The sequence below is a fragment of the Bradyrhizobium sp. USDA3516 genome, from assembly GCF_057651995.1.
The window spans coordinates 560,119-785,494 of record NZ_JBYGYN010000003.1 but is presented as its reverse complement, the minus strand read 5'-3'; the positions used below and the strand labels follow the sequence as shown (position 1 = coordinate 785,494).

Here is a 225,376-nt window from a genome sequence, read left to right as displayed (position 1 = left end):
GTGACCGGCGACCACGAAAGTCGAGCCCTTCAGGTCCGGACTGGTCAAGGCGCGGCCGAGCGCCTGCACCGAGGCCAGCGACTTGGCGCTGATATTGGCGGAGTTGTAGTCGAACGTGATCTCGAGATCGATGTTCGGCTTGTCCTTGGCCGCGGAGGCAATTTCCTCGCGCTCGATGGACGACAGCGACCGCGTCGAGCGGCCGCGCACCGACTGCAACAGCTTGGTCTCCGCGGCGTTCGGTGCGGTTTCGGTCTGCGGACCGATCGAGAGGCCACGGGTCAGAGGCTTCTTCGGCGCCGGCGCCAGCGCGCGGACGATCTCGTCCTCGGTGACGTTCTTGCTGTTGCCGTCATCGCCCGCATATGCGGCCGAGGTCGGCAGCGACAGCGCAGCGCCGACGGTGATGATGGACAGAATCGCGGTAAGCCAATTTGCAGCCGATCTCATTGCCAGTCCCTCCTGCGCAGCCAGCTCACGTGCTCTAAACCTCAAGCAATACGCCCTTGAAAAGGCCCGTTGCGGCATCCGCCCATTGGTCTTCCCAGGGCTGTTCAAGGTTCGAGCCTTGGACCGGCCCAATTCAAAAAAATACTAGCGCACTCCGTAGCTTGCGAATTCCTGAACGATGTTCGGGTCCATCGCCTTGGCATTGGCGATGTCGAGCGCCCCCTCCTGGGCCGAGCCGTTGCGTTGCTTGGCAAGGCCGCGTCCGTAGAGCGAGGAGGTGAGGCGCGGATTGATCTTCAGGGCCGCGTCGAAATCGGCGATCGCATTCTTCACCGCGCCGGACTTCAGGTTGACGAGCCCGCGGCTGTCGAGAGCATCGACGAAGTTCGGCCGCAGCCGCAGCGCCTCGTTGCAATCCTTCAGCGCGGCCTGGAGGTCGCCGACCACGGTGCGGGTCCAGCAGCGGTTGTTGAGGGCCTCGACGTCCTTCGAATTGATCCGGAGGGTATCGTCGAAATCCTTGATGGCGAGGCTGTAGGCGCCCTTGCTGGCATAGACCTGGCCGCGGCGGTACAGCGCGTTCACGTCGTCAGGGTTGGCAGCGATCTTGGCGGTCAGGCTCTTGATCGTGGGATCGTCGGCCAGGGCGGCAGCGCTCGGCCCGCCGTCCGTGCTCGGCGCGGGAGCGAGATCAGCCGGCTTCACCGGCGGTGGCGGCGGGGGCAGGGCGGCCTCGATCTGCGGCCTCGGCGTGGGAGCAGGCGCCGGTGCCGGCACCGCAACGGGGGCCGGAGGTGGCGGAGGCGCGGGAGCCGCAGCCGCGCTGTCCGCCGGCTTCGGCGGCGGCGGTGGTGTCGGCGGCGCGGGAGGGGCGGGCGGCGGGTTGTTGGCGACGACGGCCGGCGCAGCGGGAGGCGCAGGCGGCGGCGTCGAGGGGCGCGATCCGCCGGCGCCCGGAATGAACGAGAAATCTTCGGCCAATGACGAGGAAATCCACGGCACCTGCTCGCCGCGCGAGGCGCGGGTGACGCCCATCTTGGTGCGGTTCAGCGTCTCCTCGGCCATCAGGTCGGGGACGCGGATTTCCTTCAGCAGCTCCTGGACGAACAGGCTACGGTCGCCGCCGGCGTCCGAGACCACCGAGGCCAGCGCCGCCGAGTACATCACGAGCGTGCCGTTCGGTGCGATCACCGGGGTCAGACCGGCCGAGAAGCTGCGGAACCGGCGCTCGAACGGGTTGCGCCTGGACGCATCGATCAGCGCGATCTTGACGCCGGCGCCGCGGGTGTTGAGCTCGCCGAGGACCGTCTCGAGGCTGAAGCCATCGCGGCGCACGTCGGACTCGGTCCAGATCTGGGCATCCACCGGCAGCAAATAGCTCTGGCGCGCGGACTGGATGCCGAAACCCGAGAAAAACACCAGCGCGACCGAGCCCGGCTTGATCTTGCCGTAGAGCTTGTCGAAGGCGCGGCGCATGGCATCGCCGGTCAGGTTCTCGCCGAGCTCGACCGAAAAGCCGTCGCGCTTGAGCTCGTCGGCGACGGCGCGCGCATCGTTGATCGGTTCCTTCAGCGGGGCATCCGCATCCGGATATTTGGCGTTGCCGATGACCAGCGCAAAACGGTCGCCGGCTGCAAACGAGGGGGCAGTCGGGACGAGCGAGATGAGCAAGGGCAGAAGAAAAAAGAAGCGAATTTTCATAATCAGCGTGGTCCAGCCAAAAAGGCGCCGTTCCAGCTTGCGCCGCGGCGACCTTAACTTACGCTTACCTCATTATCAAACCGGGGACGGAGGGCGTCAACCGTTTGGAGATTCGACCTTATCCCAATGATTGACCGCAGCCGATGGGCGTGCCGCGAGAGGAATGAACGGGGTTGTCATGGCGGTCCTCGGTACCTCGAAGCTGTCGGCGGACCCTAGCCCAGCCATGGCGGTGAAGACGTGATCGATCTCACATTGCAGCCCGCCTCCGCCGCAACGCCCCGCGTTTGACCTTTCCTGCCGGTGGTGGCTTGGTGTGGGCGATCCTCCCGCAAGATCCGACTCGAAAAAAAGCGAGCCCATGGGAAACGTCTACGAGATCTACGCCCTGCGCTATGCGACAATGTCGCCCCGCACCCCCCACATGAACTTCCTCGCGCCCGACCCGCATGACAGCGCGGCGCAGGACCTCGATTATTTCGTCTGGCTGATTCGAGGGCATGGCCGCGACATTCTCGTCGATACCGGCTTCAACGCGGAAGAGGCGAGCGCGCGGGCGCGCAAGCTCACGCTCAATCCGGTCGATGCGCTGGAGCGTTTCGGCGTCGCGGCGTCAGCCATTCGCGACGTCATCGTGACGCATCTGCACTACGACCACGCCGGCAATCTCGACCGCTTTCCCAATGCGCGCTTCCATCTGCAGGAACGCGAGATGGCTTACGCCACCGGGCGCTGCATGTGCAACGGCCTGCTGCGCCACCCGTTCTCGGTCGAGCATGTGACGCTGATGGTGCGCCACGTCTATGGCGAGCGCGTCACCTTCTATTCCGGCGACGGCGAGGTCGCCCCCGGCGTGACCGTGCACCGCGTCGGCGGCCATTCCGACGGCTTGCAGGTGGTGAAGGTCGAGACCGCGCGCGGCTCTGTGGTGCTGGCCTCCGATGCCGCGCATTACTACGCCAATCTGCAGCACAGGAGCCCGTTCCCGATCGTCTACAATGTCGGCGACATGGCGCAAGGCTGGGACACGATCGAGCGCCTCGCCGGCCATCCCGACAGGTTCATTCCCGGCCACGATCCGATCGTGACGGAGATCTATCCGCGCGCCAGCGAGAAGGTCGACGCCTGGGCGCTGCATTTGCCGCCGGCGCGGTCGTTTGCGAAATAGGGACCGTCATTCCGGGGCGCGCGAAGCGCGAGCCCGGAATCCATCTATCGACGTAGCTGGTGGCGCGATGGATTCTGGGCTCCCCTCTTCGCGGCGCCCCGGAATGCCAGAGGGGGCTAATACGCCTGCTTGGCGTCGGCCTCTTCGCTGGTCTGGATCAGGTCGAGGCTCTGCTCGATCTTGCCGAGCAGGGCGGAGAGCTGCTTGCGCTCCTGCGCGGAGAGGCAGGCGAGGATCTCGTCCTCCCGCCGCAGCAATTGCGGGAACAGCTCCTCGTAGAGCGCGCGCCCCTTCCGGGTCAGTTGCAGGCGGAATTCGCGGCGGTCGGCTGCGTTCTCGACCCGCTCGATCAGGCCGTCGCCAAGCAGCGTCGTCACCGCGCGGCTGATGGTGGATTTGTGCGTGCGAGTGCACTGCGAGATGTATTGCGCGCTGCAGGCATCATTGCGGAAGCCGAGGGTGGCGATGACGCGCCAGGCCGGAATGTCGAGGCCGTGGCGCTCCTGATATTCGACCGAGAGCGCGGAACTGACCTCCGCCGCGAGTCGGTTGAGGCGGAACGGCACGAACTTGAACAAATCGAGCCGTGGCTTTGGCCGCTTCGAAGCCTCGTCGGCCGCGCGCGCCTTGAGCGCGATGTCGCTGGATGTCCTCGCCAAGGAGAGCGCTCCGAATTCCAGTTGACGGCCGGCCGGCTCCGGTCCAAAATAGTTGCACGTGAGACTATCTAGCAGATCGATCCTGTCCTGACCAGAGCCGAGGTTCGTGTATGGCGCCGGCCAATACCCCTCACGCCAAAACCCAGTTCGGCTACCGCCGTCACCCCGATCAGGAAAGGCCCGGCTCAAACCCCGCGGCGCATCCGGTCGTGATCGTCGGTGCGGGCCCGGTCGGCTTGTCGCTGGCGATCGATCTGGCCCAGCGCGGCCAGCGCGTCGTGCTGCTCGACGATGCCGACCGCATCGGCGAGGGTTCGCGCGCGATCTGCTTCTCGAAACGCTCGCTGGAATATTGGGACCGGCTCGGCGTCGGCGACCGCATGGTCGACAAGGGCGTGGTGTGGAGCGTGGGGCGGATCTTCCACGGCGAGTCGCAGCTCTACCAGTTCAACCTGTTGCCGGAAGATGGCCACAAGCGGCCGGCCTTCATCAATCTCCAGCAATATTACGCCGAGGCCTATCTGGTCGATCGCATCAACGAGCTGCCGGAGATCGACCTGCGCTGGCGCAACAAGGTGACGGCGCTCGAGCAGCGTAACGATTCCGCGCTGCTGACGATCGAGACGCCGGAGGGCGCCTATTGCCTGCATGCGCAATATGTCATCGCCTGCGACGGCGCGCGCTCCTCGCTGCGGCAGATGGTCGGGGCGGAATTCGCCGGCCAGGTGTTCGAGGATCAGTTCCTGATCGCGGACGTCAAGATGACCGCGGAATTTCCGACCGAGCGCTGGTTCTGGTTCGATCCGCCGTTCCATGCCGGACGTTCGGCGCTGCTGCACCGGCAGCCCGACGACGTCTGGCGCATCGATCTCCAGCTCAACCGCTACGCTGATCCTGTCATCGAGAAGAAGCCGGAAAACGTGCGGCCACGGATCGCGCGCATGCTCGGCCATGACAAGTTCGAGTTCGAGTGGATTTCGCTCTACAAGTTCCAGTGCCGGCGGATGGATCGCTTCATCCATGGCCGCGTGATCTTTGCCGGCGATTCCGCGCATCAGGTCTCGCCCTTCGGGGCGCGTGGCGCGAACTCGGGACTCGAAGACGCGGAGAATCTGTCCTGGAAGCTCGACCGCGTGCTGCGCGGCAAATCGCCTGCGAGCCTGCTCGAAAGCTACCATGTCGAGCGCAGCATGGCGGCGGACGAGAACATCCGCGAATCCACCCGCTCGACCGACTTCATGGCGCCGAACTCGCATCAGGAGGCGCGGCTGCGCAAGGCGGTGCTGTCGCTCGCCAAGGAGACCGAATTCGGCAAGCGCATGGTCAATGGCGGCCGGCTGTCGGTACCGTGCAGCTACGATACGCCGCTGTCCTCGCTCGATGCGGATACGTGGCGCGGTGGACCCTCGCCCGGCAGTTCGATGCTCGACGCGCCCGCCGCAACGCCCGCTGGCGAGTCGATCTATCTGACGGATGCCTTCCGCAAGGGTGGAACGGATTTCACTTTGCTGTCGTTCGGCAATGGCGCGCCGATCGATGCGCCTGCCGGCATCAAGGGCATCCGCATTGGTGTCAAGGACGGACTTGCCGATCCCTCGGGCCTGGTCGCAAAGCGCTACGGCGCCGAGCCGGGTGCCGCCTACCTGCTGAGGCCCGACGGTTATGTCGCGGCGCGCTTCCGTCATCCGACGCGTTCGGCGATCGCGGCGGCGCTGGCGCGAGCCGAAGGTTTGTATTGAGGTTCCGCATGCCGCTCTCCACCAGTTCGAACTTCGCGCGCCCCGACGATGCCTTCCGCGCCATCGTCGAGGCGCATCGCGGTCTGACCGAGGAGCAGAGCGCCGATTTCGACGCGGCGCTGGTGCTGATCCTCGCCAACCATATCGGCGACATCGACGTGCTGCGCGAAGCGATCGGACTCGCCAGGCGCCGCATGATCGACGGTCAGCAGCAACAACAGCAGCAACAATAATCTGGTAAGGACGAATTCATGGCGAAGAACTTCGCATCCACCGGCGATCTCTCCGAGAAGAAGATCACCTTTTCCGAGATCGGCACCGATCTCTATGCCTTCACCGCCGAGGGCGACCCCAACACCGCGGTCATCGTCGGCGACGACGGCTGCCTCGTGTTCGACGCCCAGGCAACGCCGGCCATGGCGAACAAGGTCATCGAGCGCGTGCGCACCGTGACCGACAAGCCGATCAAATATGTCGTGCTGTCGCATTATCACGCCGTGCGCGTGCTGGGCGCCTCCGCCTATCACGCGCAAGGCATCGTCGCGTCGCAGGAGACCTATCGGTTGATCCAGGAGCGCGGCAAGCAGGATTGGGATTCCGAGTATGGCCGCTTCCCGCGCCTGTTCCAGGATGCGCAGAGCATTCCCGGCCTGACTTGGCCGACGCTGACCTTCGAAGGCGAGATGTCGATTTATCTCGGCAAGCGCGAGGTTCGCCTGATGCAGCTGGGCGCCGGCCATACCTCGGGCGACATCGTCGCCTGGGTTCCGGATGCGGAGGTGATGTTCTCCGGCGACCTCATCGAGTATCACTCGGCCTGCTATTGCGGCGATGCGCATTTGCGCGAATGGCCGATGACGCTGAACGAGATCCGCAACTTTAATCCGAAGGCGATCGCGCCGGGCCGCGGCGATGCGCTGAAGGGTACCGCCACCGTGCGCGAGGCCATCGCGATGACGCGCGACTTCGTCACCTCGCTCTATGGCGCGGCCGAGATCTCGGTCGCCAAGGGGCGCAGCTTAAAGGAATCGATGGCGGCGACGCGCGAGGTGATGGATCCGAAATTCTCGAGCTTTGCCATTTACGAGCACTGCCTGCCGTTCAACGTATCGCGCGCCTACGACGAAGCGTCCGGTATAGATGACCCCGTGATCTGGACCGACAAGCGCGATCAGGAAATGTGGGCCGCCTTGCAAGGAGGAGGATAGTCATGAACATCAATACCTCGCCTGACCAGATCATCCGCAGCTCGGCCCAGGTGACGCCGGGCTACATGTCCGGCTTCGGCAATTCTTTCGAGACCGAGGCGCTGCCGGGCGCGCTCCCGATCGGGCGCAACTCGCCGCAGCGTTGCGCCTACGGGCTCTACGCCGAGCAGCTCTCGGGCTCGCCCTTCACCGCGCCGCGCGGCAGCAATGAGCGCTCCTGGCTCTACCGCATCCGCCCTTCCGTGAAGCATTCCGGCCGCTTCGAGAAGGTCGATGCCGGCCTGTGGCGGTCGGCACCGTGCCATGAATACGACCTGCCGATCGCGCAGCTGCGCTGGGATCCGACGCCGCTGCCGAAGGAAGAGGTCACCTTCGTGCAGGGCGTGCAGACCATGACGACCGCGGGCGACGTCAACACGCAGGCCGGCATGGCCGCGCATGTCTATCTCATCACCAAGTCGATGGTGGACCAGCACTTCTACGATGCCGACGGCGAGCTGATGTTCGTGCTGCAGCAGGGCAATCTGCGCCTCGTCACCGAGTTCGGCCGCATCGATGCCGAGCCCGGCGAGATCGTGGTGATCCCGCGCGGCGTCAAGTTCCGGGTCGAGATTCCGAACGGTCCGGCGCGCGGCTATCTCTGCGAAAATTACGGCGGCGCCTTCACGCTGCCGGAGCGCGGGCCGATCGGCGCCAATTGCCTCGCCAATGCGCGCGATTTCCTGACGCCGGTGGCAAACTACGAGGACAAGGATACGCCGACCGAGCTCTACGTGAAATGGGGCGGCGCGCTGTTCAAGACGACGCTGCCGCATTCGCCGATCGACGTGGTCGCCTGGCACGGCAATTACGCGCCGTACAAGTATGATCTGCGCACCTTCTCGCCGGTCGGTGCGATCGGCTTCGACCATCCGGATCCCTCGATCTTCACGGTGTTGACCTCGCCCTCGGAGACCGCGGGCACCGCCAATATCGATTTCGTCATCTTCCCCGAGCGCTGGATGGTCGCGGAAAACACCTTCCGTCCGCCCTGGTATCACATGAACATCATGAGCGAGTTCATGGGCCTGATCTACGGCGTCTACGACGCCAAGCCGCAGGGCTTTGTCCCCGGCGGCATCTCCTTGCACAATTGCATGCTGCCGCACGGCCCCGACCGCGACGCCTTCGAACATGCCAGCAACGGCGAATTGAAGCCGGTGAAGCTGACCGGCACCATGGCCTTCATGTTCGAGACCCGCTACCCGCAGCACGTCACCGCGCATGCCGCGAAATCCTCGACGCTGCAGGACGATTACGCCGATTGCTGGAACGGCCTGGAGAAGCGCTTCGATCCGAATAGACCGTAACTTTGCTTACCCTCCCTGGAGGGGGAGGGTCGCTACGCATGCAGCGAAGCGGAATGCGTAGCGGGGTGGGGTGACGGTCTGTCCACGTCCAACAGTGCCGTGTTGAGAGATCACCCCACCCCGTCTCATATTTCGCTGCGCTCAATATGAGCCGACCCTCCCCCTCCAGGGGAGGGTGAAAGAGACAGCATCAGAATCTGCGTCGGGAGAAACATGCCCCACCCCAACGACCCCAGCCTCCGCTCCTTCATCGCCGTCGATCCTTCTTCCGACTTCCCGATCCAGAACCTGCCTTACGGCGTGTTCTCGACCGCGGCCAATCCGACTCAGCGCGTTGGTGTCGCGATCGACGACTACGTGCTCGATCTCTGGGAGCTCGAGCAGGATTCCCGGCTCGACGTCGGCCCGCTCGGTGTGTTCTCGGGTCCCTCGCTCAATCCCTTCATGGCGCTGGGGCCGAAGGTCTGGACCAAGACCCGTGCGCGCATCAGCGAGCTGTTGCGCGCCGATCATCCGGAGCTGCGCGACAACGAGGAGCTGCGCAAGCAGGCTCTGGTACCGATGCGCGATGCCAGGCTGCATCTACCCTTCGCCGTCTCCGGCTATACCGACTTCTATTCATCGAAAGAGCACGCCACCAATGTCGGCGTCATGTTTCGCGGAAAGGACAATGCGCTGCAGCCGAACTGGCTGCACATGCCGATTGCCTATAACGGCCGCGCCTCGACCGTCGTCGTCTCCGGCACCAGGGTGAAGCGGCCGCGTGGGCAGCTGAAGCCGCCGAACGTGGAGCTGCCGAGCTTTGCGCCGTGCAAGCGGCTCGATTTCGAGCTGGAGATGGGCGTCGTCATCGGCCAGCCGTCGCCGATGGGCGGCATGCTGAGCGAGCAGCAGGCCGAGGAGATGATCTTCGGCTTCGTGCTGCTCAACGACTGGAGCGCACGCGACATCCAGCAATGGGAATATGTGCCGCTCGGCCCGTTCCTGGCCAAGGCGTTCGCGACCTCGATCAGCCCCTGGGTGGTGACCCGCGAGGCGCTGGAGCCGTTCCGCCTGAACGGGCCGGAGCAGCAGCCGGTGCCGCTCGACTATCTCAGACAGACCAGGCCGCAAAATTACGACGTCGCGCTCGACGTGTCCTTGCGCGCCGCCGGCGCCAATGCGCCCGCGAGCATCAGCCGCACCAATTTCAAGTACATGTACTGGTCCTCGGTGCAGCAATTGATGCACCACGCCTCGAGCGGCTGCGCCATGAATGTCGGCGATCTCTTAGGCTCCGGCACCATCTCCGGCCCGGAGAAGAACCAGCGCGGCAGCCTGCTCGAGATCAGCTGGAACGGCACCGAGCCGGTCGAATTGCCCGGCGGCGCGAAGCGGTCGTTCCTGGAGGACGGCGACAGCCTCGTCATGCGCGGCTGGTGCCAGGGCAACGGCTACCGCGTCGGCTTCGGCGAGGTCGAGGGGACGATCGTGGCGGCGGAGTAGCCGCGGTCGTCGCCACAACCTCCGTCATTGCGAGGAGCCCTTGCGACGAAGCAATCCAGGCTGCTTTCGCGGATGCATTTCTGGATTGCTTCGCTGCGCTCGCAATGACGGCGCGGAAAGAGCTTACCGCCGCTCCGGCGGCACGTCGCGCACCCGCGCGCAATGCGCCGCGACATCCTCGACGCTGTATTTCAGATGCACCCGCTTGTCGGACGGCGCCTGCTTGGCCGTGCATACGCCCGGCCGCCATTCCTGCGCCGGCCTGATCGGGCGCGGGGCAAAACCGCCGCCGCAATTCGGGCAGACGTTGAACAGCTTGGTCTCGACGCAGTCCGCACAGAACGTGCATTCGTAGGAGCAGATCCGCGCATTGATCGCGTCGGGCGGCAGGTCGCAATCGCAGTATTCGCAGTTCGGTCGCAGCTGGAGTGCCATGTTGAATCTCCGCGCATGGAGCTGCGATCATTGCAGATCGCGGACCCTGCGCGAATGCCGTAGTTCCCTCGATTTCAGCCGGGCTTGATCTCCCTCAGCGGCAGCTTCGAGCTCTCTTTCAGCCTGTCAAGCACGATCGAGGAGCGCACATGCGCCACGCTCTGGTGCGGCATCAGCACGTCGTTGACGAGATTGGACAGGCCCTTGAGGTCGCGCAGCACGGCCTTGAGCACATAATCGGCATCGCCCGTCAGCGAATACGCCTCCTGGATCTCGTCAATCCGGTTTACCAGCGCGCGGAAGCGTTTCGAATTGTCCGGCGAATGTGTCGCCAGCCCGACCTGGATGAAGGCGATCACGCCGAAGCCGAGCGCCTCGCTGGAGAGGTCGGCGTGGTAGCCCGCGATCACCTTCTCCTCCTCCAGCCGCATCCGCCGCCGCGAGCATTGCGAGGCGGAGAGGCCGGCGAGCTCGGCCAGCTCCTGGTTGGTGAGGCGGCCGTCGTCCTGCAGCGCGCTCAAAATCCTGAGGTCGAAGGCATCCACGGAGATCATGCGTGTTTTGTCCATTTGATGCACGGATCGTGCATATGATAGTCAAATTGTGTCCCGTTTGCACGCTCCTTGCGCGCCCCATGAAGGATAGTTCCTGGCAGCAGCCATTTGGGAGAACACCATGGGTCCGTTTCCGCACGATGCACCGCCGGCCACTATCAGTGCCGACAACCCGATGGGCACCGACGGTTTCGAGTTCGTCGAATATGCGCATCCCCGTCCGGAAGAGCTGCACGCTCTGTTCAAGCTGATGGGCTATGCGCCCGTCGCGCGGCACAGAACCAAGAAGATCACGGTGTATCGCCAGGGCGACATCAACTATCTCGTCAACGAGGAGCCCGGCACCCACGGCACTGAGTTCGTCGCCGCCCACGGCCCCTGTGCGCCGTCGATGGCGTTTCGCGTCGTCGACGCCAAGGCGGCCTATGACCGCGCCATCGCGCTCGGCGCCGAGCCGGCCGACGTATCCTCCGCGCAGAAGACGCTCGACGTGCCCGCGATCAAGGGCATCGGCGGCAGCCTGCTTTATCTCGTCGATCGCTACGGTGCCAAGGGCTCGGCCTATGATGCCGAGTTCGAATGGCTTGGCGCGCGCGATCCCAGGCCGCATGGCGCCGGCCTGTTCTATCTCGATCATCTCACCCACAACGTCCATCGCGGCCGCATGAATGTCTGGGCGGGCTTCTACGAGAAGCTGTTCAACTTCCGCCAGATCCGCTTCTTCGACATCGAGGGCCGCGCCTCCGGCCTGTTCTCGCGCGCGCTGACCAGCCCGGACGGCAAGATCCGGATTCCGATCAACGAGGACGCCGGCGAGTCCGGCCAGATCGAGGAATATCTGCAGACCTATCGCGGCGAAGGCATCCAGCACATCGCCTGCGGCTGCCGCGACATCTACCGCACCATCGAGGACTTGCGCGAGGCCGGCCTGCCGTTCATGCCGTCGCCGCCCGAGACCTATTTCGAGAAGATCGATACGCGCCTGCCCAAGCACGGCGAGGACGTCGCACGTCTGAAGAAGAACGGCATCCTGATCGACGGCGAGGGCGTGGTCGATGGCGGCCAGACCAAGGTGCTGCTGCAGATCTTCTCGGCCAACGCGATCGGCCCGATCTTCTTCGAGTTCATCCAGCGCAAGGGCGACGACGGTTTTGGCGAGGGCAATTTCAAGGCCCTGTTCGAATCGATCGAGGAGGATCAGATCCGGCGCGGGGTGTTGAAGGTGGATGCGGCGTAAGCCGTCAAGCGCACTGCCGTAGGGTGGGCAAAGCGTCAGCGTGCCCACCACCTTTATCAAATTGCGGGGAGAGCGTGGGCACGGCGCAAGAGCGCCTTTGCCCACCCTACGCGGTCGTGCGCCGGGACTAATTCGCCGCCGCCCACGCCTTCATCACCGCGGCGATCTCCGCCGGCTCCGGCTCGCGCACCGTCGAGGGCGTGCGCGAGAATCGCGGCGCCGGTGCCGGCTGCTTCACGCCGTGCCGCTCGATGAAGACGTTGCGGGCGACCATGTGCGGATGCTGTGTCGCCTCCGTCATGGTCAGCACCGGCGCGAAGCAGATGTCGGTGCCTTCCATGATCTTGCACCAGTCCTCGCGCGTCTTGCTCTTGAACACGGACCGGAGCTTCTCCTTCAGCGCCGGCCAGGCCTTGCGGTCCATCTGCGCGTCGAAATCGGCATCCGTCAGGCCGGCATGCTCGCGCAGCAGTGCGTAGAATTGCGGCTCGATCGAGCCGATCGAGACGAAGTGCCCGCAGGCGCATTCGTAGACGCCGTAGAAATGCGCGCCGCCGTCGAGGAAGTTCTGGTTGCGCTCTTCGGTCCAGCGTCCCATCGTGGCCATGTCGAAGAAGAACGACATCAGCGAGGCCGCGCCGTCGCACATCGCCGCGTCCACCACCTGGCCCTTGCCCGACCTCTGCGCTTCCAGGAGTGCTGCGAGCACGCCGACCACGAGATAGAGCGCCCCGCCGCCGAAATCGCCGACCAGATTGAGCGGCGGCACCGGCGCTTCCTTCGTGCCGATCGCGGCGAGCGCGCCGGTGATGGAGATGTAATTGATGTCGTGACCGGCGGCGTTGGCGAGCGGGCCCTCCTGGCCCCAGCCGGTCATGCGGCCATAGACCAGCTTCGGGTTGCGCGCGAGCACGACGTCCGGCCCGAGACCGAGCCGCTCCATCACGCCGGGGCGAAAACCCTCGACCAGCGCGTCCGCGCTCGCGAGCAGATCCAGCACCTGCGCGATCGCCGCCTTGTCCTTGAGGTCGAGCTCGATCACCTTGCGGCCGCGCCCCGCCACCGACTTCATGCTCTTCTTCGCGCCGACGCGGTCGAGCGTGACGACGTCGGCACCCATGTCGGCCAGCATCATGCAGGCGAACGGGCCGGGCCCGATGCCGGCGAATTCGACGATGCGGAAGCCCGAGAGCGGGCCGGAGCTGCGGACGGAGGAGCCTTCTGATTTTTCTTGGGCTGGTTTGTCGAGCACGTTGTTGTTTCCTCGGGTCGCGGGCGCCTGCCGGCGTCGGCAATCGCCTTTCGACGTTTCTTCTGTTGAGCGAGTTAATCGGCCGATTAACTTTTCTCGCCTTCACGCCAGCGAGGCAAGCGGTTTTCATGCCGCACGGCCAAAATAAAACGGCGCGCATTGAAGTGCGCGCCGCGGAAAATTTGCGTAAAGACGCTAGAGCATGAGCCGGGAAAGTGCGTAGCGCTTTTCCGAAAAGATCATGCTCAAACAATAACCAAAGCGCGATGACGATTCATCCTGATCGCATCGCGCTTTAGGTCGAACCGTCAGCGCGCAGCGGCGACCGCGCGTTGTGCCATCACCTTGATCAGATTGGCGCGATATTCCGCCGTGCCGTGGATGTCGGCCAGCAATCCGTTCGCCGAAATCGTGACGCTGTCGATCGCCGACGGCGACCAGTTCGCCTTCAGCGCCGCCTCGATCGCGCCCACCCGCATCACGCCGGTTTGCGAGGCGCCGGTCGCGGCGACCCGAACCTCGCCCGACTTGGTCTGCGCCACGAACACGCCGGTCAGCGCGAAGCGCGAGGCCGGGTGCCGCATCTTCTCGTAGCCTGCCTTCGCCGGCACGGGGAATGCCACGGCGGTGATGATCTCGCCGTCCTCCAGCGCCGTCGTGAACAGGCCCTGGAAGAAGTCGTCCGCCGCGATCGACCGCTTGTTGGTCTTCACGGTGGCGCCGAGCGCGAGCAGCGCCGCCGGGAAATCCGCGGCGGGATCGTTGTTGGCGATCGAGCCGCCGATCGTGCCGCGATAACGCACGGCGGGATCACCGAGCACCGAGGTGAGATGGGCGATTGCAGGAATCGCCTGCTTCACGTCGGCATTCGTCATGATGTCGTAATAGGTCGTGGCGGCCTTGATGGTCAGCGTATCGCCCGACAGCTCGACGCCCTGCAGCTCCTTGATCCTGCCGAGATCGATGACGTCGGAGGGACCTGCGAGGCGCTGCTTCATGACCGGTAGCAGCGTCTGGCCGCCGGCGAGAAACTTCGACTCGCTGCCCTTGGCGAACAGGCTGGCGGCCTCGTCGACCGAGGAGGCGCGATGATAGGTGGTCTGGTACATCTTCGATGCTCCCTGAAATCTTTTCTCTGTCATTCCGGGACGCGCCGTAGGCGCAGACCCGGAATCTCGAGGTTGAATTCTTAAGCTCCAGATTCCGGGTTCGACGCTTCGCGTCGCCCCGGAATGACGATGGTGAAAGGCTATGCCGCGTGGATCGTGCGCCACACCCGGTCGGGGGTTGCGGGCATTTCCAGATTGTTCTTGCCGATCGCATCCGTGATCGCGTTGATCACGGCCGCCGATGCGCCGATCGCGCCGGCCTCACCGCAACCCTTGATGCCGAGCGGATTGCCCGGGCACAGCGTCGTCGTGTGGGACAGGTTGAACGAGGGCACGTCGTCGGCGCGCGGCATGGCGTAATCCATGAACGAGGCCGTGACCGGCTGGCCGTTGGCATCGTAGATCGCATGCTCGAGCAAGGCCTGCCCGATGCCCTGCACGAGACCGCCATGGACCTGGCCCTCGACGATCATCGGGTTGATCAGCCGGCCGAAATCGTCGGCGGCGACGAAGTTGACGAAGGAGGTCTTGCCGGTGCCGGGATCGACCTCGAGCTCGCAGATATAGGCGCCGGCCGGGAAGGTGAAGTTGGTCGGGTCGTAGAAGGCGCTCTCCTTCAGGCCCGGCTCCATCCCGTCAGGCAGATTGTGCGCGGTGTAGGCGGCGAGCGCGACCATCGGCAGGGCGATGGCCTTGTCGGTGCCCGTCACCTTGAACTCGCCGTTCTCGATGACGATGTCGGCTTCCGATGCCTCCAGCGCATGCGCGGCGATCTTCTTGGCCTTGGACTCCATCTTCTCCATCGCCTTCAGGATCGCGGTGAGGCCGACGGCCGCCGAGCGCGAGCCGTAGGTGCCCATGCCGAACTGCACCTTGTCGGTGTCGCCATGGACGATCGAGACCTGGCTGATCGGAACGCCGAGGCGCTCCGCGACAAGCTGGCAGAACGTGGTCTCGTGACCCTGGCCGTGGCTGTGCGAACCGGTGAGGATCTCGATGGTGCCGACCGGGTTGACGCGCACTTCGGCCGATTCCCACAAGCCGACGCCGGCGCCCAGGCTGCCGACCGCCTTCGACGGCGCGATGCCGCAGGCCTCGATGTAGCAGGACACGCCGATGCCCCGCAGCTTGCCGTCGGCTTTCGCCTTGGCCTTGCGGGCCGGGAAGCCGGCATAGTCGATCGCCTTCATCGCCGCATCGAGCGAAGCGTTGAAGTCGCCGGTGTCGTAGGCCATGATGACGGGCGTCTGGTGCGGGAACTGGGTGATGAAGTTGGTCCGCCGCAGCTGGGCCGGATCGACGTTCAGCTGCCGCGCCGCCGTTTCCATCAATCGTTCGATCAGATAGCTCGCCTCGGGCCGGCCCGCGCCGCGATAGGCGTCGACCGGTGTGGTGTTGGTGTAGACGCCGATCACCTCGGCATGGATCGCCGGGATGTTGTACTGGCCCGACAGCAGCGTCGCGTAGAGATAGGTCGGCACCGAGGACGAGAACAGCGACATGTAGGCGCCGAAATTGGCGTAAGTCTTCACCTTCAGGCCGATGATCTTGTTGTTGGCGTCGAAGGCCATCTCGGCATGGGTGATGTGATCGCGGCCATGCGCGTCGGTGAGGAAGGCCTCGGTGCGGTCGCCTGTCCATTTGACGGGACGGCCGACCTTCTTCGAGGCCCACAGCGCCACCATCTCCTCGGGATAGATGAAGATCTTGGAGCCGAAGCCGCCGCCGACGTCGGGCGCGATCACGCGCAGCTTGTGCTCGGGGGCGATGTTGTAGAACGCCGAGAGCACGAGACGCGCGACGTGCGGGTTCTGCGACGTCGTGTAGAGGGTGAAGTGCTCCTCGGCGGTGTCGTAATCGGCGATCGCCGCGCGCGGCTCCATCGCATTCGGCGCAAGGCGGTTGTTGGTGACGTCGAGCTTCACCACATTGGCGGCTTTCGAGAAGGCGGCGTTCACCGCGCCCTCGTCGCCGATCACCCAATCATAGACCTGGTTGCCGGGCGCCTCGGGATGAAGCTGCGGCGCGCCGGGCTTGATGGCGGCGTGCATGTCGGCGACCGCGGGAAGCTCCTCGTAGTCGACCACGACGGCTTCCGCCGCGTCGCGCGCGAGATTCTTGCTGTCGGCGATCACGACGGCAACCGCCTGCCCGACGAACCGCACCGTCTCCGGCGCCATCGCCGGCCATGCGCCCATCTTCATCGGGCTGCCGTCCTTGGAGGTGATGGCCCAGCCGCAGATCAGGTTGCCGACCTTGTCGTCGACCAGCTGCTGTCCGGTGAGCACCGCGACCACGCCGGGCATCTTCAGCGCCGCGGACGAGTCGATCTTCTTGACCTTGGCGTGGGCGTGGGGGCTGCGGATGAAATAGGCATGGGTCATGCCCGTCAACTTGATGTCGTCGACGTAACGGCCCTTGCCGGTAATGAAACGCTTGTCTTCCTTGCGCACGACGCGTGCGCCGATGCCTTCAACACCCATGTCTGGTCCTCCCCAGGAATTTCCTTGATCGCGCCGTCCATCAACGGCTGCGACGATGGTTCTTGTTTCGAGGCGCGCCGCTTACTCGGCCGCCTGCGAGACCTTCATGCGGCCGGCCGCATCCAGCACCGCCTTGACGATGTTGTGATAGCCGGTGCAGCGGCAGATATTGCCTTCGAGCTCGGTGCGGACGGTCGCCTCGTCGAGCTGTCCACCATGGCGGTGCACGATGTCGATCGCCGACATGATCATGCCCGGCGTGCAATAGCCGCACTGCAGGCCGTGATTGTCGCGGAAGGCGGCCTGCATCGGGTGCAGCTCGTCGCCCTTGGCGATGCCCTCGATCGTGGTGACGTTGGCGCCGTCGGCCTGCCCTGCCAGCATGGTGCAGGATTTCACTGCACGGCCGTCCATGTGCACGACGCAGGCGCCGCATTGGCTGGTGTCGCAGCCGACATGGGTCCCGGTCAGGTTGAGGTGATCGCGCAGGAGCTGGACCAGCAGCGTGCGGTCCTCGACATCGACAGCAACGGCCTTGCCGTTGACCGTCAGTTTGACTGTAGACACTTGAAGTCCTCCCAAAGTGATTTTGATTGGTTCTAATTAGGACAGCGCGAACGAAACTTTGCAACTGGGTTTTTGCTGACCGTGGTCATGGAAGGGTCATCGTGGTGACGGTCGCCGATGTGCGATTCGGCCACGACATCTCGTGCCGCCGCCATCACGTGCTGCGACATTGCGGGAGACACACGGAAAGTCGCAGCTAGTATCTGCGATGGCGTGCTCGGCTGCCGCCAAAAGAGGCGCGTGACCTGATCGCGCGTCGTTCCTCCCTCGAATGTTCTCCTCGTTGCGCGAATAGGAGCATGCGCCGCCGCCCTTGTAATCGCGATCTTGGTAGTAGGTGGAGACGCTTTAAGTCTTTGATTTTGCTTATGGCAATGCAGCGAAGTGCCGCCGTCAAGCTGCGCCGGCCAAACCGCCCGTCATTCCGGGGCCCGAGCGAAGCGAGGGAGCCCGGAATCCATCGGGCTGCAGTGTCCGCGGGTAAATGGATTCCGGGTTCGCGCCAAAAGGCGCGCCCCGGAATGACATTGGCCAAAGGAAGCAGCACTAGTACTTCCTGGCGATTGAACGCAGCCGCCCGTGCCCATAGTCGAGCCGTACAAGCAACGGCAACAAGGGTGGAAGCGATGCAGATGAACGACAGTCAGCGGATCCCGGCGTCGAAGGCCAAGGTGTGGGCTGCGCTCAACGATCCCGAAACTCTCAGGCGCTGCATTCCCGGCTGCCAATCGCTCGAGATGGCATCGCCGACCGAGATGACGGCGACCGTGGTGCTGAAGGTCGGCCCGGTGAAGGCGACGTTCAGCGGCAAGGTGACGCTGACCGATATCGATGCGCCCAACGGTTATCGCATCGTCGGCGAAGGCGCCGGCGGCGTCGCCGGCTTTGCCAAGGGCGGCGCGAAGGTCAGGCTGGAGGAAGAAGCCCCTGATGTCACCATCCTGCACTACGAGGCCGACGCGCAGATCGGCGGCAAGCTCGCACAGCTCGGCTCGCGATTGATCGACTCGACGTCGCGAAAACTCGCCGCGAACTTCTTCGAAAGTTTTGCCAGCGTGGTAGCGCCATCATCGTGATCGATGCGCGACGCCGCCTCAATTCGAGCGCGCATTTCGAGCTGCAAAACAAGGGCAGGACGCAAGTCCGGACAACGAGATGCGCGACGAAAGCCGCCAATGATTTGCACTACTACCTTCCGCCTATACTAAGCGCGAAACGGCGATGCTGTAATTTCGAAGATGGCTCGCAGGCGAACTGCGCATCACGAGCGCAACGCGCTCAGGCGCCCAACGAGGCGTGCACAACAACACCGCGGAGGGATACATGACCTTTGGAACGAAGGGCTTCTTGGCCGGCATCTCCATGATTGCGATGCTCGCCGCCGTTACACCGGGCGTTCGCGCCAACGACTCGGTGCTCAAGGCGCAATCCGATTCGAATCAATGGGCCGTTGCCGGCCACGATTACGGCAACACGCGCTTCAGTCCGCTCAAGCAGATCAACACCGAGAACGCCGGCAAGCTGACGCTCGCTTACTCGTTCTCGCTGGCGTCGCTGCGTTCGAACGAATCCTCGCCCATCGTCATCGGCAACACGCTGTACGTTTCGAGCTCGTGGGGTCCGAAATACGTCTATGCGCTCGATGCGGCGACGGGGCAGCGCAAATGGACCTGGGAGCCCGAGATTCCCGAGGACGTGTTGCAATACGCCTGCTGCGACGTGAACAGCCGCGGCGTCTCCTATGCCGACGGCAAGATTTTCGTCGGCCGCCTCGACGGCAAGCTGACGGCGCTCGATGCCGCAACCGGAAAGTCGCTGTGGACGGCGAAGGTGGTCGACTACAAGCAGGGCTCGGTCATCACCTCGCCGCCGCTTGTCGTGCGCGACAAGGTCATCACCGGTTTCGGCGGCGGCGAATACGGCGTGCGCGGCGCGCTGCTGGCCTTCGACATCAACACCGGCAAGCAGGTGTGGCAGACCTATACCGTTCCGTCCCCGGACGAGCCCGGCGGCGATTCCTGGAAGGGCGACTCCTTCCAGCATGGCGGCGGCGCGGCCTGGCTGGTCGGCTCCTACGATGCGAAGACCGACACCGTCTATTGGGGCACCAGCAATCCCGCCCCGTGGAACACGGCGGTGCGTTCGACCGGCGACGGCAATTTCGGCAAGCTGACCAACCTCTATACGGCTTCGACGCTCGCGCTCGATCCCAACACCGGCAAGATCAAGTGGCACATCCAGACCACGCCGGCCGACGCCTGGGACTATGACGGCGTCAACGAAGCCGTGCTCGCGGATCTCAAGATCGGCGGCAGCACCGTTCCGACGCTGATGAAGGCGGACCGCAACGGCTTCTTCTTCGTCGCCAACCGTGAGACCGGCAAGGTGCTGTCGGCGGAGAAATACGTGTTCTCCAACTGGGCCAAGAAGTGGGACGTCGCCACGATGCGCGCGGTCGAGGATCCCGACAAGCGTCCGGGGCCGGGCCATCCCGCCAAGGACATCTGCCCGAACCTGATCGGCGGCAAGAACTGGCAGCCGATGTCGTTCAACCCGCAGACCGGCCTCGTCTACATCCCCTCCAACAACGTCTGCATGGACTGGTCGGTCAGCGACGTCACCTACAAGCGCGGCGTGTTCTATCTCGGCGCCGAATTCCCGACCAAGGAAGGCCCGGGCGGCTTCCTCGGCGAGCTCGTGGCCTGGGATCCGGTCGCGCAGAAGAAGGTCTGGTCGATCAAGGAAGACCTGCCCTTCAACGGCGGCACGCTGACCACCGGCGGCGGCCTCGTGTTCGCCGGCAACATCCATGGCGACTTCCGCGCCATCGATGCGAAGTCCGGCAAGGTGCTGTGGAGCAAGAATCTCGGCTCCGGCATCGGCGCAGGCCCGGTGACCTATCAGGTCGACGGCAAGCAATATGTCGCCATCGTCGTCGGCCGCACCGCTGCGCTGCCTGCGTTCCTGGGCGAGGTAGGAAAGAAGATGACGGCTGCAGCCCCCGAGGGCGGTTCGCTCTTCGTGTTCTCCGTCCAGTGACAACTCGCGCGCGTATCCTCGAGGTGACGGGATACGCGCGCGCTTTCTCCGGACTTTAGCTGCGGCATCGGCCGATGCCTGGTGCCGCCGCGCCTGGCTCAACAAGCTCCGGCGCAACAAAGCCAACGCCAAGGGAACGCCAAGGGAGACGAGGATGCGTCCAAATCATTCCGCCACCGGTGCGAGCCGACATCGCGCCATCGCAGCCCTGCTCGCATGTGCCACTGCTGCCCTGATCGTTCCGGCCTCGCCGCTGCAGGCCGACGAGGCGCAGCCGCTCCGTCTCTGCGCCGATCCGACCAACCTTCCATTCTCGAGCGACAGCTCGTCGAAGCCCGGCTTCTACGTCGAGATCGGGCAGGCTCTGGCGCAGGCACTCGGCCGGCCGATCGCCTATGACTGGTACAAATCCTATTTCGGCAAGCGCACCGTGCGCGTCACGCTGCTCGGCAAGCAATGCGACGCCATGATCGGACTGCCCAGGTCCGAGGATTTCATGGGCCCGGCCGTGATCTTCTCCGACACCTTCGCCAAGGAAGGCTATGCCCTGGTCGCTGCCAAGGAATCTGCGAAGGGCGCGGCGGTCGGCGGCATCGACGGCCTCAAGGGCAAGCGCGTCGCCGTGCAGTTCGCCAGCACGCCGCAAAACCTGCTCGCCAGTCGCGACGACATCCAGAAAGTGACGGTGCTGTCGCCGGAGGAAGGCATGCAGGCGCTCGACCAGGGCAGGGCCGACGTTGCCTTCATCTGGGGACCGGTCGCCGGCTGGCTGAACAAGACCAGCTACGGCGGGCGGTACCAGATCGAGCTTACCGAGGGCGAGGGCCTGTCATGGGATGCCGCCATCGGCTTTGCCAAGACCTCGACCGAGCTGCGCGACCGCGTCAATGCCGTCTTGCCGCAGCTTCAGGGCAAGATCGGCGAGCTCGCCGTGAAATACGGTTTGCCGACCGGCGCGCCGGTCCGCTTCGGCGCGGCGCCGGCGGCGGTGACGACGGGGACGGGAAGCGGAGCCGGCATCGCGCAGGTCGCCAATGTCGTGGCGACCGAGACCAAGGGCGATGCGGCCGCGCCGGCCCTTGAGGCCGTCGGCGCGGGCAAGGAGATCTTCAACGGAACCTGTGCGCATTGCCACGGTCCCGATGCGATCCAGAGCGAACGCAAGATCGATCTGCGGCTGCTGCGTCATCGCTACGGCGACGAGATGCGCGAGAAGTACTGGACCACCGTGCATGAGGGGCGGCCGAACAAGGGCATGCCGGCCTGGAAGGAGGTCTATACCGAGGACCAGTTCAACAGCATCTATTCCTTCCTGCTGACGGTCCAGGTCGAATCGAACGACTGAACGGTCTTGACCGAACCCGATCAGGAGGATGTGGTAGCGTTCGTCCGGCACCATCCTGGTGCCGGACGGATGCCCGATGGTTCCGCCCCTTCCGCTAGGGCGGCGGATGCCCCTACGGTGCAGCATTCGGCGGTGCAGTCCTGTGAAGGCGCCATGACCAGCTTCCTGATCATCGACGATCATCCGCTGTTTCGCGAGGCGCTCGGCAATGCGGTGCGGCTGGCCCTGCCGGAGGCGCGGATCTTCGAAGCGATGTCGATCGAGGACGCCCTTCACATCCTGACGGCCGAGCAGGGCGAGGGCATCGACCTCGCGCTGCTCGACCTCCTGCTGCCGGATGCGACCGGCTTCTCCGGCTTTCTGCGCTTGCGCGAGGCCCATCCGCGCCTGCCCGTCGCCATCGTGTCGAGCGAGGAGGACCAGCGCGTCGTCCGCGAGGCGCTGGAGCTCGGGGCCGCCGGTTTTCTGCCGAAGTCGCTCTCGAAGCGCGAGCTCGCGCAATCGATCGAGGGCGTGCTGAACGGATCGGTGTCGGTGCCGAAGGATTTCGTGGCGACGTCGCAGCGGCGCCGGGCCGAGGCCAGCAAGGCGCTCGAGGTCAAGCTGCGCGAGCTCACGCCGCAGCAGCTTCGCGTGCTCGAACTGCTGCGGTGCGGCTATCCGAACCGGCAGATCGGCCAGGAGCTTCAGCTCGCCGAATCCACGGTGAAGGCGCATATCACCGAAATCTTACGCAAGCTCGGCCTGTTCAGCCGCAACAAGGCGATCATCGAGATCGGCAAGGTTGACCTGCCGGATCCCAAGGCCCGGCCCTATGCGCGGGCCGACCGAGGGCGGCCGCAATGATGCGCGATGTCCTGCTTGATCTGAATCAAGCCGGCCTGGTCCGGCTGCGCCATGCTCGTTTCGGCGTCGAACCCGTCGATCATCCGGCCAATCAACCAGGAATGGCTCACGCGTGATGCGATTTCTGATCGTCGAAGACCATCCGTTGTTTCGCGAGGCCCTCGAGGGCGCGCTCCAGATGGTGGCGCCGGCGGCCGAGATCCTTCAGGCGACGTCGATCGACGGTGCGCTCGAGCAGGCCGCGGCGGCTGCCGAGCTCGACCTCATCCTGCTCGATCTGTCGATGCCGGGCACCACGGGCCTTTCCGGCATCATCCGCATCCGCAAGGCCTTTCCGAGGATTCCCGTCGTCATCGTGTCGGGGCATCAGGATCCGCAGATCGTGGCCGGCGCCTTGTCGCTCGGCGTCTCCGGCTACATCCTCAAATCGTCCTCGAAGCAGGAGCTGGCGCAGTCGATCGGCGAGGTGCTGCGCGGCGCGGTCTGTGTCCCTGCCGCCTATCGCGCCCTGGTCCGCCCGCAACGCGCCGCCGGCCCGGCGCAGGACCTCCTGAAACGCCTGCACGAGCTGACGCCGCAGCAATTGCGCGTGCTCGAAATGCTCAAGCGCGGCCTGCAGAACAAGCAGATCGCCTTCGAGCTGAATATCTCCGAGACCACGGTGAAGGTCCACGTCTCCGACATCCTGCGCAAGCTCAACGTGCTCAGCCGCACCAAGGCCATCGTCGAAATGTCCCGGATCGATTTCGCGACCCTGGCCGGCGAGGGGGCTCCGGCACGGCGCGAGCATGCCCCGCCGGATCAGCAGTGATCTGATTTGCCGCTTTTGGCCATGCGGGGCGCGTCACAGCCGGCAGGTATTCATTGACATGTCAGAGCCATAACATGCTGTAAGATGCTACCGGTACTGTGCATGGGGTTGTTTTGCGACTTTGGTTGCGCGCTTCAGCTCAGCAGGAACGACAGCAGCGCCCGCATCTCGGCCGGCTTGATCGGCTTCTTCAGCACTTCGAGGCCCTGGAGGCTCGCCTGCTTCACCGCCAGTTCGGAATAGTCGGCCGTGATGATCATGGCGGGCGTGTCGAGCTTCAAATGCTCCCGCACCTCGGTGATGGCCGAAAGGCCGCTCTCGCCGTGATCGAGATGGAGGTCGGCGATCACGACATCGGGCGCGCCGCCGAGCTCGCTGAGGCGCACGAGCGCGTCCCCACCCGATCGCGTGGTCGCGACGTCGCAGCCCCATCCCTCCAGCAGCGCGGCCATCGCCTCCGAGCCGTTCGGATCGTTCTCGATCAGCAGGATCTTGGCGCCTTCGAGCCCGCTGTAATCGTAGTGCCGCGCGGCGGGCGCGACCTCCTGCACCTCGTCGGCGACGTCAGTGAGGTCGGCCGGCTCCAGCTCCAGGGTAAAGGTCGATCCCCTGCCGAGCTGCGACGACAGCCGCACCTCGTGCCCGAGCTCGCTGGCGAAGCGGCGGACGATGGAGAGGCCGAGCCCGAAGCCGGCCTGGTCGGCCGCATTGGCATCGCCGCGCTGGAATTCGCGGAAGATCGCCTCCTGCTGCGCCTGCGCAATCCCGGGTCCGGTGTCGGAGACCTGGACGCAGATCCGTCCGCCGCGCGGCCGGCAGCCCATCACGACGCCGCCGCTGCGGGTATAGCGAATGGCATTGGCGAGCAGGTTCTGCAGGATCCGCCGCAGCATCATCGCATCCGACGTCACCGCGAGCCGGGAGGGACGGATGCGCAAGGACAGGCCCTGCCGCGCGGTGACCGGCTCGAACTCGTTGCGGAGCTGCTCGAACAGGGGCGCCAGCGCGATCGCGCGCACGTCGGGCTTGAGCGCGCCGGAATCGAGCTTGGCGATCTCCAGCAGCGAGCGCAGCAGGTCCTCCAGCATCACCAGCGAGCGGCTCGCCTGGTCGATCAGCACGCCCGCCTCCTGCGACTCCATCATCTCCGTCAGCGCGGACAGGGTCAGACGCGCCGCGTTGAGCGGCTGCAACAGATCGTGGGTGACCGAGATCAGCACCGAGGATTTCAGCGAGCTTGCCGCCTCCGCCTGCTGCTTGGCGCGGTAGAGACCCTCATTGGCGCGCTCGACCGAATGCAGCGCCTCGCGCAATTGGTGCGTCCGGTCGCGAACCTTGTGGTCGAGCGCAATGGCGGTTTCGAACAATGAAAAGGCGTTGAGCTGCTGGTCCATCGAGCGCTCGACGCGCGACATCAGCGCGGCATTGATCTTCCTCAGCTTGGCGGCCTCGCGCCTCAGCTGGTCGACCGCATCGGGACCCTGCCACATGTCCGTCACGACGGGCGCCTTCCGATCGCAACCCCCGTGAAGGTCTGGTTCACATGCATGGAGCCGAACTGCTCCCCGTAGGTGTGAAAGCCGACCACGCGGTTCTGCCGGTACAGTTCGGACATGTCGCGGGTGAGCTGATGCTGCTCGGCATCGAGCCGGCGGAACAGGCACTCGAAACCGATATAGAGCGAGACGTCTCCGATTTGGTCGCGGATTTCGGCGAAGGTGTCGCGCGTCGCGCCGACCAGGCTGCGCGACGTCGCCGCCGTCAGCACCATGCCCTCGTCGATGGCGCAGAAGAAATGCAGGGAGCCATCCGGCTCGACGCGCTGGATCGACCGCGCGTAATAGGCGCCGCCGACGCGCACCAGGACCGGATGCGAGGCGAAGGAGAACGGGTCGAGCTTGGCGTCCATGATGCCGACCACGCGCGAATATTCCTGCGCGGCAGGCTCGGCGTTCAGCTCCCGGACCGTGCGGTTTTCGATGTCGGCCTCGGTCACCACCATCTTCTGCGCCTGCGGCTCGAAATTGTCGCACTTGAAGACGCGGAACGGCAACGAGGTGTTCAGCAGGATCAAGAGGGCGGCATTGCTGTGTGCCTTGCCGTCGAAGAACACGAACGTCTTCTCGAAGCGCAGCCCGTCGCCCGCCGACCCGCCGACGACCGGAATGTCGTCCAGCGATGCGTAGATCGCGGACATCACCGCTTCTTCGCGGCGGCACAGGCCGTCGATCAGCACCAGGCCGAAGGGACTGCCGCGCTCGACCGGCGGCGAGGCCTGCAACAGCTCGTGCCGGAGCTCGCCGCCGATCCTGCGGCCGTCCTCGACGCGGAAGCTGTCGAGGTTGAAGATGGGCCGCACCACCGCTGAGAAGTCGGCGCGGCTGAACGCCAGTGCCACGACGCTGTTCTCGTCCCAGCCGTCAGGAGCAAGCTCGCCCGCGGTGGTACAACCACAGACCTCCGTGTCGTCGAATTGCCGGCTGATCTCGGCGATGAAGCGATCGGGGTCATAGCTGGGGGAGAGGAACACCAGGATCAGCGCCAGCCCGTCGGACGGGAGCTGGGCCGCCAGCTCGGCCACGGCGTCATCGACGCTCGCGGCCTTCGACTTGGCCACGGCAACGCCGGACGCACCGCCAAACCGGAAATCGGTTTGCCCCACTCCGTTTCTCCCTCGACGCTTGGTCTAATGCCAAGTGCCCGACAAGTGCCTGATAAGTATTCGAGAGTAGGGCGTTTTGCAGGTCGCCGCAACACGGCAGCCGTCGCGCGCAAGCCCGGATAAGCACGGGGGGAAAGCCCTCCACCCAGGACGCAGACCGCAAGGGTTTACCACCCCTTGAGGATTCTGCCCTAATTTTGCGCATGGTTCGGAGCGGGCTGCTTCCGGGCCGCAGAATGCTGCAAGAACATGAGCTGGGGGTTGGGAATGTCCGGGCGTACCGCATCGACGTCGAAGCGTTCACTATTTCCGACCCTCAAGTTCCGCGCAAAGATCATCCTCGGCTTCGCCGCCGTGCTGGTGATCTCCGCCGGCAGCATGGCCTTCGCCTATTTCGGCTTCGAGCGGGTCGCCTCCGGGGTCGGATCCTACCGCAGCAGCGTGTCGGAGGCCGATCTCGCCCGCAACATCGATCGCGAGCTGCTCGCCTATCGTTCGGCCGCCAAATATTTCGTCGTCACCGGCAAGGAAGACGACGCCAAGGCGGCGCTCGATGCCGAGGCCAGCCTGAAGAGCGCCATCGACCAGGCCGTCAAGGCCGCCTCCAAGCCGGCGCGGCAGGAAAGCCTTGGCAAGCTCGCCAAGGAGTTTTCCAACTTCTCCGCGACCTTCACCAAGGTGCTCCAGGCCAAGCGCGACAGCGCGCTGCTGGTGCAGAACCAGCTCCAGCGCAACGCCAACCTCCTGAGATACAAGCTCGACGACATCGGCAACAACGCCTCCGACGCCGAAGCGCAGGCGATCGAGTTCGGCACCAAGCAGGTCAACGCCCAGTTCCAGACCGCGAGCGCGGCGGCGACCAATTTCGTGCTGACGTCCGACCAGGCGATCGCCACCAGTGCGCTGGCGCGGCTGAAATTCGTCGAGAACTCGCTCGGCGCGGTCTATTCGATGGACGACAAGATCGTCGCCGGCCTGAAGGATGCCAAGGCGTTGCTCGGCGCCTATCGCGAGGCGCTGGAGAAGCTGATCGCCAACGCCAAGCTGGTCGATGACCTCGTCACGGAGATGAGCGGCTCGGCCGGCGCGATTCAGCAAGGCGCCACCGCCATGAAGGCGGACCTCGTCGCCGAGCAGCAGCGGCTGGATTCGGAATCGGCGGCGACCATCGGGCAGACCGAGCAGCTGGTCATGATGCTGGCCGTCGGCGGCACGCTGCTCGGCGCGGTCCTCGCCTTCCTGCTCGGCACCGGCATCTCGCGGCCGATGATCGCGATGTGCAAGGCGATGCGGGAGCTGGCCTCGGGCAATTTCGACGTCGTGCTGCCGGGCCTGGGCCGCAAGGACGAGATCGGCGAGATGGCCGGCGCGGTCGAGGAATTCAAGATCCAGGCCGTCGCAAAGGCCGAGCGCGACGCCGCCGCCAGCGAGGTGCAGAACCGCGAGCAGGCCGCAAGCCGCCGCGCCGAGCTGATCCGCTTTGCCGACGATTTCGAGAGCGCGGTCGGCGCCATCGTCTCCAACGTCTCGGCCTCCGCCGTGCAGCTGGAATCGGCGGCCTCCACGCTGACCCGCACCGCCGAGACCACGCAGAGCCTGTCGAGCCAGGTCGCCGGCGTCTCCGAGCAGGCCTCCTCCAACATGCAGTCGGTCGCGACCGCAACGGAAGAACTATCGGCCTCGGTCGAGGAGATCGGCCGCCAGGTGCGCGATTCCAGCCGCATCGCAGAGGCTGCCGTGATGCAAGCCAAGGAGACCGACGGCCGCATCGGCAAGCTGTCACATGCGGCTCAGCAGATCGGCGAGGTGGTCAAGCTGATCACCGCGATCGCCGAGCAGACCAATCTGCTCGCGCTCAACGCCACCATCGAGGCTGCCCGCGCCGGCGAGGCCGGCCGCGGCTTCGCCGTCGTGGCGAGCGAGGTGAAATCGCTGGCGAGCCAGACCGCGAAGGCGACCGACGAGATCTCCTCGCACATCGCGGGGATGCAAGGAGCGACCGCCGAATCGGTTGCCGCGATCAAGGAGATCGGCGCGACGATCGGCCAGATCTCATCGATCTCGACCTCGATTGCGAGCGCGGTGGAGCAGCAGGGCGCCGCCACCCAGGAGATCGCCCGCAGCGTCCAGACCGTCGCCCAGGGTACCCAGACCGCGGCCACCGATATCGGCCAGGTCAACCGCGGCGCCGCCGAGACCGGCTCGGCCTCGGAAGAGGTGCTGAACTCGGCCAAGACGCTGTCGAGCGAAAGCACCCGCCTCCGCGCCGAGCTCGACCGCTTCATGGCGAACATCAGGGCGGCGTAGTAAAGCGCACCTTAACAAATCCCTACGTCACCTAACTGCCAGTTGCGGCGCCACAAGTTTACCGCAGCTTATCCTTTGGCGGTTACCGTGCACACGAGTCGGGAAGCGGGCTGTTTCCCGGCTGCGCCTGGTTTTCCGCGAATGGAATGGGGTGGGGGAATGTCGGTCACGTCCAAATCGAGCCAATCGAAGTCGCGCCAATCGAAGCTGCCAACGCTGCGATTTCGCGCAAAAATCATCCTCGGCTTCGGGGCGGTGCTCGCCATCCTCGCCGTCAGCATGGCGTTCGCCTATTTCGGCTTCGAGCGGATCGCAGGCGCCGTGGCTTCCTACCGCACCAGCGTAGCGGAAGCCGATCTGGCGCGGACGGTCGATCGCGAGCTGATCGCCTATCAGGGCCTGGCACGAGCCTATACCCTGACCGGCGCGGCCGACGACGAGACTGCGGCCAAAGCCGCTGAAGGAAATCTGAAGAGCGCGATCGCCAAGTCGATGGCCGCCACCACCGGCGCGGCCCGCCGTGAGCAGGTCGGCAAGCTCGAGGCCGAATTCCAGAGCTTTACGAAGGTCTTCAGCGAGATCATCACGCTGACGCGCGAGAACAGCAAGATCTCGGCCGATGAGCTCAACAGTGTCGGCAACAAGATCCGCTTCAAGTTCGACGATCTCGCCGACACCGCGGCGCTGGCAGGCCTCGCCTCGGTGCAGACCACGGCCAAGGACATCACCTCGCAATATCTGGCGGTCTCCACCTCGGTCAGCGCCTTCGTCGCCAAGCCTGAGCCGAAGACCGCCGACGGCGTGATCGCCCGGATCAAGTTCCTCGAGACATTGCTGGTCTCCGTCTACGCGAACGATCAGAAGATCACGGATCGCGTCAAGGAGATCGGCGATCTCCTGAAGCAGTACCGCGCCTCGTTCGCAAAGCTGACCGAGAACGTGAAGGTCATCGTGAAGCTGAACGGCGAGATGACCAAGACGGCGGCGACCATCCTCAAGCTCTCGGCCGAGCTGCGTTCGGATCTCACCGCCGACCAGCAACGCATCGAGGCGAGCGCCAATACGACCATTGTAGAGACCGAGCAGCTGATGCTGATGCTGGCGCTCGGCGGGCTGGCCATCGGCGTCGTGCTGGCCTTGTGGCTGGGCAACGGCATCTCGCGGCCGATGATCGCGATGTGCAAGGCGATGCGGGAGCTGGCCTCGGGCAATTTCGACGTCGTGCTGCCGGGCCTGGGCCGCAAGGACGAGATCGGCGAGATGGCCGGCGCGGTCGAGGAGTTCAAGATCCAGGCCGTCGCAAAGGCCGAGCGCGACGCCGCCGCCAGCGAAGTCCAGAACCGCGAGCAGGCCGCAAGCCGCCGCGCCGAGCTGATCCGCTTTGCCGACGATTTCGAGAGCGCGGTCGGCGCCATCGTCTCCAACGTCTCGGCCTCCGCCGTGCAGCTGGAATCGGCGGCCTCCACGCTGACCCGCACCGCCGAGACCACGCAGAGCCTGTCGAGCCAGGTCGCCGGCGTCTCCGAGCAGGCCTCCTCCAACATGCAGTCGGTCGCGACCGCAACGGAAGAACTATCGGCCTCGGTCGAGGAGATCGGCCGCCAGGTGCGCGATTCCAGCCGCATCGCAGAGGCTGCCGTGATGCAGGCCAAGGAGACCGACGGCCGCATCGGCAAGCTCTCGCATGCGGCACAGCAGATCGGCGAGGTGGTCAAGCTGATCACGGCGATCGCCGAGCAGACCAATCTGCTCGCGCTCAACGCCACCATCGAGGCCGCCCGCGCCGGCGAAGCCGGCCGCGGCTTCGCCGTCGTGGCGAGCGAGGTGAAATCGCTGGCGAGCCAGACCGCGAAGGCGACCGACGAGATCTCCTCGCACATCACGGGCATGCAAGGAGCGACCGCCGAATCGGTCGCCGCCATCAAGGAGATCGGCGCGACGATCGGCCAGATCTCGTCGATCTCGACCTCGATCGCGAGCGCGGTGGAGCAGCAGGGCGCCGCCACCCAGGAGATCGCCCGCAGCGTCCAGACCGTCGCTCAGGGCACCCAGACCGCGGCCACCGATATCGGCGAGGTCAACCGCGGCGCCGCCGAGACCGGCTCGGCCTCGGAAGAGGTGCTGAACTCGGCCAAGACGCTGTCGAGCGAAAGCACCCGCCTCCGCGCCGAGCTCGACCGCTTCATGGCGAACATCCGCGCCGCGTAGGTTCGCTGCTCCTGTAGCTCGCGGCCCCGAAGGGCTGCGCTATCGCCTTACACTCCGCTGTCCGGAAACGACAGCGGAGTGAATTCATTCCCTTCCGAACGCCCGCTTCAGCTCGACCTTCGCACGCTCCAGTCGCGTGCGCTGCGTCTTGGGCAGCGTCTTGCCGGCGCGGTTGATGTAGAAGGTCAGCATCGACAGCGCCGAGCGATAGGCGCCAGTCTTGCGTCGCGAGCTGTGTTCGGCCGAGCGCTTCAGCGAGGCCGCAATCTTCTTCGCGCTGGTCAGCTTGAACACCCCTTGCTTGAGGTCGAGCGCATCGCTCTCCTCCGTCACGCGCTGCGACCAGCGCCTTGTGGCGCGTTTGGTGCTCTTGTGCGCGGTCCCGCTCCGCCGGGTGTTTGCCTTGCGTGCCGGCTTGCGCGGGCCGCTCTTTCGAGAATGTGTCGTCTTTCTGACCTGAGCCATGCGCCAACTCCTTGCGGGTCCAGCGGAAACGAGCGGTGCTCGCTGGTGTTCCCGCGGGAACCCGGCCCCCTCGCAAACGTTGTCGCAGGTGGCAGGCAGAATGCCGCACCCCGATGATCGGATCGACCCCGTCCACCTCATGTGAAGCGGGGCCGCTTCCATTGATCAGACGCAACAACCCGATGGAATTGCAGCAGAGCCCAGCGCTGAACTATGCACCCGTAGTCCCGGCGGCGGCCGCGACCGACCGCATCGTCGAGACCAGCATTCCCTCGCGGCTCGATGCGCTGCCGTGGAGCGGCTTTCACACCCGTGTCGTGCTCGCGCTGGGCATCACCTGGATTCTCGACGGCCTCGAGGTGACGCTTGCGGGTGCGCTCTCCGGGGCGCTGAAGCAGAGCTCGTCTCTGCATTTCTCCAATCTCGATCTCGGCATCGCCAACTCCGCCTATCTCGCGGGCGCCGTGCTCGGCGCGCTCGGCTTCGGCTGGCTGACCGATCGTATCGGCCGCAAGAAGCTGTTCTTCATCACGCTCGCGCTCTATCTTTCGGCAACGGCCGCAACCGCGCTGTCGTGGGATGTCGGGAGCTACGCGCTGTTCCGCTTCCTCACAGGTGCCGGCATCGGCGGCGAGTACACCGCGATCAACTCGACGATCCAGGAGTTGGTGCCCGCACGCTATCGCGGCTGGACCGATCTCGTGATCAACGGCAGCTTCTGGATCGGCGCCGCGATGGGCGCGGTCGCCGCCATCGTGCTGCTCGATCCCGCAACGATCGGGCCAGATCTCGGCTGGCGCCTGGCCTATCTGATCGGTGCCGCCCTCGGCCTCGTCGTGCTCTTCATGCGGATGTGGATTCCGGAAAGTCCGCGCTGGCTGATGATTCATGGTCGTCCCGACGAGGCCCATGCCATCGTCGACGGGATCGAGCGGTCGGTGATCGGGCACGACCAGGATACGAGCGACGGACGCTTCACCAAGATCCGCCTGAAGATGCGCGATCACACGCCGATCGCCGAGGTCGTCCACACCTTGTTCTCGGTGTACCGCGAGCGCGCACTGGTCGGCCTCGTGCTGATGAGCGCGCAGGCGTTCTTCTACAACGCCATCTTCTTCACCTTTGCGCTGGTGCTCACCGATTTCTACGGCATCAGCGCCGATCACGTCGGCTGGTACCTCTTGCCGTTCGCTGCCGGCAATTTCCTCGGGCCGTTGCTGCTCGGCCGTCTGTTCGATACGCTCGGCCGCCGCATCATGATCATGTTCACCTATGGCGCATCGGGCGTGCTGCTGGCGCTATCGGGCTATCTGTTCTCGATCGGTGTGCTGAGCGCGCAGGGGCAGACCATCGCCTGGATGGTGATCTTCTTCTTCGCATCGCCCGCCGCGAGCGCGGCCTATCTCACCGTCAGCGAGACCTTTCCCCTCGAGATTCGTGCGCTGGCGATCGCGGTATTCTATGCGGTCGGCACCGGCATCGGCGGCGTGATCGGGCCGGCGCTATTCGGCGCGCTGATCGACACGGGATCGCGCACGAGCGTGTTCGCGGGCTATTTGCTGGGGGCCGTCCTGATGATCGCGGCCGCGGTCGTGGCGTGGCGTTATGCCGTCGCCGCCGAGCGCAAATCGCTCGAACACGTCGCGCGGCCGCTCGCCTTCATGGAGTAGACTGATGAAATCGGAACTTGCAGAAATGGCGTTGGACAAGAAGCGAACCACCATGCCGGAGGACGATACGCCGGAAGCCGTGCCGGTGCCGCACGCGCTGGTGCCGCATCTCGACGAAATCGCGATTCTGCTCGACATCGACGGCACGTTGCTCGACCTGATGCCGACGCCGCGCGAGGTGTGGGTGCCGCCGGGCCTGTCGGAAACGCTGAAAGCTCTGACCGAGCGCACCTCCGGGGCGCTGGCGCTGGTCAGCGGCCGCTCGCTCAACGACATCGACCTGATCTTCGCGCCCGACGTGTTCCGCGCGGTCGCCGGCCACGGCGCGGAGATGCGGCTGGCGGTGGACAATGAAGCCGAGGCCGTGCACGCACCGCCCCTCGACAAGGAGCTGAAGCGGCGTCTCGCCGCCATCGCCAAGCTCAGCCCCGGAATCCTGCTCGAGGACAAGGGCTATTCGCTCGCGCTGCATTACCGCCTGGCGCCGCATGCGGAGAAGGCGATCTACGAATCCGTCTCGCTGATCCGCGCCGAGCTGCCCAGTGCACCGATCGAGGTGCTGCCGGGCAAGTTCGTCTGCGAGATCAAGCATTCCGGCTTCACCAAGGCGACCGGCGTGCGCGAGCTGATGACGCACAAACCGTTCAAGGGGCGCCGTCCGATCTTCATCGGTGATGACGTCACCGATGAGACCGTGTTCGCGATCATGCCCGACATGGATGGGCTGGCGTTCTCGGTCGGCCGCCGCGCCATGGGTGTGAACGGGCACTTCGATGCGCCGGCGGACGTGCGTGCGTTCCTTGCGCGCTTGCTTGATCCGCGGTGAATCAAGGCCGCGCCACCTGCGAGACATAAAGGCTTCGTCGCAGCGCCGTGGTGCGCGGCGATACATGCTGCGCAACGGGGCCGGAAAAGCGGTCTTTTGCGGGGAAATGTCAGGGTTCCGCGAGCGAAACCAGTTCCAACGCACGCGCCCGATTTTGGTTTCAATTGGTTGAAACGATGATCAGGAACCATATTGATGAACGGCAGTTAAATGGGGCGGAATGAACAGGAGGGGACGACCTGTGAACTTGATCGTCGTTTCAAATCGCGTCGCTCGCGGCAAACCCAACGAGCCCATGACGGGCGGCCTTGCGGCGGCATTGCTTCCCGTGGTGGAACATTCTGGTGCGATCTGGGTCGGTTCCTCCGGCCGGGTCCGTGATGGCCATCAGAAGGAACCGTTCGCCGAGATCGAGGCGCTCGGGACAGGCGCGATTGCGACGCTGGATCTGCCGGCGGCGCATTACGGCGGTTATTACGAAGGCTTCGCCAATTCGGCGCTGTGGCCGGCGTTGCATTCGCGCAGCGATCTGATCCGCGTCTCGCGCGAGGACTATGTCAGCTATCGCGAGGTCAACGCCTTCATGGCGCGCGCCTTGATGCGTTTCCGCAAACCGCAGACTGCGTTCTGGGTGCAGGACTATCATTTCCTCGCGCTCGGTGCCGAGCTGCGCGAGCTCGGCGTCAATGATCCCATCGGCTTCTTCCTGCATACGCCGTGGCCCGTCACTGCTGTGATGCAGGGCGTTCCCAACCATCGCGAGCTGATCACCGCGATGCTGGCCTATGATCTGCTCGGCTTCCAGACCGAGGAAGATCGGCAGAACTTCCTCGGCTATGTCGGCGCCGAGCTCGGCCTCGCCATCGAGGACGGTGTCGTGATCTCGCAGCACGGTCGCACGCGCTGCGAAATGTTCCCGATCGGCATCGATGCGGAGAAGTTCGCCGCCTATGCCGCGAAATCGGCTTCGCATCCGGATGTGTCGCGCCTGCGTCGCAGCCTCAACGGCGAGCGCCTCGCGATCGGCGTCGACCGCCTCGACTATTCCAAGGGTCTCGTCAACCGCATCAGCGCATTCGACCGGCTCTGGACCGAGCAACCTCAGTTTGCGCGGAGCATCTCGCTGCTCCAGATCGCCAACCCCTCGCGCGGCGGCATCGAGGCCTATGGCAATCTTCAGAACGAGGTCGCGCGCCTCGTCTCCGACGTCAACGGCCGCCACGGCGAGGTCGACTGGACGCCGATCCGCTATCTGAACAAGGGCTTCAGCCAGGCGGTGCTCGCGGGTCTCTACCGCACCGCGCAGATCGGTGTGGTGACGCCGCTGCACGACGGCATGAACCTCGTCGCCAAGGAATACGTCGCCGCGCAAAACCCCGCCGATCCCGGCGTTCTGGTGCTGTCGAAGTTCGCCGGCGCCGCCAACGAGCTCGATGCTGCGCTGCTGGTCAATCCGCACGACATCGACGGCATGGCCCGCGCAATCGCGGTCGCGGCATCCATGCCGCTCACCGAGCGCAAGATGCGCTGGGACGCGATGATGAAGACGCTGCGCGGCCACACCATCCAGCAATGGTCCGCCAATTTCGTCGCCGAGCTCGAGAAGTGCCGCACCGAGAAGGCCGCCGTAGCCCCGCTCGCAGCCCAGCCGCCGCAGGCGTTGCGCTGGTTGAAGTCGGCGATCTCGGGCGTGCGGTTGATCTAATTCTTCTCCCTCTCCCCGTTCTTACGGGGAGAGGTGAAAACGCGCCCCTCAATAGCAGTACGACACGCCGTCCAGGATCGCGCATTGCCGCTTGTTCGGCGCGTTCGGATCATCCAGCGGCACCACGCCCTTGCCCTGACCGACGAACACGCCGGTCCCGACATGCACCGAGCTCTTATTGCCGACGATCACGCTCTGGTGCGGCACCGAGCTCGATCGCGTGCCGTCCGGCCAGAGGATGGTATTGCCCGACAGCACCCCGCGCCGGCCGTCGTCGCAGCTGACGTCGACGCCCTGCCGGGTGCAGACCTGGGCCAGGGTCGGGGTGGCAAAGGTGGAGCCGAGGGCCGAAATCAGGCCGATGGTGGCGATGGTCGTGTAGATGGTCATGGCGTCCCCGGTCGTGTTTGGCGGCTTGCCGTGAATCGTCGCGCCAAACCTGCCTGCGGTTCAGCCGGCAGACGTGTCACAGCAGGTGTGAGGCAAGATATTATCCTGTAAATACAATAAGTTGCGGAAAAATCGCCGGATATCTCCGCGATCCCTTGCAAAATCGGCGGCGCCCCTTCAAGAGAGGGCGCTCCGGAGAGATGGCCGAGTGGCTTAAGGCGCACGCTTGGAAAGCGTGTGTGCGGGAAACCGTACCGTGGGTTCGAATCCCACTCTCTCCGCCATTGGCGCGATTTGGACGCCAGAAAGCTCCCACCAAACGACCGTCTCCGCAATCCGGCAACAAGCGATTGGCTGCGGCCTTCGGGCCGACAACTGGCCGTCGTTCGATAGGCAGCTCAGCACGGAGGCGCTTAGTTGCTTTCATCGTTGGGCAGCGGCTTCATATTCGTGCGGTCATGCCCTCAGGAGCCTATTCCGTGCCGCAAGCCATCCTATCCGCGCAGAGCCGACCCTTCCGTTCCCGTGCCGAGTTGGCCTCCATCATCACAAGCGCCTATGAGCGCATCGAGCGGGACCGGCACCGCAATTGCTGGATCTATGTGCGGCCCATGGAAGAAGCGCTGGCTGAGGTTGATGCCCTTGTGCAACGAGCGGAAGAGGGTGAAGTCCTGCCGCTCCTTGGCGTGCCATTCGGTGTCAAGGACAATATTGACGTTGAGGCCATGCCAACGACGGCAGCCTGTCCGTCATTCGAATATATGGCTACGCAATCGGCCAGATGCGTCGAGAGATTGACGGCGGCGGGTGCGATCTGTCTTGGCAAAACCAACCTGGATCAGTTCGCGACCGGACTGTCCGGCGCCCGCTCCCCCTATGGCGCCTGTTCCAGTGCGGCAAACGATCTGTATGTCTCCGGCGGTTCGAGCTCCGGCTCGGCTGCTGCCGTAGCATCCGGCCATGTTGCCTTCGCTCTCGGCACAGATACCGGCGGCTCGGGCCGGATTCCCGCAGGTTTCAACGGAATCATCGGGATAAAGCCAACCGTCGGCCTCGTCTCGTCCCGGGGGCTTGTGCCGAACTGTCCGACCCTCGATTGCCCCTCGATTTTCTGCAATTCGATTGCCGAGGGTCGAATTCTGCTCGGGTTGATCGAAGGATTCGACGATAGCGATCCCTATAGCCGCCAACGGGCTGCCTCGTCCTCCCCATCTGTTCGCAAATTCCGGTTCGGCCAGATCTCTGCCGGTCATCTCAATTCATTCGGCATGCCGGAATGCGATGACCTTTACAGGCAGGCCTGCACGAGGCTTTCGGGGCTGGGAGGCCAAGCCAGACAAATCGACTTCGCGCCCTTCGCCGAAGCCGGTGAAATGCTCTTTTCAGGGCCTTGGATTGCGGAACGTCATGCGGCGATCAGCAAGCTCCTGGACATCGATCATGGAGATCTGCTTGACGTCATCCGCAACGTGCTGAGCGCAGCTGCCCGGTTTTCCGCAACAGATGCGTTCGCCGCGCAACATCGACTCTTGAAGCTGCGACGCCAGATCCAAACGCTTTTCGAGGATATCGATGTCCTGGTGGTACCGACCGCGCCACGCCCCTTCACGATCGCGGAGATGACGGAAGATCCCATCACGCTCAACAACCGCCTCGGCTACTACTCCTATTTTGTCAATCTCGTGGACTTGTGCGCGGTGGCAGTTCCCAACGCAACGCTCGGCAACGGCATGCCGATGGGCATCACTTTGCTAGCGCCTGCGTGGCGCGACCATGCTCTTCTCGACCTTGCCGAGCGATGGCTGCCCGATGCGAAGGCCGGACTGTTCGATCTAAAAGTGTATCCGATGGCCGTCTCCTAAAGCGCGATGCGATTGGGATGAATCGTCATCGCGCTTTAGGTTACTGTTCAGCACAATCTTTTCGGAAAACCGCTACACACTTTGCCGGATCATGTTCTAGACGACTTCGAGATCGAGCGCGCGCAGATTGAGAATCACAATCAGGCCCCGGTGATAACGGATGACGCCTCTTGCCTGCATGCGGGAAAGCTGCACTGTCACCCATTGGCGGGTTGAGCCGATCAGATTGGCGAGATCACCATGCGTGAACGGGATCCCGATCACGATCTCGCGGCCCTGCTGCGAACCGTAGATCTTCGAGAGGAAGACCAACAGACGATGCAGCCGCTCGGTCACCGAGCGGGTCCCCAGCATTTGCGCCATGGCCGAGTAGCACCGTGCCTTGAAGGCGAGCGCATCCAGCAGCGCGACCGCAATGCTCGCCGATTGAAGCGCCAGTGCGCGCAGGGCTGGGCCGGGCAAGAATGTCACTCGGCTCCGTTCCACTGCAACCGAAGACCATACGTGGGCGCCAGTACCGAACAGATCCGGGCCGCCGACGAAATTGCCGGCGAACCAGTAGGCCAGCGTCACCTCGCGTCCGGAAGGCGCCGCGTAGTAGCTGCGAATACGCCCCTCTTCGATCAGATAAATGCCGTTCTGCAGATCGCCCTGGCGCCAGACATGCTTGCCTGCCTGCAGGATTTCCTCGCGGCCGATGGCGAGGACACGACGCCGGTCAGCCTCGCACAGCGGATCCAGCAGGCTGGGCAGCGACCCGACCAGAGCATCCGATCCGGCCAGCATGATACCGGTCGCTTTGCCGAGACTTGCCGCTGACATGTGCTCGCTCCCTTGCCGCCGCAAGGGAAAATCATTCAAGAGCCATGCCAGAGACCGGCATCAGGCGCCTACGTCCTGATTTCCAGTTGCTCGAACGCCTTGCGGCCTTCCGAGCGGATCAGGTCGAGGCAATCCCGCTTGAGGGCGAGGTAGGCGGCCTCCGCGACGATGGCGCTGGAGCGCGGCCGCGGCAGGCTCACCTGAAGATCCCTGAGGATGCGGCCTGGTCCGGCGCTCATGATCAGCACACGGTCGGCAAGAAGGATCGCTTCATCAATGTCGTGCGTGACGAAGACGATCGTTGCGTTGATCCGCTCGCGGAGCTCGAGCAGATTGTCCTGCATGACCGCTCTGGTCTGCGCATCCAGCGCTCCGAAAGGCTCGTCCATCAACAGCACACGCGGCTGATTGGCGAGCGCACGGGCAATCGCAACACGCTGCTGCATGCCTCCCGATAGCGTGTGCGGGTATGCCGACGCAAATCTGGTCAGCCCGATCGTCTCGATGAGGCCGTCGGCGATCCGCAGCGCCTCCGCCTTCGGCTTGCCGAGGGCGCGCGGCCCGTGCGCGATGTTCCGGCGCACCGATTTCCACGGAAACAGATGTGGCTGCTGAAAGACCATCCCGATCTCGGGCCGTGGTGCGCGCATGACTTCGCCGGCTACGAGCACCTGGCCTTCGAACGGTTGCTCGAGGCCGGCCATCGCATTCAGGAGCGTCGACTTGCCGCAGCCGGATGGACCTACGATCGATACGAATTCCCCCTGGGCTACCGCCAGCGATACGCGGTCGACCGCGATGACCTGTCCGCTGGGCCCATCGAAGACGATGCTGAGCTCCTCGACCCCGATGATCGGCTGAAGCACCGGGGGGGAAGGCGAATTCGTATCCACGAGCCTGAGCGGCTGGTCTGGACGAAGCAGGCTAGGGGTCATCGCCACCACACGGCACGTTCGGCAAGAATTGCGAAGGAACGGTCGGCGACGAAGGACAGCAGCCCGAGAGCTGCCAGGCCTCCCATCACCTGACCCGTTTGCATGTTCTGTTGCGCGATTTCGATACGGTAGACGATACCGGCGAACGCACCCGCGAGCTCGGCAGCGACCAGCGTGTAGAAGGAGATGCTCACCGCGGTCCGAAGACCGACGGTGATATAGGGCAGCGCGCCGAGAAAAACGATCTCCCCCAGCATCTGCGGCTGCGGCGTGCCGAGCATCTGGGCGGCACGGATAAGTCCGCGGTCGACTTTCTGCACCCCGATGTGGGTCGCGAGCCATACCGTGAAGAACACGCCCCAAACGACCAGGAAGAGCTTGCCCGCCTCCGAGAGGCCAAACCAGAGGATGACGATCGGCACGAAGGCGATGGGTGGAATGGGACGGAGAATGTGAAACAACGGCGAGAGCAGGCTGGACACCAGCCGGAACTGGCCAGTCAGGACGCCAAGCACGATCCCGCCTGCGGCTCCGATCGCAAATCCCCCGGCCACGCGCGCCAGGCTCGCCATCAGGTCCCCGAAAAATTGTCCGCTTCGGATCCATTCGAGAACGGCGACGGCGACCGTCGACGGTGGCGGAAACAGCACGGCGTTCACGATGCCGGAACGTGCCACCAGTTCCCACAGGCCTGTGAAAGCGGGCACGGAGAGGACGGCGACCAATACGCTCAGCCTTCCGGCCGCGCTCGCATTGCTGTGTCCGCGGCCGCTCACGGATTTGCCGCCAGCGTGACCCGAGCCGGGTCGAGCGCCTTCAGCGGCGCGGTCACCAGGACTTTCGAGAAATCGGGCATGCTCGCTCCAGGAGGATGATTGCCGGTCTCGAGCCGCCATGCGGCATGGGTCTTCAAGGTCGTGAGAATCCTGTCGTCGAGGCGGACGTGATAGACATAGTCCGACCAGATCGAGGCCAATTCATCGCGCTTCATCCCGGTCGCTGCGGCGATGACATCGATCGCTTCATCTGGATGCGCCTTGAGCCAGCCTTCCGCCTCGATGAGGGAGGCCAGGAACTTGCCGACGATCGCCGGGTTGGCCGCGAGGTAAGGCTGCGTAACGACGATATTGAAGGTCTCAGAATAGAGACCTTTGGTGTCAAGCGGGATGGCGGCCTCGCCAAGAACCTTCCTCGCATTCGCGACGTGCGGCTCCCAGGTATCGAACGCATCGATACTGCCGGCCGCCATGGCGGGGAGCATCTCCTGAGGCCGCAAATTGACCAGCGTCACGTCCTTCGCCGTCAGGCCCGCCGCTTTCAACAGAACCGACGTGTAGACTTCGCTGCCAGTCCCGGCCGTGAAGCCGATACGCTTTCCGCGCAGATCGGCCTTCGTCTTGATACGGGCAGACGCTGCGGTCATGGTCTTGAGATCGGAATATTCCATCCCTGCCACGAAGGCGATCGGCTGTTGCGCCATCGCGGCCGCAGTGACCGGTGCCTCAGCGGTTGTCGCGATATCCGCTCCTCCCCCAAGCACCGTATCGAGGCACTGCTTTCCGCTGGTGAAATTGGCGACGGAGATGTCGAGCCCGTGCTTGGCGAAAATGCCCTTCGCATGGGCGACAATCGCCAGTCCCGAAATCGGCCCGAGATTCTGGGCGAGCCGCGCCTTCAGCAATTCCTCGGCTGTCGCGCGCGCGGGCGACGAGAACAGGAAGGACGCAGATAATACGAACACGGCGGAGCGAAGAGCCATTGTTGATCGCATGCCAAACCCCTGTGATGCCGGCGACCGGAGGTGATCGACCTTAACGATAGGATCGTCTGAAGATGGAAGACCATGAAGCAATTAATCGACAAGGCCTCGCCGTCCACTTTTTGCGCAAGCCAACGGCTTCCGACCGTGACTGGGGCGATAAATTCATCAAGCTGCTCACGCCTTGAGCGCAGCATCGCCTGTGGCAACGGCACTCTGCTGGCTTTCGTCAAGCCCTGATCCCGATTCAATCAGAACCGATCGGGCTTTCGATGCCGTTGCGTGCGCGGCGAAACCAGGCCCACGTCTGCCGCGTCACTGCGATGTAGCCTGGGCCCCGGTAGACGATCCGATCGGCGACGATCCGGTTCAGCTTCGGCAGCGCATGGAAAGGAATCGAAGGATAGGCATGGTGCTCGACATGATAGGGCATGTTCCATGCGAACCAGCGCACGAACATGGCGGTATAGGTGGTGCGGGTGTTCTGGAAGGCGCTGCGCGTGCGATCACAGCCGGTGTGTTCGGCAAGAAGGTACGGACGCAGAAACAATTGACCGACGAGCACCGGGACGACCCAGACCCACAACAGGATCAAAGTGTGCAACGCGATCGATGCCAGCAACAGCGCGACGTAGCCTGCCAGATGGAGACGCGCTTCTGTCACCACAATGTGGCGTTTGCTTTCAGGAATCCACGGTGACGTGGCGTTGCCGGTCAACGCATGGCGAAGCATCAGCCCCACCCGGAAGGCAACCTGCCGCAAGCCGCTGTAGACGATCATCAGTTGCGCGTCCGAGGTTGGGATCGGAACCGACAGCAGTTCCGGATCCCTCTTTGGATCCTGCGTATAGCGATGATGATCCCAGTGGAATAAGCAGTAATATTCATAAGGCAAGCCGACCGCGAACGAGGAGAGATGACCGAAGGCGAGATTAAGCGCGCGGCCGCGAAACGCCGTCTTGTGCGCGGTCTCGTGGACCACCATGAACAGGAATGCGACAAAGTAGCCTTGGACGACCACCAGCGGCAACGCCCAGACGATTCCGTATCGCGAAGAGACCAGCCAGATCAGCGCGCCCACAACGACGATGACGCCGTAATGGCTGGCCACACGGATCAGGCCCTGCCAATTGGACCGCACCGACAACTCGCGCAGCATGGCCGGAGTCAGCGGCTTCTCCCCGGAGGCAGTGATGGCATTGCTCATGGTCGTAGTCGCCTCTTTTTCGGACTCGCACGCTTGGCCGTGCTCGTGCGGACGCTGGTATTGGTCAAGCACAGGCCGAGCCTAGGAAGCGAGGCCGCAAGGCAGAAGCAATTTATTTCGTCGGCGTTGGCTCGCCGGGCATGCCGAGACTGACACTCTCCCCCGCCAGCCTTGGCCAACGAGTTTGCGCTAGGCTGTCGTGCCGAGTCCACAGGGCGAAGGTGGACTCGTTGCCGTTTGCTTCGGCTCGGCAAGCCTGCCGGGGCAAGCTTCTCCTGCGCCCTCCGCCGCCGCTTCACACCACCAGCTTCCACTTCCCATCCCCGGCCCGCTTCAACGCGGGGTCGCTCACCCGCACGTGCTCGGCGAGGAAATCGATGAACGCACGCACGCGTGCCGGGAGCGGGGCGGTGTGACCGACATAGACGGCGTGGATGTCTTCGCGGTCGCCGGGATTGTAGCCTTGCAGCACCGGCACAAGGCGGCCGGCCTCGATGTCGGGGCCGATGTGGAAGAGCGCGAGGCGGGCGAGCCCGACGCCGCCCAGGCAGAGACGGCGGGCCGCTTCGCCGTCACTGGCGCGCGCGACCGGCGGCGGCACGGCTTCCTCTGTGCGGTCGCCGCGCTTGAACGGCCAGCCGCCGCGGATCCGCGGAAAGGTCCAGCCGATGCCGCGATGTGCGGCGAGATCCGCCGGAATCTTCGGCGTGCCGCAGCGGGCGAGATAATCCGGCGCGCCGACCACGACCATGCGGCTGGTGCCGAGCTTTCGCGCGATGAGACGCGAGGCACGCAACGGGCCGACGCGGATGGCGACGTCCGCGCGCTCCTGCATCAGGTCGATCGTCGTGTCCGTCAGCACGAGATCGAGCGTGATGTCGGGGTGCTCTTTCAGGAAGCGCGGGAGGAGCGGCATCAGATGCAGCATGCCGAACGGGATGTTGCTGTTCACCGCGAGGCGGCCGCGCGGCGCCGCGCCCGAGGCGGCCTCGCGTTCGGCTTCCTCCATCTCGGCGAGAATACGCATGGCGCGCTGATAGAACGCCTGGCCTTCCTCCGTCAGCGTCAGCTTGCGCGTGGTGCGGTTGACGAGCCGGGCGCCGAGGCGCGCCTCCAGACGCGAGATCAGCTTGCTGACGCCCGATGGCGTCAGGCGCAGCTTTCGCGCGGCCTGGGTGAAGCCGCCGAGGTCGACGACGCGGACGAAGACCTCCATCTCGGCCGAGCGGTTGGTGTCGAAACGGGCCATGTTGAATTCACGTCACAAATGATTGGATTGCGGACATTCTAATGGTTTGGCGGCAGCGCCGCTATCTGCGTGGCTCGTCTCATCCCTTGGAGCAACGCATGCCTCCTGCCGTCCTCGCGCTCACCGCCGGTGCCTTCGGCATCGGCACCACCGAATTCATCATCATGGGCCTGCTGCTGCAGGTCGCCGCCGACATGCACGTCTCGGTGCCGGTCGCGGGCCTGCTGATATCAGGCTATGCGCTCGGCGTGTTCGTCGGTGCGCCGGTGCTAACGCTGGCGACGCGGCGAATGCCGCGGAAAACCGTGCTGCTGGCGTTGATGGCGATCTTCACGCTCGGCAACGCAGCTTGCGCGCTCGCGCCCACTTACGAATTGCTGATGGCCGCGCGCGTGCTGACCTCGCTCGCGCACGGCACGTTCTTCGGCGTCGGCTCGGTGGTGGCCACCAGCCTCGTCGCCGAGGACAAGCGTGCCTCCGCGATATCAACCATGTTCATCGGCCTGACGGTCGCGACGCTCCTGGGCGTGCCCTTCGGTGCCTGGTTCGGCTTGATGCTCGGCTGGCGCGCGGCGTTCTGGGCGGTGACCGTCATCGGCGTGATCGCGTTCGCGGTCGTCGCCGCGCTCGTGCCGGGCCATGTCGGCAATGGCGACAAGCCGATCTCGCTCGCTGAAGAGGTCGCCGTGCTCGGCCGGCCGCAGGTGCTGCTCGGTCTTGCCATGACCGTGTTCGGCTTCGCCGGCCTGTTCGTCGTCTTCACCTATATCCAGCCGATCCTGACGCGCTTCACCGGATTTTCGGAGGCTGCCGTCTCGCCGATCCTGCTGGTGTTCGGCGTCGGCCTTGCGGTCGGCAATGTCGCCGGCGGCAGGCTGGCCGACGCTGGCTTGGCGCGCGCCTTGGTCGGCACGCTGGCGGCGCTCGCGATCGTGCTGCTTGGCCTGGCCGCGGTGCTGTCGGTCAAGATCATCAGCGTCGTGCTGATTCTGCTGCTCGGCATCGCCGCCTTCGCGACCGTCGCGCCGCTTCAGCTTCGCGTGCTGGAAGCCGCAGGTCCCAGCGGCCGGACGCTCGCCTCCAGCCTCAACATCGCCGCGTTCAATCTCGGCAACGCGCTCGGCGCCTGGGCCGGTGGCATCACCATCGACCGCGGGTTCGGTCTCTCCGCGCTGCCGCTGGTCGCGGCCGGCATCACCGCCATTGGCCTCGTTCTGGCGCTGTGGAGTCTCCAGCTCGATCGCGCGGCGACTGCAGTCGCGGCGTGCCCGGCGGAATAGGAGAGCGATCATGGAATACCGCAATCTCGGCGCTTCCGGGCTCAAAGTTCCCGTCCTCAGCTTCGGCACCGGCACGTTCGGCGGGCAGGGGCCGCTGTTCTCCGCCTGGGGCCGCAGCGGCACTGATGAAGCCCGCCGGCTCGTCGATATCTGCCTCGATGCCGGCGTCAATCTGTTCGACAGCGCCGACGTCTATTCGAACGGCGCCTCCGAAGAGATCCTCGGTGCTGCGATCAAGGGGCGACGCGACAAGGTGCTGATCTCGACCAAGATGAGCCTGCCGATGGGCGAGGATCCGCTCGATGCCGGCTCTTCGCGGCCGCGGCTGCTGGCCTCGGTCGATGCGGCCCTACGACGTCTCGGCACCGACCATATCGATCTGCTTCAGCTCCACGCCTTCGACGCGTTCACGCCGATCGAGGAGGTGCTGTCCACGCTCGATATGCTCGTGCGCGCCGGTAAGCTGCGCTATGTCGGCGTCTCGAATTTCGCCGGCTGGCAGCTGATGAAGTCGCTCGCCATCGCGGAGCGGCATGGCTGGCCCCGCTATGTCGCGCACCAGGTCTATTACTCGCTGCTCGGGCGCGACTATGAATGGGAGCTGATGCCGCTCGCGCGCGATCAGGGCGTCGGCGCACTGGTCTGGAGCCCGCTGGGCTGGGGCAGGCTCACCGGAAAGATCCGGCGCGGCCAGCCGCTGCCGCAAGGAAGCCGCCTGCATGCCACCGCACAGTTCGGTCCGCCCGTCGACGATGCGCGCCTCTACGCCGTCGTTGACGTGCTGGATGCGATTGCCGCGGCGACCGGCCGTACCGTGCCGCAGGTCGCGATTGCCTGGCTGCTGTCGCGTCCCACGGTCTCCTCCGTGATCATCGGGGCACGCGATGAGGCGCAACTGCGCGACAATCTCGGCGCCGTCGGCTGGTCGCTGAGCGCGGACCAGATCAAGCAGCTCGACGAGGTCAGCGCGGTGATGCCGCCTTATCCGTACTATCCCTATCGCGTCCAGGAGGGCTTTGCGCGGCTCAATCCACCGTTGGTGTAGGAGCTTGCTCACGGAAGGCTGCGATTGCGACAGAGCGTCGCGACAATGCGCCATGCAGAATCGCACCTGTACAGAGAGGGGGGGCGTCCCTAACCTCCGCCGCGCAATTCTAGGAGATGCGGCGTGGCGAAGAAGACGGCGACCAAGAAGAAAAGTGTGTTGAAGACGACGGCGAAGGCTTCGAAGAAGGTGGGCTCCGGCCGCAAGAGCGCCGTCGCCAAGCCGGCCAGAAAGGCCGCTGCCGGCAATTCGGCGAAGCCGCGGCGTCCGAAGGGGCCAGCCTGGCAATGGTCGGCGGTCGAGACCGCGGCTGCGATCCGCTCCGGCGCCATCTCCGCGGTCGAGGCGGTCGAGGCGCATCTGGAACGGATGCACGCCGTCAATCCGAAGCTCAATGCCGTCGTCGTCGACCTCGGTGAGGAAGCACTCAAAGCGGCCCGCGCGGCCGACAAGCAGCGCGCCAGGGGTGGCGAGCTTGGCCTCCTGCACGGTGTGCCGATTACGATCAAGGAAAATGTCGACTACGAGGGCCGGCCGAATTTCAACGGTGTGCCCGCCAACAAGGACCTCGTCGCGCCGTCGGATGCGCCCGTGGTGCGCAACCTGAAGAAATCAGGCGCGATCGTCATCGGTCTCACCAACACGCCCGAATTCTCCTTCCGCGGCTTCACCGACAATCCCCTGCACGGGCTGACGCTCAATCCCTGGGATCCCGACATCACCTGCGGCGGCTCCTCCGGCGGCGCGGGCTCGGCGGTCGCGGCGGGCATCGGCACCATCGCCCATGGCAACGACATCGGCGGCTCGCTGCGCTGGCCGGCGCATTGCAACGGCGTTGCCACCATCAAGCCGACGCAGGGCCGCATCCCCGCCTTCAACGGAAGCGCAACATCGGAGCGGCCGATGCTGGCGCATCTGATGTCGGCGCAGGGGCCGCTCGCGCGCCACGTCGCCGACGTGCGCCTCGCTTTGGAGGTGATGAGCCAGCGCGATCCACGCGATCCCTGGTGGGTGCCGGCCCCGCTGGTCGGCGCGCAGCCGAAGCGGCCGATCAAGGTCGCACTGGCAAAGATCCCCGAGGACATGGACGTAGATCCGTCGGTCGCCGCGGCGCTGCGCCAGGCTGCCGATCATCTCGAGCGGTCCGGCTACCGCGTCAGCGAGGTCGAGGTACCCGATATCAACGGGGTCTGGCAGACCTGGTGCGACATCATCACCAACGAGACTGTGATGATGCAGGAGGCCGCCATGCTGAAGGTCACGTCCGAGGATTTTCACAAGTCCTGGGGCGGCATGAAGGCCAAGGCCAACGTGCTCGACCTCAAGGGCTGGATGCAGGCCACCGCCGCGCGCAACGGCCACATCCGCGCCTGGCAATTGTTCTTCGAGGACTATCCGATCGTGCTGACGCCGACCACGGTGAAGCCGACCCCGGGCCCGCGTGAGGACACAATCAGCGCCGAGCGCGTGCGCGAGATCTTCTGGGGCGAGATCCGCTTCATCTCCGCCATCAACGTGCTGGGCCTGCCCGGCGCGGTGGTGCCGGTGGCGCTGCATGACGGCAAGCCGATCGGCGTGCAATTGATTGCCGGCCGCTATCGCGAGGATCTCGCACTCGATGCCGCAGCCGCAATCGAAAAGCGCGTCGGCGTGCTCACGCGCAAGCTCTGGGAGATGATGGGATAGGGCGATAATCCTGCTGCGAGTTTTTGACAACGTACGCTTAACTAGTCCGAACCACGTGGGCAGAACGCTGGTCGATAAGCGCCCACATGCAGCCGCACCAGACGTCAGGCGTCCATTATCTTCTTCATCGTGGCCCTTTGCATTGACCGTGGCGTCAAACGATTTGAAAAGGCAGCCATCTTGTTCGACAGGCCTGCGACCACCATGGCCTTTCCTTGCAAGAGCGCCCGAATACCGCTTTCGGCGACCGGACGCGGCTTCATGGTGAGGAGGCGCAGCAAGCTTGAAGCGGTTGCGCCGGCTGCCGCATCGAAGCCCGTCGCGGTGTGCCCCGGGCAGAGACTGGTAACGACCACGCCATGCGGGCGGAGTTCGTCATGCAGAGCCTCACCAAAGGCCAGCACATAAGCCTTGGTTGCCGCATAGGCCGCGTAGCTGGGAACGGCCTGGAAGGCCAGGAGGCTGGCGATAAGAAGGATATGTCCGGATCGCCGCTGAGCCATGTCGCGGCCGAACAGATAGGTCAGCTCTGTGAGCGTGGTGATGTTGAGCTGGATCATATTCGCGGTTTGCTCGATCGGCGTGTCCAAGAAATCGCCGTGCAAGCCGAAACCGGCATTGTTCACCAGGATGTCGATCGTCACCGACCTCGCATCGAGACTGCTTTTCAGGCGGTTGGCCGCGCCCGGCGCGGCAAGATTGATCGCCTCGACCAGCACATCCACCCCGTATTTGCTGCGGAGATCCGAGGCAAGCTTGTCCATCGACTCTCGCCGTCGAGCCGCCAAGACGAGATTGACTTTCTGCGCCGCCAGCAGATCTGCGAATTCAAGGCCGAGGCCACTCGACGCGCCCGTGACCAGCGCCCATTTTCCGGCGAAGTTGTCCATTGCTTTTGACATCGTTCTCTTTCTAATTTGATCAGCGAATGGGCCGTGCGGATTTTCACTCCGAACACCGGCCCCTCCCATTCAAGCGGCAGCGGCGTTTCGAACCTGTTCGGCGGCGGCATCCAAAAGCGCTTGAGCCAGATCGGGGTCGTTGACGACGCGCGAGAGCGTCACCGCGCCGACCATCGTCGCGAGAATGCCCATGGCCTTGCCGCGCGAGGCCTCGCCGTCGTTTCCGGCGATGAAGCGGCCGAGCACGTCGAGATGGGCTTTGATTCCCGCTTCGAATTCCGCCTTCACGTCGGGGCCCTGTCGGGCGGCGTCCGAGCCGAGCGCCACGATCGGGCAGCCGTCCATCTTCTCTCCGCGATGGTCGCCGCTGAGGTAGAACCCGATCACGGCGCCGAGTGGATCGTCAGGATGCGCCGCGGCCGCGTCTGACCATCGGCCGGATGCGCTTTCCAATGCGCGCCTGGACGCCTCCACCGCCAGATCCTCTTTTGAAGCGAACTGCTTGTAGAAGGCGCCTTGAGTCAGCCCGGCCCCCTTCATCAGATCCTTGAGGCCGATGCCATCAAAGCCGCGCTCCCTGAAAAGGCGACTCGCCACATTGATCACGGTTTGGCGGTTCTCGGCCGCCTGGGTGCGACTCACTCGCATCGCGGATCTCCCTTTTGGATTTCGTTCAACTTCTATATCCGAGATAGAGTTCGATTGCAATCTATCAATTGGCACGGCGCGATTTCGCCGGCTCCGGGGGCGAAATTCCGGGGTTTTTGGATCACGCTTCCGTTACCGCCTCAAAAGTTAGATTGCGGGCGAAATCTAACATCGTTATAGATGTCATATGTAATCTAACTCTCAAAGGAGATGGGTCATGAAAAGGGGTGTTGCGGTGCTCGCCGGTATCCTGGTTCCGGCAGGGGTAGCGACCTTCGTTGCGCTTGCCATTCCCTCCCATGAAGCCTCCGCGGTGATCGACCCCAGGCAGGAGCCCCCGATGGTCCGTCTGGTGACGGCCACTCGGGTCAGCGGATCTGAACGTGGTTTCACCGGAACGGTCGGCGCACGAGTGGAAAGCAATCTCGGTTTTCGCGTTGCCGGAAAGATCGTCGAACGACTTGTGAATGTCGGTGAGCCGGTGAAGGCCGGCCAGCCGCTGATGCGGATCGACGAAACCGACCTGCGCCTCGCAGTCACCGCGAAGCGCAACGCGGTCGCCGCGGCGCGTGCCGTTGTCGTTCAGACCGACGCCGACGAGCGGCGCTACGCCAACCTTGTGAACGACGGATGGACTTCAAAGCAACGCTACGAGCAGGCGAAGGCCGCATCGGACACCGCCAAGGCGCAGCTTGCCGCGGCGGAAGCCGAAGCAGGCGTCGCCGAGAACCAGGCGACCTATTCCGTCCTGGTGGCGGATGCGGACGGCACGGTCACCCAAACGCTCGGCGAGCCGGGACAAGTGGTGTCCGCCGGCCAGACCGTGGTTCGGCTGGCGCAGTCCGGTCCTCGTGAGGCTGTGGTGGCGCTGCCCGAAACCATCCGGCCGGCGATGGGATCGGTCGCCGAGGCGAGCCTGTATGGGAGCGACGGGCGGCGCTTTACCGCGCATCTGCGCCAGTTGTCGGATTCCGCCGATCCCCAGACCCGCACCTATGAGGCCCGCTATGTGCTCGATGGTGACGCCGCAGCGGCGCCGCTTGGTGCGACCGTCACCATTCGGCTTGCCAGCCAGGATCATCATCCGGAAGTCCAGGTGCCGCTGGGCGCTGTGCTCGATGACGGCAGAACGACCGGCGTCTGGGTCTTCGACAGCGCGACCTCGACCGTGCGCCTGCGGCCCGTCAAGCTGCTGCGTGTGACCAGCGAGACAGCCGTTATCTCGGGATCGAAGTCCGGTGACCAGATTGTTTCGCTCGGCGCTCATCTCCTGCACGAGGGTGCTCGCGTCAGGACTGGCTCGGAAAGCGGGAGCAAGTTGTGAGCTTCAATCTTTCCGCCCTCGCCGTTCGCGAACGGGCCGTCACCCTGTTCTTCATCCTGCTGCTGGCGGCCGCGGGCGCCTACGCCTTCTTCATGCTCGGGCGGGCCGAGGACCCGTCCTTCACCATCAAGACCCTGACGGTCACCACCGTATGGCCGGGCGCGACGGCGCGCGAGATGCAGGACCAGGTCGCCGAACCCCTGGAGAAGCGGATTCAGGAGCTGACCTGGTACGACCGGGTGGAGACGACGACGCGGCCGGGCTATGCCTACATGACGGTGACGCTGAAGGACAGCACGCCGCCGTCCAGCGTGCAGGAGGAGTTCTACCAGGCCCGCAAGAAGCTCGGGGACGAAGCGCGCAAGCTGCCGTCCGGAGTGCTCGGCCCCTTCGTCAACGATGAATATTCGGACGTGAGCTTCGGACTCTACGCACTCAAGGCCAAGGGCATGCCGATGCGCGAGCTCGCAAGGCAAGCCGAGACCATTCGCCAGGATCTCCTGCACGTGCCCGGCGTCAAGAAGATCAACATCCTCGGTGAACGTCCCGAACAGATCTTCGTCGAGTTCTCCTATGCCAAGCTGGCAACTCTCGGTGTGTCGGCAACGGATATCGTTGCCGCCCTGCAGCGACAGAATACGGTGACGCCAGCCGGTTCGATCGATACCAAGGGGCCGCAGGTCTTCATCCGGGTCGACGGCGCTTATGATAGCGTCCAGGCGATCGCCGACACCCCGATCGTCGCTGCCGGGCGGACGCTGAAGCTGTCCGACATTGCTGAGGTCCGCCGCGGCTACGAGGATCCACCCACCTACATCATCCGGCACCAGGGCGAGCCTACCATCATGCTCGCGGCGGTGATGCAGGAGGGCTGGAATGGCCTCGCGCTCGGCAAGGCGCTGGAGGAGAGGTCTGCGGCGATCGCTCGGACACTGCCGCTCGGGATGAGCCTCGCCAAGGTCAGCGATCAAGCCGTCAACATCACCTCGGCGGTCGACGAGTTCATGATGAAGTTTGCGATGGCGCTGGGCGTGGTGCTGCTGGTGAGCCTGCTCAGCCTCGGCTGGCGTGTCGGCATCGTCGTTGCGGCTGCCGTGCCCCTGACGCTCGCCGTCGTGTTCCTGATCATGCTGGAGACCGGCCGGTTCTTCGACCGCATCACGCTCGGCGCTCTGATCCTGGCGCTCGGTCTTCTCGTCGACGACGCCATCATCGCGATCGAGGTGATGGTGGTGAAGATGGAAGAAGGCATGGACCGCATCTCGGCGGCGGCCTATGCGTGGAGCCACACCGCGGCGCCGATGCTGTCCGGAACGCTCGTGACAATCGCGGGCTTCCTGCCGGTGGGATTCGCGCGCTCGACCGCCGGCGAATACGCTGGCAACATCTTCTGGGTCGTGGGATTCGCCCTCATCGTCTCCTGGATCGTCGCGGTGATCTTCACGCCCTATCTCGGCGTCAAGATGCTGCCCGCGATCAAGCCAGTCGAAGGCGGTCACCACGCGATCTACGGCACGCCCAACTATCAGCGCCTGCGAGGGCTGATCACCTTCGCGGTCCGCCACAAATTCCTGACCTGCAGCATCGTCGCCGTCGCCTTCGCGCTTTCCGTCGTCGGCATGGCTGGCGTCAAGCAGCAGTTCTTCCCGACCTCCGACCGCCCGGAAGTGCTGGTGGAGGTTCGCCTGCCGGAAGGCACCAGCATCGAGACGACGACGGGCACCGTCGAGAAGCTCGAGGGCTGGCTGCACGATCAACCCGAGGCCAAGATCATCACGAGCTATGTCGGTCAGGGCGCGCCGCGCTTCTTCTTCGCGATGGCGCCAGAGCTGCCAGATCCGGCCTTCGCCAAGATCGTCGTCCTGACGCCGGATGCGGAGGCGCGCGAGGCTTTGAAGCATCGACTCCGACAATCGGTATCACAGGGCCTCGCACCCGAGGCCAATGTGCGCGTCACCCAGCTTGTGTTCGGACCCTATACGCCGTTCCCGGTGGAGTTTCGTGTGATGGGGCCCGATCCCGCGCAATTGTACACCATCTCTCAGAAGGCTCTCGAGATCATGCGTGGCGTTCCCGATGTACGACAGGCAAATCGAGATTGGGGCAACCGCACGCCCGTGCTCCGCTTCATCCCGGATCAGGATCGGCTGAACCTCATCGGCCTGTCGCCGGCCGAGGTGGGCCGTCAACTCCAGTTCCTGCTCACCGGCATCGCCGTGACCCAGGTTCGCGAGGACATCCGCAATGTCCCCATCGTGGCGCGCAGTGCTGGTGGCGAGCGGCTGGACCCGGCGCGTCTGGCGGATTTCTCGCTGATGAGCCGGGACGGCCGTTCGATTCCGCTCGACCAGGTCGGCCATTCGGAAATCCGACTTGAAGAGCCGATCCTCAAGCGCCGCGATCGCACCCCCGTCGTCACGATACGCTCCGACATCAATGAGGCGACCCAGCCTCCGGAGGTCTCCAAGGAGATCGAGGCAGCCCTGCAGCCCCTGATCGCCTCCCTTCCGGCCGGCTATCGTATCGAGCTGGGCGGATCGATCGAGGAGGCAACCAAGGCCAACGACGCGCTCGCGACGATCTTCCCCGCCATGATTGCCGCCATGTTGATCGTCGTCATGCTGCAGGTTCGATCGTTCTCGACGATGGCGATGGTCGTCCTGACTGGACCGCTCGGCCTCGTCGGCGTCGTGCCTGCATTGCTCCTCTTCAACCAGCCCTTCGGGTTCAACGCGATCCTGGGCCTGATTGGACTGGCGGGCATCCTGATGCGCAACACTCTGATCTTGACCGAACAGATCAAGGAGAACCTTGCCGCCGGCCTTGACGACTATCACGCCGTCATCGAGGCCACGGTGCAACGCACGAGACCCGTGATCCTCACCGCGCTTGCTGCCGTGCTGGCCTTCATCCCGCTCACGCATTCCGTGTTCTGGGGGTCGATGGCTTACACACTGATCGGCGGCACCGCCGTCGGCACGGTTCTGATCCTGCTGTTTCTGCCCGCGCTCTATGCCGCCTGGTTCCGGATCAAGTCGACCACAGATGACATGCATGAGGCTTCGCGCGAGAAGCCGGAATTGCAAGCGGCATTGGCTGCCGAGTAAGGCTCCATTGATCCCATGGAGGATCGTCCGGTCCGAACGGAAAAGGATCCGACGAGGCTCACGCTCGCATCCGGGAAACGGATGAAGAGCACTTGCGGCCGCGTCGGTCACCACATGGCGCCGGTAGCGAACATTGCCGCCGTCGCCAATTGATCAATCCAATTTAACTCGAATTTTAGCTAACTCGCCAACAAGCATTAGGGTTACTTCCTCGATCTCTAGGCGAATTATTGTCCGCTTTACCACCCGCCTCTAACAGAGGGACGGCGGACAACGCACATGCCTCATTCTAGGCCAATAAGTGCGGCCCGCCCCACGCGGAGGTGGCACGATGCGCAACGAGACGATCGCTATTCACGCCGGCTACGAGCCTGAAGCGACCACGCACGCGGTAGCCGTGCCGATCTACCAGACCGCGGCCTACGCCTTCGATAGCGCCGATCATGGCGCCGCCCTGTTCAATCTCGAGACCGAAGGTTTTCGCTACAGCCGCATCGCCAATCCGACCAGCGCAGTGCTCGAGAAGCGCATCGCCCAGCTCGAAGGCGGCGTCGGCGCGCTCGCAGTGGCAACCGGCCAGGCCGCGCTGCATTTCGCCTTCGTCAACGTCGCCGATCACGGCGGCAACATCGTCTCCGTGCCGCAGCTCTACGGCACCACGCACACGCTGCTCTCCCACATTCTGCCGCGCCAGGGCATCATCGGCCGTTTCGCCGAGAGCGATAAGCCCGAGGCGGTCGAGAAGCTGATCGACGAGAACACCCGCGCCGTGTTCGCCGAGACCATCGGCAATCCCGCCGGCAATGTCTGCGACATCGAGGCGCTGGCGAAAATCGCCCACGCGCATGGCGTGCCGCTGATCGTCGACAACACCGTCGCAACCCCGATCCTCTTCAAGCCGTTCGATTACGGCGCCGACATCGCGGTGCATTCGCTGACCAAGTTCCTGGGCGGCCACGGCACCACGCTGGGCGGCGCCATCGTCGATTCCGGAAACTTCCCCTGGGCCGAGCACGCCGACCGCTTCCCGGCCTATAACAAGCCCGACGCCTCCTATCATGGCCTGGTCTATGCCGAGCGCTTCGGCAAGACCGCCTATATCGAGCGCGCGCGCAGCGTCTATCAGCGCACCATGGGCTCGGTGCTGTCGCCGTTCAACGCCTTCCTGCTGCTTCAGGGCATCGAGACCGTGGCGCTGCGCATGGAGCGCCATGTCGAGAACGCCCGCAAGGTCGCCGAATTCCTGCGCGGCGATCCGCGCGTGGCCTGGGTCAATTACACCGGCTTCCCGGACAGCCCCTATTACCCCCTGGTGCAGAAGTACCTGAATGGCAACGCATCCTCGCTGTTCACCTTCGGCATCAAGGGCGGCATGGAGGCCGGAAAGACGTTTTACGATGCGCTGAAGCTGATCACGCGGCTCGTCAATATCGGCGATGCCAAGTCGCTCGCCTGCCACCCGGCGTCGACCACCCATCGCCAGATGTCGGCGGAGCAGCAGCGCGCCGCCGGCGTGCTGCCGGAAACGATCCGTCTGTCGATCGGCATCGAGCATGTCTCCGATATCATCGAGGACATCGACCAGGCGCTGGAAAAGGCCTGCCCGTCGGCGCGCCGCGAGGCTGCGGAGTAGGCGGCGCCGGCCATGACGATCTTGATCGACAAGGATCAGGTCATCGCGGGCCCGACGCTGGTGCCGGCCGCGCACGATCTCGCGCGCGATGCTGGCGCCGAGCTCACCATCGGCCTCGTCAACAACATGCCGGATGCCGCGTTGAAGGCGACCGAGCGGCAGTTCATGAAGCTGCTTCAGGCCGCAGCGGGCTCGCGCCGCATTCGTTTCCACTGCTTCTCGCTTCCCAGCGTGAAGCGGTCGCCGGAAGCGAAATGGCACGTGGAGAGCGAGTACTCCAGCCTTTCCGATCTCGAGCGCGGCAAGTTCGACGGGTTGATCGTGACAGGCGCGGAGCCGATCGCGCCCGAGCTCGAGCGGGAGCCCTACTGGCGCGACCTCACCAACCTGCTCGACTGGGCCAAGGTCAACACGCGTTCGACGATCTGGTCGTGCCTTGCCGCGCATGCCGCGGTGCTGCATCTCGATCGTATTGAACGGCGGCGGCTGCCGGCCAAATGTCACGGCATTTTCGATTGCGAGGTCGTCGCGGACGATGCGCTGACCCGCTCCGCGCCTGCACTGCTCAAGGTCTCGCATTCGCGCCTGAACGAAATCGCCGAGGACGACCTCGTGCAGGCGGGTTACCAGGTGCTGACACGCTCGCAGCAGGCCGGCGTCGACGTCTTCGTTCGCCAATATGCCAGCCGCTTCGTGTTCTTCCAGGGCCACCCGGAATATGACGCGCTGTCGCTGCAGCGCGAATATCTGCGTGACATCGGCCGCTATCTCGCGCGCGAGCGGGAGAATTATCCGCGCCTGCCGGTGAGTTATTTTGACGCAGCGACCGAGGAGAAGCTGGCGCGCTTCGAAAGGAAGGCGGCGCACCAGCGCCATCCGGCGCTCAGCAACGAACTGCCCGCGCTGAAGCTGCGCGGCGATATCGGCGCTGGCGATGCGGCGGCGGTGCTCTTCCGCAACTGGTTGCGTTATCTCGGCGCAGACGCCGACGCGTCGATGTCGGTGCGCTAGCCGAAGCGGTCTTGGTTCGGCGTTAGGATTACCCGGGCGTTAGGCTTGCCTCGACCTGCGCACGAATGTTTCAGTAGAGCAAGAAGGCATCACGGGAAACGCAGTCGTGTGGTCGGCACTCCAGGGACGCGTGAGCAATCGGCTGGCTCGGCACTTTCGCGCCGCGCCACACCGGCTGCCTGCGCATGCGCCGATGGTGAGCTTCACGTTCGACGATGCCCCCGATAGCGCCGCGGGCGAGGGCGCCGAGCTTCTGGAGCGGCATGGCGGCCGCGGCACCTATTACCTTGCCGGCAGCCTGATCGGTCGGCCGTCGGAGCATTGGCATGGCCTGTCGGATGACGCGATCGTCCGGCTTCACCGCGCCGGGCACGAGATCGCCTGCCACACCTTCTCGCATCGGAGCTCGGCCACGCTCGACGAAGCCGCGATGGCGCGCGAGATCGAACGAAACCGCAGCCATCTCCGCGGCATCGATGCCTCGATCACGCTGGAGAATTTCGCCTATCCCTATGGTATCGCCTCGGTGTGGCGCAAGCCGCAGCTGACAAAAGCCTTCCGTTCCGCGCGCGGTATTCTTCCCGGCGTCAACAGCGGCATCATTGACCTCCAGTTCCTGCGCGCTTCGCCTTTGGTCGATTGCGAGATCGACGAGGCGGGCGTCGATCGCTATTTCGACGAGGCGGTCGCGAGCGGCGGCTGGCTGATCTTCTACGGCCACGACGTCACCGACAGGCCGAGCCCCTATGGCTGCGCGCCGCATCTGATGCGTCATGCGCTCGAAGCCGCCGCCAAGCGCAACATGCCGATCGTGACGGTCGCAGAAGCGCTGCGACGGATCGGGGCGTAGAGGTTTCACCTCTCTCGGCTTGCGGGGAGAGGCCGGATTGCATCGAAGATGCAATCCGGGTGAGGGGGTACAGGTCCATCGGCGGTCTCATATGTGGAGACAAGCCCCTCACCCCGCCCTCTCCCCGTAAGAACGGGGAGAGGGAGACGAAGCAGTCGCGCCTCGCCTGCAAACAGCCTTGCCACGCCCGCTCCGGCATGCGACTGGCCTTGTGACGAATCTCACGGCCTGATCCGCTCCGCCCATGTCCGCTCCCTCCAACGCTCCGCTGCCTGCGCCGGCCAACGGCCGCGACGCGCTGTCGGTGCTGCATTCGGTGTTCGGTCTGCCGGGATTTCGCGGCGCGCAGGGCGAGATCGTCCGGCACGTCACGGACGGCGGCAATTGCCTGGTCTTGATGCCGACCGGCGGCGGCAAGTCGCTGTGCTATCAGCTTCCATCCTTGCTGCGCGAAGGCTGCGGCATCGTGGTTTCGCCGTTGATCGCCCTGATGCGCGACCAGGTCGCCGGCCTGATCGAGGCCGGTGTCAATGCCGCCGCGCTGAACTCGTCGCTGACGCCGCAGCAGGCGTCCGGCATCGAACGCCGCCTGCTCGCCGGCGATCTCGACCTGCTCTATGTCGCGCCGGAACGGCTGGTCACGCCGCGCTGCCTGTCGCTGCTGGCGCAGGCGAAGGTGGCGCTGTTCGCGATCGACGAGGCGCATTGCGTCTCGCAATGGGGCCACGATTTCCGGCCCGAATATGTCGGCCTTTCCGTCATCGCCGAGCGCTTTCCCGACGTGCCGCGCATCGCGCTGACCGCGACCGCCGACGAGCTGACGCGCAAGGAGATCGTCGAGCGGCTTCAGCTGACGGGCGCGCCGCAATTCGTCTCGAGCTTCGATCGGCCAAACATCCGCTACGAGATCGTCGACAAGCGCAATGCGGTGTCGCAGCTGAAGGAGTTCATCCGCGAGCGCCACATGGGCGATGCCGGCGTGGTCTATTGCCTGTCGCGCAACCGCGTCGAGGAGGTCGCCGCCGCGCTTGCCGAGGCCGGCATTGCGGCGCTGCCCTACCACGCCGGGCTCGACGGGGCGTTGCGCTCGCGCAACCAGGATCGCTTCCTCAACGAGGACGGCATCGTCATCGTCGCGACCATCGCCTTCGGCATGGGCATCGACAAGCCCGACGTGCGCTTCGTCGCCCATCTCGACCTGCCCAAGAGCATCGAGGCCTATTACCAGGAGACCGGACGCGCCGGCCGTGACGGCAAGCCGTCGGCGGCGTGGATGACCTACGGCCTCTCCGACATCGTGCAGCAGCGCCGCATGATCGACGAATCGGCCGGATCGGAGGATTTCAAGCGGGTCTCGATCGGCAAGCTCGATGCGCTGGTCGGCCTCGCCGAGACGCCGCATTGCCGACGCCGGCGCCTGCTCGCCTATTTCGGCGAGATCGTGACGGGCGAGGGCTGCGGCAATTGCGACAATTGCCTGACGCCGCCGAAGATGCGCGACGGCAAGGTGCTGGCGCAGAAGCTGCTGTCCTGCGTCTATCGCACCGGGCAACGTTTTGGCGCCATGCATTTGATCGACGTGCTGGTGGGGCGCCTGACCGAGAAGGTGACGCAGTTCGGTCACGACAAATTGTCCGTGTTCGGCATCGGCCGCGAGCTCAACGAAAAGCAGTGGCGCACCGTGCTCCGGCAATTGGTGGCGATGGGACATCTGCACAGCGACAGCGAAGCGTTTGGGGCGCTGAAGCTGACCGAGACCGCGCGCGGCGTGCTGCGCGGGGAGACCGAGGTGTGGCTGCGCGAGGAGGCGCCCGGCACGCGGGTTCGCGCCAGCCGCGCCACGTCACGCCGTGGCGCCCTCGCGCCCGCGGCGAGCGCGCCGCAAGGCGACGTCGATCCCGAATTGCGCGCCCGCCTGCGCGCCTGGCGGTCGGAGATCGCGCGTGAACGCGGCGTGCCGGCCTATGTGGTGCTGCACGATGCAACCATCGACGGCATCGTCCGGGCCTGGCCGACGACGCTGGACGAGCTGCGTAACGTGCCGGGGATCGGCGACAAGAAGCTCGAGCATTACGGCGACGAGCTGCTGCAGATCGTCAGGACGAGGTAGGGCTCCTCGATCTCTCCACATCGTCATCCCCGACAAGCGCAGCGAAGCGGAGCGCAGATCCGGGATCGATAACCACAGGCCCGATGTGGTTATGCAGGCTAGTCACCACGAGTCTTCGCCAAACAAATTACTGTGGCTATGGGTCCCGGGCTCGCGACTTCGTCGCGCCCCGGGACGACAGCTGTGTATGAGGCGCGAGCTGAGCCTCTCACCCGTTCCTGAACGCATACGCATATCCGTTCAGCGCCGGCGCGCCGCCGAGATGGGCGTAGAGGATCTTCGCGCCCTTCTCGAAATAGCCCTTCTTGGCGAGATCGATCAGGCCCTGCATCGACTTGCCCTCGTAGACGGGGTCAGTGATCATGCCTTCGAGGCGCGCGGTGAGGCGGATCGCCTCCTTGGTCTCCTCCGATGGCACGCCATAGGCGGGATAGGCGTAGTCCTCGATCAGCACGACGTCGTCAGCGACGAGATCCTTGCCGAGCTCGACGAGCTTTGCCGTGTTCTGCGCGATCTCGAGCACCTGCGCCTTGGTCTGCGCCGGCGTGAAGGAGGCATCGATACCGATCACTTTTCGCGCACGGCCATCCGCCGCGAACCCGACCAGCATGCCGGCATGGGTGGAGCCGGTGACGGTGCAGACGACGATGTAGTCGAACTTGAAGCCGAGCTCGGCTTCCTGCTTGCGCACCTCTTCGGCGAAGCCGACATAGCCGAGGCCGCCAAACTTGTGCACGGAAGCGCCGGCGGGAATCGCGTAAGGCTTGCCGCCTGCCGCCTTCACTTCCTCGATCGCCTGCTCCCAGCTCTTGCGGATGCCGATGTCGAAGCCGTCGTCGACCAGGCGCACGTCTGCGCCCATGATGCGCGAGAGCATGATGTTGCCGACGCGGTCATAGACGGCGTCCTCGTGCGGCACCCAGGCTTCCTGCACCAGGCGGCACTTCATGCCGAGCTTGGCCGCGACGGCCGCGATCATGCGGGTGTGGTTCGATTGCACGCCGCCGATCGAGACCAGCGTATCGGCGTTGGAGGCGATCGCATCGGGGATGATGTATTCGAGCTTGCGCAGCTTGTTGCCGCCATAGGCAAGGCCCGAATTGCAGTCCTCGCGTTTGGCGTAGACCTCGACATGGCCGCCGAGATGTTTTGACAACCGCTCCAGCTTCTCGATGGGCGTCGGACCGAAGGTCAAAGGATAGCGCGGAAATTTATCCAGCTTCATGGGGCAATCCCGATTGGCGTTGGTGTTGTGGCTCTCTAGCATCGCGTCGGGAAAATGTGCTCTCGAATATTGCGCCAATGTTGCGGTATTTGTTGCGAGAATGGCGTTAGATGCTATCATTCCTTCCGCGTAAACGTATATTTATGGAAGTTCCTTTCATGGTCGCTCGGCTCGACCGCACCGACCTTAAGATATTGAGATTGCTTCAGAACAACGGCCGCCTCAGCAATGCCGAGCTGGCCGAAACGGTCGCGATCAGCCCCGCCACCTGCCACCGCCGCACCCAGCGTCTGTTCGAGGACGGCTTCATCCCCGCCGTGCGGGCCATGGTCGCGCCGAAGAAGGTGGCAAAGGGCACGCTGGTGATGGTCGGCGTCGTGCTCGACCGCTCGACGCCGGAGAGCTTTGCCACCTTCGAGCAGGCCATCGCAAAACTGAAATTCGTGCTCGACTGCCACCTCGTCGCCGGCGATTTCGATTACTTCCTCAAGATCCGCGTCGGCGACATGGAGGATTTCAACCGCATCCACGGCGAGCAACTGATCGCGCTCCCCGGCGTGCGCCAGACCCGCACCTTCTTCGTCATGAAGGAAGTCGTCGACAACGCGCCGCTGGAATTTTGAGCCCCCTTCCCTAATCGCTTTTGAGGCGTATGATACAGGTATTGCACCTACTAAATTTTCTGACTTATCAGCTGCGCGAGGTCCACCTTGAGCGCCCCACGTGTCTTTCTTTCCTCAACCTTTACGGATCTGAGCGACCACCGCACGTCCGTTCAGAAGGCAATCCGAAAGCTCGGTGCGATCGACGTGTCCATGGAGCATTTTGGGGCACGAGATGAACGTCCTGCGACTGAATGCATCCGGCTCATAAAAAAGGAGAGCGACCTCTTCGTAGGAATCTATGCGCACCGCTACGGCTTTATGCCAATGGGCTCCGATATATCTATTTGTGAAATGGAATACCGGGCCGCTTCCGAAATATCACTACCTCGGTTTATCTATACGATCGACGAGAACCAGCCCTGGCTGCCCGCCAATATCGATGATGGCGTGCAGAGAGAGAAGCTGAAGGCCTTCAAGGCGGCCCTTCAGCAACGACATATTTGCCAATCCTTCACCAACAAAGATGGGCTTGCCGCGCAAGTAGTCGCTGACGTTGGGCGGCACATCACCACACAGCAACTTAAGAAGGTGGGTCCCGGTATCCCTGTCAACAATGTCGGCTTGGAGGCTCTAATCAATAATATCGGGTTCGAATCCGCGAGAATTCCAGTCGTCGAGAAAGAAGGCGATTGGAATTTTCGTAGAAAGGAAACCTACGAGCGCAATCGGGGCGTGTTCCTCACCCACATCATCTATCCATCGAAGAGGCAAGGACAGGATTTTGATGTCTATATCTACCTCATTCGGCACAAGTCCGAGCGTCTGGATGACATCCTGTTAGCTGAATTCTTCCTCGGTCCCTATTGGGAGAATAGAGTCTTTCCCGCTGTTCAGCAGAATGGGTTCATTGGAATCTCGACCTCGGCCTACGGCACATTTCTGTGCGTCTGCCGGGTCACGTTCAAGGATGGCGAGCAGATCTACCTTGATCGATACATAGATTTTGAGATGCGGCGAACCGCCGGCGTGTAGTTGTCGCTTGCGTTCCAGCAACAAGGACTATTCCGCTTGTGAACATGCGCGAGCGCAGCGTGCTGCTCCACTGCTCTTGATGCGCGATCCGCATCATGAGAGATTCGTGTGATGCAGACATTCCCCTTCCGCCAGCACAATCCGGCCGGGCCGGCCTATCGGCGCGGCTGGGTCGACGAGGCCGTGGCCGCGATCGAGGCCGACCAGTGCCGCACCGCCGACACGCATCTGATCCGGCTGATCGTGCCCGCGCTATCGGGCATCGACATCTATCTGAAGGATGAATCCACGCATCCGACCGGCAGCCTGAAGCATCGCCTCGCGCGCTCGCTGTTTCTGTATGCGCTCTGCAACGGCCACATCCGCGAAGGCACGCCCGTGGTCGAGGCCTCGTCGGGATCGACAGCGGTGTCGGAGGCCTATTTCGCAGAGATGATCGGCGTGCCCTTCTACGCCGTGATGCCGCGCACGACCTCGGCGGAGAAGATCGCCGCGATCGAGCATTATGGCGGCAATTGCCATTTGATCGACGACGGCCGCGCACTCTATGCGGAAGCCGCCGCGCTCGCCGGCCGCCTGAACGGTCACTACATGGACCAGTTCACCTTCGCCGAGCGCGCCACCGACTGGCGCGGCAACAACAACATCGCCGAATCGATCTTCACGCAGTTGCAGGGCGAGCCGCGCCCGCTGCCAGACTGGATCGTGATGGGCGCCGGCACCGGCGGAACCTCGGCCACTATCGGGCGCTATTTGCGCTATCGGCAATATCCGACGCGGCTGTGCGTCGCCGATGTCGAGCACTCCGCGTTCTTCGATTGCTTTCGCACACAGGACCGCTCCCGTGTCTGCGACCGCCCATCGTTGATCGAGGGCGTCGGCCGTCCCCGCTGCGAGCCGTCCTTCGTGCCCGGCGTGGTCGACCGCATGATGAAGATTCCGGATGCGGCGACGATCGCGGCGATGAACGTGCTGTCGCGCCGGCTGCGCCGCCCGGTCGGCGGCTCGACCGGCACCAATTTCCTGGCGCTGTGCCGCCTCGCCTCGGAGATGCGCCAGGCGAACCTCGCAGGATCGCTGGTGACGCTGATCTGCGATTCCGGCGAGCGCTATCGGCAGACCTATTATGAGCCGGGATGGTTGAAAGCGCGCGGCCTCGATCCGGCGCCGTTCGAGACGGCGCTGTCGTCGTTCCTCGACGCCGCAGAGCCGCTGGCGCTCGCGGTAGAAGATGTCGTCAATCCCCAAAACGTGCCAAGCCCCACGGGATCATAGCCCAGATCTCCCTTGGCATTGCGACATGGCAATCGTCACGGCAACTTCACTTGCCTTGCGCGGGCATGCAGGTGACGGTTGCGTTTTCTCAACGAGGAGATCCCGCCGTGCGCCTCCCCATTCTCGATCCGAAAGAGCTGACCGACGAACAGAAACCGCTCTATGACGATATGCGAGCCGGCATGCAGGACCACTTCAAGGGCTTCGTAAACATGCGCGAGGACGGGGCGCTGCTCGGGCCCTGGAATCCCTGGATCCGCGAGCCGCGTTTCGGCAAGCCGGTGTGGGAGCTGGTCAAGGCGATCGCGTCGAACCCGCTGTTGCCTGGGCCGGTGCGCGAGGTCGCGATCCTCGTCACCGGCTCCCATTTTCGCTCCGGTTACGAGCTCTATGCCCATGTGCTGGTGGCCGAGCAGCGTGGCCTCTCCGACGAGAAGCTCGCAACCATCGTCGCCGGCCAGCGGCCGGTGGACCTCACCAGGCAGGAAGCCGTCGCCTACGACATGGCTTCGGCCCTGGTCAGCGGCGGCGTGCTGCCGGAGCTGACTTGGCGTGCGGCGGTGAAGGAATTCGGCGAGCACGGCGCGGCCGAGCTGTCCTATCTCGTCGGCGTCTACTGCATGGTCTCGGTCACGCTCAACACCTTCGACGTGCCGGTGCCGGACTAAGTCCGCCCCCTCCGATCACTCCGCCGCCTTGCTGGCGGGCGGCGCTGGCACGAAGGCGATGCAGCGATTGCGGCCTTCGGCCTTGGCCTGGTAGAGCGCATGATCGGCCGCGGCCATCAGTGCATCGATGCCGGACATGCTGACGGTGGCCTCCGCGATGCCGATGCTAACGGTGACGCCGAACTGCACCTGATGCGCGTTCAGCCGGATCGCCATCGCGCGTTTGCGGATTCGCTCGGCGACGAGCTTGGCGCGTGACAGGCTGGTCTCGGGCAGCAGAACCGCGAACTCCTCGCCGCCGATGCGGCCGACGAGATCGGACTTGCGCTTGCCCTCGTTGCATGCCGCCGCCACCGCTTTGATCGCTTCGTCGCCGACGGCGTGACCATAGCGATCGTTGACCGACTTGAAGTGATCGATGTCGAGCATCAGGACCGAGACCGAGCGGTAATAGCGCTGGAAGCGACTCCATTCCGCATCGAGTGCCCCGAGGAAATGACGACGGTTGTACAGGCCCGTGAGCGGATCGGTGGTTGCCAGGCGCTCCAGCATCGCGGCCTTGTTGGTGAGATCGGTGATGTCGACATAGGTCAGCATCCGGCCGCCGTTTGCCATCGTGGTGCAATGGGCCCTGATCCTCCGCCCGTCAGGCGTCTGCAGGTCGCGCACGTGATCGCCGGCCTCGACCTCTGCGACGCGCCGCGCCGGGAATCTCGTCAGCTCATTTGCCGGAAGGTCCGGCGCACTCGCGCGTTGGGCCCGGCTCACCAGCGATGAATAGGTCGGTCGGCTTGCCGCCTCCTGCTCGCTCACCTCCCAGAATCGGCGCATGCGTCGATTCATAAAGCTGGCGTTGAGATCGCGATCGAGCAGCAGCACGCCGTCCTCGACATTCTCCAGCGCGTCGCGCAGCAGCTTCAGTTCGTCGGAGGCGCGCACGATATCGGTAACGGGCGTATAGGTCAGCATTCGCCCGCCATCTGGCAGCGGCGTACATTGCATGCGAACGACGTCGCCGCTGGAGCGGCGCAGATCGAGCGGCGACGCGTCACCAGCCTGGACGTGGCGGACCCGCTCGGCGACGTAGGCCTCGAGCTCGGCCGGTGGAATCTCATAGGCGAGTGTATCCCGGCCATGATGCATCAGGGTCACGAAGGACGGATAGCTGTTGGCGACCTCATCCGGCAACAGCCACATCCGCCGGAATGCGCGATTGATCAACCTGGCGCGCAAATCTGCATCCAGCAGCACGATTCCGAGCGGAACGAAATCAAGCGCAGCGCGCAGCGCCAGCATCTGTCCGCGCATCATAGCCTCGGACGAGCGTTCCTGTTCCTGGCCGGCTGCTGGCTCGATGCTGTTCGGCTGCTCGAAGGCGACGCCGGCCTGACGGTCCGAACGCCATATCACCCGACAGGTCAGGATCTCGCGCCCCGCGAGCCGGAGCTGGAAGCGCTCGGGTACGCCGAGGCCACACTCCATCTCGAGCGTCGCGGCCTCCTCGGTCAGGCGACGCACCACGCAATCGATCGACGACTGGCCAAAATTGAAAAAGATCTTCCCGGAAAGGAACGTTCGTTCCGAAACCAAGCGGGACATTCGCAGCCTCCAGAGCGAACACGACCAAAAAAGTCGGACTAGTTTCGCGCAAGCTTCTTTGCGGCGATGTAACGCGATCGATGTTCCGGAATGAGGATTAATGATCGGTTGACGGGTGATGCGGAATGCCCGTCGATCGGTCATGAGCTGCCGATAGTTCCCCAGCGAATCCAGTCAGTTCCGCACCGCATAGAGCGGGGTTCGCAACGTCACCTGATAGGACGGCTTCGGCATCCAGGCGATCTGCGCCGTGATGCCGAACAGGCGGTTGTCGTTGTCGTCCATGCGATCGAGGTCGAGCCGCAGGACCGGCTGGGTGAAGGATTCCGCGAGCGTCCGGCCCGCGAGCTGGGCGCCGCCGAACGACTGCATGCCGAGGCGCCCGGTGAACTTCCAGTTGCTCGGCCATTGATAGTAGCCGCCGGCATAGAGGATTGTGTTCGGCCGGATCGTGGCGAACGGGCTGGCGATGGTGGCGGTGGTGTATTGCAGGCCGGCCAGCCAGCCCCGTGTCTCGTCCTCGTCGAGCGCATAGTCGAATTCCACGATATTGTTGAAGGAGTTTGTCATGCCCTGCTCGTTGGGCACCGACTGTGTCAGGGTCGATTGCAGCGTGATGGTCGGGATCTGCCCGCCATCCTGCTGGTAGAGATCGGCCTGCACGCCGATGTTCCAGCTCGTGATGTCGAAGGACGACCAGCCGCCGCCGATATCCGTGGTCGTGCCGGATACGCCGCCGTAAAGCGAAACGCGGTCGCTGACGTCGACGGTCAGCGGCAGGTCGATCGCAATCGATTTCGCGGCCGGCAATCCGTTCGGCAGCGACGTGCCTCGTCGCGCCGCCAGGGCCTGGAATGCGGCCGACAGCGAAGTGTTGCCGAAGCCGAGCGCGAGCGTGCCTGCGGGGATCGTCGCATAGATGGTGCGGAGATCGAGATAGATGTTCGGGACGGTCGGCTTTGCGGGCTCGTCCTCCTCATCGTCGGCGGCGAGGGCACCGCCTGCCGGGATCGCCAGACACAGCAATCCCGCTGCGGCAGCGCGCAATGCCGGACGACGGGATTGGCTGCGAAGAGTCACGTGACGATCCGATGCGTGGCGATTTGAGGGCGAAACGCTGGTTAGATGGAACGTGATCGCTCGCCTGGTCAAGCGTCATCCGCAAGCGATGGACGGCGTGGATGTGTGCGGTTACCCTGCCGTGATCGCACTGACACACTCGCCCGCCACAGTGCAGGCCGACAATGGAGGAGACAGCCATGGACACGTCACGCCGCATCCTGCTCACCGGTCTGGCGGGGCTCGCCGTTGTTCCGACAGCCGCGGCGGCTGTACCCACGGCCGAGCCCGGCGAGGTGACGGTCGCGGAGGAGCGCTTCGCACGCACGATCGCGGCGGCGCATGCGCCCGACAGCACCTGCGCATGGCAGGCGGAACGTTATGCGGACGCGCACTGGCCGGAATATGTCGCCGCAGCGCGCGCGGTGATCGGCGCACGCGTGTGATTGGGCGCTATCACCTCTTCACCGCGCGCCGCACCTGCTCGCCGATCTGCGACAGCACGAGCTGTGCCTGTGGCAGGATTGCGCCCATGGCGTGGAAATTGTGGACCATGCCATCGTGGCAGACATGCTCGACCGCCACCCCCGCGGCGAGCAGCTTGCGGGCATAGGCGTTGCCCTCGTCGCGCATCGGATCGTACTCGGCGGTGTGGATGATCGCGGTCGGCAGACCCGTGAGCCGTGTCGCGCGCAACGGAGAGACGCGGGGATCGGCGGGATCGATGCCGGCAGGCAGGTAATCGGAGAGATCGGCTTCGATCGTGACGCGATCGATCAGGTGCCCCTCCGCGAAGGCCTCGCGCGAGGGCGAAGTTTCCTCAAAATCCAGCACCGGGCAGATCAGGCACTGCGCGGCGATGGCGAGGCCGGCGGCCTGGGCCGCCTCCTGGCACACGATGGCCGCGAGCGTGGCGCCGGCGGAATCGCCACCGATCACGAGACGGTCGGCGTCGATGCCGAGCGATGCCGCCTCGCGCGCCACCCATTCGGTGGCCGCGATTGCATCGTCGACGGCGGCGGGGAATCTGTGTTCCGGCGCGAGCCGGTAATCGACCGACACGAGGCGGCAACCGGTGGCATGCGCCAGCGCCGCGGCGATGCGCTCGTGCGTGGCAATGCTCCCGGCGACGAGCCCGCCGCCATGAAAGAACACGAAGCCAGGTGCGGGCGCCTCGGTGCCTGCCGGCGTGTAGAGGCGATAGGGCAGCTTGCCGCCGGGACCGGGCAGCATGCCGTCGGACGTCGTCACATCCGGCGCCTCGGCCCGGGCGAACTGCATCAACTTTGCCAGCGATTGCCGCCGCACCTCCACGCTCGGCCGGCTCCGCGCCTGCGGCGCAGCCGCAGCCATCATGGTCAACAAACGCTTTGCCAGCGGATCGAGCGGCATTGGTGTTCCTTCTCCCCTTGTGGGAGAAGGTGGCGCGTAGCGCCGGATGAGGGGTTTTCTCCGCAAATGAGCTCGCGGATGGATACCCCTCACCCGGCTCGCCGCTACGCGGCGAGCCACCCTCTCCCACAAGGGGAGAGGGTAACTCATCGAATTGCCGCAGCAAATCGTTTAGAAATTGGGAGAATAGTGCCCGCATCTTTGCAAGGGGAGCACTGATATGGCCGAGATCAAGAAACCTATCGACTACTCGCCGAGCTGGACCTTCTTCGACGGCAAATGGCACGATGGCAACGTGCCGATCATGAGCCCGCGCACCCATGCGGCCTGGCTCGGCTCCGTCGTGTTCGACGGCGCCCGCGCGTTCGAGGGCGTCGCGCCGGATCTCGACCGTCACGTCGCCCGCGCCAATCAATCCGCGATCAGTTTCGGCCTGAAGCCGGTGGTCGATACCGACACCTGGCTGACGCTCGCGAACGAAGGCATCGCGCGCTTTGCCGCGAATGCCGAGCTCTATATCCGTCCGATGTACTGGGCGCAGAACGGAAGCGGCGGCGGCGTGCTGTTCGACCCCGAGACCACCAATTGGTGCCTGTGCATCTACGAAGCGTCGATGCCAAAACCTGTCGGCAACGCCATCACCCTGTCGCCGTTTCGCAGGCCGACGGCCGAATGCGCGCCGGTCGAAGCCAAGGCCGCCTGCCTCTACCCGAACAATTCGCGCGCGCTCGCCGAAGCTGCGTCGCGCGGCTTCCAGAACGCGCTGATGCTCGACATGCTCGGCAACGTCGCCGAGTTCGGCAATTCCAACGTGTTCATGGCCAGGGACGGCGTGGTGTTCACGCCGGTGCCGAACGGCACCTTCCTCAACGGCATCACGCGCCAGCGCGTCATCGGCCTGCTTCGCGGCGACGGCGTCACCGTGGTCGAGAAGACGCTGCGCTACGCCGATTTCCTGGCCGCCGACGAGATCTTTTCGACCGGCAATTTCGCCAAGGTCGCGCCCGTGATCCGCATCGACGAGCGCGAGCTGAAGCCGGGCCCGTTCTACGCCAAGGCGCGCAAGCTCTACTGGGACTTTGCGCATGCCGTGAAGATGGCGGCTTGATCCGGAGTCTCTGTCGTCATGCCCGGGCTTGTCCCGCCTGCGCGGCCGAAGCCGCTTCGGCGAGGCGAAGGCCCGGGCATCCACGTTCTTCGCTTCGCGCATCAAGTCGTGGATGGCCGGGACAAGCCCGGCCATGACGAGAACTATTTCTGCCGCCGAAACCGGCTGAACTGAAACGCCTGCGTCGAATTCCACGGCGTGTGGTGCGTCTCGCTGCGCGATTCGATCAGTTCAAATTCCGGCCCGAGCTCCGCCGCAAGGCTGGCGCTGTCGTGGCGCTGCACCGGCAGGCCGCTGCATTTCTCGGGACCGTCGGGTGCAAACGTCGCGATGATGACGTGGCCGCCAGGTTTGACCGCCGACCGCAGGCGCTGCACGTAAGCCGCCCTGTCGCGCGGGTCAGTCAGGAAGTGAAACGCGGCGCGATCGTGCCAGACATCGTAAGTCCTGGCGGGACGCCATGTCGTGGCATCGGCAACGATCCAGTCGACCATTGAGGCGGCCTGACCGATGCGCGTCTTCGCGGCTTCGAGCGCATTGGCAGAAAGATCCAGCACGGCGACATCGCCATATCCGTCGTGCAACAGAGCATCGACGAGGCGCGATGCGCCGCCGCCGATATCGATGATGGCCGTGTCGCGATCGGAGCCGGCTGCGCGAATCATCGCGAGCGAGATCGCGGGGCTGTCCTGATACCAGCTGACCTCGGCCTCGCCCTTGGTGGCGTAGACATGGTCCCAATGGGCGCTTCGGTCAGACATGGCTCGCCCCTCCCGCATACCGGGGCCGACGCGAATGAAGGGCTATTCGTCCTTCTTCGACATCCGCTCGAGGCGCTCCTGCATTTCCTTCATCTGCTGGCGCAGCTCGTCGATGTTGCTGTCCTTCGGCGCCTCGGCACTCGCATCGGGCTCCGGCTCGGGAGTGGCGGCCGTGCGGGGCGCAGCGAACGGCTTGAACATCGAGAAGGTCTGCTGGAACAGCTCCATGTTGCGACGGACCTGCTCCTCCAACGGAGCAAAAGGAGTGCCGGACAGCGTATTGGCGATCTGCTTGCGGAACTTCTCCTGCTCCTGGGTCAGCGTCGCGATCGACTGCTCCAGATATTTCGGCACCACCATCTGCATGCTGTCGCCATAGAAGCGGATCAGCTGGCGAAGGAAGGTGGTTGGCAACAGGTTCTGGCCGGCCTTGTTCTCCTGCTCGAAGATGATCTGTGCGAGCACGGAGCGGGTGATGTCGTCGCCGGTCTTGGCGTCATAGACCAGGAAGTCTTCGCCGTCCTTGACCATCGCGGCGAGGTCTTCGAGCGTCACATAGGTACTCGTTCCGGTGTTATAGAGCCGGCGGTTCGCGTATTTCTTGATTGTGGTGGGTTGGTCTGATTTCGCCATGGGCTCTCACTTGCAAACGCGGAGAACGGGAACCTGTCGGGCAATGCCGCAGGGCGGGAAGAGTACGCAACGCAACAAAATAAGCATTTTCAAAGGGCTCACGCTACCGTTTTGTGCGGCACGGTTAATTGCAGAGCAAAATCCTGCTTGCGAAAACGCCAAGAACGCTATTTTGAATGCGCTGCGGCACGAATTCGGTGCTCGGCCGATTGACATGCCTCAACGACGTTAACAGGATGACTGACGAGACTGACGGGCCATTTGCAAGCGCCCGCCTGCCCCTTTCTTCAGAACCTCAAGCCCCAGGAGATGCCCATGTCAGACGATGTCGTCATCGTCAGCGCCGCCCGCACCCCGGTCGGAAGCTTCAACGGAGCCTTCGCGACCCTTCCCGCCCATGACCTCGGCGCCGTCGCCATCAAGGCCGCGCTGGAGCGCGCCGGCATCGAGCCCGGCCGGGTCTCCGAAGTGATCATGGGTCAGATCCTGACCGCCGCCCAAGGCCAGAACCCGGCCCGCCAGGCGTCGATCGCCGCCGGTATTCCGGTGGAGAGCCCGGCCTGGGGCGTCAACCAACTCTGCGGCTCGGGCCTGCGCACCGTTGCGCTCGGCTACCAGGCGCTGCTCAACGGCGATTCCGAGATCGTGGTCGCCGGCGGACAGGAATCGATGAGCATGGCCCCGCACGCCCAGCATCTGCGCGGCGGCGTCAAGATGGGCGGTCTCGAGCTGGTCGACACCATGATCAAGGACGGCCTGTGGGATGCCTTCAACGGCTACCACATGGGCAACACCGCCGAGAACGTCGCGCGGCAATGGCAGATCACCCGCGCCCAGCAGGACGAGTTTGCCGTGGCCTCGCAGCAGAAGGCCGAGGCCGCGCAGAAGGCCGGCAAGTTCAACGACGAAATCGTTCCGGTCACCATCAAGACGCGCAAGGGCGACGTCGTCGTCAGCGCCGACGAATATCCGCGCCATGGCGCCACGCTCGACGCGATGGCCAAGCTCAAGCCTGCCTTCGAGAAGGACGGCACGGTGACCGCGGGCTCGGCCTCGGGCATCAACGACGGCGCTGCCGCCGTGGTGCTGATGACCGCCAAGCAGGCCGCCAAGGAAGGCAAGAAGCCCTTGGCGCGCATCGTGTCCTGGGCGCAGGCCGGCGTCGATCCGAAAATCATGGGCTCGGGCCCGATCCCGGCCTCGCGCGCCGCGCTGAAGAAGGCCGGCTGGAGCGTCGGCGATCTCGATTTGATCGAGGCCAACGAAGCCTTCGCGGCACAGGCCTGCGCCGTCAACAAGGACCTCGGCTGGGACACGTCCAAGGTCAACGTCAACGGCGGTGCGATCGCGATCGGCCATCCGGTCGGTGCGTCCGGTGCACGCGTGCTGGTGACGCTGCTGCACGAAATGCAGAAGCGCGATTCGAAGAAGGGCCTGGCCACGCTGTGCATCGGCGGCGGCATGGGCATCGCCATGTGTGTGGCGCGCGACTGATCTTACGCGCAGCTGACGGGTGCGCCGCACACGTCAGCGCGTGCGTTGCACGCGACTAAAAAGGCAGCGGTTGCAAATCAAATATTCTTCGCAACCCGGCAAGCCTCGACTAAAGAAAAACGCCCGGCTCGATGCCGGGCGTTTTGTTCTTGATGTCCGTCAAACCAACCGCATAATCCCTGGCTAAAAACGATCACGTCAGAAAAGTCCGAAGCGTCCAAGGAAGAGGGAAGGAATACGATATGGCACGTGTTGCATTGGTGACGGGTGGTACGCGGGGCATCGGTGCTGCGATCAGCAAGGCGCTGCAGGCCGCCGGCTACAAGGTTGCGGCGAGCTATGCCGGCAACGACGCGGCGGCGGAGAAATTCAAGGCCGAGACCGGCATTCCGGTTTTCAAGTGGGACGTCAGCAGTTTCGACGCCTGCGCCGAGGGCGTGAAGAAGGTCGAGGCCGTGGTCGGGCCGGTCGACGTGCTGGTCAACAATGCCGGCATCACCAAGGACGGTGCCTTCCACAAGATGAGCCTCGAGCAATGGAACGCCGTGATCGGCACCAATCTTGGCTCGCTGTTCAACATGTCGCGCCAGGTGATCGAAGGCATGCGCGGGCGCAAGTTCGGCCGCATCATCAACATTTCCTCGATCAACGGCCAGAAGGGGCAGTTCGGACAGGTCAACTACTCCGCAGCGAAAGCCGGCGAGATCGGCTTCACCAAGGCCCTGGCGCTGGAGAACGCCAAGGGCGGCGTCACCGTGAACGCGATCTGCCCCGGCTACATCAACACCGAGATGGTGCAGGCCGTGCCGAAGGACGTGCTGGAGAAGGCGATCCTGCCGTTGATTCCGATCGGCCGTCTCGGCGAGCCCGAAGAGATCGCGCGTGCCGTCGTGTTCCTCGCCGCGGATGAGGCCGGCGCCATCACCGGCTCGACGCTGTCGGTCAACGGCGGCCAGTACATGGTGTGATGCGATCGCATCACGCAGGCTGATATTGTCCACATCGTCGTGCCCGGGCTTGTCCCGGACATCAGGCCCTGTCATTCCGGGGCGCCGCGTAGCGGCGAACCCGGAATCTCGAGGTTTCGGGTTCGGCTCTTCGAGCCGCCCCGGAACGACGAGGCCCTGGAATGACTCCCCGCACTGCCACGCTGATCGGCTTGACCGCGATCCTGATGTGGTCGCTGCTGTCGGTGATGACGGTGGCGACCGGAAAGATCCCGGCGTTCCAGCTCGCGGCGATGACCTTCGCGATAGGTGGTGTCGTCGGCCTGCTCACCTGGATCGGGCGAAGCGACGCGGCGAAGAGCCTGCGGCAACCGCTCGTCGTCTGGGTCGTCGGCGTCGGCGGCCTGTTCGGCTATCACGCCCTGTATTTTCTCGCGCTGCGCTTCGCCCCGCCGGCCGAAGCCGGCCTTCTGAACTACCTGTGGCCGCTCTTGATCGTTCTGTTCTCGTCCTTCCTGCCGGGCGAGCGGCTGGCCGCGCACCACATCATCGGCGCCGTGCTCGGCCTCGTCGGCACGGTGCTGCTGTTCGCCGGCAACACCAGCGGTTTTGCGCCTGGAGCTGTGCCGGGTCTGATCGCGGCCTTCATCGCGGCGTTCGTCTGGGCGACCTATTCGGTGCTGTCGCGCCGGTTGAAAGCGGTGCCGACCGATGCGGTCGCAGGCTTCTGCCTTGCCACGGCCGTATTGGCCGCGCTGATGCACGGCCTGCTTGAAACCACGGTCTGGCCGGAGACGGGTTTGCAATGGCTCTCGGTCATCGCACTCGGCATCGGCCCGGTCGGCGCCGCGTTCTACGCCTGGGACATCGGCATGAAGCGGGGCGACATCCGCGTGCTCGGCGCCGCGTCCTATGCGACGCCGCTGCTCTCGACGGGATTCCTCATTGCTGCCGGTTTCGCCAAGGCCAGCGCCAACATCGCCCTTGCTGCGATCCTCATTGCCGGGGGCGGGCTGATCGCGGCCAAGGACATGGTGCTGCGGAAGCGATGATTGGAGCGGAGCTACGGCTCCCAGCCGGGCGGCGCGAGCTCGAAGCCTGCGAACTCGAATGCGGGCGCCACGGTGCATCCGACCAGCGTCCACTCGCCGGTGGTTTCCGCCATCTGCCAGGCCAGCGCAGGCACGATCGCCTGCGGCCGCTCGCCGCCGCCGAGGTCGGCGCCGAGCCGCACCTCGTGCTGCGAGCAGCCGTCATGGGCGATGCGCAGCGTCAAGGGGCTGCCGGCGTAATAGTGCCACGTCTCCACCGCGTCGACGCGATGCCAGTGCGAACGCTCGCCGCGCGCGAGCAGGAAGTAGATCAGCGTCGAGCGCGAACGCCCGTTGGAATCCGTGCTCTGGTCGCGAAACGTCTCGCGATAATGTCCGCCTTCGGGATGCGGGCGGAGTTCGAGGCGTGCGATGATCTCGGCTGCGGACGGCATCGATCCTCGTCATGATGTGTGCTTCAGGACTTATTCTTGCGCTCGCGCAGCTCGCCGAACACCGCAGCGGGATCCGCGCCCTTCATGTGCAGCCTGGCCGCGACCGCCGGCTCGTCGGCGCGCAGGAACACGTTGGCGCGCTTCTCCTCACCGAGCAGGGAGGGAATGGTCGGCTTGTTCTCGGCGCGGAGCCTCGCGACCTCCGCCGCGCGCGCCTGTAGCGCTGCATTGTCCGGATCGATGGTGAGCGCGAACTTGACGTTGGACGCAGTGTATTCGTGGCCGCAATAGAGCTTGAAGTCGTCGGGCAGGGCGCGCAGCTTCAGCAGCGAGTCCCACATCATCGGATAGGTGCCCTCGAACACGCGGCCGCAGCCGATCGAGAACAGCGTATCGGCGGCGAACACCGTCTTCTCATTGTCGAACACGTAGGAGATGTGGTCGAGCGTGTGACCGGGTGTCTCTACCACACGCGCCAGCAGATTGCCGATCTTGACCACGTCGGCATTGGCGACGCGCTGGTCGACATTGGCGATCTCAGTCGTCTTGTCGTGCGGCGCGACGACGCGGCAATTGTATTTCTGCTTGAGCTCGGCGACCCCGCCGACATGATCGCCATGATGATGGGTGATCAGGATGTCGGTGAGCTGCCAGCCCTCGCGCTCCAGGGCCTCGAGGATGGGACCGGCCTCCGGCGCGTCGATCGAGGCGGTCGCTTTGGTTTCCACATCGTGGATCAGATAACCGAAATTGTCGTTTAAACAGCTGAAAGTACGAATTTCGGCGGCCATGTCATCTCCATCGCGCTCAGCCCCGCCAGACAAATATGGCGTTAACGTTGCGCAGGCAATGCAATATTCCGCGCGCGAGCGTGCCCTCGCGCATGTTACATTGCGGTCATGACCATCGACGTCGTCGACCTCCGCGAGTTCTATTCCCGCCGCCTCGGCATCGTGGCGCGTCAGATGATCAATCGCGGCATCAGGGAGCGCTGGCCTAGTGCCGAGGGCCAGCGCGTGCTCGGCATCGGCTATCCGACACCCTATCTGGGCTTGTTCCGCGAGGACGCCGAGCGCTGCCTCGCCTTCATGCCGGCGGCCCAGGGTGTCCTGAAATGGCCGACGGGACGGCCCGCGCTGGCCTCGCTGGTGGACGAATTCTCGCTGCCGCTTCCCGAGGCCGCGGTCGACCGCATCCTCCTCGTGCACGCGCTGGAGATGTCGGACGATCCGGCCGCGCTGCTGCGCGAGGCCTGGCGCGTGCTGTCGCCCTCGGGACGCGTCATCGCCGTGATCCCCAACCGGCGCGGGGTGTGGACCCGCACCGACAGCACGCCGTTCGGCCATGGCCGGCCCTATTCGCGATCGCAGATCACCGAGCTGTTGCGCCAGACCTGGTTCACGCCGACCGCCTGGGGCGAGGCGCTGTTCATGCCGCCTTACGCCGGCGGCTGGGTGTTGAAATCGGCCCAGATGTGGGAACGCGCCGGTGCCGCGCTGTCACTGCCCTTTGCCGGCGTCCACATCGTGGAGGCGACCAAGCAGGTCTACCGCGCGATCCCCGCCAAGCGCGAGCGGGCGCGGCTGATTCCCTCGCTCGCCAAGCCCGTGCTGGTGCCGTCCTCGACGACGGTGACGCGCGGCTGAGTTCACGTCTCCCTTCGGGAGAGGTGGGTCTGTGCCCGGCCAACGCACCGCGTCAAAAACAAATCGTCCCGGCGAGGCCGGGACAATTCGAGTCGGAAAGTCAGAAGAGCTTACTCGCCCGGGGCGACTTCGTCGCTGGAAGCAACCGGAGCGGCTTCACGCTCCGGGCGCGGGCCATGCGGCCGGCGCCGCCGGCGCGGATAGCGCTCGCCGCCACCGCCGCCCTCAAAGCCGCCCTGATTGCCGTTCACCTGCGGCTGCGGGCCGGTGATGAAGGAGGGCAGGCGGTCGACGCCGCCGGCATCGGCGACGACGGGCTGCGGCTGGTTGGCGGGCTGCGGCTGATATTGCGGCTGCGGACGGTGATCGCGTTCGCGGTGCTCGCGCGGCTGCTGATTGTCGCGCTGATAGGGCGGCTGGTTGTCGCGCGGCTGGTGATCACGCTGATGATGATCGCGCTGGCCGTCGCGGTCGCGCATGAAGGGCTGCGGCTGGGGCTGCGGGACGAAGCCGGGCTCCTGGCCGAAGGCCGAGAAATTCTCGCCGTCGTCCTCGCCCTCGTCGCTGCTGGTGATGGGCTCATCGCCGCGCGGCTGCTGGTTCTGACGGAACTGCTCCTGAGCCGCGGCGATCAGGCGGAAATAATGCTCGGCGTGCTGGTAGTAGTTCTCGGCTGCAACGGGATCGCCGGAGGAGCGCGCGTCACGTGCAAGCTGGAGATACTTTTCGGCGATGTGCGAAGCGGTGCCGCGAATCTTGATGTCGGGTCCGTTGGATTCGTAAACCCGGGTCATCGGGTTCTGGCCGCGCCGGTTGTTGTTGTTATTGTTGTTGCGGTTGCGCATCCGCTGCTTGTTTTGACCGTTTCTCATGTCCTGCCTTTAATTCCAGCCCTAAAGATTGCACGCATTACTGATTGCTCGGAGTGACCTGGGTGACAGCGGCTCACATGTCTCGCGCACACCGCACGCGAGAGCGGATCCAGCCCTGCCGATGTTCGTCGACCGTCGCGTTCAACAAAGACGCGTTCCCCACCCGCCAGCATCCATTGCCAGCGAACCCATTCATTTCGCCTGCCGAAACAAGCCCAGCTTTCTTGCGTAAGTCTTCAGGCGCAATATCAGGCTTTCGTTCACGTTGCGGTCGGAGAGAGCAGCGCAGCTCCACTGGCCATCTCGCTCAACAGGACCTGCGGCTTGGAACCTTCAAATCAGTAAAGCTCTCGCCCGAGAGCCCGGCTTTCGCCCGTAGGTCTACGGGGCCGGCACCGATGTGTTGACCGGAACGTAGTCGTTCCCACGGGATATTCCAAGTGGTTTTTTGCGGGCCAATCCGGCTTTTATGGGGGCATTTTTCGGGCCGATACGGCCCGCGGAATGCCCGCCAGGTCGGCCTTGGGTGACCTGTCCAGCGATAACGCGGCGGCCCTCATCAAGGTTTCAATATTCTGAGCCTGGCCCTGTCCGGCCTCGACGACCAGGGCGCCGCCGGGGGCGAGCCGCTCGCCCGCCTGCGGGATCAGGGCGCGATAGGCGTCGTATCCGTCATTGCCGCCGTCGAGCGCCAGATGCGGGTCGTGCTCGCGCACCGCGATGCTCAATTTCGGAATTTCAGCCGAGGGAATATAGGGCGGATTCGACACGATGAGGTCGAACGGGCCACCGAGCGCCGCGGCGTAGGAGCAGGCGACGAAGGCGGCGCGGTCGGCGAGTCCCAGCGCAGCGGCATTGTCCCTGGCGGTTCTGAGCGCGTTCTGGCTGAGATCGGTGCCGACGCCGAACGCATCGGGCATTTCGTGCAGCAGCGCGAGCAGGATCGCGCCGGATCCGGTGCCGATGTCGGCGATACGCGGCGGGCGAGATGTCTGCCGCTCGCGAAGGATTTCGAGCGCAAGCTCGACCACGGTCTCGGTATCGGGGCGCGGGACCAGGGTTGCTTCCGACAGGCGGAACGGCAGGCCCCAGAATTCGCGCGTCCCGAGAATGCGCGCCACCGGCTCGCCGGCGATGCGGCGCTGTGCATGTTGCGCGAGCCGCGATGCTTCGGCGGTGGTGAGAGGACGGGCCGCCTGCGTGATCAGGCCGGTGAGGTCGAGGCCGAGTACCGCACTGATCAGGATGCGCGCGTCGAGCTCGGCTTGGTCGAGCCCTGCCGATCTCAGCTGCGCAGCCAGCGCGCGCCGCGCGCTCTCGATGGATTGTCCTATGAAGGGGTTGCTCACGCCTCAGGCCGCCGCGCCTTGCGCAGCGAGCTGTGCGGCCTGGTGCTCCGTCGTCAGTGCGTCGATCAGTTCGCCGAGCGCTTCACCCGCGATCACCTGGGGCAGCTTGTAGAGCGTGAGGTTGATGCGATGATCGGTGACGCGTCCTTGCGGAAAATTGTAGGTGCGGATGCGCTCGGAGCGGTCGCCGGAGCCGACCTTCTCCTTGCGCTCGGCCGAGCGCGCCGCCTCGACCCGTTGCCGCTCGGCGTCATAGATGCGCGAGCGCAGGATGTTCATGGCGGAGGCGCGATTCTTGTGCTGCGAGCGGCTGTCTTGCATCATGACCACGATGCCGGTCGGGATATGGGTGATGCGGATCGCGGATTCCGTCTTGTTGACGTGCTGGCCACCGGCGCCCCCTGCGCGCATGGTCTCGATGCGCAGGTCGTCGTTCTTGATGTCGACGTCGACGTCCTCGACCTCGGGCAGCACGGCGACCGTCGCGGCGGAGGTGTGGATGCGCCCCTGCGTCTCGGTGTCGGGCACGCGCTGCACGCGGTGCACGCCGGATTCGAATTTCAACTTGGAGAATGCGCCGCGGCCCTGGATCTCGGCGATGATTTCCTTGTAGCCGCCGACGGTGCCTTCGCTGGCGGAGATGACCTCGACCTTCCAGCCCTGCAAGCTGGCGAAACGCTCGTACATCCGGAACAGGTCGCCGGCGAACAGCGAAGCCTCGTCGCCGCCGGTGCCGGCGCGGATTTCCAGCACCACGTTGCGGTCGTCCATGGCGTCCTTGGGCAGCAGCGCGACGCGGATCTTCTGGACCAGGTCCTCGATCTTCGGCGCGAGCTCGTCGCGTTCGGCTTCCGCCATGCCGCGCATCTCGGCGTCGGTGGCGGGATCGGCGATCAACGCCTCGGTGTCGGCGAGTTCCTTGACGGCGGCGCGATAGGCCTTCACCGCCTCGATCAGCGGCGTGAGCTCGGCGAGCTCGCGCGTGATCTGCACGTAACGCTCGGAGGCGAGCTGTCCGAGCGATTCGGCCTCGAGCGAGGCGTGATGCGCGAGCAGGACGTCCAGTTTGGCTTCGGGAAGTGACGACATCGGTTCAGTCTCAAAGGGCGGAAGGAGGCGACGGCGGCGGAGAGCGGACGACAGGCCCGCTACAACGCAAGGCCCTCGGCTTCGGCAAATTCCGTCAGCTTCTGCCGGATCGAGACGCTGCCCGCGGGCGCATCCAGCAGAGGGCCCAGCATGGCTTCGGCCTTCTTGGCGTCGAGGTCGAGCACCATCGCCTTGACCGGGCCGAGCGCGGTCGCCGAGAGCGAGAGCGAGCGGTAGCCGAGCGCAATGAGCGCCAGCGCGCCGATCGGCTTGGACGCCATCTCGCCGCACAGCGAGAGCGACTTCTGCGCCGCGTGCGCCTTGCGAGCGATGTCGCGCAGCGCGCGCAGGATCGGTGCCGACATGGTGTCGAAGCGCTCGGAGACCTTGGCGTTGCCGCGGTCGACCGCGAACAGGAACTGGAACAGGTCGTTGGAGCCGACCGAGATGAAATCGACCTTCTTCAGGAGCTCGTCGAGCTGGTAGAGCAGGGCGGGCACCTCGACCATGGTGCCGATGTCGATACGCTCGGGCAGCGTGTGGCCGTGCTGGCGGAGGTAGGTGAGCTCGCGCTCGACCAGCGCCTTGGCCGAGTCGAATTCGGCGACCTCCGAGATCATCGGGAACATGATGCGCAGCGCGCGGCCGCCGCCGGCCCGCAGCAGCGCGCGGATCTGGCCGCGCAACAGGCCTGGACGATCGAGCCCGAGCCGGATCGCGCGCCAGCCGAGCGCGGGATTTTCCTCGATCACCGCTTCCATATAGGGCAGCGCCTTGTCGCCGCCGATGTCGAGCGTGCGGAAGGTGACCGGCTTGGGGCCTGCGGCATCGAGCACGGTGCGATAGAGCGCGAGCTGGTCGCTGGTGCGCGGCAGGCTCTGACCGACCATGAATTGCAGCTCGGTGCGGAACAGGCCGATGCCGGCGCTGCCGGTGTCCTCGATATGCGGCAGGTCGATCGCAAGGCCTGCGTTGATCATCAGCTCGACCTTCTGGCCGTCCCTGGTGACGCAGGGCCGGTCGCGCAGCGCCAAGTATTGCGCCTGGCGGCGGGCGCGGAAGCGCACGCGCTCGGCGAAGGCGGCCTCGATCTCCTGCGACGGGCGTACATAGATCGAGCCCGAGGTGCCGTCGACGATGATGGCATCGCCGGGATCGGCGATGCCGGGCGCGTTCGGCACCTCGCCGACCGCAGGGATACCCAGCGCCCGCGCCACGATCGAGACGTGCGAGTTCGCGGTGCCTTCCTCCAGCACGATGCCGCGCAGGCGCTTGCGGTCGTAGTCGAGCAGCGCCGCCGGGCCCATCGCGCGGGCGATGACGATGGCGTTGTCGGGCAGCTGCTCGCGCGAGGGCGCATGATCCTGGCCGACCAGCTGCCGCATCAGGCGGTAGCCGAGGTCTTCCAGATCGTGCAGCCGGTCGCGCAAATAGGGGTCGGTCGAGCGCAGCATGCGCGCGCGGGTATCGGACTGGACGCGCTCGACCGCGGCTTCCGCAGTGAGGCCGGTCGCGACCGCCTCGTGGAGCTTGTGCGACCAGCCCTGGTCGTTGGCGAACATGCGGTAGGCTTCCAGCACCTCGCGGTGCTCGCCGCCTTCGGCGACGTCGCCGCGCTCCAGCATGCGGTCGAGATCGGCACGCAGCTTGGCGAGCGCGGTATCGAGCCGCTTGATCTCCTTCGGCAGGTCCTCGGCGATGTAATCCTTGATGACGACGCGCGGCTCGTGCAGCACGACATGGCCGAGCGCGATGCCCTCCGACAGGATGGCGCCGACCTTCTGCGCCGAATGGCGCGCTGCCGGCTCCTGGCCCGGCTGCGCCAGCGCGGAGAGTTCGCCGGAGGCGATCAGCTCGGCCAGCACCATCGCGGTGGTCTGGAGTGCCTCGAGCTCCTCCTCGACATAATTGCGCTTGGCGCGATTCTGCACCACCAGCACGCCGAGCGTATTGCCGGCGCGCAGGATCGGCACGCCGAGGAAGGAATGGTAGATTTCCTCGCCGGTCTCGGGCCGGAACGAGAAGGCGGGGTGGCTCTGCGCGTCGCTCAAATTGAGCGGTGTCGCCTCGCTGGCGACCAGGCCGACCAGGCCCTCATGGGCGCTGAGCACGGTGTGGTGCACCGCCTCGCGGTTGAGACCTTCGGTGGCGTAGAGCTCGAGCGTGTTGTCGATGCGCAGCACGTAGACCGAGCACACCTCGGCCACCATGTTGGCGGCGATCAGCACCACGATCTTGTCCAGCCGCTCCTGGGCCGAGACCTGCTCCGCCATGGTTTCGCGGAGCCGTCTCAACAAGACGCGGGGACCTCCCGACGCGCTCCGCATGAACCGTCAATCTCCTCCGTCTGCCGGGCCCGGCGGTATCGGCGGGCGGCTGGATCAAAATTCCAGAAAAACAACCAAATTGTTTGTCCGGCGCAGGCACAAGCACAAAATCCACGGAAGATTGAGCGCTCGTGCCGAATCAGCGCCGCCTGAACTGGGACACAGTCTGCGGCAGCCCACCCTGTCCGCCGTATAGCGAATTGAGGCTTGTTTTGCCAAGCAAAACGCCTGCCAAACGCGAAGGTGTGTACACCTTCGCGTTTGCTGCGACCGCTAAGAGAAAATTAGCCTTTTGGCATGGTCCGGAAAAGTGCGAACCAGTTTTCCGGAAAGACCATCAGGTCTGGTCGAGGCCGTAGAGCGTGTGCAGGGTGCGCACCGCAAGCTCGGTATAGGCGGTGTCGATCAAGACCGAGAATTTGATCTCGGAGGTTGTAATGGCCCGGATGTTGATGTTCCGTCCGGCGAGCGCCGAGAACGCCTGGGCGGCGACGCCGGCATGGCTGCGCATGCCGCTGCCGATCACCGAGATCTTGGCGACATCGGTGGCGGTATCGAGCCGCGCATAGCCGATCTTGGCCTTGGCCGCGGTAATCGTATCCTTCGCGCGGGTGAAGTCCGCGGCCGGCACGGTGAAGGTGAGGTCGGTGGTCTTGCCGTCCTCGGACACATTCTGCACGATCATGTCGACGTTGATATTGGCATCGGCCAGCGGGCCGAAGATCGAGGCCGCAACGCCGGGCTTGTCCTCGATCTGGCGCACCGAGATCTGAGCCTCGTCCTTGGAGAAGGCGATACCGGTGACGACGTGGCTTTCCATGATCTCCTCCTCGCTGCAGATCAGCGTGCCGGGCGGCTGGTTGGCATGCGGGTCGATATCCTCGGGCTTGTCGAAGCTCGAGCGGACGAAGATCGGCATGTTGTGGACCATGCCGAGTTCCACCGAGCGGACCTGGAGCACCTTGGCGCCCTGCGAGGCCAGTTCCAGCATGTCCTCGAACGCGATCTTGTCGAGCCTCTTGGCCTTCGGCACGATTCGCGGGTCGGTGGTGTAGACGCCGTCGACATCGGTGTAGATGTCGCAGCGGTCGGCCTTGACGGCGGCGGCGATCGCCACGGCCGAGGTGTCGGAGCCGCCGCGGCCGAGCGTGGTGATGCGACCCGTCTCGGGGTTGATGCCCTGGAAGCCGGCGATGACCGCGACCTCCTTGCGGTCCTTGAAGCGCTTGATGATCTCGCTACCGTCGATGTCCTCGATCCGGGCCGAGGCATGGGCGTCGCTGGTCTTGATCGGGATCTGCCAGCCCTGCCAGGAGCGGGCCTGGATGCCCATGCCCTGGAGCACGATGGCAAGAAGACCGGACGTCACCTGTTCGCCCGAGGCGACCACGGCGTCATATTCGCGCGCGTCGTGCATCGGCGAGGCCTCGGTGCACCAGGCCACCAGCTCGTTGGTCTTGCCGGCCATCGCCGAGACGACCACGGCCACTTCGTGGCCGGCATCGACCTCACGCTTCACATGGCGTGCGACGTTGCGGATACGTTCGATGTTGGCGACGGACGTGCCGCCGAATTTCATCACGAGGCGGCTCATGACGACGCGTGCATTCCTTCATAAGGATCAGTATGGTGACCCGCACTGGACGGGTGCCCCACCGACCGCGCGTATACAGAGCGGAGGGGCCGGGGGCAAGCGGGTTCCTGCGGGGGCAGGGCGGGGTAGTGGGTTAAGCTAGATCATGGCGCGCTATATCGACGAGATCCTGCAGCCCGGCGAGCGAGTGCTGTATTCGACCAATGCGCACTGGATCTTCTACTTTCCGGCCATCGTGGCCTGGATCGTGGCGCTGGCCCTGCTCGTCCTGTCGCAGCAGGCGATGGTCGACTGGCTCGTTCTGCTTTGCCTTGGCGCGGCAGGTCTCGTAGCGCTGGCGGCCCTGTATTGGACCGTGAAGGGCTGGTTCCATCGTTTCACCACCGAGACCGACGTCACCAACCTCAGGGTGGTGCACAAGACCGGGTTCATCCAGCGCCGCACCTTCGAGATGCCGCTGGACAAGGTCGAGAGCGTCGATGTCAACCAGACAATTCTTGGACGTATTCTCAACTACGGCGATGTGACCATCAACGGAGTCGGCGAAGGTCGCGAAACCATCCGGACGATCGCCTCGCCGCTCGCCTTCCGTAGTTCGATCACCACGCGGTAGGACCGCGCCCAACCATGAGCATGCAGCAAAATACTTCCCTTTCCGCCCAGCCCGGCTCGAGCGTCGATGCCGCCGAGATCGCGAAATTCTCGAAACTCTCGGCGGAATGGTGGGATCCCAAGGGCAAGATGGCGCCGCTGCACCGGATCAACCCGCTGCGGCTCGGCTATATCCGCGATGCCGCCTGCCGCAAGTTCGAGCGCAACGTGCGCAGCCTCAATTGTCTCGGATCCTTGCGCGTGCTCGACATCGGCTGCGGCGCCGGCCTGCTCTGCGAGCCGCTGTCGCGCCTCGGAGCGCAGGTCATCGGCGTCGATCCTTCCGCGAGCAATATCGCGGCGGCGAAGCTGCATGCCGACAAGAGCCATCTTGCGATCGACTATCGTTGCACCACGGTGGAGGAGATCGACCCGCGCGAGCGCTTCGACATCGTGCTGGCGATGGAGGTGGTCGAGCACGTCACCGACGTCGGCATGTTCCTGAAGCGCTGCGCCGCGATGCTGAAGCCGAACGGCCTGATGGTGGTCTCGACGCTGAACCGCAACTGGAAGAGCTTTGCGCTCGCCATCGTCGGTGCCGAATACGTCCTGCGCTGGCTGCCGCGCGGCACGCACGAGTGGAACAAGTTCGTCACGCCCGACGAGCTGACGAAATATCTGCTCGACAACCGTCTCGTCATCACCGAGCAGACCGGCGTCGTCTACTCGCCCTTCGCCGACAAATGGTCGCTGTCGTCCGATATGGACGTGAACTACATGGTTGTCGCGGAAGCGATGGTGTGAACTGCCGCGGTCGGGTTAAGAGCTGTCACGCCGAGAACGCTGTGCCTCTGCGTTCCCAGTGACGACGGCAAAGAGCGCAGAGATTACAGCTGCAGGCAACGCTATTCAGTGTTCTGCGAATTGAGCAGCACCCACAGCCGCGCGATCTTGCCGCCTTCGATTTGAACAACGTCTGCGCCTGTCACCGCGACTGGACCATCCTTGGGGCCGGCGTGCCAAGCCAGATGCGCGAGCCCATGGTGACCGGCAGCCACGCCATCCGGCACGAAGCGGAACGTCGGCCCGAATTGCGTCAGGAGATTCCCCGCGATGCGCGATATCTCGGCGCGCCCCCGGACGATGGCGGTCGGCTCGTACATGACGGGCTCTTCGACGAACAACTCGGTGATGGCGATCCGCCTCTTTTCCTCGTCCCGCTCGTTGAACACCCGCTCCAGATTCGAGCGAAGCAGGTGATCGAAATCAATATCTTCCGTTTTCATCGTGATCCCTTTCATCGTGTTGCCAAGCGGCTCGCACATCATCCGAACTTCACCAGGTTCAGCGCGGGAAGCGGACCGCCAGGAAACTGGGTCAACCTGGCCCCAATCGCGAGCGAGCCCAGATCGATGCCGAAAAATCCGAGCCGATCGATCAGAGCGCCGACCTCCGCTTTGGCGCCGGCATCGTCGCCCGCGTAGAAAAGCACGCGCTTGCCGCCCTCGCTCGCCGGATCGGTTGCGAGGAGTTGCGCCAAAAGATGGTTGAACGCTTTCACCACCCGCGCACGGGGGACCAGATCGGCGAAAACTTCGGACGAGGCGCGACCGCCGAGTTCTGCCGGCTTGAACAGGGGCGCTTCGATCGGGTTGTTGGCGTCGACGACGATGCGCCCGCCGAATGGCGGCAGGCCGGCGAGCGCATCTGGCAGCTTCGACCAGTTGACGGCGACGAAGACGATATCCTTGGCGGCGGCTTCCTCGCGGGTGCCCGCGGTCACGAGCGGACCGATCTCGGCCACGGTGGTCCTGAGGCTGTCCGGACCTCGGCTGTTGGACAGGGTCACGGCGATGCCGTTGCGCGCCAGCACTTGCGCGATTGCGCGGCCGATATTGCCTGCGCCGATGATGCCGATGGTGGACATGGAAAAGCTCCGGGCTGTTTGGGATCAGACGAACTGATCGGTCGGTCACAGAGATGACCGAAATATTGCCCTTTGATTAGCGTGATATTGGTCGTAAGATTATCAACGTTCCTTTGAAAATGAGCTCATGGAAACGTTGGCCAACCTGGAAGCATTCGTTCGCAGCGCTGAGTGCGGCAGCTTTTCGGAGGCTGGCCGACGCCTTTCGCTGACTCCGGCAGCTGTCAGCCGCAACGTTGCCATGCTGGAGCGCAATCTCGGCGTCCGATTGTTTCATCGTTCGACACGGAGGCTGACGCTCACCGAATCCGGCGAAGCGTTCCGCACCGCGATCGGTGGCCACCTCGAGGGACTCCAGGCAGCGATCGCCGGAACGTCCACCGGACGCGAGGAGCCGGCGGGCGTTCTCAAGATAAGCCTCCCGCCGACATTCGGCACAGCTCATATCCTGCCTCTGCTTCCCGGCTTCTTGGCCCGTTATCCGCAGGTCCGCCCTGAGTGGCACTTCGAGAATCGCCAAGTCGATCTGGTCGGTGAGGGCTACGACGCCGCGATTGGAGGCGGGTTTGAATTGTTGCCGGGACTTGTCAGCCGAACCCTTGCGCCGGCACACATCATCCCCGTTGCTTCTCCGGTCTACATGTCGGGGCGAACATTGCCGACTACGCCGGACCAATTGGCCGCGCTGGATGGCATTGTCATGCGCTCGCTCCAGAGCGGGCGCATCCGGCACTGGACGATGCGCGATGTTTCGGGGCGCGAAGTTCAAGCCCCACTGACTGAGGCGATCGTCGTCAACGACCCGGCTGCGATGCGCGAGGCGGCACTGCTGGGTCTGGGCGTTGCCATGCTCGCCACCGCCGACATTCTTCCCGCGCTCGAAGAGGGGTCGCTGCTACGCCTGGTGCCAAGATGGTACTGTGACGCCGGCGCGATCTCGATTTACTACGCGTCGCGCAAGTTCGTGCCCGCAAAGACGAGAGTCTTCGTGGATTGGGTCGCCGAGGCATTCAAGAGAAACAGACTCGCCGAGCGGTTCGCCGGAAGCCTAAGCTGAAGATCCGGAAAATGATCTAGGCTCCGGATCTCGCAGCCCCCACCCTCTTTCCCGGCGTCGGGCCCACATACCGCGCCCTCGGCCTGATCAGCTTGCCGAACTGCAATTGCTCGCTGGCGTGCGCGATCCAGCCGACGCTGCGCGCCATCGCGAACAGTGCGAGCTCGCTGCCGGCGGGCAGGCGCAGTGCATGGACCAGCACGGCGAGCGCGTAGTCGATATTGACGAACTCGCCGGTGGCTTCCGCGATCCGCTCGGGCACTTCCCTGGTGAATTTGCGCGGCGCGCCGGCGCGCGACAGCGCGTTCAGCAGCGACTGCGCGCGGGGGTCGCCGTGCTTGTAGACGCCGTGGCCAAACCCCGCAAAGCGTTCGCCGAGCGCGACGCGCTCCCGCACGACAGGCTCGACGTCGCGGTCGACCAGCGTCTTGACGAGCTGTGAGGCCAGGACGCCGGCGCCGCCATGCTTCGGCCCTTTCAACGCGGCGAGGCCGGCAATAACGGAGTCATAAAGGTTGAGGCCGGTCGAGGCCGCGCAGCGTGTGGTGAAGGTCGACGCGTTCAGCTCGTGATCGGCGAGCAGCACCAGCGCGCGGCGGATCAGATCGGGCGCTTGCTTGTTGTCCGCCGCCCAGGCGCGCGCAACCTGCTGATGCAGCGGCTCGGCCGAGGCTTCCGCATTGAGCATGGTCGCAACCAGCAGGCGGACGATGCGCGCGCCGACCATGGCGCGGCCATCGGGTGCCCGGGTGAAGGCGCGGGGATCGGCGCTCGCGGCCAGTGCGAGCACGGCGATGGCGCGATCGATCGGTGCCGCCCGGCGCGCGGCCTCCGCGATCACGCGCATTTCCTCGGAGAGCTCGGGTTGATTGTCGGGGGCAAACGGATCGACGTCGGCGACATCCCACAGCAGCGTCGCGGCGTGCTCCAGCGTATCGTTCTCGGACAGATCGACGCAATTGACGCCGCGATAGATCGCGCCCTCCTCGGTGATGGTCGAGATCTCCGTGTCCATCACCGGCAGATCGGCATCGAAGCTGCGCAGGCCGCGTGGCTCCGGCGACGGCACACGGCGCTCCTTCAGCGCACGAACATCCTCGGCGCGATAGCGGTTCTTTCGCGAGTCCGGCGTCGGCTCGGAGCGGATCAGGCCGCGGCTGACATAGGCATAGAGGGTGGCCGGGGAGATCGCGAGCTCGGCGGCGGCTTCCCGGGCGGAGAGGTACAGTCCATCAGAATTTTTCATATTGATTTATGTAATCAAGATTGATCAATGTGTCGAGAGGCCTGACCTTGTTCTCCGTGAACAGGAGATTTGGGTCATGAACATCCACCTCACCAAAAGCCAGATCGGGCTGGACGGCGTTCCCGCGGCCGAGACCGTGCTGAGCCATGTCGACGGCGAGCACGGCGAGCTGATCATCGCCGGCGAGCATGTCGGCCGGCTCGCCGCCATCTCGAGCTTCGAGGGCGTCACCGCCCGGCTCTGGAACGGTGCCGGCAAGACCACCCTCACCGAGGCCAATGTGCGCTCACACCTGGGCGTGGCGCGCGAGCGCGCCTTCGCGCGGCTGCCGGACCTGCTGCCGGCGACGCGCGGCATGGGCATCATCGACGGGTTTCGTGCCGCCGTCGCCGGACTTCGCGCCGAGCCCGGGCTGGAGCACGAGGCGACGATCGTCGGCGCATTTCCGGTGATCGCGGGCGCGCTGGTCCGGCACGCCCAGGGGCTCGAGCCGGTCGCGCCCGATCCCGACGTTAGCCATGCCGCCGACACGCTGCGCATGTTGCACGGGCGTTCGGCCGCACCGCGCGAGATCACGGCATTGGACGCCTATCTCGTCACCGCCAGCGACCACGGCATGAACGCATCGACCTTCACCGCGCGCGTGGTGGCTTCGACGCAGGCTGACCTGTTCGCGGCCGTCACCGCCGGCTATTGCGCGCTGACCGGCCCCTTGCATGGCGGCGCGCCGGAGCCGGTGCTGGAAATGCTGGATGCGATTGGGTCGCGCGAGCGCATAAAGCCCTGGGTCGACGCGGCGCTGGCGCGCGGCGAGCGCATGATGGGGTTCGGTCACCGCGTCTATCGCGTTCGCGATCCTCGCGCCGACGTGCTCAAGACCGCGGTCGAGGCGCTGGCGGCCGATGGCACCGATTTGCCGTTTGCCGGCGAGGTCGAGGCCTATATCCGCAGCGCCTTGCGCAGGAAGAATCCGGAGCGACCGCTGGAGACGAATGTCGAGTTCTTCACCGCGATCCTGCTCGATGCCCTGGCGATTCCGCGGCAGGCCTTCACGCCGATCTTCGCGGTCGCGCGCAGCGCAGGCTGGACCGCGCATGCCCGCGAGCAGCAGCGGACGGGGCGATTGATCAGGCCGAGTTCGTCATATGTGGGCGCGATGCCGGAGGCGTAGAAGCATAGGAAATGCGGAGCGCTCTTCCCCTCTCTCCTTGCGGGAGAGGGTGGCTCGCAGCGGCGAGACGGGTGAGGGGTTCTCTCCGCGAGCACCCCTCTTGCATTGGAATCTGCGGAAGCAACCCCTCATCCGGCGCCATAGCCGAAGCTTCGCTTCGACGTTCTAAAGAACGGCGGCCGAGGGCCGCCCATGCCACCTTCTCCCACAAGAGGAGAGGAAGAAAGCCCAAGGCCCCCTTACGCCTCGCGCACGACCGTCTTCAGATAATTGTACGCCTTGATGATCTCGATCAGGCGGTCCTCGGTCGAGCGGTCGCCGCCATTGGCGTCGGGGTGGTGCTGCTTCACCAGCGCCTTGTACTTGGTCTTGACGTCGGCAAGCGTTGCGCTGGGGCCGAGGCCCATGACCTGGAGCGCCTTGCGCTCGGCGTTCATCACCTTGCGCGTCTCGGCCTTGGGCGCAGCTTCCGGGCCCTTGCGCCAGCTGGCGCGGCCGTTGATCTCGCTGAACATGCTGAAAGGATCGGCCGCCATGTCGATCTCTTCCGCACCCTTCTTGCCGCCATTGGCGCCCATTTTCCAGGTCGGGCGGTGACCGGTCAGCGCATCCTTCTGATAGCGCGCAACTGCTTCGGCATTCATGCCGGAAAAGAAATTGTAGTTCTGGTTGTACTCGCGCACGTGGTCGAGACAGAAGTGCCAGTACTCGCGCTGGTTCTCGCGCCCCTTCGGCGCGCGGTGCGAGCCCTTGTTGGCGCAGCCCGCCCATTCGCAATTGACCGCGGTGTCGCGCGGCTTCACTTCCGGCTGCTTGCCCCGCGGCTTCACGCGGATGGAGTCGAAGAATTTCGATGAATCGATCGGCATGGCTGACTTTGACTACGCAATGCAAAAACCTTCAAGTCTTGACATTGCAATTCGCTGAGCACCCGGTCGCGACGAGCTTGGGACGTCCGGGTATTGACGGAATGCGAGCGCGCACCTTAATGGCACACATGGCTATGAAAGACACTATCAGCAACAAGTTGCAGGAAGCTTTCACGCCGGAAAGCCTGCAAGTCGTCGACGAGTCACATTTGCATGAGGGCCATTCCGGCCATCAGCCGGGCGGCGAGACACACTTCCGGGTGTATATCGTGTCTGCCGCCTTCAAAGGGAAGAGCCGGGTCGACCGTCATCGCATGATAAATTCCGCGCTCGCCGCGGAACTCTTAGGCAGCGTGCACGCGCTGGCGATCAATGCGCAGGCGCCGGGGGAAGGATAGCCTCCGTCAGCAGACTAAAACGACGTTCCGGCCCGTCTCGGCTTGGCCTCTTCCAGCTCGGCCTCGCGCGTCACCGGTGAAATACGGAGCGCGGTGATGCGGTTGCGCTCGCGGCGGAGGACGCGGAAGCGGAAGCCGTGGAAGGTGAAGCTCTGGCCGCGGTCTGGGATCGAGCGCGCCTCGTGAATGACGAGGCCGGCGACCGTGGTTGCCTCTTCATCGGGCAGATGCCAGTCCATGGCGCGGTTGAGGTCGCGGATCGGCACCGAGCCGTCGACCACGACGGAGCCGTCGGGCTGACGGCGCACGCCGGCGACCACCACGTCATGCTCGTCGGAGATGTCGCCGACGATCTCCTCCAGAATGTCTTCCAGCGTCACGAGGCCTTCGACCTCACCATACTCGTCGACGACGAGCGCGAAATGGGTCTTGCGGCGGCGGAACGCCTTGAGCTGCTGGGATATCGGCCGCATCTCCGGCACGAACCAGGGCGGCAGCATGATGGTGGTGACGTCGATGCGCGACGTGTCGCCCTCCGATGCGCGGATCGCCCGCAACAGATCCTTTGCGTGCAGAATGCCGATGATGTTCTCCGACTTGTCCCGCCACAGCGGAATGCGGGTGTATTCGGTGGCCAGCACCTCCCGCACCAGCTCCTCCGGCGGCAGGTCGGCGTTGATCATCACCATGGCCGTGCGGTGGACCATCACGTCGGACACCGTCAGCTCGCCGAGGCGGAAGACGTTGTGAATGTACTCGGCCTCGCCGCTCTCGATCTTGCCGTGCACCGCCGATTCCTCGACCAGGCCCTCGATCTCCGAATCCGTCAGGATCTCGTGCTGCGAGAACTCCTGCACTCCCATCAGACGCAGGATCGCGCTCGACGCCGTGTTGAGACACCAGCTCAGCGGGTAGAACACGAGGTAGGAAAAATGCAGCGGATACGCGATCCACTGCGACACGGGCATCGGCTCCCTGATCGCAAGCGTTTTCGGCACCTGCTCGCCGATGATGATGTGCAGCGAGGAGAAGACCAGAAAACCCGCCACGAACGAGGTGAAGTGCAGCGTGGCCTCCGACATTCCGAGCGGGCTGAGGACGGGGCTCAGCAGCGCGGACACGGTCGGCTCGCCGATCCAGCCGAGACCGAGCGAGGCCATGGTGATGCCGAGCTGGCAGCAGGCGAGATAGGATTCGATGTTTCCCATCATCGTCTGCAGCAGGCGCGCACCGAAGCGGTTCTGCTCGACCATGGCCTTGACGCGGAAGCCGCGGCTCTTCACCAGCGCAAATTCCGCCGCCACGTAAAACGCGTTGGCGGCGAGCAGGAGGGCCGCAAGCAGCAGATTGATCGAGATCGAGCTCATGTTTGCCTCGCGACCGCCCCGGCATTCCCCGCCGTTTCGCGGGCGGCCGATCTGAACGATCCCGTCGTCACTGCGCGAGCTTCTCTTTCAGGAAGTCGCGCACCGGCGCCGGCTCGACGTCCTTTGCGATCACCGCGCGGCCCACGGCCTCCAGCAGGATGAAGGTGAGCTTGCCGCGCTTGACCTTCTTATCCTGCGCCATCAACGCCATCAGCGCGTCGGCATCGGCAAGCCCTTCCTGCGCAAAGCCCGCGATGTCCTGCAGGCGCGTCGGCAGACCCGCCTCGATCAGGTGACGCTCGATACGCGCCGCCTCACGCTCGCCGATCATGCCGAGCTTCGCCGAGAACTGCGCCGCCAGCGTCATGCCGATGGCGACGCCCTCGCCGTGGAACAGGCGGTCGGAGAAGCCGGTCGCAGCTTCCAGCGCGTGACCGAAGGTGTGGCCGAGGTTGAGCAGGGCGCGCTCGCCGGTTTCGCGCTCGTCGCGCGCGACGATTGCTGCCTTGGCCCGGCAGGACGTCGCGATCGCATGCTCGCGGGCCGATCCGCCCCTGGAGATGTCGGCATGGTTCTTCTCGAGCCAGCTGAAGAAAGCCTCGTCGCCCAGCACGCCGTATTTGGCGACCTCGGCATAGCCGGCCCGGAACTGACGCGGCGACAGCGTGTCCAGCACGGCGGTATCGGCGATGACGAGCACCGGCTGGTGGAAGGCCCCGAGCAAATTCTTGCCCTGCGGCGAGTTGATGCCGGTCTTGCCGCCGACGGACGAGTCGACCTGCGCGAGCAGCGAGGTCGGCACCTGTACGAAATCGACGCCGCGGCGCAGGATGGCCGCGGCAAAGCCGGCGAGATCGCCGACCACGCCGCCGCCGAGCGCGATGACGAGATCGTTGCGCTCGATTCGAGCGGCGATCAGTGCCTCGCTGACCTTTTCGAGCCCGGCATAGGTTTTCGAGATCTCGCCTTCCTCGACCACGATGCGCGAGGTCGGAATGCCGCTCGCCGCGAGCGATGCTTCGGTCGGCGCGAGCCAGTGTTTCGCCACGGTGCGATCCGTCACGATCGCCGTGCGCACGCCGGGGCGCAGGGCGGCGACGCGTTCGCCGAGCGAGGCCAGCACGCCGCGTCCGATAACGATGTCGTAGGCGCGATTCTCCAGCGCGACGCCGACAGTGACAGGATCGGAATGCTTCAACGGCGCAGTCATCTTGACGCACTCGCAACGTCTTGAGGGGGTGAGGCGGACGGCTCGCTGCAGAGATGGGTGCGCAGCGTTTCGATGCACTCCTCGACGATGCGATCGTGCGGCACGTCGCGCGAGGCGATGGTGAGGTCGGCCTTGCCATAGACCGGCTCGCGCTCGGTGAGCAGGCGCGTTACCGTCCCTTCCGGATCGGCGGTCTGGAGCAGCGGGCGATCGGCACGACGGCGGACGCGGCGCATGATGACGTCGTGGTCCGCCCGGAGCCAGATCGAGACCGCCTTGGCGGCGATGCGGGTCCGCGTCTCCTCGCGCATATAGGCGCCGCCGCCGGTTGCCAGCACCACGGGCCCATCGTCGAGCAGCCGCGCGATCACCCGGGCCTCGCCCTCGCGGAAATGCGCCTCGCCGTATCGCTCGAAGATTTCCGGTATGGTCATGCCGGCCGCTGCCTCGATCTCGGTGTCGGCATCGACGAAGGGCAGCTTCAGCCGGGCCGCCATGCGCCGGCCGATGGTGGATTTGCCCACCCCCATCATGCCGACGAGCACGATCGAGCGCGCCCCGAGCGCCGACAGGATGTCGGCCTCGGGCGAAGCAGGAAGCGGCAACGCGGCGTCGGACATCGTCTCGCTCGACTGGATCTCGCTCGAACTGCCGCCAGATGCGGCATGGTTTGGCCACCTATACGACCCCATGGGGGCCCTCGCCAGAGGACTCTTGCCACGAAACGGCGAACATGTTGGATGATTTCATTGGTTAATTTGGCTGCCGCGCCCCTACCCGAGACTCCAGAACGATGCCGAGCCTGTTCCGCTTCCTGACGGTCGTCGCTGTGATCGCCGGCATCGTCTATGGCGTGGTCTTCGCACTGGCGAACTTCGTCAATCCGAAGCCGCGGGAAATGACCGTGACGATCCCACCGGACAAGTTTCTCAAGAAATAGCAGCTAGGCTCCGGGGCATGCCCGCAAAGCCCTCCGACCCCAAGCTCATCGGCCTGTTCCTCGACATGCTCGCAGCGGAACAGGGCGCCGGCGTCAACACGCTCGATGCCTACCGACGCGACCTCACCGATTTCTCGGAATTTCTGGGCCGGGTCGGCCACACTTTCGTGGATGCCGAGACCCAGACGCTGCGCGACTATCTCGCCGACCTCGACACCCGCGGTTTCAAATCCACCAGTGTGGCCCGCCGGCTATCCGCGATGCGCCACCTCTATCGGTTCATGCTGAACGAGCGCATCCGCACCGACGATCCCGCCGCGATCCTGTCAGGCCCGAAGCGCGGCCGCGGCCTGCCGAAAGTGCTGTCGATCGCCGACGTCGACCGCATGCTCCGCCGCGCCAAGGAATTGAGCGAGGCGGAAGATGCCTCGCCGTCGAAACGGCTGCGCGCCTTGCGGCTTTATTGCCTGCTCGAGGTGCTCTACGCCACGGGCCTGCGCGTCTCCGAGCTGGTGGCGCTGCCGCGCTCGGCGGCCAAGCGCGACGCCCGCATGATCGTGGTGCGCGGCAAGGGCAACAAGGAACGGCTGGTGCCGCTCAACGACGCCTCGCGGCAGGCGATGGCCGACTATCTCGCTGCCACCGAAGCGGCAAAGGCCGACAGGAAGAACAGCGTGGCCGCCTCGAAATGGCTGTTCCCCTCGTTCGGCGAGAGCGGACATCTGACGCGCCAGCATTTTGCGCGCGACCTCAAGGAGCTCGCGGTTGCGTCCGGCTTGCAGGCCCGCCTGGTCTCCCCGCACGTGCTGCGCCACGCCTTTGCCAGCCATCTGCTGCACAACGGCGCGGACCTGCGCATCGTGCAGACCCTGCTCGGTCACACCGACATCTCGACGACCCAGATCTATACCCATGTGGTCGAGGAGAGGCTGAAGAGCCTGGTGCGCGACCTGCACCCGCTGGCGGAGAAGTAGGGGATAGGTGAGAGGTCTCGCGCCCCGGACGCGGCGCAGCACCTAGTGATGCGCTGCTGAGCCGGGGCCCATGCGGCTTGCTGGGTCCCGGCTCTCCGCAGCAGCGCCATAGAGGCGCTGCAGCGCGTCCGGGACACGAGAGCTGGGCCGCGGCGGCCCATGAACCGCCTTGACTTCGGCCACATCTCCGCAGAAAGAGCCGGGGCCTTTCGACTGATTTGGCCGGCTGCCTCAAGCACACAAGCCAACTCTTTGAAGACGCTACACTTCTTCTCCTGACCCCAACTCGCTTCGCTTCTCACGCCCCGCCCCCTTATATTGAGTTGATGCAAGACCAGATGCGCAGCTATCTCGACTTCGAAAAGCCCGTCGCCGAGCTCGACTCCAAGGTCGACGAATTGCGCGCGCTCGCCGCCACCGGCACCGACATCAGCGACGAGATCGGGCGGATCGAGGACAAGGCGGCGCAGGCGCTGGCCGACCTCTATGCGAACCTGACGCCGTGGCAGAAGACGCTTGTGGCGCGGCATCCGCAGCGGCCGCATTTCAACGACTTCATCAAGGGCCTGATCACTGAATTCACCCCGCTCGCCGGTGACCGCAAGTTCGGCGAGGACGAGGCGCTGGTCGCCGGCTTCGGGCGCTTCCGCGGCGAGCCGATCTGCGTGATGGGCCAGGAAAAGGGCGATTCCACCGAGAGCCGCATCCGGCACAATTTCGGCATGGCGCGGCCGGAAGGCTATCGCAAATGCGTGCGGCTGATGGAGATGGCCGAGCGGTTCGGCCTGCCGGTGCTGTCGCTGGCCGATTCTGCCGGCGCCTATCCCGGCATCGGCGCCGAGGAGCGCGGCCAGGCGGAAGCCATCGCGCGCTCGACCGATGCGTGCCTGGCGCTGACCGTGCCGAATGTCGCGATCATCACCGGCGAGGGCATGTCGGGCGGCGCCATCGCCATCACCACGGCCAACAAGGTCCTGATGCTCGAGCACGCGATCTACAGCGTGATTTCGCCGGAGGCGGCGTCCTCCATCCTCTGGCGCGACGGCACCAAGGCGCAAGAAGCCGCCAACAACATGAAGATCACCGCCCAGGACATGCTCCGCTTCGGCGTGATCGACCAGATCCTGAAGGAGCCGGTCGGCGGTGCCCACCGCGACCCCGCCGCCATGATCGCCACCACCGGCGAGGCCATCGCCAAGGCCTTCGACGAACTCCGGAACTTTGATGGGGACGCCATCCGCAAGCAGCGGCGGCAGAAATTCCTCGATATCGGGCGGAAACTGGGCTGATTCGCCTCGATTCCGTGTCCCGGACGCGGTGCGGCACGAAGTGACGCTCCGCAGAGCCGGGACCCAGCAGGCCCAGAGCTCGCGGTGAGCCATGACCCCGGCTCAGCAGCGCACCGCCAAGAGGCGCTGCACTGCGTCCGGGGCACGAGACCGCCCGGTAACCCCGCATTAACCCTTTTTTTGCCCAAATCGGCGATCTGAGTCCGGATCGGGCCGAAAGCCCAAGTTCCGTCCCAACTCGCGTCCATTTAGTCTTCGTTGACCATGCCACTGGGCCAACGTCCTCGTGATCCCCGCTCGGGTTGCGACCACATGACCCAGAGGTTAGAATTTTAATCAATGGCTTCAGGGCATAAGCGCTGGAGCGGGGTCTGACCGGGCCCGTCTCGGCGGGTCGGTTTTCCGGTCGGATTGCGCTTCGGAAGAATTGGGGTTCGCGCTGCAATGCCCGGCACGGTGTGGGGTCCATCTTGATTTCTCGTTCGCTTGCTCGCGCGCTTCTTGCTTCGGTTGCGTTGATGACGGCCGGCGTCCTGCTGTCCGGCTGCAACACCGATCAGGTCTCGCTCGCGACCAACGCCAAGGCCAATCAGCCGGTGCCGCCGAAGCTGATCGCCGCGATGGCCGAGAAGGACATGGACCTGCAATCGCCGATCCTGGTCCGCCTGTTCAAGCAGGAGGCCGAGCTCGAGGTCTGGAAGCAGACCCGCTCTGGCCAGTTCGCGCTGCTCAAGACCTATCCGATCTGCCGCTGGTCGGGCGATCTCGGCCCCAAGGTGCGCGAAGGCGACCGCCAGGCGCCGGAGGGATTCTACTCGATCAATCCGAGCCAGATGAATCCGCAATCGTCGTACTACCTCTCGTTCAACACCGGCTATCCGAACGCCTTCGACAAGGCGCTGGGCCGCACCGGCTCGCAGCTGATGGTGCACGGCGACTGTTCGTCGCGCGGCTGCTACGCGATGACGGACGAGCAGATCGCGGAGATCTATTCTTTGGGCCGCGAATCCTTCTTCGGCGGCCAGAAGGCGTTCCAGCTGCAGGCCTATCCGTTCAAGATGACGCCGGTGAACATGGCCAGGCACCGGAACAATCCGAACATGCCGTTCTGGAAGATGATCAAGGAAGGCTATGATCATTTCGAGGTGACGCGGCAGGAGCCGAAGGTCGATTTCTGCGAGAAGAAGTACGTCTTCGATGCCGCCAAGCCCGCGGACGCCAAGCGCGATCCGGTGTTCGACGCCTCGGCCAAGTGCCCGGCCTATGTGATCCCCGATGAGATCGCCAGCGCCGTGCGCGAGAAGCAAGCCAAGGACGAAACCGAATATGCAAGGCTCGTCGCCAAGGGCACGCCGGTGGCGCGGATGAACACCGGCATCGACGGCGGCATGCACAAGGTGTTCGCGGCCAAGATTCCGGAGGGCTCGACCGGCCTCTCCGAGAGCGCCGAAGGCACCACGCTGCAGATGCTGGCCATGGCGAAGGCGCCGGGCACGATCCCCGGTCACGTCAATCCGCCCAAGCCGAACCTCGATGCGGTGGCAAGCGCGCCGGCGCCGCGCGAAGAGCCGGTGGTGGCCGTCAGCGCGCCTGCCAGCAATACGCGCGTCGCCTCGGCTGCGCCCGCGGAGAAGTCCGAAGGCGGCGGCTTCTTCTCCAATCTCGGCCGCAAGATGGGATTCGGCACCGCCGACACCACCGCGACCGCAACGCCCGCGCCGCAGGCCACGGCGTCCTTGGCCCCGGCCGCCCAGACGTCCACGACGCCGGCCACGGCCGCCTCGCGACTCAAGGCCGCCGTGACCCGCTTCGTGCCGGGGCAGGACAAGAAGGACGCGGCGAAGGAAACGCCGAAGCCGGCCGCTGTCGCCGCCAAGCCCGCCGAACCGCCGAAGCCAGACACCCGTCTCGCCGCAACGCGTCCGGCGCTGAAGCCGTCGGTGAGCGACGGCGCGGGCGACAGCACCCCGATGATATCAGGCGCCGCGCCGGTGGTGTCGTCGAACTCGTTCGACAGCCGCTTCTCGGCGGTGAAGTAAGGCACGTCCCTTCGGATAAGCGATATTTCTCTTTACCCGAACACCCGAAACACCCTATCTTCCACGCCATCTCATCCCTCCGGAAGGGGCGGGTCGCGATCGTCACGGTTCGTGGGGTGGGTTGCGGTGGACGCGGGCGGCGTTGGCGCCAGATGCGGTCGCAGGGCGGGTAGTCCCCGTGAGCGATCAGCGGGCGCGGTACGACGGCGCCGTGTCCGGCGAAGCCCGAGAGGGCGACGACGGGCGCAACCGCGTATGGCAAAATCGTGTGGTCCTGGCGCCCGAAAGGCTGTGCGCCAAGTCTTTGCGGTGGTGCGAGCGGTCCAACCGGAGCGCGCGCATCAGCAATCGGCAAGGCGACGGGGGCAACAGTGCAACGCTCCCCGGGGAGAGCGCGACATAAGCCGTCAAACCACTGCGCAGGGAAGGCCGGTTATCGGGCTGCACCTGTGTCACCCCTGTGAGCGTCTACTTACGCATCATTGCACAGGGGCTCGTGGGTGCCAGCCGGTACCCGGCCTTCCCTGCGCCCTTCCGATTTCCTGGGCGCGAGAGTGAAGCAAAACCCGGGCGAACTGCGCCGCGGGATCGCGATGTCGTGTTCGGCTGTTTGACAGTTGAATCGAGGAAGGCCGCCGCAATCTCCACCGTCATTCCCCGCGAATGCGGGGAATCCAGTATTCCAGAGACGGGTGTGATTCAGCCGAGAGGCCGCGGCGTACTGGATGCCCCGGACAAGCCGGGGCATGACAGTTGAGCTCGGAGTGAGAGTACCCGCACTCCACCCCGCGCGCCGCTACGGCGCCAGATAGCGCACCAGCTCCGGATTGTCCCTCACCTCGCCGGCCGCGCCCTGCAGCGCGACGCGGCCGCGATCCAGCACATAGGCGTAGTCGGCAACGCGGAGTGCGAGGTCGAGGTGCTGCTCGACGATGATGACGGCGATGGTCTTGGCGAGCTCGATCAGGCGCTCGGTGATCTCCTCGATGACGCCGATCCAGACGCCCTCAGTCGGCTCGTCCAGCAGCAGCAGTTTTGGATCGCCCAGCATGGCGCGGCCGATCGCGAGCATCTTGCGCTCGCCGCCGGAAAGCGTGCCGGCGGGCTGGTCGAGGCGCTGGCCGAGCTTTGGGAAGATGGCCAGCACGCGGTCGATTGCGGAGGCATCCCTGCTTGCGAGCGAGCCGACGGCGAGATTGTCGCGCACCGACAGGCGCGCGAACACCGAATGCTCCTGCGGCACGTAGCCGATGCCGGCGCGCACGCGCTCCTGGGTGGCGCGGCGGCTGATGTCGCGGCCGTCGAAGGCGACCTCGCCCTTCCACGCCGGCAATTCGCCGACGATGGTCTTCATCAGCGTGGTCTTGCCGGCGCCGTTGCGGCCGAGCACGGCAACGCCGCCGCGCCAGGGAATGCCGAGGCTGACGTCGAACAGGACCTGGCTGCGGCCATAGCCGGCGTCGAGATGCTTGATGTCCAGAAATTCAGGCACGGCGCAGATAGATCTCCTGGACTGATGGGTTGGCCTGGATCTCCGGCACCGTGCCAGACGCCAGCACCTTGCCCTGGTCGAGCACGGTGAGGCGATCGCAGATGTCGCGGATGAAATCGAGGTCGTGCTCGACGATGACCAGCGAGCAATGCTGCTTGATCGGCTGCAGCAGCTCGCCGGTGACGCGGCGCTCTTCCAGGCTCATGCCGCCGGTGGGCTCGTCCAGCAGCAAGAGCTTCGGCTTGCCGGCGAGCGCCATCGCGATCTCCAGCCATTGCTGCTGGCCGTGCGACAGCGCGGCGGCCGCGTCGAAGGCGCGGTCGGCGAGGCGGAATTGCGTCAGCATCGTCATGACCTGATCGTGCAGCGCGCCGCGGGTGCGCGAGAACACGAGGTCGAACAGCGAGGACTGCGCCTGCAGCGCGAGCAGGATGTTGTCGTAGAGCGTCAGCGACGGCAGCACGGATGTGATCTGGAATTTCAGGCTCATGCCGGCCCGGGCGCGTTCGGTCGGCGTGAACGCGGTGATATCGGTGTTGACGAAGGAGACCTTTCCTTGCGTCGGCACCTCGGCGCCGGCGATGCACTTCATCAGCGTGCTCTTGCCCGAGCCGTTCGGGCCGATCAGGCCGTGAAACTCGTTCTCGCCGACCGTGAGCGCTGCGCCGTCGAGCGCGGTGAGCTTGCCGAAGACCTTCTTGATGCCGGCCGCTTCAAGGAGCATTGCGCGGCTCCTTGACGTTCTCTTTGATCTTGGCGCCGAAGCTGCCGACCCGCTCGCGCTCGCCAAGGACAAAACTGATCAGGCCGAGCGGCCGGAACAGGATCACGAGCAGGAGCAGCAGGCCGAGGATGATCGGCCAGATGTCGCGGTAATTGTCCGAGAGCCAGAAGCTGACGCCCTCGACGATCACGGCGCCGATGACGGCGCCGATCAGCGTGCCGGAGCCGCCGAACAGGACATAGAGCACGACCTGGGTCGAAACCACGACGCCGACCATGTTGGGCCAGACGAAACCTTCGTGGAAGGCGTAGAGGCTGCCGGCGAGGCCTGCGACGGCGCCGCCGATGGTGAAGATGATCGCTTTCAGGTGCTGCGCCTTGTAGCCGAAGAAGGCGATGCGCTGCTCGTTCTCGCGCAGGCCCGCGAGCGCAAGGCCGAATTGCGAACGCACCAGGAAGCGGCAGAGCAGGTAGACCACGACGAGGATGCCGAGCACGAGATAGTAGAACGCCGGTCCTTCCGTGAAGTCGTAACCGCCGAGTGACATCGGTGCGATCGAGGGGATGCCGTTCTGGCCGCCGAGATAATACCAGCCGCGCGCGAGGCGATCGGCGGCGTAGGAGCCGGTCAGCGTGCCGAGCGAGACGAAGATCACGCTGGAGGGATGCCGTCCCAGCAGCAGGAAGCCGCCGAGCAGGAGCGCGAAGGTGAGGCCGATCAGCGTTCCCGCCGGCAGCACCAGGAAGATGTTGGTGACGTTCAGGTCGCGCGCGAGCAGGGCGACGCCGTAACCGGCCGAGCCGAAGAACAGGGCCTGGCCGAAGCTCATGATGCCGGCATAGCCCCAGACCAGGTCGAACGACAGCGCAAACAGCGCGAGGATGATCACGCGCGTCGCGAACACCGTGAGATAGTCCTGCAGCACCAGCGGCGCGAGTAGCGCCGCGACGAGCACGAGGCCCTCGACGATGGGCAGGATCTTTCGCCCTGCCTTGACGCGGTCATTGGCCCGTTCCGCCGCTGCGCTCTCAGCCATCGCACCGTCCACTTCGTCGTCGGCGTCGGCGACGATGGCTTCTCTTACCACACTCATCGGCTTCAGCATTCCGGGTTCAGCATCGTGATAGTCAGCCGCGTCAATCACGGCGGGGTTCACCTCTCCCCAGCGGGGAGAGGTGAAGAATCAGCATTCCTTGGGATCGACGAGGCCGTTGCTGCGCCCGACGATCTCGTAGTTCCCGCCCTTGGCGACGGCGGTGTACATCTTCATCTTGCAGTGCCGCTTGCCCGGCACCATCTCGGCAGGTCCGCCCGGACCTTCGGCGATCTTGGCATGGTCGAGCGCGGCGGCAACGGACTCGCGGTCGATCTTGCCGGCTTCCTTGACCGCGGCTTCCCACAGCTTGAGACCGCGATAGGTGCCGGTGGCCGCGCTGCCGGCTGCGAACAGGAAGTTGCCCGGGAAATCCTTCTCGTAAGCCGCCTGGATCTTGGCGTCGAACGGGTTCTCCTTGGTCAGCACCTTGAAATAATCGAGGCAGCTCGCAAGGCCCTCGATCTCCGCGGCCTGGTTGATGTTGAGCGTGTTCTCGTCATAGTAGACGCAGGCGAGCCGCCCGCCATTCTTGAGGAAGCCCGCTTCATAGAGCTGCTTGAAGAACGGGCCGACGCCGGGCGGAATGACGGTGTTGAAGACGACGTCGACCTTGTTCGAGATGATGCGGTTGACGGTCGCGGAGAAGTCGACCTGGTCGAGCGGGTAATATTCCTCGAACACGACCTCGCCGCCGTTCGCTTCAATCACCTTGCGGGCGTAGACGTTGAGCGTGTGCGGCCAGACGTAGTTGGCGCTCGGCAGCGCGAACTTCTTGCCGCCGTTCTTGATCAGCCAGGGGATGAACTCGTCGCATTGCTGCGCCGGCGTCGGGCCGGTGCAGAACAGGTACGGCGTGCACTCCTTGCCCTCGTAGAGCTGCGGATAGATGTAGAGGGTCTTGCCGCGCGCCACGATCGGGTCCTTGATCGCGTTGCGCATCGAGGAGGTGATGCCGCCGAGCACCATGTCGACCTTGTCGCGCTGGATCAGCTTGCGCACGTTGCCGACGGCGACGGATTCGTTGGACGCGGTGTCCTCGATATAGAGCTCGAGCGGACGGCCGAGCAGGCCGCCGGCCGCGTTGATCTCCTTGATGACCATTTTCGCGACGTTGGCATCGGCGTTGCCGGCATAGGCGATCGGGCCGGTGAGGTCGGTGGCGATGCCGACCTTGATCGGCGCCTCGGCGGCATTGGCCCAGGGCGCGGGGATCACCCAGCTGCCGACGCCGGTTGCGACCGCGCCGGAGGCGAAGGCAAAATTGGACAGGAAACGACGTCGCGTGAGCTGAGTACGATCGAGCATGTGATTAAACCCCTTTTCCAGCGATGAGACCTTGCGGACGGAATTTGATGAAGACGATGGCGAGCACGAAGACGAGCACGTCGGCGACGACGGGTGCCATCACCCAGGGCAGCGCCGCGCTCAGCGTGCCGATGACGCCGGCGCCCGCGACCGGGCCGATGAAGGAGCCGACCCCGCCGACCATGACCGCGACGAAGCCCTGGATCAGGAAGCGCAGCCCGAGATCGGCAAACAGGCTGAACACCGGCACGATCAGCGCGCCGGCAAGGCCCGCGAGCGCCGCACCGAAGGCGAACGTCGCGCCGTAGATCAGCGGCGTCGAAATGCCCGACGCACGCGCCAGCGACGGGTTCTCCAGCGTCGCCCGCACGCGCAGGCCGAAGCTGGTGCGCGACAGCAAGAGATAGCAAAGGCCCATCACCAGCAGCGTGATGATAATGATGGTGAAGCGCCACGCCGAGATATGCATGGCGCCGATGTCGATCGAGCCGCCGATCGGCTCCGGCACGGTGAGATAGAAGCCGCCGATCAGCCCGCGAACGGCTTCGCGGATGATCAGGCCGAGCGCATAGGTGCCGAGCATGGCAACGATCGGCGCTGCGTAGAATCGCCGGATGATCAGCGCCTCCAGCACGAAGCCGAGCGCACCGACCAGGAAAGGCGCTGCAACCATGCCCGCCCAGATCGGCAGGCCCTTGGCATAGGCGAGATAGGTGATGTAGGCGCCGAGCAGGACGAACTCGCCTTGGGCGAAGTTGAAGATGCCCATCATGCTCGCGATGATCCCGAGCCCCAGCACGATCAGGACGATGATCGCGCCGAAGCTCAGGATCTCGAACGCCGCGACGAACGCGTTAGCCATGCGTTGCGTTTCCGCCGAGTTGAAGCAAAGATTTCCTCACATTTTCTTCCAATCGCCGATCTGCTCGAAGGCATGGGCGGCGCGGTAGATGGTGGATTCCTCGAACATGCGGCCGACCAGCATCAGCCCGACCGGCAGGCCATCGACCATGCCGCAGGGCAGCGACATCGCGGGATGGTGCGTGATGTCGAACGGCGCGGTGTTGGAGATCATCTCGAGCGCGCGGGCGACATAGTCCTCGCGGCTGGCATTGGGCTCCGGCAGCTTGGTCGCCTTCATCGGCGTGGTCGGCAGCAGCAGCAGATCGTAATCCGCGAAGGCCTTGTCGTAGGCCGCGGTCAGCCGGCGCGAGATGTTGAGTGCCTTGCCGTAGAAGCGCGGGCCGAAATTGTTGTTGATGTAGGTGCCGAGCAGCATGAACAGCTTCGTGGTCTCGGACAGCGAGTCGGCCTGCCGGCGCCAGCCGCGGTGGAAATCCATCAACGAGGTCGAATAGAGATCGCCGCGGCTGAGGCCGTAGCCGTCGCCGAACATCATGGTCTGGGTCAGGCCTTCGGTGCCGATCGGGGTCCAGATCGCCCCGCCCATCAGGTGCATCGGGATCGAGACGGTCTCGACCGTGGCGCCGAGATCCCTGAAGCGCTTGGCGGCCTCGCGCACGCTTTCGTTCACCGCGGACTCGGCGGTCGGCTGCTCGAAGCCCTCCTTGAGGATGCCGATCTTCATGCCCTTGACGCCCTGGCCGAGCGCCTTGGTGTATTCCTCGACCTTCGGGGCCTTGATGCGCGGATCATAGCCGTCGTCACCGGCGAGCACTTCGAGCAGCAGGGCGTTGTCGGCGACGGTCGCGGTCATCGGGCCGGTGTGATCGACATAGATCTCGATCGGCATGATGCCGGTGTAGGGGACGAGGCCCCAGGTCGGCTTCATGCCGTAGATGCCGCAGAACGACGACGGCATCCGGATCGAGCCGCCCTGGTCGCCGCCGATGGCCATGTCGACCTCGCCGAGCGCGACCACGACGCCCGATCCCGACGACGAGCCGCCGGCCGAGTAGCCCATCTTGTGCGGATTGTGCACCGGCCCGTAGGAGCCGGTGTGACTGCCGCCGGACAGGCAGAAATGCTCGCAATGCACCTTGCCTTTGATCTCGGCGCCGGCATCCAGCATGCGCGTGACGATGGTGGCGTCGAAATCGGGCACATAGCCCTCCAGCGTCGACGAGCCGTTGGTCATGGGCACGCCGGCCAGCATGATGTTGTCCTTCAGCGCAACCGTCTTGCCCTTGAGCTTGCCGCTGGCGGCGCCCTTCACGGTCGACTTGCGATACCAGGCATTGCGCGGGTTCTCCTCCGCCGAGGGCCGATAGCCGGGCGTGCGCGGATATTTCACTTCGGGCAGTTCGTCCGGCATCGCGGCAACGAGATTGTAGGCTTCGATCGAGCCCTGCATGAGACCGCGGAACGAGGCGACGTCGTCGTCGGTGAGCGAAAGGCCGCACTGCTCGGCGACACTGCGAAGTTGGGCTGGCGTGGGAAGGGCAACTGTCACGGCGCTCTCCTTGAAGGCTTCTTGATCCCTGGCACTGATGAAAGCCTCTCGCTCGCGCCCTCAGGGGCACGGGCCAGCCGGCTCCACGTCGTTACTAGAGACGGAAATATTTTCCTTTTCAAGTATTATTTCACGACTTCGCTGCGGCGTATCGGCAGCCGTCGCTCAGATCGTCCCGATGATCTTGAAGTCGAGACCGTCGGCTTCAGCGAGGTACATCGGCATCTCGGCGCGGCCATCGCGAAGCGTCACGGGACCGCGGCCCGCCGAGTAGACGGTGTTGCGCGCGGCCTTCAGCAGCGGCCGGAAGGCCAGCGAACCGGCGCGGTTGGCAACGGATTCCAGGAAGCGCAGCCCCTCATAGTTCGACTGACCGACGGAGCCGACCGGCGGCGCGTTGGCACCGAACATGGAATAATAAGCGCTGAGGAACTCGTCATTGGCGCGTGAGACCAGTCCGTTGAAATAGCCGGAGGCGCAGAACAGATTCTCGGTGTTGTCGGCGCCGATGCCGAGCAGCACGGTCTCGTCCATCGCACCTGCGAGCCGCAGCGTCGACGTGGCGAGGCCCGCTTCGGCGAAGGCGCGGTTGAAGGTGATGCTGTCGGTGCCGATCAGCGAGATCAGCACCACATCGGGCCGGGCGGCGCGGATGCGCGCCAGATGCGGCTCGTGATTGTCCTCGCCTACGGGTACGAACTCCTCGCCGACGACCTGGCCGCCGGCTTCCTTGATGTAGCGCTTGACCGCGCGATGCGACTGCCAGGGCCAGACGTAATCGCTGCCGATCAGGTACCAGCGCGCCGCCTTCTTGACTTCCGCCAGCCAATGGATCGAGGGCCGGCTCTGCCAGCGCGGCGTCTCGCCGATCGCCATCACGCCCGGCGTGCGCTCGCCGCCTTCATAGACAGGCGTGTAGATGTAGGGAATGCGGTTGCCGGTGACCTTGCGCAGCGCGACGCGGACCGCGCTGATATGCGAGCCCATGATGAGGTCGACCTCGTCGAAGGCGACCGCCTGCTCGGCACGGCGCACCACGTCCTCGATCGGTCCGCCGGAATCGTAGATCGACAGCTCGAGCTCGCGGCCCAGAATGCCGCCGCGCTTGTTGATTTCGGCGACCGCCAGCATCGCGCTGTTGGTGGAGGTCGGGCCCCATATCCCGGGAGAGCCGGTGAAGGTGAGGAAATTGCCGATGCGCAGCTTACTGCGCGCACCGCGCCGCCTCATGAAATGCGCATCGATTGGAGACAGGTCGAAATCCGCCGCCGATGACGACAAATTCCTGAACAGCAGGGACGGCGGCAACACCGGACCGCCGTGAGCCGGGAAGTTTACCGTCGCGTGCACGCCAACTCCTGTCTGGGACCAGACCTGAAAGCACATTGAGCAGGCGGCCACGGCTTCCGCCCTTTTGTTGGGCAATGATCCTATTTTGAAAATATTGAATATTCAAGAATTGAAGTGCATATAGATGCAGCATCGATTGCAAGACATTCACTCATTTGGGTCAAGGCGAAGTCTCAGCCGTGGCAAAACCGCCGAAACAAAATTCCCCGATCACCGAACACCTCGCTTACCTGCTCGCGCAAGCCAATCGGGAAATCAACCGGCAGCTCGAGCTGCGGTTGAGCAAGGAAGGCGTGCCGGTCGAGCAATGGCGCATCCTGAAAGTGCTCTCGGATGGCGAAGGCCATTCGATGGGCGAGCTCGCGGACGCTGTGCTGCTCAACCATCCGACGCTGACCAAGATGATCGACCGCATGGTTTCCGACACGCTGGTCTACCGTGTGCAGGACCCGAACGACCGCCGCAAGGTGCTGATGTTCATCTCCGATCGCGGCAAGGTGCTGTGCAAGAAGCTCAATTCGCTCGCGGTCGACCAGGAGGAGCACATCCTGGAGAGCTACGGCGACAAGTCGACGAGCGAGCTCAAGCGGCTGCTGGAGAGCTTGATCGACAGCTCGAATTGAGTGGGGCGGCGCGACCCGCCACATACTCCGCTGTCATCGCCCGGCACCGACCGGGCGATCCAGTATTCCAGAGACGATGTGATAGAGCCGAGAGGTCGCGGCGTACTGGGTCGCCCGGTCAAGCCGGGCGAAGACATTGATGCGTGAGGCGCGAGCTTCGCGCCTCAGTCGCGCTGAACCTCAAGCATAGCGCCCGTGGCAGTGCTTGTACTTCTTGCCCGAACCGCACGGGCAGTCCTCGTTGCGGCCGACCTTGCCCCAGCTGGCCGGATTCTTCGGGTCGCGCAGCGCCGCGTCGGTGGCCTGGGCGCCGAGGGTGACGCTCGCAAGCGCCATCTCGTCCTCGCCGGTGTTCGGATCGAACTTGTGCGCCTCCATCGGCGGCAGCACCGGGGCTTCCTGCTCCGGCGGAACGATCTCGACGCGCATCAGCTGCGCCGTGACGGCCTCGCGCAGGTGAGCGCTCATCTCCTGGAAGAGATTGAAGGCTTCGGTCTTGTACTCCTGCAGGGGATCGCGCTGGCCGTAGCCGCGCAGGCCGATGACCTGGCGCAGATGGTCGAGCATGATCAGGTGCTCGCGCCAGAGATGGTCGAGCGTCTGCAAGAGGATGGTCTTCTCGACGTAACGCATCACGTCGGGACCCCATTGCGCGACCTTGGCCGCCATGTGCTCGTCGGCCCTGGTCTCGATGCGCGTGAGCAGCTCCTCGTCGGCGATGCCCTCTTCCTTGGCCCATTCGTCGACCGGAAGGTCGAGATCGAGCACGCGCTTCAACTCGTCCTTGAGCCCGGCGACGTCCCATTGCTCGGCATAGGCGTGCTCGGGCACGTGCTTGGCGACGAGGTCGTCGATGAAGGCGTGGCGCATGTCGGCGACGGTCTCGGCGACGCTCTCATCCTTCATCAGCTCGACGCGCTGGTCGAAGATCACCTTGCGCTGGTCGTTCTGGACGTTGTCGAACTTGAGCAGGTTCTTGCGGATGTCGAAGTTGCGCGCCTCGACCTTCTGCTGCGCCTTCTCCAGCGCCTTGTTGATCCAGGGATGGATGATGGCCTCGCCCTCTTGCAGGCCGAGACGCTGTAGCATGCTGTCGAGGCGGTCCGAGCCGAAGATGCGCATCAGGTCGTCTTCCAGCGACAGGAAGAACTTCGAGCGGCCGGGATCGCCCTGACGGCCGGAACGGCCGCGCAGCTGGTTGTCGATGCGGCGGGATTCGTGGCGCTCGGAGCCGATGATGTAGAGGCCGCCCGGCTTCTTCACGGTCTTGGCAGGCTTCGAACCCTTCGCCGGCTCGATCTCGACGGTCTCTTCGGCCTTCAGCACGATGTCGCGGAAGTGCTCGATATCGGCCTTGATCTGCTCGATCTTCTTGGCCTTTTCGGCCTCGTCGGTGATGCCCGCAGTCTCCTGCTGGAGGCGCATCTCCAGCGAGCCGCCGAGCTTGATGTCGGTGCCGCGGCCGGCCATGTTGGTGGCAATCGTGATCGCGCCGGGCACGCCGGCTTCTGCGACGATGTAGGCTTCCTGCTCGTGGAAGCGCGCGTTCAGCACCGCGAACAGTTTCGCCGGCTTGCCGGCGCGGGCAGCGGCATAGAGCTTGTCGAGCGCGCCCTCCTTGCCGAAATCGATCTGCTTGTAGCCGTTCTTCTTGAGGAATTCGGCGAGCACTTCCGACTTCTCGATCGAGGCGGTACCGACCAGCACCGGCTGCAGGCGCGAATTGGCGCGCTCGATCTCGGCGAGAATGGCCTGATATTTTTCCTTCTGGGTCCGATAGACCTCGTCGTCCTCGTCGAGGCGCGCGATCGACAGATTGGTCGGGATCTCCACGACCTCGAGCTTGTAGATGTCGAACAATTCGTCCGCTTCGGTCGCGGCGGTGCCGGTCATGCCCGCCAGCTTCTCGTACATGCGGAAGTAGTTCTGGAAGGTGATCGAGGCCAGCGTCTGGTTCTCGGGCTGGACCTGGACGTGCTCCTTGGCTTCCAGCGCCTGGTGCAGGCCTTCCGAATAGCGGCGCCCCGGCATCATGCGGCCGGTGAACTCGTCGATGATGACGACTTCGCCGTCGCGGACGATGTAGTCCTTGTCGCGCGTGAACAACGTGTGCGCGCGCAGGGCCTGGTTGATGTGATGCACGACGGAGACGTTCTCGACGTCGTAGAGCGATTCGCCCTTGAGCTGGCCGGCATCGCGCAGCAGGGTCTCGATCTTCTCCATGCCGCCTTCGGTCAGCGTCACGGTGCGCTGCTTCTCGTCGACATCGTAATCGGTCTTGTCGAGCCTGGGCAGGAAGCCGTCGATGGTGTTGTAGAAGTCGGAGCGGTCGTCGAGCGGACCGGAGATGATCAGCGGCGTGCGCGCTTCGTCGATCAGGATGGAGTCGACCTCGTCGACGATGGCGAAGAAGTGCGGCCGCTGGACCATGTCCTCGAGCCGGTACTTCATGTTGTCGCGCAGATAGTCGAAGCCATATTCGTTGTTGGTGCCGTAGGTGATGTCGCAGGCATAGGCCGCCTTGCGCTCGGCATCGTCGAGGCCGTGCACGATGACGCCGGTGGTCATGCCGAGGAAGCCGTAGATCTGACCCATCCAGCCGGAGTCGCGGCGGGCGAGGTAGTCGTTGACCGTGACGACGTGGACGCCTTTTCCGGCGAGCGCGTTCAGATACACCGCAAGCGTCGCGACCAGCGTCTTGCCTTCGCCGGTCTTCATCTCGGCGATGTCGCCCTCGTGCAGCACCATGCCGCCGATCAGCTGGACGTCGAAATGGCGCTGGCCGAGCGTGCGCTTGGCGGCCTCGCGCACGGTCGCGAAGGCCGGGACCAGAAGGTCGTCCAGCGTCTTGCCGTTCGCGAGCTGCTGCTTGAATTCCGCGGTGCGGGCCTTGAGCGCCTCGTCGGAGAGCTTGGCGAGCTCAGGCTCCAGCGCGTTGATCGCGTTGACGCGGGACTGATATCCCTTCACCCGCCGGTCGTTGGCGGAGCCGAAAAACTTGCGGGCGAGCGCGCCGATCATGCCTGGTTCCTGTGTTCGCGATTCAACCGCGTTGGGCCTAAGAAGTTGTCACCCGCCCGCCTATCAACTCACCGTGACGCTTCGCGGCGTCAGAGCCCGGACTGCGGGGGGTCATCCGCCATATGGGTGGGAATTGGGCAAGTCTGGGTTCAACGGCCAAAAACGCAGCAAAATAAACGCCATCGCCATGGTCGCGACCGGGCAGAGATATGGCCCGGTCGGGGCCTTGTCAACGGCGGGCGCAGTGCGGCCAATTCATCATTTTGACAGACTTTTCGCGTTGCCAAGCCTCCCTGATTGGGCGAGTGTCCGCCCCGCTCGAGCAGCCCCCTGCTTCAACATAAGGATTTTCCATGACCACCTCGTTCCCGGCAACCCAGCGCTTCCGCTCCGCGTCCGCCCTGGCTGGCAGCCTCGCTCTGGCGCTGTCCCTGGCGTTTGCGGGCCCGCTCCGGGCTGCCGATGATCCGGTGCTGGCGAAGGTGAATGGCGCGGAAATCAAGAAGAGCGACGTCACCATGGCCGAGGAGGAACTCGGGCCGAGCCTCGCCCAGATGGACCCGGCCACCAAGGACGAGAACGTCCTGTCGTTCCTGATCGACATGAAGATCGTCAGCAAGGCTGCCGAAGACAGGAAAATCGCCGACAGCGAGGAGTTCAAGAAGCGCCTCGCCTTCGCCCGCAACCGGCTTCTGATGGACAGCCTGCTCGCCAACGAGGGCAAGGCCGCCACCACTCCGGACGCCATGAAGAAGGTCTATGAGGAGGCCGCCAAGCAGATCACCGGCGAGCAGGAGGTGCGTGCCCGCCACATCCTGGTCGAGACTGAGGACGAGGCCAAGGCGGTGAAGGCCGAGCTCGAGAAGGGGGCCGATTTCGCTGAGCTCGCCAAGAAGAAGTCCAAGGACCCGGGTTCGGCCGATGGCGGCGACCTCGGCTTCTTCACCAAGGAACAGATGGTGCCGGAATTCTCGGCCGTGGCCTTCTCGCTCGAGCCGGGCAAGATCTCGGACCCCGTGAAGTCGCAGTTCGGCTGGCACATCATCAAGGTCGAGGAAAAGCGCAACCGCAAGGCGCCCGATTTCGAGCAGGTCAAGGCCCAGATCGAGCAGTACGTGACCCGCAAGGCCCAGGCCGAGTATGTCGCCAAGCTGCGCACCGAAGCCAAGGTCGAGCGGCTGGACCAGCCGGCGGCCGATGCGTCGAAGGACGCCAAGTCCGATGCGAAGCCGTCCGACAGCAAGATGGCGCCGCCGGCGAAGAAGTAAGAATTCGCTGTCACTTCGCGGACGCCAAGAGTATCTAACGTCGCAATGGCCGGGGCTCCCCCGGCCATCTGCATGTCCAGACCCTACCAAGGCGCCCGCGATGTCCTCCTCCGTCTCTCCCCTCGCTCCCAAAACCGTCCCCGATATGCCCGTGATCGCGGGCATCCGTCTGGCGACGGCCGAAGCCGGCATCCGCTACAAGAACCGCACCGACGTGCTGCTCGCGGTGATGGACAAGGGCACTGCGGTCGCCGGCGTCTTCACCAGGTCGAAGTGTCCCTCGGCCCCGGTGGAATGGTGCCGCGCCAAGCTGAAGGGCGGCGGATCTTCTAGAAAAGGATTGGCGCGTGCTCTGGTGGTCAATTCCGGCAATGCCAACGCCTTCACCGGCAAGACCGGCCGCGCCTCCACCGCGCTGACGGCGAAGATCGCGGCCAAGGCGGTCGGCTGCAGTGAGAGCGAGGTCTTCCTGGCCTCGACCGGGGTGATCGGCGAGCCGCTGGACGCCACCAAGTTCGACGGCGTGCTCGGCCGCCTCGCCGAAGCCGCCGAGCCCGGCGATTACCTCGCCGCGGCCAAGGCGATCATGACCACCGACACCTTCCCGAAGGTGGCGACCGCCACCGTCAAGCTCGGCAAGGCCAAGGTCACCATCAACGGCATGGCCAAGGGCGCCGGCATGATCGCGCCCGACATGGCGACGATGCTGTCCTTCATCTTCACCGACGCGCCGATCGCGCCGGCGGCGCTCCAGGCACTGCTCAAGAGCGGTGTGGAGGATACCTTCAACGCCGTGACGATCGACGGCGACACCTCGACCTCCGACACGCTGCTGGCCTTCGCCACCGGAGCGGCGGCCGAGCACGGCGCGCCGAGGATCAGCCGCGCCAGCGACCCGCGCCTGAAGGCCTTCGTCAAGGCGTTCAACCAGGTGCTCGCCAATCTCGCCGAGCAGGTCGCCCGCGATGGCGAAGGCGCGCGCAAGCTGGTCGAGATCACTGTCGAGGGCGCCAAGACCAAGGCCTCCGCTCGCAAGATCGCGATGTCGATCGCGAACTCGCCGCTGGTGAAGACCGCAATCGCGGGCGAGGATGCCAATTGGGGCCGCGTGGTGATGGCCGTCGGCAAGGCCGGCGAGCCGGCCGATCGCGACAAGCTGTCGATCTCGTTCAACGGCATCCGCGTCGCCAAGCGCGGCGCGCGTGATCCCGATTATGACGAAGCGCAGGTGTCGGAAGCGATGAAGGCGCCGGAGATCGCGATTCTGGTCTCGCTCGGCCTCGGCAAAGGCCGCGACCGCGTCATGACCTGCGACCTCACCAAGGAATATGTGGCGATCAACGGGGACTACAGGTCGTAAGTTTTCTCCCTCTCCCCGTTCTTACGGGGAGAGGTGAGCGCCATCACCCGGAGATCCGCGCGTCCGCGACCGCCTTCTTGAACAGCGCGTTCATGGCGTCCGCAATGCCTTGCGTCGGGCTGACCTCGAAATACAGGCCCGGCGAAGCGCAGCTCTGCATGTTCTGTGCGATCTGGCTGTTCGGCGACGGGCCATAGGGGCCGGCATTGAACGGATCGATCCACTTCATGTACCAGGAGTTGGTCGGCAGCGCGAGATACGTCGTGTACAACACCGCGACCTTGACGCCGCGATCCTTCATCGTCTTGCAAAGCGCGGGGTTGAGTGGCGACTGGCACCGCGTGCTGCCTGAGAGCGGTTTCAGGCATCCAGTGTTGCTCTCGTCGGCCACGCCGTCGGACACGAAGAACAGGTACTTGAGCGGACTGGCCGACGTGCCGCCTCCGGGGGAGCTGATCTCGCCGTTGATCGCGGGAAAGACCGCGGTGAATGGGGTATCCTGATCGTTGTTCTCGTTCTGGCCGTTCACCGTCATCAAGTCGATCTTGCCGGCCGCGGTCTTGGCGCTGGAGAGGGAAGCCGACAACGAAAACAGGCTGCGCAGGCCGAGCGAGCTCGCAGAGCCGCCGAAATCATAGATCGCCATTCTGAACTGGTTTGAATAGGTCTGCGTGGCGTTTGCCGTATCCATCAAGGACTCCGTGGCGCTCCGAAGCACGTCGATCCGGGTGGTCACGCCAAGCTTCTTGGCCAGGTCGTAATAGTTGTTCTTGTCCTTGAGATCATGGCAGGCGAAGGCGCATTTGTCCGACGTGTTGTCGACCATCTTCTTCACGTCGGCCGGGGTCGCACCGACGCCCATCGACGGCGAATTATCCAGCAGCAAATAGAAATCGATGTAGAGCGGCATGCTGGCTGTCGCCTTCGACGTGCCGCTCAACGTCAGCACCGACTTGCCGATCACGCCGAGAAACATGGTGTTCATGGTTGCGGTGAACGAAACCGTCGCGGTGATGGTCGAGCCGGACTTGACCACGGTCGGCGTGAGGCCGGTCAGCGTGTAGCCGGACTGACTGGCGCGGTTGGCATTGAAGATGTTGGTGGCGTCCGTGACGCCGACCGAGATCGAGCCGTCCGCAGTCATGTTGCCGGCGGCCTTGAAGCCGGGTGAGGCTTTGGCGATCGAGCCGACACTGGCGGCATCCGCCGCGGCCTGAAGCTTGGACCGGATCAGCGTCGCGCGCGAATAGTCGATGGCGCAGCCGACCGCACTGATCAGGGGAACGCAGGCGAGCGCGAAAATCACCGCGATATTGCCGCGCCGGTCGTGGCCGAACCGGCAGAGGAGAGCCGAAAGCGCAGCGCGCATGGGGAGGCCTGGAGTGGTTTAAAAGAGCTCCCACTCTAGGAACTGCGGATTAAATATGACTTATGGAGATCGTGGAAACTTGGACCGCAACGAGGTTAACAAAGCGTTGCAGACGATCTTCAGCGAGCGACCGACACGCATGGCCGATTTCAAACTGACACTGGTGGTGGCCTGCGCGCTTGTCGACGCCGACAAGCGCGTCCTGATCGCGCAGCGCCCGGAAGGAAAGGCCCTGGCCGGCCTCTGGGAATTTCCGGGCGGCAAGTGTGAACCCGGCGAGCGGCCGGAGCAGAGCCTGATCCGCGAGCTCCGCGAGGAGCTCGGCATCGACGTCGCCGAGCCTTGCCTCGCGCCGCTGACCTTCGCCAGCTATGGTTACGAGACCTTCCATCTGCTGATGCCGCTCTACATCTGCCGGCGCTGGGAGGGGATGGTCACCGCACGCGAGGGCCAGAACCTCGCCTGGGTCCGCGCCAACAAGCTGCGCGACTATCCGATGCCGCCCGCGGACGTTCCGCTGATCCCGCATCTGATTGATTTGCTGATGTGATGCATATTTGTGCCCCGGACGCAGCGCAAAGCGCTGCAGAGCCGGGCCCAGAGGCTGCAGACATGGGTCCCGGCTCTGCGCAGCAGCGCAAGAACGCTGCAGCGCGTCCGGGACAAACGTCACTCCTTCCCCGCCTTCTTCACCGCCTCCGCCAGGCTCGCTTTCGCCGATCCCGGCTTCAGCGGCTGCTGCTGGCTCGCATGCGGGGCCCAGCCCGAGAGCCAGACGATGTCGAATGTCGCGCGGATGCGGCCGTCGGCATCGGCAAAGCGCTCGGCATAGATCTCGGCCATGCGCAGCAGCGTCGTACGGCGTGACGGCGTCCGACGCCGCTCGATCAGCACATTGGCCGCGCCCATGCGGCGCAAATCCTGCATCAAGGCGAACGCATTGCCGTAGCGCACCACGACCCGGTCGACGTCAGTCACCGGCAGCGCAAAGCCCGCCCGCTGCAGGAGGGCGCCGACGTCGCGGAGGTCCGCGAACGGTGCGACACGCGGCGATACACCGCCCTCGCATTCGGCTTCGGCCGCGGCAAACGCCTGGCGTAGCTCGGTCAAGCTGTCGCCGCCGATCATCGCGGCAAGCAGCAGGCCGTCCGGCTTCAGCGCCCGGCGGATTTGCGCGAGCACGCCCGGCAGGTCGTTGACGAATTGCAGCGCCAGCGCCGAGACGACGAGGTCGAGAGATTCGGGCGCGATGGGCAACTTCTCCGCGTCGACCGCGTTGAGCGCGATGTGTTCGATGGAGGGAAGCCGCGTGCGCAACGCCGCCAGCCCCGCGCCGGGCGTCCAGAGGTCGGCGGGAGCGTGAAACTCCCGCATCACCGCCGCCAAGCGGTCGGACATGTCCTCGGCGACCCGATCGAGCAGGAATGTGACCGCGCCTTGGGCCTGGGCGCGCTGCTGTCGCCTCTGCAGCAAGGCACGATCGAACAAGGCGGGCGGGGTTTGGGGCGGCACAGCCATGCGGTTTGGTTACGCTCATGATGGCCACTCTGGCAACCCACGCACCAAGAGGCAGGTGGAACAGCCAGACACGCCGTCGTATAATCAGGCCTCACCGAGGCTCAGGCAGTATTCAGCATTCATCTTCGCGATAATAGCGCAGACGTCGTCGAAGCATGGAGAGCGGCTTTTGCCGACGTAGCAGACGTCGAGGTCTCGCTCGGCGATATCTTCGCTCCGGACGCTGATGCGATCCTGAGCCCCGCGAACAGCTTTGGGCACATGGATGGTGGAATCGATCTGCTCTATTCGCGATATTTCGGCTGGGATCTCCAAACCAGTCTACAGGCCGTGCTGTCGCAACACCATTATGGAGAACTCCCGGTCGGCCAAGCAATCGTGCTTGCCACAGGCCACCCGCGCTTCCCGTTTTTGGTGAGCGCGCCCACGATGCGAGTCCCGACGCGAATCGATCAGACCGTGAATGTGTATCTCGCATTCCGGGCAGCTCTGATTGCCGTCCTGTCCCACAATGCCGGCGCCGACGACACGATCCGATCCTTGCTCGTCCCGGGTCTGGGGACAGGCGTGGGCGCGATGCCTCCAGCGCGGGCTGCCCGCCAGATGCGGCTGGCCTATGACTCGATCTTCGCGCCGGCCTCGGAGCGGCGGAGCGCCCGCACCATCCTGAGAGAGCACCACGAACTGCTCCTATGATAGTCTTGTCGGGCCCCGGCCGCTTGAGCGCCGTCGCACGGAACGCTAGCCTTCCCTCATGCCAGCCGAAACCGACCGCTCCATGCCTTCACCCTTGCGTGCCGCCTGGACGGCCGGCCGCCACGTGCTGGCGCGGGCGGCGCGGCTGGCGCTCGACATCGCGCTGCCGACACAGTGCGTGTCCTGCCAGGAGCCGGTCGATGGCGAGGGCGTTTGCGCTTCCTGCTGGGCGCGGCTGTCGTTCATCGAGCGGCCCTATTGCCCGCGGCTCGGCATTCCCTTCGTTTACGACCCCGGCCCCGAGATGCTGTCGATGGAGGCGATCGCGAGCCCGCCGGCCTACCAGCGCGCCCGTGCGGCGGTACGCTATGACGACGTCGCGCGCACGCTGGTGCATGCGCTGAAATATCAGGACCGTACCGATCTGGCGCCGGCCATGGGCCGCTGGATGGCGCGCGCCGGCCGCGAGGTGCTGACCGGCGCCGACATGCTGGTGCCCGTGCCCCTGCATTGGCGGCGGGCCTGGCGGCGCCGCTACAACCAGTCCGGCGCGCTCGCGCGCGTCATCGAGCGGCAGAGCGGGGTCAAGGTGCGGGGCGACGTGCTGCGGCGGGTGCGCGCCACCGAGCAGCAGATCGGCCTGTCGCGGGCCCAGCGCGCCACCAATGTGCAGGGCGCATTCCAGGTATCTCCCGACCGTCAGGCCGAGGTCCAGGGCCGCCGCGTTGTCCTGATCGACGATGTCCTGACCTCAGGGGCTACGCTCGACACCTGCGCGCGGGCCCTGCTCCGCGCCAAGGCGGCTCAGGTCGACGTGTTGGTCTTTGCCCGGGTTGTCGAGAGCGGGCCCCGTCCCATATAATTCAATGAATTCATGACATGAGAGCGCCAGACGAATGACTGCTGCTGTCGAGATCTACACCCGGCCGGGCTGCGGCTATTGTTCCGCCGCCAAGTCACTGCTGACCCGCAAGAAGGCGACCTTCACCGAATTCGACGTCGCCAAGAACCCATCCTGGCGCCAGGAAATGTACGGCCGCGCCGGCCAGGGCTCGACCTTCCCGCAGATCTGGATCGGCGGCACTCATGTCGGTGGCTGTGACGACCTCTATGCGCTCGATCGCGAAGGCAAGCTCGATGGCATGCTCGAAAGCGTGAAGGCGGTATCATGAGCGAGAACCGCACGTTTACGGCCGCCATGGTGCAAATGCGCACCGGCCTGATGCCCGGGCCGAGCCTCGAGCAGGCCACGAAGCTGATCCGGCAGGCCGCGGCCGATGGCGCCGATTACGTGCAGACGCCCGAAGTCAGCAACATGATGCAGCTGAACCGCAAGGCGCTGTTCGAGCATCTCCAGAGCGAAGAGGACGACACTTCGCTGAAGGCGTACCGGGCGCTCGCGGCGGAGCTGAAGATTCACCTCCATGTCGGCTCGCTGGCGCTGCGCTTCTCGCCGGAGAAGGCGGTCAACCGTTCCTTCCTGATCGGGCCCGAGGGCAACGTGCTCGCGAGCTACGACAAGATCCACATGTTCGACATCGAGCTGCCGGACGGCGAGAGCTATCGCGAGTCCGCCAACTACCAGCCGGGCGAGACCGCCGTGATCTCGGATCTGCCCTGGGGCCGCATCGGCTTGACGATCTGCTACGACGTGCGCTTCCCCGCGCTGTACCGCGCGCTGGCCGAAAGCGGCGCTTATTTCATCACCGTGCCGTCCGCCTTCACCCGCAAGACCGGGGAAGCGCATTGGCACGTGCTGCTGCGCGCCCGTGCGATCGAGACCGGCTGCTTCATCTTCGCCGCGGCGCAGGCGGGCCTGCACGAGAACAAGCGCGAGACCTACGGGCATTCGCTGATCGTCGACCCCTGGGGCGAGATCCTCGCCGAGGGCGATGTCGAGCCGGGCATCATCATGGCCAGGATCGATCCGGGCAAGGTCGAGACCGCGCGCCGGGCGATTCCCTCGCTCCAGCACGGCCGCCGCTTCGGCGTCTCCGATCCCAAGGCCGGGCCGGACCATTTGCACCTCGTGCGGGGATCGGCATGATCCGCTACGCGCTACGCTGCGACCGCGACCACGACTTCGAGAGCTGGTTCCAGAGTTCGTCCGCCTATGATTCGCAGGTGAGGCGGAAGCTCGTGACCTGCCCGATCTGCGGCTCAGCCAAGGTCGAGAAGGCGATCATGGCGCCGCGCATCGTCGGCAAGAAGGGGCGCGGCCGCGCCACGCCGCCGCCGGAGCCCGTGGCCGCGACCACGCCCGAGGCTGCGCCTTCAGGGCCGACCTCGCTCTTGATGGCGCAGGAGCGCGAGTTGCGCGCCAAGCTGAAAGAGCTGCGCGACCACATCGTCAAGAACGCCGACAATGTCGGCGAGCGTTTTGCCAATGAAGCCCGCGCCATGCATTACGGCGACAAGGAGCACCGCCCGATCTACGGCGAGGCCTCGCCCGAAGAGGCGAAGTCGCTGATCGAGGAAGGCATCGAGGTCTCGCCGCTGCCGAGCCTGCCGGAAGACCGGAATTAAGCCCCCACCAGCACCGCAACGCCGACCACGATCAGCGCGATGCCAAGAAGCTCGCGCGTCGCGATTGGCTGCTTGAACGAGTAGTAGGCCACTGCTTGCGCGAACAGCACCTCGACCAAAGCGAGCGTTCGGACATTGGCGGCGGCTGTCAGCGCGAACGCCAGGAACCAGAATTGCGAAGCGAGGGCGCCCGTGAAGCCCGCCAGCATCGAGGGCTTCCACAGGGCGAGGATCGCCTGCAGCACCTTTGGAGCGCGCCATAGCAGGTAGATCGTCAGGATCAGCGTCTGCACGAACAGGCCGAGCACCAGCGTGATCGACGCCGCGGTCACGAAGGACACGCCGGGCACATTGATGATGGCGCCGCGAAAGCCGACCGCTGACAGCGCGAAGGCCGCGGCCGCGACGAGGCCGGTGATGGTCGGCTTCAGCTCCGCAAAGCTCTTCTCGCCGCCGAGCCGGAGCGCGGTGATGACGACGCCGATGGTGGCGATCACGATCGCGAGCACCTTCAGCCAGGTCAGGTGATCGCCGAGGAAGACGAAGCCGAAGATCGCGGTCTGGATCGCCTCGGTCTTCAGGTAGGCCGTCGTCACGACAAAGGAACGGTCGTTCATCGCGAGCAGCATCAGGCCGGTGGCGACGATCTGGCTGAGCGCGCCCAACAGCAGCCATGGCCAGAACACGGTTGGCGGCGCGCTCAGATGATCGCCGGTCGCGAGCAGCACCAGGGCCAGGAACAGCAGCGAGAACGGAAAGCCGAACAGGAAGCGGATATTGGTCGCGCCCCAGGTCCCCAGCGGCTTCGTCAACGACCGCTGCATCGCATTGCGCGCGACCTGCCCGAGCGCGGCAATGATGGTGAAGGGAATCCAGAGGCTGGCGATGGTGAACATGGATCCGGGCCAACGTGCCGCTAGCGGTGAAGCAGGTCAATCACACCGATGTCATGGGTGCGATGCTCTCGCACAAACTCGGTGCCTGCGAACGCAGGGCCGGCGCTTGTGATGCAGCGTCTGCCCTAAACCTGCGGCTTGGCCGTCGCGCCGCCGCCATTCCGCCGGCGATAGATCCACATCCCCACGCCCAGCACGAGCGCAACCCCGGCGACGGTCAGCATCCAGATGTGCTTGCCGACATGCGCGTGATGATGCAGCCCGGCATATTCATGCAGGGCCGACACGGCCAGCACGCCCGGGAGCACATGGGCCGGCGCCCAGGCCAGGATCGCCGGAATGTTCACGGCATAGAATGTCGCGGGCGCCATGCCCAGTGCGCCGGCCGTCACGGGCACGAAGGCGCGGATCGGCGGCACGAAGCGGGCGAAGAACACGGCCCAGGTGCCGAAGCGGTGGAAGAAATTCTCGCTCTCGGCGACGACGCGCGGATAATGGGTCAGCGGCCAGGTGTTGAGGATCTCGCGCTGCCGCCTGTGCCCGATCCAATAGGCCGACCCGTCGCCGAGTACGGCACCAGTTGCAGCCGCCAAGAGCACCCATGGCAGCTGCAATTCGCCGCCGGGGACCAGGGCGCTCAGCGCCAGGATGATGGTCGAGCCGGGGATCACCGATCCCACCACCGGAACGGCTTCGAGCAGCGCCGCCAGGAACAGGGTCAGATAGGCCAGCCACGGATGGGCGGAAACGAAGGCGATGAGGGGATCGAGAAAGGACGTCACGTCGTCTCTTGAAGGGCTGGAGCATGGGGCCTCGGACCCTACATAAGTAATTGCATACGGCCAAAGCACCATTCGCATGGATTGGGCGTGACCCGCCCGAATTTCGGCGTGATTCGCAAGGCAGCCCTCCAAAAACTGCGTTCCTTGCCTATCTAAATGAAAAGACAACGGAACTTTGATTGGTGGGCGGGCTTCTGCCGGCTCGTTGTCTCTGATAGGTTGATTATCAGCACCCAGCCGCAGCCAACGTGCGAATAACCGGTTTCGGGACCGCCCGGGACCTCGGAGGATTGATGACGACCGCCGCCCTGTCCAAAGTTGAGGAAGTTTCCGGCCTGCCCGACATGAAGGTGTCGGTGCGCCAGGTGTTCGGGATCGACAGCGATCTCGAAGTCCCGGCCTATTCCGAAGTCGATCCTCACGTGCCCGAAGTCGATACCGATTACCGCTTCGACCGCGCCACCACGCTGGCCATTCTTGCGGGCTTTGCCAGGAACCGCCGCGTGATGGTCACCGGCTATCACGGCACCGGCAAATCCACCCATATCGAGCAGGTCGCGGCACGCCTGAACTGGCCCTGCGTGCGCGTCAACCTCGACAGCCACATCAGCCGTATCGACCTCGTCGGCAAGGACTCCATCGTGGTCCGCGACGGCAAGCAGGTCACCGAATTCCGCGACGGCATCCTGCCCTGGGCGCTGCAGAACAACGTCGCGCTGGTGTTCGACGAATACGACGCCGGCCGCCCCGACGTGATGTTCGTGATCCAGCGTGTGCTGGAGGTCTCGGGTCGCCTGACGCTGCTCGACCAGAACAAGGTGATCAAGCCGCATCCGGCGTTCCGGCTGTTCGCGACCGCCAACACCGTCGGCCTCGGCGACACCTCGGGCCTCTATCACGGCACCCAGCAGATCAACCAGGGCCAGATGGACCGCTGGTCGATCGTCACCACGCTGAACTATCTCAGCCACGACGAGGAAGTCGAGATCGTGCTGGCCAAGGCCAAGCACTATCGCACGCAGGAGGGCCGCGACATCGTCAACAAGATGGTGCGCCTTGCCGACCTCACCCGTAACGCCTTCGCCAACGGCGATCTGTCCACGGTGATGAGCCCGCGCACGGTGATCACCTGGGCGGAAAACTCCGACATCTTCGGCGATATCGGCTTCGCCTTCCGCGTCACCTTCCTCAACAAATGCGACGAGCTCGAACGGCCCCTGGTCGCCGAGTTCTACCAGCGCTGCTTCAATGCGGAGCTGCCGGAATCGGCGGTCAACGTGGCGCTCAGCTGAGGCGTCAGATGTCGTCCCGGACAAGCGCAGCGCTTGGCAACGTGAAGCGTTGTCGAGCGCGAAGCGCAGATCCGGGACTCATAACCACAAGCCGTGGTTTTGCGAAGGTCGGGGCCGTCAGTATCTCACTAACTGCTCCCTGTGGTTATGGGTCCCCGCCTTCGCGGGGACGACGGATCAGGTTGAGCTTGGGACGACGGTGAGATCGAGATGAGCACCACCTCCAATTCCAAATTCCGCAGCAACAAGGAAGCGCCGACCGAGCCGTTCAAGCGCTCGGTCGCCTCCTGCCTGAAGGCGATCGCGAAGGCGCCCGAGCTCGACGTCTCCTTCGCGGCCGAGCGCCCGGGCCTTGCGCCCGGCAAGGCGCGGTTGCCCGAGCCCGCGCGCAAGATGACCAAGCGGGACGCCGCGATCGTGCGCGGCCATGCCGATTCCATCGCGCTCAAGCTCGCCTGTCACGATCCCAAGGTTCACCGCAAGCTGATGCCCGGCAATCCGCAGGCGCGCGGCGTGTTCGAGGCGGTGGAGCAGGCCCGCGTCGAGGCGATCGGCGCGCGCCGCATGGCGGGCGTTGCCAAGAACCTCACCGCGATGCTCGACGACCATTTCCATCGCGGCAAGTTCGACGAGATCACCGACCGCGCCGATGCTCCCCTGGCGGACGCGCTGGCGATGCTGGTGCGCGAGCGCCTCACCGGCATGGCGCCGCCGACGGCGGCCAAGAAGATGGTCGACCTCTGGCGTCCCATCCTCGAAGACAAGATCGGCAGGCGGCTCGACCGGCTCGATACCCTGGTCGAGGACCAGACCCGGTTCGGCGATGCCGTGCACGACCTGTTGACCGCGCTCGAACTCGGCGATGAGCGCAACGCCGACAGCGAGGACAATGACGAGAACGAGGAGAATCAGGACGGCGACAACGATCAGTCCGGCGCCGAAGGCTCGCCCGATTCCGATGCCGCGCAGGAGATGAGCGCCGACCAGGCGCAGGCGTCTTCGGAAGAGATGAGCGAGAGCGCGATGGAAAGCGCGCAGGCCTCGACCTCGGACACCTTCGATGACGGCGAGCTCGGCGACGACGAGACGCCTGGCGAGGCGACGCGCCCGAACCAGCACGGCAGGAACGAGCCGCGCGGGCCCGAATATCACGCCTTCGCGCCCAAGTTCGACGAGGTCATCGCCGCCGAGGATCTCTGCGACCATGACGAGCTGGAGCGCCTTCGCGCCTATCTCGACAAGCAGCTCGCACATCTGCAGGGCATCGTCGCCCGTCTCGCCAACCGGCTGCAGCGCCGCCTGATGGCGCAGCAGAATCGCGCCTGGGAGTTCGATCTCGAGGAGGGTATCCTCGACCCCGCGCGGCTGTCGCGCGTCGTCACCGATCCCTATCACCCGCTGTCCTTCATGCACGAGAAGGAGGCGACGTTCCGCGACACCGTGGTGACGCTGCTGCTCGACAATTCCGGCTCGATGCGCGGCCGCCCGATCACGGTCGCCGCGACCTGCGCCGACATTCTCGCGCGCACGCTGGAGCGTTGCGGCGTCAAGGTCGAGATTTTGGGCTTTACCACGCGCGCCTGGAAGGGCGGGCAATCGCGCGAGGCGTGGCTTGCCGCCGGCAAGCCGGCCAATCCCGGCCGCCTCAACGATCTCCGCCACATCATCTACAAGTCCGCCGACGCCCCCTGGCGCCGTGCGCGCAAAAACCTGGGCCTGATGATGCGCGAGGGCCTCTTGAAGGAGAACATCGACGGCGAGGCGCTGGACTGGGCGCACAAGCGCCTGCTCGGCCGGCCCGAGCAGCGCAAGATCCTGATGATGATCTCGGACGGCGCGCCGGTCGACGATTCCACGCTGTCGGTCAATCCCGGCAATTATCTCGAGCGCCATCTGCGCCACATCATCGAGGAGATCGAGACCCGCTCGCCGGTCGAGCTGATCGCGATCGGCATCGGCCATGACGTGACGCGCTATTATCGCCGCGCCGTGACGATCGTGGACGCCGAGGAGCTCGGTGGCGCCATCACCGAAAAGCTCGCCGAGCTCTTCAGCGAGACCAACACGGTGCCAACGCAAGCGGCCGGTCGCCCGCGACGCAAATTGCATTCGTGAGCACGATTTCATCCCGCCGCAGCTTTCTCAGGCACGCCGCGGCGGGATTCTCCACTCTCGCAGTCTCCAGGCTCGCGCAGGCACAGGCCGCGACCGAGCCGCCACCGCGCCCGCTTCAGCTCGAGCACGCCGTCGCGGCGCCCGTCAGCGTCGAGGTCAACGCGCGCAGCATTCCCAATTTCGAACCGCGCGATCGCACGCGCGCACGCTTCGGCTCGCTGGATTATCGCAGCGGCCTGGTCCTGACCTCGCCCTATCGCGGCTTCGGCGGCCTGTCGGGCTTCCGCTTCCTCGACGGCAAGGGCGAACGTTTCCTCGCGATCTCCGACCAGGGCGGCTGGTTCACCGGCAGCGTCCGCTATTCCGGCCGCGACATGATCGGCCTTGCCGACGTCGAGGCCGCGCCGCTGCTGGGCGCCGAAGGGCGGCCGATCACGGACAAGCACCTCTGGTGGGATTCGGAATCGATCGCGCGCGACGGCAGCCTGGTCTATGTCGGGCTCGAGCGCGTCAACCAGATCCTGCGCTACGATTTCGTCAAAGGCGGCACAAGGGCTCGCGGCGAGGTGATCGCCGTCCCACCGGCGTTGCGCAAGCTGCCCTCCAACAAGGGTCTGGAGGCGATGGTCGTCGTGCCCAAAGGCCAGGGCCAGCCGCTGGCGGGCACCCTGATCGCCTTCTCCGAGCGCGGGCTCGATGCCGACGGCAACCTCCTCGCTTTCCTGATCGGCGGCCCGACGCCCGGCCAGTTCAGCGTGCGGCGCTCGGAGAATTTCGACATCAGCGACGCGGTGCTGCTGCCCTCGGGCGATCTCCTCATCCTCGAACGCAAATTCTCCTGGTTCACCGGCGTCAACATCCGCATCCGCGCGATCCCGCTCAAGGAAATTGCGCCCGGGGCGCTGGTCGACGGCCCCGCGCTGTTCGCCGCCGATCTCGGCCACGAGATCGACAACATGGAAGCGATCGACGCCCACGTCACAGCCGCCGGCGAGACGGTGCTGACTCTGATCTCCGACGACAATTTCTCGATGCTGCAGCGAACCCTGCTGCTGCAGTTCACGCTGGCGGAGTAGCCCCATCTGTCGTCCCGGGGCGCGACGAAGTCGCGAGCTATGATGCGCAATTGCGCATCTGAGGACCCATAACCACAGGGGAGGTTTGGCGACGGGCTCGTGGTTGCCGGTTCTCGTCAAATCGGATCCTGTGGTTATGGATCCCGGGCTCACGCTGCGCGTGCCCCGGGATGACAACCGAGTTTGTACGACGCGCAATGCATGGCCCCACGGCGCTCCATTCCCGCCGCGCAACTAGCAATCCGCGCGTCACTCACTACACTCCCATCACCATCCTCCATTCCCCGGAACTCCCCGCATGTCCGTCCTGTTTTCCCCGATCAAGCTGCGCGGCCTGACCTTGAAGAACCGCCTCGTGGTGTCGCCGATGTGCCAATATTCGGCCGATGACGGCGTCGCCACCGACTGGCACTTCACCCACATCAACAATCTCAGCCTGTCCGGCGCGGCGATGTTCTGCATCGAGGCGACGCATGTCGAGGCGATCGGCCGCATCACGCCGGGCTGCCTCGGGCTCTACAGCGATGCCTGCGAGGCCGCGCTGAAGCCGATCCTGCATTCGGTGCGGAGATATTCCTCCACCGCGATCGCGATGCAGCTCGCCCATGCCGGCCGCAAAGCGAGCAGCGCACGGCCTTGGGACGGCGGCCAGCTGATTCCGGAAGGGCAGGGCGGCTGGCAGACGGTCGGGCCCTCGGCGGTACCACACAAGGAAGGCGAGGCCGCGCCGCTCGCGCTCGATGCCGCGGGCCTGAAGCGCATCCGCGAGGCCTTCGTCGATTCGACCAAGCGCGCGGCGCGGCTCGGTATCGACGCCATCGAGGTGCACGGCGCGCACGGTTATCTCTTGCATCAATTCCTGTCGCCGATCTCCAACAAGCGCACCGACGAATATGGCGGCAGCCTCGAGAACCGCATGCGCTTTCCGCTGGAGGTGTTCGACGCGGTGCGTGCCGCGTTCCCCGCCGACAAGCCGGTCGGCATACGGGTGTCGTCGACCGATTGGGTCGAGGGCGGCTGGGATCTGGCCCAGACCATCGAATTCGCGAACGCGCTGAAGGCGCGCGGCGTCGACTGGATCGATGCATCCTCGGGCGGCGTCTCGCCGCTGCAGAAAATCCCGCTCGGCCCCGGCTATCAGGTGCAGTTTGCAGAGGCGATCAAGCGCGAGACCGGCCTGCCCACCATCGCCGTCGGCCTCATCACCGAGCCGAAGCAGGCGGAGGAGATCGTCGTGTCGGGCAAGGCCGACATGGTCGCGCTCGCCCGCGGCCTGCTCTACGATCCGCGCTGGGGCTGGCACGCCGCCGCCGAGCTCGGCGGGGTGGTCGAGGCGCCGCCGCAATATTGGCGCTCGCAGCCGTCCACGCAGAAGGCGCTGTTCGGCAAGACCACGTTCGGGGCGAGGTGACTCTCTTCACCTCTCCCCGTAAGAACGGGGAGAGGGAGTTGGATCTCTCACGCACCCGTAAACCTCCTCACCTTCCACGCCCCCCAAAACTGGCCTAACCTCGCCACACTCAACGTCTCGCGGAGGCTGGCCATGCCTTTACGTTTTCGTAAGACTGCCCATGTGTTCGAGCGCGTCGGCCTTGCCATGGCGGGGGCCGCGTGCGGATTGTTCGTCGGCGCCTATGTCGGCTCGGCGATCTCCACCCTCACCACGCAGGGCTTCCTGCTGCTGATGATGCTGCTCGGCGGCATCGGCTTCTATCTGGGCATCGACACGCCGCAGATGCCTTTCGACGACGCGCACAGCCAGATCGACGCCGCCGAGCTGATGAGCGCCGCCGGCACGCTCTCCGCTACGCTCACCGCCTTCGCCTCGGTCGCCGTGATCGTGCTCCGGCTCGATCCGCACATGGCCTGGACCTGGCTCGTCTTCGTCGGCTGGATTGCCGGCGTCACCATGCAGATCGTCGCCGGTGCCAAGGCCAGGCTGCGGAAGTAGCTCTCTCTCTCTCTGTCACGATGGGCCCGCCTGAAGCGGGCCTCTCGAAGACAACCCTCGGGAAAAGCTCGCAATTCCGAGAGCCCGTCGTTCACGGCAGGGTTCGGCTTGCCTCAACTGCGTTGCCCGGCACCGTCTCCCTCGCTGTCAACCCGTCATCGGGTCAGGGTGCCGTTCGAAGCATTGCCCGCGCATGGTCTTGAAGAGTTCATTTTTGCAACCCATCTTGCAGCGCCTGCAGGTACAAGCGTACCCTGTATTGTCTGCGGATATGATGCGAGGACCTGGGGATGAGCGGACCGGACGGAAGCAGGCAGTTGATCAAAAAGCACGATTTCGTTCAGGTCAGCGCAATCGTCGGGCTTCTCGCCGCCGCGTTCGCCCTGTCCGGCTGCGACAAGCCGGCATCGCAGGCTGCGGCTCCGCCGGCGCCGTCAGTGACGGTTGCCCAGCCGGTCAAGCGCACGGTCACCGATTGGGACGAGTTCACCGGCCGCTTCGAGGCTGTCGAAGAGGTCCAGGTGCGGCCGCGGGTCGGCGGCTTCGTCAACTCGGTCGAGTTTCAGGACGGCGCCATCGTGCGTCAGGGTGACCTGCTCTACGTGATTGATCCCCGCCCGTTCGAGGCGGTGGCCACTCAGGCGGAGGGCCAGCTCTCCGACGCGCGCGCCAGGGTCGAGCTCGCCAAGCGCGAGCTCGACCGTGGTCTCAGCCTCGTGCAGACCAGCGCGGTCTCCGAACAGGTCGTCGATCAGCGCCGCCAGGCCTTGCAGGCCGCGCACGCCGCCGAGATGCAGGCCGAGGGCGCGCTGAAGGCCGCCAGGCTCAACATCGAGTTCACGCATGTGGCAGCGCCCTTGACCGGCCGCGTCAGCCGCCATCTGGTCAGCCCCGGCAATCTCGTGCAGGGTAGCGACACCGGCACCTCGACGCTGCTGACTTCGATCGTCGCACTCGATCCGATCTACATCTATTTCGACATGGATGAAGCGACCTTCATCAAGTACAGCAAGCTGTGGTTCGAAGGCCGGCGGCCAAGCTCGCGCGATACCGCTAATCCGGTGCAAGTGACGCTCGCCGGCGAGACCAAGCCCTCGCGCGAGGGCACCGTCAATTTCCTCGACAATCGGCTGGACGTCTCGACCGGCACGCTGCGCAGCCGCGCCGTGGTGAAGAACACGGATCTCTCGATCCTGCCCGGCCAGTTCGGCCGCGTCCGCCTGATCGGCAGCGCGCCTTACGAGGCGCTGCTGATTCCGGACGTTGCGATCGCGACCGACCAGTCCCGCAAGATCGTGTTCGTGGTCAAGGCCGATGACACGGTCGAGGCGCGCCCCGTCGTGCTCGGCCCGCTCGACGACGGCCTGCGTGTGATCCGTGAAGGGCTGAAGCCGGACGATCGCGTCATCGTCAACGGCATCCAGCGCGCCCGCGTCGGCGCCAAGGTCGCTCCCCAGACCGCGCAAGCGCCGGCCGGTGGCAAGTCATGAATCTCGGCCGCCTCTCCATCAACCAGCCCATTTTGGCGATGGTGCTGTCGATCGTGCTCCTGATCGTCGGCGCGCTCGCCTACACCACGCTGCCGGTCTCGGAATATCCGCAAGTGGTGCCGCCGACCGTCGTCGTCACCACGCAATATCCCGGCGCGTCCGCCCAGACCGTGTCCGACACGGTCGCAGCTCCCATCGAGCAGGAGATCAACGGCGTCGAGGACATGCTGTATCTCTACAGCCAGGCGACGTCGAACGGCCAGCTCACCATCACCGTCACCTTCAAGCTCGGCACCGATCTCGATAAGGCCCAGGTGCTGGTGCAGAACCGCGTCGCCATCGCGCAGCCGCGCCTTCCGGAGGAGGTGCAGCGCAACGGCGTCACCACCCGCAAGAACTCGCCCGATATTCTGATGGTCGTGTTCATGCTGTCGCCGGACGACACGTTCGACCAGCTTTACATCTCCAATTATGCGCTGCTCCAGGTCCGCGACCAGCTGTTACGCATCGACGGCGTGGGCGACATCCAGATCTTCGGCGCCCGCGACTATTCGATGCGGCTGTGGCTCGATCCTGACAGAATCGCCAATCTCGGCCTGACCTCGGCCGAGGTGCTCGCGGCCATCCGCGCCCAGAACGTGCAGATCGCGGGGGGCCAGATCGCCGAGCCGCCGATCACCGACCGCGCCTTCCAGCCCAACCTCACCTTCACCGGGCGATTGAAGGACCAGAAGCAGTTCGAGGACATCCTGATCAAGGCCGGCCCTGACGGCCGCACGGTGCGGCTGCGCGACGTCGCCCGCATCGAGCTCGGTGCACTGGCTTACAGCACCAACAGCTTCCTGCTGCGCAAGTCGGCGGTCGCCATGCTGGTGACGCAGCGGCCTGGCTCGAACGCGCTCGCGACCGCAAAGAACATCTCCGACACCATGACGCGGCTCAAGGAGAGCTTCCCGAAGGGCCTCGACTACAATATCGGCTACAACCCGACCGAGTTCATCGCCCAGTCGGTCCATGAGCTGATCAAGACCATCTACGAGGCCATGCTGCTCGTGGTCATCGTCGTGCTGGTGTTCCTGCAGGGATGGCGGCCCGCGATCATTCCGATCATTGCGATCCCCGTCTCGCTGGTCGGCACGTTCGCGGTGATGGCGGCGCTCGGCTTCTCCATCAACAATCTGACCCTGTTCGGGCTGGTGCTCGCCGTCGGAATCGTGGTCGACGACGCCATCGTCGTGGTCGAGAATGTCGAGCGGCATCTCGAGCACGGCCTCAGTCGTCGCGATGCCGCGCTGAAGACGATGGAGGAGGTCGGCGGCGCGCTGGTCTCGATCGCCCTGGTGCTATGCGCGGTGTTCGTGCCGACCGCGTTCCTCGGCGGCATCTCCGGGCAATTCTTCCAGCAATTCGCCGTCACCATCGCCGTTGCGACGGCGATCTCCTGCTTCTGCTCGCTGACGCTCTCGCCCGCGCTGGCCTCGCAGATCCTCACGCCGCACGAAGAGAAGCGGCCGCCCGCCGCCTGGAACGTCATTGCGCGCGGCTGGAATGCGTTCACCGGCGTGTTCAATCGCGTGTTCGACCGCCTGGCGCACGGCTATGCCGGCCTCGCCAATTTCGGGATCCGCCATTCGGTGGTGATGCTGCTGATCTACGTCGTGCTGATCGGCGGCGCCGGCTGGCTGATCGTGACCACGCCACAGGGCTTCATCCCGGCGCAGGATCGCGGCTACGTCATCATATCCGTACAATTGCCGGGCGCGGCGTCGCTGGCGCGCACCACCGAGGTCGTGCGCGAGATCGAGCGGATCTCACTGGATACGCCGGGCATCGTTCGCGTCGCCGCCTTTGCCGGTTTCTCCGGCGCCACCCGCACGCAGGCGGGCAATGCGGCGGCGCTGTTCCCGGTGTTCGACGAGCCCGAGGTGCGGCTGAAGAAGGGCCTGTCCGCCACGGCCATCACGGCCGAGCTGCGCAAGCGCCTGTCCGCGATCCAGGGCGCCTTCATCATCGTGATTCCGCCGCCGGCCGTGCCCGGCATCGGCACCGGTGGCGGATTTGCCATCCGCATCCAGGACCGCCAGGGCCGCGGGCCTGAAATGCTCGCAGCCGCCACCGACGAGCTTGTCGCCGCCGCGCGCAAATCGCCCTCGCTGCTCGCCCCCTCGGTGTTCTCGCCGTTCACGGCCAACACGCCGCAGCTCTTCGTCGACATCGACCGCACCAAGGCGCAGAAGCTGGGCGTGCCCATCTCCAACATCAACGAGACGATCCAGACCTATTTCGGATCGACCTATGTCAACGACTTCAACCTGTTCGGCCGCACCTACCACGTCACCGCGCAGGCCGACTTTCCGTTCCGAAAAGAACCGAGCGACCTTGCGCGCCTGCGCACGCGCAACGCTTCCGGCGACATGGTGATGCTCGGTAGCGTGGTCGAGTTCAAGGACGTCTCCGGCCCAGACCGCGTGGCGCGCTACAATCTCTATGCGGCGTCCGAGTTGCAAGGCGAGCCGGCGCCGGGCACCAGTTCAACCACGGCGCTCAACGCCATCAAGCAGCTCGCGAACGACACCTTGCCGAGCGGCTTCACCTTCGAATGGACCGACCTGTCCTATCAGCAGGTCACCGGCGGCAATGCCGGTCTCCACGTATTCCCGATCTGTGTGCTGTTCGTCTATCTCGTGCTGGCCGCGCAATATGGCAGCTGGACGCTGCCGTTCGCTGTGATCCTGATCGTGCCGATGTGCCTGTTAGCGGCCACCATCGGCGTGCGCATCATGGGCCAGGACGTCAACATTCTGACCCAGATCGGCTTCGTCGTGCTGGTGGGACTGGCGGCGAAGAATGCGATTCTGATCGTCGAATTCGCGCGCGACATCGAGAACGAAGGCAAGCCGCGGCTGGAGGCCGTCATCGAAGCCTGCCGCCTGCGCTTGCGGCCGATCCTGATGACCTCCTTCGCCTTCATCCTCGGCGTCTTGCCGCTGGTGATCTCGACCGGCTCGGGCTCGGAGATGCGCCAGGCCGTCGGCGTCGCCGTGTTCTTCGGCATGATCGGCGTCACCTTGTTCGGCCTTCTGTTCACGCCGATCTTCTACGTCGTGGTGCGGAACCTGGCGGAAGGGCGGCGCGACAAGAAGCCGGGGGCGATGGCATGATTCATTGTGGCCGCCGGCGTGTCCGCACCTTCGTGTCGTCCCCGCCTAGCGCGCAATTGCGCACGGGGGCGGGGACCCAGAACCACAGGGAGGTGTTTGGGGCGACGCTGGCAACTCCGAGTCTTCGTCGAACCTCTCCCTGTGGTTATGGGGCCGGATCTGCGCGCGCTTGAGCGCGCTTGTCCGGGACGACACCGGTCGTTTGGCGCATACCCTCCATACTAACGACCAACGTGAAACGGATGGGCTCACGCCGGGTTCTTCACTACTATCCGCGCGATTTCACAGAAGAATGTTGGGAGACAAACAGATGAAATCAGCACTTTGGGCCGTAGCGGCCTCGGCCCTCTTGATCGCGGTTCCCGCCTCCGCGCAAGGCGTCAAGATCGGCATCCTCAACGACCAGTCCGGCGTCTATGCCGATTACGGCGGCAAATGGTCGGTCGAAGCGGCGAAGATGGCGATCGAGGATTTCGGCGGCGAGGTGCTCGGCCAGAAGATCGAGCTCATCACTGCCGACCACCAGAACAAGCCGGACCTCGCAAGCTCGATCGCGCGGCGCTGGTACGACGTCGAGAACGTCGACATGATCACGGAGCTGACGACCTCTTCGGTCGCGCTCGCCATCCACGAGCTCTCCAAGGAAAAGAAGAAGATCGACATCGTCGTCGGTGCCGCGACATCGCGGCTGACCGGCGATGCCTGCCAGCCCTACGGCTTCCACTGGGTCTACGACACCCGTGCGCTCGGCGTCGGTACCGGCGGCGCGCTGACCAAAGCCGGCGGCGACACCTGGTTCTTCCTCACCGCGGACTACGCCTTCGGCTACGCGCTGGAGAAGGACACCAGCGAGATCGTCACTGCCAATGGCGGCAAGGTGCTCGGCTCGGTGCGCGTGCCGCTCAACTCGTCGGACTTCTCCTCCTTCCTGCTGCAGGCGCAGAGCTCGAAGGCGAAGATCGTCGGCCTCGCCAATGCCGGCCTCGACACCACCAATTCGATCAAGCAGGCGTCCGAGTTCGGCATCGTCGCGAGTGGCCAGAAGCTTGCGGGCCTTCTGATGACGCTTGCCGAAGTCAACGGTCTCGGTCTGCAGGCCGCGCAAGGCCTGGTGCTGACGGAGGGTTATTACTGGGATCTCAACGACAAGACGCGCAATCTCGGCGAGCGCTTCCTCAAGCGCACCGGGCGGATGCCGAGCATGATCCACGCCGGTACCTATTCGGCGACGCTGAGCTATCTGAAAGCCGTCAAGGCTGCCGGGACCAAGGACCCGGATGCCGTCGCCAAGAAGCTGAAGGAGCTGCCGGTCGACGACGACTTCGCGCAAGGCGGCAAGGTGCTCGAGAATGGCCGCATGATCCACGACATGTATCTATTCGAGGTCAAGAAGCCCTCGGAGTCGAAGAAGCCGTGGGACTATTACAAGCTGCTCGCCACCGTCCCCGGCGACAAAGCCTTCTTCACCGCCAAGGAGAGCGGCTGTCCGCTGACGAAGTGAGGCTCTCGTGTCCCGGACGCGCTGCAGCGTGCAACGCTGCTGCGCAGAGCCGGGACCCACGCCTCTCCGGGCGCGCAGGCCTGACTGGGTCCCGGTTCAGCGGCGCAGCGTTGCACGCTGCACCGCGCCCGGGACACGTGTGCGTACTGCCGTGCTTCACTTCACCAGCCGCACCACCACCACCCCGAGCGCCCCGATCCATAGCGCCATGGCTGCAAGCGCCTGGATCGCAAAGCCGGTGCCGCGCTTGGCCGCGGCTTGCGAATAGCCGATGAAATAGACGATACGGCCGATGATCCAGATCGCGCCGATCCCCGCCGCGACGGCGTCGCCGATATAGATCGCGAACAGCCACAGCGCCGGCAAGAAGATCGGCATCCATTCCAGCATGTTCATATGGATGCGGAAGGCCCGTTCGAACTCCGGATGCCCCGACATCGCAGGCGCCTTGACGCCAGTCTTGGTGCGCGAGCGCGAGACGTTGACGGAGGTGAAGAAATAAAACGCGATCGCCAGCAGCGTGACGAGGGCGGTGAGATGATACATCGTCGGTTCCTTCGAAGAGATCGCGCCTCAATAGCCGGTCAGCTCGAGATAGCCAACGCCGTCATGCGTGCCGGCAAAGTGGATCGGTCCCTCCCAATAGGAGAAACCGGTCCCCATCCAGGCCTTGGGATTGAGCGGCTTGCACAGGATCGAGAATGATCGCGAGGGGATCGCGATCTGCCATTGCACCGCCAGCTTGCGTCCAGCGACTTCCGCGGTCGCCTTCGGCATCATCTGGATGTCGCTGCCTGCAATCATCTGCGTCTCGCCGCTGGCGCTGATCCAATTGCCAAACGGATAATCCTTACCGTCCTTTTGCCGCAGCCGATACAGCATCAGCTTGTCGCCGGATGACAGATGCAGCGACAGCCAGTCCCAGCCGGTCTGATCGGCGTCGAGCGGCTGGCTGCTCCATTCCCGGTCCATCCAGGCTTGCCCCGAGACATCCAGCGGCCTGTCGTCGATGCTGAGCGTACCGCGCGCGCGGTAGAACGGCTGGCTGTAGTAGTACGAGGCCTGCCCGCGCTCCGACTTGCGGCTGTAGCCGCGATCGCCCTGCAGCACGACGGGCCGGTCGGCCTCCAGCGTCAGCGCATAGCTGAAATCGGCGCCAGACGCCTTCAGCGTCAGCGGCGCCAAGGCACGGTCGTCGGGGCGCTCGGGGCCCTTCATCTCCCAATCGTCGATCCAGGCCTCGAACGGCTTCGCCGTCACGCCGGCTTGCCCGACGCCACCGCGTGAAAACGTTTCGGAGAAGCGGTGGGTGTCGGCGCGCGTCACCGCCGCATGCGCCATCCAGACCTGCTGATTGGCCCAGCCCTCGCCTTGCGGACCTGGCTGCGCCGCCTGGCGGAACAGCGTCCATTGCAGGCCGCAAGGAGCGCCGCTGGCGTCGACGAGGTTTGCGGTGAGATACCACCACTCGATACGGAACTGCGGATGCGGTCCGTGATCTCCGGGGAAGGTGAACGCCTTCCCCGGCGTCACCTCCGCGAAGCCATCGGCGGTCTCGCCGAGTCCGGCATAGCCCTGCGCGCCGGCGCGGCGCGCGAGAGCGAGGGCGGCAATGCCGCCGGCGAAGGCGCGGCGCGAGATGGCCTCAGCGCTCATTGGCAAAGACCTTGACGAGATTCGCTGGCTGCATCCGCGCCAGCCGCACCATCGGCAGCAGCGCCGCAAGCAGCGAGGCGAACAGCGCCACCGCGACCAGCTCCACCAGCTGCAACGGGAAGACGTGGAACGGCAACCGCCAGCCGAACGCTTTCACGTTGACGATGGCGATGAGGCACCAGGCGACCAGGAGTCCGAGCGGCACGGCCAGCAGCGCCGTGAACAGTGCGACCGAGAGCGTCTTGGTCAGCTCGATCGCGGCAAGGCGCGGCCGCGTCAGGCCGATTGCCCACAGCGGCGCAAGCTGCGGCAGTCGGGAGTTCGCCAGTGTCAGCAGGCTCGTGAGCAATGCGATGCCGGCGACGCCGAGCGTGAAGGCGTTCAGCGCCGACGTCACCGCGAAGGTGCGATTGAAGATGCGGATCGATTCCGCCTTCACCGTCGCCTGGTCGGCGACGCTGCGGTCGTCGAGCCCGAACTGCTTCTGCAAGGCCGCAATCAGGCCGGGGATATTCTCTCTCGCGACGATCAGGCCGATCCGCGTCTGCGGCGTCTGGGGAAACTGCCGGATCAATGCCGCGACGTTCACCGTGAGCTGCCCCCTGGGGTTGCCATAATCGGCATAGATGCCGACGATGTCGAGCTCCCAGCTCCCGCCTGGCGCCGGCACCTCGACGACGTCGCCAATCTGCACGTTCAGCCGCCGGCTCAACTGCTCGCTGATGAAGGCGGCATTGCCCGGCACCAGCCGCGTCCAGGCGTGCGGCGCCGTGTCGAGCAGCGGCCAGCGCTCGCGATAGAGCGCGTGATCGGGCAGGCCGAGCAACTCGACCGGCTGGCCGCGCACCAACGCCTCCGCGCGCCCGCCCAAGAGGATCGCCTCAACATCGCTGCGGTCCTTCAGCCAGTTCCGGATCGCGACGCCTTGCGCATTGTCGGACGCGCTGACGTAGACGTCGGCCGCGAGCCGCCCGTTGAGCCAGCCGATGAAGGTGCGGCTGAAGGTCTCCACCATGGTGGAGACCCCGACATTGACGGCAAGCGCGAGCAGCAACGCCATCAGCGCCAGCGACAGCCCGGAGAGCTGCTGCCGGCTGTCCCCCCAGAACCACAGCGCGAGCGGCCCGCGCCCGAGGCGCTGACCGACGAGCAGGATAATGTCGAGGAAGGCCGGCAGGATCAGTGCCGCACCGAACATCAGCGCGGCCAGCACGCCGAACCCCGCGATCAGCGATTGCCCGTAGTAGAACAGCAGCAGCGCGACGGCGAACACCGCGCAGGCCGCACAGCTTTGCAGGATCAGCCAGCGGCGTTGCCGCTGCTGCCAGGCCCCAGGGTGCGCCGTCGTCAGCACCGGCATCCTGATCGCCTTGATCAGGCTAGTCGCTGCCGCCGCAAGCGCCCCTACCACGCTGATGCCGATGCCGGCGAGCCACCATTCGGGCCGAAGGCTGAGCTGCCCCGGGATCCGCGCGCCATACAGCCCGCGCAGTGAGGCCGCGACATCCGGCAGCAGGGCGGCCGCGATGAAATAGCCGCAGGCGAGCCCGATCAGGCCTGCGACCAGCGCCAGTGCAACCAGCTCGACCACCAGCACCGTATTGACCAGCCGCGCCGAGGCGCCACAGGCGCGCAAGGTGCGCAGCATCGGCAGCCGCTGCTCGAACGCAAGGCCCACGGCCGAATTGACGATGAACAGGCCGACGAAGAACGACAGCAGGCCGAAGGCGGTGAGGTTGAGATGAAAGCTGTCGGTGAGACGCTCGAGCTCCGTCTCCGCATTCGGCTCAATCAGCCGCAACTGCTCGCCGACGACGCTCGCGAGCGGTGCGGGCTTGCCCCTCGGCTTGCCGATCAAGAGCCGCGAGACCTGGTCGGGCTTGATCAGCAGCCGTTGTGCCACGCCGATATCGACCACGAGCACATCGGGTGCGAGCTGCGGCTGCACGTGCAGCGGCGGCAGCTTTGCGCCGCTGCTGATCGCCGGGGCCGCGCCCTCCGCTTCTTGCAAACTTCTCAGCGTTTCCCGGGCCACCAAGGTCTGGCCGGGCGGAGCAACGAAGCTGCTGAGATCCGCGGCACCCAGGCGCGGCGCATTACCGACATCGACCGGCAGCGTGACCGGCTCGATGCCGAGCAGCCGCACCGAATGCCCGTTGATCTGGACGCGTCCCTCGAGCACCGGCGACACCGGCCAGCCGGAGCGGCGAAGTTTGACGAAAAGCTCTTGGGAAAAGGTTTCCGTATCGGGAGCGACAAGCATCGCCGTGCGTACGCCGCCGAACGTCGCCGCGGCGCGGTCATAGGCATTGCGGGCCTGCTGGTTGATCGCCTGCACCCCGCTCCACAGTGCGGTCGCCGCAATCAGCCCAATCAACAGCGTCGCGAATTGCATCTTGTGGCGCCGCCAATGGCTGAGCAGCACGGCGAGAACCCAGAGCGCGCGCTTCATGAAATGCGCCCCGCATGCAACGTGAGATGACGGTCGAGCGTGGCGGCGAGATGCAGGCTGTGCGTCACCATCAGGAAGCCGCAGCCGGTGCGCGCGACGAGATCGCGTGCCAGCGCCAGCACCTCCTCGGCGGTGGCTTCGTCCAGATTGCCGGTCGGCTCGTCCGCCAGCAGCAGCGAGGGCTTTGTCGCCAGCGCCCGGCCGATCGCGACCCGCTGCTGCTGGCCGCCCGATATTTGCTCTGGATAACGTTTGAGCAGGCTTCCTAGCCCGAGCCGCTCGACAAGCTCTTTGGTCCAGGCCGCATCATGCCGGCCGGCGATCCGCGCCTGAAATGCGAGATTGTCCGCGACGGAAAGGCTCGGGATCAGGTTGAACTGCTGAAAAACCAGGCCGATGCGGTCGCGCCGCAAGCTCGCCCGTCCCGCGTCCGAGAGCTTGGTGACCTCGGCGTCACCCAGCCGGATCGAGCCGCCATCGGCGGCATCGAGGCCGGCGATCAGGTGCAGCAGCGTGCTCTTGCCGCTGCCGGACTCACCGGTCAGCGCGACGCGCTCGCCAGCCCCGAGGTCGAGGTCGACGCCGCGTAGAACGTGGACGGGCTCGCCGGCCGAAGAAAAGGTCTTTGAAAGGTTTCGGATGCTCAGCACGGGCCTGCCACTTTTCTTCCACCACCTCTCCCATAGGGAAGGTCGCGCCGAAGGCGCGGATGAGGGGTTCGGTCTCTCAAGAGGCCCGAGACCCCCCACCTGATTTGCTGCGCAAATCGACCTCTTACCGGTGGGGAGAGGTGAGAATGTTGCCTAGCACACCTGATGCGGAAATGCCGGGGTTGCGTTGGCCCTGAAGCCGCTGTTAGCTTCCAAATTGGCCAAATCAAACAAGACGGCCAAATCAAAAAAAGTGCCGAAAAAGACATGCGGGGAGAATGATGAGCGCTCAGGGAACGCCGAGTGTGGCGGCTAAGACGACCAAAACGCCAAAGGGCGCCTGGACTGTTACATTTCTCCTCTTTCTTTTCATGGTGGTGAACTTCGCGGACAAGATCGTGGTCGGTCTCGCCGGCGTGCCGATCATGACCGAGATGAAGCTCAGCCCCGAGCAGTTCGGCCTGCTCGGGTCCTCGTTCTTCTTCCTGTTTTCGATCTCGGCCATCGTGGTCGGTTTCATCGTCAACAAGGTGCCGACGCGCTGGGTGCTGTTGACGCTGGCGGTGATCTGGGCGGTCTCGCAGTTCCCGATGGTCGGCACGGTCTCCTTCACCACGCTCTTGATCTGCCGCATCGTGCTGGGGGCCGGCGAAGGCCCGGCCTTCTCGGTCGCCGCGCACGCCATCTATAAATGGTTCCCCGATGAGAAGCGCACGCTGCCGACCGCGATCCTGTCGCAGGGCTCGGCCTTCGGCGTCATCCTGGCGGTGCCGGCGCTGAACTGGATCATCGTCAATCATTCCTGGCACTACGCCTTCGGCGCGCTCGGGGTCGTCGGCCTGATCTGGGTCGCAGCCTGGCTCGCGCTCGGCAAGGAAGGCCCCCTGGAGGATACCGAGACCCTGGCCGCCACCGAGCCGAAGATTCCGTATGTGCAGCTGCTGACCTCGCGCACCTTCCTCGGCTGCGTGGTCGCGACCTTCGGCGCTTATTGGGCGCTGTCGCTCGGCCTCACCTGGTTCACGCCCTTCATCGTCAAGGGGCTTGGCTTCTCGCAGAGCCAGGCCGGCTTCATCTCGATCCTGCCCTGGGTGTTCGGCGCCACCATCGTTCTCCTCACCGGCTGGATCTCGCAGGTGATGATGGCCCGCGGCTACACCACGCGCGTCTCGCGCGGCGTGCTCGGCTCGGTGCCGCTCATTGTCGGCGGCCTGATCCTCGCCGCGATGGCGCATGTCGAGGGCGCCGGCCTGCAGATCGCGCTGCTCGTCGTCGGCTCCGGCCTCTGCGGCGCGATCTACGTGGTCTGCCCGCCGATGCTCGGCGAGTTCACGCCGGCCTCGCAGCGCGGCGCAGTGCTCGCGATCTACGGCGCGCTCTACACGCTTTCAGGCATCATCGCGCCGAGCGTGATGGGCACCGTGATCCAGCGCGCCGGCAGCATGCTCGACGGCTACCTGACCGGCTTCACCATCAACGCGGTTGTCATGATCGGCTCCGGCGTCATCGGCCTGCTGCTGCTGTGGCCGAACACGGAGAAGGCCAGGCTGACGCGTGGCGTGACGGCGCCGGGCACGGCGCTGAAGGGCGCGGTGTCGCCGACGTAAGTGGCGGACGCTCAATTCCCAGAAGCTTCCCGCTTCCGTTCCGTGAACGGCGACAGCACCACCGTCGCGACCATGAAGATCACGGACGCGCCGAACACCCAGTGCGGCGCGCTTTGATCCATGATCCAGCCGAACAGCAGCGGTGAGACGATGCCGCCGAGGTTGAAGCCGGTGGAGACGATGCCAAAGGCGCGCCCGGCGGCACCCGGAGGCGCGGCATTGCGCACCAGCATGTCGCGCGAAGGCGCGATCACGCCGGAGAGGAAACCTGCGGTCGCCATCGTCGCGGTCAGGGCCCAGCCCGGCAGCGTCACCAGCGCGATCAGCAGCACGATGGCCGCATTCGCGGCGAAGCAGGCCGCCGCGACATAGCCGTGACGCTCGGTGCGGTCGGCGAGGAAGCCGCCGGCGAGCACGCCCGCGGCGCTTGCGGCGAGAAACGCGGTCAGCGCGACGTTGGCGATCGAATAGGACGTGCCGTAGCCGCTCATCAGCGCCACCACGCCGAAATTGTTGATACCGGCGACCGACAGGCTGAGCAGCATGAACAGCGCGGTCAGCGTGATCAGCGCCGGCGTGATCACGGCCCGCTTCGGCGCGCTTGCGCTGCCTGGTTTCTTCTTGTGCGCGCCGGCCTCCGGAATGCCCATGGCGATCAGCAGCATCGCCACCAGAACGGCCACCGCGCCCGAGGCGATCAGTGCGCCGACGCCGCCCCACACCGTGACCAGCGCCGCCACGATCGCCGGCGTCACCGCGCCACCGAGATAGCCGGCGAAGGTGTGGACCGAAAAGGCGCGGCCCATCCGCGCCTCGTCCATGTGCTCGGCGAGGATCGCGTAATTGGCGGGGTGATAGACGCTGTTGGCGAGCCCGAGCAGCACGGCACAGGCGATCAGCGCGACGTAACTGAGATGCAGACCGAGCAGGATCAGCGCGCAGCCGCCGAGCGTCAGCCCGATCAGCAGGATCTTGCGTGCGCCAAGATGGTCGACGAGGTAGCCGGTCGGCGCCTGCGTCAGGCCGGAGACGACGGCGAGCGTGGTCAGCGAGAAACCGAGCTCGACATAGCCGACGCCGAGCTTCTCCTTCAGGAACGGAAACAGCATCGGCAGGACCAGCAGATGGAAATGGCTGACCCAATGCGCGATCGAGATTCCCGTCAGCGTGCGCAGCGCACTGTCCGACTTGCCTTGTTGCGGTGCGGCGAGAACGTCGACCATTGCAGTTCCGTTTCACTCCCGATGGACCGGCAAACTATCGGGGCGGGCGGTTATTTGTCCATGAACGCAGGCGCATGGCAGCTAGTGCGGGTGGGGACATGCGCAGGAACGAAGGCGGAGCTGCATCCTCAGAATGGCTCGTCATCCGGGCCATAGCGGTCGCGCTTCGGCGTTGCGATGTCGCCGTCTTCGTAATCGTCGTCATCGGTCTCGTGCCGGCGCGGGGCGCTCTTCGCCTTGTCGTCCGCGGGCTTGTTCTCGGTGATCTTGGGCGGCTCGCTCGGCTTGCCGGTCTTGGCCATGGCTGGTCCCGGATGGTGATGCTGCATCCGAATCTACCTGCCAAATATGTGCGGCGCCTGATTTATCTCAAGGGGTCGACGAGGCCGTCAGTGCACCACCGGCCCGCCAGCCTTCTTCCAGGCATCGATGCCTCCGGCGATATGCGCGGTGTTGAGAAGCCCCGCCTCCTTTGCGGCCGCAACGGCCATCGCCGAGCGTTCGCCGAAGGCGCAGAAGAACACGACGCGCCGCCCCGTCGCCGCCGCGACCTCGCGCAGCATGCCGCCGGGCTTGAGGCTCTCCTCGACCGACGGATAGGGCGTGTGCAGCGCGCCTTCGAGCATGCCGTGCTTCGTCCGCTCGTTGGTCTCGCGCAAGTCCACCAGCAGGATGTCGGGCCGGCCGAGGCTGCGGATCGCCTCGATCGCGCTGAGCGCGCGGCCTTCCTTCTCCAGCTCTTCCTGATGCAGGCCGACATGCATGTTGGCGGGGATCGCCACGTCCATCATCTTCGGATTGGGCAGCTTCAAATTGGCCATCAGCTCGATATATTCGTCGACCGAGCGCACCTGGAGCCGCGGATTGTAGCGCTTCTCCTCGCCGATGGTGGAGACGGTGTCGCCCTTGTAGTCATGCGCCGGAAACACCATCGTCTCGTCCGGCAGCTTCAGGAGGCGGTTGAAGATCGAATCGTATTGCGCTCGCGCCGAGCCGTTCTGGAAATCGGTGCGGCCGGTGCCGCGGATCAGCAGCGTGTCACCGGTGAAGACGCGGTCGCCCATCAGATAGGAATAGGAATCGTCGGTGTGGCCCGGCGTGTACATCACGTCCAGCGACAGGCCCTCGATCGTCACCTTGTCGCCGTCGGCCACCCGCATGGCGACGACGTCGGCCTTGGTCTGATCGCCCATCACGGTCATGCAATGGGTGCGGTCGCGGAGCTCGCCGAGGCCGGTGACGTGGTCGGCATGCAGATGGGTGTCCACCGCCTTGACCAGCTTGAGATCGAGCTCGCGCAGCAACTGGCAATAGCGATCGACCTTCTCCAGCACAGGGTCAAGAATCAGGGCCTCGCCGCCGGGGCGGCTGGCGAGGACGTAGCTGTAGGTGCCCGAAACGCTGTCGAAGAGCTGTCGGAAGATCATGGCAGGACCCGGCTTGGAACTGACTTCCAAGATTCTACTATAATACGGGTCAGAAAGAGAAGTAATTCACTGCATGAACAACAGAATTTAGAAAATTTCTGTTGCGGGCGGCATCATCCTGGCTGGGGAGCTGCGACCGCATCATCCCAGTCCCGCAATGCCTGGATTGCCCTCGACCCCTTTCAGCGTCACGCCGGAGCCGAGTCGCTCCTGAAGCATCCGGCCCGAGCGCAGATATTTGCCGACCACGTCCCACACCGGCGCGCCCTGCTGGGCATTGACCGAGGCCCAGCCCGCGACCTTGTAGCGGTGGCTGGCGCTGAGCGCCTTGCCGCTGCCGAGCCTCAGCTCCGAGATGCGACTGCCGATCGCAGCGTCCGGCGTGCAGGTGTAGCTGAGCCCGCCCGCGCGGACCATGTCGCCGCCCTGCTGGTAGTAGGGATCGGCGTTGAAGAGGTTGTCGCAGACGTCTTCGAACAGATCCTTGATCTGGGCCCCTGTCATCTCCTGCACATAGGTCTCGGGATAGGTGATCGCGGTTTCCGCCAGCAGGTCTTCCATCGTCATCGCCTGGCCGGACAGCGCGGTTACGCCCCAGCGGAAGCCCGGCGACAGCGCGATCTCGGCATCGAGCTCGATACGCAGTGCGGTGCAGATCAGCTCGTCCATGGGCCCGGAAAAATTGCCGCGGCGATAAAGCAGCCGGTCGGGTGTCGCGATCTTTTCCGACCAGTCGGCCACGTGCGGCGCACGGACCCGGCCGATCAGCTCGGCCATCGCCGGATCGGGTTTCAGCAGCTCCGAATAGACCGGCAGCAGGCGATACCTGACATCGCCGACCTTGCCGCTGTCGAGCGCGAGATCGAGCACACCCAGAAATTTCCCGTTGGAGCCGGCATTGGTGACGAGCGTGGTGCCACCCGCGTTCTTCACTGGCATAGGCTGCGGCACGGCATCGTGGGAGTGGCCGCCGAGGATGACGTCAATGCCGGTAACCCGGCTGGCGAGCTTGAGGTCCACGTCCATGCCGTTGTGCGACAGCAGCACGACGGCATCGACCTTGTCGGTGCCGCGCAAGACGTCGACATGCTTCTGCAATTCCTCCTCGCGGATGCCGAAGCTCCAGTCCGGTGTGAACCTCCTGGGATGCGCGATCGGAGTGTAGGGAAAAGCCTGGCCGACGATTGCGATGCGATGCCCGCCGAGCTCCTTGATGACGGAAGGCTTGAACACGCGCCCAGTGGCCTTGTCGAAGGCGGGCGCGTCGTTGAACGCGGCTTCCTCGGTCAGGAACACGTTCTGCGCCAGGAACTCGCCCTTGAAGCGTTCGAGATTGTCGCGCAGCGCCTGCTCGCCATAGGTGAATTCCCAATGGCCCGTCATCGCCTCGATGCCGAGCAGATTGGCGACCTCGACCATGTCGCGGCCCTGCATCAGGTTGGCCAGCCCCGTGCCCTGCCAGAGATCGCCGCCGTCGACGAGCAGCGAGCGCCTCTCGCCTGCATCGGCGCGCAGGTGATCGATCAGCGTCTTCAGATGCGCAAAGCCCCCGAGCTTGCCGAAGCGGCCTGCGGACTTCTCGAACTCGAAGCAGGTGAAGGCATAGGCATCGGCGCTGTCGGAGCGGATGCCGAAGCGCTCGAGAAAGGCCCGGCCGACCAGATGCGGCGGCCGTCCCGCCATCTCGCCGATGCCGATATTGACGCTGGGTTCGCGGAAATAGACCGGATTGAGCTGCGCATGCGTGTCGGTGATGTGCAGGATCCGCGCATTGCCGAACCGTTGGAGGTCGTAGATGCTGGCGGCGTCAGCGCCGCGGGCCAGCCGTGGCATGCCGAGCGTTGCGGCAGCAAGGCCTGAACCTTTCAGGAAATCGCGGCGGCGGATCGCCATTCAAGAATTCTCCGCGCCTCTCGTGGGGATTGCGTTCACCACGGGGCAGTCTAGCGGATTTCCATCGCCTTCCAGGCTTCTTTTTCGGAGGTAGCCTGGAAGATCGACGCCTTCGCCAGCGCTTCCGCCTCCTTCGCCGCGGCCACCGCACGGTCGAAATCGCCGCCATCGGCAGCCCGTTTCGCTGCCGCCAGCGCAGATACGGTCACCGTCCACTGGTTGCGCATGCCGGCCGCCTCCTTCGAGGCGGCTTCCGCGGCGGCATAGGCCGCCTCGTAGTCCGCCTCGCTCGCCGCGCGCGCGGATGGCGCAAGGCTCAAGGCGAGCAGCATGGCCAAGCTGAGTGACCGCTTCATGGCCGTGATCCCGGTCCCGAGATCGGCAGGCCGTTGGCGACGTAGGACAGGAAATATTCGACGTCGCGATATTCATCCGACTGCGGCTCCAGCGGGACCGCGCGGGTCTGGCTGTTGCAGGTGACGAAGCGGCGGCTGGTCGTGCCCATGCCGCTCCATTCGGAACGGTAGATCGGCATCGCGTTGAGGATGCCGAGCGCCGGGGCCAGGGTCTCGGCGCGGATGCGCTCGCCCGGGCTCTGCACATGGCAGCTCGCGCAGGAGAAATTCATCTGGCCGCGCCGCGTGTAGAAATAGCGCTTGCCGTTCTCGTACGCCGCCAGCGCGCGGGGATCGTCGGGAATCTCGATGTCCATCGGCTTGCCGCGCGAGGTATAGGTCATGTAGGCGGTGAGCGAGGCCATCTCGTCCTTGACGTAGGAATAGGGCGCCTCGCCATTGGCCTCGCGGCAGCGGTTGAGCGCGAGCTCCAGCGTGATGACCTTGCCTTCGCCGCTGTCGAAGTACGGATAGTTCTGGCGGACGGCGATGCCGCCGTTCGGGAAGCAGTCGGCATAGGTCTTGCCGTTCCTGAATGGGGTCGAGAACATCTCCTTGCCGGCCTCGAGCGCGAACTCGTAAGGAGGGAATTCCTCCTTCTCCTGCCACTGCCGTTTCATGTCCTCGTTCATGGAATAAGGACCGTTGACGAAATCCTCGTGCTTCACGTTCGGAAACTTCCGGAAGAAGAAGTTCTGGAACGCCCTGGCATCGGCGACGGGATCGACCTTGTCGGCCGCGACCACGTCCGGAGAGGTAAGGGCGAACGCGACGAGCCCGGCGACGAGCGAGCCAAGCAGGAGGTGGATGCGGGCGTTCATCACGCGATCTTCGCGGTGATCGTATCCGAGCCGCCCTTGTTGTCGGTCCAGGAGATCTTGAGCTCGTCGCCCTTCCTGGCGCCCTTGAAGCTGAACTTCACGTAAGGATCCTTGGAGACCGCGGTCCCCCAATCGGCGACGAAAACGTCCTTGCCGTTGCATTCGAACTTCAGCTGCTGGATGAAATGCGCCGGGATCAACTCGCCCTTGGAATCCTTGACGAGCCCGGTGTCCATGGGGTGCTGGATCAGCGCCTGCACCTCGGTGATGTCGCCGTTCGATGTTGCGCGCACGCGAATGCTGGAAGCCATGTCGAACTGCCTCATTTAGCCGCCGCAACCGCCGACGGTGACCTTGACCTCCTTGGTCGCGCTGTAGAGCTTGCCGTCGGCCTCTACGATCGCGGTCAGTTTGGTGGTCCTGGCCATCTTCAGCCGGTTGGCGACGGCAGGGATCGTGCCATCGGGAATCCTGTAGCTGGCCGCCAGCACGTTCGGGTTCTCCGCCACGAAGAACGAGATCGAGGTGACCTTGTCCAACGTCGTCGTCACCGAGATCGGCACGACGCCGCCGTTCTCGGCGATCTCCGGCGCATCCAGCTTGACCTTGTCCGACGGCTCGGCGGCCTTGCCGTAGAGCGCCTTGATCGCATCCGCCTCGCTCTTCTGCCTGAAGGCCTCTTCCGGATATTTGTCGTTCGCCGCGGCGCGCGCGGGCGCGAACGGCAGATTGCCGAGGCCGAGCAGCGCCACGGAGGCGGCGCCCTGAAGGATCAGGCGCCGCGTCGGATGAGGCCTCCAATGAGGCTCGGAATGAGGCTTGGGGGTCGTGGTCATCTCAAGTCTCCTGGGGCCGCCGGAGATTACAGCGTCTGCAGGAAATCAACGATCGCGTCGATCTCCTGTTCGGTCAAAATCCGGTTCCGGCCGAACGGCGGCATCATGGTTTGCGGATTGCGCTTGGTCTCATCGAAGATGATCGCGACCAGCTCGCTGCGATCGGGGTATTTGGCCTTGATGTCCTTCAGTTCCGGTCCGATCGTCCCCGGCAGGTCGCCGCCCTTGATGACGTGGCAGGTGAGGCAATTGCCCTTGCCGCGGTCGAAGGCGAGCTTCTGGCCTTCCGCCACGGTGGATTGCGCCCCCGCCAGGATTATGGCCGTGCTGGCCAGGAGGGCCAGTGCGCCAAGCAGAGCGGGCATGCGAGGAAAAGCGATCAAGGCATCGTCCCGGAACGTTGTCTCGATGATCTCGTTTGCGGAATTGTTCAGAAGCACAAAGGCCATCGCCTGACAATCAAGACTATGCACGCGACAAAATGAAGTTAATATCCGCCCTATTGCAACTGACGAGTTAGTTCGTTCATTCGATGGGCGCGGACGCGTAGATTGTTTTCGGGCGTTTGGCCTTTTTCTGGTTCGCATTTTTGGAGACGGCTCTTGGCTGATTATGTGGTCGAATTTGGCAGAGATGGCGGACGGGTCGAGCCGGATGGCCGGCTCGATGCGCCGGCCTTCCATCGCAATCACGAAGCGATCTGGACAGCGCTGGAAAAGCATCTCGTGGATGCGACAGGAAACGTCGTGGAACTCGGCAGCGGAACCGGGCAGCACGTGGTGCATTTCGCCCGTCGCACGCCCGGCCTGATCTGGTGGCCGAGCGATCTCAACCAGCGCCACCTCAAGAGCATCGAAGCCTGGCGCGTGCATGCGGGCCTGCCGAACATCCGCCCGCCCCTGCGCATCGACCTTACCGATCCCGACTGGTGTCCGGAAATGAAAAGCGGGCAGGGTCCGACCAGCCTCGCGGCCGTGTTCTGCGCCAATGTCATTCACATCGCGCCCTGGGCCGTGGCCGAAGGCCTGTTCGCCGGCGCGGGCCGTTATTTGCGCCGTGACGGCAAGCTGTTCCTCTACGGCCCCTTCAAGCGCGACGGCAAGCACACTGCGCTCAGCAACGCGGTGTTCGACACCTCCTTGCGCGAGGGCAATCCCGAATGGGGTGTGCGCGACGTCGTCGATGTCGAGAAGCTCGCGAAGGCGGCAGGCCTCGGCCTCGTCGATACGATCGAAATGCCCGCGAATAATTTCACGCTAGTGTTTGCGCGCTGAGCCGCAGCGGTAGTGCGCACCCTCTCCCGCTTGCGGGAGAGGGTTGGGGAGAGGGTGTCTCCGCGATGGGATACCCCCGAGAAGAGAAAGCCCTCACCCGCCGCGCTCTTCGAGCGCGTCGGCCTCTCCCGCAAGCGGGAGAGGCAAGAACCCGGCCGCCGGGCTTGGGCTGATGCAGTCAAGAGGCCGTCACGCCTCGCCATCCTTCCACCCGATCTTCTCCTTCAAGAACCGATAACCCAGCACCTCGAAGCCGGCGCGCTCCTTGTTGTCCTTGCCGTAGCCATGGCCGCCCGCGGCGGGCTCGTAGAACCATGCCTCATAGCCCATGGCTTGGAGCTTGGCTGCCATCTTGCGGGCATGGCCGGGATGGACGCGGTCGTCGCGCCGCGTCGTCGCGATCAGGATGGGCGGGTACGACTGGCCGTCCCTGACGTTGTGATAGGCGGAGTAGGTCTTCAGCCATTCCCATTCGTCGGGCTTGTCGGGATCGCCATATTCCGCGATCCAGCTCGCGCCTGCGAGCAGCTTGGTGTAGCGGCGCATGTCGATCAGCGGGATGGTGCAGAACAATGCGCCGAAACGCTCGGGGTAGCGCACCAGCATGTTGGTGATGAGGATGCCGCCGTTCGACCCGCCTTGCGCGGCGATGCGTTTCGGCTGCGTGACGCCGCGCCGGACGAGATCGGCCGCGACCGCGGCGAAATCGTCGTGAGAGAGCTTCTTGCCGGCAAGCCGTCCGGCATCGTGCCAGCGCGTGCCGAATTCGCCGCCGCCGCGCAGATTCGCCTGCACAATCGTGCCACCGCGCTCCAGCCAGAGCTTGCCGAGCGAGGAATTGTAGTATGGCTTCACCGAGAGACCAAAGCCGCCGTAGGCGCTCAGATAGACCGGGGCATCGCCGGTCTCGCCAGCGGGTCCGGTCTGCACATAGGGGATGCGCTCGCCGTCAACGGAGATGGCCTCGTGCTGCGTCACTTTGAGGCCATCGGCGGTGAACGTCTTCGGCGCCTGCTTCAGCACGATCGGGCTTGCGACGCCGCGCTCGATCAGCAGCAGCGAGGGCGGCGTCAGCGGATCCTGCACATTGGCGAGCAGATCGCCGTTGCTCTCGGATGGATGACGATCGAGCGTCCAGACATCGACGACGCCGATTTGCGGCAGGCCGGCAAGCGTCTCGCGGCTCCAGCCGGCCGCAGACGGCGTGCAAATCTCGAAGCGTGGGCGCAGTTCGTCGAGGATCGACAGCACAAGCTTGCCCGCCGCCCAGAACAGGCCCTGCAAGGCGCGCCGCGGCGCCGGCTCGAACAGCACCGCAAAGTCGCGGCTGCCGGCAAGGAACGCCGACAGCGAGATGCCGAGCACGGTGTCAGTGGCGTAGGTCCGCTCCCCGGCCGCCCAGTCCTTGCGCAACTTCATCGCGAACCAGTCGCCATGGGCCTGCATCCAGATGCCGGTCGGCAGATCGAGCTTCGTCGTCGTGCCGGCCGCATCGCGCAGCCAAATCGCGTGGTTGAAGAAGTCGATCTGGTCGACGATCCACACGCGCGGCGCCGGCCCGGTGTCGTCGGTATTGCCATAGATCACCATGTGATCGGCATTGGTCTCGGCGATGACCTCGGCCTGATCGACCGCCTGGCCGCGCCGCCACAGCCGAACCGTTCGCGCATAGCCCGAACTCGTCGCCATGCCCTCGCCAAACGCGCTCGACAGCAGCAGCGTGTCGGCATCGAGCCAGTCGACGCCGCCCTTCGCCTCCGGTAGCGCAAAGCCGTTCGCCACGAAGCGCTTCGTCGCCATGTTGAATTCCCGCAGCGTCACGGCATCGCTGCCGCCGCGCGACAGGCTCAGAATCACGCGTGAGCTCCCCGGCATACTGGCGATCCCGCCGAGCAGCCAGTCCTCGTTTTCGTCCTGCGCGAGCTGATCGATGTCCAGCATGATCTCCCATGCCGGGTTGGCTTTGCGAAACTCGGCCAACGTGGTTCGCCGCCACTGGCCGCGCGGGTTGGCGGCGTCCTTCCAGAGATTGTGCAGATCGGAGCCGCGCCGGCTGACGTAGGGAATGTTGTCGGAGCGGTCGTAGATCGCGGCAAGGAGATCGCGGTCGTGCTCGAAGGCCTTTCCGCCGAAGGCGCTGAGTGTCAGGCTGTTCTGCCGCTCGACGAAGTCGAGCGCCTGCCGGCCCTCGATCTCCTCCAGCCACAGCCAGGGATCGTCGTCGGGAGCTTGCAGCGTGGGCCTATCGTCGACGGACATGAAGGTAACTCCCGGGAAGATCGCGGCGGATAGGATTTGATCGAGCGCAAGCCGTCAAGCTCGCGCGCCGCTATCGTTCCGGCGATTGCGTCAGGGGCATGGCCTGCGCCCGTTTGCGCCGGTTGCCGGCCCTCTCTCACCCCTCCATAGTGCCGCGAATCAACAGAGCCCTTCGGGCGGAAATGCCGATGCTGGACGTGACTGCCGCCAATGAGATCACCGACGATGCCCGCGTGCGGGCCAACGTGGTGCGCCTCGCCGCCGCGCAGGCGCTGACCGGCGCCAATTCGGCGGTGATCTTCGCCACCGGCGCGATCGTCGGCGCCACGCTCGCGCCGGACATCTCGTTCGCGACCGTGCCCATCTCGATGTATGTGGTCGGGCTCGCCGCCGGCACGCTGCCGACCGGCGCGATCTCGCGCCGCTTCGGCCGCCGCGCTGCCTTCGTCGTCGGCACCGGCCTCGGCACGCTCACCGGTCTGCTCGGCTCGTTCGCGATCCTGCGCGGCTCGTTCGCGCTGTTTTGTCTCGCGACCTTTCTCGGCGGCCTCTACGGCGCGGTGGCGCAATCCTATCGCTTCGCGGCCGCCGATGGCGCCAGTGCGGCCTACCGGCCCAAGGCGGTATCCTGGGTGATGGCGGGCGGCGTGTTCGCCGGCGTGCTCGGTCCGCAGCTCGTGCAATGGACGATGGATGTCTGGCAGCCTTATCTGTTCGCCTTCAGCTTCCTGGTGCAGGCCGCCGTCGCGCTTGTAGCGATGGGCATCGTCGCCGGCGTCGATATGCCGAAACCCGCGCCGGCCGATCTGCATGGTGGCCGGCCGCTGCTCACGATCGTGACACAGCCGCGCTTCATCGCGGCGGCGCTGTGCGGCGTCATCTCTTATCCCATGATGAACCTGGTCATGACCTCGGCGCCGCTCGCGATGAAGCTGTGCGGCCTGTCCGTGTCCGATTCCAATTTCGGCCTGCAATGGCACATCGTTGCGATGTATGGGCCGAGCTTCTTCACGGGCGCGCTGATCGCGCGCTTCGGCGCCCCGAAGATCGTCGCCGCCGGCTTGCTGCTGGAAGCGGGCGCCGCCACAATCGGTCTCTCCGGCCTCACAGCGATGCATTTCTGGGCGACGCTGATCGTGCTCGGCGTCGGCTGGAATTTCGCCTTCATCGGCGCTTCCGCGCTGGTGCTGGAGACGCATCGCCCGCAGGAGCGCAACAAGGTGCAGGCCTTCAACGATTTCCTGGTGTTCGGCATGATGGCGATCGGCTCGTTCTCGTCGGGCCAGCTGCTCGCCAATTACGGCTGGTCCGCGGTAAACCTCGTGGTGTTCCCGCCGGTGCTGCTGGGTCTTGCCGTGCTCTCGCTGGTCTCCTGGGCGAAGCGCCGCAAGGCGCGGCTGGAGGCAGCCATGGGCGAGTTCCCGGACGCGGTGTGAGTGGCGGGAGGTTGTCAGCAGCGTTGATGCTTCGATCCAGATCGAAATGATTTTCGGGAGTGCGCTTGGTACATGATGCTCGTCATGGACAGGCTCATCAGGCTATCAACGCCCTTCAATTTCTGCCGTCATTCCGGGGCACCCGAAGGGTGAACCCGGAATCTCGAGATTCCGGGTTCGATGCTTCGCATCGCCCCGGAATGACGGTGAGGAGCAGACAGATGCTCGACAATCCTCAGACCCCAGCGGCCGACGAATCCTCGCTCCGTTACGAAGGCTGGCGCATCGTCGCGGTCTGCTTCCTGCTCGCGACCTTCGGCTGGGGGCTCGGCTTCTACGGCCAGAGCGTCTATGTCGCCGAGCTGCAGCGCGCGCGGGGCTGGCCGGCCTCGCTGATCTCCTCCGGCACCACGTTCTTCTACCTGTTCGGCGCGCTGCTGGTCGTCTTCGTCGGCGAGGCCGTGCGGAAATTCGGCCCGCGGCTCAGCCTGATCGCCGGGACGCTGGCAATGGCGGCCGCTGCGGTCGCGATCGGCGCGGTGCGGGAGCCCTGGCAGCTCTACCTCGCCGATGCCGTGCTCGCCTTCGGCTGGGCCGGCACCAGTCTGGCCATGATCACCAACACGATCAGCCTGTGGTTCGATAAGAAGCGCGGCATGGCGATCAGTCTCGCGCTCAATGGCGCCAGCTTCGGCGGCATCGCCGGCGTGCCGCTGCTGGTGGCATTGATCGGCCATATCGGCTTTGCCGGTGCGATGTACGCTGCCGCCGGCGCCATGCTGGTGCTGCTTGTGCCGGTCATCCTCCTTCTCGTCGGTAGCCCGCCCGATCGCCACGGCTGGCGCGCGACGGCGAAGGCGGAGCCGCAATCATCGACGGAGATCCGCGCCTGGGCGCTGCGGGACGCCGGCTTCCTCACGGTGACGATCGCCTTCGCCCTGGTGCTGTTCGCCCAGGTCGGCTTCATCGTGCATCTGATCTCGTTCCTCGATCCCGTGATCGGACGCGAGCGCGCCGCCGTGGCCGTCGCGGTGCTGACCGCGATGGCGGTGGTCGGTCGCGTGCTGTTCTCGCTGGTGATCGACCGCCTGGATCAGCGCCTCGCGTCCGCGCTGTCGTTCCTCAGCCAGGCCGCCGCGCTTCTCGTGGTCATAAACCTGCACAACGATTTCGTGCTGATCGCGGCCTGCGCCGTGTTCGGCTTTTCGGTCGGCAACCTCATCACGCTGCCCTCGCTCATCGTGCAGCAGGAGTTCGATTCCGCCGCCTTCGGCGTGCTGATCAGCCTCAACACCGCCATCAACCAGGTGACCTACGCGTTCGGCCCCGGCGTGGTCGGCTTCCTGCGCGATCTCTCCGGCGGCTATGCGCTGCCCTTCTATCTCTGCATCGCGCTGGAGGTGATGGCTGCGGCGCTGATCATGGTGCGGGGAAAGCCGCGTCTATCCGGGACGGCGCGCGCCTAGCGATGCCTCAGTCCGCCACGATCTTGACGCGGTCGCGCACCTTCACCTGCGCGGTGCGATCGAGGCCGTTCAGCACGCGGAAGCGCTCGGCGGGATGGTCGACGCCGGCCATGCGGTGGGAGAGCGACTCCACGGTGTCGCCCGGCTGCACGGTGATGACCTTGATGCGCAGCGGGCGCGCGGCCTGGATTTCCTCCAGCGTCAGGCGGCGGAACGAGTTGACGGTCTCGCGCGCATTGCGCTCGCTCTCGGTCGATTTCTGCCGTGCCGCGAAGATTAAGCGATAGACGTCGCTGCCGAAGCGCAGCGCATAGACCTTGAACTGCCACTGGTCGCCCTTGGCGGTGGCGGATGCCGCCGGAAAACCATTGATGGTGAGGTCCTCGGTCGAGGCCTTCTCGACGCCTTCCATCCAGCCGGAGTTGAGATAGTCGCCGAGCGACTGCTCCGCCGGCACGCGCACGACGTCGAAGCGCATCGCCTGCGCGCCGCCCTCGCGCACGCCGATCACGGCCTGCGCGGTGTTGTCGAGCGTGAAATTGTCCGGCGCCTGGAAGGTGAAGCCGAGCTTCGGATGCAGGAAGCGTCGGCCGCGGACAAAGCCTTCGCTGGGGTCTTCGCCATAGACGAGGTTGTCGATCGCGGCGAGATAGCTTTCGCGATCACGCTCGGCGCCTTCGGGCGCCGCGTATTGGCGGGCGATATTCTGCGCGTTCTGCACGCGTTCCGGAGTTGCCGGATGCGACGAGGTGAAGTCCTGCGCGCGCGGATCGAGCGAACTCTTGCCGGCCTTCAGCTCGGCATTGCGCTCCATTGCGGACAGGAAGCGCGCCGCGCCGTAAGGGTCGAAATGCGCCTTGGCGGAGATGCCGACGCCGATGCCGTCGGCCTCGAACTCCTGCTTGCGCGAGAAGCTCGCCATGGTGAGCTTGGTCTTGGCCAGCGCCAGCGCGGTGAGGTCGGGATCGTTGCTCATGTCGGTGACGACGCGGGTGACGATCGCGGCCTGGCGGGCCTGGTCCTCGCGCATCGCCGCGTGCTTGGACAGCACATGCGCCATCTCGTGGCTGAGCACGGAGGACAGTTCGGAGGTGTCGCTGGCGAGCGCAAGCAGGCCGCGCGTGACATAGAGCTGGCCGTTGGGCAGCGCGAAGGCGTTCACCGCCCCGGAATTGAGGATGGTGACCTTGTAGCCCTGGTCGGGCCGATCGGAGGCCGCGACCAGCCGGTCGACGGTCTTGCTGACAAGCGCTTCGAGCTTGGGATCGTCATAGGTCCCGCCATAGCTCGCCAGGATGCGCTCGTGCTCCTTCTCGGTGGCCGGGGTTTGGGCGACCGCGGGCTTCGGCTTCGGCATCGCCACGGCCGGTGGGGTCGCCGCAGTCTGGAACCGGCCCATATCGCCGCAGCCGGCGAGAAGTCCGCCCAGCACAAGGCAAAGCGCGGCCGGCGCAGCCCGCAGGCGGCGGCAATCGCCCAGTCCGTGCCGTTCTAGCACCCCATTCACGTCGCTTAACCCGTGCCTGGCCTGTTTTAAGGCCTTACCCCTGTCGGCTCGTTTGCGCCCAGCAACTCGATCTGCCCCACGGAGCGCACATCGATCCGCGGCCCCGTATTCCCCTCAACCCAGCCCCGAACGCGAATACGCCGACTTTCCAGGGACTTAAGGGCCATACCGGCGCTCTCGAACGCCGCTAGCGTGCGCTTTGAAATAGTCACGGCAAAGCCGCGTGTCCAGTTTCGTCCGAAGTTGAGGTAGGTCGTTGCCCCAGCTTGCCGGACCGACAGGACTTTGCCCTCGACCACCGTAAAGCGCCCGATCTCCGCCAAAATATCGTCCGGACTTTCCGCGTTTTTTATGGCCGACGGGTCAGCCCAGCTGCCCATTTTTTGGCGCCGCGCCGATGCTTCGGACGCCATCAGGGCGGCCGCGCAGTCCTTGTCCCCGATCTCGGCGGAGGCGATGGCATCGCCCCGGGCGAGCAGCATGGCCTGCACCGTGATGTCGCTTTCGCCGATGAAGACCAGCGCGCTCTGGCGGCCGTAGCGATCGGGCGTATCGTCGGCGCCCCGCAGCATCACGTCGCGGCCGGCGAGGAGCGAGGTCAGCGCCTGCTTCGTGGTCGCGGTCGGCGCGATGCCGCTGAGGCGGATCTCGCGCCCGTCATCGAGCCGCACGCTGCGCGCATCGACGATGGCAGCAACGCGGCCTTCGCCTTGGGACTCGAACTGGCAGGGTGCGGCGAATGCGCGGCCTGATGCGACCAGAACGAATACGACGATGAGATAAAGCAGTCGCGTCACGTGACCCGGAGAGGTTGCGTTGTGCGGCAACCATACCTCATGCGTAGTGAAGCGCGAAGAGGCTTCGTCATACTCCGTCATTGCGAGCGCAGCGAAGCAATCCAGACTGCCTCTGCGGAAAGATTCTGGATTGCTTCGCTGCGCTCGCAATGACGGCGGAGATGCAGTTTGCGTCGTCTCACCATTCCGCTTTGCGGAAAACATGCGCGGTAATCGTGCGCGCATCGCACCTGCGCTTGCTGCGCTCTTGCGCATGCGGCATGATTGCGGCAACAGCGAATAGCCAAGAGCAATAACCCAAGAGCAATAACCAAGCCGCCATCAGAGCACGGCGCGATAAGGGAGGTCGTTTTCGATGAAGACTATTTTGTCCGGCATTTTTGCCGCCGCGTTTGCCCTCAATGCGGGCGCCGCGCAGGCTCAGGACAAGCCGCCGCTGAAGATCGGCGGCATTCTCGACATGTCGAGCCTTTATGCGGATATCACCGGCTCCGGTAGCGAGACTGCGGCGAAGATGGCGGTCGAGGATTTCGGTGGCGAGGTGCTGGGGCGCAAGATCCAGGTGCTGGCGGCCGACCATCAAAACAAGGCCGATCTCTCCGCCAATATTGCCCGCGACATGCTCGACAACCAGGGCGTCGAGATGATCTACGATGTCGCGGCCTCCGCGACCGCACTCGCCGCCGGCGAGATCGCGAAAGCGCGCAACAAGATCATCATGTTCAACGGGCCGGGCTCGATCCGTCTCTCCAACGAAGCCTGCGGCCCCTACACCATCCACTACGTGTTCGACACTTACGGTCAGGCCAACGTGACCGGCCTCGCAACCGTGAAGTCGGGCCTCGACAGCTGGTTCTTCCTCACCGCCGATTACGCCTTCGGCCAGGATCTGGAAAAGGACACCAGCGCCGTCGTGACCAAGACCGGCGGCAAGGTGCTCGGCAGCGTCCGCCATCCGCTCAACACATCGGATTTCTCGTCCTTCCTGCTCCAGGCCCAGGCCTCCAAGGCCAAGGTGATCGGCCTCGCGAATGCCGGCGGCGACACCATCAACGCCATCAAGCAGGCGGCGGAGTTCGGCATCACCAAGAGCGGCCAGAAAGTCTCGCCGCTGCTCGCCTTCGTCACCGATATCGACTCGATCGGGCTCGAGACCGCGCAGGGGCTGCTGCTCGCGGAAGCGTTCTACTGGGATCTCAACGACGACACGCGTGCGTTCTCGAAGCGCTTCATGGAGCGCACCAAGCGGGTGCCGACCTCGGCCCAGGCCGGAGTCTATTCCTCCATCACGCATTACCTGAAAGCCGTGAAGGCGGCCGGCACGACCGACGCCGCGGCAGTGATCAAGGTGATGAAGGAGACGCCGATCAACGACTTCTTCGCCAAGAACGGCAAGATCCGCGAGGACGGCCGCATGATCCACGACATGTACCTGTTCGAGGTGAAGAAGCCGTCGGAGTCCAAGGGCCGCTGGGACGATTACAAGCTGCTCGCCACCGTTCCCGGCGCCGAGGCGTTCCAGCCCTTGGAGCAGTCGCGCTGCCCGCTGGTGAAGAAGTGACGGCGTGACGTAAGTCACGCCGTCATCCCGGGGCGCGAAGCGAACCCGGGATCTCGAGGTTCCGGGTTCGATGCTTTGCATCGCCCCGGAACGACGGAGGTACAAGCAACAAAGGAAACGCCCCATGAACGACATGGTCCTGCAGAAGCTCGAAGGCGGGCTGCTCACCATCACGATGAACCGGCCGGAGCGGAAGAATGCGCTCAACCCCGAGATGGTCGCCGGGCTGGTCGAGGCGGCGCGGCGCGCGGCTGATGATCCCGAGGTGCGGGCGGTGCTGTTCAAGGGCGCCGGCGGCTCCTTCTGCGTCGGTGGCGACGTCAAATCGATGGCGCAGGGGCGCGCGCCGCTGCCGTTCGAGCAGAAGCTCGCAAACTTGCGCCGCGGCATGGAGGTCTCGCGCATCCTGCATCAGATGCCAAAGCCCGTAGTGGCCCAGCTCGATGGCGCGGCGGCCGGCGCCGGCCTGTCGATGGCGCTGTCCTGCGACCTGCGGATCGCGTCCGAATCCTGCAAGATCACCACCGCTTTTGCCAAGGTCGGCTTCTCCGGTGATTACGGCGGCACCTATTTCCTGACCCAGTTGCTCGGTAGCGCGCGGGCACGTGAGCTCTATCTGATGTCGCCGGTGCTCACCGCGAAGGAGGCGCATGCGATCGGTATGGTGACGAAGGTCGTGCCCGACGCCGAGATCGACGCGGCCGCGCACGAGCTCGCGCGCTCGCTGGCGCAGGGACCCTCGATCGCGCTCGGCTTCATCAAGCGCAACATCAACAACGCCGAGCACCTGGCGCTGGAGGATTGCTTCGACGGCGAGGCGATCCATCACACCCGTTGCGGCGACACCGAGGATCACAAGGAGGCGGCCAAGGCCTTCGTCGAGAAACGCAAGCCGACCTTTAAGGGCGCATGACGATGGCGCCCTATATCCGGCTGCGTCAGATCTGCCTGGTCGCCCCGCAGCTCGAGCCCGTCATCACGGATATCGGTCGGATCATGGGCCTCGCCGTCTGCTACCGCGACGGCAATGTCGCCAAATACGGCCTGGAGAACGCGCTGCTCCCGGTCGACACGATCCTGCTGGAAGTGGTCGCGCCGTTCAAGGACGGCACCACGGCCGGCCGCTTCATCGAAAAGACCGGCGGCCGCGGCGGCTACATGGCGATCTTCTGCTGCGACGACCCGGACGAGCGCGGCCGCAACGCCAATGCGCTCGGCGTGCGCACCGCCAATGTCATCGACCACGCGCCGTATCACGGCGTGCAGCTCCACCCCCGCGACTGCCGCGCCGCCTTCATCGAGTTCAATCACACCGAAGGCAGTGACGACGTTCTGGGCGCCTATCCGCCGGCGGGACCCGACTGGCAGAAATTCATCCGCAAGGATGTGACCGAGGCGCTCACGGCGGTGGAGATGCAGAGCCCGGATCCCGCGGGGCTTGCAGAGCACTGGGGCAGGATCATCGGCGTCGCGCCTGAAGGCACCGAATTGAAGCTGCCCAATGCGACCTTTCGCTTCGTGAAGGGCGCCAGCGAGATCATGAGCGCGCTGGAGTTTCGGGTGGCTGACGTGGCGCAGGTGCTGCATGCCGCCAAGGCGAAGGGTCTCGCGGTCGCAGGCAACGAGTTTCTGCTGGGCGGAGTGACGTTCCGCGTGAGTTGATCGCGCTCAAACCCTCTCCCTGGTTGGAGAGGATGGCTTCGCGCCAGCGAAGCCGGGTGAGGGTTTCTCTCAGCCAGTGAATTACTTGCGGTTGCATGCGCTGAAACAACCCCTCATCCGGCGCTTCGCGCCACCTTCTCCCACAAGGGGAGAAGGAAGAAGAGGCGCTCATCGCCGCGGAAACTACCTTCCCTTGAAGTTCGCGACCCGCCGCTCTTCCGTGGCCTTCACGCCCTCCTTGAAATCCTCCGTCGCGCGCAACCTTGTCTGCTCTTCAAGCTCATGATTGGTCGCGGCCATCACGCGGTCGGCGAGGCCATTGCGCATCGTGGCGCGCGTGGAGAGCAGGCCGAGCGGGGAGCATTCGGCGATCTCGCCGGCGAGCTTCATCGCGGCCGCCTTGACCTGGTCCTGCGGCACCAACTCGTTGGCGAGGCCCCATTTGTAGGCCTCCTCGCCGGTGACGCGGCGGCTGGTGTAGAACATCAGCTCGGCATTGTTTTTGCCGATCAGCTCGGGCAGCGTCACGGTCAGCCCGAAGCCCGGGTGGAAGCCGAGCTTGGTGAAGTTTGCGGAGAAGCGCGCTTCAGGGCAGGTGACGCGGAAGTCGGCGGAGACCGCGAGGCCCAGGCCGCCACCGATGGCCGCGCCCTGCACGGCGGCGACGATCGGCTTCTTGGCGCGGAAGATGCGCACGGCCTGGATGTAGAGATGGTTGATCGGGCCGAGACTGTCGGCCGGATCGCCCTTCTTCTCGGCCTCGCGCGCCTCCTGGGCCTGCCGGGCCGGATCGCCGAAATTCGCACCGGCGCAGAACGCCTTGCCCTGCGCGGACAGCACCGAGCTGCGGATCTCGATGTCGCGGTCGAACTCCTCGAGCGCGTCCGCGATCTGGTTGATCAGCGAGATGTCGAAGAAGTTGAGCGGCGGGCGGCGGATCTCGATGGTGCCGACATGGCCGACCTTCTCGACGCCGATATCTTGATAGGTGCTCATAGTGTTCCTCGATTGAATTAGCGCAAGCCCAATCCGCGGGCGATGATGCCGCGCAGCACCTCGGTGGTGCCGCCCTGGATGGTGAGTTTCGGCGCCGTCTTGATCGCGAAGTCGAGCTGCCGCTCCAAGGTCTCGCGGTTGCTCGCGGTCTCCTCGACGAAGGCAGCGAGATCGCGCACGCGGTGCGGCAGCTGCTGCTCCCAGACCGTTCCGATGTCCTTGACGATGGAGGCCTCGACCACCGGCTCCTTGCCGGCTTCCAGCATGCCGGCGACGGAGACCGACATGCGCCGCATCGTGTGGAGCTGCGCGACCAGGCGGCCGATGCCTTCGGCGCTGCGCGTATCCGGATTTGGGCCGACCGCGCGGACCAGCTCGGTCAGCACGTAGTAGGTTTCGAGGAAGCGCTCGGGGCCCGAGCGCTCATAGGCGAGCTCGCTCGTCGCCTGCTTCCAGGCGCCGTCGACTTCGCCCAGCACGTGATCGTCAGGGATGAAGTGATCGGTGAAGACCACCTCGTTGAATTCATATTGGCCGGTGATCTGGCCGATCGGGTTCACCTTGATGCCCGGCTGCTTCATCTTGACCAGGAACTGGGTCAGGCCGTGGCGGCGGTTCTCCTTGGTCGGCGGCGAGGTCCGGAAGATCGCGATCATGTAGTCGGCGATGTGTGCCGACGAAGTCCAGATCTTGGTGCCGTTGATGAGATAGCCGCCGTCGGTCCTGGTCGCGCGGGTCTTGGCGGCGAACAGGTCGGAGCCCGAGTTCGGCTCGCTCATGCCGATGGCAAAGCAGATCTCGCCGCGGCAGATCCGCGGCAGGATCTCCATCTTGATGTGCTCGGGCGCATATTTCAAAAGCACCGGTCCGCTCTGGCGGTCGGCGACGAAGAAGCGCCGCGTCGGCGCGTTGGCGACGCGCATCTCCTCGGTCACCACGTAGCGCTCGAGGAAGGAGCGTTCCTGGCCGCCATATTTCTTCGGCCAGGTCATGCCGAGCCAGCCCTTGGCGCCGACCCGGCGGGAGAATTCCGGCGCGTCGGTGTCCTCGCGGTTGGGCTTGTGCGGATCGAAAGTGCCAGCGGCGATTTCCTCGGCGAGGAAGGCGCGGACCTCCTTGCGCAATTGCTCGCATTTCTCGGGCAGGCGGATCGGATCGAAACGGAGGGCAGCAGTCATTGTGTCTCTCTCCCGGATCAGCGCGATGCCACGAGCGGCCACAATTCGTCGGCGCCGCGGTTTGCGACGAGCTTGCCGAGCTCGACGGCCCAGTAGCTTTCCGAGCCGAAATCGTCGCGCCAGGCCAGCGCCCGCAGCGAATAGCGGTGCAGGATGTGCTCCATGGTGAAGCCGATCGCGCCGTGCACCTGATGCGCGATGCCGCCGCCTTTCTCGGCCGCTTCCGCGCAGCGGATCTTCGCGGAGGCGGCTTCGAGATAGATCTCGTCGTTGAACGATCTTGCATTGGCGATGGCGTCGGCGGCGGACGTCGCTGCCGCGAGCGCCGCGGCGGATTCGCCGGCGAGGCGGGCGAGATTGTGCTGCACCGCCTGGAATTTGGAGATTTTCTTCTCGAAGGCGACGCGCTCGTTGGAGTAGCGCACGGAAATGTCGAGCATCGATTCCAGCGCGCCGGCGATTTGCAGGCTGCGTGCGACGCCGCCCATCAGCATCAAATGGGTCTGCTCAAAGCCCTTCGGCGCGGGCTTGATGGCGACCGGCTGGACCTTGTCGAGTGTGACCGTATCGCTGTGATCGTAACCGACATTGAGCCCGGCCTCGATCCGCGCCTTGGCCGCGTCGATCAGCGCGATGGAAATACCGTCCTTGCCGTGCGCCAGCACCGCAAAATGCTTCGCCATCTTGGCGAAGGGCGCGCCGCGCGCACGGCCGGAGAGCGCACCGTCTGCATCGAGGCTAATGCGGTCCTTTGGCGAGGCCGGCAGCACCGTCATCTCGCCTTCGGGCGATGTCATCTTGGCCTGCGCCAGCAGCCATCCCGCCAGCATGGTCTCGGCCAGCGGCACCGCGACTGCGAAACGGCCGGCGGCGTTCATCAGCGCAAAGCCGTCGGCGAGGCTCGCGCCCGAGCCGCCGAGATCATCCGGCACCCAGGACAGCGGCAGGCCGGCTTCGCTCAGCGCCTGCCACAGCGGCGCCTGCCAGGAATTCGTCTTGTCGTTGTTGATGGTTTGCGGATCGGCGAGATCGGCGAAGATTTTCTCCGCGGTCTCGACGACGATATTGTCACTCTCCGCCACAGCGTTCCCCGTATCTTGCCATTGGCGCGTCTGGTCCGATCGGCCAATGCGCTGTCTCTTCTTGCGCCCGATGATCGGAAAAAGCCATGGCCCTGACAAGCGTTGATCGCAGGTCCATCTGCGGCGCGGGCATGGGGCCAGGCTTCAGGAAATGCTAATTCCGCTTAGCGGAGTTTGCTCGATTTGCAGGGCGCAGCAAACTCGCTAAACAGGACGCCACACCAGATACAGGGGAAGGAAATCCGGATGTCAAAAGACGGCTTGTGCGCAATCGTGACGGGGTCCGCATCCGGGCTGGGTGCCGCGACTGCGGAAATTCTCGCGCGCAGCGGGGCGCGGCTCGTCATCAACTATTCGTCGAGCCAAAAGGAAGCCGAGGCGACCGCCGAGACCTGCCGCAAGGCGGGCGCGGCGGAGGTGCTAGTCGCCCAGGGCGACGTCTCGAAGGATGAGGATTGCCGCAAGATCGTTGCAGCAGCGAGCGGCTGGGGCCGGCTCGACATCCTCGTCAACAATGCCGGCACCACCAAGCATGTGGCTCACGCCGATCTCGACGGCCTGTCGGCGGAAGATTTCCAGCGGGTCTATGGCGTCAACACCATCGGCCCGTTTCAGATGGTGCGCGCGGCGCGCAGCCTGCTGGAAGCCGCCGCCAAGGCGTCGGGACGGCCATCTGCGGTCGTGAACGTCTCCTCGGTCGCCGGCATCAGCGGCGTCGGCTCGTCGATTGCGTACGCCGCGAGCAAGGGTGCGCTCAACACCATGACGCTGTCGCTGTCGCGCGCCCTGGCGCCGCTGATCCGCGTCAACACGGTCTGCCCCGGTTACATCGACACGCCCTGGTTCACCAAGGGCCGCGGCGAGGCGCAGGCCAAGCAGGTGCGCGACAGCGTCGTGGCCAAGGTGCCGCTGAGGGTCGCATCATCCGCGGAGGACATCGCCCAGCTCGTCTGCTTCCTGGCGATGCCTGCCTCCAGCAACATGACCGGCGAGGTCGTGCGCATGGATGCGGGAATGCATTTGGTCACGTGATGAGTGCACGCGCTCTCTGCACGTCATGGCCGGGCTTGACCCGGCCATCCACGTGTCGCCCCGCGGGTCGAAGACGTGGATGCCCGGGTCAAGCCCGGGCATGACGATGAGGAGGTGGCGTACTCTCGTTACCGCTTCTAAGCGCTACCCCTTGATCACGCCACTCGATACCAGCCGGTGCCAGATGAACAGCACCACCACCGCGCCGATCGTCGCCGTGATGAAGCCGGCGCCCTGGTCCGGGCTGTAATGGCCGATGGCCTGGCCGACGAAGGTGGCCAGGAAGGCGCCGGCGATGCCGAGGATGGTGGTGAGGATGAAGCCGCTCGGATTGTTCGGCCCCGGCGCCAGCCACCGCGCGATGAGGCCGGCAATGAAGCCGACGAGGATGATCCACAACAGGCCGCCCATGCTCATGAGTATGCTTCCCTTCCTGAGACTGCCGTCAGATCCGGTCCGAGATTTCGTTCTCGGTCGGTAGCCGTCCATCCGGCGTCAGGTGGTCGACCACCTGCGGCAGGTACTGGCTGAGGCCGGAGAGCAGCTCTTCGCGGGACAGGCCGCTCTGGGCGGACAGGCTCTCGATCTGGTCGGCGCCGAGTGCGCTGGCGAGATCGCCCGGCGCGATCGGCTTGTTCTCGCCCTTGCCGACCCAGGAACTGGCGGTGTCGCCGTGGCCGCTCTGCTGCAGCTGCTTGAGGAGATCGCCGAGACCGCCGCTCAGCACGGTGCCGGCCGCGCCGCCCGCGAGCAGGCCGCCGAGACCGCCCTTGAGCATGTCGCTCAGACCGCCACCCGCACCGGCGTTCACCGGCGGCGGTGCGGGCGATGGTGACGGTTGCGGCGCCGAGCCGGACTGATTGGTCGTGAAATGCTTGAACGCCTTCCAGGCGAGCAGGCCGAGCAGCGCCATGGTCATCGGCGACATGCCGCCGGAGGATTTCTCCGAACTGGGCGTGCTCGGGCCGCGCGGGCCGTTCTGCATGCCGTTGAGGACGTCGAGTAGACCCATGGTGCTCTCCTTTGGCGTCTCGTTCGGCGAGCGCTCGCCGCTGACTGCCCCCGGGGCGAAAACATATGGGGCAGTCATGACCGTTACAAGTCGGATGCGATTGGTTGTCGGCCTTGGCTCTGCTATCGAAGGCCGGTCATTTCAGGGAGCAAGCTTAGTGGTTGCGGATCGACCGATCGTGGTGGCTGGCGCCGGCGCCATCGGCTGTTTCGTCGGCGGAATGCTGGCTGCTGCCGGCCGGCGCGTCGCGCTCTTGGTGCGGCCGCGGGTGAAGACCGAGATCGAGCGGTTTGGCCTGCTTCTGACCGATTTCGACGGCTCCGAGAACAAGCTCGATGCGGGTCAACTGGCGCTGTCGGCAGACCCTTCCATCTTCCACAGCGCCGGCATCGTGCTGGTCACGGTGAAGAGCGCCGACACCGCGGCTGTCGCCGACGAGATCGCGCAGCATGCGCCTGAGGATGCCGTCATCGTCTCGCTCCAGAACGGCATCGGCAATGTCGCGGTGTTGCGCGAGCGGCTCGGCGGCCGCCACGTGCTCGCCGGCATGGTTCCGTTCAACGTGATCGCGATGGGCAATGGCCGTTTCCACCGCTCGACCTCCGGCGACATCCACGTCGGCGAGGATCCGCAGAATACGGCCGCGGCGCTTTCGGTCCCTGGCCTCAGCGTGCGCGCGAGCGGTGACATCACCGGCGTGCAATGGGGCAAGCTGATCATCAACCTCAACAACGCGCTGAGCGCGCTGTCCGACATGCCGCTCGCCGCGCAGCTGGCGAACCGCGACTGGCGAAGATTGTTCGCCGACCAGATGGCGGAAGGGCTGGCCGCACTGAAGGCCGCCGGCATCGTGCCGGTATCGTCAACGCCGGTCCCGATGAGCTGGTCTCCGACCCTGCTGCGGCTGCCCGATGCGATCTTCAGCGCGATCCTCGGGCGCACCATGAAGATCGATCCCGAGGCGCGCTCCTCGATGTGGCAGGATCTGAAGCAGGGCCGCAAGACCGAGATCGACTATCTGCAAGGCGCGGTCATCGCGCTCGCCGAGCGGAACAATGTCGCCGTGCCGCTGATGCGCCGCATTCTTGCGCTGATCAAGGAGGCTGAGGCGGCCGGCAACGGTCCGCTCCGTATGACGCCGCAGCAGATTCGGGGGTAGCGCCCGAAAGGAGGAGCGCGATGAAACGTCGTCTTGTGATCGGGCTGGCGCTGACCGTGCTCTGCGGTTCGTCAACGTTCGCCCATGCTAGGCCTCCGACCGTGATGAACTCACCTGGTTACGACAGGCGCTTGCAGGAGAGCAGGTCGCAGCTGGGCGCTTCGCCGATCGTCACCGAGCCAGCGCCGGCACCGGTGACGCAACCGAAGCGCAGCAAGAAGAAGCGCACGAACTGACGCTGCATTCTCCGCTGTCCCGGACAAGCGCGCCAAAGCGCGCGCAGATCCGGGACCCATAGCCAAAGGGAGAAGTTTGGCGAAGACTCGGAGTTACCGGCTCACCCCACAACGACGTCCTGTGGTTATGGATCCGGATCTGCGGTTACGCTTGTCCGGGATGACAGTGGAGTGTTTGGCCGCAACTCAGCTCTTCTTCGCGGGCTTGCTCGGCGTCGGGTTGAACAGCTTCTTCAGGTCGTTCAAGCTTTCCGACAGCCGCGGCCACTCGCAGGAGAATGAGCCCTTGGCGCAAGGCGCCGCCTTCGGCTTCGCGCCTGCGGCCTGCTGCACCTTCGGCCGCTCGACCGGCACCGGCACGCGGGCGACTTCGGTCCGCAGCGCAACCTGCTGCAGCTGCTGTACCTGTTGCTCCTGCTGTTCGCGCTGCTGCCGCGCGGTAGCCTCGGCCGCTTCGTTGCTGCGGCGCTGCTTGGCGAGATAGGCCGTATAGGCTTCGTCGATTTTCTTCTGCTCCTCCGGCGTCGGATTGGGGCCGCCGATGTCGAAGGTGCGATCCTGGAGGAAATCGTAATAGGAATAGCCGCCACCCGGCTTGCGGCGGCCGGCGAACTTGGCGTTGCAATCGGCAAGGGCCGCCGTCTTCTCCGCCTTGGTTGCGGCCTTCTCGGCGGCGTCGGCGCATTCCTCGAAATCGGCAGGTGCGCGCTTCCACCATTGCGCCTCGGCATGCCCCAGCGTCAGCAGGAAAAATCCTGCTGCGGCAACGAGAAGCAACGCCGCGCGATGCGATGTAACGACGGCCGACATTCTAAGAGAGCATTCCTTGCAAGACGCAACCCGAACTGAGTCGAGCCGGATTTTTGCCCCTTTCTTGCCCGCTTGTCACCCATGGAACCCAGGAAATTCAGGGCTGCGATGCTGACATTTTGTGCTTGACGTGGCGCGAGAGTCACAGCGCGCTGCCGCGAGGCTGATACACTTCTGACGCGGGCGCTCGCTTCCTGCGGCGACGCCAAGAACACGAAATGGAAACGCCCGATGCTGCTGCCGCTCTCCGATGTGCCGCGCTGGTACGCCGAACGCAAACCACGTGGCACGATCGCCGTCCGTCACGGGCAGGACACGCTGACCTGGGACGAGCTCGAGCGCGGCGCCAACCGCCGCGCGCGGGCGTTCATGGCCAAGGGCGTCAAGCCCGGCGATTTCGTCGCGATCGGATTGCCGAACGGCAACGCGTTCTTCGAGACCTCCTTCGCGGTGTGGAAATGCGGGGCGACGCCGACCTCGCTGTCATGGCGGCTGCCGCGCGGTGAAGCCGCCGCCGTGCTCGATATTCTCAAGCCTGCGCTGGTGGTCGGCGGCGAGGCCGACTGGAATGCGCCGAACCGGTTGCCCGCCGACTTCGTGCCGGAGGGTTGCCCGGATGAGCCGCTGACGCCGCCGGTGGCGCGATACTGGAAGGCGATGACCTCAGGCGGCTCGACCGGCCGTCCCAAGGTGATCCTCGATCACCAGCCGGCCGTGACCGATACCGCGGCCGCGCCGCCGCTCAACATTCCCTTCGGCGTATCGCTGCTCAATCCCGGTCCGCTCTACCACAACGCGCCGTTCATCGTGTCGCATTACGCGCTATTCGTCGGCGGCAAGCTCACAGGGCTAACCAAGTTCGACGCCGAGGAGACGCTGCGGCAGATCGAACGCGAGCGCGTGCAATGGGTCAATTTCGTGCCGACCATGATGCACCGGATCTGGGCGCTGCCGGAGAGCGTGCGCAATTCTTACGACCTGTCGAGCCTGCAGACGGTCTTTCACATGGCTGCGCCGATGCCGCCATGGCTGAAGGAGAATTGGATCGCCTGGCTCGGACCCGAGCGGGTCTGGGAGCTCTATGGCGGCACCGAGCGGCAGGGCGCCTGCATCATCTCCGGCAGCGAATGGCTGACGCACAAGGGCTCGGTCGGCAGGATCGGCGACATGGCGAAGCTTCGCATCATCGGCGAGGACGGCAAGGACGTCGCGCCGGGCGAGACCGGCGAGATCTATTTCCTCAACAATGACGGCAAGGACGCCACCTATCACTATCTCGGCGCCGAGCCGAAGCGCCGCGCCGACGGCTGGGAATCGCTCGGCGATATCGGCCGGCTGGACGCCGAAGGCTATCTCTATCTCGGCGACCGCCTCGCCGACATGGTGCTGCGCGGCGGCGCCAACATCTATCCGGCCGAGGTCGAAGCCGCGGTGTCCGAGGCTCCCGGCGTGCGCTCCTGCGTCGTGGTGGGCCTGCCCGATCCGGAATTGGGCCAGCGTGTGCATGCCATCATCGAGCCGGAGCCCGGTGCGGACGGCCAGACCATTGCCGACGGCATGGCGGATTTCCTCAAGGACCGGCTCAGCCGCTACAAGCATCCCGAAAGCTTCGAATTCGTCAGCGCCCCGCCGCGCGACGATTCCGGAAAAGTTCGCCGCACCCTGTTGCGCGACGAGCGCGCGGCGTGGATGAAGGAGGGACGCGCCTTCCGGATTCTGCCTTCGAAGGTGCAAGCGCATGCCGAATGAGACAAGGAAAAATTGACATGACCATCACTATCGCAGCGAGCAGCGTGCCGAAGCCGCCGGCCGAGATCATCGAGGGGTTCAGGGACGCGCCGACGTCGGTGATCTCGGACAATCTCGCCCGGCTGCCGGGCGCGGTGGGCTTGAAGCCCTATCACCGCGGCGGCAAGCTGGTGGGGACCGCCTTCACCGTGCGCACGCGCCCAGGCGACAATCTCGCGATCCACCGCGCGCTGGACCTGGTCGGGCCCGGCGACGTCATCGTGGTCGACGGCGGCGGCGACGAGACGCGCGCGCTGATCGGCGAGATCATGAAGAACATCGCGCAATGGCGCAAAGCCGAAGGCTACGTCATCGACGGCGCGATTCGCGACGTCGCGGCCTTCGCAGCCGACGACTTCCCCTGCTACGCCCGCGCGGTGATCCATCGCGGTCCGTACAAGAACGGTCCCGGCGAGATCAACGTGCCGGTGACGATCGGCGGCAGCGTGATTGCGCCCGGCGACATCGTCGTCGGCGACGAGGACGGCGTGGTGTCGTTTCCCGCTGCCGGCGCGGCCGCCCTGCTGGAAGCCGTGCGCGTTCAGGTCGCGCGCGAGGAGGAGACGCTGAAGGCGATCCGTGAGGGCCGTTACCAGGGTGCTTACGGCAAGGCTTGATCCTGTCGGGCACAAGGGGAGGACGGCGTGAGCCAGAAGCAAGAGTTTCACAATCTCGATGATGCCAGCGACGGGCTGTTTCGCGAGCTCGCCGCCGGCGTGACCACGCGCATCTTCTCCGGCGAGCAGGCGATGCTGTCGGTGGTGACGCTGGCCCCGCATGCGCAAGGTGCGCTGCATCATCACCCCGAGGAACAATGGGGCGTGCTGCTCGACGGCTCCGCCATCCGCGTCCAGGGCGACGAGGAAATCCCGGTGAAGAAGGGCGATTTCTGGCGCACGCCGGGGAACGTGCCGCACACGATGCGCGCCGGTCCCGACGGCGCCCGGGTGCTGGACATCTTCAGTCCGCCTCGGCCAGAATACAGAAAAGCAGGGTCGGGCTTCGGCACGACCTAGCGCTCAAAAGCAAAAAAGCAAAGCGCTACACATAAAGGGAGGGGACCATGACGATCACACGACGGGCGCTGCTGGCCGCGCCGGCTATTCTCACATTGACGCCGGCGATGGCGCAGGCCGGCAAGATCACGCTGGTGGTGCCGTTCCCGCCAGGCGGCTCGACCGACGCCATGGCGCGGCTGCTGCAGAGCAGTCTGCAGACGAAGCTCAACCGCATCGTCGTCGTCGAGAACAAATCGGGCGCGGCCGGTGCGCTCGGCGCGGCGCAGGTCGCCAAGAGCCCGGCCGACGGCACGACGTTCCTAGTCACCTTCGATTCCCACGCGGTGATCCCGTCGATCCTCGACAAGCCGCCGGTCGATGTCGAGCGCGAGCTGATGCCGGTCCTGCTGATCGGCACCGCTCCTTACGTGATCGCGGCCGGCGCCGGCCGCCCCTACAAGAGCTTTGCCGACGTGGTCGCCGCCTGCAAGGCGACGCCCGGCGCGGTCAAATACGCCTCGGTCGGGATCGGCACGCTCGGCCACCTCGCCATGACCGTGCTCGGCAGCAAGGCCGGCGTCGAGATCATGCACGTGCCCTATCGCGGCGGCGGTCCGGCCATGAACGACGTGCTCGGCGGCCATGTCGATCTCATCGCGGGATCGGCCGCGCTGGTCGCCGCCCAGCTCGGCACCAACATGCTGCGCCCGATCCTGCAGCTCGGCCGCGAGCGGCTGCCGGCCCTGCCTGATACGCAGACCGCGATCGAGGCGGGCTTTCCCGATTTCGAGACGCTGGCATGGTGGGGCATTTTCACCCCCGCGGGCACGCCTGCCGACGTCGTAGCCGCCATGGCGACGGCGTCCAAGGAGATCCTGAGCGAGCCCGCGACCGCCGCCCAGCTCAAGGAGACCCAGCACATGACCCTGCTGCTCCAGGACGGCGCCACCTTCAAGACCTTCTTCGACAAGCAGGTCGCCACTTGGGGCAAGGTCGTGAAGGACAACAATATCAAGGCGTAGCTGTTCGCCAGCCGATGGCAGCCTTGATCGAGGCGAGGGCTTCCGATTCGACGCTCCCTTTGATATGTAGACCCCAGGCAACCCGCACGACCTGCGGGTTCCGCGGTCCCGTAGCTCAGCCGGATAGAGCGGCGGTTTCCTAAACCGTAGGTCGCATGTTCGAGTCATGCCGGGATCGCCATTTTTCGAGCGTTTGCGCTCGCGCCATGGGCGCACCTAACGCTGCTATTTCTCCCACGCGTTTTTCTATCGTGACGTGTGCCGGCAGCCGGTTTAAGTACGCCGGGTGCAGCGGGCGGTTACATGGCGGACTTATGGTTCTACGCGGACGGCGGGCAGAAGCGTGGTCCGATCTCGATTTCGGACCTGCTTACGATCCTCGCTCATGTCACCGATCTCAGGCGTGTGTTGATCTGGCGGCACGGCTTCGAGCAATGGAAGCCGGCCGGCGAGGTGGACGAGGTCGCGCGGCAGCTTCTTCAATCGCCACCGCCGGCCCCGACATCATCGCCGGTCGAGGTCACGCGCGCGCCTGCCATTCCCGCTGAAGACGCAGCTGCGTTCAAGAACGCCGAGCCTGAATTGAGCGGCATGAGTGGTTGGCTCGCCCTTCTGGCCTTCGGTCAGATGATCGGTATCGTGCGGCTGGTCGTCAGTACTGCGCAATAAGTGCAGTCGATCCGCGCCGACATGTGGATGCAATTTTCGACCGTGTTCTGGAGTGAGATTGCGATGAACGTTGCACTGATCGGGCTCGCGATCTGGACAGCGGTGCTCCTGTTCAGTCATTCCCGAAAATTTCCGGCCTTCTTCATCCTGCAGATGATCTGCGCGGTGCTCATGCCTCTCGTCGACCTTCTCTGCGTCGCGTCGTTCTTCGCCGCAGCGCCGAACCGACCCTTCAGCGATTTTTTCATCATCGAACCTCTACAGATCGGACAGACATTCGTCGCTGCGATCAGCGCCACCATCTGGGTCATTTACGTCCTTCGCTCCCGAAGAGTCGCGAATACGTTCACGAGATAAGACCCACCGAGCACCGGCCGCAGTTGATTTGCGTCGCTGGTGCGAAAATTGCTAACAAAAACGGTAGGGCTGGAAGCGTGCCTTCCAGCTTTGTCCATGCTTGCCCAAATCCGGAGACCCTGATGCCTTTCGACTTGATCCTGCGCGGTGGCCGCGTGATCGACCCCTCGCAGAAGCTCGATGCCGTGACGGATGTCGCATTTTCGGGCGGTAAGGTCGCTGCGATCGGCGTTGGGCTCAAGGCCGACCCAGGCACCGATATCCGCGACGTCTCGCAGTTCATCGTGTCGCCGGGCCTGATCGATCTGCACACCCATGTCTATTGGGGCGGCACCTCGCTCGGCATCGATGCCGAGGAATTCTGCCGCCTCTCAGGCGTCACCACGGCGGTGGATACCGGGAGCGCTGGCCCCGGCAATTTCGCCGGCTTCCGCAAGCATGTGATCGAGCCGAGCCAGGTCCGCATCCTCGCTTATCTGCACGTCTCGCACGCCGGAATCTTCGGCTTCTCGCACCGGATCATGGTCGGCGAGAGCGAGGAGCTGCGGTTGATGAATCCGGTCGAGGCTGCCGAGGTGGCCGATGCCAACCGCGATCTCGTCGTCGGCATCAAGGTGCGCGTGGGCCTCCATTCGTCGGGCACCTCGGGTGCGGTGCCGCTCGACATCGCGCTCGAGGTCGCGAACGAGGTCGGCATGCCGCTGATGGCGCATATCGATCATCCGCCGCCGAGCTATGAGGACGTGCTGGCACGGCTGCGTCCCGGCGACGTGCTGACCCATGCGTTCCGCCCCTTCCCGAACACGCCGGCGACGGCACAAGGCACGGTGAAGAAGGCGGTGCTCGAGGCGCGCGAGCGCGGCGTGCTGTTCGACATCGGCCATGGCAAGGGCTCGTTCGCGTTCAAGACCGCGCGCGCCATGCTGGCCAATGGTTTCTATCCGGACACGATTTCCTCGGACATCCATCAGCTCTGCATCGACGGCCCGGCCTATGATCAGGTCACGACCATGTCGAAATTCCTGTGCATGGGCATGGAGCTGCCGGATGTGATCGCGGCCTCGACGGTGAATGCGGCGATGGCGCTGCGACGTCCCGAGCTCGGCAGCCTCAAGCCCGGCAGCGTCGGCGACGCCACGCTGATCTCAGTGAGGCAGGGCCAGTTCGATTACGAGGACGTCGTCGGCGAGCACCTGATCGGCGATCGCAAGATCGTCTCGGAGGGCGTCGTCATCGGCGGCCGCTGGTGGCATCCGAATTGAGCGGCGCGCGCGGATCGTGACCGCGCGCTCGCATGACGCACTGATCAATCGCGGCCCGCCTCCATGATCGCCTTGGCGAGCCGCGCCGGGTCCGAGAAGCACAGCTCGTGGCTCCCCGGCACCTGCACCAGACGGAACAGGCCGAGCTTCTCCGACAGGCGCGGATGCCAGCCATGGCTGTGCGGCATCGCAGTATCCTCGGTGCAGTTGATGTAGGATTTGGCCACCGGCATCTCGGCCGGATTGCTCTTGAGCGCGATCTTGTCGCTGAAGGTCGCCAGCGGATGCGGATTGAGCACGTCATAAGCGCGCTGCGCCGTTTCCAGATCGGCATCGTTGATGAAGGCCTCGCGCCAGATCGGGAAGGGCAGCACCACCGAGCCGTCGCCGCGCTCGGCCGCGATCGCATCGAACAGTCCGATATAGTGCGGCGGCACCATGTCGTTGAGGCATTCGCCGTCGTTGGGCACGAAAGCATTCCAATAGACCAGGCGGCGGATGCGTTCCGGCACGAGGTCGGCAACCCCCGTGATGACCATGCCGCCATAGGAATGGCCGAGCAGGACGACGTCCTTCAGATCGTTCTCCGCAAGGTAGTCGGCGATCGACTGGATCGCATCCTTCAGCCCGGTCGTTTTGGCATCGCCCGGACGGTTGCCTTTGATGGTGGGGGTATGGACCTGATGGCCGGCTGCGCGCATCGGCGCGGCGACCGGCTCGAGCTCGGCACCGGTGTGCCAGGCGCCATGGACGAGAACGTAGGTCGACATATTGTGGCTCCTCCCCAGGGTGTGGTTAGATCGGCGTAGCGTCGCCGCACGGCAAGTGTGGACCGGTGACCGATTTGCCGCTTGGCTGGAAGTGAACCGGATTGGTCTCGGAGTGAACCGATGCAGCAGATCGAGCGCGCCGTCCCGTCCCGTCAATCGGCCTGGAATACTGCGGGCGTGAGGCCTGCCGAGCAATTCGCCTATTATCGCGAGGCGATCTGCCAGGCCTTCATGAACCTGACGCCGGAGCCGGCCGTTGCGGCCGGCTTTCCCGCCAGCGTCGAGCACGTCCGTCTCGGCAATGCCGCGATCAACCGCGTCAGCTTCCCCGAACACGTGGTGCGCCGCTCCGCCGCCGACATCGCAGCGTCGGATCGCAGCTGCTTCTACCTCAATTTGAAGCTGGCCGGCCGCTGCCGCATTCAGCAGGACGGTCGCGAGATCAGCCTGTCGGCCGGACAGGTCGGCATCTTCGACAGCGACCGCCAGTTCGCCCTCCTGCACGATCGTGGCCCGCAGTTGCGCGTCGCCTCGTTCTGGGTGCCGGCAGAGGCGTTGCGCGAGCGGCTGCCGGCTTCGTTCGACGTGGCTGCGGCACGCCTCTCGGACGATCCCGTCGTCGGCCACCTCATCGTCGAGACCGCGCGCACGCTCAGCGAGGGCGCGCTGCAGATGAGCGAGGACGAAGGTGTGCTTCTGTTCCGGGCGTTGATCGAATTGGTTGCCGTGAGCCTGTCGCGAGGCAGCCGCCTGCACGCCGCTGAAGCCGAGAGTCTCGCCGATGCAACCACGCTGGCGGTGAAACGTGCCATTCACCGGCGGCTTCGCCAGCCGGGGCTGGCAGTCGCGGACATCGCCGCCGCCGCCGGCATCAGCGAACGTTACGTGCACAAGCTGCTGGCGCGATCGGGCTCCAGCTTCACCGACTACGTCATCGACCATCGCCTCGACGGCGCAGCCCGGGATCTCAGGGCTCCCGCGATGGCGGAGCGCGCGATCGGCGCCATCGCGTTCGATTGGGGTTTTTCGGACCTCTCCCACTTCACCCGCCGCTTCAAGCAGCGCTTCGGCTGCCGGCCGCGCGACTGGCGCACGGGGTGATCTCCAGCGACCTGATCTACAACGACCTCGCGATCAACAGTTTCATGATCTCGTTGGTGCCGCCATAGATCTTCTGGATGCGGGAATCGATGAAGATGCGCGAGATCGGGTATTCCTGCATGTAGCCGTAGCCGCCGAACAGCTGCAGGCAGTCGTCGGCGGTCTCGACCTGCTTCTCCGAGCACCAATATTTCGCCATCGAGGCCGTCACGGTGTCGAGGTCTTTCGCGACCAGGCGCTCGATGCACCAGTCGACGAAGACGCGCGCGATCATCGCCTCGGTCTTGCGTTCGGCCAAGGTGAAGGCGGTATTCTGGAAGTCCATCAGCGGCTTGCCGAACGCCTTCCGCTCCTTCGTGTAGTCGGTGGTGAGCTTGACCGCGCGCTCCATCGAGGCGACGGCGCCGACCGCGAGCGCAAGCCGCTCCTGCGGCAATTGCTGCATCAACTGGACGAAGCCCTGGCCCTCCTCCTTGCCGAGCAGGTTTTCCGGCGGCACGGTGACATTGTCGAAAAACAGCTCCGAGGTGTCGGAGGCGTGCAGGCCGATCTTGTCGAGGTTGCGCCCGCGCTTGTAGCCGTCCGCGCTCGCGGTCTCGACCACGATCAGCGAAATGCCCTTGGCACCTGGCTCGCCGGTGCGCGCGACCACGATGACGAGGTCGGCGGCCTGGCCATTGGTGATGAACGTCTTCTGGCCGTTGATGACGTAGGAATTGCCCTGCTTCTTCGCCGTGGTCTTGACCGCTTGCAGGTCCGAGCCGGTGCCGGGCTCGGTCATGGCAATGGCGCCGACCATCTCGCCGGATGCCATCTTCGGCAGCCAGCGTTTCTTCTGCTCCTCCGAGCCGTAGTTGAGGATGTAATGTGCGACGATGGCGCTGTGCACGGAGACGCCGGTGGTCAACTCCGGCACGGTGCTCTCGAGATCGTCGAGTACGGCGGCATCATAGGCGAAGGTCGCGCCGAGGCCGCCATATTCCTCCGGCACGCTCGCCAGCAGCGCACCCATCTCGCCGAGCCCGCGCCAGGCGAATCGGTCGACCATCTTCTGCTCACGCCACTTCTCGGCATGCGGCGCCAGGTCCTTGGCGAGATATTTGCGGAACTGGTCGCGGAACGTATCCAGCTCTTCGGTCATCCACGACGATCGGTATTGCATCAGCGCCTCGCTCTCAGACAATCAGGCCGCCGCCGGCGACGACCACCTGGCCGCTGATATAATTGGATTCCGGGCTGCAGAATAGATAGACGGCGTCGGCCGCCTCTTCCGGCGTGCCGCCGCGGCCGAGCGGGATCATGCGTGACATGGCTTCGAGCATGTGCGGCTGCACGCCGACCTTGATGTCGCGGCCGGCGACGTCGATGGTCTTCTGCTGCGCCTCGATCGGCTGGGTCAGGCGGGTGTTGATGAGGCCGAAGGCGACGCAATTGACGTTGACCTTGTAGCGGCCCCACTCCTTGCACATGGTTCGGGTCAGTCCGATCAGCGAGGCCTTCGCCGAGGAATAGCTGGCCTGTCCGGCATTGCCGTAGAGGCCGGCGATGGAGGAGATGTTCACGACCTTGCGGAACACCTCGCGCCCTTCCTCGGCCTCCTTCCTGGCAAAGACGCGGATCGGCTCGGCGGCCGCACGCAGGACGCGGAACGGCGCGACCAGATGGACGTCGAGCATGGCCTGAAACTGCTCGTCCGTCATCTTCTGGATGGTGGAGTCCCAGGTGTAGCCGGCATTGTTGACGATGATGTCGAGCCCGCCGAACCTGTCCAGCGCGGCGCCGACGAAGCGGTCGGCGAAACCCGCTTCCGAGACGCTGCCGTTCACGGCGACCGCGTCGCCGCCGAGCGCCTTGATCTCCGCCACCACGGCATCGCCGGGCTCGGCATCGAGGTCGTTGACGACGACCCTGGCGCCTTCGCGCGCGAGCTTGAGTGCGATCGCGCGTCCGATGCCGCGGCCCGAGCCGGTGACGAGCGCGACCTTTCCTTGCAGTTTTGTCATCTGGATGAGTCCCCTTGCTGTCAGAGCGCGACGATGGCGCTGCCTTCGAGCTTGAGCTCGCCGCGATCGTCCTTGGTGGTGAGCGCGAGCCTTGCGCGACGCTCGCCATTCTCGGCGAGCAGCTCCGTCACGGTGCCTTCGCATGTCAGCTGGGCGCCAAGCTGGGTGATGGCGACGAACCGGGTCGCAAAGCTGCGGAGCTTCGACGGCGGCACCACATCCGTCAGCGCCTGCCCAAGACAGGCCATCACCAGCATGCCGTGGGCGAACACATCGGGAAAGCCGGCCGCCTTGGCGAAGTCAATGTCGACGTGGATCGGGTTATGATCGCCCGATGCACCGCAATAGAGCGCCAGCGTGTGGCGGGTGATCGGCGGAAAGACCTTGTGAACGATGCGGTCGCCGGCCTTGATGTCTGCGGACGCCGTCATGACGTCACCTCGTTGCGGACGACGATGGTACGCGCGGTATCGGCGACATGCACGCCGTCCTGGTTGGTCACCTCGCATCGGATGCCGATCAGCGTCATCGCGCCGCCCTTCTTGTCCGTCACGCTGGTGACGCGGGGCCGGAACGTCAGGGTGTCGCCGACCAGAACCGGTGCGTGATAGACGAAGCTCTGCTCGCCATGCAGCACGCGGGCGAGATCGATGCCAAGCGCAGTGAACATCTCGAAGGGGTCGTCGACGTCCATCATCTCCAGGCAGAACAGATAGGTCGGCGGCACCGGGATGCCGGTGAACCCGGCCGCCCGGGCAGCGTCCGCATCGCGGTAGACCGGATTCTGTTCACCCAGCGTGTTGAGGAAGTAGCGGAGACGGCCGGGCTCTACGCGCGCGGTGACCGGCGTGAAGCTGCGTCCTACGGCGGACTGATCGACCATGGCCGATATCAGTGCCGCTTGTAGAGCGTGACGACGCAGGCGCCGCCGAGGCCCAGATTGTGCTGGAGCGCGACCTTGGCACCTTCGACCTGCGTGGAGCCTGCCGTGCCGCGCAGCTGCCGCGTCAGCTCGTAGCACTGCGCAAGCCCGGTGGCGCCGAGCGGATGTCCTTTGGACAGCAATCCGCCGGAGGGATTGGTCACGATCCGGCCGCCATAGGTGTTGTCGCCGTCATTGATGAACTTGCCGGCTTCACCCTCGCCGCAGAGGCCGAGTGCCTCGTAGGTGATGAGCTCGTTATGGGCGAAGCAGTCGTGCAGCTCGACCACGTCGAGATCGCCGGGGCCGATGCCGGCGCTCTCATAAACCCGGCTGGCCGCCTCTTTGGCCATGTCGTAGCCGACCAGCTGCATCATGTCGCCGGCCTCGAAGGTCGAGGGCGTATCGGTGGTCATGGCCTGCGCCGCGATGCGTACCTCTTTGCCGATGCCGTGCTTATCGGCAAACCGCTCGGAGACCAGCACGGCGGCGGCGCCGCCGCAGGTCGGCGGGCACGCCATCAAGCGCGTCATCACGCCCGGCCAGATCACCTGATCGTTCATGACGTCGTCCGCCGTGACTTCCTTGCGGAACAGCGCGAGCGGATTGTTCTTGGCGTGTCGGCTCGCCTTGGCGCGCACCTTGGCGAAGGCGTCGAGCGGCGTGCCGTACTTCTTCATGTGGCTGAGCCCAGCACCGCCGAAGTAGCGCAGCGCGAGCGGAATGCCCGGAGCTTCGATCAACTGGTCCGCAGCCGCGTCAAACTCCTCGAATGCGCTCGGGCGATCGGTGTAGACACTGCCGAGCGCGCCGGGCTTCATCTGCTCGAAGCCGACTGCCAGCACGCAATCCAGCGCGCCGCTCGCAATCATCTGCCGCGCCATGAACAGCGCGGTCGAGCCGGTCGAGCAATTGTTGTTGACGTTGACGATGGGGATGCCGGTCATGCCGACGTGGTACAGCGCGCGCTGCCCGCAGGTGGAATCGCCGTAGACGTAGCCGGCATAGGCCTGCTGCACCTTATCGTAGCCGAGGCCGGCATCGGCGAGCGCGAGCTTGATCGCCTCCGTCCCCATCTCGTGATAGGGCGCGCTGGCGCCCGGCTTGGCGAAGGGGATCATGCCGACCCCTGCGACGATGACGTCAGACATCGCTTCCTCCCAATAAATTACCCATTGGACTTTTTCTTACCCACGGGTAACATATCGCTCGATCTCCACCAGAGTCAACCGATCGACCATGGATTCAGCCTCGCCCGCTCCGCCTTCATCGCCTTCGCCCTGGCTGCCGTTCGAGACCCGGCGCCGCGCCCGTGACGAGAAGCGCGAGGCGGTGCTGCGAGCAGCCGTGCAGCTATTCCTGGAGCAGGGCTATCATCGCGTGACGCTGAACGAGGTGGCCGAGCGGCTGAATATCACCAAGCCCGCGCTGTACAATTATTTCCGCGGCAAGGACGAGATCCTGTTCGAATGCTGGTCGATGGGGGCCGAACTGGTCGACAGCGTCATCACGGAGATCAACGCCGGCGGCGGTTCGGGCCTTTCCAAACTGCGCAAGCTGGTTCACGCCTATGCCGCGCTGATGGCGACCGATTTCGGCGCGAGCCTGGTCCGTTTCGACTTGCGCGATCTGGCCGAGCGGAACGCCGCCGTCGCGCGCGCCGCCAAGCGGCGGATCGACGCCACCTTCCGGCGATACATTGCCGCAGGCATTGCCGACGGATCGATCAGGCCATGCGATCCCAAGCTCGCAGCCTTCGCGATCGCAGGTGCGCTCAATTGGATCGGCCATTGGTATCAGCGGGAGGGCAAGCTGTCGCCGACCGAAATCGCCGACGAGTTCACGGTGCGGCTGACGGACGGTCTGGCGGCCGACGGTCGGTTGCAGATGACAAAGAAGACGCCGAGGGCGCCGCAAGGGCGCAACTCAGGACGCAAGACAACAGGGAAGAAACGCACGGGAGGAGGAACGGGATGAACATCACGCACGGACTGCGCCGGGCGCTGCAAATCAATCCGCATGGGCTCGCCACCGTCTATGGCCAGCGCCGCCGCAGCTGGAGCGAGCTCGGCGAGCGCGTTACACGGCTGGCCGGCGGCCTGCGCACGCGCGGCGTTGGGGACCGTGACCGTGTTGCAGTGCTGTCCTTCAACTCGGACCGCTACCTCGAGCTCTATCTGGCGACCGGCTGGGCGGGCGGCGTGATCGTGCCGCTCAACATCCGCTGGAGCGCCCTGGAGAACGAGGATGCGCTGCGCGACTGCCGCGCCTCCGTTCTGCTGGTCGACAAGGCCTTCGCACAGGTCGGCGCGCAGCTCGCCGGTGCCATTCCGGGGCTGAAGCTGATCTACGCCGACGACGGCGAGGTGCCGGCGGGGATGGAAAGCTATGAGGATCTGATCGCGGGCAGCGCACCAGTTGCCGATGCCATGCGCAAGGGTGACGATCTCGCCGGCATTTTCTACACTGGCGGCACCACTGGCCGTTCCAAAGGCGTGATGCTCAGCCACCAGAATCTGATGGCCAATGCGCTCAATGCGCTCGGCGAGGGACTGTTTCCGGGAAGCGCGATCTATCTGCATGCGGCCCCGATGTTTCACCTTGCCAACGGGGCGGCGATGTATTCGCTGCTGCTCTCTGGAGGCTCGAACGTGATCGTTCAGGGCTTCACGCCCGAAGGCGTGATGACGGCGATGCAGAACGAGCGCGTCACCGACGTGCTTCTGGTGCCCACGATGATCCAGATGTTCGTCGATCACCCCGCGATCGGAAACTACGACCTGTCGTCGCTGAAGAACATCATCTATGGGGCTTCGCCGATCAGCGAGGCGGTGCTCGACCGTGCCGCGCGCGCACTGCCGCATGTGCGCTTCACGCAGGCGTATGGCATGACCGAATTGTCGCCGATCGCGACGCTGCTGCATGCCAACGAGCATGTCGGGGAGGGGCGCAGGAAGGGGCGCCATCGCGGTGCCGGCCGCGCCACGCTCGGCTGCGAGGTACGGATCGTCGACGAGAACGACCAGCCGCTGCCGGCGGGCGCCGTCGGCGAGATCGTGGTGCGCGGCGACACCGTGATGATCGGCTATTGGGAACGGCCGGAGGAGACCGCGCGCGCCGTCGTCGACGGCTGGATGCACACGGGCGACGGCGGCTACATGGATGAGGACGGTTTCATCTATGTCGTCGACCGCGTGAAAGACATGATCATCTCCGGGGGTGAGAATGTGTACTCGGTCGAGGTCGAAAACGCGCTGGCGCAGCATCCGTCGGTGCTGCAATGCGCCGTGATCGGAATTCCCAATGAGCAATGGGGAGAGCAGGTCCATGCCGTCGTGGTCAAACGCAGCGGCGTGGAGGTCTCGACCGGCGAGCTGATCGAGTTCACGAAGACGCTGATTGCCGGCTACAAATGCCCCCGCAGCATCGAGATCACCGAAACGCCGCTGCCGCTGTCGGGCGCCGGCAAGGTGCTGAAGCGCGAGCTGCGCAAGCCGTTCTGGGAGGGGCGGGAACGGCGGGTCAGCTGACGGCTCCCGCGCGTTTACTGCGTTCGCGCCGAGGAGGCGCGAAGATTGATGTTTCCAGATCGCGGTGGCGCGGGTATCTCTTGCGTGACTCATCGGGAACATCCACTCTTGGTCCAGACGCGCGAGCTCAAGCTCGACATCGAACGCATGGGAACGGTCTCGGCGATCCTGACGCAGCCGGACCATGCGCGCGCCTGCTACGTGCTGGCGCACGGCGCCGGCGCCGATATGCGGCATTCCTTCATGGAGAAGGTTGCGGAGGGGCTCGCGAGCCGTGGCATCGCGACCTTCCGCTTCAATTTTCCTTATACGGAAGAGAAGAAGGGGCGTCCCGACCAGCCGGCGGTTGCGCATGCCGCCATCCGCGCGGCCGTCGCGGAGGCGGCCCGGCTCTGCCCTGGATTGAAGCTTGTCGCCGGCGGAAAATCGTTCGGCGGGCGCATGACCTCGCAAGCGCAATCGAAATCGCCGCTGCCGGGCGTGAGGGGGCTCGCCTTCCTTGGCTTCCCCCTGCATGCCGCCAAGAAACCGTCGTCCGAGCGTGCCGAGCATCTCGCCGGCATCGCGATCCCGATGCTGTTCCTGCAAGGCACGCGCGACGAGCTTGCCGACCTCGCCCATCTCGAGCCCGTCATCGAGCGGCTCGGGCGTAAGGCGACGCTGCATGAGGTCGCAGGCGGCGACCATTCGTTTGCCGTGCTCAAGAAATCCGGCCGCACCAATGACGAGGCACTCACCGAGGTGCTGGACGCGCTCGCGATCTGGATCGACGCGCTCGCCTGAGCCTCACGCGGAATAAAGCCCCTTGTCGCGCGCCTTCTGGATCGCGAGCGCGGCGATCAGGTCGAGCGTTGGCGTCGACAGACCGGCGGTGCGCGCGAAGGCCTGGGGCGCCTTCACCAGCACGTCGATCTCCATGGCGCGGCCGAGCTCGTAATCCTGCAGCAGCGAGGGCTTGTGGTTGGGGGCGGGGCCACTGCGGGTGGCGCGCTTGACCTCGGGAATGAAATATTGGGCGATCTCGTTGGCCTCGTTTAGCATGCGCGGAATCACCTCCGTGAAGGCGGGATCGTCGCGCACGCCGCGCGCGGTCTGGCCGGTGAGCAGGCACAGCACCGACAGCGACATGTTGGTCAGCAGCTTTGACCAGATCGCCTCGCGGATCTCGGCCACCGGCGGCGATTCCAGCCGCGCATCGTTGAAGACGCCGCGCAGTTTCGTGATCCGCTCGCAATTGCGGTCGTCGCATTCGCCGATCAGGAGGCGGTTGCGGTCCGGCGTCAGGTTCTGCACCACGCCGGGCGCGATCACCTCGTTGGAGGAGAAGATCACGCCGCCGACGATCCGTTCCTTCGGGATGCAGGCGCGCAGGCGGCCGCCGGGATCGAGAAATGAAATGTCGGGCGGTGCCGGGTGCCGCGGCGGCAGGCCGATGCCGTACCACCAGGGAATGCCGTTCTGCGCAAACACGATCGCAGTGTCGTCCTGGAGCAGCGGCTTGATGCTGGAAACCAGCCCCTGAAGCGCGGTCGCCTTCAAGGTGGAGATCACGACGTCCTGCGGGCCGAGCTGGGCCGGATCGCCTGATGCGTTCACCTTGGCGCCGACCTCCGAATCGCCGACGCGCAGCTTGAGGCCATTGGCACGGGCCGCCTCCAGATGCGCCCCCCGCATCACGCAACTGACCTCATGGCCGGCGCGCGCCAGCCGTACCGCAATGTGGCTGCCGACGGCGCCTGCGCCGAAAATGCAGATGCGCATATTGATATCCCGTCTCCATCCCGTGGTGTCGCCCGCGGCCAGCATGACACAAGCCGCCATGCGATGGACGCGGCCGCCCTACGCCGGAAAGATATGGATCAGGGCACGCGCCCTCGGTCATAGTGCGCGGCAAACAACCGGAGGATCGCCGATGACTGCCAGCCCCGTCCTGTGGAGCCTCGATGAACGCGGGGTTGCGACCGTCACGTTGAACCGGCCGGAGGTCAACAATGCCTATGACGGCGCGCTGATCTCAGGCGTGCTCGCGGCCATGGACGACCTCGGCAGCAAGCCCAATTTGCGCGTCGTCGTGCTCCGGGGCAACGGCAAGCACTTCCAGGCCGGCGCCGACCTCAAATGGATCAACAGCGTGCGGCAGCAATCGCGCGAGGCGAACGAGGCGGCCTCGCGGGCGACGTTCGAAGCGGTGCAGCGGCTCAACACTTTGCCGATTCCGACCGTTGCCCTGGTGCAGGGCGGCTGCTTCGGGGGCGGTACCGGCGTCATCGCGGCCTGCGATGTGGTGATTGCGGCCGACAACGCCCTGTTCTCAATCACCGAGGTACGCTGGGGCCTGACCGCGGCGATCATCATCCCGCAGCTCTGCGATGCCATCAGTGTACGGCAAGTCCGCCGCTACGCGCTCACCGGCGAGCGCTTCGGCGCCGAAGACGCCCGCCGCATCGGCCTTGTCCACGAGGTGGTGCCGCTCGCCGATCTCGAGCCCGCAGGCGCCAAGGCGGTCGAGCAGCTGCTCGCCAACGGACCGGAGGCCATGGCCGAGACCAAGAAGCTCGCGCTGGAAAGCTCGTTCGGCGGCATGGCCGTGGACGATGACGCTTACACCCGGCTCGTGCAATTGCACTCGCTCAAGCGCCAGAGCGCGGAGGCAGCGGAGGGACTGGCCTCCTTCGCCGAGAAGCGGGAAGCGAGGTGGGGCGCCGACAAAAGCTGAGGGATGCGACGAGGTGCGGCTCGAAAAAGTGGGCTATGGGGGTATCGCGCGGAACTGCGGACGGGGCAGAAGATTTACCCGATTCAGCGTTATGGAGCGCGCCGATGTTCATTGTGATTGGGGCAAACGGGCGTATCGGATCGGCCGTCGCGTCGAGATTGCTCAATGCGGGGCGACCGGTCACAGCCGTGCTTCACAGCAACAACAACGAGGCCGATTGGCGCAGTCGCGGTGCGCAGACCGCGGTTGTCGATGTGCGCGACACCGACGGCTTGCGCGCGGTGTTCAGTACGGGCAAGCGCGCTTTCCTGCTCAATCCGAACGCCGACATCTCCACCGACACCGATCGTGAGGAGCATGCGACCGTCAGGAGCATCGTGGCGGCGCTCGAAGGATCCGGGCTCGAAAAGGTCGTCGCCGCATCTACCTATGGCGCCCAGCCGGGAGAGCGCTGCGGCGATCTCAATGTTCTCTATCATTTCGAGCAGGCGCTTGCCGCCCAACCGATACCAGCGACCATCCAGCGAGGCGCCTACTACATGAGCAACTGGGACCAGCTGCTCGATGCGGCGAAGTGCGGCATGTTGCCGACCATGCTGCCCGCAGACATGAAGATCCCAATGGTCGCTCCCCCCGATCTTGGCAAGGCGGCCGCGCGCCGTTTGTTGGAGCTGCCCCGCGATCAGGACGTGCATCATGTCGAAGGACCCGAGCGGTATTCGCCGCGGGATGTCGCGGATGCCTTCGCGGCCGTGCTCGGCCATCCGGTGAAGGTCGAGGTCATCCCGCGCGATCAATGGATCGCGGCTTATGGAAAGCTCGGCTTCTCAGCCGCGGCGGCGGAGTCTTATGCGCGAATGACCGCGGTCAGCGTCGACAGCGGCTTTGCCATGTCGGAGCCGTTCGAACGCGGCGAGACGACGCTCGAAGACTATATCGGTGCTCTTGTCGCCCGGTCGCGCGGCTCGCACGCTGCTGCCAGCAGAGTCCTGTGACCGCCCAAATTGCAGTGCTCGTGGTCAGCAGCCGCGGCAGATGTTGTTGATGCTGCGATAGACGGCATCATCATCTTGGCGCAATTGGCGGAGGGTTTCGAGCGCTTTGCCGTCGTCGGCCGCAGGTGCAGGCTTGCGCTTTGCGGCCAGCTCTTCCTCCTGCCGCTTGTAGCAGGCTTCGCGGTCGGCCTTGGCTGAGATGAAGCGGCAGTTTTGCTCCACGGCAGCGGCGGGAGCGGCCGAGATCGCGAGGGCGATAGAAGTGGCGAAGCAGTATCTGACGATGATCGAATCCATGCCTGCACTTGTCTCAGGTCCACCGTTAGCCAGCAACCGCGATCTTGCGGGCATGAGGACCGCCGGCTAAGCCGTGATCCAGTTCGAACCAGATTCCGGGAAGGAACGCGCCATGCGGGCCACGACGATCGAAGAGCCGGCACGCAAAGTGCCGCTCTATGGCGAGTATGAAGTCCTCGTGCTCGGCGGCGGGCCGGCCGGCATCGTGGCGGCAGCCGCAGGGGCGCGTGCGGGGCGGAAGACGCTGTTGATCGAGCGCTACGGTTTTCTCGGCGGCATGGGCACCGCGGCCGGCGTCACCAATTTCTGCGGCCTGCACGGCAATGTCCATGGCGAGCACCGGCGGCTGGTGCAGGGTCTGGCCTCGGAGCTGCTGGCGCGGATCGATCGTTTGAACGGCCTCAACGCGCCGCATCTGATCCTCGGCAAGGTCTTTGCCCAGGCCTATGACACCGCCGCCTACAAGATCGCGGCCGACCAGCTGCTCGCCAGCCACGGGGTCAATCTCCTGTTCCACGCGCTTGGCGCCGGCGTCGTCATGGCCGATGAGCGCCGCATCGACGCGATGCTGGTCGAAACCAAGGCTGGCCGGCAGGCGGTGCGCGCGGAGATCTTCATCGACTGCTCCGGCGATGGCGATCTCGCCGTGTGGGCCGGCGCGCCGTTCGAGATCGGCGACGAGCATGGCCATCCGCTGTACCCCTCGATGATGCTGCGTCTCAACGGCATCGATCCCGCCAAGGCCGGCGAGGCATGGCGCACCATTCCGCAATTGATGGAAAAGGCCGTGGCGGCCGGCACCCACGCATTCCCGCGCAAAAGCGCGATCGTGCGGCCGCAAAAGTCCGGCATCGAATGGCGGGTGAACTTCACCCAGGTGGCGCGCGAGGACGGCCATGCCATCAACGGCATCGAGCCCGACGATCTTACCCGCGGCGAGATCGAGGGCCGCAAGCAAGCGCTCGCCGCGTACGAATTCTTGCGCAGCGCGGTGCCCGGGTTTGAGAAGTCCTACATCGTCGACCTGCCGCCACAGCTCGGCATTCGCGAGACCCGCCGCATCAGGGGTGGCTACCAGCTCAGCGGCGAGGACGTGCTCGGCTGTGCCTCGTTCGCGGATTCCATCGGCGTCAACGGCTGGCCGATCGAGGCCCATGTGCCCGGCGACGTCGTCTTCACCTTCCCGCCGATCCCGGAATCGCGCGGCTACAACGAGCTGCCTTACCGGATGCTGGTCCCTGAAGGCGTCGACAACCTCCTGGTCGCCGGCCGCTGTGCCTCGATGACCCACGAGGGCCAGTCGGCCGCGCGGGTCTCCGGGGCCTGCTTCGCGATGGGTGAGGCCGCCGGTTCCGCCGCCGCGCTGGCGCTGTCCGGAAACCGGATTCCACGCGAAATCCCCATTGAAAAGTTGCAGGAAACGTTGAAACAACAGGGCGCCTTCATCGGACGGGATCAGGCGGTGCCCGAAGGCCTGTAATGCACTGCAAGACAAAGCGGAGGAAACGGGATGATCGGGATTGCGCGGCTCGCGGTGGCGGGCCTGATGGCGATCATGGCAATTAGCACGGCACGGGCCGAGGATGCGCTGAAAGCCAGGATCGGTGTGCTCCGCCTGTCTTCGTCGGCGCCAGTCTTCATCGCGCAGGACAAGGGCTATTTCCGTGAGGCCGGCCTGGAGGTCGAGCTCAAGTTCTTCGACGCAGCGCAGCCGATTGCGGTGGCCACCACCTCGGGCGACGTCGATTTCGGCGTCACCGCCTTCACCGCCGGGCTCTACAATCTCGGCGGCAAGGGCACGCTGAAGGTGATCGGCGGCATGAGCCGCGAGAAGCCGGGCTATCCCCTGATCGGCTATTTCGCCAGCAACAACGCCTATGCGAGCGGCCTGAAGACGCCGAAGGACCTCGCGGGCAAGCGCGTGGCGATGACGCAGGTCGGATCGAGCTTCCATTATTCGCTCGGCCTGCTCGCCGACAAATACGGCTTCAAGCTCGCGGACGTGAAGATCGTGCCGCTGCAATCGCTGTCGAATGCCGCCGCTGCGCTCAAGGGCGAGACCGTCGATGCAGCGTTGCTGCCGATTTCGACCGCGCGAAAGCTGATGGACGAGGGCGGCGCGAAATTCCTGGGCTGGGTCGGTGACGAGACGCCCTGGCAACTGGGCGCGGTATTCGCCGCGCCGAAGACGCTGGCCAACAAGGCACTGGTGACGAAATTCCTCGGCGTGCTCGCAAAAGCCGACCGCGAATATCACGACGTCATCCTTGCCGCGATGAAGGACGGTGTCGCTCCGATCAACGACAAGACCAGGCCGCTGCTGGAGATCATCGCCAAGTACACCAACCTGCCGGTCGAGCAGGTGGTCGGCAACTGCGCCTATATCGATCCCGACGGCAAGCTCGACGTGAAGAACGTCGACAACCAGATCAAATGGCTGCAGGAGCAGGGTTTTGTCGACAAGGGCTTTGACGCGGAAGCGATCATCGCCAAGGAATTCGTGAAGGCGGATTGATGTTGATCGTGCAAACTCCCGCGGCAGGCGATCTGCCACCCTCCCCTGGAGGGGGAGGGTCGATCGCACCGGCGATGCGCAGCATCGTCCGGAGCGAGCGGGGCGGGGTGAGCCACGGCGGTGGTCCATCCGTCGTTTGCTCCGACCATTCGCGGGAAGTTCGGTGGCAGGAATTGCCAGCATCCGCGCCGATAGACTGTCACTCCACCCCGGTTTGCATTTCGCTTCGCTGCATGCAAACCGACCCCTCCCCCTCCAGGGGAGGGTGAAGAGCCCGGGCTCGCCTCATGGACCTGATCGCCAGCCACATCACCCATCGCTTCGGTGATCTCGCCGTGCTCGACGACGTCTCCTTCACCGTCAGGGCCGGTGAGGTGGTTGCGATCGTGGGGCCCTCAGGCTGCGGCAAGAGCACGCTGCTGTCGATCCTCGGCGGCCTCTTGCAGCCGACCTCGGGCGCGCCGGAGCTGCGCGGGGCGCCGCCGGCGGACAGTCTCAATCCGCTGACCTTCGTGTTCCAGGATTTTGCGCTGCTGCCCTGGGCCACGGTCGAGGAGAACGTCGAATTCCCGCTGCTGCACACAAAGCTCTCTGCCGCGCAGCGCCGCGCGCTGGTCGAGGATGCCTTGCGCCGCACCGGGCTCACCGATTTTCGCCAGACCTATCCCAAGCAGCTCTCGGGCGGCATGCGCCAGCGCGTCGGCATCTCGCGCGCGCTGGCGGTGAGGCCCGCGATCCTGTTGATGGACGAGCCGCTGTCGGCGCTGGATTCGCAGACCCGCGAGCTGCTGCTGGAGGATTTCATCCGCCTGCTCGCCGATGGCGGCATGGGCGCGGTCTACGTGACTCATAATCTCGAAGAGGCCGCGCGGCTCGCCGATCGCATCGTGGTGCTGTCGCGCCGGCCCGGCCGCGTCCGCGAGGTCGTCACCGTGCCGATGACGCGCGCGGCCCGCGGCGAAGCGGCGGCGCGCGAAAAGCTGCTGGCGCTGCAGAACCAGATCTGGTCGCTGATCCGCAACGAGGCGATCGATGCCGAGCGTGAGGTCCAGCATGCTTGACCGCGCGGCAACGGACACGGCGGCCAAGAACGAAGCGTCGCGGCCCGTCCAGTTTCGTGGCGCGGGCTTCGTGCCCGCGTCGAGCCGGTATGGCGGCTGGATCTCGCTCGGCCTCGTCATCGCGATCTGGCAGGCCGCCGGCAGCGCCGGCCTCGTCAATGCGCTGTTTCTGCCGCCCCCTTCCGCAATTGTCCGCGCGATCTATCAGCTAGCAGTCTCCGGCGCGCTCTGGCAGCATGTTTCAGCCTCGCTGCTGCGGATCGGCGTCGGCTGGCTGTTGGGAACGGCGGCCGGAATCGCGGTCGGCTTCGCCATCGGCCTGTCGCGGCTCGCGCGCAGCGTCGGCATCACCTTCATCTCGGCACTGTTTCCGATCCCTAAGATCGCGCTGCTGCCGCTGCTCATTCTCTGGCTCGGCATCGGCGAAGAGCCGAAGATCGCGACCATTGCGCTCGGGGTGTTCTTCTCGACCGCGATCTCGGTCTATAGCGGGGTCGATGCCGTGCCGCGCAACCTGATCCGCATGGCGCAGAGCTTCAACGTTCCCTTTGCCACCATCGTGCGCAAGGTGATCTGGCCCGGCGCGCTGCCGGCGATCCTCGCCGGCTTCCGCATCACCGCCTCCGTCGCGCTGCTGCTGGTCGTCAGCGCCGAGATGATCGGCGCCCAATACGGCATCGGCGCCTTCGTGCTGCAGGCCGGCAACCTGATGCAGACCGATCAGCTGCTCGCGGGCGTCGTGATCCTGTCGGTGTTCGGCCTCGTCGTGGGAAAGGTGATCGGCTGGCTGGAGATGCGGCTGTTGCACTGGCGGTAGCCGCGAACGATGACGAGGACGCAGGCGAGCGCCACAAATCAGGTCGTCATGCCCGGGCTTGACTTGGGCATCCACGTCTTTCCTCGGGCGTAGCGGCACGTGGATGGCCGGGTCAAGCCCGGCCATGACGGAGGATAGAGTGCCGCCTCACGCGTTGCCGCGATCTTCCCTGAACAGATCCAGCTTCTGCTGCACCGGCCGGTCCGAGAAGCTGAACAGCACGGCGTCGTCATCGGCCTCGTGTGTCACCCAATGCCAGCTCGGCACCACGAACAAATCGCGCGGGCCCCATTCGAAGACCGCATCGCCGATGCGGCTGCGGCCGCGGCCCTCGATCGGGCAGAACACGGTCGCATCCGTCGCGCGATAGCGCGCGGTCTTGAATCCCTTCGGCAGCAGCTGGATGAAGGTGCCGATCGTCGGCATCGCGAAATCGCCGGTCTCGGGGTTGCTGAACTTCAGCTTGAGGCCGTGGCAGGCGTCCCATTCCTGGCTGGTCCTCGCCTTCTCCAGCGCCTCGCGGGTGTAGGCATAGGGATAGCTGAAGATCGGCGAGGTCTTCGAGCTCCGCTTCACATCGACGGGCAGGAGGTTGTGGCCGTAGCGGGCAAAGCTGTCGCCCGCGGGCTTCGTGATTTTCTGCTGATCTTCCTTCGCGCCTTCGGCAAAGGAGCAGTCGAAGAACTGCACCAGGGGAATGTCGAGGCCGTCGAGCCAGAACATCGGCTGATCGGTCTCGTTGGAATGATCGTGCCAGGTCATCGACGGCGTGATGATGAAGTCGCCGGGCTCCATCGCGGTGCGCTCGCCGTCGACCGCGGTGTGGGCGCCCTTGCCTTCGAGCACGAAGCGCAGCGCCGACTGGCTGTGGCGGTGCGCAGGTGCGACGTCGCCGGGCACCACCATCTGCACGCCGGCATAGAGCGAGGTCGTGATCTTGGATTGGCCGCGCAGCCCGGGGTTCTCCAGCACCAGCACGCGCCGCTCGGCCTCCTTGGCCGTGATCAGCTTGCCGGCTTCAACCATGTAGTCGCGGATGACGTCGAACTTCCAGAGGTGCGGCCGGCAGGCGCTCTTCGGCTCCGGCGTGATCAGGTCGCTCATCACCGTCCACAGCGCGGTGAGATTCTCGCCGTCGATCTTTCGGTAGAACGCCTCGCGTTCCGGCGTCTTGGTCACGGCTTCCATGGTTGCGGCTCCCGATCTTTTGTTAATTGACAGTATACTGAGGATCTAGGTAGCGTCAATGTGACGGAGGGGCTACAAGGTCGCCGTCATTCCGGGGCGACGGGACCGCGCAAACGCGCGGTCCGGCGAACCCGGAATCCATAACCACGATCGGGAGTATGGATTCCGGGCTCTCGCTGCGCGAGCCCCGGAATGGCAGAAAATGAGGGAGGCTCTCCATGAAGCTGCACGGCTATTTCCGCTCCAGCGCCGCTTATCGCGTGCGGATCGCGCTGAATCTCAAAGGTCTCGGCGCCGAGCATCTGCCGCATCATCTTCGCAAGGGCGAGCAATGCGCGCCTGCCTATCTTGCCATCAACCCGCAAGGCCTGGTGCCGGCGCTGGAGGATGATGCGGGTGGAGTGCTGACGCAATCGGTTGCCATCATCGAATGGCTCGACGAGACCCATCCCAATCCGCCGCTGCTGCCGAAGGATCCGTTGCGCCGCGCCAAGGTGCGGGCGTTTGCGCTGGCGATCGCCTGCGACACCCATCCGGTGCAGAACCTGAAAGTGCTGGCCCGGCTGCGCGAGCTCGGCCTGCCCGAGGAGAAGGTCCAGGATTGGGCCGCCTGGGTCAATCGCGAGGGCCTGTCGGCCTGCGAGACGCTGATCAAGGACGAGCCGGGTCCATTCTGCTTCGGCGATGCGCCGACGCTCGCCGATCTCTGCCTGGTGCCGCAGCTCGGCAATGCGCGCCGCTTCGGCGTCGACGTCTCCGCCTATCCGCGCCTGCTCCAGGCCGAGGCCGCCGCCAGGGCGCTGCCGGCGTTTGCCGATGCCGCGCCGGAGAAGCAGCCCGATGCCGAGTAAGCCGCCCCCTCCGATCACGATCGACGCAGTCTATGCCGCGCCGGGCTATCTGTTCCGGCGCATGCAGCAGATCGCGGTCTCGATCTTCATGGAGGAGTGCAAGGCGTTCGACCTCACTCCGGTGCAATATGCCGCGCTGGTCGCAATCCACACCCATCCCGGCATCGACGCGACGCGGCTGTCGGCGGTGATCGCCTTCGATCGCTCGACGCTCGGCAGCGTGATCGAACGTCTCCAGGCCAAGGCCTATATCGAGCGCAAGCCGGCACCCGAGGACAAGCGGATCAAGCTGCTCTATCTGACCAAGTCGGGCGCTGCGATCCTGCGCGAGATCATCCCCGCCGTCGAGCGCGCCCAGGGGCGGATGCTTGAGCCGCTCAAGCCCGCCGACCGCAAGGCGCTGATGGGCCTGCTGGCGCAGCTGGTCAATCTCAACAATGAAGCATCACGGGTGCCGCTGCGCGCCGAGGACGCGCTGGAGCATCTTGGGAAGGGTGCGTGAGGGGGCGCCCCCGGCCAGCCCAGAGCGCGATCTCGTAGGGTGGGCAAAGGCGCGAAGCGCCGTGCCCACGATCTCTCTCCTATTGGGGAATGGTGGGCGCGCTCCGCTTTGCCCACCCTACGATCGCGGTGCGCGGAACTCCGTCCTCGCCTCACATCCTCAGCAGCGCCTGCCGATCGATCTTCCCCGTGCCCGTCTTCGGCAGCTCGTCGATGAAGATCACCTCGCGCGGATATTTGTACGGCAGCAGCCGGCCCTTCACATAATCCTGCAGCCTGCGCGTCGCCTCGCGCTGGTCGACCGCATGGCTGTTCATCACCACCACCGCCTTCAGCGTCATGCGACGGTCCGGCAGTTCGGCGGCGAACACTGCGCATTCGCGGATGTCGGGGTGATCGGCGAGACACAGCTCGACCTCGAGCGGATAGACCCACTGGCCGGAGATCTTGATGAGATCGTCGGCGCGGCCGCGGAAGAAGTGGAAGCCGTCGGCATCCCGCACGAAGCGGTCGCCGGTGTAGATCCAGCCGCCCTCGCGGATGGTCTCGGCGGACTTGTCCGGCCGGTTCCAGTAAAGCGGCGTGTTGGAATCGCCGCGCACCCACAGGATCCCTTCCTCGTTGTCGCCGACGTCGCGGCCGTCCTTGTCGCGCAGCGCGACCTCGTAGCCGGGAACGCGCAGGCCCGCAGCGCCGAGCTTCTTCCGCTCGGGCCGGTTGGAGAGATAGATGTGCAGCACCTCGGTCGAGCCGAGGCCTTCGACGATTTCGAGCCCCGTGAGCGTCTTCCAGCCGTTGAAGACCTCGGCCGAGAGCACCTCGGCGGCCGAGAGCGCCATGCGCAGCGACGAGAAATCCGTCTTGTCCGCGCCTTCCGCCTTGGTCAGCGCGGTGTACAGCGTCGGCAGGCCGAAGAAGACCGTCGGCTTGTACTGCTCGATTGCCGCGAAGATCGAGGCCGGCTTCGGCTGGCCCGGCAGCAGCAGCGTCGCGGCGCCGGCCGAGAACGGGAAGGTGACGGAATTGCCAAAGCCATAGGCGAAGAAGATTTTCGGCACCGAGAAGCAGATATCGTCGGGCGTCAGCTTCAGCACGTTGCGCGCAAAGGCGGCATCGCTGTAGGCCATGTCGTGCTGCAGGTGTACGATGCCCTTGGGTCGTCCGGTCGAGCCGGAGGAGTACATCCAGAACGCCATTTCGTCCCGCTGCGTCGGCGCTTCCGTCAGCTCAGCAGGGAATTGCGCGAGCCAGTTCTCCGCTGCGAGCGCCTGCGGCGCCGCGTGCTCGCCGGCCGCGCCATTGGCGACGATCAGCGTCTGCAGCCGCGTCTCCTTGCAGGCCTCGGCATTGAAGCGCGCCGCGAATTCTGCATCCGCCACCGCGACGGTCGCGCCGGAATCGGCGAGGTAGAATTGCAACAGGTCCGGCGGCGTCAGCGTGTTGATCAGCAGCGGCACGAAGCCGGCGCGCACGGCGCCGAAGAAGGCGGCGGGGTAGGCCGGCGTGTCGTCGAGAAACAGCAGCACGCGATCGCCGCGCGCAAGGCCGAGCGAGGCGAAACCGTTGCCCCAATGGCAGGCCTCCGCGCAGAGCTCGGCATAAGTGCGCGTGCCTGCCGGCCCCAGCAGCGCGAGCTTGTCGCCGCGGCCCTTGCCGAGATTGTCGAACAGCACGCGGCCGGCATTGTAGATGTCGGGAACGGCAAAGCCGATCTCGCGCGCGCCATCGCTGTCCGCCGGCACCTGGTCACGGATGTCATGGCTCATGCCGCATCTCCGCCCTTGTCTCCGGCGCCTTCTCCGGCGTTCTTGGCCGCTTCGTAGCGGGCCATGAAGGCCGGCGACATCGCACGCAGCCTGGAATCGTCGATGCGGCCGGAGCGGGTAATGTAGCTGTAGGCGAAGTCCATCAGGGGAAGCTTCATGTGCTCGGCGAAATGTTCGTACCAGAACGCACTGGTGCGCGCGGCGTTGACGAGCTTCTGCACGATCGGTTTGCGCGCGGCCTGATAGCGATGCAGCGCGGTGGCGAGATGCGCATCCGATTCCAGCGCCTTGACGAGGGCGATGGCGTCCTCGATCGCGAGCCGCGTGCCCGAGCCGATCGAGAAATGTGCCGAATGCAGGGCATCGCCGAGCAGCACCATGTTCTTGAACGACCAGTGCTCGTTCCAGACCCAGGGGAAATTGCGCCAGACCGATTTGTTGGAGACCAGGCAATGGCCGCCGAGCGTGTCGGCGAACACCTCCTCGCAGACGCCCTTGGACTGCTCGACGTCCTTGTAGGCGAACCCATAGGCCTGCCATGTCGCGTGATCGCATTCGACCAGGAAGGTGCTCATGGTCGGCGAATAGCGGTAGTGATGCGCGTTGAAGGCGCCGCGTTCGGTCTTCACGAAGGTCTGCGACAGCGTGTCGAAGCGTTTCGAGGTGCCGTACCAGACGAACTTGTTGGATGAGTAGGACAGCGAGGTGCCGAAATCGCCCTCATAGGTGCGGCGCACCAGCGAGTTCAGCCCGTCGGCGGCAACGATCAGATCGTGGCCGTTGAGCTGGTCGATCGCCTGGATCTGCGTATCGAAGCGCGGCGTGACGCCGACATCGAGCGCGCGCTGCTGCAGGAACTTAAGCAGCTCCAGCCGGCCGATCGAGGAGAAGCCGACGCCGTCGACGGCGACGCTGTCGCCGGCGAGGTGCAGCGTGATGTTCTCCCAGCTCTCCATGTGCGGGGCGATCGCATCGACCGTCTCGGGGTCGTCGGCGCGCAGGAACTCGAGCGCTTGGTCGGAGAACACGACGCCAAAGCCCCAGGTCGCGTCGGCCGGGTTCTGTTCGAACAGGTCGACTTGATCCTCGGGGTGACGCTTCTTCCAGAGATAGGCGAAGTAGAGCCCACCGGGCCCCCCGCCGATCACGGCGATCCGCAACGTCTGCCTCCCTAATTGACAGTATACTTACTATCTAGGGGTAGACTAATGTGCTCGGGCGTCCGGCGCCAGCGGAATTATCGGCAGCGCGCGGCACGCCAAAGCACGTGTCCAGACACGCGTTTTGCGGGTCCGAGACCGTCAGGTGCGAATCATAGCCAAACCGGGGCGGATTGGCCACCGGGGGGTCAGACGCAGCGCTTCACATAGACCCCGTTCACCAGAACCCTGGTGCAGCGGACCGCCGGCACCGGCTTGCGGACGACCACGGCCGCATTCGGGCCGGCGCAGCCGGCGCGAACGACGCCGCGGGCGCATACCACCGCATTGGCGTCGGTGGCCTCGAAGGTCATGGTGGCGGCGAAAGCCAGAAGCGCAGAAGCAACGAGCAGCAATGAACGCATGTTGTCTTCCCGGGGCTTGTCGTGATCGAAACTGCGTCTGAAGAAAGTATCCGTGTCAGCGTGTGAACATCCGGTCGCGCACGCTGCAATTCATCTCGGTGCTGCGGATGAGCATCATCCGCTTCGTCTTACCTCGCCGCGAAAGGCGCGAGCACCTCCTTGCAGGCCGGCGAGAGCGATGCCGCCCGGTTGGAAATGCATTGGATGATCCGGCCGCCGCCGGGCGCCACGCCGGCGCAGAGGGTGCGGATGTCGGCGCCGCAAGCCGACCGTGCGATGAACAGCTCTTCGCGCGGCAGCAATGGCCGCAGCACGATGGCGGCCGGTGCCGCGGCAGGCGCCGCCGCTGCGGCCGGTGCAGCGGCGGAAGCAGGCGCGGCCGCTCCGCCACCGAAAGCCGCATTTATCGCCGTGGCGCAACCGGCCGACACCTTCGCCTTGTTCTTCTCCAGGCATTCGATCGCGGGCGCGCCGCCGGGCGGCACGCTGGCGCAGACCTTGGGATAATCGCCGCGGCAGGCGCCCTTGATCGCGGAAACCTGCGCAGGGCTCGGCTGCTTTGCTGCTTCTGCCTTCGGCGCGGCCGCTGCTGCGGGCTTGGCCGCTGGCCCGGCGGGCGCCGCTCCCGTTTTTGCCGGTTCAGATTTGGCAGGTTCAGATTTGGCAGGCTCAGACTTGGCAGGCTCAGATTTGGGAGGCACCGCTTCGGTCTTCGGCGCGGCAGCCGACTCGACCGCGCGAACCGCAGCTTGGCACCCCGACGACAGGCTCGACATGTTCTTGGCGAGGCATTGAACCGCCTCCACTCCGCCGGGCGTGACGCTCGAGCAATGTGCCATGAAATCCGAGCGGCATGCGGACCGGATGGCGCTCTTCTGGGCCTCGGTCTGCGCCAACGCTCCTGTTGCGGTTGCGAAGAGTGCCGTCGCCAGCAACGCCGTGCGCGCCGATACATGCTTCAACGTTTTGAACATCTGCTGATTTCCTGCCCCGTCGGTAATGCCGACGATTCGCTAAAATGCACTGCAATCGCAATTGTCGCGAGTGATGCCTCGCACGCAGCATCATTCGCCGCTTTGGCGTCACCCGCAAGTCAATTGTGCCGATGCAATTGCGCCGTCAGAGTTTGACCATGCGTTTGCCGCGGTTCTCGCCTGCAAGCAATCCGATCAGCGCTTTCGGCGTGTTCTCGAGTCCGTCGAGAATGTCCTCCTGCACCTTGAGCTTGCCGGACTTCACCCAGGCCTGCAGATCGGCCAGCGCGCGCTCGCTGTCCTTCATGTAATCCATCACGATGAAGCCCTGCATGGTCAGCCGCTTCACCACGATCAGGCCGGGCACGCCGCGCGGGCCATGTGCGGCAGGCGCGCCGTCATATTGCGAGATCGCGCCGCAGCAGGCGATGCGGCCGAAATTGTTCATCTGGGGCAGGCAGGCTTCGAGAATGTCGCCGCCGACATTGTCGAAATAGACGTCGATGCCATCAGGGGCCGCTGCGCGCAGCGCCTTGAACACCGCGCCGTCCTTGTAGTCCACAGCGGCATCGAAGCCGAGCTCGGAGGTCAGCCAGTTGCACTTGTCGGCGCCGCCGGCGATGCCGACGACGCGGCATCCCCTGATCTTGGCGATCTGTCCGACGATCGAGCCGACCGAGCCCGCAGCCGCGGAGACCACGACGGTCTCCCCTTCTTTGGGCTTGCCGATCTCCAGCAGGCCGAAATAGGCGGTGAGGCCGGCGATGCCGAACACGCTGAGCAGATGCGTCATCGGCTCGAGCTTCGGCATCTTGGTGAGATGCTTGGCCGGCACCGCGGCAAATTCCTGCCAGCCGGTGTCACCGAACACGATGTCGCCGGGCGCAAGCCCCGCCGCCTTCGAGCTGACGACCTCGGCGATGGCGCCGCCGGCCATGACGCTGTTGGCTTCGACGGCGGAACGATAGGTCGCGCCGTGCATCCAGGCGCGGTTGGCCGCGTCGAGCGAGATGTAGCGCACGCGCAGTAAGGCCTCGCCGTCCTTCGGCTCCGGCATCGCGCCCTCGACCATCTTGAAATGTTCAGCGCCGAGCTTGCCGCTGGGCTTTTCCACCAGCAGGATCTGGCGATTGATGTTGCCGCTCATGGCGTTTCCCTCTTCATTTTTGCTTGACGATGATTGATGCAGCCGCCGCAAAGAAAACGTGCAGGCCGCATGCGTTGTGCGCTGCATGAAGGCTAGATCGCCGCATTCCATTTCACAACGGGAACATCCTGAAAACGCGGCCGAGCGCAGAAGGGATTGCAGCTTGTGCTTGGCGCTCGGAGCGTCACGCAAACACCCGATCCAGCGCCGCGCCATACGCCGCTTGCACCAGCTCCGGATGCAGCTTGCCCAGGGTCTCCATCATCACTCCGGAATTGATCTCGAGCACCCTCCATTCGCGATTCACCCGAACCACGTCGATCGAGGCAAAGACGATGCCGATGGCACGCGCGGCATCGATCGCGAGCTTCGCGCTGGCCGCGCGGACTTCGCCGTCCTCCAGCAACACCGGCTTTGCGCCGGCATCGAGATTGTGCCGCCAGTCCGGGCCGCGCTGCTTGCTGTAGACGACGAGCGGAGCATCATCGAGCAGCACCACGCGGACCTCCTCCTCGATCGCGACATAGGGCGAGATCACGAGCCCCGTGCTCATCGAGAAGACCTCGCTGGCCGCGTGGTCGAGCTCCGCATCGGTCGTGACCTTGAACACCGATCGCCCCGATGTTCCCTCGTTCGGCTTCACCACCAGGCCTTGCGGATTTTGCGAGAGCAGCGCCAGCATCCCCTCGCGCCAATCGGCGCCGGCGACATGCACGCCCAGCTTCGGGTTGAGGAACAGCCGATGCGGAATGCAGGGCACGGCCGCCAGCGTCAGCGCCTCGGCGGTCGCAGACTTGTCGTTGGCGAGGCGATGGGCAATGGCGCTGTTCAGGCCGATGTCGTAGCCGAAGGCGAAATGGCGTGTCGGTCCCCGGCTCATTGCGATCAGCCAGCCACCGGAGCGGACATCGACCGCGATGCCCCGCTCCGCGCAATAGCGCCTGATCGCCTGAACGAAGATCCGCTCGCCGCTTGCCATGGTGTTTCGTCGTTCCTGGCGCCAAAAGCCGCAAAAATGCGGGCGCCGGCGCCAAGCCGGGTGAGAATTCAGAGCTATTCTTAATGAAATTCTTGCGAGCGCGCCGGAAATTAAGTGCTGCCACGAAGGCCGGGAGGGAAAAGAAATTATCCTCCTCGCGCGCCAGGCAGCAGATTCCTTAATGATGTGACCAGTTCTGCCGCAAATGCCGGTTTGACCGGCATCAATTGCATCCGAAACGAGGTTGATTATTGGTCTCAATGGCGTAGATCACACACGCGAAATCCTCCGCCATGGCAAATGGTGACCGCCCGATTTCAGGGCCGGGCAACGCTTTTGCCCTAAAACCGCAGTTATTCGGAATATCGAAAATCATGAGCGCGTTTTACCGAGAGAAGGTTCTTTCCGTCCACCACTGGACCGACACGCTGTTCAGCTTCCGCGCCACCCGCGATACCGGCTTCCGGTTCCAGAACGGCCAGTTCGCCATGATCGGCCTCGAGGTCGATGGCCGTCCGCTGCTGCGGGCCTACAGCATGGCGAGCGCCAACCACGAGGAGGAGCTCGAGTTCTTCTCGATCAAGGTGCAGGACGGCCCGCTGACCTCGCGCCTGCAGAAGATCAAGGAAGGCGATACCATCCTGGTCGGCCGCAAGGCGACCGGTACGCTGATCACCGACAATTTGCTTCCCGGCAAGCGGCTGATGCTGCTCTCGACCGGCACCGGCCTTGCGCCCTTCGCCAGCCTGATCAAGGACCCCGAGGTCTACGACCAGTTCGAGTCCATCGTGCTGGTGCACGGCTGCCGCCAGGTCTCCGAGCTCGCCTATGGCGAGAAGCTGGTTGCGACCCTGCGGGAGGATGAGCTGTTCGGCGAGCTGCTCGCGGACAAGCTCGTCTATTATCCGACCGTGACCCGCGAGCCGTTCCGGAACCGTGGCCGCATCACCGACCTCATCAGCTCCGAGCAGATCTTCAACGACATCGGGCAGGGCCCGCTCGACATCGCAACCGACCGCATCATGATGTGCGGCAGCCCGGCGATGCTCGAAGAGCTCAAGGCGATGTTCGAGAGCCGCGACTTCGTCGAAGGAAGCGGCAACAAGCCCGGCCATTTCGTGATCGAGAAGGCCTTCGTCGAGCGCTGAGCTTTGTTGAGGAAGTGGCGCGATCGCGCGCCACACTCGCTCGTCGTCCCGGACAAGCGCGCCCCAGGCGCGCGCCGATCCGGGACCCATAGCCACGGGACCTCGCTATTCGAGGTCTCGGAGTGACAGCTTTCTCCCACCACGTAATCCTGTGGTTATGGATCCCGGGTCTGCGCTGACGCTTGCCCGGGATGACAATTGAGTTTCAGTGGCGACTGTCGCCTCCTCCCCTCTGCTGCACTGCAAAATCCGTCCATCCGGCTGATTGATTTGTCTCGGCCGAATTCGCTAGCCTGAAACAAGGGCGGCGTCATATCCGTATGACAGGCGCGGGCGTATCGTGACGCCTTCTGCTGGCGAGAGGATCGGAATCGTGGCCGACGACAACAAGACGCAGGAATCCTCCCACCACTCATCCCCGAAACGCCTGCCGCTGGCGGAGGAGGGGATCATGGAAACCCTGCTGCTGCCCTTCTCGCCGCGCTTCATCGTGCTGACGATCTGCGCCGTGGTCACCGCGCTCCTGATCGGCATCGGCATCGCCGACCGCAAGATCTTCGACATCCTGCTGGTGCCGATCCTGATCTTCGGTGCGCTGACGCTGCTCGGCATCCGCGATCTCTTGCAGAAGAGCCACGCGGTGCTGCGCAACTACCCGATCTCGGCGCATATCCGCTTCCTGCTCGAAGAAATCCGCCCCGAGATGCGGCAGTATTTCTTCGAGAGCGAGAAGGACGGCATGCCGTTCTCGCGCGACACCCGCGCGGTGGTCTATCAGCGCGCCAAGATGGAGCTCGACAAGCGTCCTTTCGGCACCCAGGAGGACGTCTATCGCGAGGGCTATGAGTGGATGCATCACTCGGTCTCGCCGAAGGCGCATGCCACGGAGAAATTCCGCGTCGTGATCGGCGGGCCCGATTGCGCGAAGCCCTACTCGGCCTCGGTGTTCAACATCTCGGCGATGAGCTTCGGCGCGCTCAGCCCGAATGCGGTGCGGGCATTGAATGCCGGCGCCCGGAAGGGCGGCTTCGCGCACGACACCGGCGAGGGCGGCGTCAGCCCCTATCACCGCGAAATGGGCGGCGACATCATCTGGGAGATCGGCTCGGGCTATTTCGGCTGCCGGCATCTCGACGGCAGCTTCGATCCCGAAGCGTTCGCCCGCGTCGCCAGCGACGACCAGATCAAGATGGTCGAGCTCAAGATCAGCCAGGGCGCCAAGCCGGGCCATGGCGGCGTGCTGCCGGCGGCGAAGGTCTCCGAGGAGATATCCAAGATCCGCGGCGTCGCGATGGGCGAGGACTGCATCTCGCCGGCTTCGCACCGCGCGTTCTCGACGCCGATTGGCATGATGCAGTTCATCGCCGAGATGCGGCGCCTGTCCGGCGGCAAGCCGGCCGGCTTCAAGCTGTGCATCGGCCATCCCTGGGAATTCCTGGCGATCTGCAAGGCGATGCTTCAGACCGGCATCTATCCCGACTTCATCGTGGTCGACGGCAATGAAGGCGGCACCGGCGCGGCGCCGCTGGAATTCATGGATCATCTGGGCATGCCGATGCGCGAGGGCGTCAATTTCGTCCACAACGCGCTGGTCGGCATCAATGCGCGCGACCGCATCAAGATCGGGGCATCCGGCAAGATCGCGACCGCCTTCGACATGGCGCGCGCGATGGCGATTGGCGCCGACTATTGCAACTCCGCGCGCGGCTTCATGTTCTCGCTCGGTTGCATCCAGTCGCTCAGCTGCCACACCGACCGCTGTCCGACCGGGGTGGCGACGCAGGACCCGACGCGAGCGCGTGCGCTCTACGTGCCGCTCAAGATCGACCGCGTGCACAATTATCACCACGCGACGCTGCATTCGCTCACCGAGCTGATCGCCGCAGCCGGGCTCGAACATCCGCAGCAGCTGCGGCCGATCCATTTCAGCCAACGGACGTCCACGACCCAGGTGAAATCCTTCGCGCAGCTCTATCCGGCGCTGCGTCCCGGCGAGCTGCTCGAAGGCACGGAAGACCCGCGCTTCCGCGACGCCTGGCAAATGGCGCGCGCCGAGACGTTCCAGCCGGCGCTGTGAGATGCCGGCGGCGTCTGCCGTAGGTAAGGGGCGTCAAATGCCGATAGCGGAGGGTGGGCTTAACGTCTGATTCAGCTTTGGGTGTAGATTCGCCGCATGGACGAGCGCCGCGACAAGGCCCGACATCGCGTGCTGAAGGCCGGAACGATCGAGTTCGGCGGCGGCGCGATCGACTGCACCGTCCGCAATCTCTCCGATGCCGGCGCCGCACTCGACGTCACCAGCCCCGTCGGCATTCCCGATCATTTCACCCTGTTCGTCCAGGCCGACGGCACGCATCTGCCGTGCACCGTGGTCTGGCGCAAGGAAAAGCGGATCGGGGTGAGGTTCGGGTAAGGGGCGCTCAGGCCGCCGCCTGCTCGCCCAGCCGGCTCGCCAAGATCTTGTCGATCCGCCGCCCGTCGAGATCGACCACCTCGATGTGCCAGCCGCCGAAATCGAAAGCGTCGCCGACATTGGGCAGCATGTTGAACTGTTGCAGCACGAGGCCCGCGACCGTGTTGTAGCGATGCGGCGGCAGCGCGATGCCGAGCAACTCGCCGAACTCGTCGACCGGCATCCAGCCGGAGATCAGCAGCGAATCGTCGTCGCGCCTGATGAAGGCCGGCTCGGGCGGTCCTTCCTCGGAATGAAAGGCGCCGACGATCGAGTAAAGGATGTCGGCGGCCGTCACCATGCCCTCGAAGGCGCCGTATTCGTCGTAGACGAGCCCGACGTGAACCGGCGCGGCCTTCAGGATGGTCAGCACGTCGCGCGCGTCTGCCGACACCGGGATGCCGGGCGCCTCGCGCACGAGCGCGCGCAAGTCCGGGCTGCGTTCGTTCATATAGGCGACCAGCAGATCCTTGGCCTGGAGCACGCCGATCGGCTTGTCGCGGTCGCCGTCGGAGACCGGAAAGCGCGAATGCGGGCTCTTGGCGATGATCTCTTGAATGGCGGCGGGATCGTCGTTGAGGTCGATTTCGTCGACCTCGGTGCGCGGCGTCATGACCGCGCCGACCGGCCGGTCGCCTAGCCGCATCACGCCGGCGATCATCTCCTTCTCGCCGGGCTCGAGCACACCTGCGCTCTCGGCCTCGCTGACGAGGTGATGGATCTCGTCCTCCGAGACCTTCTCCTCGGCCTTGCCGCCGCGGCCGAGCAGGGTGAGGATCAGCTTGCCGGAGACGTCGAGCAGAAAGACGAGCGGCAGCGATATTCTCGCGAGCGCGTGCATCGCCGGCGCGACCCGCACCGCAATGCTCTCGGGATCGCGCAGCGCCACCTGCTTCGGCACCAGCTCGCCGACGATCAAGGTGCCGTAGGTGATGAGCGTGACCACGATGCCGACGCCGACGATGTCGGCAATGCCTGGGGACAGGCCGAGCTCGAGCAGCCATTGCGTCAGCCGCTGCCCGAGCGTCGCGCCCGAGAACGCGCCGGAGAGCACGCCGACCAGCGTGATGCCGATCTGTACCGTCGAGAGGAACTTGCCGGGATCGGCCGCCAGAATCAGCGCCCGTTCGGCGCCGCGCACGCCCTTGGCCGCGAGCAGCGACAGCCGCGCTGGACGCGATGACACCACGGCAAGCTCCGACATGGAGAGCAGGCCGTTGATGACGATCAGGACGACGACGATGGCGATTTCGAGCGAAAGCATTGACGTTCCGGAGGTAAGCAAGTGTGGCTGGGATGCCGGCGCAAGCCATTAATATAGGTATTCGGTGCGGAAATGCCGGGCGATTTTGCGCATTCGTCGGCCGGCGGAACCGGTACACGACCGACCTCAGGGGACGCCGCGACGCCGTGACACCCCCCGCGGAACTACGGATCTTTGCTTAACGAGCCCTTAGTGCCCGCCGGCTAGGTTTTCGACATTGCAGAAGTATATTCGGGGAACCCTAAGATGCGGATCGGGAAGCTCTTCGCGCTGTCGATGCTGACGGTGACGGTATTTGCAGTCATTCTCGGCGCCGAGGTGCTGATACCTCAGATGCGCATCTTCACGAACCGCACCGATGCGATCAAGACGGTGGAGGCGTTCGGCGCGACGCTGATGGTCAGCCAGCATGTCGCCAGCCTCCGCGCTCCCTATATCGGACCGATCTTCCAGGAAGGCGCCGCGACGCAGGCGCAACTCGAAGCGGCCGCGAAGGCTACAAAAGCGGCCGAGGCGGGCTTCGAAGCCGCAAAGCGCGCCGTCATGGTGCTGGATGACGGCGGTGCGATTGCCGAAAATCTCGACCGTGCCGCGCGGCGGCTGAAGGACATCACCACCGCGGCCGATCGCGCGATGAGCGTTTCCCTAGCGGCGCGCGACAGCGGTGCGACAAAGGGCTTCCTGCCCGGCGTTGCCGAGGTCCTCGCCAATCTCGAGCCGGTCATGAATCGACTCGAAGGACACGTCGTCAACGCCGATTCCTCGCTTGCGGCGCTGTTGAGCTTGGCGCGGACGGCTCAGGATCTGCGCGTTTCGGCCGGTAATCGCGCGGCCACGCTGTCTCCCGCGCTCTCGGTGCGCCGCCCGCTCACCGTGGCCGAACTGTCGCTGATGGACCGCATGCAGGGACGCGTGGAGGCGAACCGCGAGCGGCTCGAGGCCGGGATCGACCAGCTCGGAAACCCCGCCCGCATCGCCGCCGCGCTCAAGGCGGCAACGGCCTCCTATTTCGGACAAGCGGCGGTTGCCGTGGACAAGGAGCTTCCTGCGGCCCGGAGCGACGGCAAGTACAGCGGCACCGCCGACGAGCTGGCGAAGGTCATCGTGCCGGCTATCCAGATGTTCTATGGCGTGCGCGACGCCGCGCTGGCGGAAGCCGCCGAGCGCGCCTCGGCCGCGCGCGACGGCGCGCTGGCGATGCTCGCGCTGGCCGGTGTCGCCGTGCTGGCGCTGCTCGGCACGCTCGGTGGCGTGACCATCATGCTGCGCAGGCGCGTGGTGACGCCGCTCGGCCGGATCGCCGATGTGATCGGCGCGCTCGCCGCCGGGCAGCACGAGGTCGAGATTCCCGCGACGGGCCGCAGCGACGAGATCGGCCAGGTCGCCGGCTCGCTGCGGCATTTCAAGGATTCGCTGCTCGCCAAGAAGTCCGCCGACGAGGCGGCTGCGATCGAAGCGGAGGCGAAGCTGAAGCGCAGCCAGCGCATGGATCAGATCGCGCGCGAGTTCGAAGCCATGATCGGCGACGTGATCAACACCGTCTCGGCGGCGTCCTCCGAGCTGGAAGCGTCGGCGGGAACGCTGACGAGCACGGCCGAGCAATCGGAAAAGGTCACGGCGACCGTGGCCGCGGCATCCGAGCAGGCCTCCACCAACGTGCAGACCGTTGCCGCCGCGGCCGAGGAGATGGCCTCGTCGGTCGACGAGATCAGCCGTCAGGTTCAGGATTCCGCGCGCATCGCCGGCGAGGCCGTGCAGCAGGCCGGGCGGACCAACGAGCATGTGGGCGAACTCGCCAGGGCTGCGGGGCGGATCGGCGACGTCGTCGAGCTCATCAGCCAGATCGCGGGCCAGACCAACCTTCTGGCGCTCAATGCCACCATCGAGGCGGCGCGCGCCGGCGAGGCCGGTCGCGGCTTCGCCGTCGTCGCGTCCGAGGTCAAGGCGCTGGCCGAGCAGACCGCCAAGGCCACCGGCGAGATCAGCCAGCAGATCTCGGGCATCCAGACGGCGACGGAGGACTCCGTCGGCGCCATCAAGTCGATCGGCGACACCATCTCCCGCATGTCCGAGATCGCGTCCGCGATCGCCGCGGCGGTCGAGGAGCAGGGCGCAGCGACGCGCGAGATTTCCCGCAACGTGCAGCAGGCCGCGCGCGGCACGCAGCAGGTCTCCGCCAGCATCGTCGACGTGCAGCGCGGCGCGAGCCAGACCGGATCCGCCTCCTCCAACGTGCTCGCATCGGCGAAGTCGCTTTCGGGCGAGAGCAGCCGGCTCAAGACCGAGGTCGGAAAATTCCTGGATGCGATCCGCGCGGCGTAGAGGTCCATTGCGAATGGAAGCAGCTTCACTTAGACTTGCATCACGGGGATGTCGCAGCCTCCCCGTCAAGTGGTGATCCCACGCAAGCGCTGCTCGCTGACGTGTGGAGCGAGCAATGGACGGGATCGCAATCGATCTTCCGCTTTTTCTGTTGGCCACCTTCGCCGGCGCGTTCGTCGCCGGCCTTTCCGGCTTCGCCTTCGGACTGGTCGCTGCATCGTTGTGGCTTTACGTGCTGACGCCGCTCCAGAGCGCCACGCTGATCGTCGGCTTCGGCCTTCTGGTGCAGGGCTATTCGGTCTGGAAGCTGCGCGGCGCGCTCGACTGGCGTCGGCTGCGGCCCTTCATCGTCGGTGCAGTCATCGGTGTGCCGGCGGGGGTGTCGCTCCTGACCTGGGCCGATCCTAGGAGTGTTCGGATCGCGGTCGGTGCTGTCCTGATCGCCTATAGCCTCTATGCATTCTTCCGGCCGCAGCTCAAACTCGCGGCCGTCGTGCCGCCAGCCGCGGACATGACGGTCGGCTTCCTCAACGGCCTGCTTGGCGGGCTCACGGGCCTTGCCGGCATCGTCATCACCATCTGGTGCAATTTGCGCGGCCTGCCCAAGGACGCGCAGCGGGCCACGTTCCAGCCGGTCGCCGTCGTGGTATTCGCCATGGCGGCGTTCTGGCTCGGTGCCAAGGGATCGCTCACATCAGACACGGCGAAGCTGTTCGCGCTCGGCCTGCCGTTTCTGTTCGCCGGCACCTGGCTTGGGCTGAAACTGTTCGGCCGGATCGACGAGGCCACGTTCCGCAAGATCGTGCTGGCGCTGCTGTTCGTCTCGGGTGTTGCGCTCTTGTTCTGAGCCGTAGCTCAGAACTCCCCGTGCAGCCGCCCCGAAAACACCGACACCGGTCCGCGGTCGGCGTTGTAGGCGGGGTTGACGATGAGCTGGTAGTCGGCGGTGAGGGTGATGCTCTTGTTCACCGCGTAGGCGTAATAGGTTTCGAGGATGCGCTCCTTGCGGTAGTTGAGCGCGCCGTCACCGACCAGCACGCCGAGGCCGCCAGCGGCGAGGAAGTCGCGATAATCCTGTGAAATCGCATTGATCGCGCCGCCGACGCCGATCACGTCGTCGGGCCGGCCCCAGGTCGTGCCCTTGATCGAAAGGCCGCCGGACAGGCTGCGATGAATGTCGGTGAAGGCCAGCGTCTCGGTCTTGCCGTCGTTCCAGCTCCAGCGGCCGAACAGGCCGACGTCGTCGGTGATGGCCTGCTCGAGATTGAGCACGTAGCCGTACTTCAGGCGGCCGCGCCGAGTCTGCGCGATGTCGAGATTGAGCGCGGGATTGTCCAGCGTTTCGCGGAAGCTGCCCATATTGGCGCTATCGAGCCAGCCGATGGTCCTGAGCTTGCCGGGCCGGCCGAGCAGCGAGAAGCGCGTCTCGAGCTCGAGCAGATATTGACCGCGCTCGCCGACCCTGGTGTCGAAGTGATTGGCGTTGGACTCGGAGACCATCAGGAAATAGCCGCCGCGTAGCGCCCATTGCTTCTGGTTGAGCTCGGCGGTGACGCCGTAGGTGAGGCCGACCTTGTCGGCGGAATAGTCGAAGGCGCCGGGCGCCCAGATCGACCAGTTCATGAAATCTCGGCGCGTGTCCTTGGCGTAGGCATTGCCATCGAACACGTCGACCACCGGGAACTTGCCGGCCTGAATCGTCAGGCGCGACACGTCGACCTTCTGGCCCAGCTGCAACTGGCCGCTCGCAAGCTCCTCCTGCTCGCCGCCGAAGCCGAAGGTCTGGCGCACGAACAGGCGCGAGGTGTTGTAGTGCGGGTAGGGGAAGTTCGACTTCTGCGCCTCGCCGTTCGGAAAGCCGGCCGCACCGACCGTGTCGTTCAGCCCAAATCCCTGCAACAATTCGGGATTGTAATAGACCTCGCCGCCGTCCCACAGCCGCGCGTTCAGGAACAGGCTGTTGCTCCAGGTCGCTTTGGCCTGCCGCGACGGCGACAGCGAGTTCGGCCCGGTATAGAGCGCGGGAAAGGATGGATAGCCTTGCGGCAGATAGGTGGTCTGGCCGTGGATCTCCCAGCGGTCCGATTCCGGGTCGATCAGCGAGCTCTTCGGATCGTAGCTCGGCAGGCCCGGCCAATCGACCTTGCGGTTGAGGCCAAGCCTGACCTGCTGGAAGTCGAGCGCCGAGGACGTGTATTGCGCGCCGGTGGAGAAGGCGACGTTGGCGCCATCGAAGCGGCTGTAGAGGTATTCGAGTCGTGCGCTCCAATGCGGCGCGAAGCCATATTCGACGCCGGCGCCTGCGACCCAGCCGGGCCGCGTGTTCAGGATCTTCGGGATTTCGGCGCCGGAGGCCGGCGCGTCGAAATAGCGCTCGCCCATCCAGGCGAAGCCGCCGGTGGCATAGACGAGCCACGGCCCGCTGGTGTAGCCGACGCGGCCGCGCAGGCTGGCGGTGTAGTCCCATTGCTGGGTGACGGTGTTGGCGGGCGTCGTCAGGAACGAGACGATCGAGTTCGAGGTGATGTAGTTCGGAAACGTGAAATCGCCTTCGACGCCGACCAGCCAGCCAGAGTTGAGGCGGTAATTGTAGCCCGCCTGCACGCCGCCGATCATGCCGCTGAACACGCCGCTGTCGCTGAGCGCGGTGCCGTCGTTCAGCGCGAAGCGCGACGAGCCGTGGCTGTAGCCGGCATGCGCACCGATATAAAGGCCGGTCCAGTCATAGACCGCTCTCAAGGCCGGCGCTTTCAGCGGCAGATCGGCCGCGCCGCCGACGGTGGGAAAAGCCAGCACGCCCGCGGCGATCGCCGCGGCCGTTCGCAAGCACCGGTGTTTGTGACCTCTCAACGCCAAAACGCACGCCCCCAAACGCGAATGTGTCCCACCCGCTGCGATATCCCTGCCGTGTCGCGGCGATTCTGTCATCAGGCCTGTGCGCTCGAGGCGAATGGCCGGGATGGTCTCGATTGGCCTCGACTTCGTCCAGGTTCCTGAATCTGCAACAATCTTTATTGCGAATAATTCGCAAGAACAACACACGTTGCGTGTCGCACAGGACAGTTCGCACCGCTGTGTGACGCGGGTGCAACAAATCCGGGAATCCAAAACGGAATGACCCCGCCCGGGGGGACAGCCGGGCGGGGTCGGGGCACGACACGGGGTGGATGAGGCGCCCGTGTCGGACGCGGGATCCACGTGGAGATCGGCCTCAGATACGCGAGATCAGTAGCAGGTACGAACGCGGCCGACGTACTGGCCGAAAGCGTTGTACTGCGCGACCCAACCGCAGCGGCGATAGCCGTGATAATAGGGGTCGTGCGTGGCAGCGATCGCGGAGCCGACGACGGCGGCGGTGGCGATGCCGGCGCCCACACCATAGACCCAGGCGGGCTGCTTGGCTTCGGCAGAGGAGGTGGTAGACGCGATGCTGCCGGTCACGGCGAGGGCAGCGAGAGCTGCGGCGGCAATCTTGGTCTTGATCGACATGTGAAACTCCATCCGGGGTTGAGGCGGTCCGTTGTGGCCCGCGTGCCCAGTTGGACGGAGGCTCCTCGCGTCCGGTTCGAAGACTGCAAATGGGCCTGCCGAGACTCGATCTTTCCTGAATGAATCCAGGAAGATGCGGACTAGCCGAGGGGACCCTTGGCAAGCCTGTTCACGTCGAAGTTATCGACCTCACCCAGCAACTCGCAAAAGGCGCGAGCGCCCTGATCGAGCAGCTGCTCGCCCTTCGCTGGGTCAGCCAGCGTCGCGTTGCCGACGGCACCGGAGGCGTTGAGATCCTGCGCCTGCCAGGCGAACGGCGCCGGCCGCTGCGTCGACAGCCAGCGATATTGCTGCTCGATCGCGATGCTGCTCGCGGGAAAATCGGCGATCGCATCCTTGCGCACCTGATCGGGATAGCGCGCCAGCATGATCGAGGTCTCGACCGCGCCGCCGTGAATGCCGTGCCGCACTTCATCGGCCGGGAACAATGTGTCGGCGCCTGAGAGCCGCGACCACGACGTCGTCACCACGAACAGCTTGTGATGCGCACGAAGGTCCTGCGCCACCAGCATCATCGCCGCGCTGTTGCCGCCATGGCTGGTGACGATGACGAGCTTCCTCACGCCGCGGCGTGCAATGTCCGCGCCGATCGCTGCCCATTTCCTCAGCGCGATTTCAGTCGGCAGCGTCTGCGTGCCCGGATAGTCGATATGCTCGGTGGAAATCCCGACCCGTTCGACCGGGAGGAAGCTCGCCGCAACGCTGGCGGGCAACAGCTCGCGCACACGTGCCAGATAGGCGTCCGCGATCAGCACGTCCGTCGTCAGCGGCAGATGCGGGCCGTGCTGCTCGGTTGCCGCCAGCGGCAGCACCGCGATCCAGCGCGACACTTCGGCCGGGCTCGCATCAGCCCAGTCGATGTCGATCCAGTCGCGGGAGGGCGTCATCGAGGTTTCCTTGCCCGAATTTGTCACGTAATTTGCCGTAGGAGGGGATGCGGGCCCGGGCGGCTCGCATCCCCTGATGTCATGCGGTTCTATCGCGTTGCCTTCACCCGGGCCAGACGCGATTGGGCCAGCCACGATCGACGGAGTGCCAATATGACCCCCTTTCATCTGCGGCGAGCGTTAGTTGCGGGCTTGTTGGCCGCTCTCGTCTCCTTTGCGCCGGCGCGCGCCCAAACGCTCGACAAGGTCACCTTCGGCACCAACTGGGTCGCCGAGGCCGAGCATGGCGGCTTCTTCCAGGCGGTCGCCGACGGCACCTACAAGAAATACGGCCTCGACGTCACCATCGTCCCCGGCGGTCCGAACGAGAACAACCGGATGCTGCTGATCGCCGGCAAGATCGATTTCTTCATGGCCGCGAACACGCTGATGTCGTTCGATGCCGTCGCCAACAACGTTCCCGTCATCACCATCGCCGCGATTTTCCAGAAGGATCCGCAGGTGATGCTGACTCAGCCGGACGCCAAGGTCGGCAAGATCGAGGACCTCAAGCCGCTGACGCTGTTCGTCTCCAAGGAAGGCATGACCAGCTACTTCCAATGGCTGAAGTCCGAATACGGCTTCAGCGAGAAGAACGTGCGCCCCTACAATTTCAATCCGCAGCCCTTCATCGCCAATCCCAAGAGCGCCATGCAGGGTTACGTCACCTCCGAGCCGTTCGCGGTGGAGAAGGCCGCCGGCTTCAAGCCCAATGTGCTGCTGCTCGCCGATCACGGCTTCAACACCTATTCGACGCTGATCGAGACCCGCCGTGAGATCGTCGAGAAGAAGCCTGACCTCGTGCAGCGCTTCGTCGATGCCTCCATGATCGGCTGGTACAATTACCTCTACCGGGACAATTCCGCCGGCAACGCCCTGATCAAGCAGCTCAACCCGGAGATGACCGACGATCTCCTGGCCTATTCCGTCGTCAAGATGAAGGAGCACGGCATCGTCGATTCCGGCGACAGCTTGAAGAACGGCATCGGCGCCATGAGCGACGAGCGCTATGCCTCCTTCTTCAACAAGATGGTCAAGGCCGGGGTCGTGAAGGCGGATCTCGACTACCGCAAATCCTACACGCTGCGCTTCGTCAACAAGGGCGTCGGCGTCGAGCTGCGCCCGAACAAGCCGTAACGGATGTTGAAGTCGAGGCGAGATGTGGCCACATCGCTCACCTCTCCCCGTCGGGGAGAGGTGAAAGACGCCCGCAACGCGGCAGCCTGCGGTCAATGGTAGAGCGCAATCCGTCGCCCGCCGTCGAGGCCAGCCTGACGGCTCTCGCCGTCAGCCTGCGCGGCGTGACGAAGGTCTATGACAACGGCGTGATGGCGCTCGGCCCGTTCGACCTAGCCGTCCGCAAGGGCGAGTTCATCTCGCTGCTGGGCCCGTCCGGCTGTGGCAAGTCGACGGCGCTGCGGATCGTCGCAAGCCTCACGGCGCCCTCATCAGGCACCGTGCGGGTGGCGCGTCACGAGGGCGTGCCGCAGCCAGGTCGCGGCATCGGATTCGTGTTCCAGGAGCCCACCCTGATGCCCTGGGCCAATGTTCGCGAGAACGTGCGCCTGCCCTTGAGGCTCGGCGGCGTGCCGAAAGCGGAGGGGCGTGCGCGTGCCGACGCGGCGCTGGCCAGCGTCGGCCTTGCCGATTTCGCGGATAGCTTTCCGCGCGAGCTCTCCGGCGGCATGAAGATGCGGGTGTCGCTGGCGCGTGCGCTCGTCACCGATCCCGATATCCTGCTGATGGACGAGCCGTTCGCCGCGCTCGACGAGATCACGCGCTTCCGCCTCAACAACGATCTGCTGGCGCTGTGGCGACGCTTACGCAAGACCGTCATCTTCGTCACCCATTCGGTGTTCGAATCCGTCTATCTGTCGCAGCGTGTCGTGGTCATGACGGCGCGCCCCGGCTGCATCCAGGCCGACATCCGCATCGAGACGGTTGAGCCGCGGGGCGAGGAGTTTCGCACCTCGACGGCCTATTCCGATTATTGCCGACGCGTGTCCGCCGCGCTGGCGCCGTCCTATTCGGGGCAGTCGACGCTATGAACCCGCAAAGCCCGGTCATCGCGAAACGATCCGGCGCGCAACGCGCGATGCGCTTCGTGCTGCCCGTCATCGTCTTCGCAGCCGGCCTCCTTGCCTGGGAACTCGTGGTCCGCATCAGGGAGATCCCGCCTTACGTGCTCCCGGCGCCCTCCGTCGTCGTGCTGACGCTGATCAAGGACTGGGCGGTGCTGTCACAATCGCTGGCGGCCACGCTTGCAACCACGCTCGAAGGTTTTGTCGCCGCCAGCATCGGCGGCATCGCGCTGGCGCTGCTGCTCAACCAGTCGAAATGGGTGGAATATTCGCTGTTCCCCTATGCCATCGTGCTGCAGGTGACGCCTGTGATCGCGATCGCGCCGCTCTTGCTGATCTATCTGGAGCAGCAGACCGCGGTGGTCGTCTGCGCCTTCATCGTCGCATTTTTCCCGGTGCTGTCGAACACCACGCTCGGGCTGAACTCGGTGGACCGCAATCTCGCCGGCCTGTTCCAGCTCTATGGCGCATCGAAGCCGCAAACCCTGCGCTTCCTCAAGCTGCCGGCAGCGCTGCCCTACATTCTCGGCGGCCTGCGCATCGCCGGCGGCCTGTCGCTGATCGGCGCGGTCGTGGCCGAGATCGCGGCCGGAACGGCCGGCGCCGGCTCCGGCCTCGCCTACAGGATCGCCGAGTCAGGCTATCGCTTGAACATACCCCGCATGTTCGCGGCGCTGCTTCTGTTGTCGCTGGCCGGGATTGTCATCTATGGGGTGCTGGCGCTAGTTTCCCACCTCGTTTTACGGCGCTGGCACGAGAGCGCGCTTGGAAAGGAAAACTGATGGCTGCCGGTTCGATTTCGTCCGAAAAGATCGACCTTCTGATCTATGGGCCGGTGCGGCCGATCCTCGAGAACGGCTTTTCCGATCATTTCGTCGTGCACAAGGCAGAGACGCGCGGCGATCTCGAACGGCTGACGCCGGCGGTCCGCGACAAGATCCGCGGCGTCGCGGTGACCTACCACACCGTGCGCGCGGACAAGGACTCGCTGTCGCAGCTGCCGAAGCTGGAGATGGTGGCGAGCTTCGGCGTCGGCTACGACCACATCGACGCCAAATACGCCGCCGAGCACAATATCGTCGTCACCAACACGCCCGACGTCCTGACCGAGGAGGTCGCCGACGTCGCGATGGGCCTTCTGATCTCGACCTTGCGCGAGTTCATCAAGGCCGACCGCTATGTCCGCTCCGGGCTCTGGCAGACCCAGAACTATCCGCTCAGCGTCGGCTCGCTGCGCGACCGCAAGGTCGGCATCGTCGGCATGGGCCGGATCGGCCAGGCCATCGCGCGCCGGCTCGATGCTTCGCTGGTGCCGGTGGTCTACCACTCGCGCAACCCCTCCAAGGACGTCTCCTACAAGCACTATCCCGACCTGATCGAGATGGCGAAGGCGGTCGACACGCTCGTTGTGATCGTGCCCGGCGGGGCCTCGACCAACAAGATGATCAATGAAGAGGTGCTCAAGGCGCTCGGCCCGCGCGGCGTGCTGGTCAACGTCGCGCGCGGCTCGGTGATCGACGAGCCCGCGCTGATCCAGGCGCTGAAATCCGGCACCATTCTCGCCGCCGGGCTCGACGTGTTCGCGGCCGAGCCGAACGTGCCCGACGAGCTCAAGTCCATGCAGAACGTCGTGCTGCTGCCGCATATCGGTTCGGCCTCGGTGGTGACGCGCAACGCCATGGACCAGCTCGTGGTCGACAATCTCAAGGCCTGGTTCGCCGGCAAGGCGCCGCTGACGCCGGTTGCGGAAACGCCGGTCAAGGGGCGCTGATGATCGCTCGTCGCCTTCTCGCATTCGCCGTCGCGGCCTGCCTGGCCGCGATCGGCGCCGTCGCGGCCTCCTTGGCCGCGGTCGGCATTGCGCATGCGCAGGATGCGACGAGCCTGAAGAAGCAGATGCCCGGACAATGGGAGCTCTCGACCACCGAGCGCAGCAAGACCTGCGTGGTCACGCTGAAGGGCGACGCGGCAGGCCAGGGCTTCAAGCTGGAGCTGGAGCCGGCCTGCAAGACCGCGCTGCCCTTCACCAAGGACATCGTGGCCTGGAGCGTGAGGGGCCTCGACATCGTGCGCCTGCAGGATGCGACCGGCGAGGCCGTGATCGACTTCACCGAGGTCGAGGCCGGCATCTTCGAGGGCCTGCGCCAGGGCGAGGGCGTCTACATCCTGCAGGATCTCGCCGCCGCGCGCGCGATGGCGAAGTCGATGGACCAGATGATCGGCGACTGGTCGATGGTTCGCCGCAACGGCCAGCCGGTGTGCGGGCTGACGCTGACCAACACCGAGGCTGATGCGGATAATTTCCAGGTCTTCCTCAAGCCGAGATGTGACGCCGCGATCGCGCAGTTCAACCCGACGCAATGGCGGCTCGAGCGCGGCCAGATCATCCTGATGTCGAAGTCGGGCGAGGCCTGGCAGTTCGAGGCGGACGACAACGCGCAATGGCGCCGCGTCCCCGACACCGCCGATCCTCTGATCATGCTGCGTCAGTAGGCGGGCGAGATGCTGGCTCGGTCACCTCTCCCGCTTGCGGGAGAGGTCGCGCCGAAGGCGCGGGTGAGGGCTTTCTCCTCTTGGGGGTTCTCGATTGCAGAGGCACCCTCTCGCCAGCCCTCCTCCGCAAGCGGGGGGGAGCGCAGCTGCTCCCACAGAGGCACCTCCTCCTCATCCATATTCTAAGCCGTCACCTTCGATCGCAGCGCGGTGCCTTGCGCCGGTCCCGACAGGCGAGATCGCTGATTTCGGAATTTGTCGGATTTCGAACTTTTCGTCCGTTTCGACCGACCAAGACGGAATGGTTCAATCTCGATCGGGCTTTGACATGAAATTCGTTGCGCTGGCCTTTTCGTGCCTCCTGCTTTTCGCGACACCTGCCCGCGCGAATGACACCCGCACCTTCAATGCGATGGTGACCCTGGCCAATCGCGGAGATGCAGAGGCGCAATATCATGTCGGCATGATGCACAACAATGGCATCGGCACGCAGCCGGATCGCGGCCGGGCCCTCGAGTGGTTTCAGAAATCGGCCGCCGCCAACGACCCCCTCGGAGCCTACAAGCTCGGCTGCTATTATGACGGACAAGGCGCGGGCATCATCGCAGCCGACGCGGACCAAGCACTGAAATACAAGCTCGTTGCCGCCAACGCGGGCTATGCGCGCGCCCAGCATGACGTCGCGCTCATATATGACCGGCGAGGCAATTCGGAAGAAGCGCTGAAATGGTGGAAGCTGGCTGGCGATCAGGGGCTTCCCGAGGCCCTGTTCGGCCTGTCCCGCGCCTATTCGGCCGGAAAGGGAACGCCGAGAGATTTGTCACTGTCGTACGCCTATTTCAAACTCTCGAAGGTGGCGCCGGCCAAGAACGTGAACGAAATGGCTTCCATGTTGTCCAAGCCTGACCTCGAGAAGGCCGAGAAAATGGTTGCCGAATGGAAGCCGCAACCGACCGCCCTGACGCTCAAGGCATTCGCCGGCTTCACAGCCGCCGAAGACTACTTGAAAGCCGCCAAGAACCAGGCGTTCTGATCTGGCCTAGATCAGCCGCAGCCCGCGCAAGCTCGCATGCCCGCTCTTGCCGACGATGATGTGGTCGTGCACGGCAATCCCCAGCGGCTTTGCGATGTCGATGATCGCCTTGGTCATCTGGATGTCGGCCTGCGACGGCGAGGGATCGCCTGAGGGGTGGTTGTGCACCAGGATCAGCGCGGTCGCGGAGAGCTCCAGCGCGCGCTTGATCACCTCGCGCGGATAGACCGGGGTGTGGTCGACGGTGCCGGTCTGCTGCACCTCGTCGGCGATCAGCTGGTTGCGCTTGTCCAGGAACAGCAGGCGGAATTGCTCCTTGTCTGAAAACGCCATGCTGGTGCGGCAATAGGCGATCACCTCGTTCCAGGACGACAGCGCGTTGCGGCTGTTGACTTCGCCCTTGGCGACGCGATGCGCCGCCGCGGCGATCAGCTTGAGCTGATTTATCGCGGACTCGCCGACCCCCTCGACCTCGCGCAGACGCGCCACCGGCGCATGCACGACCTCGGCGAACGAGCCGAAGGTCTTGATCAGCGTCTTGGCCAGCGGCTTGGTATCGCGCCGCGGCAGCGCGGCAAACAGCGCCATCTCGAGCAATTCGTAATCGCTCAGCGCATCCGCGCCCGCTCTGTAGAAGCGCTCGCGCAGCCGCTCGCGATGGCCGAGATAATGCGGCGTCTCGTCAGGCTTGCTCTTGTCGTGGTCAGGCTTGGCGGGCATCGGCCGCCAGCATTGCCGGGGGGCAGCGTTTTTGCAACCGTCAATTGACGCGGTTTTCAACGCGCCGCTTAGTCTTGTAATCTCGCCTCCGCATCATCTCGACAAACTAGAGGGCAGGCAGGACTACCGGATTTGCGATCGGACCGACGTTATAGGCGCGATGATTGTCGAAGCAGGCCTCTACGCCTCCGCCAGATTGACCGAACATCGGTACGACTGCCCCGCAGAGGATGGAGGTGCCCATATCAGGTTGCACCCTCCAGCGAAATAACGCCGGGAAAAAGCTCGGGAGCGCCATCCGCGCGACTGCCGCAAAGCCTGTCGGCGCAAAGGGCAACTCGGACTGAGGTGAAATAAAGGTCCAAGGTGCAACGGTGTTGGTAGCCTGATCTATTCTTCGACTTTGCGGCCATGCTTCCCATCGATAGAACACTTCGTTGTCCTGCGTGGTCGTATGAAAGGGAAGGTGTGACGCTGTTACCGGAAGTGAGCCCCTGCCGTGGGGAGCGCCCGGAGACAGGTTGGGTCGACTCGAGGGAGGAGGCGGATTGGGATTCGCGAGGACGCTGTACATGAAGCTTCGCGTCGCGGTAACTGGAAGGACCGAGCCGATCCCGGGCAGATTTTCCCACCAGAGCTGATAACGGGCCTCGAGCGTGACCCCTCTTGCAGGTTGGGTCGGGCGCCATGTATTGGCGGCGAACTGCTGCAACTCCGTGTAAACGTGAGAGTCGAGGACGATTGCCAGGATCGCGCTGAGGACGATGCAATACCCCTTGTCCTCGTCGTAACCCAGCTGTACGCCTTGGAAAATTTCCGGCTCGGACGTGAAGGCTTGCTGTTGACCATCGTCGAGCCTGAAAATGCCCATTGCCTTGCCCTGCAAATGACTTTTCCAATCGAATAAGTCGGCAGTGTTTCAATATGTCAGCGAAAAATCAACTAAAGATTGTAGTGGCGGGCGAATAGACTATCGCCGTCTGGATGGTCAGTCACGTTCCGAAGATGAGGGGAATCACCCGATCTGCTTCTCGCCGTGCCGCTCCGACAGCGTGAAGATCTCGACGCCGGTCGCCGTGACGCCGACCGAGTGCTCGAACTGCGCCGACAGCGAGCGGTCGCGGGTGACCGCGGTCCAGCCGTCGGACAGGATCTTCACATGCGGCTTGCCGAGATTGATCATCGGCTCGATGGTGAAGAACATGCCGGGCTTGAGCTGCACGCCCTCGCCGGGCCGGCCGATATGGATGATGTTCGGCTCGTCGTGGAACATGCGGCCGAGGCCATGGCCGCAGAAATCGCGCACCACGCTCATGCCCTGCGGCTCGACGAAGCTCTGGATGGCATGGCCGATGTCGCCGGTGGTGGCGCCGGGCTTCACCGCGGCGATGCCGCGCATCATGGCTTCATAGGTCACCTCGATCAGCCGCTCCGCCTTGCGCGCGACCGGGCCGATCGCATACATCCGGCTGGAATCGCCATACCAGCCGTCGGCGATGAAGGTGACGTCGATATTGACGATGTCGCCCTCCTTCAGCGGACGGTCGCCGGGCATGCCGTGGCAGACCACGTGGTTGAGCGAGGTGCAGGTCGAGTAGCGGTAGCCGCGATACATCAGCGTCGCCGGGTAGGCGCCGTGGCTGAAGGCGAAGTCGCGGACGAAATCGTCGATTCTGGAGGTCGGCACGCCGGGTCCGACGATGTCGGTGAGCTCGTCGAGGCACCTGGCCACCAGCGCGCCCGCCTTGCGCATGCCGGCAAAGGCGGCGGGCCCGTGCAGCTTGATCTGTCCGGTCTTGCGCAGGGAGGTCTCGGTGGCGTCGACGTAGCTCATGCGTGTCAGGTCTTCTCGGGCTGATCTCGATATCGGTGGAAAGGCTTGATTTCAGGCCCCAATTTAATGATTGGCAGCCTTCATGCAAGCCGAGCGGCCTGCTTGGGGGGTGAAAGTGACCTAATTCGGGACTTCCACGGCGGTTTCCACCGGCAGGGCGCCGCCGCGGATGCGGATTTCGCGGACGGGATAGGGAACCCGGATGCCCTCGCGCTTGAAGGCGTCCCACAGCTCCAGCATCACGTCGCTCTTGACCTTGTCCATGCCGTCGGGGTCCGCGATCCAGAAGGTCAGCGAGAACTTCATCCCGGCTTCCGCGAACTCGGTCAGGAGACAGGTCGGCGGCTTGCCCTTCTGCGCGCGCGGATGGGCTTCCGCGGTCTCGGCCGCAAGCTTGCAGACCAGCTTCGGGTCGGCGTCGTAATTGGTGCCGAAAGCGATCTTCACCAGCGTGTTCTTGTCGGTATAGGTCCAGTTGACGACCTTCTGCGTCACCAGATCCTCGTTCGGGACCAGGAATTCGCGTCCGTCGCCGGCAGCGACGGAAATATAGCGCGTCTTCATCGCGCTGATGCGGCCGGTATTGTCGCCGATGGTGACGAGATCGCCGGGCTTCACCGATTTGTCGGCGAGCAGGATGATCCCCGAGATGAAATTGGCGACGATCTTCTGCAGGCCGATACCGATGCCGACGCCGACCGCGCCGGAGAACACCGCGAGCGCCGACAGGTCGATCCCGACCGCGCCGAGCGCGATCACGATCGCGACCGTGAGCAGCCCGATGCGGATGATCTTGACCAGCAGCACCTGCACCGACGGCGTCAGGTCGGTGGTCGAATTGATCCGGCTCTCGGCGAAATTGCTGGCGATGTTGGTGAGCCAGAGTGCGATCAGCAGCAGCGCGCCGGCCTTGAGCGCCAGGAGTGGGGTCAGCCTGAGGCCGCCGAGCACGATGGCGAAGGAATCGAGCAGGTCGACCGTCGCATCGAGCTGGCCGACGATGGAAAGCGCGGCGATGAACCATGCCGTGATCGACACCAGCTTGACGATGAAGGCGTTGCGCAGCACCGAGGTCACGAGCCGGATCACCAGCCAGGCGAAACCCAGCTTGGCTGCGACCATCAGGAGATAGGAGCGGCTCGGCCAGGTCGCGTGATACATCACCACGCGCGAGACGATCACGAGCAGCGTGAACACCGCCGTTGAGGCGCTGGCGACCATGACCCGGACGAAATGCCGGAGCGGCAGCGGCCAGCGCATCGCCAGCGAGGTCAGGTCGACACGGCCGCGAATGGCGGCCTCCGCGGCATAGGCGATGCCGGCCGCCGCCAGGATGAGGCCGAATTGCAGGTAGAACCAGGGTGAGGAGATTTCCGCCCCGACGCTGCGTGCGGTGGTCTGCACGAACTCCATGAAGTCTTTGAGGTCCATGTCCATCGGGTCTCGTCGGCAAGCGGGGAGGAATTGATTCGAGGGCGCCGGACAATCCCATAAAGGGCGCGGCCGGGCCATCGATACACCGTGAAGTGAAGCGCGTTAAGGCCGTAAAATGCGGGCAGATTGCCGCGAAGCGCGAAAATGGGTTGGCGCGCGAGTCCACCGACGATAAGGATGAAATTCCAGCGATTTCTTACCCGGAAGGTGGATGGCTTCCCTCGATTCCGTCAGTCTCGCCATATTGCTCGGCGCCGTCCTCGTCATGGCCGGCATCCTCTCGAGCCTGCTTGCGCTGCGCTTCGGCGCGCCCTTGCTGCTCGTCTTCCTCATCATCGGCATGCTCGCCGGCGATTCCGGCCCCGGTCAGCTCCAGTTCGACGACGTCCGCACCACCTATCTGGTCGGCTCCGTCGCGCTCGCCTTGATCCTGTTCGACGGCGGCCTGCGCACGCGCTTTGCCAGCATCCGCACCGTGCTTGCGCCGTCGGTGGTGCTCGCGACCGCAGGCGTGCTGCTGACCGCGCTGGTCACGGCGCCATTCGCCAAATATGCGCTCGACCTCAATTGGTCGGAGGCGCTGCTGGTCGGTGCGGTGGTGGCCTCGACCGACGCAGCCGCCGTGTTCCTGCTGGTGCACACCCAGGGCCTGCGTCTGCGCCCGCGCGTCGGCGCGACGCTGGAGGCGGAATCCGGCACCAACGATCCGTTCGCGATCTTCCTCACCTTGATGCTGGTCGAATACATCTCGATCGGTACGAGCTCCCCCGGCCATGTGCTGATGGAGTTCATCCAGGAGGCGGTGCTGGGTGCTGTCGTCGGCGTCATCGGCGGCCGCCTCGTCGTCATCGCGCTCAACAAGGTCGCCCTGCCGCAGGGCCTGCATGCGCCGTTCGTGACCACGGCCGCGCTCGTGATCTTCGGCGGCTCGCAGATCATGCACGCCTCCGGCTTTCTCGCCGTCTATCTCGCCGGCATCATCATCGGCAACCGGCCGACCCGCGCGCATAATTCTGTGGTGACGTTCCTCGACGCCGCGACCTGGCTGGCGCAGATCGTGATGTTCGTGCTGCTCGGCCTTCTGGTCTCGCCGAGCCGGTTGGGTTCCAGTGTGCTGCCGGCGGTCGCCGTCGCGCTGGTCTTGATGCTGGTGGCGCGCCCGCTCGCGGTGTTCGTGTGCCTGTCGCCGTTCCGCTTCAACTGGCGTGAGAAGATCTTCATTGCCTGGACCGGCCTGCGCGGTGCGGTCGCGATTTTCCTGGCCTCGATCCCGATGCTGGTCGGGCTGTCCAAGGCCTATCTCTATTTCGACGTCGCCTTCGTCGTCGTCATCATCTCTCTGTTGCTGCAGGGCTGGACCCTGGCGGCGGCCGCGCGCAAGCTGCACGTGGCGCTGCCGCGCGCCGAGCGCGGCCCGCGCCGCGTCGAGCTCGATCTGCCCGGCCAGCTCGAGCAGCAGCTGGTCGGCTATCCGGTGCGGCCCAAGAGCCTGTATTTCCGCCGCGGCCTGATCCCGTCCTGGTCCAAGCCGACGCTCGTCATCCGCAACGAGAACATCCTGACGCCGGCGGAAGCCGACCCGATCGCGCCGGGCGACTACATCTATCTGCTGGCCCCGCCGGAAAAAGCCGAGTCGCTCGACCGCTTCTTCGTCGACATGCAGCCGAGCACCGCGCCCGATCCGCATCTGCTCGGCGACTTCATGGTCTCCGGCGAGCACACGCTCGCCGAGCTCGCCGCGATCTACGGCGTCAAGGTGAGCGAGGAGGAAAGCAGGCTCACGCTCGCCGATTACTTCGACGTTCATCTCGACCATGCGCCGAAAGAGGGCGCCGAGCTGCCGCTGGACGAGATCGTGCTGGTCGCACGCAGCATCTCGGGCGCTCGCGTCAACCTCGTCGGCCTGCGCCTGCCCGAAGAGGACGAAACGCCGCCGCCGCTGACAGGCGCCCAGGCGCTGCGCAAGAAGCTCGCCGATGTCTGGGCGTCTGTGGCGGGGGTTTAGGCGATCTCGTGTCCCGGATGCGCTGCAGCGCGCAAGCGTTGCTGCGCAGAGCCGAGACCCATGGTGCCGCGGGCCCCGGCTCTGCGACGCATCACTGCGTGCTGCGTCGCGTCCGGGGCACGAAATCCACTCCGCCCTATCGGGGCTGCGAAACGAGCCTCACGTCAGCACCTTCACCCCGCCGAAGCTCGTCACCCGGCCCTGCTTCAGCATCACGATCTGCGTCGCGAGCTGGCGCAGCTCGGCGACGTCGTGGCTGACATAGACCATCGGCACATTGGCCTCGTCGCGCAGCCGCACCAGATAGGGCAGGATCTCGAGCTTGCGGCCCTCGTCGAGCGCGCCGAGCGGCTCGTCGAGCAGCAACAGGCGCGGCTTCGACAGCAGCGCGCGCCCGAGCGCGACGCGCTGGCGCTCGCCGCCGGACAGTTTTCCGGGACGGCGATCCCTGAGCGCGCCGATGTCGAGCAGGTCGATGATGCGCTTATGCTGCGCCGGGTCCTGCGCAAGCCCGTTCATCCGCCGCCCGTAATCGAGATTCTGCGCCACGCTCAGATGCGGAAACAGCCGCGCATCCTGGAACACGTAGCCGATGCGGCGGCGGTAAGTCGGCACGTGAATGCCGGCCGCGGTGTCGTCGACGGTTTCGCCGTCGATCGCGATGGTGCCGCGATCGGGCCGCAACAGCCCGGCGATCATGTTGACCAGCGAGCTCTTGCCGGCGCCCGAGGCGCCGAACAGCCCGATGACGCGCCCCTCGCTTCTAAAGGATGCGGACAGCGAGAATTCGCCGAGTTGTTTTTCGACGTCGACGCGCAGCATGGTCAATTCCCGTGCAGGCGCTGCGTGGCGCGGCGGGCGAACCATTCGGCCGCGATCAGCGCGCCGATCGCGAGCGCGATCGAGACGATCACGAGCCGGCCTGCCGCGGCATCGCCGTCGGGGGTCTGGATCAGCGAATAGATCGCGGACGAAATCGTCTGGGTCTCGCCTGGAATGTTGGAGACGAAGGTGATGGTGGCGCCGAACTCGCCGATCGCCTTGGCAAAGCCGAGCACCATTCCGGCGAGCACCCCCGGCAGCGCCAGCGGCAGCGTCACGGTGAAGAACACCTTCCACGGCGCTGCACCGAGCGTCTCCGCGGCCTGCTCGAGCCGGCGGTCGATCGCTTCGATTGACAGCCGCATCGGCCGCACCAGCAGCGGAAACGCCATCACGCCGCAGGCGAGCGCCGCTCCGGTCCAGCGGAACGAGAAGACGATGCCGAGATAATCCGCGAGGAAGCCGCCGACGAGGCCGCGGCGGCCGAAGGTGAGCAGCAGAAGATAGCCGGTGACCACCGGCGGCAGCACCAGCGGCAGATGCACGAGCGCGTCCAGTATCGACTTGCCCCAGAACTCACGCCGCGCGAGCAGCCACGCCAGCGCAATGCCGAACGGCGTTGCGACCAGCGTGGCGATGACGGCGACCCTGAGCGAAAGCAGGATCGCCGTCCATTCGTCGGGAGAGATATCGAACATCAAACCGAGGAAGTCACGTGGTGGAGCTCACCAGGAACTTGAAGCCGTATTTTTCCAGAATGGTCTTGGCCGCCGTCGAGCGCAGGAAGGCGAGATAGTCGTTCGTCTCCGGCTTGGCGATGCTGGTCGCCGCGACCGGATAGATGATCGCCGGATGCGATTCCGCCGGGAAGGTGCCGACGATCTTCACGCCGGGCTCGACCTTGGCATCGGTGGCATAGACGATGCCGAGCACGGCCTCGCCGCGGGTGACCAGCGTCAACGCCGCGCGCACGCTCTCGGCCATGGCGAATTTCGGTTCGGCGGCCTGCCAGGCGCCGAGTTTCTCCAGCGCGGCCTTGGCATATTTGCCCACGGGGACCGACTTGACCTCGCCGGTCGCGATCCTGCCGTCGCCGGCAAGTTTTGCGATGTCGAAGCCTTGCGCGATGCTGACGTTGTCGATCCTGGAATCCTTCGGCGCGATCAGCACGAGGCTGTTGCCGAGCAGGTTGACCCTGGAAGCCTCGTTGATGGTCTTCTTGGCGATCGCGTAGTCCATCCAGTCGGTGTCGGCGGCGACGAACACGTCGGCCGGCGCGCCCTGCTCGATCTGCTTGGCCAGCGCCGAGCTTGCGGCGTAGCTCGCAACGATCTTGACGCCGGTCTTGGCGGTGTAGGCGGCGTCGATCTCGTCCAGCGCGTTCTTCATCGAGGCGGCGGCGAACACGGTGATGGTCTTGTTCTCGGCCGCGGCCGGCGCGACGGCCGTGCCGGCGAAAATGACGAAGGCGGTGAAAAGTCCGGAGAGACGAAACATGGGATGCGCTCCGTGCGAACTCGCGCGCAAGGTTGCACGCACGAAATCTGGCGTTGGGTCGGCCGGATGCGACGGGCGGAAGCGCTGTTCCACGTCCCTTGCGACGGCTTACGGCCGGCGGGGATATCGCAATGCAAACATAGCAGGCCGCGGCCGCAGGTCAAAGGCGAGTGTGCGTCATCCCGGGCTCGCTTCGCGCCCCGGGACGACCGCGGTGGATGAGGCAGCCTTGCGCCCAACCATGTAGGCTACGGCTTCGCATCCCCTGCATGGAGCACCGCCTTGCAGGCTGCCGGCATCTGCGCGAGCGTCATCGGCGGCTTCGGCTTGGGCGGCTCCGGCGGCGGCTTGGGGTGCAGCACCGCGTCGGAGAACCAGTAGGCGAGATCGGCGGGCTTGCAGCCTTCGTCCTCGGCCTGTGACGGCTGCCCCTCGCATTCGCCGGCCCCCGCCGGGCAGTGCATGCGGATGTGGAAGTGGTAGTCGTGGCCCCACCAGGGCCGGATCTTCGACAGCCAGGCGCGGTCGCCCTTAGCCTCGCGGCACAAAGCCTTCTTGATCGCGGCATTGACGAAGATGCGCTGCACGGCGGGCTCACGCGCGGCGGCGCGCAGCACCAGAACGTGGCCTGGTGTGAACACCTTGGGGTCGATGTCGAGCCGGTCCTGGCGCACCATCATCACCGCCGACATCTCCTCACGCTCCTCGCGCGAGAGCCGGCGGTCCGGCATCGGTGTCAGCCAGATGTCGGCGTCGAGACCGATCTGGTGGCTGGCATGGCCCGACAGCGCCGGCCCGCCGCGCGGCTGGGCGATGTCGCCGACCAGGATGCCGGGCCAGCCTGCGTCCTTGTGCGCCTTCGCAGCGAGCCGCTTGATCAGCGCGATCATGTCGGGATGACCGTAGTTGCGATTGCGCGACAGCCGCATCACCTGCCAATGATCGCCGTTGATCGGCATCTGCTCCGCCCCGCCGATGCAGCCCCTGGTGTAGGAGCCGATGACGTGGGCCGGCCCCTTCGAGGGCAACAGCTTGCGCGCGAACAGCTCCTTCGCGGCGAGATCGGGGTCGTTGGGATTGATGAGCGGCGGCAGCGGCTTCGGGTTGATGCTGCCCTTGTCCTGGGCCAGCGCGCCACCGGCGCCCAGGCAGACCAACGAGAGCAGGAGGAGGGTGATGCCGCGGCGACTCATGCTGACGCTCTTATAGCCCAATGCTGCGCCAGGGTTAAGAACGGAGGCGGCGAGCCCGCCACCGGCCCATCGCAGCTCGGCCGCATCGCGGCCCGACCCGCCGTTTCTTAACGGTGCAATAACCGTATCCTGCATTGACCAAAATTCGTGCGGGGCGCGAGAAAATTCTGCGGTTCGTATGCAATTGCGCGCGATTTCGGAATGGATTCAAGCGCGCGCGCAATTTTGCGCCAGATCGCTCATTGATTGCGGCGCCGCGCTCAATCCGATGGCGCCTGCCGCCGCTCGCTACGCCGCGCAAACAGGCAGCAAGCGCCCCGCGCGCGGACCGCGGCTGGCTAAGATTACTTTTTTTTCAGACACTTGCCTCAAAACTTGCGGCCGCTGGGTGCGACTGGGACGAGTGAAGTTGAGTTTGGGGTCTCGAAAAACAAGAAAGCGAAAGCAAAGCATGCTTGCCCGCGCCGGCCAAAAGGCGCGCAAGCCGCGCTTCGCGCGCGTCTCGCTTTCCGAACGCGACGAAGTCCTGCGCAGCCGTGCCGAGGCGGAAGCTGCGATCGCGGAGGCGCGCAAGTCGCATGAGCGGCTGCGCCAGGCGATCGACATCCTGCCGCAGGGCATCGTGTTTCTCGATGCCGAAGGCCGCTACGTCCTCTGGAACAAGAAATACGCCGAGATCTACAGCAAGACCGCCGATCTGTTCGAGGAAGGCGCGCGGCTCGAGGACACGCTGCGCATCGGCGTCGCCCGTGGCGACTATCCCGAAGCCGTCGGCAATGAAGATGCCTGGATCGCAGAGCGTCTGCAGAAGCTCTACAAGCCCGGCGCGCGTCACGAGCAGAAGCTGTCGGACGGCCGCGTCATCCTGATCGACGAGCGCTTGACCGATGACGGCGGCGTCGTCGGCCTGCGCGTCGACATCACCGAGCTCAAGCAGCGCGAGGCCTCGTTCCGCCTGCTGTTCGACGGCAATCCCGTGCCCATGATCGTCTGCGCGCTGGACGACGAGCGCATCCTCG

General features: G+C 65.0%; 207 protein-coding genes and 2 tRNA genes (2 of these 209 running past the window's edge). 107 read left to right on the top strand and 102 right to left on the bottom strand.

The window, feature by feature from the left end:
• Together AC24YW_RS13925 and AC24YW_RS13920 are read right to left on the bottom strand one after the other, a co-directional pair.
• Positions 1 to 450, bottom strand: partial view of an OmpA family protein gene (locus tag AC24YW_RS13925; protein WP_487483253.1) — the 5' portion only. The gene continues 222 nt to the left of window position 1, outside the view; only the first 450 of its 672 coding nucleotides appear in the window; it begins with the start codon at positions 448 to 450; its stop codon lies off the left edge, out of view.
• A gap of 144 nt (positions 451 to 594) precedes the next feature.
• Positions 595 to 2,151, bottom strand: a complete 1,557-nt coding sequence (locus tag AC24YW_RS13920) for a caspase family protein (RefSeq protein WP_487483252.1) — start codon at positions 2,149 to 2,151, stop codon at positions 595 to 597.
• Between the two features lie 361 nt (positions 2,152 to 2,512).
• On the opposite strand from AC24YW_RS13920, the gene AC24YW_RS13915 reads away from it, so the two are divergent.
• Entirely contained in the window at positions 2,513 to 3,319 is an 807-nt protein-coding gene (locus AC24YW_RS13915; RefSeq protein WP_487483251.1) for an N-acyl homoserine lactonase family protein, read from the top strand.
• 116 nt (positions 3,320 to 3,435) lie between these two features.
• Here AC24YW_RS13915 and AC24YW_RS13910 read toward each other — a convergent pair whose 3' ends face one another.
• Positions 3,436 to 3,978, bottom strand: a complete 543-nt coding sequence (locus tag AC24YW_RS13910; protein WP_487483250.1) for a MarR family winged helix-turn-helix transcriptional regulator — start codon at positions 3,976 to 3,978, stop codon at positions 3,436 to 3,438.
• 110 nt (positions 3,979 to 4,088) lie between these two features.
• Here AC24YW_RS13910 and AC24YW_RS13905 point away from each other — a divergent pair, with 110 nt between their 5' ends.
• The 5 genes from AC24YW_RS13905 (at position 4,089) to fahA (ending at position 9,759) form a co-directional block, all read left to right on the top strand.
• Positions 4,089 to 5,717, top strand: coding sequence for an FAD-dependent oxidoreductase (locus AC24YW_RS13905; protein WP_487483249.1), 1,629 nt, complete (start codon positions 4,089 to 4,091; stop codon positions 5,715 to 5,717).
• Positions 5,718 to 5,725: 8 nt separating this feature from the next.
• Positions 5,726 to 5,950 (top strand): DUF2783 domain-containing protein, encoded by a 225-nt coding sequence (locus AC24YW_RS13900; protein ID WP_018646238.1) that lies wholly within the window; start codon positions 5,726 to 5,728, stop codon positions 5,948 to 5,950.
• Positions 5,951 to 5,968: 18 nt separating this feature from the next.
• Positions 5,969 to 6,925, top strand: coding sequence for an MBL fold metallo-hydrolase (locus AC24YW_RS13895; protein WP_487483248.1), 957 nt, complete (start codon positions 5,969 to 5,971; stop codon positions 6,923 to 6,925).
• 2 nt (positions 6,926 to 6,927) lie between these two features.
• A complete protein-coding gene (gene hmgA, locus AC24YW_RS13890; protein WP_487483247.1) occupies positions 6,928 to 8,274 on the top strand; it encodes a homogentisate 1,2-dioxygenase in 1,347 nt (448 codons plus the stop codon).
• 213 nt (positions 8,275 to 8,487) lie between these two features.
• A complete protein-coding gene (gene fahA / locus AC24YW_RS13885; RefSeq protein ID WP_487483246.1) occupies positions 8,488 to 9,759 on the top strand; it encodes a fumarylacetoacetase in 1,272 nt (423 codons plus the stop codon).
• A gap of 123 nt (positions 9,760 to 9,882) precedes the next feature.
• Here the strand turns inward: fahA and AC24YW_RS13880 are convergent, their stop codons facing one another.
• Together AC24YW_RS13880 and AC24YW_RS13875 are read right to left on the bottom strand one after the other, a co-directional pair.
• Complete coding sequence (locus tag AC24YW_RS13880) at positions 9,883 to 10,194, bottom strand: DUF1272 domain-containing protein (protein ID WP_487483245.1); 312 nt, start codon at positions 10,192 to 10,194, stop codon at positions 9,883 to 9,885.
• Positions 10,195 to 10,268: 74 nt separating this feature from the next.
• Positions 10,269 to 10,748, bottom strand: a complete 480-nt coding sequence (locus AC24YW_RS13875) for an Lrp/AsnC family transcriptional regulator (RefSeq protein ID WP_487483244.1) — start codon at positions 10,746 to 10,748, stop codon at positions 10,269 to 10,271.
• Between the two features lie 121 nt (positions 10,749 to 10,869).
• Between AC24YW_RS13875 and hppD the strand changes: the two genes are divergently transcribed.
• Positions 10,870 to 11,985 carry a 4-hydroxyphenylpyruvate dioxygenase gene (gene hppD, locus AC24YW_RS13870; RefSeq protein WP_487483243.1) on the top strand — a complete coding sequence of 372 codons (1,116 nt, stop codon included), beginning with the start codon at positions 10,870 to 10,872 and terminating at the stop codon, positions 11,983 to 11,985.
• Positions 11,986 to 12,112: 127 nt separating this feature from the next.
• Here hppD and AC24YW_RS13865 read toward each other — a convergent pair whose 3' ends face one another.
• The 4 genes from AC24YW_RS13865 to AC24YW_RS13850 all read right to left on the bottom strand — a co-directional run bounded on the left by AC24YW_RS13865 (position 12,113) and on the right by AC24YW_RS13850 (position 17,396).
• Positions 12,113 to 13,237, bottom strand: coding sequence for a CaiB/BaiF CoA transferase family protein (locus AC24YW_RS13865; RefSeq protein WP_487483242.1), 1,125 nt, complete (start codon positions 13,235 to 13,237; stop codon positions 12,113 to 12,115).
• Between the two features lie 308 nt (positions 13,238 to 13,545).
• Positions 13,546 to 14,346, bottom strand: a complete 801-nt coding sequence (locus AC24YW_RS13860) for an FAD binding domain-containing protein (protein WP_487483241.1) — start codon at positions 14,344 to 14,346, stop codon at positions 13,546 to 13,548.
• Between the two features lie 140 nt (positions 14,347 to 14,486).
• The gene (locus tag AC24YW_RS13855) at positions 14,487 to 16,829 is read right to left on the bottom strand and encodes a xanthine dehydrogenase family protein molybdopterin-binding subunit (protein WP_157287013.1); all 2,343 of its coding nucleotides are present in this window, start codon (positions 16,827 to 16,829) and stop codon (positions 14,487 to 14,489) included.
• Positions 16,830 to 16,910: 81 nt separating this feature from the next.
• The gene (locus AC24YW_RS13850) at positions 16,911 to 17,396 is read right to left on the bottom strand and encodes a (2Fe-2S)-binding protein (protein ID WP_225143293.1); all 486 of its coding nucleotides are present in this window, start codon (positions 17,394 to 17,396) and stop codon (positions 16,911 to 16,913) included.
• 632 nt (positions 17,397 to 18,028) lie between these two features.
• On the opposite strand from AC24YW_RS13850, the gene AC24YW_RS13845 reads away from it, so the two are divergent.
• The 5 genes from AC24YW_RS13845 to AC24YW_RS13825 all read left to right on the top strand — a co-directional run bounded on the left by AC24YW_RS13845 (position 18,029) and on the right by AC24YW_RS13825 (position 23,437).
• Positions 18,029 to 18,472: an SRPBCC family protein gene (locus AC24YW_RS13845; protein ID WP_487483240.1), complete on the top strand. Its 444-nt coding sequence runs from the start codon at positions 18,029 to 18,031 to the stop codon at positions 18,470 to 18,472.
• Positions 18,473 to 18,719: 247 nt separating this feature from the next.
• A complete protein-coding gene (locus AC24YW_RS13840; protein ID WP_487483239.1) occupies positions 18,720 to 20,435 on the top strand; it encodes a PQQ-dependent methanol/ethanol family dehydrogenase in 1,716 nt (571 codons plus the stop codon).
• 154 nt (positions 20,436 to 20,589) lie between these two features.
• Complete coding sequence (locus AC24YW_RS13835; protein ID WP_487483238.1) at positions 20,590 to 21,780, top strand: c-type cytochrome; 1,191 nt, start codon at positions 20,590 to 20,592, stop codon at positions 21,778 to 21,780.
• A gap of 153 nt (positions 21,781 to 21,933) precedes the next feature.
• Positions 21,934 to 22,626: a response regulator gene (locus tag AC24YW_RS13830; RefSeq protein ID WP_487483237.1), complete on the top strand. Its 693-nt coding sequence runs from the start codon at positions 21,934 to 21,936 to the stop codon at positions 22,624 to 22,626.
• 115 nt (positions 22,627 to 22,741) lie between these two features.
• Positions 22,742 to 23,437 carry a response regulator gene (locus AC24YW_RS13825; protein ID WP_487483316.1) on the top strand — a complete coding sequence of 232 codons (696 nt, stop codon included), beginning with the start codon at positions 22,742 to 22,744 and terminating at the stop codon, positions 23,435 to 23,437.
• A 134-nt stretch (positions 23,438 to 23,571) separates the two neighbouring features.
• On the opposite strand, the gene AC24YW_RS13820 is transcribed toward AC24YW_RS13825, so the two are convergent.
• Positions 23,572 to 24,927 carry a hybrid sensor histidine kinase/response regulator gene (locus AC24YW_RS13820; RefSeq protein WP_487483315.1) on the bottom strand — a complete coding sequence of 452 codons (1,356 nt, stop codon included), beginning with the start codon at positions 24,925 to 24,927 and terminating at the stop codon, positions 23,572 to 23,574.
• A gap of 5 nt (positions 24,928 to 24,932) precedes the next feature.
• Positions 24,933 to 26,099, bottom strand: a complete 1,167-nt coding sequence (locus AC24YW_RS13815) for an FIST N-terminal domain-containing protein (RefSeq protein ID WP_487483236.1) — start codon at positions 26,097 to 26,099, stop codon at positions 24,933 to 24,935.
• A gap of 267 nt (positions 26,100 to 26,366) precedes the next feature.
• On the opposite strand from AC24YW_RS13815, the gene AC24YW_RS13810 reads away from it, so the two are divergent.
• A complete protein-coding gene (locus AC24YW_RS13810; protein ID WP_487483235.1) occupies positions 26,367 to 28,406 on the top strand; it encodes a methyl-accepting chemotaxis protein in 2,040 nt (679 codons plus the stop codon).
• 159 nt (positions 28,407 to 28,565) lie between these two features.
• Positions 28,566 to 30,614, top strand: a complete 2,049-nt coding sequence (locus AC24YW_RS13805; protein ID WP_487483234.1) for a methyl-accepting chemotaxis protein — start codon at positions 28,566 to 28,568, stop codon at positions 30,612 to 30,614.
• A gap of 84 nt (positions 30,615 to 30,698) precedes the next feature.
• Here the strand turns inward: AC24YW_RS13805 and AC24YW_RS13800 are convergent, their stop codons facing one another.
• Positions 30,699 to 31,079, bottom strand: coding sequence for a DUF3175 domain-containing protein (locus tag AC24YW_RS13800; protein ID WP_487483233.1), 381 nt, complete (start codon positions 31,077 to 31,079; stop codon positions 30,699 to 30,701).
• Between the two features lie 182 nt (positions 31,080 to 31,261).
• On the opposite strand from AC24YW_RS13800, the gene AC24YW_RS13795 reads away from it, so the two are divergent.
• From AC24YW_RS13795 to AC24YW_RS13785, 3 genes are all read left to right on the top strand, one after another.
• Positions 31,262 to 32,749 (top strand): MFS transporter, encoded by a 1,488-nt coding sequence (locus tag AC24YW_RS13795; protein WP_487483314.1) that lies wholly within the window; start codon positions 31,262 to 31,264, stop codon positions 32,747 to 32,749.
• A gap of 4 nt (positions 32,750 to 32,753) precedes the next feature.
• Complete coding sequence (otsB, locus tag AC24YW_RS13790; protein ID WP_487483232.1) at positions 32,754 to 33,575, top strand: trehalose-phosphatase; 822 nt, start codon at positions 32,754 to 32,756, stop codon at positions 33,573 to 33,575.
• 241 nt (positions 33,576 to 33,816) lie between these two features.
• On the top strand, positions 33,817 to 35,280 hold the full coding sequence (locus tag AC24YW_RS13785; RefSeq protein WP_487483231.1) for a trehalose-6-phosphate synthase: 1,464 nt from the start codon (positions 33,817 to 33,819) through the stop codon (positions 35,278 to 35,280).
• A gap of 48 nt (positions 35,281 to 35,328) precedes the next feature.
• On the opposite strand, the gene AC24YW_RS13780 is transcribed toward AC24YW_RS13785, so the two are convergent.
• The gene (locus tag AC24YW_RS13780) at positions 35,329 to 35,670 is read right to left on the bottom strand and encodes a hypothetical protein (RefSeq protein WP_487483230.1); all 342 of its coding nucleotides are present in this window, start codon (positions 35,668 to 35,670) and stop codon (positions 35,329 to 35,331) included.
• Between the two features lie 194 nt (positions 35,671 to 35,864).
• On the opposite strand from AC24YW_RS13780, the gene AC24YW_RS13775 reads away from it, so the two are divergent.
• Together AC24YW_RS13775 and atzF are read left to right on the top strand one after the other, a co-directional pair.
• Positions 35,865 to 35,954: transfer RNA gene (locus tag AC24YW_RS13775), tRNA-Ser, on the top strand.
• 195 nt (positions 35,955 to 36,149) lie between these two features.
• Positions 36,150 to 37,532 carry an allophanate hydrolase gene (atzF, locus tag AC24YW_RS13770; RefSeq protein ID WP_487483229.1) on the top strand — a complete coding sequence of 461 codons (1,383 nt, stop codon included), beginning with the start codon at positions 36,150 to 36,152 and terminating at the stop codon, positions 37,530 to 37,532.
• A gap of 96 nt (positions 37,533 to 37,628) precedes the next feature.
• Here atzF and AC24YW_RS13765 read toward each other — a convergent pair whose 3' ends face one another.
• The 6 genes from AC24YW_RS13765 to AC24YW_RS13740 all read right to left on the bottom strand — a co-directional run bounded on the left by AC24YW_RS13765 (position 37,629) and on the right by AC24YW_RS13740 (position 43,504).
• A complete protein-coding gene (locus AC24YW_RS13765) occupies positions 37,629 to 38,354 on the bottom strand; it encodes a Crp/Fnr family transcriptional regulator (RefSeq protein ID WP_487483228.1) in 726 nt (241 codons plus the stop codon).
• 68 nt (positions 38,355 to 38,422) lie between these two features.
• The gene (locus tag AC24YW_RS13760) at positions 38,423 to 39,298 is read right to left on the bottom strand and encodes an ABC transporter ATP-binding protein (protein ID WP_487483227.1); all 876 of its coding nucleotides are present in this window, start codon (positions 39,296 to 39,298) and stop codon (positions 38,423 to 38,425) included.
• Entirely contained in the window at positions 39,286 to 40,065 is a 780-nt protein-coding gene (locus AC24YW_RS13755) for an ABC transporter permease (protein WP_487483226.1), read from the bottom strand. Before AC24YW_RS13755 ends, AC24YW_RS13760 begins: the two co-directional genes overlap by 13 nt.
• Positions 40,062 to 41,048, bottom strand: coding sequence for an ABC transporter substrate-binding protein (locus AC24YW_RS13750; RefSeq protein WP_487483225.1), 987 nt, complete (start codon positions 41,046 to 41,048; stop codon positions 40,062 to 40,064). The genes AC24YW_RS13755 and AC24YW_RS13750 overlap by 4 nt, the downstream gene beginning before the upstream one ends.
• A 247-nt stretch (positions 41,049 to 41,295) precedes the next feature.
• Positions 41,296 to 42,255: a fatty acid desaturase gene (locus tag AC24YW_RS13745; RefSeq protein WP_487483224.1), complete on the bottom strand. Its 960-nt coding sequence runs from the start codon at positions 42,253 to 42,255 to the stop codon at positions 41,296 to 41,298.
• Between the two features lie 295 nt (positions 42,256 to 42,550).
• On the bottom strand, positions 42,551 to 43,504 hold the full coding sequence (locus tag AC24YW_RS13740; RefSeq protein ID WP_487483223.1) for a LysR family transcriptional regulator: 954 nt from the start codon (positions 43,502 to 43,504) through the stop codon (positions 42,551 to 42,553).
• Positions 43,505 to 43,602: 98 nt separating this feature from the next.
• On the opposite strand from AC24YW_RS13740, the gene AC24YW_RS13735 reads away from it, so the two are divergent.
• The 3 genes from AC24YW_RS13735 (at position 43,603) to AC24YW_RS13725 (ending at position 47,515) form a co-directional block, all read left to right on the top strand.
• Positions 43,603 to 44,784, top strand: a complete 1,182-nt coding sequence (locus tag AC24YW_RS13735; RefSeq protein ID WP_487483222.1) for an MFS transporter — start codon at positions 43,603 to 43,605, stop codon at positions 44,782 to 44,784.
• 10 nt (positions 44,785 to 44,794) lie between these two features.
• Positions 44,795 to 45,829: an aldo/keto reductase gene (locus AC24YW_RS13730; RefSeq protein WP_487483221.1), complete on the top strand. Its 1,035-nt coding sequence runs from the start codon at positions 44,795 to 44,797 to the stop codon at positions 45,827 to 45,829.
• 123 nt (positions 45,830 to 45,952) lie between these two features.
• Entirely contained in the window at positions 45,953 to 47,515 is a 1,563-nt protein-coding gene (locus AC24YW_RS13725) for an amidase family protein (RefSeq protein ID WP_487483220.1), read from the top strand.
• Between the two features lie 104 nt (positions 47,516 to 47,619).
• On the opposite strand, the gene AC24YW_RS13720 is transcribed toward AC24YW_RS13725, so the two are convergent.
• Complete coding sequence (locus AC24YW_RS13720; RefSeq protein WP_487483219.1) at positions 47,620 to 48,417, bottom strand: SDR family NAD(P)-dependent oxidoreductase; 798 nt, start codon at positions 48,415 to 48,417, stop codon at positions 47,620 to 47,622.
• A gap of 69 nt (positions 48,418 to 48,486) precedes the next feature.
• Positions 48,487 to 49,065 carry a TetR/AcrR family transcriptional regulator gene (locus AC24YW_RS13715; protein WP_487483313.1) on the bottom strand — a complete coding sequence of 193 codons (579 nt, stop codon included), beginning with the start codon at positions 49,063 to 49,065 and terminating at the stop codon, positions 48,487 to 48,489.
• Positions 49,066 to 49,282: 217 nt separating this feature from the next.
• On the opposite strand from AC24YW_RS13715, the gene AC24YW_RS13710 reads away from it, so the two are divergent.
• From AC24YW_RS13710 to recQ, 6 genes are all read left to right on the top strand, one after another.
• The gene (locus AC24YW_RS13710) at positions 49,283 to 50,389 is read left to right on the top strand and encodes an efflux RND transporter periplasmic adaptor subunit (protein WP_487483218.1); all 1,107 of its coding nucleotides are present in this window, start codon (positions 49,283 to 49,285) and stop codon (positions 50,387 to 50,389) included.
• Entirely contained in the window at positions 50,386 to 53,496 is a 3,111-nt protein-coding gene (locus tag AC24YW_RS13705; RefSeq protein WP_487483217.1) for an efflux RND transporter permease subunit, read from the top strand. Before AC24YW_RS13710 ends, AC24YW_RS13705 begins: the two co-directional genes overlap by 4 nt.
• 331 nt (positions 53,497 to 53,827) lie before the next feature.
• Complete coding sequence (locus tag AC24YW_RS13700; protein WP_487483216.1) at positions 53,828 to 55,129, top strand: O-acetylhomoserine aminocarboxypropyltransferase/cysteine synthase family protein; 1,302 nt, start codon at positions 53,828 to 53,830, stop codon at positions 55,127 to 55,129.
• A 12-nt stretch (positions 55,130 to 55,141) separates the two neighbouring features.
• The gene (metA, locus tag AC24YW_RS13695) at positions 55,142 to 56,140 is read left to right on the top strand and encodes a homoserine O-succinyltransferase MetA (protein ID WP_487483215.1); all 999 of its coding nucleotides are present in this window, start codon (positions 55,142 to 55,144) and stop codon (positions 56,138 to 56,140) included.
• Between the two features lie 106 nt (positions 56,141 to 56,246).
• The gene (locus AC24YW_RS13690; protein WP_487483214.1) at positions 56,247 to 56,990 is read left to right on the top strand and encodes a polysaccharide deacetylase family protein; all 744 of its coding nucleotides are present in this window, start codon (positions 56,247 to 56,249) and stop codon (positions 56,988 to 56,990) included.
• A gap of 244 nt (positions 56,991 to 57,234) precedes the next feature.
• Positions 57,235 to 59,100: a DNA helicase RecQ gene (gene recQ / locus AC24YW_RS13685; RefSeq protein WP_487483213.1), complete on the top strand. Its 1,866-nt coding sequence runs from the start codon at positions 57,235 to 57,237 to the stop codon at positions 59,098 to 59,100.
• A 208-nt stretch (positions 59,101 to 59,308) separates the two neighbouring features.
• Here the strand turns inward: recQ and AC24YW_RS13680 are convergent, their stop codons facing one another.
• Complete coding sequence (locus AC24YW_RS13680; RefSeq protein ID WP_487483212.1) at positions 59,309 to 60,325, bottom strand: 1-aminocyclopropane-1-carboxylate deaminase; 1,017 nt, start codon at positions 60,323 to 60,325, stop codon at positions 59,309 to 59,311.
• A 158-nt stretch (positions 60,326 to 60,483) separates the two neighbouring features.
• Here AC24YW_RS13680 and AC24YW_RS13675 point away from each other — a divergent pair, with 158 nt between their 5' ends.
• The 4 genes from AC24YW_RS13675 to AC24YW_RS13660 all read left to right on the top strand — a co-directional run bounded on the left by AC24YW_RS13675 (position 60,484) and on the right by AC24YW_RS13660 (position 63,905).
• A complete protein-coding gene (locus AC24YW_RS13675; protein ID WP_487483211.1) occupies positions 60,484 to 60,948 on the top strand; it encodes an Lrp/AsnC family transcriptional regulator in 465 nt (154 codons plus the stop codon).
• Between the two features lie 87 nt (positions 60,949 to 61,035).
• On the top strand, positions 61,036 to 61,962 hold the full coding sequence (locus AC24YW_RS13670; protein ID WP_487483210.1) for a DUF4062 domain-containing protein: 927 nt from the start codon (positions 61,036 to 61,038) through the stop codon (positions 61,960 to 61,962).
• 111 nt (positions 61,963 to 62,073) lie between these two features.
• A complete protein-coding gene (locus AC24YW_RS13665) occupies positions 62,074 to 63,237 on the top strand; it encodes a PLP-dependent cysteine synthase family protein (protein ID WP_487483209.1) in 1,164 nt (387 codons plus the stop codon).
• 107 nt (positions 63,238 to 63,344) lie between these two features.
• Positions 63,345 to 63,905 carry a carboxymuconolactone decarboxylase family protein gene (locus AC24YW_RS13660; RefSeq protein WP_487483208.1) on the top strand — a complete coding sequence of 187 codons (561 nt, stop codon included), beginning with the start codon at positions 63,345 to 63,347 and terminating at the stop codon, positions 63,903 to 63,905.
• Between the two features lie 15 nt (positions 63,906 to 63,920).
• Here AC24YW_RS13660 and AC24YW_RS13655 read toward each other — a convergent pair whose 3' ends face one another.
• Both AC24YW_RS13655 and AC24YW_RS13650 read right to left on the bottom strand, forming a co-directional pair.
• Positions 63,921 to 65,504 (bottom strand): sensor domain-containing diguanylate cyclase, encoded by a 1,584-nt coding sequence (locus tag AC24YW_RS13655; protein WP_487483207.1) that lies wholly within the window; start codon positions 65,502 to 65,504, stop codon positions 63,921 to 63,923.
• Between the two features lie 174 nt (positions 65,505 to 65,678).
• Positions 65,679 to 66,551 carry a hypothetical protein gene (locus AC24YW_RS13650; RefSeq protein WP_487483312.1) on the bottom strand — a complete coding sequence of 291 codons (873 nt, stop codon included), beginning with the start codon at positions 66,549 to 66,551 and terminating at the stop codon, positions 65,679 to 65,681.
• Positions 66,552 to 66,763: 212 nt separating this feature from the next.
• Between AC24YW_RS13650 and AC24YW_RS13645 the strand changes: the two genes are divergently transcribed.
• Positions 66,764 to 67,009 carry a hypothetical protein gene (locus tag AC24YW_RS13645; RefSeq protein WP_487483206.1) on the top strand — a complete coding sequence of 82 codons (246 nt, stop codon included), beginning with the start codon at positions 66,764 to 66,766 and terminating at the stop codon, positions 67,007 to 67,009.
• A 10-nt stretch (positions 67,010 to 67,019) separates the two neighbouring features.
• Here AC24YW_RS13645 and AC24YW_RS13640 read toward each other — a convergent pair whose 3' ends face one another.
• Positions 67,020 to 67,955 (bottom strand): alpha/beta hydrolase, encoded by a 936-nt coding sequence (locus AC24YW_RS13640; RefSeq protein ID WP_487483205.1) that lies wholly within the window; start codon positions 67,953 to 67,955, stop codon positions 67,020 to 67,022.
• A gap of 220 nt (positions 67,956 to 68,175) precedes the next feature.
• Here AC24YW_RS13640 and AC24YW_RS13635 point away from each other — a divergent pair, with 220 nt between their 5' ends.
• Entirely contained in the window at positions 68,176 to 69,063 is an 888-nt protein-coding gene (locus tag AC24YW_RS13635) for a branched-chain amino acid aminotransferase (protein ID WP_487483204.1), read from the top strand.
• Between the two features lie 143 nt (positions 69,064 to 69,206).
• On the opposite strand, the gene AC24YW_RS13630 is transcribed toward AC24YW_RS13635, so the two are convergent.
• On the bottom strand, positions 69,207 to 69,824 hold the full coding sequence (locus AC24YW_RS13630; RefSeq protein WP_487483203.1) for a class I SAM-dependent methyltransferase: 618 nt from the start codon (positions 69,822 to 69,824) through the stop codon (positions 69,207 to 69,209).
• Between the two features lie 42 nt (positions 69,825 to 69,866).
• A complete protein-coding gene (phaR, locus tag AC24YW_RS13625; RefSeq protein WP_487483202.1) occupies positions 69,867 to 70,457 on the bottom strand; it encodes a polyhydroxyalkanoate synthesis repressor PhaR in 591 nt (196 codons plus the stop codon).
• 315 nt (positions 70,458 to 70,772) lie between these two features.
• Here phaR and AC24YW_RS13620 point away from each other — a divergent pair, with 315 nt between their 5' ends.
• From AC24YW_RS13620 to yddG, 3 genes are all read left to right on the top strand, one after another.
• Entirely contained in the window at positions 70,773 to 71,951 is a 1,179-nt protein-coding gene (locus AC24YW_RS13620; protein ID WP_197955638.1) for an acetyl-CoA C-acetyltransferase, read from the top strand.
• A 242-nt stretch (positions 71,952 to 72,193) separates the two neighbouring features.
• Positions 72,194 to 72,919 (top strand): acetoacetyl-CoA reductase, encoded by a 726-nt coding sequence (phbB, locus tag AC24YW_RS13615; RefSeq protein WP_487483201.1) that lies wholly within the window; start codon positions 72,194 to 72,196, stop codon positions 72,917 to 72,919.
• Between the two features lie 161 nt (positions 72,920 to 73,080).
• Positions 73,081 to 73,950, top strand: a complete 870-nt coding sequence (gene yddG / locus AC24YW_RS13610; RefSeq protein ID WP_487483200.1) for an aromatic amino acid exporter YddG — start codon at positions 73,081 to 73,083, stop codon at positions 73,948 to 73,950.
• Between the two features lie 11 nt (positions 73,951 to 73,961).
• Here the strand turns inward: yddG and AC24YW_RS13605 are convergent, their stop codons facing one another.
• Both AC24YW_RS13605 and gloB read right to left on the bottom strand, forming a co-directional pair.
• Positions 73,962 to 74,384: a cupin domain-containing protein gene (locus AC24YW_RS13605; protein ID WP_487483199.1), complete on the bottom strand. Its 423-nt coding sequence runs from the start codon at positions 74,382 to 74,384 to the stop codon at positions 73,962 to 73,964.
• Between the two features lie 23 nt (positions 74,385 to 74,407).
• A complete protein-coding gene (gloB, locus tag AC24YW_RS13600; protein ID WP_487483198.1) occupies positions 74,408 to 75,175 on the bottom strand; it encodes a hydroxyacylglutathione hydrolase in 768 nt (255 codons plus the stop codon).
• A 108-nt stretch (positions 75,176 to 75,283) separates the two neighbouring features.
• Between gloB and AC24YW_RS13595 the strand changes: the two genes are divergently transcribed.
• On the top strand, positions 75,284 to 76,030 hold the full coding sequence (locus AC24YW_RS13595; RefSeq protein WP_487483197.1) for a methyltransferase domain-containing protein: 747 nt from the start codon (positions 75,284 to 75,286) through the stop codon (positions 76,028 to 76,030).
• A 110-nt stretch (positions 76,031 to 76,140) separates the two neighbouring features.
• On the opposite strand, the gene AC24YW_RS13590 is transcribed toward AC24YW_RS13595, so the two are convergent.
• The 5 genes from AC24YW_RS13590 to AC24YW_RS13570 form a co-directional block, all read right to left on the bottom strand.
• Positions 76,141 to 76,902: a DUF4167 domain-containing protein gene (locus tag AC24YW_RS13590; RefSeq protein ID WP_487483196.1), complete on the bottom strand. Its 762-nt coding sequence runs from the start codon at positions 76,900 to 76,902 to the stop codon at positions 76,141 to 76,143.
• Positions 76,903 to 77,369: 467 nt separating this feature from the next.
• Entirely contained in the window at positions 77,370 to 78,251 is an 882-nt protein-coding gene (prmC, locus tag AC24YW_RS13585) for a peptide chain release factor N(5)-glutamine methyltransferase (RefSeq protein ID WP_487483195.1), read from the bottom strand.
• A gap of 3 nt (positions 78,252 to 78,254) precedes the next feature.
• Positions 78,255 to 79,340, bottom strand: a complete 1,086-nt coding sequence (gene prfA, locus AC24YW_RS13580) for a peptide chain release factor 1 (RefSeq protein ID WP_487483194.1) — start codon at positions 79,338 to 79,340, stop codon at positions 78,255 to 78,257.
• A 59-nt stretch (positions 79,341 to 79,399) separates the two neighbouring features.
• A complete protein-coding gene (gene ptsP, locus AC24YW_RS13575; RefSeq protein WP_275518256.1) occupies positions 79,400 to 81,667 on the bottom strand; it encodes a phosphoenolpyruvate--protein phosphotransferase in 2,268 nt (755 codons plus the stop codon).
• A 337-nt stretch (positions 81,668 to 82,004) separates the two neighbouring features.
• Positions 82,005 to 83,261, bottom strand: a complete 1,257-nt coding sequence (locus AC24YW_RS13570) for an aspartate kinase (protein ID WP_036014718.1) — start codon at positions 83,259 to 83,261, stop codon at positions 82,005 to 82,007.
• A gap of 145 nt (positions 83,262 to 83,406) precedes the next feature.
• Between AC24YW_RS13570 and AC24YW_RS13565 the strand changes: the two genes are divergently transcribed.
• Positions 83,407 to 83,874: a PH domain-containing protein gene (locus AC24YW_RS13565; protein ID WP_157285742.1), complete on the top strand. Its 468-nt coding sequence runs from the start codon at positions 83,407 to 83,409 to the stop codon at positions 83,872 to 83,874.
• Positions 83,875 to 83,888: 14 nt separating this feature from the next.
• Positions 83,889 to 84,656: a bifunctional 2-polyprenyl-6-hydroxyphenol methylase/3-demethylubiquinol 3-O-methyltransferase UbiG gene (ubiG, locus tag AC24YW_RS13560; protein WP_487483193.1), complete on the top strand. Its 768-nt coding sequence runs from the start codon at positions 83,889 to 83,891 to the stop codon at positions 84,654 to 84,656.
• A gap of 101 nt (positions 84,657 to 84,757) precedes the next feature.
• Here the strand turns inward: ubiG and AC24YW_RS13555 are convergent, their stop codons facing one another.
• Positions 84,758 to 85,180: a nuclear transport factor 2 family protein gene (locus AC24YW_RS13555; protein WP_487483192.1), complete on the bottom strand. Its 423-nt coding sequence runs from the start codon at positions 85,178 to 85,180 to the stop codon at positions 84,758 to 84,760.
• Positions 85,177 to 85,779, bottom strand: a complete 603-nt coding sequence (locus AC24YW_RS13550) for an NADPH-dependent F420 reductase (protein WP_128265496.1) — start codon at positions 85,777 to 85,779, stop codon at positions 85,177 to 85,179. Before AC24YW_RS13550 ends, AC24YW_RS13555 begins: the two co-directional genes overlap by 4 nt.
• A gap of 127 nt (positions 85,780 to 85,906) precedes the next feature.
• Between AC24YW_RS13550 and AC24YW_RS13545 the strand changes: the two genes are divergently transcribed.
• Positions 85,907 to 86,836, top strand: a complete 930-nt coding sequence (locus tag AC24YW_RS13545; protein WP_487483191.1) for a LysR family transcriptional regulator — start codon at positions 85,907 to 85,909, stop codon at positions 86,834 to 86,836.
• Positions 86,837 to 86,852: 16 nt separating this feature from the next.
• Here the strand turns inward: AC24YW_RS13545 and AC24YW_RS13540 are convergent, their stop codons facing one another.
• On the bottom strand, positions 86,853 to 88,082 hold the full coding sequence (locus AC24YW_RS13540) for a citrate synthase (protein WP_487483190.1): 1,230 nt from the start codon (positions 88,080 to 88,082) through the stop codon (positions 86,853 to 86,855).
• 76 nt (positions 88,083 to 88,158) lie between these two features.
• Between AC24YW_RS13540 and AC24YW_RS13535 the strand changes: the two genes are divergently transcribed.
• Positions 88,159 to 89,253 carry a citrate synthase/methylcitrate synthase gene (locus AC24YW_RS13535; RefSeq protein WP_487483189.1) on the top strand — a complete coding sequence of 365 codons (1,095 nt, stop codon included), beginning with the start codon at positions 88,159 to 88,161 and terminating at the stop codon, positions 89,251 to 89,253.
• Positions 89,254 to 89,492: 239 nt separating this feature from the next.
• Here the strand turns inward: AC24YW_RS13535 and AC24YW_RS13530 are convergent, their stop codons facing one another.
• Complete coding sequence (locus AC24YW_RS13530) at positions 89,493 to 90,122, bottom strand: J domain-containing protein (protein WP_225148469.1); 630 nt, start codon at positions 90,120 to 90,122, stop codon at positions 89,493 to 89,495.
• A gap of 128 nt (positions 90,123 to 90,250) precedes the next feature.
• Between AC24YW_RS13530 and AC24YW_RS13525 the strand changes: the two genes are divergently transcribed.
• Positions 90,251 to 90,520: a BolA family protein gene (locus AC24YW_RS13525; protein WP_487483188.1), complete on the top strand. Its 270-nt coding sequence runs from the start codon at positions 90,251 to 90,253 to the stop codon at positions 90,518 to 90,520.
• A gap of 14 nt (positions 90,521 to 90,534) precedes the next feature.
• On the opposite strand, the gene AC24YW_RS13520 is transcribed toward AC24YW_RS13525, so the two are convergent.
• The 3 genes from AC24YW_RS13520 to AC24YW_RS13510 form a co-directional block, all read right to left on the bottom strand.
• A complete protein-coding gene (locus AC24YW_RS13520; RefSeq protein ID WP_487483187.1) occupies positions 90,535 to 91,887 on the bottom strand; it encodes a hemolysin family protein in 1,353 nt (450 codons plus the stop codon).
• A gap of 67 nt (positions 91,888 to 91,954) precedes the next feature.
• Positions 91,955 to 93,097: a 3-dehydroquinate synthase gene (aroB, locus tag AC24YW_RS13515; RefSeq protein WP_487483186.1), complete on the bottom strand. Its 1,143-nt coding sequence runs from the start codon at positions 93,095 to 93,097 to the stop codon at positions 91,955 to 91,957.
• Entirely contained in the window at positions 93,094 to 93,717 is a 624-nt protein-coding gene (locus AC24YW_RS13510; RefSeq protein WP_487483185.1) for a shikimate kinase, read from the bottom strand. Before AC24YW_RS13510 ends, aroB begins: the two co-directional genes overlap by 4 nt.
• Positions 93,718 to 93,890: 173 nt before the next feature.
• Here AC24YW_RS13510 and AC24YW_RS13505 point away from each other — a divergent pair, with 173 nt between their 5' ends.
• From AC24YW_RS13505 to AC24YW_RS13490, 4 genes are all read left to right on the top strand, one after another.
• Positions 93,891 to 94,037 (top strand): hypothetical protein, encoded by a 147-nt coding sequence (locus AC24YW_RS13505; protein WP_035669499.1) that lies wholly within the window; start codon positions 93,891 to 93,893, stop codon positions 94,035 to 94,037.
• Positions 94,038 to 94,054: 17 nt separating this feature from the next.
• A complete protein-coding gene (gene xerD, locus AC24YW_RS13500) occupies positions 94,055 to 95,011 on the top strand; it encodes a site-specific tyrosine recombinase XerD (protein ID WP_487483184.1) in 957 nt (318 codons plus the stop codon).
• Positions 95,012 to 95,337: 326 nt separating this feature from the next.
• Positions 95,338 to 96,300 carry an acetyl-CoA carboxylase carboxyltransferase subunit alpha gene (locus tag AC24YW_RS13495; RefSeq protein ID WP_487483183.1) on the top strand — a complete coding sequence of 321 codons (963 nt, stop codon included), beginning with the start codon at positions 95,338 to 95,340 and terminating at the stop codon, positions 96,298 to 96,300.
• A gap of 518 nt (positions 96,301 to 96,818) precedes the next feature.
• On the top strand, positions 96,819 to 98,339 hold the full coding sequence (locus AC24YW_RS13490) for a L,D-transpeptidase family protein (RefSeq protein ID WP_487483182.1): 1,521 nt from the start codon (positions 96,819 to 96,821) through the stop codon (positions 98,337 to 98,339).
• A 796-nt stretch (positions 98,340 to 99,135) separates the two neighbouring features.
• Here the strand turns inward: AC24YW_RS13490 and AC24YW_RS13485 are convergent.
• From AC24YW_RS13485 to AC24YW_RS13455, 7 genes are all read right to left on the bottom strand, one after another.
• On the bottom strand, positions 99,136 to 99,831 hold the full coding sequence (locus AC24YW_RS13485) for a branched-chain amino acid ABC transporter ATP-binding protein (RefSeq protein WP_487483181.1): 696 nt from the start codon (positions 99,829 to 99,831) through the stop codon (positions 99,136 to 99,138).
• Positions 99,824 to 100,555, bottom strand: coding sequence for an ABC transporter ATP-binding protein (locus AC24YW_RS13480; protein WP_487483180.1), 732 nt, complete (start codon positions 100,553 to 100,555; stop codon positions 99,824 to 99,826). The genes AC24YW_RS13485 and AC24YW_RS13480 overlap by 8 nt, the downstream gene beginning before the upstream one ends.
• The gene (locus tag AC24YW_RS13475; RefSeq protein WP_487483311.1) at positions 100,545 to 101,660 is read right to left on the bottom strand and encodes a branched-chain amino acid ABC transporter permease; all 1,116 of its coding nucleotides are present in this window, start codon (positions 101,658 to 101,660) and stop codon (positions 100,545 to 100,547) included. Before AC24YW_RS13475 ends, AC24YW_RS13480 begins: the two co-directional genes overlap by 11 nt.
• Positions 101,661 to 101,738: 78 nt before the next feature.
• Entirely contained in the window at positions 101,739 to 102,956 is a 1,218-nt protein-coding gene (locus AC24YW_RS13470; protein ID WP_487483179.1) for a substrate-binding protein, read from the bottom strand.
• Positions 102,957 to 102,960: 4 nt separating this feature from the next.
• Complete coding sequence (locus AC24YW_RS13465) at positions 102,961 to 103,818, bottom strand: branched-chain amino acid ABC transporter permease (RefSeq protein ID WP_487483178.1); 858 nt, start codon at positions 103,816 to 103,818, stop codon at positions 102,961 to 102,963.
• A gap of 36 nt (positions 103,819 to 103,854) precedes the next feature.
• Entirely contained in the window at positions 103,855 to 105,369 is a 1,515-nt protein-coding gene (locus AC24YW_RS13460) for an amidase (RefSeq protein ID WP_487483177.1), read from the bottom strand.
• Positions 105,370 to 105,534: 165 nt separating this feature from the next.
• A complete protein-coding gene (locus AC24YW_RS13455; RefSeq protein ID WP_487483176.1) occupies positions 105,535 to 106,719 on the bottom strand; it encodes a substrate-binding domain-containing protein in 1,185 nt (394 codons plus the stop codon).
• Between the two features lie 179 nt (positions 106,720 to 106,898).
• On the opposite strand from AC24YW_RS13455, the gene AC24YW_RS13450 reads away from it, so the two are divergent.
• A complete protein-coding gene (locus AC24YW_RS13450; RefSeq protein WP_025032676.1) occupies positions 106,899 to 107,342 on the top strand; it encodes a MarR family winged helix-turn-helix transcriptional regulator in 444 nt (147 codons plus the stop codon).
• 180 nt (positions 107,343 to 107,522) lie between these two features.
• Here AC24YW_RS13450 and secA read toward each other — a convergent pair whose 3' ends face one another.
• Positions 107,523 to 110,363, bottom strand: coding sequence for a preprotein translocase subunit SecA (secA, locus tag AC24YW_RS13445; RefSeq protein ID WP_487483175.1), 2,841 nt, complete (start codon positions 110,361 to 110,363; stop codon positions 107,523 to 107,525).
• Between the two features lie 353 nt (positions 110,364 to 110,716).
• Between secA and AC24YW_RS13440 the strand changes: the two genes are divergently transcribed.
• Positions 110,717 to 111,631, top strand: a complete 915-nt coding sequence (locus AC24YW_RS13440) for a peptidylprolyl isomerase (RefSeq protein WP_036042584.1) — start codon at positions 110,717 to 110,719, stop codon at positions 111,629 to 111,631.
• A 100-nt stretch (positions 111,632 to 111,731) separates the two neighbouring features.
• The gene (gene argJ, locus AC24YW_RS13435; RefSeq protein ID WP_487483174.1) at positions 111,732 to 112,991 is read left to right on the top strand and encodes a bifunctional glutamate N-acetyltransferase/amino-acid acetyltransferase ArgJ; all 1,260 of its coding nucleotides are present in this window, start codon (positions 111,732 to 111,734) and stop codon (positions 112,989 to 112,991) included.
• A gap of 43 nt (positions 112,992 to 113,034) precedes the next feature.
• Here the strand turns inward: argJ and AC24YW_RS13430 are convergent, their stop codons facing one another.
• Positions 113,035 to 114,360 carry a TadE/TadG family type IV pilus assembly protein gene (locus AC24YW_RS13430; RefSeq protein WP_487483173.1) on the bottom strand — a complete coding sequence of 442 codons (1,326 nt, stop codon included), beginning with the start codon at positions 114,358 to 114,360 and terminating at the stop codon, positions 113,035 to 113,037.
• A gap of 139 nt (positions 114,361 to 114,499) precedes the next feature.
• On the opposite strand from AC24YW_RS13430, the gene AC24YW_RS13425 reads away from it, so the two are divergent.
• Positions 114,500 to 114,910: a (deoxy)nucleoside triphosphate pyrophosphohydrolase gene (locus tag AC24YW_RS13425; RefSeq protein WP_487483172.1), complete on the top strand. Its 411-nt coding sequence runs from the start codon at positions 114,500 to 114,502 to the stop codon at positions 114,908 to 114,910.
• A 119-nt stretch (positions 114,911 to 115,029) separates the two neighbouring features.
• On the opposite strand, the gene AC24YW_RS13420 is transcribed toward AC24YW_RS13425, so the two are convergent.
• Positions 115,030 to 115,878: a methyltransferase domain-containing protein gene (locus AC24YW_RS13420; RefSeq protein WP_487483171.1), complete on the bottom strand. Its 849-nt coding sequence runs from the start codon at positions 115,876 to 115,878 to the stop codon at positions 115,030 to 115,032.
• Positions 115,879 to 115,995: 117 nt separating this feature from the next.
• Between AC24YW_RS13420 and AC24YW_RS13415 the strand changes: the two genes are divergently transcribed.
• From AC24YW_RS13415 to AC24YW_RS13395, 5 genes are read left to right on the top strand one after another with little or no spacing between them, the layout of a single operon-like run.
• On the top strand, positions 115,996 to 116,574 hold the full coding sequence (locus AC24YW_RS13415; RefSeq protein ID WP_487483310.1) for a macro domain-containing protein: 579 nt from the start codon (positions 115,996 to 115,998) through the stop codon (positions 116,572 to 116,574).
• A 58-nt stretch (positions 116,575 to 116,632) separates the two neighbouring features.
• On the top strand, positions 116,633 to 117,436 hold the full coding sequence (locus tag AC24YW_RS13410; protein ID WP_487483170.1) for a ComF family protein: 804 nt from the start codon (positions 116,633 to 116,635) through the stop codon (positions 117,434 to 117,436).
• Positions 117,437 to 117,470: 34 nt separating this feature from the next.
• A complete protein-coding gene (gene grxC / locus AC24YW_RS13405; RefSeq protein ID WP_036026245.1) occupies positions 117,471 to 117,746 on the top strand; it encodes a glutaredoxin 3 in 276 nt (91 codons plus the stop codon).
• Complete coding sequence (locus tag AC24YW_RS13400) at positions 117,743 to 118,621, top strand: carbon-nitrogen hydrolase family protein (protein ID WP_487483169.1); 879 nt, start codon at positions 117,743 to 117,745, stop codon at positions 118,619 to 118,621. Before grxC ends, AC24YW_RS13400 begins: the two co-directional genes overlap by 4 nt.
• Entirely contained in the window at positions 118,618 to 119,100 is a 483-nt protein-coding gene (locus AC24YW_RS13395) for a DUF1178 family protein (RefSeq protein WP_487483168.1), read from the top strand. The genes AC24YW_RS13400 and AC24YW_RS13395 overlap by 4 nt, the downstream gene beginning before the upstream one ends.
• On the opposite strand, the gene AC24YW_RS13390 is transcribed toward AC24YW_RS13395, so the two are convergent.
• A complete protein-coding gene (locus AC24YW_RS13390; protein ID WP_487483167.1) occupies positions 119,097 to 119,996 on the bottom strand; it encodes an EamA family transporter in 900 nt (299 codons plus the stop codon). The two genes, AC24YW_RS13395 and AC24YW_RS13390, sit on opposite strands and share 4 nt — an antisense overlap.
• Positions 119,997 to 120,121: 125 nt before the next feature.
• Entirely contained in the window at positions 120,122 to 120,778 is a 657-nt protein-coding gene (locus AC24YW_RS13385) for a DedA family protein (RefSeq protein ID WP_487483166.1), read from the bottom strand.
• Between the two features lie 293 nt (positions 120,779 to 121,071).
• On the opposite strand from AC24YW_RS13385, the gene cobS reads away from it, so the two are divergent.
• The 8 genes from cobS (at position 121,072) to AC24YW_RS13345 (ending at position 133,364) form a co-directional block, all read left to right on the top strand.
• A complete protein-coding gene (cobS, locus tag AC24YW_RS13380) occupies positions 121,072 to 122,070 on the top strand; it encodes a cobaltochelatase subunit CobS (protein WP_487483165.1) in 999 nt (332 codons plus the stop codon).
• A 210-nt stretch (positions 122,071 to 122,280) separates the two neighbouring features.
• Positions 122,281 to 124,185 carry a cobaltochelatase subunit CobT gene (gene cobT, locus AC24YW_RS13375; RefSeq protein WP_487483164.1) on the top strand — a complete coding sequence of 635 codons (1,905 nt, stop codon included), beginning with the start codon at positions 122,281 to 122,283 and terminating at the stop codon, positions 124,183 to 124,185.
• Positions 124,182 to 125,261 (top strand): esterase-like activity of phytase family protein, encoded by a 1,080-nt coding sequence (locus tag AC24YW_RS13370; RefSeq protein ID WP_487483163.1) that lies wholly within the window; start codon positions 124,182 to 124,184, stop codon positions 125,259 to 125,261. The genes cobT and AC24YW_RS13370 overlap by 4 nt, the downstream gene beginning before the upstream one ends.
• Before the next feature lie 298 nt (positions 125,262 to 125,559).
• A complete protein-coding gene (locus tag AC24YW_RS13365; RefSeq protein ID WP_487483162.1) occupies positions 125,560 to 126,672 on the top strand; it encodes an NADH:flavin oxidoreductase/NADH oxidase in 1,113 nt (370 codons plus the stop codon).
• A 132-nt stretch (positions 126,673 to 126,804) separates the two neighbouring features.
• Positions 126,805 to 127,212, top strand: a complete 408-nt coding sequence (locus AC24YW_RS13360) for a hypothetical protein (RefSeq protein WP_487483161.1) — start codon at positions 126,805 to 126,807, stop codon at positions 127,210 to 127,212.
• 290 nt (positions 127,213 to 127,502) lie between these two features.
• Entirely contained in the window at positions 127,503 to 128,702 is a 1,200-nt protein-coding gene (locus AC24YW_RS13355) for an efflux RND transporter periplasmic adaptor subunit (RefSeq protein WP_487483160.1), read from the top strand.
• Positions 128,699 to 131,863 carry an efflux RND transporter permease subunit gene (locus AC24YW_RS13350; RefSeq protein WP_487483159.1) on the top strand — a complete coding sequence of 1,055 codons (3,165 nt, stop codon included), beginning with the start codon at positions 128,699 to 128,701 and terminating at the stop codon, positions 131,861 to 131,863. Before AC24YW_RS13355 ends, AC24YW_RS13350 begins: the two co-directional genes overlap by 4 nt.
• Positions 131,864 to 132,173: 310 nt before the next feature.
• Positions 132,174 to 133,364 carry an ABC transporter substrate-binding protein gene (locus tag AC24YW_RS13345; protein WP_487483158.1) on the top strand — a complete coding sequence of 397 codons (1,191 nt, stop codon included), beginning with the start codon at positions 132,174 to 132,176 and terminating at the stop codon, positions 133,362 to 133,364.
• 156 nt (positions 133,365 to 133,520) lie between these two features.
• On the opposite strand, the gene AC24YW_RS13340 is transcribed toward AC24YW_RS13345, so the two are convergent.
• From AC24YW_RS13340 to AC24YW_RS13325, 4 genes are read right to left on the bottom strand one after another with little or no spacing between them, the layout of a single operon-like run.
• The gene (locus AC24YW_RS13340; protein ID WP_487483157.1) at positions 133,521 to 133,910 is read right to left on the bottom strand and encodes an MAPEG family protein; all 390 of its coding nucleotides are present in this window, start codon (positions 133,908 to 133,910) and stop codon (positions 133,521 to 133,523) included.
• Between the two features lie 27 nt (positions 133,911 to 133,937).
• On the bottom strand, positions 133,938 to 135,020 hold the full coding sequence (locus AC24YW_RS13335) for a lipocalin-like domain-containing protein (RefSeq protein WP_487483156.1): 1,083 nt from the start codon (positions 135,018 to 135,020) through the stop codon (positions 133,938 to 133,940).
• Entirely contained in the window at positions 135,010 to 137,472 is a 2,463-nt protein-coding gene (locus tag AC24YW_RS13330; RefSeq protein WP_487483155.1) for an FtsX-like permease family protein, read from the bottom strand. The genes AC24YW_RS13335 and AC24YW_RS13330 overlap by 11 nt, the downstream gene beginning before the upstream one ends.
• A complete protein-coding gene (locus tag AC24YW_RS13325; protein ID WP_487483154.1) occupies positions 137,469 to 138,122 on the bottom strand; it encodes an ABC transporter ATP-binding protein in 654 nt (217 codons plus the stop codon). Before AC24YW_RS13325 ends, AC24YW_RS13330 begins: the two co-directional genes overlap by 4 nt.
• Before the next feature lie 281 nt (positions 138,123 to 138,403).
• Here AC24YW_RS13325 and AC24YW_RS13320 point away from each other — a divergent pair, with 281 nt between their 5' ends.
• Entirely contained in the window at positions 138,404 to 139,729 is a 1,326-nt protein-coding gene (locus AC24YW_RS13320; RefSeq protein ID WP_487483153.1) for an MFS transporter, read from the top strand.
• Between the two features lie 11 nt (positions 139,730 to 139,740).
• Here AC24YW_RS13320 and AC24YW_RS13315 read toward each other — a convergent pair whose 3' ends face one another.
• The 9 genes from AC24YW_RS13315 to soxX all read right to left on the bottom strand — a co-directional run bounded on the left by AC24YW_RS13315 (position 139,741) and on the right by soxX (position 146,707).
• A complete protein-coding gene (locus tag AC24YW_RS13315; RefSeq protein ID WP_487483152.1) occupies positions 139,741 to 140,952 on the bottom strand; it encodes an MFS transporter in 1,212 nt (403 codons plus the stop codon).
• 128 nt (positions 140,953 to 141,080) lie between these two features.
• On the bottom strand, positions 141,081 to 141,254 hold the full coding sequence (locus AC24YW_RS13310; RefSeq protein WP_487483151.1) for a hypothetical protein: 174 nt from the start codon (positions 141,252 to 141,254) through the stop codon (positions 141,081 to 141,083).
• An 87-nt stretch (positions 141,255 to 141,341) separates the two neighbouring features.
• A complete protein-coding gene (locus AC24YW_RS13305) occupies positions 141,342 to 142,379 on the bottom strand; it encodes an MBL fold metallo-hydrolase (RefSeq protein WP_487483150.1) in 1,038 nt (345 codons plus the stop codon).
• 141 nt (positions 142,380 to 142,520) lie between these two features.
• Positions 142,521 to 144,272, bottom strand: a complete 1,752-nt coding sequence (gene soxB / locus AC24YW_RS13300) for a thiosulfohydrolase SoxB (protein ID WP_487483149.1) — start codon at positions 144,270 to 144,272, stop codon at positions 142,521 to 142,523.
• A 50-nt stretch (positions 144,273 to 144,322) separates the two neighbouring features.
• Positions 144,323 to 144,628: a hypothetical protein gene (locus AC24YW_RS13295; RefSeq protein WP_487483148.1), complete on the bottom strand. Its 306-nt coding sequence runs from the start codon at positions 144,626 to 144,628 to the stop codon at positions 144,323 to 144,325.
• A complete protein-coding gene (gene soxA, locus AC24YW_RS13290; protein ID WP_487483147.1) occupies positions 144,625 to 145,488 on the bottom strand; it encodes a sulfur oxidation c-type cytochrome SoxA in 864 nt (287 codons plus the stop codon). Before soxA ends, AC24YW_RS13295 begins: the two co-directional genes overlap by 4 nt.
• Positions 145,488 to 145,799: a thiosulfate oxidation carrier complex protein SoxZ gene (gene soxZ / locus AC24YW_RS13285; RefSeq protein ID WP_487483146.1), complete on the bottom strand. Its 312-nt coding sequence runs from the start codon at positions 145,797 to 145,799 to the stop codon at positions 145,488 to 145,490. Before soxZ ends, soxA begins: the two co-directional genes overlap by 1 nt.
• A 15-nt stretch (positions 145,800 to 145,814) precedes the next feature.
• Entirely contained in the window at positions 145,815 to 146,324 is a 510-nt protein-coding gene (gene soxY, locus AC24YW_RS13280) for a thiosulfate oxidation carrier protein SoxY (protein ID WP_487483145.1), read from the bottom strand.
• Positions 146,325 to 146,350: 26 nt separating this feature from the next.
• Positions 146,351 to 146,707 carry a sulfur oxidation c-type cytochrome SoxX gene (soxX, locus tag AC24YW_RS13275; RefSeq protein WP_487483144.1) on the bottom strand — a complete coding sequence of 119 codons (357 nt, stop codon included), beginning with the start codon at positions 146,705 to 146,707 and terminating at the stop codon, positions 146,351 to 146,353.
• Between the two features lie 219 nt (positions 146,708 to 146,926).
• On the opposite strand from soxX, the gene AC24YW_RS13270 reads away from it, so the two are divergent.
• Positions 146,927 to 147,598: a DUF938 domain-containing protein gene (locus AC24YW_RS13270; RefSeq protein ID WP_487483143.1), complete on the top strand. Its 672-nt coding sequence runs from the start codon at positions 146,927 to 146,929 to the stop codon at positions 147,596 to 147,598.
• Between the two features lie 189 nt (positions 147,599 to 147,787).
• Here the strand turns inward: AC24YW_RS13270 and AC24YW_RS13265 are convergent, their stop codons facing one another.
• A complete protein-coding gene (locus AC24YW_RS13265) occupies positions 147,788 to 149,857 on the bottom strand; it encodes a prolyl oligopeptidase family serine peptidase (RefSeq protein ID WP_487483142.1) in 2,070 nt (689 codons plus the stop codon).
• A 188-nt stretch (positions 149,858 to 150,045) separates the two neighbouring features.
• Between AC24YW_RS13265 and AC24YW_RS13260 the strand changes: the two genes are divergently transcribed.
• Together AC24YW_RS13260 and AC24YW_RS13255 are read left to right on the top strand one after the other, a co-directional pair.
• Positions 150,046 to 151,293 (top strand): MFS transporter, encoded by a 1,248-nt coding sequence (locus AC24YW_RS13260; protein ID WP_487483141.1) that lies wholly within the window; start codon positions 150,046 to 150,048, stop codon positions 151,291 to 151,293.
• A 221-nt stretch (positions 151,294 to 151,514) separates the two neighbouring features.
• Entirely contained in the window at positions 151,515 to 152,759 is a 1,245-nt protein-coding gene (locus tag AC24YW_RS13255; protein ID WP_487483140.1) for an MFS transporter, read from the top strand.
• 7 nt (positions 152,760 to 152,766) lie between these two features.
• On the opposite strand, the gene AC24YW_RS13250 is transcribed toward AC24YW_RS13255, so the two are convergent.
• Entirely contained in the window at positions 152,767 to 154,257 is a 1,491-nt protein-coding gene (locus AC24YW_RS13250) for a M48 family metalloprotease (RefSeq protein WP_487483309.1), read from the bottom strand.
• A gap of 35 nt (positions 154,258 to 154,292) precedes the next feature.
• Positions 154,293 to 155,144, bottom strand: a complete 852-nt coding sequence (locus tag AC24YW_RS13245; RefSeq protein ID WP_487483139.1) for a thermonuclease family protein — start codon at positions 155,142 to 155,144, stop codon at positions 154,293 to 154,295.
• 274 nt (positions 155,145 to 155,418) lie between these two features.
• On the opposite strand from AC24YW_RS13245, the gene AC24YW_RS13240 reads away from it, so the two are divergent.
• The 3 genes from AC24YW_RS13240 (at position 155,419) to AC24YW_RS13230 (ending at position 158,286) form a co-directional block, all read left to right on the top strand.
• Entirely contained in the window at positions 155,419 to 156,624 is a 1,206-nt protein-coding gene (locus AC24YW_RS13240) for an ABC transporter substrate-binding protein (RefSeq protein ID WP_487483138.1), read from the top strand.
• A 124-nt stretch (positions 156,625 to 156,748) separates the two neighbouring features.
• Positions 156,749 to 157,537 (top strand): enoyl-CoA hydratase, encoded by a 789-nt coding sequence (locus AC24YW_RS13235; protein ID WP_487483137.1) that lies wholly within the window; start codon positions 156,749 to 156,751, stop codon positions 157,535 to 157,537.
• Between the two features lie 2 nt (positions 157,538 to 157,539).
• Complete coding sequence (locus AC24YW_RS13230) at positions 157,540 to 158,286, top strand: VOC family protein (protein ID WP_487483136.1); 747 nt, start codon at positions 157,540 to 157,542, stop codon at positions 158,284 to 158,286.
• Positions 158,287 to 158,469: 183 nt separating this feature from the next.
• On the opposite strand, the gene AC24YW_RS13225 is transcribed toward AC24YW_RS13230, so the two are convergent.
• Genes AC24YW_RS13225 through AC24YW_RS13215 form a run of 3 tightly spaced genes read right to left on the bottom strand, consistent with a single transcriptional unit; the run spans position 158,470 to position 161,542 of the window.
• Positions 158,470 to 159,282: an enoyl-CoA hydratase/isomerase family protein gene (locus AC24YW_RS13225; RefSeq protein ID WP_487483135.1), complete on the bottom strand. Its 813-nt coding sequence runs from the start codon at positions 159,280 to 159,282 to the stop codon at positions 158,470 to 158,472.
• A gap of 17 nt (positions 159,283 to 159,299) precedes the next feature.
• Complete coding sequence (locus AC24YW_RS13220; RefSeq protein ID WP_487483134.1) at positions 159,300 to 160,460, bottom strand: acyl-CoA dehydrogenase family protein; 1,161 nt, start codon at positions 160,458 to 160,460, stop codon at positions 159,300 to 159,302.
• Between the two features lie 17 nt (positions 160,461 to 160,477).
• A complete protein-coding gene (locus AC24YW_RS13215; RefSeq protein ID WP_487483133.1) occupies positions 160,478 to 161,542 on the bottom strand; it encodes an acyl-CoA dehydrogenase family protein in 1,065 nt (354 codons plus the stop codon).
• 246 nt (positions 161,543 to 161,788) lie between these two features.
• On the opposite strand from AC24YW_RS13215, the gene AC24YW_RS13210 reads away from it, so the two are divergent.
• Positions 161,789 to 162,574, top strand: coding sequence for an SDR family NAD(P)-dependent oxidoreductase (locus tag AC24YW_RS13210; RefSeq protein ID WP_487483132.1), 786 nt, complete (start codon positions 161,789 to 161,791; stop codon positions 162,572 to 162,574).
• A gap of 144 nt (positions 162,575 to 162,718) precedes the next feature.
• On the opposite strand, the gene AC24YW_RS13205 is transcribed toward AC24YW_RS13210, so the two are convergent.
• Positions 162,719 to 162,991 (bottom strand): GlsB/YeaQ/YmgE family stress response membrane protein, encoded by a 273-nt coding sequence (locus AC24YW_RS13205; RefSeq protein WP_487483131.1) that lies wholly within the window; start codon positions 162,989 to 162,991, stop codon positions 162,719 to 162,721.
• Between the two features lie 28 nt (positions 162,992 to 163,019).
• Positions 163,020 to 163,586: a YidB family protein gene (locus AC24YW_RS13200; protein ID WP_487483130.1), complete on the bottom strand. Its 567-nt coding sequence runs from the start codon at positions 163,584 to 163,586 to the stop codon at positions 163,020 to 163,022.
• 157 nt (positions 163,587 to 163,743) lie between these two features.
• Here AC24YW_RS13200 and AC24YW_RS13195 point away from each other — a divergent pair, with 157 nt between their 5' ends.
• Both AC24YW_RS13195 and AC24YW_RS13190 read left to right on the top strand, forming a co-directional pair.
• Positions 163,744 to 164,745, top strand: a complete 1,002-nt coding sequence (locus AC24YW_RS13195) for a 2-dehydropantoate 2-reductase (protein WP_487483129.1) — start codon at positions 163,744 to 163,746, stop codon at positions 164,743 to 164,745.
• 20 nt (positions 164,746 to 164,765) lie between these two features.
• Positions 164,766 to 164,981, top strand: a complete 216-nt coding sequence (locus AC24YW_RS13190) for a hypothetical protein (protein WP_487483128.1) — start codon at positions 164,766 to 164,768, stop codon at positions 164,979 to 164,981.
• 186 nt (positions 164,982 to 165,167) lie between these two features.
• On the opposite strand, the gene AC24YW_RS13185 is transcribed toward AC24YW_RS13190, so the two are convergent.
• Positions 165,168 to 165,791 carry a hypothetical protein gene (locus AC24YW_RS13185; RefSeq protein WP_487483127.1) on the bottom strand — a complete coding sequence of 208 codons (624 nt, stop codon included), beginning with the start codon at positions 165,789 to 165,791 and terminating at the stop codon, positions 165,168 to 165,170.
• A gap of 231 nt (positions 165,792 to 166,022) precedes the next feature.
• Between AC24YW_RS13185 and AC24YW_RS13180 the strand changes: the two genes are divergently transcribed.
• The 8 genes from AC24YW_RS13180 (at position 166,023) to AC24YW_RS13145 (ending at position 171,887) form a co-directional block, all read left to right on the top strand.
• Positions 166,023 to 167,540, top strand: a complete 1,518-nt coding sequence (locus tag AC24YW_RS13180; protein ID WP_487483126.1) for an AMP-binding protein — start codon at positions 166,023 to 166,025, stop codon at positions 167,538 to 167,540.
• Between the two features lie 17 nt (positions 167,541 to 167,557).
• Entirely contained in the window at positions 167,558 to 168,196 is a 639-nt protein-coding gene (locus tag AC24YW_RS13175) for an RraA family protein (protein WP_487483125.1), read from the top strand.
• Between the two features lie 27 nt (positions 168,197 to 168,223).
• Positions 168,224 to 168,595, top strand: a complete 372-nt coding sequence (locus AC24YW_RS13170) for a cupin domain-containing protein (RefSeq protein ID WP_487483124.1) — start codon at positions 168,224 to 168,226, stop codon at positions 168,593 to 168,595.
• 47 nt (positions 168,596 to 168,642) lie between these two features.
• Complete coding sequence (locus AC24YW_RS13165) at positions 168,643 to 169,599, top strand: tripartite tricarboxylate transporter substrate-binding protein (RefSeq protein ID WP_487483123.1); 957 nt, start codon at positions 168,643 to 168,645, stop codon at positions 169,597 to 169,599.
• A 104-nt stretch (positions 169,600 to 169,703) separates the two neighbouring features.
• A tRNA-Arg gene (locus AC24YW_RS13160) sits at positions 169,704 to 169,780 on the top strand.
• Between the two features lie 122 nt (positions 169,781 to 169,902).
• Complete coding sequence (locus AC24YW_RS13155; RefSeq protein WP_487483122.1) at positions 169,903 to 170,268, top strand: DUF4339 domain-containing protein; 366 nt, start codon at positions 169,903 to 169,905, stop codon at positions 170,266 to 170,268.
• Positions 170,269 to 170,625, top strand: coding sequence for a DUF2569 family protein (locus tag AC24YW_RS13150; RefSeq protein WP_487483121.1), 357 nt, complete (start codon positions 170,269 to 170,271; stop codon positions 170,623 to 170,625).
• Between the two features lie 122 nt (positions 170,626 to 170,747).
• Entirely contained in the window at positions 170,748 to 171,887 is a 1,140-nt protein-coding gene (locus tag AC24YW_RS13145) for an amidohydrolase/deacetylase family metallohydrolase (RefSeq protein WP_487483120.1), read from the top strand.
• A 44-nt stretch (positions 171,888 to 171,931) separates the two neighbouring features.
• On the opposite strand, the gene AC24YW_RS13140 is transcribed toward AC24YW_RS13145, so the two are convergent.
• Entirely contained in the window at positions 171,932 to 172,657 is a 726-nt protein-coding gene (locus tag AC24YW_RS13140) for an alpha/beta fold hydrolase (protein WP_487483119.1), read from the bottom strand.
• 120 nt (positions 172,658 to 172,777) lie between these two features.
• Here AC24YW_RS13140 and AC24YW_RS13135 point away from each other — a divergent pair, with 120 nt between their 5' ends.
• A complete protein-coding gene (locus AC24YW_RS13135) occupies positions 172,778 to 173,758 on the top strand; it encodes a helix-turn-helix domain-containing protein (RefSeq protein WP_487483118.1) in 981 nt (326 codons plus the stop codon).
• 16 nt (positions 173,759 to 173,774) lie between these two features.
• Here the strand turns inward: AC24YW_RS13135 and AC24YW_RS13130 are convergent, their stop codons facing one another.
• Genes AC24YW_RS13130 through AC24YW_RS13110 form a run of 5 tightly spaced genes read right to left on the bottom strand, consistent with a single transcriptional unit; the run spans position 173,775 to position 177,834 of the window.
• Positions 173,775 to 174,920: an acyl-CoA dehydrogenase family protein gene (locus AC24YW_RS13130; protein WP_487483117.1), complete on the bottom strand. Its 1,146-nt coding sequence runs from the start codon at positions 174,918 to 174,920 to the stop codon at positions 173,775 to 173,777.
• A gap of 13 nt (positions 174,921 to 174,933) precedes the next feature.
• Entirely contained in the window at positions 174,934 to 175,761 is an 828-nt protein-coding gene (locus AC24YW_RS13125; protein ID WP_487483116.1) for an SDR family NAD(P)-dependent oxidoreductase, read from the bottom strand.
• A gap of 20 nt (positions 175,762 to 175,781) precedes the next feature.
• The gene (locus tag AC24YW_RS13120) at positions 175,782 to 176,192 is read right to left on the bottom strand and encodes a MaoC family dehydratase (protein ID WP_487483115.1); all 411 of its coding nucleotides are present in this window, start codon (positions 176,190 to 176,192) and stop codon (positions 175,782 to 175,784) included.
• Complete coding sequence (locus AC24YW_RS13115) at positions 176,189 to 176,644, bottom strand: MaoC family dehydratase N-terminal domain-containing protein (RefSeq protein WP_487483114.1); 456 nt, start codon at positions 176,642 to 176,644, stop codon at positions 176,189 to 176,191. Before AC24YW_RS13115 ends, AC24YW_RS13120 begins: the two co-directional genes overlap by 4 nt.
• A gap of 8 nt (positions 176,645 to 176,652) precedes the next feature.
• A complete protein-coding gene (locus AC24YW_RS13110; protein ID WP_487483113.1) occupies positions 176,653 to 177,834 on the bottom strand; it encodes a lipid-transfer protein in 1,182 nt (393 codons plus the stop codon).
• A gap of 88 nt (positions 177,835 to 177,922) precedes the next feature.
• Here AC24YW_RS13110 and AC24YW_RS13105 point away from each other — a divergent pair, with 88 nt between their 5' ends.
• The 3 genes from AC24YW_RS13105 (at position 177,923) to AC24YW_RS13095 (ending at position 180,996) form a co-directional block, all read left to right on the top strand.
• Positions 177,923 to 178,660, top strand: a complete 738-nt coding sequence (locus tag AC24YW_RS13105; RefSeq protein ID WP_487483112.1) for a TetR/AcrR family transcriptional regulator — start codon at positions 177,923 to 177,925, stop codon at positions 178,658 to 178,660.
• Positions 178,657 to 180,213, top strand: a complete 1,557-nt coding sequence (locus tag AC24YW_RS13100) for an acyl-CoA synthetase (RefSeq protein ID WP_487483111.1) — start codon at positions 178,657 to 178,659, stop codon at positions 180,211 to 180,213. Before AC24YW_RS13105 ends, AC24YW_RS13100 begins: the two co-directional genes overlap by 4 nt.
• Positions 180,214 to 180,360: 147 nt before the next feature.
• Positions 180,361 to 180,996 carry an alpha/beta hydrolase family protein gene (locus AC24YW_RS13095; RefSeq protein ID WP_487483308.1) on the top strand — a complete coding sequence of 212 codons (636 nt, stop codon included), beginning with the start codon at positions 180,361 to 180,363 and terminating at the stop codon, positions 180,994 to 180,996.
• Between the two features lie 3 nt (positions 180,997 to 180,999).
• Here the strand turns inward: AC24YW_RS13095 and AC24YW_RS13090 are convergent, their stop codons facing one another.
• Positions 181,000 to 181,974, bottom strand: a complete 975-nt coding sequence (locus AC24YW_RS13090; RefSeq protein ID WP_487483110.1) for a ketopantoate reductase family protein — start codon at positions 181,972 to 181,974, stop codon at positions 181,000 to 181,002.
• 151 nt (positions 181,975 to 182,125) lie between these two features.
• On the opposite strand from AC24YW_RS13090, the gene AC24YW_RS13085 reads away from it, so the two are divergent.
• Together AC24YW_RS13085 and AC24YW_RS13080 are read left to right on the top strand one after the other, a co-directional pair.
• Complete coding sequence (locus AC24YW_RS13085) at positions 182,126 to 182,929, top strand: enoyl-CoA hydratase-related protein (protein WP_487483109.1); 804 nt, start codon at positions 182,126 to 182,128, stop codon at positions 182,927 to 182,929.
• A 104-nt stretch (positions 182,930 to 183,033) separates the two neighbouring features.
• The gene (locus tag AC24YW_RS13080) at positions 183,034 to 183,924 is read left to right on the top strand and encodes an NmrA family NAD(P)-binding protein (RefSeq protein WP_487483108.1); all 891 of its coding nucleotides are present in this window, start codon (positions 183,034 to 183,036) and stop codon (positions 183,922 to 183,924) included.
• Positions 183,925 to 183,948: 24 nt separating this feature from the next.
• Here the strand turns inward: AC24YW_RS13080 and AC24YW_RS13075 are convergent, their stop codons facing one another.
• The gene (locus AC24YW_RS13075) at positions 183,949 to 184,221 is read right to left on the bottom strand and encodes a hypothetical protein (protein ID WP_487483107.1); all 273 of its coding nucleotides are present in this window, start codon (positions 184,219 to 184,221) and stop codon (positions 183,949 to 183,951) included.
• Positions 184,222 to 184,333: 112 nt separating this feature from the next.
• On the opposite strand from AC24YW_RS13075, the gene AC24YW_RS13070 reads away from it, so the two are divergent.
• From AC24YW_RS13070 to AC24YW_RS13055, 4 genes are all read left to right on the top strand, one after another.
• Entirely contained in the window at positions 184,334 to 185,701 is a 1,368-nt protein-coding gene (locus AC24YW_RS13070) for an FAD-dependent oxidoreductase (protein ID WP_487483106.1), read from the top strand.
• 30 nt (positions 185,702 to 185,731) lie between these two features.
• Positions 185,732 to 186,736 carry an ABC transporter substrate-binding protein gene (locus AC24YW_RS13065; RefSeq protein ID WP_487483105.1) on the top strand — a complete coding sequence of 335 codons (1,005 nt, stop codon included), beginning with the start codon at positions 185,732 to 185,734 and terminating at the stop codon, positions 186,734 to 186,736.
• Between the two features lie 287 nt (positions 186,737 to 187,023).
• Entirely contained in the window at positions 187,024 to 187,797 is a 774-nt protein-coding gene (locus AC24YW_RS13060) for an ABC transporter ATP-binding protein (protein ID WP_487483104.1), read from the top strand.
• Positions 187,790 to 188,614, top strand: coding sequence for an ABC transporter permease (locus AC24YW_RS13055; protein WP_487483103.1), 825 nt, complete (start codon positions 187,790 to 187,792; stop codon positions 188,612 to 188,614). The genes AC24YW_RS13060 and AC24YW_RS13055 overlap by 8 nt, the downstream gene beginning before the upstream one ends.
• 147 nt (positions 188,615 to 188,761) lie before the next feature.
• Here the strand turns inward: AC24YW_RS13055 and gtdA are convergent, their stop codons facing one another.
• Positions 188,762 to 189,802, bottom strand: coding sequence for a gentisate 1,2-dioxygenase (gene gtdA / locus AC24YW_RS13050; RefSeq protein ID WP_487483102.1), 1,041 nt, complete (start codon positions 189,800 to 189,802; stop codon positions 188,762 to 188,764).
• Between the two features lie 218 nt (positions 189,803 to 190,020).
• Between gtdA and maiA the strand changes: the two genes are divergently transcribed.
• Together maiA and AC24YW_RS13040 are read left to right on the top strand one after the other, a co-directional pair.
• A complete protein-coding gene (gene maiA, locus AC24YW_RS13045; RefSeq protein ID WP_487483101.1) occupies positions 190,021 to 190,653 on the top strand; it encodes a maleylacetoacetate isomerase in 633 nt (210 codons plus the stop codon).
• A complete protein-coding gene (locus tag AC24YW_RS13040) occupies positions 190,643 to 191,155 on the top strand; it encodes a MarR family winged helix-turn-helix transcriptional regulator (RefSeq protein WP_487483100.1) in 513 nt (170 codons plus the stop codon). Before maiA ends, AC24YW_RS13040 begins: the two co-directional genes overlap by 11 nt.
• Positions 191,156 to 191,306: 151 nt before the next feature.
• Here AC24YW_RS13040 and AC24YW_RS13035 read toward each other — a convergent pair whose 3' ends face one another.
• From AC24YW_RS13035 to AC24YW_RS13010, 6 genes are all read right to left on the bottom strand, one after another.
• Positions 191,307 to 192,920 (bottom strand): benzoate-CoA ligase family protein, encoded by a 1,614-nt coding sequence (locus AC24YW_RS13035; RefSeq protein ID WP_487483099.1) that lies wholly within the window; start codon positions 192,918 to 192,920, stop codon positions 191,307 to 191,309.
• On the bottom strand, positions 192,917 to 194,080 hold the full coding sequence (locus tag AC24YW_RS13030) for an FAD-dependent monooxygenase (RefSeq protein ID WP_487483098.1): 1,164 nt from the start codon (positions 194,078 to 194,080) through the stop codon (positions 192,917 to 192,919). Before AC24YW_RS13030 ends, AC24YW_RS13035 begins: the two co-directional genes overlap by 4 nt.
• A 188-nt stretch (positions 194,081 to 194,268) precedes the next feature.
• A complete protein-coding gene (locus tag AC24YW_RS13025; RefSeq protein WP_057027802.1) occupies positions 194,269 to 194,484 on the bottom strand; it encodes a hypothetical protein in 216 nt (71 codons plus the stop codon).
• 128 nt (positions 194,485 to 194,612) lie between these two features.
• A complete protein-coding gene (locus AC24YW_RS13020) occupies positions 194,613 to 195,458 on the bottom strand; it encodes a cysteine rich repeat-containing protein (protein ID WP_487483097.1) in 846 nt (281 codons plus the stop codon).
• Positions 195,459 to 195,603: 145 nt separating this feature from the next.
• On the bottom strand, positions 195,604 to 196,605 hold the full coding sequence (locus tag AC24YW_RS13015; RefSeq protein WP_487483096.1) for an NADP-dependent oxidoreductase: 1,002 nt from the start codon (positions 196,603 to 196,605) through the stop codon (positions 195,604 to 195,606).
• Between the two features lie 184 nt (positions 196,606 to 196,789).
• Positions 196,790 to 197,584 (bottom strand): ATP-grasp domain-containing protein, encoded by a 795-nt coding sequence (locus AC24YW_RS13010; RefSeq protein WP_487483095.1) that lies wholly within the window; start codon positions 197,582 to 197,584, stop codon positions 196,790 to 196,792.
• A gap of 374 nt (positions 197,585 to 197,958) precedes the next feature.
• On the opposite strand from AC24YW_RS13010, the gene AC24YW_RS13005 reads away from it, so the two are divergent.
• From AC24YW_RS13005 to AC24YW_RS12995, 3 genes are all read left to right on the top strand, one after another.
• Positions 197,959 to 198,732, top strand: coding sequence for a ferredoxin--NADP reductase (locus AC24YW_RS13005; protein ID WP_036042414.1), 774 nt, complete (start codon positions 197,959 to 197,961; stop codon positions 198,730 to 198,732).
• A gap of 373 nt (positions 198,733 to 199,105) precedes the next feature.
• Positions 199,106 to 200,809: an FMN-binding glutamate synthase family protein gene (locus AC24YW_RS13000; RefSeq protein WP_487483094.1), complete on the top strand. Its 1,704-nt coding sequence runs from the start codon at positions 199,106 to 199,108 to the stop codon at positions 200,807 to 200,809.
• Between the two features lie 96 nt (positions 200,810 to 200,905).
• Positions 200,906 to 201,145, top strand: coding sequence for a PilZ domain-containing protein (locus tag AC24YW_RS12995; protein WP_487483093.1), 240 nt, complete (start codon positions 200,906 to 200,908; stop codon positions 201,143 to 201,145).
• Positions 201,146 to 201,152: 7 nt separating this feature from the next.
• Here AC24YW_RS12995 and AC24YW_RS12990 read toward each other — a convergent pair whose 3' ends face one another.
• Positions 201,153 to 202,448, bottom strand: a complete 1,296-nt coding sequence (locus tag AC24YW_RS12990) for a hemolysin family protein (RefSeq protein ID WP_487483092.1) — start codon at positions 202,446 to 202,448, stop codon at positions 201,153 to 201,155.
• Between the two features lie 246 nt (positions 202,449 to 202,694).
• Here AC24YW_RS12990 and AC24YW_RS12985 point away from each other — a divergent pair, with 246 nt between their 5' ends.
• Together AC24YW_RS12985 and AC24YW_RS12980 are read left to right on the top strand one after the other, a co-directional pair.
• A complete protein-coding gene (locus AC24YW_RS12985) occupies positions 202,695 to 204,770 on the top strand; it encodes a methyl-accepting chemotaxis protein (protein WP_487483091.1) in 2,076 nt (691 codons plus the stop codon).
• Between the two features lie 115 nt (positions 204,771 to 204,885).
• Positions 204,886 to 205,617 (top strand): sulfite exporter TauE/SafE family protein, encoded by a 732-nt coding sequence (locus AC24YW_RS12980; protein WP_487483090.1) that lies wholly within the window; start codon positions 204,886 to 204,888, stop codon positions 205,615 to 205,617.
• Between the two features lie 8 nt (positions 205,618 to 205,625).
• On the opposite strand, the gene AC24YW_RS12975 is transcribed toward AC24YW_RS12980, so the two are convergent.
• The 3 genes from AC24YW_RS12975 to AC24YW_RS12965 form a co-directional block, all read right to left on the bottom strand.
• Positions 205,626 to 207,596: a carbohydrate porin gene (locus tag AC24YW_RS12975; RefSeq protein ID WP_487483089.1), complete on the bottom strand. Its 1,971-nt coding sequence runs from the start codon at positions 207,594 to 207,596 to the stop codon at positions 205,626 to 205,628.
• A gap of 399 nt (positions 207,597 to 207,995) precedes the next feature.
• Positions 207,996 to 208,259: a hypothetical protein gene (locus AC24YW_RS12970; RefSeq protein ID WP_456726319.1), complete on the bottom strand. Its 264-nt coding sequence runs from the start codon at positions 208,257 to 208,259 to the stop codon at positions 207,996 to 207,998.
• Positions 208,260 to 208,399: 140 nt separating this feature from the next.
• Positions 208,400 to 209,206, bottom strand: coding sequence for a creatininase family protein (locus tag AC24YW_RS12965; RefSeq protein WP_487483088.1), 807 nt, complete (start codon positions 209,204 to 209,206; stop codon positions 208,400 to 208,402).
• A 153-nt stretch (positions 209,207 to 209,359) separates the two neighbouring features.
• On the opposite strand from AC24YW_RS12965, the gene AC24YW_RS12960 reads away from it, so the two are divergent.
• The 6 genes from AC24YW_RS12960 (at position 209,360) to AC24YW_RS12935 (ending at position 214,852) form a co-directional block, all read left to right on the top strand.
• A complete protein-coding gene (locus tag AC24YW_RS12960) occupies positions 209,360 to 210,382 on the top strand; it encodes an ABC transporter substrate-binding protein (protein WP_487483087.1) in 1,023 nt (340 codons plus the stop codon).
• A 95-nt stretch (positions 210,383 to 210,477) separates the two neighbouring features.
• Positions 210,478 to 211,293: an ABC transporter ATP-binding protein gene (locus tag AC24YW_RS12955; RefSeq protein ID WP_487483086.1), complete on the top strand. Its 816-nt coding sequence runs from the start codon at positions 210,478 to 210,480 to the stop codon at positions 211,291 to 211,293.
• Positions 211,290 to 212,108, top strand: a complete 819-nt coding sequence (locus AC24YW_RS12950) for an ABC transporter permease (RefSeq protein WP_487483085.1) — start codon at positions 211,290 to 211,292, stop codon at positions 212,106 to 212,108. Before AC24YW_RS12955 ends, AC24YW_RS12950 begins: the two co-directional genes overlap by 4 nt.
• Positions 212,108 to 213,097: a 2-hydroxyacid dehydrogenase gene (locus AC24YW_RS12945; protein WP_487483084.1), complete on the top strand. Its 990-nt coding sequence runs from the start codon at positions 212,108 to 212,110 to the stop codon at positions 213,095 to 213,097. The genes AC24YW_RS12950 and AC24YW_RS12945 overlap by 1 nt, the downstream gene beginning before the upstream one ends.
• Complete coding sequence (locus AC24YW_RS12940; protein ID WP_487483083.1) at positions 213,097 to 213,819, top strand: AprI/Inh family metalloprotease inhibitor; 723 nt, start codon at positions 213,097 to 213,099, stop codon at positions 213,817 to 213,819. The genes AC24YW_RS12945 and AC24YW_RS12940 overlap by 1 nt, the downstream gene beginning before the upstream one ends.
• 328 nt (positions 213,820 to 214,147) lie before the next feature.
• Positions 214,148 to 214,852: a tetratricopeptide repeat protein gene (locus AC24YW_RS12935; RefSeq protein ID WP_487483082.1), complete on the top strand. Its 705-nt coding sequence runs from the start codon at positions 214,148 to 214,150 to the stop codon at positions 214,850 to 214,852.
• 6 nt (positions 214,853 to 214,858) lie between these two features.
• Here the strand turns inward: AC24YW_RS12935 and radC are convergent, their stop codons facing one another.
• The 4 genes from radC to AC24YW_RS12915 form a co-directional block, all read right to left on the bottom strand.
• The gene (gene radC / locus AC24YW_RS12930; protein WP_487483081.1) at positions 214,859 to 215,572 is read right to left on the bottom strand and encodes a RadC family protein; all 714 of its coding nucleotides are present in this window, start codon (positions 215,570 to 215,572) and stop codon (positions 214,859 to 214,861) included.
• A 106-nt stretch (positions 215,573 to 215,678) separates the two neighbouring features.
• Complete coding sequence (locus AC24YW_RS12925; protein ID WP_487483080.1) at positions 215,679 to 216,458, bottom strand: hypothetical protein; 780 nt, start codon at positions 216,456 to 216,458, stop codon at positions 215,679 to 215,681.
• Positions 216,459 to 216,587: 129 nt separating this feature from the next.
• Entirely contained in the window at positions 216,588 to 217,406 is an 819-nt protein-coding gene (gene map / locus AC24YW_RS12920) for a type I methionyl aminopeptidase (RefSeq protein WP_487483079.1), read from the bottom strand.
• A gap of 120 nt (positions 217,407 to 217,526) precedes the next feature.
• On the bottom strand, positions 217,527 to 218,843 hold the full coding sequence (locus tag AC24YW_RS12915; protein WP_487483078.1) for a mechanosensitive ion channel family protein: 1,317 nt from the start codon (positions 218,841 to 218,843) through the stop codon (positions 217,527 to 217,529).
• Positions 218,844 to 219,051: 208 nt separating this feature from the next.
• On the opposite strand from AC24YW_RS12915, the gene AC24YW_RS12910 reads away from it, so the two are divergent.
• Positions 219,052 to 220,845 (top strand): potassium/proton antiporter, encoded by a 1,794-nt coding sequence (locus AC24YW_RS12910; protein WP_487483077.1) that lies wholly within the window; start codon positions 219,052 to 219,054, stop codon positions 220,843 to 220,845.
• 159 nt (positions 220,846 to 221,004) lie between these two features.
• Here AC24YW_RS12910 and modC read toward each other — a convergent pair whose 3' ends face one another.
• The 4 genes from modC to mepA all read right to left on the bottom strand — a co-directional run bounded on the left by modC (position 221,005) and on the right by mepA (position 224,357).
• Positions 221,005 to 221,667 (bottom strand): molybdenum ABC transporter ATP-binding protein, encoded by a 663-nt coding sequence (gene modC / locus AC24YW_RS12905; RefSeq protein WP_487483076.1) that lies wholly within the window; start codon positions 221,665 to 221,667, stop codon positions 221,005 to 221,007.
• Between the two features lie 2 nt (positions 221,668 to 221,669).
• Positions 221,670 to 222,365, bottom strand: a complete 696-nt coding sequence (modB, locus tag AC24YW_RS12900; RefSeq protein ID WP_487483075.1) for a molybdate ABC transporter permease subunit — start codon at positions 222,363 to 222,365, stop codon at positions 221,670 to 221,672.
• A 13-nt stretch (positions 222,366 to 222,378) separates the two neighbouring features.
• Positions 222,379 to 223,164: a molybdate ABC transporter substrate-binding protein gene (modA, locus tag AC24YW_RS12895; RefSeq protein ID WP_487483074.1), complete on the bottom strand. Its 786-nt coding sequence runs from the start codon at positions 223,162 to 223,164 to the stop codon at positions 222,379 to 222,381.
• A gap of 248 nt (positions 223,165 to 223,412) precedes the next feature.
• Complete coding sequence (gene mepA / locus AC24YW_RS12890) at positions 223,413 to 224,357, bottom strand: penicillin-insensitive murein endopeptidase (protein ID WP_487483073.1); 945 nt, start codon at positions 224,355 to 224,357, stop codon at positions 223,413 to 223,415.
• A gap of 451 nt (positions 224,358 to 224,808) precedes the next feature.
• Between mepA and AC24YW_RS12885 the strand changes: the two genes are divergently transcribed.
• A protein-coding gene (locus AC24YW_RS12885; RefSeq protein ID WP_487483072.1) for an EAL domain-containing protein crosses the window boundary here: on the top strand, positions 224,809 to 225,376 show its 5' portion. The gene runs 1,592 nt beyond the window's last position; only the first 568 of its 2,160 coding nucleotides appear in the window; it begins with the start codon at positions 224,809 to 224,811; the stop codon falls past the right edge of the window.

Bases quoted from the DNA above. Each gene is read 5' to 3' on its own strand.
- AC24YW_RS13920 (WP_487483252.1), bottom strand. From the start codon at position 2,151: ATGAAAATTCGCTTCTTTTTTCTTCTGCCCTTGCTCATCTCGCTCGTC.
- AC24YW_RS13915 (WP_487483251.1), top strand. From the start codon at position 2,513: ATGGGAAACGTCTACGAGATCTACGCCCTGCGCTATGCGACAATGTCG.
- AC24YW_RS13905 (WP_487483249.1), top strand. From the start codon at position 4,089: ATGGCGCCGGCCAATACCCCTCACGCCAAAACCCAGTTCGGCTACCGC.
- AC24YW_RS13900 (WP_018646238.1), top strand. From the start codon at position 5,726: ATGCCGCTCTCCACCAGTTCGAACTTCGCGCGCCCCGACGATGCCTTC.
- AC24YW_RS13895 (WP_487483248.1), top strand. From the start codon at position 5,969: ATGGCGAAGAACTTCGCATCCACCGGCGATCTCTCCGAGAAGAAGATC.
- hmgA (WP_487483247.1), top strand. From the start codon at position 6,928: ATGAACATCAATACCTCGCCTGACCAGATCATCCGCAGCTCGGCCCAG.
- fahA (WP_487483246.1), top strand. From the start codon at position 8,488: ATGCCCCACCCCAACGACCCCAGCCTCCGCTCCTTCATCGCCGTCGAT.
- AC24YW_RS13880 (WP_487483245.1), bottom strand. From the start codon at position 10,194: ATGGCACTCCAGCTGCGACCGAACTGCGAATACTGCGATTGCGACCTG.
- AC24YW_RS13875 (WP_487483244.1), bottom strand. From the start codon at position 10,748: ATGATCTCCGTGGATGCCTTCGACCTCAGGATTTTGAGCGCGCTGCAG.
- hppD (WP_487483243.1), top strand. From the start codon at position 10,870: ATGGGTCCGTTTCCGCACGATGCACCGCCGGCCACTATCAGTGCCGAC.
- AC24YW_RS13860 (WP_487483241.1), bottom strand. From the start codon at position 14,346: ATGTACCAGACCACCTATCATCGCGCCTCCTCGGTCGACGAGGCCGCC.
- AC24YW_RS13855 (WP_157287013.1), bottom strand. From the start codon at position 16,829: ATGGGTGTTGAAGGCATCGGCGCACGCGTCGTGCGCAAGGAAGACAAG.
- AC24YW_RS13845 (WP_487483240.1), top strand. From the start codon at position 18,029: ATGAACGACAGTCAGCGGATCCCGGCGTCGAAGGCCAAGGTGTGGGCT.
- AC24YW_RS13840 (WP_487483239.1), top strand. From the start codon at position 18,720: ATGACCTTTGGAACGAAGGGCTTCTTGGCCGGCATCTCCATGATTGCG.
- AC24YW_RS13835 (WP_487483238.1), top strand. From the start codon at position 20,590: ATGCGTCCAAATCATTCCGCCACCGGTGCGAGCCGACATCGCGCCATC.
- AC24YW_RS13830 (WP_487483237.1), top strand. From the start codon at position 21,934: ATGACCAGCTTCCTGATCATCGACGATCATCCGCTGTTTCGCGAGGCG.
- AC24YW_RS13825 (WP_487483316.1), top strand. From the start codon at position 22,742: ATGCGATTTCTGATCGTCGAAGACCATCCGTTGTTTCGCGAGGCCCTC.
- AC24YW_RS13820 (WP_487483315.1), bottom strand. From the start codon at position 24,927: ATGTGGCAGGGTCCCGATGCGGTCGACCAGCTGAGGCGCGAGGCCGCC.
- AC24YW_RS13810 (WP_487483235.1), top strand. From the start codon at position 26,367: ATGTCCGGGCGTACCGCATCGACGTCGAAGCGTTCACTATTTCCGACC.
- AC24YW_RS13805 (WP_487483234.1), top strand. From the start codon at position 28,566: ATGTCGGTCACGTCCAAATCGAGCCAATCGAAGTCGCGCCAATCGAAG.
- AC24YW_RS13800 (WP_487483233.1), bottom strand. From the start codon at position 31,079: ATGGCTCAGGTCAGAAAGACGACACATTCTCGAAAGAGCGGCCCGCGC.
- AC24YW_RS13795 (WP_487483314.1), top strand. From the start codon at position 31,262: ATGGAATTGCAGCAGAGCCCAGCGCTGAACTATGCACCCGTAGTCCCG.
- otsB (WP_487483232.1), top strand. From the start codon at position 32,754: ATGAAATCGGAACTTGCAGAAATGGCGTTGGACAAGAAGCGAACCACC.
- AC24YW_RS13780 (WP_487483230.1), bottom strand. From the start codon at position 35,670: ATGACCATCTACACGACCATCGCCACCATCGGCCTGATTTCGGCCCTC.
- AC24YW_RS13765 (WP_487483228.1), bottom strand. From the start codon at position 38,354: ATGTCAGCGGCAAGTCTCGGCAAAGCGACCGGTATCATGCTGGCCGGA.
- AC24YW_RS13750 (WP_487483225.1), bottom strand. From the start codon at position 41,048: ATGGCTCTTCGCTCCGCCGTGTTCGTATTATCTGCGTCCTTCCTGTTC.
- AC24YW_RS13745 (WP_487483224.1), bottom strand. From the start codon at position 42,255: ATGAGCAATGCCATCACTGCCTCCGGGGAGAAGCCGCTGACTCCGGCC.
- AC24YW_RS13740 (WP_487483223.1), bottom strand. From the start codon at position 43,504: ATGGCCCGTTTCGACACCAACCGCTCGGCCGAGATGGAGGTCTTCGTC.
- AC24YW_RS13735 (WP_487483222.1), top strand. From the start codon at position 43,603: ATGCCTCCTGCCGTCCTCGCGCTCACCGCCGGTGCCTTCGGCATCGGC.
- AC24YW_RS13730 (WP_487483221.1), top strand. From the start codon at position 44,795: ATGGAATACCGCAATCTCGGCGCTTCCGGGCTCAAAGTTCCCGTCCTC.
- AC24YW_RS13720 (WP_487483219.1), bottom strand. From the start codon at position 48,417: ATGTCAAAAGCAATGGACAACTTCGCCGGAAAATGGGCGCTGGTCACG.
- AC24YW_RS13715 (WP_487483313.1), bottom strand. From the start codon at position 49,065: ATGCGAGTGAGTCGCACCCAGGCGGCCGAGAACCGCCAAACCGTGATC.
- AC24YW_RS13710 (WP_487483218.1), top strand. From the start codon at position 49,283: ATGAAAAGGGGTGTTGCGGTGCTCGCCGGTATCCTGGTTCCGGCAGGG.
- AC24YW_RS13700 (WP_487483216.1), top strand. From the start codon at position 53,828: ATGCGCAACGAGACGATCGCTATTCACGCCGGCTACGAGCCTGAAGCG.
- metA (WP_487483215.1), top strand. From the start codon at position 55,142: ATGACGATCTTGATCGACAAGGATCAGGTCATCGCGGGCCCGACGCTG.
- recQ (WP_487483213.1), top strand. From the start codon at position 57,235: ATGTCCGCTCCCTCCAACGCTCCGCTGCCTGCGCCGGCCAACGGCCGC.
- AC24YW_RS13680 (WP_487483212.1), bottom strand. From the start codon at position 60,325: ATGAAGCTGGATAAATTTCCGCGCTATCCTTTGACCTTCGGTCCGACG.
- AC24YW_RS13675 (WP_487483211.1), top strand. From the start codon at position 60,484: ATGGTCGCTCGGCTCGACCGCACCGACCTTAAGATATTGAGATTGCTT.
- AC24YW_RS13665 (WP_487483209.1), top strand. From the start codon at position 62,074: ATGCAGACATTCCCCTTCCGCCAGCACAATCCGGCCGGGCCGGCCTAT.
- AC24YW_RS13655 (WP_487483207.1), bottom strand. From the start codon at position 65,504: ATGTCCCGCTTGGTTTCGGAACGAACGTTCCTTTCCGGGAAGATCTTT.
- AC24YW_RS13645 (WP_487483206.1), top strand. From the start codon at position 66,764: ATGGACACGTCACGCCGCATCCTGCTCACCGGTCTGGCGGGGCTCGCC.
- AC24YW_RS13640 (WP_487483205.1), bottom strand. From the start codon at position 67,955: ATGCCGCTCGATCCGCTGGCAAAGCGTTTGTTGACCATGATGGCTGCG.
- AC24YW_RS13635 (WP_487483204.1), top strand. From the start codon at position 68,176: ATGGCCGAGATCAAGAAACCTATCGACTACTCGCCGAGCTGGACCTTC.
- AC24YW_RS13630 (WP_487483203.1), bottom strand. From the start codon at position 69,824: ATGTCTGACCGAAGCGCCCATTGGGACCATGTCTACGCCACCAAGGGC.
- phaR (WP_487483202.1), bottom strand. From the start codon at position 70,457: ATGGCGAAATCAGACCAACCCACCACAATCAAGAAATACGCGAACCGC.
- AC24YW_RS13620 (WP_197955638.1), top strand. From the start codon at position 70,773: ATGTCAGACGATGTCGTCATCGTCAGCGCCGCCCGCACCCCGGTCGGA.
- phbB (WP_487483201.1), top strand. From the start codon at position 72,194: ATGGCACGTGTTGCATTGGTGACGGGTGGTACGCGGGGCATCGGTGCT.
- yddG (WP_487483200.1), top strand. From the start codon at position 73,081: ATGACTCCCCGCACTGCCACGCTGATCGGCTTGACCGCGATCCTGATG.
- AC24YW_RS13605 (WP_487483199.1), bottom strand. From the start codon at position 74,384: ATGCCGTCCGCAGCCGAGATCATCGCACGCCTCGAACTCCGCCCGCAT.
- gloB (WP_487483198.1), bottom strand. From the start codon at position 75,175: ATGGCCGCCGAAATTCGTACTTTCAGCTGTTTAAACGACAATTTCGGT.
- AC24YW_RS13595 (WP_487483197.1), top strand. From the start codon at position 75,284: ATGACCATCGACGTCGTCGACCTCCGCGAGTTCTATTCCCGCCGCCTC.
- AC24YW_RS13590 (WP_487483196.1), bottom strand. From the start codon at position 76,902: ATGAGAAACGGTCAAAACAAGCAGCGGATGCGCAACCGCAACAACAAT.
- prfA (WP_487483194.1), bottom strand. From the start codon at position 79,340: ATGTCGTCACTTCCCGAAGCCAAACTGGACGTCCTGCTCGCGCATCAC.
- ptsP (WP_275518256.1), bottom strand. From the start codon at position 81,667: ATGCGGAGCGCGTCGGGAGGTCCCCGCGTCTTGTTGAGACGGCTCCGC.
- AC24YW_RS13570 (WP_036014718.1), bottom strand. From the start codon at position 83,261: ATGAGCCGCCTCGTGATGAAATTCGGCGGCACGTCCGTCGCCAACATC.
- AC24YW_RS13565 (WP_157285742.1), top strand. From the start codon at position 83,407: ATGGCGCGCTATATCGACGAGATCCTGCAGCCCGGCGAGCGAGTGCTG.
- ubiG (WP_487483193.1), top strand. From the start codon at position 83,889: ATGAGCATGCAGCAAAATACTTCCCTTTCCGCCCAGCCCGGCTCGAGC.
- AC24YW_RS13555 (WP_487483192.1), bottom strand. From the start codon at position 85,180: ATGATGTGCGAGCCGCTTGGCAACACGATGAAAGGGATCACGATGAAA.
- AC24YW_RS13550 (WP_128265496.1), bottom strand. From the start codon at position 85,779: ATGTCCACCATCGGCATCATCGGCGCAGGCAATATCGGCCGCGCAATC.
- AC24YW_RS13545 (WP_487483191.1), top strand. From the start codon at position 85,907: ATGGAAACGTTGGCCAACCTGGAAGCATTCGTTCGCAGCGCTGAGTGC.
- AC24YW_RS13540 (WP_487483190.1), bottom strand. From the start codon at position 88,082: ATGAAAAATTCTGATGGACTGTACCTCTCCGCCCGGGAAGCCGCCGCC.
- AC24YW_RS13535 (WP_487483189.1), top strand. From the start codon at position 88,159: ATGAACATCCACCTCACCAAAAGCCAGATCGGGCTGGACGGCGTTCCC.
- AC24YW_RS13530 (WP_225148469.1), bottom strand. From the start codon at position 90,122: ATGCCGATCGATTCATCGAAATTCTTCGACTCCATCCGCGTGAAGCCG.
- AC24YW_RS13525 (WP_487483188.1), top strand. From the start codon at position 90,251: ATGGCTATGAAAGACACTATCAGCAACAAGTTGCAGGAAGCTTTCACG.
- AC24YW_RS13520 (WP_487483187.1), bottom strand. From the start codon at position 91,887: ATGAGCTCGATCTCGATCAATCTGCTGCTTGCGGCCCTCCTGCTCGCC.
- aroB (WP_487483186.1), bottom strand. From the start codon at position 93,097: ATGACTGCGCCGTTGAAGCATTCCGATCCTGTCACTGTCGGCGTCGCG.
- AC24YW_RS13510 (WP_487483185.1), bottom strand. From the start codon at position 93,717: ATGTCCGACGCCGCGTTGCCGCTTCCTGCTTCGCCCGAGGCCGACATC.
- AC24YW_RS13505 (WP_035669499.1), top strand. From the start codon at position 93,891: ATGCCGAGCCTGTTCCGCTTCCTGACGGTCGTCGCTGTGATCGCCGGC.
- xerD (WP_487483184.1), top strand. From the start codon at position 94,055: ATGCCCGCAAAGCCCTCCGACCCCAAGCTCATCGGCCTGTTCCTCGAC.
- AC24YW_RS13495 (WP_487483183.1), top strand. From the start codon at position 95,338: ATGCAAGACCAGATGCGCAGCTATCTCGACTTCGAAAAGCCCGTCGCC.
- AC24YW_RS13490 (WP_487483182.1), top strand. From the start codon at position 96,819: ATGACGGCCGGCGTCCTGCTGTCCGGCTGCAACACCGATCAGGTCTCG.
- AC24YW_RS13480 (WP_487483180.1), bottom strand. From the start codon at position 100,555: ATGCTCCTTGAAGCGGCCGGCATCAAGAAGGTCTTCGGCAAGCTCACC.
- AC24YW_RS13475 (WP_487483311.1), bottom strand. From the start codon at position 101,660: ATGCTGAAGCCGATGAGTGTGGTAAGAGAAGCCATCGTCGCCGACGCC.
- AC24YW_RS13470 (WP_487483179.1), bottom strand. From the start codon at position 102,956: ATGCTCGATCGTACTCAGCTCACGCGACGTCGTTTCCTGTCCAATTTT.
- AC24YW_RS13465 (WP_487483178.1), bottom strand. From the start codon at position 103,818: ATGGCTAACGCGTTCGTCGCGGCGTTCGAGATCCTGAGCTTCGGCGCG.
- secA (WP_487483175.1), bottom strand. From the start codon at position 110,363: ATGATCGGCGCGCTCGCCCGCAAGTTTTTCGGCTCCGCCAACGACCGG.
- AC24YW_RS13440 (WP_036042584.1), top strand. From the start codon at position 110,717: ATGACCACCTCGTTCCCGGCAACCCAGCGCTTCCGCTCCGCGTCCGCC.
- argJ (WP_487483174.1), top strand. From the start codon at position 111,732: ATGTCCTCCTCCGTCTCTCCCCTCGCTCCCAAAACCGTCCCCGATATG.
- AC24YW_RS13430 (WP_487483173.1), bottom strand. From the start codon at position 114,360: ATGCGCGCTGCGCTTTCGGCTCTCCTCTGCCGGTTCGGCCACGACCGG.
- AC24YW_RS13425 (WP_487483172.1), top strand. From the start codon at position 114,500: ATGGCCGATTTCAAACTGACACTGGTGGTGGCCTGCGCGCTTGTCGAC.
- AC24YW_RS13420 (WP_487483171.1), bottom strand. From the start codon at position 115,878: ATGGCTGTGCCGCCCCAAACCCCGCCCGCCTTGTTCGATCGTGCCTTG.
- AC24YW_RS13410 (WP_487483170.1), top strand. From the start codon at position 116,633: ATGCCAGCCGAAACCGACCGCTCCATGCCTTCACCCTTGCGTGCCGCC.
- grxC (WP_036026245.1), top strand. From the start codon at position 117,471: ATGACTGCTGCTGTCGAGATCTACACCCGGCCGGGCTGCGGCTATTGT.
- AC24YW_RS13400 (WP_487483169.1), top strand. From the start codon at position 117,743: ATGAGCGAGAACCGCACGTTTACGGCCGCCATGGTGCAAATGCGCACC.
- AC24YW_RS13395 (WP_487483168.1), top strand. From the start codon at position 118,618: ATGATCCGCTACGCGCTACGCTGCGACCGCGACCACGACTTCGAGAGC.
- AC24YW_RS13390 (WP_487483167.1), bottom strand. From the start codon at position 119,996: ATGTTCACCATCGCCAGCCTCTGGATTCCCTTCACCATCATTGCCGCG.
- cobS (WP_487483165.1), top strand. From the start codon at position 121,072: ATGACGACCGCCGCCCTGTCCAAAGTTGAGGAAGTTTCCGGCCTGCCC.
- cobT (WP_487483164.1), top strand. From the start codon at position 122,281: ATGAGCACCACCTCCAATTCCAAATTCCGCAGCAACAAGGAAGCGCCG.
- AC24YW_RS13365 (WP_487483162.1), top strand. From the start codon at position 125,560: ATGTCCGTCCTGTTTTCCCCGATCAAGCTGCGCGGCCTGACCTTGAAG.
- AC24YW_RS13360 (WP_487483161.1), top strand. From the start codon at position 126,805: ATGCCTTTACGTTTTCGTAAGACTGCCCATGTGTTCGAGCGCGTCGGC.
- AC24YW_RS13355 (WP_487483160.1), top strand. From the start codon at position 127,503: ATGAGCGGACCGGACGGAAGCAGGCAGTTGATCAAAAAGCACGATTTC.
- AC24YW_RS13350 (WP_487483159.1), top strand. From the start codon at position 128,699: ATGAATCTCGGCCGCCTCTCCATCAACCAGCCCATTTTGGCGATGGTG.
- AC24YW_RS13345 (WP_487483158.1), top strand. From the start codon at position 132,174: ATGAAATCAGCACTTTGGGCCGTAGCGGCCTCGGCCCTCTTGATCGCG.
- AC24YW_RS13340 (WP_487483157.1), bottom strand. From the start codon at position 133,910: ATGTATCATCTCACCGCCCTCGTCACGCTGCTGGCGATCGCGTTTTAT.
- AC24YW_RS13335 (WP_487483156.1), bottom strand. From the start codon at position 135,020: ATGAGCGCTGAGGCCATCTCGCGCCGCGCCTTCGCCGGCGGCATTGCC.
- AC24YW_RS13330 (WP_487483155.1), bottom strand. From the start codon at position 137,472: ATGAAGCGCGCGCTCTGGGTTCTCGCCGTGCTGCTCAGCCATTGGCGG.
- AC24YW_RS13320 (WP_487483153.1), top strand. From the start codon at position 138,404: ATGAGCGCTCAGGGAACGCCGAGTGTGGCGGCTAAGACGACCAAAACG.
- AC24YW_RS13315 (WP_487483152.1), bottom strand. From the start codon at position 140,952: ATGGTCGACGTTCTCGCCGCACCGCAACAAGGCAAGTCGGACAGTGCG.
- AC24YW_RS13310 (WP_487483151.1), bottom strand. From the start codon at position 141,254: ATGGCCAAGACCGGCAAGCCGAGCGAGCCGCCCAAGATCACCGAGAAC.
- AC24YW_RS13305 (WP_487483150.1), bottom strand. From the start codon at position 142,379: ATGATCTTCCGACAGCTCTTCGACAGCGTTTCGGGCACCTACAGCTAC.
- soxB (WP_487483149.1), bottom strand. From the start codon at position 144,272: ATGGCGATCCGCCGCCGCGATTTCCTGAAAGGTTCAGGCCTTGCTGCC.
- AC24YW_RS13295 (WP_487483148.1), bottom strand. From the start codon at position 144,628: ATGAAGCGGTCACTCAGCTTGGCCATGCTGCTCGCCTTGAGCCTTGCG.
- soxA (WP_487483147.1), bottom strand. From the start codon at position 145,488: ATGAACGCCCGCATCCACCTCCTGCTTGGCTCGCTCGTCGCCGGGCTC.
- soxZ (WP_487483146.1), bottom strand. From the start codon at position 145,799: ATGGCTTCCAGCATTCGCGTGCGCGCAACATCGAACGGCGACATCACC.
- soxY (WP_487483145.1), bottom strand. From the start codon at position 146,324: ATGACCACGACCCCCAAGCCTCATTCCGAGCCTCATTGGAGGCCTCAT.
- AC24YW_RS13265 (WP_487483142.1), bottom strand. From the start codon at position 149,857: ATGTCCGTCGACGATAGGCCCACGCTGCAAGCTCCCGACGACGATCCC.
- AC24YW_RS13260 (WP_487483141.1), top strand. From the start codon at position 150,046: ATGCTGGACGTGACTGCCGCCAATGAGATCACCGACGATGCCCGCGTG.
- AC24YW_RS13255 (WP_487483140.1), top strand. From the start codon at position 151,515: ATGCTCGACAATCCTCAGACCCCAGCGGCCGACGAATCCTCGCTCCGT.
- AC24YW_RS13245 (WP_487483139.1), bottom strand. From the start codon at position 155,144: ATGACGGAGTATGACGAAGCCTCTTCGCGCTTCACTACGCATGAGGTA.
- AC24YW_RS13240 (WP_487483138.1), top strand. From the start codon at position 155,419: ATGAAGACTATTTTGTCCGGCATTTTTGCCGCCGCGTTTGCCCTCAAT.
- AC24YW_RS13235 (WP_487483137.1), top strand. From the start codon at position 156,749: ATGAACGACATGGTCCTGCAGAAGCTCGAAGGCGGGCTGCTCACCATC.
- AC24YW_RS13230 (WP_487483136.1), top strand. From the start codon at position 157,540: ATGGCGCCCTATATCCGGCTGCGTCAGATCTGCCTGGTCGCCCCGCAG.
- AC24YW_RS13225 (WP_487483135.1), bottom strand. From the start codon at position 159,282: ATGAGCACCTATCAAGATATCGGCGTCGAGAAGGTCGGCCATGTCGGC.
- AC24YW_RS13220 (WP_487483134.1), bottom strand. From the start codon at position 160,460: ATGACTGCTGCCCTCCGTTTCGATCCGATCCGCCTGCCCGAGAAATGC.
- AC24YW_RS13210 (WP_487483132.1), top strand. From the start codon at position 161,789: ATGTCAAAAGACGGCTTGTGCGCAATCGTGACGGGGTCCGCATCCGGG.
- AC24YW_RS13205 (WP_487483131.1), bottom strand. From the start codon at position 162,991: ATGAGCATGGGCGGCCTGTTGTGGATCATCCTCGTCGGCTTCATTGCC.
- AC24YW_RS13200 (WP_487483130.1), bottom strand. From the start codon at position 163,586: ATGGGTCTACTCGACGTCCTCAACGGCATGCAGAACGGCCCGCGCGGC.
- AC24YW_RS13190 (WP_487483128.1), top strand. From the start codon at position 164,766: ATGAAACGTCGTCTTGTGATCGGGCTGGCGCTGACCGTGCTCTGCGGT.
- AC24YW_RS13185 (WP_487483127.1), bottom strand. From the start codon at position 165,791: ATGTCGGCCGTCGTTACATCGCATCGCGCGGCGTTGCTTCTCGTTGCC.
- AC24YW_RS13180 (WP_487483126.1), top strand. From the start codon at position 166,023: ATGCTGCTGCCGCTCTCCGATGTGCCGCGCTGGTACGCCGAACGCAAA.
- AC24YW_RS13175 (WP_487483125.1), top strand. From the start codon at position 167,558: ATGACCATCACTATCGCAGCGAGCAGCGTGCCGAAGCCGCCGGCCGAG.
- AC24YW_RS13165 (WP_487483123.1), top strand. From the start codon at position 168,643: ATGACGATCACACGACGGGCGCTGCTGGCCGCGCCGGCTATTCTCACA.
- AC24YW_RS13155 (WP_487483122.1), top strand. From the start codon at position 169,903: ATGGCGGACTTATGGTTCTACGCGGACGGCGGGCAGAAGCGTGGTCCG.
- AC24YW_RS13145 (WP_487483120.1), top strand. From the start codon at position 170,748: ATGCCTTTCGACTTGATCCTGCGCGGTGGCCGCGTGATCGACCCCTCG.
- AC24YW_RS13140 (WP_487483119.1), bottom strand. From the start codon at position 172,657: ATGTCGACCTACGTTCTCGTCCATGGCGCCTGGCACACCGGTGCCGAG.
- AC24YW_RS13135 (WP_487483118.1), top strand. From the start codon at position 172,778: ATGCAGCAGATCGAGCGCGCCGTCCCGTCCCGTCAATCGGCCTGGAAT.
- AC24YW_RS13130 (WP_487483117.1), bottom strand. From the start codon at position 174,920: ATGCAATACCGATCGTCGTGGATGACCGAAGAGCTGGATACGTTCCGC.
- AC24YW_RS13125 (WP_487483116.1), bottom strand. From the start codon at position 175,761: ATGACAAAACTGCAAGGAAAGGTCGCGCTCGTCACCGGCTCGGGCCGC.
- AC24YW_RS13120 (WP_487483115.1), bottom strand. From the start codon at position 176,192: ATGACGGCGTCCGCAGACATCAAGGCCGGCGACCGCATCGTTCACAAG.
- AC24YW_RS13115 (WP_487483114.1), bottom strand. From the start codon at position 176,644: ATGGTCGATCAGTCCGCCGTAGGACGCAGCTTCACGCCGGTCACCGCG.
- AC24YW_RS13110 (WP_487483113.1), bottom strand. From the start codon at position 177,834: ATGTCTGACGTCATCGTCGCAGGGGTCGGCATGATCCCCTTCGCCAAG.
- AC24YW_RS13105 (WP_487483112.1), top strand. From the start codon at position 177,923: ATGGATTCAGCCTCGCCCGCTCCGCCTTCATCGCCTTCGCCCTGGCTG.
- AC24YW_RS13100 (WP_487483111.1), top strand. From the start codon at position 178,657: ATGAACATCACGCACGGACTGCGCCGGGCGCTGCAAATCAATCCGCAT.
- AC24YW_RS13095 (WP_487483308.1), top strand. From the start codon at position 180,361: ATGGGAACGGTCTCGGCGATCCTGACGCAGCCGGACCATGCGCGCGCC.
- AC24YW_RS13090 (WP_487483110.1), bottom strand. From the start codon at position 181,974: ATGCGCATCTGCATTTTCGGCGCAGGCGCCGTCGGCAGCCACATTGCG.
- AC24YW_RS13085 (WP_487483109.1), top strand. From the start codon at position 182,126: ATGACTGCCAGCCCCGTCCTGTGGAGCCTCGATGAACGCGGGGTTGCG.
- AC24YW_RS13080 (WP_487483108.1), top strand. From the start codon at position 183,034: ATGTTCATTGTGATTGGGGCAAACGGGCGTATCGGATCGGCCGTCGCG.
- AC24YW_RS13075 (WP_487483107.1), bottom strand. From the start codon at position 184,221: ATGGATTCGATCATCGTCAGATACTGCTTCGCCACTTCTATCGCCCTC.
- AC24YW_RS13070 (WP_487483106.1), top strand. From the start codon at position 184,334: ATGCGGGCCACGACGATCGAAGAGCCGGCACGCAAAGTGCCGCTCTAT.
- AC24YW_RS13065 (WP_487483105.1), top strand. From the start codon at position 185,732: ATGATCGGGATTGCGCGGCTCGCGGTGGCGGGCCTGATGGCGATCATG.
- AC24YW_RS13060 (WP_487483104.1), top strand. From the start codon at position 187,024: ATGGACCTGATCGCCAGCCACATCACCCATCGCTTCGGTGATCTCGCC.
- AC24YW_RS13055 (WP_487483103.1), top strand. From the start codon at position 187,790: ATGCTTGACCGCGCGGCAACGGACACGGCGGCCAAGAACGAAGCGTCG.
- gtdA (WP_487483102.1), bottom strand. From the start codon at position 189,802: ATGGAAGCCGTGACCAAGACGCCGGAACGCGAGGCGTTCTACCGAAAG.
- maiA (WP_487483101.1), top strand. From the start codon at position 190,021: ATGAAGCTGCACGGCTATTTCCGCTCCAGCGCCGCTTATCGCGTGCGG.
- AC24YW_RS13040 (WP_487483100.1), top strand. From the start codon at position 190,643: ATGCCGAGTAAGCCGCCCCCTCCGATCACGATCGACGCAGTCTATGCC.
- AC24YW_RS13035 (WP_487483099.1), bottom strand. From the start codon at position 192,920: ATGAGCCATGACATCCGTGACCAGGTGCCGGCGGACAGCGATGGCGCG.
- AC24YW_RS13025 (WP_057027802.1), bottom strand. From the start codon at position 194,484: ATGCGTTCATTGCTGCTCGTTGCTTCTGCGCTTCTGGCTTTCGCCGCC.
- AC24YW_RS13020 (WP_487483097.1), bottom strand. From the start codon at position 195,458: ATGTTCAAAACGTTGAAGCATGTATCGGCGCGCACGGCGTTGCTGGCG.
- AC24YW_RS13015 (WP_487483096.1), bottom strand. From the start codon at position 196,605: ATGAGCGGCAACATCAATCGCCAGATCCTGCTGGTGGAAAAGCCCAGC.
- AC24YW_RS13010 (WP_487483095.1), bottom strand. From the start codon at position 197,584: ATGGCAAGCGGCGAGCGGATCTTCGTTCAGGCGATCAGGCGCTATTGC.
- AC24YW_RS13005 (WP_036042414.1), top strand. From the start codon at position 197,959: ATGAGCGCGTTTTACCGAGAGAAGGTTCTTTCCGTCCACCACTGGACC.
- AC24YW_RS12995 (WP_487483093.1), top strand. From the start codon at position 200,906: ATGGACGAGCGCCGCGACAAGGCCCGACATCGCGTGCTGAAGGCCGGA.
- AC24YW_RS12990 (WP_487483092.1), bottom strand. From the start codon at position 202,448: ATGCTTTCGCTCGAAATCGCCATCGTCGTCGTCCTGATCGTCATCAAC.
- AC24YW_RS12985 (WP_487483091.1), top strand. From the start codon at position 202,695: ATGCGGATCGGGAAGCTCTTCGCGCTGTCGATGCTGACGGTGACGGTA.
- AC24YW_RS12980 (WP_487483090.1), top strand. From the start codon at position 204,886: ATGGACGGGATCGCAATCGATCTTCCGCTTTTTCTGTTGGCCACCTTC.
- AC24YW_RS12970 (WP_456726319.1), bottom strand. From the start codon at position 208,259: ATGTCGATCAAGACCAAGATTGCCGCCGCAGCTCTCGCTGCCCTCGCC.
- AC24YW_RS12965 (WP_487483088.1), bottom strand. From the start codon at position 209,206: ATGACGCCCTCCCGCGACTGGATCGACATCGACTGGGCTGATGCGAGC.
- AC24YW_RS12960 (WP_487483087.1), top strand. From the start codon at position 209,360: ATGACCCCCTTTCATCTGCGGCGAGCGTTAGTTGCGGGCTTGTTGGCC.
- AC24YW_RS12955 (WP_487483086.1), top strand. From the start codon at position 210,478: ATGGTAGAGCGCAATCCGTCGCCCGCCGTCGAGGCCAGCCTGACGGCT.
- AC24YW_RS12950 (WP_487483085.1), top strand. From the start codon at position 211,290: ATGAACCCGCAAAGCCCGGTCATCGCGAAACGATCCGGCGCGCAACGC.
- AC24YW_RS12945 (WP_487483084.1), top strand. From the start codon at position 212,108: ATGGCTGCCGGTTCGATTTCGTCCGAAAAGATCGACCTTCTGATCTAT.
- AC24YW_RS12940 (WP_487483083.1), top strand. From the start codon at position 213,097: ATGATCGCTCGTCGCCTTCTCGCATTCGCCGTCGCGGCCTGCCTGGCC.
- AC24YW_RS12935 (WP_487483082.1), top strand. From the start codon at position 214,148: ATGAAATTCGTTGCGCTGGCCTTTTCGTGCCTCCTGCTTTTCGCGACA.
- radC (WP_487483081.1), bottom strand. From the start codon at position 215,572: ATGCCCGCCAAGCCTGACCACGACAAGAGCAAGCCTGACGAGACGCCG.
- map (WP_487483079.1), bottom strand. From the start codon at position 217,406: ATGAGCTACGTCGACGCCACCGAGACCTCCCTGCGCAAGACCGGACAG.
- AC24YW_RS12915 (WP_487483078.1), bottom strand. From the start codon at position 218,843: ATGGACATGGACCTCAAAGACTTCATGGAGTTCGTGCAGACCACCGCA.
- AC24YW_RS12910 (WP_487483077.1), top strand. From the start codon at position 219,052: ATGGCTTCCCTCGATTCCGTCAGTCTCGCCATATTGCTCGGCGCCGTC.
- modC (WP_487483076.1), bottom strand. From the start codon at position 221,667: ATGCTGCGCGTCGACGTCGAAAAACAACTCGGCGAATTCTCGCTGTCC.
- modB (WP_487483075.1), bottom strand. From the start codon at position 222,365: ATGTTCGATATCTCTCCCGACGAATGGACGGCGATCCTGCTTTCGCTC.
- modA (WP_487483074.1), bottom strand. From the start codon at position 223,164: ATGTTTCGTCTCTCCGGACTTTTCACCGCCTTCGTCATTTTCGCCGGC.
- mepA (WP_487483073.1), bottom strand. From the start codon at position 224,357: ATGAGTCGCCGCGGCATCACCCTCCTCCTGCTCTCGTTGGTCTGCCTG.